Source organism: Xanthomonas sp. CFBP 7698 (genome assembly GCF_003600855.1).
Classification (GTDB): Bacteria; Pseudomonadota; Gammaproteobacteria; order Xanthomonadales; family Xanthomonadaceae; genus Xanthomonas; species Xanthomonas cannabis.
In genome coordinates this window covers 57,251-285,807 of the sequence record NZ_PRDN01000003.1, presented here as the reverse complement: position 1 = coordinate 285,807, position 228,557 = coordinate 57,251, and the positions used below count along the sequence as shown (strand labels likewise).

The following is a 228,557-nucleotide window of genomic DNA, read 5'->3' as shown; positions in this document are numbered from 1 at the left end:
CTGCACGGCACGCTGTTCAAGCAGTTCCTGCACTCGGATGCCTACACCGCGCGCTTCGACAAGCCACCGGTCATCTGCATCAGCGTCTCCAGCAGCAGGACCTACCACCGCACCGGAAACCAGCACCCCATCCTGGGCATCGAATACAGCCAGGACGAGGGTTCATTGACGGACCGGTATTTCGCGAAGATGGGTCTGAAGGTGCGCTATTTCATGCCGCCCGGCAGCGTCGCGCCCTTGGCGTTCTACTTTGTCGGCGACCTGCTGAGCGACTACGGCAACCTGGAGCTGATCGGCACCATCAGCACCATGGAAACCTTTCAGAAGATCTACCGCCCGGAAATCTACAACGCCAATTCCGCAGCGGGGGCGATCTATCAGCCCAGCCTGAAACACCAGGATTATTCGTCCACCCAGATCGTCTACGACCGCGAAGAACGCAGCCGCCTCGCTGTCACGCAGGGCAGGTTCACCCAGGAGCACTTCATCCGGCCCTACGGCAACCTGCTCGCGCAATGGGCCTCCCGCCACGCCTCCTGATCACCACGCCTACAAGACACCAACATCATGACGAAGCTGCTCCCCACCTCAACCGCCGGTAGCCTGCCCAAGCCGTCCTGGCTTGCACAGCCGGAAACACTCTGGTCGCCCTGGAAGCTGCAGGACGACGCACTGATCGAAGGCAAGCAGGACGCCTTGCGCCTGTCGCTGCAGGAACAGCAACACGCCGGCATCGACATCGTGAGCGACGGCGAACAGACCCGTCAGCATTTCGTCACCACCTTCATCGAACACCTCAGCGGTGTCGATTTCCAGAAGCGCGAAACGGTCAGGATTCGCGACCGCTACGACGCGAGCGTGCCGACCGTGGTTGGCGCGGTGAGCCGGCCCAAATCCGTATTCGTGGACGATGCCAGATTCCTGCGCCAGCAAACCCGCCAGCCCATCAAGTGGGCGCTGCCGGGCCCCATGACCATGATCGACACGCTCTTTGACGCACACTACAAGAGCCGCGAAAAGCTCGCCTGGGAATTTGCCAAGATCCTTAATCAGGAGGCCAGGGAACTGGAAGCGGCCGGCGTGGACATCATCCAGTTCGACGAGCCGGCCTTCAACGTGTTCTTCGACGAGGTCAACGACTGGGGCGTCGCCACCCTGGAGCGTGCGGTGGAAGGGCTCACCTGCGAGACTGCCGTGCACATCTGTTACGGCTACGGCATCAAGGCCAATACCGACTGGAAGCAGACCCTGGGCTCGGAGTGGCGCCAGTACGAAGAGTCCTTCCCCAAGCTGCAGACATCCTCGCTCGACATCATTTCGCTGGAGTGCCACAACTCGCACGTGCCGATCGATCTGATCGAACTGGTGCGCGGCAAGAAGGTGATGGTGGGCGCCATCGACGTTGCGAGCACCACGATCGAGACGCCGCAGGAAGTGGCCGAGACCTTGCGCAAGGCGCTGCGGTTCGTCGATGCCGACAAGCTCTACCCGTCCACTAACTGCGGCATGGCGCCGCTCGCCCGGCATGTCGCACGCGGCAAACTCAGTGCGCTTAGCGCAGGCGCGCAGATCGTGCGCGGAGAGTTGTCGGCATAGGGACCAGCGGCACAAAAAAGCCCCCGCAAGCGGGGGCTTTTTCGTTTTCCATCGCGTTGCAGGGATCAGTAATTGACCTGCAACTGCAGCCGCAGCAGATCGCCTTCCACCACCGGGTACGGCGCGGTGGTGACGTCGGTGCGCTTCATCTTCGAATAGGCGAACACCAGCTCCAGCGCGTCCATCGGCTGCCACTCGATACCGGCTTCCACTTCGTCCAGGCGCATGCGCGGGGCGTTGGTATCGAACTTGGAGCCGCCACGGTAGGTTTGCCATTTCAGGTAGGGCAGCAGGGTGCCGTAGTTGCCATCGTGCTTGTACATCGCCTGCACGTAGCCGCCGCTCAGCGAGCGGGTGCGGATGCGGCGCTGTTCCACATCCAGTTCCGGGCCGCGTCCCACCGTCCACTCGGCCTGCAGGCCGAACGGCTGTGGGTAGTAGATGATGTGCGCGGCCACGCGCTGGTCGGTGTAGCCGTTCGGGTCGGTGATGGCCGGGGTAAAGCTGCGGCCACCGATGTTGACCGCCGCCGCGGTCGGCACGAAGCGGCCGCTGTAGGCGTCGGCACCCACTTCCAGGTACTGGCCGTTGGCGAACTTGAACGGGTAGGTGGCGTGCACCACCGCATGCATGCTGTCGTTGCGCTCGGCGCGGTTGGCGCCCTGGCCGTTGTATACGCCCGCACCCAGCACGCCATAGTCGCCCGAGCCCTTCAAACCGGATTTGACCAGGTCCTGGAAGCGGCCCTTGGCCACGGTGGGGCTGTAATAGAACACCGCACCGATATCGCGTTCGTCGCGCAGGCCGGAGTTGAGCGCATCGGCGCGGTCCAGGGTGAGGCGGTTCTGGCTGGACTGCAGGTTTTCCCAGCCGTACGGCATCTTCGACTGGCCCACCCGCACGCGGTACTCGCGCTTCTTGTCGAAGAAGATGTCGGCGTAGGCATCGCGCAGCTGCGCGAAGTTGGTGGTGTTGGTGCCGGCCGGCGTGCTGGCAAAGTCCGGCTGGAAATACAGCGACACATGCTCGTTGAGATCGCCGCTCAACACCAGGCGCGCGCGCCGGATGCCCAGGCTCTGGTCGTTGCCGATGAAGCGGTCGCCCGGCGCGCGCAGGTCCTGCGCATCGCCGCCAATGCCCTGGTTGTAGCGGATCTGGGTGTAGCCGCGCAGGCTGAGTTTGTCGTACCACTTCTTGCCGGCATCGCTGGCCTTGGCCGGTGCAGGTGCCGGGACCGGGGCGGGGGCAGCCTGGGCAACGGCGGTATCGGCCGGCGTGGTGACGCCCGGCGCAGGCGGCAGCGGCTGTACGGGGGCGGCGGGCATCGCCGAGGCCGGCAGCTTGCCGTTCTCGTCCACCTGCACGAACTTGCCCAGCTTGTCGCGGCCCGGCGCCGGCTCGGCGAAGATCTGCTTGGTCTTGCGGTCCACGTACAGCTCCAGCTCGGCGGCCAGCGTGCTGCCGCTGGCGGTGGCGCTGAGCGCGCACAGGACGGTGGCGAGATTGCGTTTTTTCATTGGTCCGGCTCGTGCAAGGGGAAACGGGTCGGCGGCTGCGTCGCGCCGGCGCTGCCCGAAAGGCGCTGCGCGGCATGGAAGCGCCTGCCAGGGCGCCGGTCGTCCTGACGTAGCGGCAAGGGCAGCAGTTATATTTAGATTTGATGTCAGTTTGGTGACACCGACAGGCCGGCCCATCGCGGCCCTTGTGTCACCGTCGTGTCGGAGCGATGGCAGTTATGCGACCGGCGTGAGACGAGCCCAGCTGCGCGCGGGTTGCCGGGGCCGGGCCGGGCGGTGCACGCGAGCCCGCCGGAACGGCATGAGCGCGAGCGCGCATGGCCAGACGATGTCGTAGGCATGGCTACGCGGTGCCGCGTGCAGAACGCGCCGGGGCAGCTGGTGGGACGAGGGAGGGCGCCTGCGCCGTCATCGCGCAGCGGAGAGCAGGGCCAGCAGAGAAGCGCGACATCGGTACGGTGCTGCCGCCCTGCGCAACGCCACAATTGCAGCACGCCTGTTTTCCGGGCTGTGCATTCGCCCGCAACCTTCAGATGACCAGTGCCGCTTCGGCACGATCACAGCAAGATGTCGCCGGACAAGACGCGCACGGGCGTGCACTGGATGCCCGACGACCAGGGCAAGCCGGCTGCAGGTAGTGAAGATCACGCAGCTCGCCGTGATCGCGAACGATCACGGCGAATGCCATCGGAACAGAGCAAGCCACTGCGTGTCGAGACCGTCGGCAATGCAGTGGCCGCCAACGCGGCTCAGCGTGCGGCCAGCGCCGCCGCCACTGCGTCGCGCAGCGGGGTGGTGGGGCGGCCGATCAGCCCGCTCAGGGTGTGGCTGTCATCGAACAGGCTGCCACCGCGCGAGGACGCAGAGCACTGCGCCAGCACCTTGGCGAAGCCGGCCGGCAGGCCGATCTGCACCAGCGCCGCCGCGTAATCGGCTTCCGGCAGGTCGTGGTAGGCCACCGGCTTGCCCGACTGCTGCGCCACTTCGGCGGCGTACTCGGCCATGCTGAAGGCGGTATCGCCGGCCAGTTCGTACACCTGCCCGGCCTGCGGCGCCTCCGAGGCCAGCACCGCTGCCGCTGCCGCTGCATAGTCGGCACGCGTGGCGGCGCTGATCCTGCCCTCGCCGGAGCTGCCGATCACCGCGCCGTGCTCCACTTCAGCCGCGATCGAGCCGGTGTAGTTCTCGGTGTACCAGCCGTTGCGCAGCAGCACATGCGGCACGCCGCTCTCGCGCAGCAGGGCTTCGGTGGCCACGTGCTCGTCGGCCAGCGACAGCGTGCTGGTCTCGGCATGCAACACGCTGGTGTAGGCGAGCAGGTCCACCCCGGCGCGCTTGGCCGCGTCGATCACGTTGCGATGCTGCGGCACGCGCGCGCCCACCGCGTTGGACGACACCAGCAACACCCGGCCAACGCCGGCAAAGGCCGCATCCAGGCTCTGCGGGTCTGCATAGTCGGCCCGACGCACCGCGATGTCGCGTTTTGCGAACTCGGCAAGTGACGCGGTATCGCGGGCCGTTGCTACGATGCGGCTGGCGGGCACGCGTTCAAGCAGCGCTTCGACAACCAGCGCACCCAGCTGCCCGCTGGCGCCGGTGACAAGAATCAGGGGGGATGCAGATGCCATGGTGTGCTCCGATAGGGTTGTATAAGAGATTTGGTCTACTATTTAGACCGTGTTGTCCGCCAGCATAGTGTCAGCGCCGCCCGGGCCTCCGCAAGGAGGCAGTTTTCCTCCTCCTGGTTACTGAGAGATACCCCCGTGAATGCGATTGCCTTGTTCCCGCCGCCGCCTTCTCTTGAAGGTCCCTTCGACGCTACCAAGTGCCCCGTGCGCGATGTGCTCGACCAGATCGGTGACAAGTGGACCTTGCTGATCCTGTTGACGCTGATCCCCGGGCCGTCGCGTTTCAGCGCCATCCAGCGCGCCGTGCCGGACATCTCCAAGCGCATGCTGACCCAGACCCTGCGCAACCTCGAGCGCAACGGCATGATCACCCGCAAGGTCTACGCCACCAAACCGCCCAGCGTGGAATATGCGTTGTCCAAGCTGGGCATCGCGCTGCTCGGCCCGGTCTCGCAATTGCTCAACTGGGCCGGCGAACACCACGCCAGCATCCGCGCCGCCCGCGAGCGCTTCGACCGCGCGCAACAACCGGTGACCGCGCTGGATGCCGAAGACGCCATGGCCTGACGGTTAGCCTGGCCGTTGCGCGGTGCGCTGCGGCCAAGGCACCACGCGTTACCGCCGGGCATGGTCAGGCGCCTGCCTGGTTCACACACCGCGTCCATCGAGCCGGACCCCTGTGAGGTTCCACCATGTTGCCGCGCTCCGCGGAGCCGATTTCACCATGCCGGTCCATGCCGAACATGCGGCAGACAATCGTCGCCTTGCCATCAAAGCGAACGGTGCGTGTGTTTGTAAAACGCTGCATAGGTGCCGCCAAGCGCGCAGCAGATAATGTGCCTCGGCCAGGATCTGGAAGCGTGTGACGTAAGACACGCACCGCCGTCGAAGTGGGCAACGTATTCACCGCCACATACCAGATACCCAAGCAAACGTTACACAGGCTCGGCAACGTATCGCAGCAGCGTGGAACCGGCGAAGTAATTCCCGTAGTACTCGTTCTGCCGCAACCCCGGGTTCGCCTCAAAGTCGATGTAAGGCTCGGAACAATGCGGGCAGCGAAACGGATTGAGGTAGGCGTAGCGGGACCCGTCCGGCGCCAAGGGCAGTGCCTGTTCCAGCGCAGCAAGCGCCTGTGCATCGGGCTCGGACAACGCTGTGGGGCTGCCGGGCAACTGGCTGTCGACGGTGATGGTGTAGCTGCCGGACCCGGAATAGAAGTAACCCGCCTCGCTGAAGCCGGCATGGTAGGAGCGGATCAGGAACGAGCGCTTGCAGTGCTCGCACTCGCAGGAAAGCAGCACGTTGCTGTTGGTGACAAGCCCGCTGAAATGCAGTCCCCTCGCAAACAGCCCCTTGCCTGCAAGGGCAGCGTTGGAAATGGCCGCACCCGGCAGGAAGAACGGCTGAAACCGGATCCCCGCTGCCTTGCCCGTGGCAAACGCATCGGGGTCGAGCTGCTCGGTCTGGGAAATGACGCAGTCCGCCTGGCAACCCAGGTTGGCATGCACCCGAATGGAAAAGTGGAACCACCCAGATGCGGCACCGAGTTCATGTCGGTGCACGTCTCCGGTCGAATCGACAAACTCCAGGATGCTATCGGCCTCCAACCACACACACGGTTTGATCTCGCACGGAAGATCGCTTTGACTGATCCGACACAGCTCGCGTCCATTGGCTTGAACACTCAATAATGCAGCGGCTTTCTTCTTGAAGATGGAGAACATGCTGTCCTTGGCGATATGGCGTGAGGGAAAGAGTGGTGGGCAATATCCGGACAAACTGAGATGTCAGTGCGGCCCCGGTCGAATGACCATTCAACGCTGCCGCCGCAGCCGGAATGTGCTTGGTTACACCACGCACCGTGGATGCTATCGATTTCTCAGTGCGTAGCGGCGAGTGTGCATGATGCGGGGACATGCGCGACATGTGCGACAAACGCAACATCCTCGATGTGCTCAATGTGACGCTGTATGTCTGCGTTACGTGCACGGCACGCCTGGTTAATCCGTAGGTACCACACTGACCACCAGCTCGCCGTTGCGCAGGCGGATCTGCACCTTGCTGCCGATGGCAAAGCCCAGTTGTTCCAGCCAACGTCCGCGCAAGCGCAGGGTGGGGATGCGGTGGTTGCTGGCCGGGTAGTAGCCGTAGCCGATGGTGCAGTGGTGCGGGGCGCGTGGATGCCCTGGCCGCGGCGTGCGTGGCTCGCCGCGTGGCTCGGGGATTGGCGTGCGCTCGGCGTACACCCGTGGCGGGATCGAAGGATCGAGCGTGCGCCAGCCGATCTCGGTAGGCGGTGGCACCGTGGCGCGCTTGCGCGCCGATGTAGGACGGAGTGGGGACGGGGATCGACGCATGGCAAAGCCCTCCTTGACCAACAGGCCCCGCCGCCGGGTGGCGACGGGATGTCGGGAGGTTAGAAACCGCGAACAGTCGGCGGGCGTATTTCCCCGAGGGGTCTTGTATTAGCCGCCCTCCCGACGCAGAACATCGCGTAGGCTGCGCCCGCAAGAATCTGCAGGCACAAAAAACCCACCGGTTTGACGGAGGTGGGTACCGCTGTTCGAGGAGTTTCTACGCTCCTTGAGGTAGAGATTGCTGCGAGTTTGTTGGGATGTCAACTGCTTCGAGCAGCAAGGCGTCGATCAGCATCCAACAAAGCCGTTGGCCATACTGATGAGGCATCTGGAAAATGAGTCTGACCCTTTATTTTCGGGGCCGCGAAGCGGTCTCGGCTTGAACGAATTGTTAGGCCAGTGCTTATATTAGTTCGACCAGCCAGAAATGCTCATTCTGCAAGAAAATTTCTGCGGCAATAACTTTTGATTTCGCAAACGATCTACCGCGTAGGTCCGATACTTTTCATTAACCAGTGGCTCGCCATTCAATCGAACTTCCGACAGATCAACTTCAATATCGGTGACGGCTCCCGATCGCTGAACCACATATGAAATCTTGTATTTGCCTACGTAGAGTCCTTCAGTCGCCTCCGGAAGCGCGAGCGGTGGCCGAGAGAAGGCCTGTTCGTTTGTCTCGTCCGGACACTTTGATTCAGGCATTTCTGCTTGTTGAGTGCAGCCAGACAAAAGAAAGAGAGTTGTGAGAAACAGGCGAGGATGCATGGTCACTGGCCTAACGCTTGAATTAAGCCGAGTTGCGAAGCAACTTCGGCTTGAATGAGTTGTTAGGCAGTGAGCGGCCGCAGAAGTTGGATGTTGCAACTTTGCTTCCCAGCACTGCCGCCTGGCCCGAGTGTGCCACAGGTTGTGGGATGGAGCATGCCCAGCGATGCCCGGCGCGTGATGCCACCGAAGCTAATTGCAACGAGCGCAGCATGGCAACAATGTTTGGCGACGAAGCACAGAACGTACCGCAATCAGCAGCGGTGGTGACTGCTGTCCGGATCCGACGGCATGCACTCAAGCAAACTTACTGAAGCGGCAACCACCAACGCATTTTCTCCACCACGGCCTAACGCATAAATTAAGCCGGCCCGCGAAGCAGGTTCGGCTTGTATGAATTGCTAGGGGCTGACCGGCTCATGCCGCGCCTGCCAGAACGAAATCTGGTAGTCCATGATCTCACCGCCATCATCCGGCTCATAGAACTCAACAATGCAAGGCGCGTGCGGAAATTGGCGAGCAAGCTTAGCTTGGTAGATATCCTTTAGAGCGCGCCCAAGAACAATGACCTTATCTTGGGTGAGTGCATCGCCGTCTCCGCAGTGGATATCAGCGATGTGGAGATGGTTCATGACCCATTCCACGGATTTTCGGGTGGCGCCTTCTCCGGTCTCAAAGCCGCGGAGTGACTGCTCAGAAAAGCCCTCTCGAAGAATGTAGCCATCGTGCTCGGTGAACTCCGGCCAGAACACTGTCAAATAGCCGACCGCGAGACCGTAGTTGCCCATGCAGCTCGTCCAAGCCTCTAAGTCAATACCCGCGCAATTGTTCCAGCGGCCCAGTTCTTGCTTCATGCTTTCGGGAATGTCCATGGCAGCGCCTAACACCTGAGTTAAGCCGACCCGCGAAGCGGGTTCGGCTTGAATGAATTGTTAGGCCCCGGAAGACAGCTCATCGAGGGCCCGGATATTGTGATGCCGGATTATCTTGCCAGACGAGTGATCAACTACGAGATAGAACGGCAAATAGTCCTGGAAATGATTGGAGTACACGACTCTCCCAGCAGCATTCTCTGAGTCTCGAGAGAACTCCAACCCCATGATCTGCTCCGCTTGAGTGACGGTCATGCCGGGCAAGACTCGATCCCAGAGATGCTTCAGTTTGCGGTGCTTGAAGTAGCGCTTGAGGTTGAGCACGGGGCCTAACGCTTGAATTAAGCCGAGTTGCGAAGCAACTTCGGCTTGAATGAATTGTTAGGCAGCGAATGGCCGCAGAGGTTGGATGTTGCAACTTTGCTCCCCAGCACTGCCGCCTGGACCGAGTGTGCCACAGCTCGCGGGGGTGGAGCTTGCCCAGCGGTGCCGCGGCGCGTGATGCCACCGAAGCCCAATGCAACGAGCGCAGCCTGGCAACGACGTGCCAAGGCGAAGCACTGAACTTGCCGCAACCAGCAACGATGATGACGACTGCCCGGAGCCGACCGCATGCACACTAGCGAACTTACTGAAGCGGCAACCACCAACGCATTTGCTTCACCACGCCCTAACGCCTGAGTTAAGCCGCGCCGCGAAGCGGCGTCGGCTTGGACGAATTGTTAGGACGCTACTCGACGTAGTGCCCCAGAGCGGACGTACGAACACGGACCGCGATGGCTGAGCCTACGCCGAGTGGATATCTAGTACAAAGACTCACGAAGCCAGCGGTTTCCGTCTTGACTTTCAGGTTGGTGCAGCGTCTTGACGGCCACGATGAGATGACTCGGCCGACCTGAAGAGTTGTGTTGCCTACCGCCATGGTGAAGAAGATGCCGAAAACGAAACACGAAAGGAAGAAAACTGCTGCCGACATGATTGTGGCCTGCACGACTACATTGGAAGCGTTGATCTTGGCGGCGCGCGTTACCCTCGGACGTACGCTCCAATGGCCGACTAGGTACCGGTGAAAAGGAAGCCAGACGGCGAGCGACGCGCACAGGGAGAGCAGTAGATAGAGCTTGTTTGGAGAGAATCGGAAGCCGAGCGGAATAACGAAAGCGCAGACCGCGATAGTGAGGAAAATTACGAATGTGCGCATAGGTTCAGTGCCGCCTAACACCTTGAATTAAGCCGACCCGCGAAGCGGGTTCGGCTTGAATGAATTGTTAGGCCGCATCCTCTTGATACGTCCCGTCAGAGTGCTTTTGCCAGCCGGATATGTAGCTGCCGGTGGCAAGGTCAAAGACGCTCTCAAATTCCTGAATCCAGTCTCCAGATTCGTCGAACAAGTAGCCACGAACTCGCTCCAAGCGCAAGTCTTGAACGCCAGTGCCGAAATCCTAGATATGCTCCCCATCCCGGTAGTAACTAAGCGGCATTTGAGTCGAATAGACACATTGCCCTTCGGGGCTGTATCCGATCAGAATGGCACAGTCTTTAAGTAATCGATGATGCATAGTACGGCCTAACGCCTAAGTTAAGCCGAGACGCGTAGTGGAGCAAAGCACATGGCAAGCTCTTCCTGCCATGTGCTTTGCGTAACGAAGCGGCTCTGGCTTGAATGCATTGTTAGGGGCCACTGCGCTCATGCGTGGGCAGGGACGTGAGTGGGCAGGGACGTGATTAGTGTGTAGCTGATTCCTCGCTCCTGGAATGAGATTTGCATCCAGTGGGTAAGCTTCAACACGAGCACGACAAGAATGATTAGGAACTTCTTGCCGTTATCACAGTCTGGCCAAGCGTAGTTCATCTCATGTCGTACGCCGTTCTGGTCAAGGCCCGAACTTTGGATCTCGAAAGTGGTGCAGCTAACCATCTTTAGATTTGGAACAGCAGAGTCCACTACGCCGGCAAGCGAACTGACAAGTTGACCATCCGCCTGGTACTTCCTGCGGTGTGAGTACTTATTCCGGATGTCGTTGTACTTGTCCAGCGCCTTGTACAGATCGTTCGCGAGCCCCAAGTTACGGGCGATACTCAGCTTTGTCTTGAAGCTCACGAATCCACCGGCGAACAAGTCTTCAGTGCCAGTGAGCTTAGACGACCAGATATTGAGGAACTCCTCAAGGATCAGGTGAGCTTTGAGCACTACAGCTGCCTCATCTCGAGAATTCAGCATGGCCAGGTAGTCTTCGCCGTCCAAGACGTTGGCGAAGTCTCCACCTACTGCCAAGGTTCCGTGTCCAGGTGAGTCTGTCATGGGCCCTAACGCCTGAGTTGAGCCGCGCCGCGAAGCGGCGTCAGCTTGGACGAATTGTTAGGCCGCGACATACGCGCTGAGCCCGCGACCGATTTGCCAGGGCTCCCAGCGACCATTCGGATCTAGTTCGCCGTACAGTCCAGCGCTTGGATCGTAGGCCAAGCAGTAGCCCGCGAGGTCATCACCAAGGACGAGCAAGCCAGCTGGCCCAACGGCTGCGCCAAAAATGTCCGCGGGCTCCAGCGGCCCATTGTAGAGCACCTTGCCATTCGCGGTATCGCCCCAGCCATGAGTGGCCAGATACGAGATGTAGTCGCTGGGGAGCTGCGGGTAACGCGAGGCGAGCAGCGAGGCCTCGTACTGCGAGAGCTTTGTTGCTGCCATAGCGGCCTAACACCAGAATTAAGCCGACCCGCGAAGCGGGTTCGGCTTGAATGAACTGTTAGGTGTGACGACCGCGATGCTAGCGGCGGCCGTCACGGCGGTAGTTGGGGTCGTAATCACCATCATTGGGACGAAGCTTGAACGCATACGGGTCATCCTTGTAGATGGCAGTCGCGGCGCCAGCTAGATTTGCCATGCAAAAGATCGCACAAAAGACGCGTACAAACTTACCGTTTGTGCGATATGCAGCAATGGCTAGCCCGATTGCAAAGACTATAAAAACAATGGCCACCGCCTATTCTCCAAGGTACACCTAACAACCATTGGACCGCCGAAATGCGGTGTTGCACGGAGTATCTTCGATCGCTGGCGCTTTGTGAACGGGGGAAATCCTAGCCGGGGTCACGGATAGCACGATAGCAAGCGGCCGCGACCATGCGGATGCTTTCAGTGTTATCCAGCAAGGACGCAGGCGTATGAGATACACCCCTAACAACAATGGCGTAACAGCATCTCCACCGCTTCGGGTACTCGATCAGGTGCGTGACCGCCTGCGGGTTCGGCACTACAGCCTACGCACCGAGCAGGCGTATATCAGTTGGATACGGCGCTTCATCCTGGCCAACGGCAAGCGCCATCCGGCGCAGATGGGCAGGCGGAAGTCGAGGCGTTCCTGACGCGGCTGGCCACTGACGGCCGGGTGTCTGCGGGCACCCAGAACCAGGCGTTGGCGGCGCTGTTGTTTCTTTACCGCGAAGTGCTGCGCATCGAGCTGCCGTGGATGGAAAACCTGGTGCGCGCCAAGCGGCCCAGGCGGATTCCGTTAGTGCTTTCGCGCCAGGAGGTGGCACGTCTGCTGGCGGTGCTGGAGGGGCCGTGCTGGCTGATGGCCAGCCTGCTGTACGGCAGCGGGATGCGGTTGATGGAATGCCTGCGCCTGCGCATCAAGGACGTGGATGTCGCGCGTGGCGAGATCGTGGTGCGCAATGGCAAGGACCGCCGGGTGCCGTTGCCGCACAGCCTGCGGGAGGCGCTACAGTGGCAACGCGAACGCGCACTGTTGGTGCATGCGGCGGAGCTGGCGGCCGGCGCCGGTCGGGTCTTCTTGCCGCACGCGTTGGCGCGCAAGTATCCCAATGCCGACATTGAGCCGGGGTGGCAATATCTGTTCCCGTCTGTGCGCCGGTCGCAGGATCCGCGCAGCGGCCGGCCTGGCCGGCACCATGTCTCTGAAGAAATTCTGCAGCGTGCGGTGCAGTCGGCACGGCAGCAGGCTGGCATCGTCAAGCCGGCGACCTGCCACACATTGCGGCATTCGTTCGCCACCCATCTGCTGGAGGCCGGCCACGATATCCGCACCGTACAGGAACTGCTGGGGCACAAGGACGTGACCACCACGCAGATCTACACGCATGTGCTGGGACGCGGTGCGTCGGCGGTTCGCAGCCCGTTGGATGGGCTGGGCCGTGTTGGTGGCGGAGTGTGAGCTGCCGTGCGACTGATGCAGCGGATGGCCGCCTGCTGCCAAGCAAGCCGCCATGATTGCGCCTGAGACACGCTTTTCAGACTCGATTGTGCGCGATGACGGCAGCCAGTTGCTGCACTGGCCGAGCGCGACACACCCCACGTTGCGCGCATTCGCAGATGGGCGCGAATGCATCCGTGAGGCACGACGTACCACTCCTGCACAACTGCACTCTGCGGCCATCTGACGCCTGTTCGATCTATCGTAGCGGCCAGCCTCAACCGTCCAACAACACCTTATCCCGCACCGCGCCCTTATCCGCACTCGTCGCTAACAACGCATACGCTTTCAACGCTGTGGTGACCTTGCGCGGGCGCACCTCCACCGGCTTCCAGCCCTTGGCATCTTGTTCCGCGCGACGCAGCGCAAGTTCCTCGTCGGACACCAGCAAATTGATCGAGCGGTTGGGAATGTCGATCAGGATCTTGTCGCCGTCGCGTACCAGGCCGATTGCCCCACCTGCGGCGGCTTCCGGTGAGGCGTGGCCGATCGACAGGCCTGAGGTGCCGCCGGAGAAGCGGCCGTCGGTGAGCAGGGCGCATTGCTTGCCCAGCCCCTTGGATTTGAGATAGCTGGTGGGGTAGAGCATTTCCTGCATGCCGGGGCCGCCCTTGGGGCCTTCGTAGCGGATCACCACGATGTCGCCGGCTTTCACTTCGTCGGCAAGGATGGCCTTGACCGCCGAATCCTGGCTCTCGAACACGCGGGCGTTGCCTTCGAACACGTGGATGGATTCATCCACGCCTGCGGTCTTCACCACGCAGCCGTCGCGGGCGATGTTGCCGTACAGCACGGCCAGGCCGCCTTCCTGCGAGAACGCATGCGCGACATCGCGAATACAGCCGTCGCTGCGATCGGTGTCCAGCGTGTCCCAGCGTGTGGCCTGGCTGAAGGCAATCTGCGTGGGAATACCGGCCGGGCCGGCCTTGTAGAACGTGTGCACCTTTTCATCGTCGGTCTGGGTGACGTCCCATTGCGCGATGGCGTCGGCCAGCGTGCGTGCGTGCACGGTGGCTGCGTTGGTATGCAGCAGCCCGCCACGCGCCAGCTCGCCGAGGATGGCCATGATGCCGCCGGCGCGATGCACGTCTTCGATGTGGTACTTGGGCGTATTCGGGGCGACCTTGCACAGCTGCGGTACGCGCTTGGACAGGCGGTCGATATCGCGCATGCCGAATGCCACCTCGCCTTCCTGCGCGGCGGCGAGCAGATGCAGGATGGTGTTGGTCGAGCCGCCCATGGCGATATCCAGCGTCATCGCATTTTCGAAGGCCTCGAACGTGGCGATGCCGCGTGGCAGGGCAGTGGCATCTTCGCCGCCGTACCAGCGGTGACACAGCTCCACCGCCACGCGCCCGGCGCGCAGGAACAATTGTTCGCGGTCCGCGTGCGTGGCGACAACCGTGCCGTTGCCCGGCAGCGACAGGCCCAGCGCTTCGGTCAGGCAGTTCATCGAGTTGGCGGTGAACATGCCCGAGCACGAGCCGCAGGTGGGGCAAGCGCTGCGTTCGAACTCGGCCACCTTTTCATCGGAGGCGCTGTCGTCGGCGGCGATCACCATCGCGTCGATCAAATCGAGCTTGTGCTCGGCCAGCTTGGTCTTGCCGGCTTCCATCGGGCCGCCGGAGACGAACACGGTGGGGATATTGAGCCGCAGCGCGGCCATCAACATGCCGGGGGTGATCTTGTCGCAGTTGGAAATGCACACCAGCGCGTCGGCGCAATGCGCGTTGACCATGTATTCCACCGAGTCGGCAATGATCTCGCGGCTGGGCAGCGAATACAGCATGCCGTCGTGGCCCATGGCGATGCCGTCGTCCACGGCGATGGTGTCGAACTCCTTGGCCACGCCGCCGACACGTTCGATCTCGCGCGCGACCAACTGCCCGAGATCCTTCAGGTGCACATGCCCCGGCACGAACTGGGTGAACGAGTTGGCGATGGCGATGATGGGCTTGTGGAAGTCGCCGTCCTTCATGCCGGTGGCGCGCCACAGCGCGCGCGCGCCGGCCATGTTGCGGCCGTGGGTGGAGGTCTTGGAGCGGTACTCGGGCATGGCGAATTCGACGGCTAGTCAGCGAGCGATGGCTGGCAATTAGACCGCACGGCGACTGTTGCTGCTGCAACCGTCACCGCCAAGCGGGGGCGCAACAGGTCCAGGCGCAAGGCATTGCAGGCGCGTGGTTGCGTGCGCGAGCGGCGCTCGCATGCACGGCACCGTTGGCGGGCGGTCGTTGTGTCTGCCTGCCTCCGCCTGCAACGCGGGCACGGCGGGTGCGTAGCTGTCATGTAATGCGATGTAAACGTATGCGCCGTTTCATGCAGTGACAGCCTGCGAACCGGGTCGCAGACGCGACCGCGCCGTGTCCGCACCATGGCGCCAGGCCGGTGCGCACAGGGGGAGCAGCACCGCCATGGATCCCACCACGGCACCGCAGGAGGCGCCCATGTCCGACCATCCACATCCCCGCCGTCGCTCCAGCACGGCGTGCTCGCATCCTCCCCACCAGACGCTGGCAGCAGCCGGTGGCATCACTCGGCGTCGTGTTCTGCAAGGCGTCACCGGCGCCGCAGTGCTGGCATCGGTGGGGTGGGGCGGCAGCGCCGCTGCGCAGAGCGCCACCTTGCCCTTCGCCGGCCTGAACCTGTCCGGCCTGGCGTCCAACAGCTATGTGGACAATGCCGAGATCGGCACCCACTACCGCGCCATCACCGCACAGCACGTGGCCGCGGCCGGGGCCTGCCCGTTGTTCCGGTTGCCGACCACGGCGGCACGCTTCACGCGCGGGCAGGGCCTGTCGTTGAACGAAACCTACTGCGCGCAGGTGCAGGCGGCGCTCGACAACATCGCCGCGCGCGGCAAACGCGCGATTGTGGAGCTGCACGACTACATGCGCTTGCCGCAGCGGGTGGCGGCCAAGTCGGGCTACCGGCGCGATGCTGGCGGCGCCATCGTCGATGCGCGCGGCAACCGCATCGACAATCTGGTCGACCCCGCGCTCTGGGCCGACACCTATCCGCTGCGCAGCTTCGGCTACCAGGGCTACTTCGATCGCCGCGACGGGCTGCTCAAGCTCTACGAGTACCGGGTGATCGGCACGCCGGGCTGCACGCTCTACAACGAGGCCGGCCTGCCCGACCTGTGGGCACGCATCGTCAATCGGTTCCGGCAGCATCCGGCCGTGTTCGGCTGGGGCGTGATGAACGAGCCTTACCAGGGCAAGGAACTCAATGCCGATGGCAGTGTGTTGTCGATGGCGGCGCACTGGCAGAAGAGCGCCACTGCGTGCTGCAAGACCATCGTCGATCGCGACCGCGAGCACTTCGTGTTCGTGTGCGGCAATGGCTATGCCAGCGCGCGGCGCTGGCAGCAGGATTCGATGGGCCTGTTCGACATCCCCGACCCCTACGCGCGCATCGTCTACGAAGCGCACAACTACCTGGACAGCAACGGGGCGGGCGGCGGCAACTGGATCGGGCCTGGCGGGCGCGACGAGGTGATCCGGCCGGACACCGGCATCGAGATGGTGACGCCCTTCATCGACGCGTTGCGGCATGCCGGCAAGCGCGGCTACCTCGGCGAGCACGGCTACCCGGCCGGCAACCGCAGCGCGGAGGTCGCCACCACGCGCATGCTGGCCCACCTGCAGGCGAACAATATCCCCAGCACGCAATGGTGCTTCGGCCCCGGCTGGCCGGATGACGACGTGCTCGGCATGAGCCGCGACGTGGGCGCGGACATCCAGGCCAAGGGCAACCTGGCCGCGGTGCAGGCGTTCTTTGGCGTGCGCGTGTCCAGCTATGTCCCGCCACGCTAGCCGCCGACGATGACCGGCCGCCGCCGGACCATGGGCGGCGGTTTACACTGCACCAATGCCCATGGACATCCCGTGCCGCGCCGGCTGCGCGGCGTGCTGTATTGCGCCGTCGATCAGTTCGGCGATCCCCGGCATGCCGCATGGCAAGCCGGCCGGCGTGCCGTGCGTGCAGCTGGACGGGCAGGGCCGATGCCGGCTGTTCGGGTTGCCGACGCGGCCGTTGGTGTGTGGCAACCTGCGTCCTTCCGCGGAGATGTGTGGGAGCTCGCGCGCCCAGGCATTGGCCACCCTCACCGCGCTGGAGCACGCCACGCGGCCCTGAGCCGCGTTCTGCAGGCACAGGTGCGTGAAGCATGCGCACAGCGCCGCCGCGCATGCGGCCCAGGCTTCGACCGGCAGCAGGCATCCTTCGCCAGCGCGGCCTCTTGGTCTACGCGCATGTGGGCCATCGTGCCGTGCGCGGATGCGATGCATGCGCTCGGAAGCCCGGGCATCGGCCGGACGCTCGATTCACCCGCTCGCCTTGCGCGTGGGTAACTGCTGCGGCAACGCTCGGGCGCTCACGCGTTCGTTGCCATCACCACGCGTGCGATGACGCCTGGTGCGGCGTGCTCACTAGGCGGCGAGCGTGCCCAGATACTGATCCTTGAGCCGCACATAATGCTGGGCGGAGTAATGCAGGCTTTCGATCTCCTTGTCGCTGAGCGTGCGTGCCGGACGCGCAGGATTGCCCAGCCACAATTCGGCTTCGCCGACGACTTTGCCCGGGCCGACGACCGCACCGGCACCGACAAAGCCATAGCGCTTGACGGTGGCGCCATCGAGCACGCACGCGCCCATGCCGATCAGGCACAGGTCTTCGATGGTGCAGGCATGCAGGATGGTGCCGTGGCCCACGGTGACGTCTTCGCCGATCACGGTCGGGTAGCCGGCCTTGTTGAAGGGGCTGTGGTGGCTGACGTGGATGATGGTGCCGTCCTGCACGTTGGTGCGCGCGCCGATCTGCACATGATTGACGTCGCCGCGGATCACCGTGCCCGGCCACACCGACACGTCATCGCCCAGGCTCACCTTGCCGATGATGGTGCAGGCCGGGTCGATGTAGACGCGCGCGCCCAGCTGAGGGGTGTGGTCCAGAAATGGGCGAATCGGGGTCACGGCACTCTCCGGCAGGTCAGCGTGCCACCGACTGCAGCACCGCAGCATGATACCTGCGCGGCGCTGCTGGCTGCCGCAGGCATGACCCGCGCGACAGCGGGCATGGGTGGATGAGCAGCCTGTTGCGATGTGCAGGCAAACGCGGCCTGCGACCGTGAGGGTAAGCGCCTACGGATGTTGGATGTCGCTCGCATTGACCGGCGGCGCTGGGTGCGCGGTTGACCGACCGGCCCGGCGGCCTTGGTCATCGCACCACGACATCGAACCTGCGCGGTGACGTTGCCCGTACTGCGATGAGTCGCACGACGCGTGTGCCGTTGCACGTCACCAGGTGACTGGTGGCCAAGACTGCCTGCAGCAGCCATCCCGGGGCATGCGCCTGCGCATCGCACGACGGCGCGCATGAATCTCCGCGCCTTTGCCGCCGGCATCGACGCACCACGCGACCAGCCAGGGCGTTGCGGCCACGGGCATCGATGTCGGCATGCAAGGTGCGGCATGCGTGCGCATGCCGTTGGCGCACCCGGCTCACCGACCGAACGTGTGGCTGGGCAAGCGAAGCGGCGGCCCGCCGCGTCCGATTAGCGCACAGCCGTGCGCTGGCCCGGCTTGAACAGTGCGTGCGATGGGCCTAGCGTGCGTGCAGTCATCGCACTGCCGTGTTCGCCAGGCATTGCCTCGCCCGCGCGCACGGCAGTGTGCCCGTCCACGGCGATGCCATGCCGCGGCCGTGCACACGTGATCGGTACCGGCCCTTCCATGCACAGGACATGCCCATGCTCCAACGCACCCCAGACGCTGTGCCCTTCGTGCTGGAGCGCATGACGCCCTTCCAGTGGCGGGCGGTGGCGGTGTGCGTGTTGTTGACCATGCTCGATGGCTTCGACGTGATGGCCATGGCCTTCACCGCGCCGCATGTCTCGGCCGACTGGCAGTTGTCGGGCAAGCTGCTGGGGGCGTTGTTCAGTGCCGGGCTGGTCGGCATGGCGGTGGGCTCGCTGCTGCTGGCGCCGCTGGCAGACCGCATCGGGCGCCGTGCGCTCACCCTGATCTGCCTGGCCATTCTCACGGTGGGCATGGGCGCGTCCGCCCTGGCCGGCAATGCCTGGCAACTGGGCGCATTGCGGGCGTTCACCGGGTTGGGCATTGGCGGCATGCTGGCCTGCGTGGCGGTGACCGCGGCCGAATACTCCACTGCACGCTGGCGCAGCACCGCCACCGTGCTGCAGGCGACCGGCTACCCGGTGGGCGCGACGCTGGGTGGGGCGATTGCGGCGCTGTTGCTGCAGCAGTGGTCGTGGCCGGCGGTGTTCTGGCTGGGCGCGCTCGGGTCGCTGCTGTGCGTGCCGCTGGTGCTGCTGTGTTTGCCGGAGTCGCTGGAATTTCTGATCGCCCGTCGCCCGTCCGGGGCGCTTGCGCGCTTCAACGCCGTGCTGGCGCGCATGGCAATGCCGCCGCATGCGCAGTTGCCGGCGCTGCCGGTGCAGACCGATGCGCAGACGCATGGCTATGCGGCGTTGTTTGTCGGGGCGCTACGGTGGCAATCACTGCTGATCGCACTGGCTTTTTTCCTGCTGATGTTCTCGTTCTACTTCGTGCTCAGCTGGACTCCCAAGCTGTTGGTGAATGCCGGGCTGTCGGCCGCGCAGGGTGTCACCGGCGGGGTGTTGTTGAACCTGGGCGGCATTGTCGGCGGCAGCCTGTTCGGTTGGCTGGCCCTGCGCGCGCGGCTGTCGTGGCTGACGGCCGGTGCCCTGCTGCTGGTGGCGGCGGCCATGGTCGCGTTCGGGCTGAGCAGCACGGTGCTGCGCTGGGCCTTTGCCACCGCGTTGCTGACCGGCGCCGCCATGACCGCGGCGATGGGCGGGCTGTATGCGGTAACGCCGGTGGTCTTCCCGGCGGCGGTGCGCTCCACCGGCATGGGCTGGGCGATCGGCGTGGGGCGCGTCGGCGCGATCCTGTCGCCGCTCTGCGCGGGCGTGTTGCTGGACGCCGGGTGGTCGCCGGTGCGGTTGTACCTGGCCTGCGCGGTGCCGCTGCTGTTTGCCGCGGCCGCGGTGCTGGCAATGCGCCTGCCGCATCGCTGAATCGCTCAGCCGAGCGCGGCTGGCCGCTGCCTCGCACGTGGTGGCCGGTGGTCAAAGAAATCGAGCCGGTTGCCGATAACCACGAAGACCGCCAAGCCCGCGGCGGCCTCTTCCGTGACCCTCGTGCAGACCAGCGCCGGCATGCTCAGAACCATCGACTCCGACCAACTCCGTCCCGGCATGTATGTGTGCAAGCTGCTGGGCGCATGGGTGCATCATCCGTTCTGGAAGACGTCGTTCCTGGTCGATTCGCAGGACGTGGACAAGATCCATGGCAGCCGGATCGAGCAGTTGGTGATCGACACCGCGCGCGGGCTCGACGTGGACACCGGCGCATCCACGCCCGCACCCGGGGCGACTGACACGCCATCGCCGCCGCCCGTGCCGGAGCCACCGGAGCCGGCGTCCAGCACGCGCGGTGTGCGTACCAACAGCGTCACCGCGCAGGTCGGCATCGAGGCCGAAGTGGTGCGCGCACGCAAGATCTTCGAAGACGGCCGCGACACGGTGGAGGCGATGTTCCGCGACGTGCGGCTGGGGCGCACCGTCGACACCGAGGCGGCGATGCCGCTGGTGGAGGCCATCAACGATTCGGTGCTGCGTCATCCGCAGGCCCTGATCAGCGTGGCGCGGCTCAAGACCGCCGACGATTACACCTACCTGCACTCGATGGCGGTGGCCGGCCTGATGAGCGGGCTGGCGCGTCAGCTCGGTTTGCCCGAGCCGCAGGTCGTGGAAGCGGCGATGGGCGGCCTGCTGCATGACATGGGCAAGGCGGTGACGCCGCTGGACATTCTCAACAAGCCCGGCCGGCTCACCAACGACGAAATGGACATCATGCGCCAGCATCCGCTGGACGGGCATCGGTTGCTGGTGGCCGGTGGCGTGCAGAACGCGGTAGTGCTGGAAATTGCGCTGCACCATCACGAAAAGATGGATGGCAGCGGCTACCCGAACCGTCTGGCCGGCGAAGAGATCTCGCTGATGTCGCGGATGGGCGCGGTGTGCGATGTCTACGATGCCATCAGCTCCGACCGCCCGTACAAGCGCGGCTGGGATCCGGCCGAATCGCTCAAGCAGATGGCGTCATGGAAAGGCCACTTCGACCCGGTGATCTTCCAGGCCTTCGTGCGCCGGCTGGGGATCTATCCGGTCGGTTCGCTGGTGCGTCTGGAATCGCAGAAGCTGGCCGTGGTGATCGAACAGACGCCCGACGCGCTGCTCAAGCCCAAGGTGCGTGTGTTCTATTCGGCCAGGCTGCGCAGCCATGTGCTGGTGCAGGACATCGACCTGTCGCGCCCCGACTGCCAGGACCGCATCGCGCAGATGGAAAGCCCGGGCGACTGGGGCTTCCGCGAGCTGGAAAAACTCTGGCTGCCGTAAGCGGGCGGCGTCATCTGGCCGTGCAACGCCTGCGGCTTGCGGCGTGTATGTGCGCCGCAAGTCTGCACCGGCCGCCTGCGTGGAGCGTTAGAGGCAGCAGCGTGTCGCACTGCCGCGCGCACCGGCTGGCCTTCATCCAGTCCGCGATTTAGCGGACGCGACCATGCTGCGGTGCAGCTTGGCAATGTAGTTATGATCCATAACTATTCCGGAACGCAATCACATGCCGACCGGATCTCATGTCCACTCCGTGCCTGGATCACCGCCGTCCCCCGCGCGCCGCAGCACCGCTGCCGCGCAGCCGGGCACGCGCGTGGAAGGCGGCAGCGGCCGTTGCGCAGGCAGACACCTGCACAGCGCAAGCGAGGGCGGGCGGCACGTCCACATCGGTACGGCCGGCCGCGTCTACAATGCGGTGCACGCCGGGGATCGGCGTTGCGGACCGGGCGCCTGGGGCGTCCCGTGCCGCCCGCTGCCTTTGTCGCGAGAACCGTCATGTCCGCTACCGCCGCCGTTGCACCGTTGCCCGATGCCGTCACCACGGTGGACCAGGCGCGCCTGTTGCGGCTGCTGGGCTACCGCATCACCCGCACCGAGCTGCTGGTCCGGCGGATGTTTCAGGACTGCGTGGCGGCCTTCGATCTGAAGCCGGTCGACTTTTCGCTGCTGATGCTGGTGGACGGCAACCCGGGCATCAACCAGCGCCAGATCGGCGATGTGCTGCATGTGTCGCCGCCCAACCTGGCCATCGTGGTGGCGCGCCTGGTCAAGCGCCGCCTGTTGCGGCAGGTGCGCGGGCGCCAGGACCGGCGCATGCAGCATCTGTCGCTGACGCCGGCCGGCGTCACCCTGCTGACCGATGCCGAAGCCGAGGTGCTGCGCATGGAGCGGCAGCTCAGTGCCGTGCTCGGCACCAGCGAGGCGCCGTTGCTGCGCGCGCTCGATCGCCTGGACCGGCTCGACTCGCCGTAAGCCGCGCGCTGCAGGCCAGCGCCTGGCAGCGTCCTCCTTCGCACAACCTGTTTGCACGTGCTGTCTACAGCGCGGCGATGCCGCCTGCCTGACGCGTGCCGTCTGGCACGTCCTGTTGTTTCCTCCCAACGCTGGAGATGTCCGCAGTGATTCGAACAACGGTGGTGCGTGGCGCAGGTCGACGGGTGTCCTGGACGCTTTGCGCCGCACTTGGCGCGGTGGGGGTGTGTACCGGCGGTGCGGCGCTGGCGCAGGGCGTTCCGCAAAGCGCGGCGCTGACCAACGGCCTCAATACCGGCGGCACCAGCTTCCTGGACGGTTTCACCCGCACCACGCCCGGCTGGGCGGTGGTCACCTATCTGCGCCAGACCTCGCTGGATGCAGTCAAGGACGCGCAGGGCGACGATGTGCCGGTGTTCGCCAATCCGCGCATCGACTCGACCCTGCTGCTGACCCAGATCGCCTATGTCACGCCGTATAAGCTCTTTGGTGGCGCGCTCGGCATCAACACGCTGATACCGCTGATCAACCTGGACGCCTCGTTCGGCCGCAACAGCATCGCCACCCTGCGCGACAACGGCGCCGGCGTGGGCGATCTGACCTTCGGGCCGTACCTGCAGATGCTGCCGGTGATGCGCGACGGGCGGCCGGTGTTTTCGCAGCGTTTCGAAATCGATGCGGTGGCACCGGTTGGCAAGTTCGACCGCGACCGCGATCTGAATCAGGGTGCCGGGTATTGGTCGCTGGTGCCGAACTACGCCTTCACCGTGCTGCCCACGCCCAACTGGGAAATCAGCGCGCGCCTCAACTACGTCTACAACTTCCGCAGCGAGCGCCGGCCCAATCTGCCCGACGGATTCGACTTCCGTAACGGGCAGGCCGGCGATGCGGGCTGGATCAACTTCGCCACGTCCTGGGAAGTGGCGCCGGATGTGCGGCTGGGCGTCAACGCCTATTACCTGACCCAGTTCCGCGACAACCGCACCAATGGCCAGCGCGTGCCCGACAGCCGGCAACGCATCTTCTATGCCGGCCCGGGCGGCGCGTGGCGGCTGGATGCCAGCAACATGCTGTTTGCCAATCTTTACCTGCCGGTGGAGGTCAGGAACGCGGCCTCCGGCAACAACCTCAACCTGCAGTACGTCCATGTGTTCTAGCGCCGGCACGGCTGGCTCCTACGGAGGGTGGCAATGAATTTGCAGAACAAGACGATCGTGGTGACCGGTGTGGCCTCGGGCATCGGCGCAGAGGTCGCACGCCTGGCACGGTTTCATGGCGCCACGGTGATCGGTGTCGATCGCACGCCGGTGCAGATGACGCTGCACGGCTTTCATCAGGCCGACCTGGGCGACCCGGCGTCGATCGATGCGCTGGTGCGCGCACTGCCCGAGCGCATCGATGCGCTGGCCAATGTGGCCGGTGTGCCGGGCACCGCGCCGCTGGATGCGGTGGCGCGCGTCAACTACCTGGGCCTGCGTCATCTGAGCCATGCGCTGTTGCCGCGCATCGTGTCCGGCGGCGCCATCATCAACGTCGCCTCGATCCTGGGCGCAGACTGGCCGCAGCGGCTGGACCTGCACAAGCAGCTGGCCGCCACCGACAGTTTCGAGGCTGGCAGCGCCTGGCTGGCTGCGCACCCGGTGGCGCACGACACCTGCTATCAATACTTCAAGGAAGCCCTGATCGTGTGGACTTTGCTGCAATCGCGGCCGTGGTTCGCCGAGCGTGGCATTCGCGTCAACAACGTCTCGCCGGGGCCGGTATTCACGCCGATCCTGGGCGATTTCGCTGCGATGCTGGGCGAGGAGCGCGTCAAGGAAGATGCCAAGCGCATGACGCGCCCGGCGTATGCCGACGAAGTGGCCGACGCCATCGTGTTCCTTGCATCCGATGCCGCGCGCTGGATCAACGGCATCACCCTGCCGGTCGATGGCGGCCTGGCATCCACCACCCTGTAAATCACCCCCACTGTTTTCAGCAGGAGGCTAGACCATGAATGCTCTTCCCAGCGCAGCGGTCGCTGCAAACGACACCCCCGCGTGGCACGGCTGCATCTTCAACGGCGAGTGGGTGCCCGGCAACGGCGGCGCCCTGCCGATCTATGAGCCGGCCACCGGCGGCCTGCTGCACGAGGTGAGCAAGGCCGACCTGGCCGACGTCGAGGCCGCCGTGGCGCAGGCCAAGCAGGCGCAGCGCGCATGGGCGGCGACCTCGCCGCGCGAGCGCGCGGCGATCTTCCATCGCGCCGCCCAGGTGATGCAGGCGCGCAGCGCGGAAGCGGCGCTGCTGATCGCACGGGAAACCGGCGGCATCCTGCCCAAGGCGCAGCGCGAGGTGGATGAGGCGGTGGTGTTCTACCAACAGGCGGCCGGCCTGCCGTTGCAGGCGGTGGGGCAGGTGCTGCCCACCGCCGCCGGCCAGCTCAGTCTTGCGCGCCATCTGCCGCTGGGCGTGATCGCGGTGATCTCGCCGTTCAACTTCCCGCTGATCCTGTCGCTGCGTTCGGTGGCGCCGGCACTGGCGATGGGCAATGCGGTCATCCTCAAGCCCGATCCGCGCACGCCGTACACCGGCGGGGTGATCATCGCGCAGGTGCTCGAAGAAGCCGGCCTGCCCAAGGGGCTGCTGCACGTGCTGCATGGCGATGCGCAGATCGGCCAGGCGCTGGTGGAATCGCCGGAAATTCCGATGATTGCCTTCACCGGCTCCACCGCCGCCGGTCGCCGCATCGGCGAACTCGCCGGACGGCATCTGAAAAAGGTCGCACTGGAGCTGGGCGGCAACAATGCGGTGATCGTGCTGGACGATGCGGACCTGGACAGGGCCGCCTCGGCCATCGCGTTCGGTTCCTACCTGCACCAAGGCCAGATCTGCATGGCCACCGGCCGGGTGCTGGTGCAGCGCAGCGTGGCGCAGGCGCTGACCCAGCGGCTGGCGGAAAAGGCGCGGCACCTGCCGGTGGGCGACCCGGTCAGCGGCACGGTGGCGCTCGGGCCCATCATCGACCAGCGCCAGTTGCAGCGGGTGATCGACATCGTCACCGACAGTGTCTCTGCCGGCGCCGTAGTGGAAGCCGGCGCCACCAACGAAGGGCTGTTTTACGCGGCTACCGTGCTGTCCAACGTGCGCCCCGGCATGCGTGTGTTCGACGAAGAAGTGTTCGGGCCGGTGATCAATATCGCGGTGTTCGATACCGATGAAGAAGCTGCCGAGATGGCCAACCACGGCGAGTACGGGTTGGCGGCCGGCATCATGTCGGCCTCGGTGTCGCGTGCGATGGCCCTGGGCGAGCGCCTGCATCCGGGCCTGCTGCATATCAACGACCAGACCGTGGTGGATGAGGTGATCAACCCGTTTGGCGGTACCGGCGCTTCCGGCAATGGCACCAGCGTTGGTGGCCCTGCCGATTGGGAGCAGTACACCCATTGGCAGTGGCTGACGATCAAGAACGAGGTGCCGCAGTACCCGTTTTGATCGCCTGCGCCGGCATCGGCGTGCCCGGTGTCGGTGCAAGCCGGGGTGCGACATGGCCGCTTGCTGTTGCCGTGGCGGCCAACGCGGCCAACGCGGCCAATGCGGCTGCGGCTCACCTGCGCGTGTGGCGTGGCTGCGCGCTTACGCGCTCGCGCGAAATTGCGTGGGCGAGCATCCCGCGTGCCGTGCGAAATAGCGGCTGAAGTAGGCAGCGTCGAAAAATCCAAGCGCTGCGGCGATCTGCTGCACGCTCAGGCTGGTGTAACGCAGGCTGCGGCGCGCTTCCAGCATGACCCTGCGCTGCAGCAGCTCCAGCGCCGAGGCATTGGCCAACCGGCGGCACAAGGCCGTGAGATGCCCCGGCGTCAGTCCCAGCTGACCGGCGTAGCGGGAGATCGGCCAATGTGCGCGGTAATGCTGGTCGATCAAGGCCTGGTAGGCGCGCAGATGGCGCAAGCCGGGGTCGCCCTGCGCTGCATTTTCCGCCGCGTGCAGGCCCTGCAGCGCGGCACGTGCGGTCCAGATCACCAGGTGGGTAGCCGCCGCCTGTAGCGCCGCTTCGTGCCCCGGGCGCTGATGCGCGTGGTCGTCGGCGATGCTGGCGAACAAGGCATCGAGCAGGCGCCGCGCCTGGGCTGCCTGCAGTACGGCCGGTGCCGCCAGGCCCGGTTGCAGCAGCGGTGCTGCGCCCAGTGCGCTGCGCACCAGTGGCATGCACAGGGTGATGATGTGACCACGCACGCGCGGGTCGAACGCAAACCCGTGGACGCAGAGCGGCGGCAGCCACACCACGCTGGCGCCACGCAGGCGCTGGGTTCGTCCATCCAGCTGCAACGTGGCGGGCCCGCGTTGCACGTAGAGCAACTGCGCCAGGTCCTGGTGCCGGTGCGGGGTGATATGCCAGTCATGCAGCCGGCTGCGTGCGGCGATCGATTCCCAATGCAGCAGTTCCGGCGCGTGCGCGTGCCGTTCGCCATACAGGCCGAACGCGGGCACAGCAGTAGATGCATCGGTCTGGCGCGCGCGTGTGGGCATCGTCGAAAAGTCCAAGCACTGCGGGTAATCATCCCTTCAATGCCCGCGTTTGGCTACCGACACTGCCGGCCTGGTCATTGAGAACAGGAGCGCCCCATGCGGACGCAGGTTGCGATTATCGGTGCCGGCCCGTCCGGCCTGTTGCTGGGCCAGCTGCTGCTGCGCGCCGGTATCGATACGCTCATCGTCGAACGGCAGGCGCCCGACCACGTGCTGGGGCGTATCCGTGCCGGCGTGCTGGAGCAGGGCAGCGTGGACCTGCTGCAATACGCTGGCGTGGGCCAGCGCGTGCAACGCGAAGGTTTGCCGCATCATGGCTTCGAGCTGTCGCTGGACGGCCGGCGCGAACGCATCGATCTGCTGCACAGCTGTGGTCGCGCGGTCACCGTGTATGGCCAGACCGAGGTCACCGCCGATCTGATGCAGGCACGTCAGCGCAGCGGTGCGCCCACCTACTACAACGCAGACCAGGTCAGCCTGCACGCGCTGGACAGCCCTGCGCCGCGCGTGGAATTCATGCATCACGGTACCCGCCTGCAGGTGGACTGCGACTACATCGTCGGCTGCGATGGATTTCATGGCGTCAGTCGCGCCAGCATTCCCGCCGAGCGCCAGCGCGTGTTCGAGCGCGTGTATCCCTTCGGCTGGCTGGGCGTGCTGGCCGACACGCCGCCGGTGCACGATGAGCTGATCTATGCGCGGCACCGGCTGGGGTTTGCCTTGTGTTCAATGCGCTCGCCCACGCGCAGCCGCTACTACGTGCAGGTGCCGGCCGACGCGCGCGTGGACGCCTGGAGCGACCAGGCATTCTGGGATGCATTGCGCGCACGTCTGCCGGACGCGTTGGCCACGCGCCTGGTCACCGGTCCGTCGATCGAGAAGAGCATTGCGCCGCTGCGCAGTTTCGTGGCCGAACCGATGCAATACGGCCGCCTGTTCCTGGCCGGCGATGCGGCGCATATCGTGCCGCCGACCGGCGCCAAGGGACTGAATCTGGCATTGGCCGATGTCGGCCTGCTTGCGCAGCTGTTCGCGCGCTGGAAGGCATCCGGCGATGCCGGTGTGTTGCAGCAGTATTCGGCGCTGGCATTGCGGCGGGTGTGGAAGGCCGAGCGCTTTTCCTGGTGGATGACCACGCTGCTGCATACCTTCGACGATGAAGACGCCTTCACCGCACGCATCCGAACCGCCGAGCTGGACTATCTGCTCGGCAGCGCGGCAGGGCGCACGACCATTGCAGAAAACTACGCAGGGCTGCCACTGGTCGATCCGGTCAGCGCCTGACACCGCAACCCTGAAGGTAATTCTTTGATTACCAGCAATTGCAGAAGTGTCCTGGTGCACTTTCGGGTGGCTAGCGCGGTAACGGACCTGCTCGGTAGGGTGGCCTGGACGCGTGGCGGTCGCTGTCCGAGCACGCACACGTCAAATCCAATCGTGCGCCGTATGCCGAGTCCCCCGCACGCGCAAGGCCCCTTCCACCCGAGGAGATCCCCATGAAAAAGACCCTGTTTTCTCGCGCTTTGTTACTGATCATGCTGGTTGCGCCGATGGCGGCGTTCGCGCAGACCGCGGTGACCGAAAACACCAACCACCAGAAGATGCTGATCGGCTCCAACTGGCTGGAAACTGCCAACAAGCGCCTGGTCTACGATTTCTGGCGCATCGTGTTCGAAGCCGGCCAGGTGGATTACGCCCCGTTTTACATGGACAAGAACTACATCCAGCACAACCCGAATGTGGCCAACGGGCGCGATGCGTTCATCAGGTTCCTGACCGCGTTCGTTCCCAAGAGCCCGGTACAGGAGCGGGTGCAGTTGCCGCTGGTGGCCATCACTGCCGATGGTGATCTGGTGACGCTGGTGTCGGTGCGCACGCTGCCGGATCCGCGTGATCCGAGCAAGACCTATACCACCACCTGGTTCGACATGTTCCGGATCGAGAAGGGCCTGATCAAGGAACATTGGGATCCGGATACCATCGCCGGCCGCGCCAATACCGGCGGCCAGTAAGAGCAGCTAGCAAAACCACTGCGCGGCCGCCAGGCGGGCGCGGTCGGTGCTCGGAATCCTCATGTACCACTCGTACACTGCGGTTCCTCCGCGCCGTCCGTACCCACCTGACGACCGCTCGCTACGTGTTGTTAGCAGCTCTAAGTCGGTGCCTGATCGCCGGCCTGCAGGCTGCAGGCCGGCGATCTGCGTTTCAGGGATGCATGACCCGCGCGTCGGGTAAACGCAGGCAGCGTCTGCGCAGGTGAATCACTCAGCCGATGCGGAAACCCATCGTCGCTTCCACTGCCTGCTGCCAGCCGGCATACAACTGTTCGCGCTTGTCCTCGGCCATCGCCGGCTCGAAGCGACGATCCACCGCCCACTGCTTGGCGATCTCTTCGCGGCTGCTCCAGAACCCGGTCGCAAGCCCCGCCAGATACGCCGCACCCAGTGCCGTGGTTTCGGCCACTTCCGGCCGCAGCACCGGCACGTTGAGGATGTCGCTCTGGAACTGCGCCATGAAGTCGTTGGCGATGGCGCCACCGTCGGCGCGCAGCTCCTTCAGTTCGATGCCTGAGTCACTCTGCATCGCGGTGAGCACGTCGCGGGTCTGGTAGGCCATGGATTCGACCGCCGCACGCACGAAGTGTTCCTTGCTGGTGCCACGGGTCAGGCCGAACACCGCACCGCGAATGTCGCTGCGCCAGTACGGCGCGCCCAGGCCCACGAATGCCGGCACGATGTAGACGCCATCGTTGTCGCCGGCGCGTTCGGCATAGGCCTGCGAGTCGCTGGCCTTGCCCAGCATGCGCAGGCCGTCGCGCAACCACTGCACCACCGAGCCGGCGACGAAGATGGCCCCTTCCAATGCGTATTCGACCTTGCCGTCGACGCCCCAGGCGATGGTGGTCAACAGGCCGGCCTTGGACGCCACCGCCTTGTCGCCGGTGTTCATCAGCATGAAACAGCCGGTGCCATAGGTGTTCTTCGCCATGCCCGGCTCGAAACACGCCTGGCCGAACAACGCGGCCTGCTGGTCGCCGGCAATGCCGGCGATGGGCACCTGTTCGCCGTAGAAATACTGGGTCTGGGTCATGCCGTAGACTTCGCTGGACGAGCGCACCTCCGGCAGCATTTCCTTCGGCACGTCGAGCATCGCCAGCAGCTCGGCGTCCCATTCCAGCGTGTGGATGTTGAACATCATGGTGCGCGAGGCGTTGGTGTAATCGGTGACGTGTACCTTACCGCCGGTGAGGTTCCAGATCAGCCAGCTGTCGATGGTGCCGAAGGCCAGCTCGCCGTTGCGCGCGCGCTCGCGCGCACCTTCGACATGGTCGAGGATCCACTTGACCTTGGTGCCGGAAAAATACGCATCGATCAGCAGGCCGGTCTTGTCGCGCACCATCTGCTCATGCCCGGCCTCCTTGAGCTGGGTGCAGATGTCCTTGGTCTGCCGCGACTGCCACACGATGGCGTTGTAGATCGGCTGGCCGGTGGCCTTGTCCCACACCACCGCGGTTTCGCGCTGATTGGTGATGCCAATCCCGGCAATCGAGCGCGCGTCGATCTGCGCGTTGTTGAGCAGCTCGGTGATGGTGGTGTAGACGCTGGTCATGATCTCGCGCGGGTTGTGTTCCACCCAGCCCGGCTGCGGGAAGATCTGGCCGAACTCGCGCTGCGCCACGCCGGCCACCTTGCCCTGGCGATCGAACAACATCGCGCGCGAGCTGGTGGTGCCTTGATCGATCGCAAGGACGTACTGCTTTTCCATCAGGGTTTCCTCTACGGTGCCGGCGGTTGCGCACGGCGAGAGTGGTTGGTGCGGCCCGGCGAGCTGCGCAGCCGCGCGTCGATCCGCCGCTGCACGCAGGTCGTTGGGGCCGCAGGGCCGGCGTGCCGTGATCAGCGCGGGTCGTGCGGGGCTGGCTCGCCCTGCAGATGGCGCACGCGCGCCGGCAGGAAGGGCAGGATCAGCCACTGATACGCCAGTGCGCCGATCGGCCCGCCGATGAGCGGCCCCACGATGGGGATCCACCAGTAATTGTCCTTGGCCGGCAACGCCGCCTCGCCCCATCCGGCGAAATACGCGAACAGGCGTGGGCCGAAATCGCGCGCCGGGTTCATCGCCCACGCTTCCAGATAGCCCATCGATGCGCCCAGCGTTGCCACCAGCAGGCCGATCATCAACGCTCCGGAATTGGCGCCCGGCGCGGCTTCGTTGAAGCGCTCGGTAATGGCGAAGATGCCGAAGATCAGGAACGCGGTGATGATGATCTGGTCGACCAGCGCATGCATCGGCGTGACCGCCAGACCGGGTGCGGTGAAGAACACCCCGGCGGCACCGCCGGCTTCGCGGGTGAGTTGCTGAACCTGGTTGTAATGGTCGATCACCGGCCCGTACAACTGGTAGACGATGGCCGCACCCAGGAACGCACCGATGACCTGGGCGATCCAGTACGGCACGACCTTCTTCCAGGAGAAATCGCGGAACAACGCCAGCGCCAGCGTCACCGCCGGGTTGGCGTGGGTGCCGGACACCGAACCGGTGACATAGATGGCCAGCGTGACCGCCAAACCCCAGGCGATGCATACGCCCCAATAGGCGTTCTGATACGGGCTGGGGTCGTAGAGCACATACATCGCCGCGACCGAATCGCCCAGCGCGATGATGATGAACATCGCCACCGCTTCGGAGATCAACTCACCCACGAGCTGACGGTTCATGCGGGCAGTCCCGGATGCTGGTCACGGCTGCGGGCAGGGTGCTGCGACGCGCGCGCTGGCGCGCCGGGGAATCGGGTGGTGCTCATCAGGGGTGCCCTCCACGTGGCTCGGGGTGATGCCGGCAATGCGCCAGGATACGTTGCCGGACGACCCGTCCTCGCCGGCAACGCGTGTGTTCAGACGGTTGCGACGTCGCGTTGCTGCAGTGCGTGCGTCTGCAGATAGTCTTCCAGCCGCTGGCGGCCGGCCGCATCGATGCGCAGGCCGAGTTTGCTGCGCCGCCACAGGATATCGTCGGCGGTCAGTGCCCATTCGTGCTGCTGCAGGTAATCCACCTCGGCCTGGTACAGGTCCGCGCCGAAGTGCGTGCCCAGACCGGCCAGGTCCTGCGCATCGCCCAACAGCTGGTCTGCACAGGTGCCGTAGTTGCGCACCAGCCGCTGCGCGGTGGCCGCCGGCAACCAGGGCCGCGCGTTGCGCATGCGCTCCAGCAGGCTGGCGATGTCGCGCTGCTCACCGCCGGGCAAGGCTTCGCCGCGTGCAGTCCATGCCGGCTTGCGCGCGCCCAGCGCATGGGTGAGCCGGTCGACCGCTTCTTCGGCGAGCTTGCGGTAGGTGGTGAGCTTGCCGCCGAACACGTTGAGCAACGGTGCACCGTCGTTGACCACTTCGAGTTGATAGTCGCGGGTCACTTCGGCGGCGTTGTCTTCGGCGTCGTCCAGCAGCGGGCGCACGCCGCTGTAGTTCCACACCACATCCGCGGGGCTGATCTGCTGCTGGAAGTACAGGTTCACCGCATCGCACAGATACTGCACTTCGGCCGCATCGATCTTCGGCGCGGCCGGATCTGCCTCGTAATCGACATCGGTGGTGCCGATCAGGGTGAAGTCGTGTTCGTACGGAATGGCGAACACGATGCGCCGGTCCGGTTGCTGGAAGATGTACGCGTGGTCGTGATCGAACAACTTGGGCACCACGATGTGGCTGCCCTTGACCAGACGCAGCGCGTGCTGGTGCGGCACCGCGGCCACCTTGTCCAGGAACGACACCGCCCACGGGCCGGCGGCATTGGCCAGCGCGCGCGCCTGCACGGTGCGGCGGCGGCCCTGGCGGTCTTCGAGTTCGGCGTACCAGAACCCGGCATCGCGCCAGGCACCGACACAGCGGGTGCGGGTATGGATCCTGGCACCGCGCCTGGCGGCATCCATCGCGTTGAGCACCACCAGTCGTGCGTCCTGCACCCAGGCATCGGAATACACGAAGCCGGTGCGCAAGGATTCCTGCAGCGGCGCGCCAACCGGATGCGTGCGCAAAGAGAGCCGGCGCGAGCGCGGCAGGCTGCGCTTGCTGCCGCCCAGGTGGTCGTACAGGAACAGGCCGGCACGGATCATCCAGGCCGGGCGCAGATGCGGTTGGTGCGGCAACAGGAAGCGCAGCGGCCAGATGATGTGCGGGGCCAGCCGCAGCAGCACCTCGCGCTCGGCCAGCGCCTTGCCGACCAGCGCGAACTCGTACTGTTCCAGATAGCGCAGGCCGCCGTGGATGAGCTTGGTGCTGGCGCTGCTGGTGTGCGCGGCCAGATCGTCCTGCTCGCACAGGCACACCGACAGGCCGCGGCCGGCCGCATCACGGGCAATGCCGACCCCATTGATGCCACCGCCTACCACCAGAAGATCGTACGTCTCGCCCATCGGTGCCTCCGTCCGGATTCGCCACTGAGCGAACCCAAGTTGTCATGTTCGAACATATTCGAACATCGCACCTTGCGGGAGTGTGAAGAGCCGAAAGGCCGCAGGTGATGGGTAACTGCGCTAATAAACTATCGAAAGCCATGTTTGCGATTACTCGCGGCTATCGCCAGCGACCTACACCCAGGTCGGAAGTTCAAGAATGTACACAAACGAACATCCGGCTCAGCCGGACTCTGGCGCGTCCGCCAGATGCACGCGGGTGCCGGCCTCGGCCAGCACTGCAGCCAGCTCCTGCGGCGGCGGTCGGTCGGTGAACCAGTCGTGCACCTGGGCGATCGCGCCCAGCCGCACCATCGCATTGCGGCCGAACTTGCTGTGGTCGGCCGCCAGCAATACCTGCCGCGAGTGCTCGATGATGGCCTGGGCCACGCGCACTTCCTGGTAATCGAAATCCAGCAGGGTGCCGTCCAGGTCGATACCGGAAATGCCGATCACCCCGAAATCCACCTTGAACTGGCGGATCAGCTCCACCGTGGCCTCGCCGGTCACGCCCTGGTCGCGTCCGCGCACCACGCCGCCGGCCACGATCACCTCGAAGCTGGGATTGGCGCTGAGCATCACCGCCACGTTGAGGTTGTTGGTGATCACGCGCAGGCCGCGATGCTGCAGCAACGCGCGCGCCACTTCCTCGTTGGTGGTGCCGAGGTTGATGAACAGCGAGGCATCGTCGGGAATGAAGCGCGCCACCTGCGCGGCGATGTGCTGCTTTTCGCGCGCCTGCAGCGCCTTGCGCGCGGTGTAGGCCAGGTTCTCCACGCTCGAAGGCATGCTGACGCCACCGTGATACCGGCGCAGCACGCCGGCATCGCACAGCAAGGTCAGATCGCGGCGGATGGTCTGCGGCGTGACTTCAAAGCGCGTTGCCAGCCCCTCGACGTCGGCAAAGCCCTGCTGCCGTACCAATGCCACTAATTGCTCCTGGCGCGGGTTCAAGGCCGGCGCCGGGACAGTCCTGTAGTGAGTCGACTCCATGCGCAGATGATCGCGCATGCGCGTGAGGATGCAAGCACGACGGCTGCGCGGCGGTGCGCAGCGCGGCGCGGACAGTCATGCAGCCGTGCGGGCCTGTCTGGTCCCGCACGGACGCGCGCATGCCACCGCCACACCGCGCCCGCATGCCAGCCGGCGCGGTGCACGCTGACAGGCGTGCTCAGCCCAGCTCGCCGCGGTAGCCGGTATCGATGCTGATGCTGCCGCCCACCGCGCGCGACACGCAGGCGCAGAGCTTGCGGTTTTCGCGGCGTTGTTCGTCGCTGAAGAACACGTCGCGGTGGTCGATGTCGGCCGCGCTGTCGAGCACGTCCACCGCACACAGGCCGCATTCGCCGCGGCGGCATTCGGCAATGAGCTCCACGCCGGCATCCGCCAGGGCATCGAGCATGGATTCGTTTTCGGCCACCGGCACTTCCAGTCCCAGCCCGGGCAGCTTGACCACGAACGCCTGTGCCGGCACCCGGCCGCTGTTGCCGAAGGTCTCGAAGTGCAGCCGCGCGCGTGGCCGGCCGGCGGCGTGCCAGTGCTGGCGTACCGCCTCCAGCATGCCCAGCGGCCCGCACACATAGACCTCGGCATTGGGCGACAGCCGCGCCAGCTCGGCGGCAAGATCGGGCGGACCGGCGCTGTCGTCGCAGTGCAGCTGCAGGCGCTGACCAAGCTGTGTTTCCAGCTCGTCCACATATGCCATGGCGCGGCGCGAGCGGCCGACGTAAAGCAGGCGGAACGCCTGGTGCCGCTGCGCCAGCCGCTGCGCCATGCCCAGGATGGGCGTGATGCCGATCCCGCCGGCGATCAACAGGATTTCCTCGCCCAATTCGTCCAGCGCGAAGTTGTTGCTGGGGGGCGACATCTCCACCACATCGCCGGGCTGCAGCGTCCACATGTGGCGCGAGCCGCCGCGGCTGTCAGGCATCTGCCGCACCGCGATGCGGTAGTACCCATCCTTGCGCGGCTCGCCCACCAGCGAATACGAGCGCACATCGCTGCGCCCCTGCAGATGCACGCGGAAATCCACATGACTGCCCACCTCGAAGCTGCGCGCGGCCGGGCCTGGGTCGAGCACGATTTCGCGCACGCCCTCGCAGGCATCGGCAATGCTGACGACGTGGGCGCGGTGCCACTGGGTGTCTTTACGCATGGGGTACTCCGGGCAGAAGGCCAGGCCGGCCGGTGCCGGCGTTGGAGGCATGGGCACGGCCGATCAGGGCGCTACCGCGCACCTGGCTGACCGCGGCAGGGGTTTGCAGGATGTGGCGCAGATTGCGGTGCGCCAGGCGTGCGTGCTCGCGCATCAGCGCCTCGGCGCGGCCGCCCTGGCGGTGCTCGATGGCGGCAATCACTTCGCGATGCTGGTCCTGCGCCAGGGTGAGGATGAGGCGTGCATCGGCATCGCTGGTCTGCGCCATGACCAGCCCGTTGGGCGAGGCGAACGGCAGCTGCACCACGCGGGTCAGGGCGCGTTCGAGCACGTCGCTGCCGGCCATGGCGATCAACAGCGCGTGGAACTGCGCATTGGCCTCCACATACGCGCTGAAGTCGACGGTCTCCAGCGGCGCGCCGATGATGGCGTCGATCTGCGTCAGCAGGGTGCGCGCCTGGGCCAGTTGCGTCGCGGGCACGCCGCGCTCGGCGGCGATCCGCGCGGCCAGGCCTTCGAGCGTGCCGCGCAGTTCGATGGCGTCGTGCACGTCGCGCTCGCTGAAGGCCTGTACCGCATAGCCGCCGCCCGGCAGGGCGTTGGCCAGGCCTTCTTCGCACAGGCGCTGCAAGGCCGCGCGCACCGGAGTACGCGACATGCCCAGCCGTTGCACCACGGCCAGCTCGGACAGCCGCGTCCCCGCCGGCAGGGTACCGTCGAGTATCAGTTCGCGCAGCGACAGCAGCGCGCGCGTGGTCTGCGCGGCACTGCTATGGAAGGGCGTGGTCGGTGGCATGGTGGTCTCCTGCGCAATGCGCTCAGCCCACCATGCGCAGCGACAAATCCTGCGCGCGCTGCTCCTGTGCGATCAGGCGGTCGATCACCCGCCGCGCCCACATGCCGCCGGCATCCACGTTGAGGTTGTAGAAGGTGTGATCCGGGTGCGCGTCGATCGCGCGTTGCTGCGCTTCCAGCACCGCCTCGTCTTCGCCGAACACACCGGTGACACCGGCGCGGGTCAGCGTGGTCAACGACTGATCGTGCAGCGCGTAGTTGCGCATGAACGCCCAGAAGTAGTGGCAGGTGGTGTCGGTCTCGGGGGTGATGGTGTTGAGCACGTAGCCGTTGACGCCCTGACTGCGGTCGCCTTCCGGTGCGCCGGTGCCGGCGATGGCCACGCCGACATCGATGGCGATGGTGCCGGGTGCTTCGAAACGGATGATCTGCCAGCGATCGACCTTGCCGTGGTAATCCAGGTGACGGGCGATCTGGCTGGCCCAGAACGGTGGCGGGTCGATGTTGTGCATCCAGCGCGACACCACCACCGAGCGGTCGCCGTGCACCACATCGAACGGCGCTTCAGCGATTTCGTCCTGGCCGATGCTGGAGCCATGCACGAAGGTCTCGTGGGTCAGGTCCATCAGGTTGTCCAGCACCAGCCGGTAATCGCACTTGGCGTAGATGGTGCGGCCATCGCCGGCCCAGGCCGGGTCATGCGCCCAGTGCAGGTCGGGAATCAACGCGGTGTCGGCCTTGGCCGGGTCGCCCGGCCAGATCCACACGTAGCGGTGCTTCTCGGCCACCGGAAAACTGCGGACGCAGGCCGACGGGTTGATGGTTTCCTGCGACGGCATGTGCACGCAGCGGCCCTGGGTGTTGTAGACCAGGCCGTGATACCCGCACACCACGTCATCGCCGCGCAGCTTGCCCATTGACAGCGGCACCAGGCGATGCCAGCACGCATCTTCGAGCGCGATCACCGCCCCGGCGGTGCTGCGATAGAGCACCACCTCCAGGTTGCAGACCTTGCGCGGGCTCAGGGCGTGCTTGATTTCGTGGTCCCAGGCGACGGCGTACCACGCGTTGAGGGGAAACAGCGGCTTGGACTGGGACATGACCGTGACTCCTGGGGTTTGTATACAACCTGGGATGCGAATCGGCGCCGACGCGCCGGCCGGCAACCAGTGGACGCCCATTGCGACGCTGGCGTCCGCTTGCGAGCGAAGTTATGTATACACCGGAGACAATGTGGGCGCGTTACAGGCCCATCGAAAACGTGCGATTATCGAATCAATCCGTCGATAATCGCATTGACCCCGCCCGCTGGCCGGCTCTACCGTGGCAGCACCTTCGCAGCCCCGGGGTCGTGCCATGGTCGAAATCGTTTCGCTGAACCATGCGGTGTCGCAGCTGATCGCCGATGGCGACTGCGTGGCGATGGAAGGCTTCACCCACCTGATCCCGCACGCGGCCGGGCACGAGGTGATCCGCCAGCGCAAGCGCGACCTGCGTTTGGTGCGTATGACGCCGGACCTGATCTACGACCAGCTGATCGGCGCAGGCTGCGCATCGGCGTTGCGGTTTTCCTGGGGTGGCAATCCAGGCGTGGGCTCGCTGCACCGGCTGCGCGATGCGGTGGAGCATGCCTGGCCGCAGCCGTTGCACCTGCGCGAGCACAGCCACGCCGACATGGCCAACGCGTACGTTGCCGGCGCCTCGGGGCTGCCGTTTGCGGTGCTGCGCGGGTACGTGGGCTCGGACCTGCCGCGCGTCAACGACAGCATCAAATTCCTGCAATGCCCGTATACGGGCGAAACGCTGGCCGCGACGCCGGCAGTGAACCCGGATGTCACCGTGATCCATGCCCAGCAGGCCGACCGCCGCGGCAACGTGCTGCTGTGGGGCATCCTGGGCGTGCAGAAGGAAGCCGCGCTGGCCGCGCGCAAGGTGATCGTGACGGTGGAAGAGATCGTCGACACCCTGGAGGCGCCGCCCAATGCCTGCATCCTGCCGCGCTGGGTGGTGGACGCGGTCTGCCACGTGCCCGGCGGCGCGGCGCCGTCCTACGCGCACGGCTATTACGCGCGCGACAACCGGTTCTATCTGGGCTGGGACGCGATCGCACGCGACCGTGCCCGCTTCCAGGCCTGGATCCAGACCCACATTCTCGATACCGAGGACTTCACCGCCTTCCAGCGTGTGTATGCGCACGCGCAGCAACAGGTGGCCGCATGAGCGACTACAGCACCAACGAGATGATGACCGTGGCGGCTGCGCGCCGCCTGCCGGATGGGGCGGTGTGTTTCGTCGGCATCGGCCTGCCGTCCACCGCGGCCAATCTGGCCCGGCTCACGCATGCGCCGGATGTCACCCTGATCTACGAATCCGGCCCCATCGGCGCCCGCCCGGATGTGCTGCCGCTGTCGATCGGCGACGGCGAGCTGGCCGAGACCGCCGACACCGTGGTGTCCACGCCGGAGATCTTTCGCTACTGGTTGCAGGGCGGCCGCGTGGACGTGGGCTTTCTGGGCGCGGCGCAGATCGACCGCCACGCCAACCTCAACACCACGGTGATCGGCGATTACGCCGCCCCCAGGACGCGCCTGCCTGGCGCCGGCGGTGCGCCGGAGATCGCGGCCAGTGCCAGGCAGGTGTTCATCATCATGCGGCAATCCAGGCGCAGCTTCGTGGCGGCGCTGGATTTCATCACCACGGTCGGGCATCTGGACGGTGGCGATGCACGCGCCCGTGCCGGCCTGCCCGGCGCAGGCCCCACCGTGGTCGTCACCGACCTGTGCGTGATGGAGCCCGATCCGGTGACCCGCGAGCTCACCGTCACCTCGTTGCACCCTGGCATCGCGCCCGAGCAGGTCAGCGCCGCCACCGGCTGGCCGATCCGCTTTGCCGCCGATCTGGTGCAGACCAGCCTGCCCAGCGCAGACGAACTGCAGGCATTGCGCGCGCTGCAGGCACGCACTGACGCCGCGCATGGCACCCAATCGGCTGGAGCCGACGCATGAGCGAGGTCTATCTGATCGATGGCATCCGCACGCCGATCGGCCGCTACGGCGGCGCGCTGTCCAGCGTGCGTGCCGACGACCTGGGCGCGGTGCCGATCGCCGCGTTGCTGGCGCGCCAGCCGCAGCTGGACCCGGCCGCCATCGACGATGTCTACCTGGGCTGCGCCAACCAGGCCGGCGAAGACAACCGCAACGTCGCGCGCATGAGCCTGTTGCTGGCGGGGCTGCCGAGTTCGGTGCCGGGCTGCACCCTCAATCGGCTGTGCGGCTCGGGGCTGGAGGCGGTCGGCACCGCGGCACGCGGCATCCGCGCGCAGGAGCTGGGGCTGGCCATTGCCGGCGGGGTCGAATCGATGTCGCGTGCGCCCTGGGTCATGGGCAAGGCCGAAAGCGCGTTTGCGCGCACCCAGCAACTGGAAGACACCACCATGGGCTGGCGCTTCATCAACCCGCGCCTGCAGGCGGCCTACGGCACCGAGCTGATGGGCGAAACCGCCGAAAACGTGGCGCAGCGATATGCCATCGCACGCGCGGACCAGGACGCCTTCGCCCTGCGCAGCCAGCAACGCGCGGCGGCGGCGCAGGCGGCCGGGTTCTTCGATGGCGAGATCACCTCGGTGCCGGTGGCTGCGCGCAAGGGCGGCGAGGCCAGCACCGTCGAATACGACGAAGCGCCGCGGCCGAACACCACCGCCGAGATGCTGGCCAAGCTCAAGCCGGTGTTCCGCCAGCCCGGCAGCGTGACTGCCGGCAATGCCTCGGGCATCAACGATGGTGCGGCGGCCTTGCTGCTGGCCTCCGCACAGGCCGTGCAGACCCATCGGCTGACGCCGCGCGCCCGCGTGCTGGGCTTTGCGTCGGCAGGCGTGGAGCCGGCGTACATGGGCATCGGCCCGGTGCCGGCCACCCAACGCCTGCTCGCCCGCCTGAACCTGCAGATCGACCACTTCGATGCGATCGAGTTCAACGAAGCCTTCGCTGCGCAGGCACTGGCCTGCACGCGGGCATTCGGGCTGGACGACGATGCGGCCCGGGTCAACGCCAATGGCGGCGCCATCGCCCTGGGCCATCCGCTCGGCATGAGCGGTGCGCGGCTGGCGCTTACCCTGCTGCGGCAGCTGGAGGCCAGCAACGGGCGGCTCGGCCTGGCCAGCATGTGCATCGGGGTGGGGCAGGGTGTTGCCCTGGCCATCGAGCGTCTCTAGGCCATCGATGGCAACCGACCGCGCCACCACCGCACACCCACACCGCTTGAACGCGCCGCACCGCGGCCGACGGAGATCTCACGATGCGCGATGCCACCCTTGAGACGCCACCCGCCGATCCGCTGCTCGGCTACCGCCGCACCCGTCCGGGCACCCAGCCGGCCTACCTGCATCCGGCCTATGCCTCCACGGCCCTGCGTGGACCGCTGCAGGCACCGATCGAGATTCCGGCCACGCTGTCCGAAGTCACCGGCCCGCGCATGGACCGCCTCACCCTGGGAGAGCATGCCGCCGATCTCACCGCAGGATTCGATGGCCAGCCGCTGGGCGAGCGCATCATCGTGTCCGGCCGCGTCCTGGACGAAAACGGCAAGCCGGTGCGCAACAGCGTGGTGGAAGTCTGGCAATGCAATGCCGCCGGCCGCTACCAGCACGAAGGCGATCGCCACGACGCGCCGCTGGACTCCAACTTCCGCGGCACCGGCCAGGTGCTGACCGACGATCACGGCCGCTATGCGTTCAAGACCATCAAGCCGGGCGCGTATCCGTGGCGCAACCACTACAACGCCTGGCGGCCGGCGCACATCCATTTTTCGTTGCATGGCGACGGCATCGGGCAGCGCCTGATCACCCAGATGTATTTTCCCGGCGACCCGCTGCTGGCGCACGACCCCATCTACAACTGCGTCGACGATGCGCAGGCACGCGAGCGCATGGTGTCCCGTTTCGACTGGGAAAACGCCATCAGCGAATACGCGCTGGCCTACCGTTTCGACATCGTGTTGCGCGGTCGCAAACAAACGGTCTGGGAGTAAGCCGATGAGCCTGCACGCCACCCCGTCGCAAACCGTGGGCCCGTACTACCGGCTCGGGCTGGAGCCGCTGTATCGCGACCAGCTCGCACCCGGGCACGTCGCCGGCACGCCCGTGCAGATCAGCGGTAGCGTCTTCGATGGCGCCGGCGTTCCAGTCGCCGACGCGGTGCTGGAGCTGTGGCAAGCCGATGCCGCCGGCATCTACGCGCATGCCGCCGATGCCCGTCATGCGGCGCACGCCCCCGGCTTCGACGGCTGGGGCCGCGTGCCCACCGATGCGCAGGGGCGTTTTGCATTCACCACCATCAAGCCGGGCGCCGTGGCCGGGCCGGATGGCCGCCAGCAGGCCGCGCACCTGACTGTACTGGTGTTCATGCGCGGCTTGCTGCGTGGCGCCTCGACACGGTTGTACTTCGCCGACGACCCGCAGCTGGGCACTGATCCCATCCTGGCCCTGGTGCCGGCGCAACGGCGTGCCAGCCTGCTGGCCCAGCCGCGCGGCGGCGGTGCCTACGCCTGGGACATCCACATGCAGGGCGATGCGGAAACCGTGTTCTTCCATTACTGACGCGCCCGCTGCCTGCGCGATGTCGTCGGTGCGATGGCGGGATGCCGGCGGTTCGCCGGGTGGTGCTTGCCCAGCACGGTGCCTGCGTGAACGGCATGTACGTCGTCACTTGCGTGCACCGCCTTCGCCAGCACGCGCAGAAGCGCCCGGCGGCGCGCGCATCAACACAGCGGCGCGCTGCATCACCGGTGTCGCTACCGGCTGCGGCGCGGCTCGCATTGCCCTAACGTCTAGTTGGCACCCCCCTGCTTCGGTGCCATGCTGCCGTCACGCCAAGAGAGGCAATGCATGAGCGCGACGTCGTTGCTGTTGGGATCCTTGTTTGGCGAGCCGGCGTGCGATGCCTTGTTCAATGATGCGGCGCGCGTGCAGGCCATGCTCCACTTCGAGTCCGCGCTTGCGCGCGCGCAGGCGCAGTGCGGTGTGATTCCTGCCGACGCTGCCGCGTCCATCGCAGCCGCCTGCGATGTGCAGCACTACGACATCGCCACCCTGGCGCAGGCCACCGCGCTGGCGGGCAACCCCGCCATTCCATTGGTCAAGGCGTTGACCGCGCGCGTCGCCACGCAGGATGCCGCCGCCGCGCGCTGGGTGCACTGGGGCGCCACCAGCCAGGACGTCATCGATACCGGCATGGTGTTGCAACTGCGCGCCGCGCTCGATCTGCTGCTGCCGCGCCTGCACGGCCTGTGTGGCGACCTGGCTGCACTGGCTGCCCGTGAGCGCGACACCGGCCTGCCCGGGCGCACCTTGTTGCAGCAGGCGGTGCCGGTGACCTTCGGGCTCAAGGTGGCCGGCTGGCTGGATGCGCTGCAGCGCGCGCAGCAACGCCTGCAGGCATTGCAGGACGATGCGCTGGTGCTGCAGTTCGGCGGCGCCGCCGGCACCCTGGCCTCGCTGCAGCAGCGCGGGCTGGACGTGGCGCAGGCGCTGGCCGCCACGCTGGCGCTGCCGCTGCCGGCCTTGCCATGGCACACCGCGCGCGACCGCATCGTCGAGGTCGGCTGCGCGTTCGCCCTGCTGGCCGGCACGCTGGGCAAGATCGGTGGCGATGTGGTGCTGCTGATGCAGTCGGAAGTCGGCGAAGCCTTCGAGCCGTCTGCTGCCGGCAAGGGGGGCTCGTCGGCGATGCCGCACAAGCGCAACCCGGTCTCCAGCGTGGCAGCGGTGGCCGCCGCCACGCGCGTGCCTGGGCTGGTGGCCACCTTGTTCAGCGCGATGGCGCAGCCGCACGAGCGCGCGGCCGGGCAATGGCATGCCGAATGGGACACCGTGCCGCAGATCGTCTGCCTCACCGCCGGCAGCCTGGCGCAGATGCAGGCCTGCCTGCGCGACCTGGAGCTGGACCGCGTGCGCATGCGGGCGCATCTGGACAGCCATGGCGGCGTGCTCTACGCCGAGGCGGCGGTGTTCGCGCTGGCCCCGCAGCTGGGCAAGCCGCAGGCCCACGCGCTGGTCGAACAGGCGGTGGCGCGCGCGCAGGCGCAGCAGCGGCATCTGCGCGAGGTGCTGGGCGAGGACGCACAGGTGAGCGCGGTGCTCACGCACGCGCAACTGCAGGCGGTGTTCGATACCGACAGCTGGCGCGGCATGTCCTCGGTCTGGATCGATCGCGTGCTGGCCGGTTCTTCTTCCCGCTGACGGTGCTCCGATGGCTTATCTCCAGTTGCCCACCCATCGCCTGCACTACCGCCTGGACGGTACCGAAGGACGCCCCTGGCTCACCTTCTGCAATTCGCTCGGCACCGACCTGCACATGTGGGACGTGCAGATCGACGCCTTCGCCCCGCACTACCGCATCCTGCGCTACGACCGCCGCGGCCACGGGTATTCGGACACGCCCGCCGGCCCGTACAGCGTGGCCGACCTGGGCCAGGACGTGCTGGCGCTGTGGGACGCGCTGGGGATAGAGCGCAGCGACTTCTGCGGCCTGTCCATCGGTGGCCTCACAGGGCAGTGGCTGGGCCTGCACGCGGCGCAGCGGCTGCGGCGGCTGGTGCTCTGCGCCACCGCGCAGAAGATCGGCAGTACCGCCACCTGGGAAACCCGCATCGAGCAGGTGCGCAGCGAGGGCCTGCCGATGCTGATCGATGCCACCTTGCAGCGCTGGTTCACGCCGGCCTTCGCCCTCAGCCATGCGCAGCGTTTGGACATGATCGCGGCCGCGTTCGTGTCCACCTCGCCGGCGGGCTACATCGCCTGTTGCCAGGCGGTGGCCGAGGCGGATTTTCGCGGCGCGCTGGACGGGCTCACCCTGCCGCTGCTGGCCCTGGCCGGCGACGACGACCCGGTTTGCCCGCCGCCGAATCTGCGCGAGATCGCCTACGCCGCGCCCGATGGTCATTACGCCCAGGTGCCCGGGCGACACATCTGCAACCTGGAATCGCCGGCTGCGTTCAATGACGCGGTGCTGGGCTTTCTCCAGGCCGATTGATCCTTCCCCCAACGAGGTCCCTCATGCACGAAGACGAGCGTTACCAGGCCGGCTTGCGCGAACGCCGACGCGTCCTGGGCGATGCCCATGTCGACCGCTCGCTGGCCGCACGCACCGAGCTGACCAGCGAATTCCAGGACCTGATCACCCGCTACGCCTGGGGCACCATCTGGACCCGCGACGGCCTGCCTGCGCATACCCGCTCGCTGATCACCCTGTCGATGATGGTCGCACTGGGCCACGACGAAGAATTCAAGCTGCACGTGCGCGCGGCGCGCAACAATGGCGTCACGCCCGAGCAGATCAAGGAAGTGCTGCTGCAGGCGGCCATCTACTGCGGCGTGCCGGCGGCCAACCACGCCTTTGCGCTGGCAACGCCGATCCTGCAGGAACAGGCTGCCGAGCGCTGAGGTGCGGCATCGCCTTGTACACACCCCGCGCTGCCTGCCGATGTCAGTGCGCCCATCACGAGACATAGCATGACGTTCCGACCCGCCTGCCTGTTCCTGCTCCTGCTGGTCTCGCTGGCCGCGCCTGCCCAACCGCAGCCCGGACCGGGTACCCGGCTGACCCAGGTGCGCGCCGACGATGGACAGTCACTGGCCGTGTGGTCGCGCGTGCCCGCGCAGCCGCGTGGCACGGTGCTGCTGGTGCATGGCCGCACCTGGAGTGCGCTGCCCAATTTCGACCTGCAGGTGCCGGGCGAAGCGCCCGATGCGCGCTCGGTGCTTGCCGCGCTGGCGCAGGCGGGGTTCGCGGCCTATGCGGTGGATCTGCGTGGCTATGGCGGCAGTGCGCGCGACCGCAGCGGCTGGAACACGCCCACGCGCGCGGTGGACGACGTGCAGCAGATCCTGGCCTGGATCGCCCGGCAGCATCCGGGGCTGCCGCCGCCGGCGCTGATCGGGTATTCCAACGGCGCGCGGGTGGCGCTGCTGCTTGGCCAGCAGCAACCGCAGGCGGTGTCGGCGCTGGTGCTGTATGGCTTCCCGGACGATGTCGATGCGCCAGCGGCCGCCACGCCGTCGCCGGCCCGGCCGCTGCGGGAACCCACCACCGCTGCCGCAGCCGGCGAAGATTTCATTACCGCCGGCGCCGCGCCGGCCCGCGTGCGGGACGCCTACGTTGCGCAAGCGCTGGCCGCCGACCCGGTCCGTACCGATTGGCGGGCGATGGAGCAGTTTGCGTTCCGGCCCGAGCAGGTGAGCAGCTTGCCGGTGTTGTTGCTGCGTGGCGTCGACGACCCCATCGCCACGCAGGCCGACAATGCCCATGTCTACGCGCGCCTGCGCAGCGCAGATCGCAGCTGGGTCACCTTGCCGCATGCCGATCATGTGGCGCATGTCGAAGACAGCCACGCGGCCTGGGTGGATGCGGTGGTGGGCTTCCTGCGCAGGCCGCGGTGAGCCTGCGTGGCGTGCGTGCGGGGCAGCGGTCCTGCGTGCGCACCGGCCATGCGCAACGTCACCGGCTTGCAGCGCCTGCGCCGGCACACCACCGGCTGTCTTCAGCTCAGCAACGCACCCAACCGCTGCGCGGCCTGTTTCAGAGGGTCCAGCCATTGCGTCTGCATGGTCTGCAGGCTGACGCGCCCGGCCTGGGCGCCGATGTTGAGCGCGGCGATCACCTCGCCGCGCAGATTGCGCACCGGCACCGCGATCGAGCGCAGCCCGATCTCCAGCTCCTGGTCGGTCAGGCACATGCCTTCGCGGCGCGCGCGCGCCAGCACCTCGAGCAGGGCCGAGGCCTGGGTCACCGTGCGATCGGTGCGCGGGCGCAGCGTGGTGCGTTCCAGGTAGGCCTGCATGGTGTCGCCGGGCAGGGCCGCCAGCAGCACCCGCCCCATCGAGGTGCAATACGCCGGCAACCGGGTGCCCGGGCGCAGCCCGATCGACATGATGCGCACCGTTTCCGCGCGTGCTACGTACAGCAGATCGTCGCCATCCAGCACGCCCAGCGAGCAGGATTCGTGCAACTGATCGCGCAGCGCGTCCAGCACCGGCTGCGCTGCGGCGGTCATCGACGACGACGCGGCATACGCACCGCCGATTCCCAGCACGCGCGGCAACAGGACGTAGCCACGGCCCTGCTCGCCGACATAGCCCAGCCTGGCCAGCGTGTGCAGCACACGCCGCACCGCCGCGCGCGAGATGCCGGTCTCCAGGCTGATCTGCGACATGGTCACTTCGCGCGCGTGCTGGGCGAACACGCTCAGCACCACCAGCCCGCGCCCCAGCGAGGTCATGAAGTCCGGGTCGCCCTGGGCAGCGGCGATCTGCTGCATCAACTCGTGCGGCAGACCGCGCTCGCTACCGGCCGCGGCCACGGCGGCGGGGCGTTTGCGGCGGCTGGTGGCAGGCTCGGGCATTGGGTCGCGTACGTGACAGGTCTTGTGCATGGTAAGCGCTTGCGCCAATGCATGCCCTCGGTCGCAGTGTGCGCTCCGGCATGTAAGCGCTTCACCCTGCTTGCCGCATAATCGGTGCTGACTTGTTTCGGATCGGTCCCCTTCGTCCATGAAAACCCCCACGGGCCTGCAGCCGCTGATCGACGACGGTGTCATCGACGAAGTGTTGCGGCCACTGAAGAGCGGCAAGGAAGCATCCGTCTACGTGGTCAGCGCCGGCGACGACATCCTGTGCGCCAAGGTCTACAAGGACATGGCCCAGCGCAGCTTCCAGGCGCGCGTGCAATACCAGGAGGGCCGCAAGGTGCGCGGCAGCCGTCAGGCACGCGCGATGGGCAAGGCCACCAAGTTCGGCCGCAAGGAAGCCGAGACGGCCTGGAAGAACACCGAAGCCGATGCGCTCTACCAGCTGGTGGATGCCGGCGTGCACGTGCCCAAGCCGCGCGGTTACTTCCACGGCGTGCTGCTGATGGACCTGGTCACCGACGCCGCCGGCCACAGCGCACCACGCCTGGGCGAAGTGGAGCTGGAGCCGGAACAGGCACGCGCCTTCCATGCCAGCCTGATCGGCGATGTGGTCAAGATGCTGTCGCTGGGCCTGGTGCATGGCGATCTGTCCGAATACAACGTGCTGGTCTCGCCCGATGGCCCGGTGGTGATCGATTTCCCGCAGGTGGTCAGTGCCGCGGGCAACAACGCCGCGCGCGACATGCTGCTGCGCGACGTGCACAACCTGCGCGATTGCCTGGGCCGCTTTGCGCCGGAGTTGCTGGACACCCACTACGGCGAAGAGATGTGGGCGCTGTTCGAGAAGGGCGAGTTGCGCCCGGACAGCGTGCTCACCGGCCGCTTCAAGTTCGACACCAAGCGCGCCGACGTGCGCGCCATCCGCGCCTCGATCGAAGACGCACGCCAGGAAAACCTGATCCGCCAGCAAGGCCGCGAAGCCGCTGCCGAAGACGACTGAGCACACTGCTCAGGCGTCTGAGCATCCTGCATCTTGGGCAGTAGGCGGCTTGCCGGATCGGGCAAGGGTGGTGCCCAACTGCAGCTGTCTCTGTATGTACGCGTCGCACCCGCACCGCGGCGTGCTGGGCCACTCCGGTGGATCTGCAGGTACCGCCGAAGCGGGCGTTTGGCGCATCATTGCAGACCTCACCCGCAGCGCACCGTTGCCGTCACTGCCGCTGTAGCAGTGACGGCCACGCATCGGTGTTGGGCGCATGGCCGCCATGCCGAACAGATGCTGTCCGGCCGCGGATTCGCAGACGTCGCGTGCATCGCGCAGGGGCGCGATGCGATGCAGCAAACACCGTCATGCGACTGGCCAGGCCGCGGTGAGAGCCCTCGTAAACAGTGGCGTTGGCGGGTGCCTGGACTGTTTCGCATGCTTGGTTATGCAAATGAATGGTGATGGCTCATAACAATCTGGCAAGCTCTGCACATCGCCCGCGCGTAATGGAGTCGCCATGTCCTTCGATCCAGATGTCGTCCGCCTGTTTGCACAGTTGCAGCAGAGCGGCGCGCCGCCGATGGAGGCGCTGCCGTTGCCGGAGGCGCGCGCAATGATGCGTGGCATGAGCGCGCAGCTCGGCTTTCCGGTGCTGCCGATGCAGGTACGCGACCTGCGCGCCGCCACTGCCGCCGGCGACGTGCCGCTGCGCCTGTACCGGCCGCCCGGCCTGAGCGACGATCCGGCGCCGACCTGTCTGTTCGTGCACGGTGGTGCCGGGGTGGTGGGCGATCTGGAGTCGCACGACGATGTGTGCCGGCAGTTGGCGGCGCGTGCCGGTTGCCAGGTGCTGGCAGTGGATTACCGCCTCGCCCCGGAACACCCGGCTCCGGCGGGCGTGGAAGATGTCATCGCCACCTTGCACTGGTTGGCGGCGCATCCGCAGCAGGTGGGTGCGGATCTGCGGCGGCTGGCGGTGGCCGGCGACAGCATGGGCGGCGCCATGGCCGCCGTCGTGGCACTGGTCGCACGCGATGCCGGCATTGCCCTGCGCTGCCAGTTGCTGCTTTACCCGCTGACCGATGCGCGCGAAGGCAGCGCAGAACATGCCTCACGCTCGACCAATGCCGACATTCCGCCATTGACTCGCGAGGCGGTGCGATTCTTCAACCAGCACCTCTTCAAGGATCCGGCAGTCATGCACGACTGGCGGATTTCGCCATTGCTGGCACCTGAGGTGGCAGGCGTTGCACCGGCGCTGATTGTGCTGGCCGAGCTGGACATCCTGCATGACGAGGGCGCGCGCTATGCCGACCGCCTGCGTGCGGCCGGCGTGGAGGTTACGGTGCATCGCTTCCCCGGCATGATCCACGGCTTCATCACCATGGGTGGCGTCATCCAGGCGGCCGAGACCACCGTGGAGCTCTGTGCCCAGACGCTGCGCAGACAGCTGTTGCCGGAGTAAGCGCGGCTGATGAAACACCTGCGCTTGCCGGCATGCGCAGCGCGCGCGTCGCGGCGCGCTGCTGCATCGTCCACGATGCGTCAGAAGTTGAAACGGAAGGTCGTCATCAGCACGTGGTTCTCGCGGTCCACCGCCGATGTGTTGACGAACTGGTTCAGATAGCCCACGTCCACGTTGGCGATGGCGTTGAATTTCCAGTTGATGCCAACGAATACACGGTTCTGGTCGATGCCGCGCCGTGCACCCCATTGCGTCTGATCGAGGTTGACGAACAACTCGTTGAACAGCACCCAGGACAGCTGCGGACTGAAACCGCTCGGGCGCGTGGCGCGGATCATCTGCCGCACGCGGTAGCCCTCATCGCTGAAGTCTTCGCGATGGCGCTGTTCCAGACGGGTGCGGCTGGTAATGGTGATGTCGGCAATCGGGTCGAACTGGTATTGAAATTGCCCCCACCAACGATTTTCGCGATTGGACGGCTGGCCTGCCGGGTGGCTGATGATGGTGTCGTACCCCATCCAGACGCTGGCCTTGGGATTGAGCCGATAAAACACGGCCGGGCGCAGGATCAACTGGTCGAACTGCTCGCCTTCCTCGCGCCAGCGCGGATGGACATCCATGCTCCAGTACAGGTTTTCAACCGGTAACTTGCCCTGCGCGTAGATACTCAGCCAATACCGGCCGTCTTCTTCCGTATTGGCGTGGGCCGAACTTACCGTGGCCAGCATCACCAGTAGCACAGGGCAGGCGATGCGAAACGTCGCGGTGATTAACGTGCTAAATGCGTTCATTTAGTTAAAATGTGTCGTCGTTGGCAAATCATAGCAATATCTTTTCTGTTCCCATGGACCATCTGGTCGGCAGATACCCCCGTTTTTCGCCTGCTTCTTCGTTATTCGGGATAGTTCATCGCATTGCCAGATATGACACCGGTATGCCGGTCTGTGGGCTGCCGTCGGCGCGCGGAGACAAGGGTCGTTTCATTCCTCGATCCGTGTTCGATACTGCATGACGGCCGCCAATCCGTAGATGACGGCGGTCGTGCAACACATTGCAGTAGATAAACCAATCGCGTTGCGAGGTGACGCGTCAGGCGTCCCACCAACGTCCCCGCGACGACCGCACGCTGATGCGGAAGCCCGTTGCTCAGGCATGCCGAGGCGTGGGTGATTGCTGCGCGGATGGCTGCCGCGGACTGGGTGATGCGCATGCGCGCGGGTGCGACACCCGGCAGCCGGCTCCACACCCATCAGGTGCGGAAGAAGCACGGCAGACGCAGCATTTGCTCGCCTGCCGCACAGGTTACGCAGGGGGGCGGCCCACCATCCGTCCGCCAGGCATCACGCCCTCCGCTCGTGGGCGGATCTTCACTGCCGCTCAGCGCCCCGCACGTTTGCCTGGGAAGTCCAGCAATCGCTGCCACCATCACCGCGGTCGCCCGGGCCGATCACGCCACCTGGCTGCGCCGCGCACGCTCCAGATGCACCAGCAGCAGCGAGATGGCCGCCGGCGTCATGCCCGGGATGCGCTGCGCCTGGCCAATGTGTTGCGGGCGCACGCGCTCGAGTTTCTGCTGCACTTCGATCGACAGCCCGCGTACGCCGGCATAGTCGAAACCTTCCGGAATGGGCGTGTTCTCCTGGCGTTGCTGGCGCGCGATGTCGTCGCGCTGGCGGTCCAGGTAGCCGGCGTACTTGACGCTGATTTCCACCTGTTCGGCGACCTGCGCATCGTTCACGCCCGGCCCCAGTGCAGGCACGCGCATCAGACTGGCGTAGTTGAGTTCCGGGCGCTTGATCAGATCCAGCACATTGGTTTCGCGGCTCAGCGACACACCCAGCGTCTGCGTCACCTCGCGCCCCAGGGCATTGCCCGGGGTGGCCCACAGCGCGGACAGCCGCGCGCTCTCGCGCTGCACGGCATCCTGCTTGGCCGAAAAGCGCGCCCAGCGCGCGTCATCGACCAGGCCCATGCTGCGGCCAACGCCGGTCAGGCGCGCATCGGCATTGTCTTCGCGCAGCTGCAACCGGTATTCGGCGCGGCTGGTGAACATGCGATACGGCTCGGTGGTGCCGTGGGTGATCAGATCGTCCACCAGCACACCCAGGTAAGCCTCGTCGCGGCGCGGCGACCACGCCGGCAGGCCATGCACGTGGCGTGCGGCATTGAGCCCAGCCAGCAGGCCTTGCGCGGCCGCCTCTTCGTAGCCGGTGGTGCCGTTGATCTGCCCGGCGAAGAACAGCCCGCCCACCGCCTTGGTTTCCAGCGAGGCCTTGAGCCCGCGCGGGTCGAAGAAGTCGTACTCGATGGCGTAGCCGGGGCGGGTGATGTGCGCGTTCGCAAAACCGTGGATCGAGCGCACCAGCGCCAGCTGCACATCGAATGGCAGCGAGGTGGAAATACCGTTGGGATAGATCTCGGTCACCTCCAGGCCTTCGGGCTCGACGAAGATCTGGTGGCTGGTCTTCTCGGCGAAGCGCACCACCTTGTCTTCGATCGACGGGCAGTAGCGCGGGCCGATGCCTTCGATCTGGCCCGAGTACAGCGGCGAGCGATGCAGTGCGCTGCGGATGATGTCGTGGGTCTGCTCGGTGGTCTGGGTGATCCAGCAGCTGACCTGACGCGGATGGTCGCTGCGCTGGCCCATGAACGACATCACCGGTAGCGGGTCGTCGCCGGGTTGTTCGGTCATCACACCGTAGTCGAGCGTGCGCCCATCGATGCGTGGCGGGGTCCCGGTCTTGAGGCGGTCGATCGCGAACGGGCGCTCGCGCAGCCGTGCGGCCAGCGTGGTGGCCGGCGGGTCGCCCATGCGCCCCGCCGCGTATTGGGTTTCGCCGACATGGATCTTGCCGGCCAAGAACGTGCCGGCGGTCAGCACCACCGACGGCGCCTCGAAGCGCAGTCCGGTCTGGGTGATGACCCCGCGCACGCTGTCGGCTTCGGTCGCGCCGTTGTGGATGATCAGATCATCTACCGCCGCCTGGAACACGGTCAGGTTGGACTGCGCTTCGACCATGCGGCGGATCGCGTTGCGATACAGGTTGCGGTCGGCCTGGCAGCGGGTGGCGCGCACCGCCGGCCCCTTGGAGGCATTGAGCGTGCGCCACTGGATGCCGGCCAGATCGGCCGCGTGCGCCATGGCCCCGCCCAGTGCATCGATCTCCTTGACCAGATGGCCCTTGCCGATCCCGCCGATGGCCGGGTTGCAGCTCATCGCGCCCACGGTTTCGATGTTGTGGGTCAGCAGCAAGGTGCGCGCACCGGTACGCGCGGAGGCCAGCGCGGCCTCGGTGCCGGCATGGCCGCCGCCGATCACGATGACGTCGTAGCGATAGAAAGAGTCGGACATGGGCGTGGGAACCAGGAGCAGAAGGAAGTTGGCGGCCGCGAAAGTATCGGCTGAAGGGCGAGCGAGGTCACTCGACGGGTAAAAGTGTGACGTAAGCCACATTTTAAAATACTGACCCTCAAGTTGGCATGTTTCGTGCGGATATCCCTACTGCACCCGTCGCGGCATTGCGACATGGGCGCAAAGGCTGGAATTGGAACAGGGGCCAGCCGCGCGTGCGACGGGGTAGCGTAAGGGTCGGTAGTCGGGGGACTGCCGACCCTTATTTTTTCTGCGTCGGTGGGTGCTGACAGAGGATCCAGGCATGCAGCGTCATCTCGAGCCGCCAAGCCAATGCCAAAAACATAAAGCCCCGGCATGCCGGGGCTTTATGCATTGGAGGCGCCGATATCCGACAGGGCCGGAACAGGGGGGATCCAGATTTCCCTGTCGGACATCGACATAAGTCGGTCAGTGGGCCGGGCCGGGTCAGAAGATGACGTGGCGGGTCACACAGAGCACCTAGCTTGCGACCAAGTGCCGGCTGAACGCAAGCCCCCAATATTGCCATTTGTGGGGCCTGTCGCAGTCAGCTTGTCACGGAATCTGCTCGCGCGTGTTGCGTGGCGCGGTTTGCCGCTGGATTTCGCGGATCACGCGCGGCGGTGCGCCAATGCGGGCCGGGGGCCGTGACGACGGGGCGCCGGTTGCCGGCGGGCGATTGGGTTGCTGCGGGCGCGGCCCGTTCGGACGGGGACCGTTGTTGAACGAGCCATTGGGACGCGGCGGACGGTACTGCGGGCGACGATCATTGGGGCGGTAGTAATACCCGCCGCTACGATAGACCGGGTAGACCGGGTAGTCGTACAGCCCGATACCGCCCGCGCCATACGGCACGCCGTATGGGCCGCCATAAGGACCGCCGTAGTAGGGCGAGTATCCCGGCGGATAGCGATACTGCACGGCGGGCGCGCCACGGTAGTAGCCGCCTGACCCGCCTCCGGTGTAGTCGTAGGTCGCACAGCCGCCCAGGGCTAGGAGCCCGGCGGCGAAGATCAGACGGAATTTCATGGATGGTGCCCTCCTGCAACCATGATGGCACTTTCGAGCCGATGCATTGAATCGGTCCTTAACTGTGCCGCAATGTGGCGCTTTGTCATCGATCCAGCATGCGCGGGCGGTGTGCGTGCGAGCCGTGAAGAGCAGGGCGATACGTTAATCTTGCAGGCATGATCGACACGGTTCCTCTCGTCCATTCCGATGTCCTGCAGGCCGCCGCGCGCATTGCCCCGCACTGCGCGCCGACACCGTTGCTGACCTCGCACAGCCTGGATGCGCTCTGTGGCGCGCAGCTGTTCTTCAAGGCCGAGCATCTGCAGCGTGGCGGCGCCTTCAAGTTTCGTGGGGCCTGCAACGCGGTGTGGTCGCTGCCGGACGCGCTGGCCCCGCGTGGCGTGGTGACCCATTCGTCCGGCAACCACGGCGCGGCGCTGGCCCTGGCGGCGCGTACCCGCGGCATCGGCTGCCATGTGGTGGTGCCCGAGGGCGCGGTGGCCGCCAAATTGGCCAATATTTCCCGGCACGGCGCCACGCTGTGGCGCTGTGCGCCGACCATCGCCGCGCGCGAGCAGCTGTGTGCCCAGGTGCAGGCCAGTGTCGGGGCGACCCTCGTGCATCCGTACACCGATCCGGCGGTGATCGCCGGGCAGGGCACGGCCACGCTGGAGTTGCTGCACCAGAGCGGTGGGCTGGACGTGATGCTGGCGCCGGTCGGTGGTGGCGGGCTGGCTGCCGGGGCAGCCCTGGCGCTGCAGGCCGCCCCCGGATGCGCGCTGGTGCTGGCCGAGCCCAGCGGGGCGGCCGACACCGCACGCTCGCTGGCGGCCGGGCAGCGCCTGGTCGACTTCATCCCCGACACCGTCTGCGATGGTCTGCGCGGCACCCTGGGCACGCCGAATTTCGCGCTGCTGCAGGCCGCTGGCGCGCAGGTGATCACCGTGGACGATGCCGCCGTGGTGCAGGCGATGCGGCTGATCTGGCAGGTGCTCAAGCAGGTAGTGGAGCCGTCGTCGGCGATCACGCTGGCGGCGCTGCTGGCCGACCCGGCGCGGTTTGCCGGCAAGCGGGTGGGGGTGATCCTGTCCGGCGGCAACGTCGACCTGGACGCAGTGCCCTGGGCCGCCGCGTGAGCAGGCGTCGGCGCGGGCTCGGCCTGTGGGGCTGGGGCTGGCGGTTATGCATGCTGGCGGTGATCTGGCTGGTGGCGGTGGCCGGGTGGATCGTGTGGGTGGGCGACCGCGACCAGGCCGCACCGGCCGATGTGATCATCGTGCTGGGTGCAGCCGCCTACGACGCACGTCCCTCACCGGTGTTCGAAGAACGCATCCGGCATGCGCTGGACCTGTACGCCCAAGGGTATGCACCGCGCCTGTTGTTTACCGGCGGCTTCGGCAACGGCGCGCGCTTTGCCGAGTCGCAGGTGGCACGCCGTTACGCGCTGCGTCACGGCGTGCCGCCGGACGCGATCGTGATCGAGACGGTCTCGCGCACCACCCGGCAGAACCTGGAACAGGCCCGCGTGCTGATGGCCCGCCATGGCATGCACCGGGCGATCATCGTCAGCGACCCGCTGCACATGGCACGCGCGCTGCGGCTCAGTCAGGAACTGGGCGTGGACGCGCTGGCCTCGTCCACGCCCAGCACACGCTTTCGCAGCTTCCACACCAGCTGGCGATTTTTGCTGCAGGAGGTCTATTACTTCCACCGCGACCTGGTGGTGCAAGGTCCGTGACCGCGGGCCTATGATGCGGCTTTCCCAGCGGCAGGTTCGAGCATGAGCGAGAGCAATCGACAACGCGCCACCGGCCTGGTCCAGGCCTATTACGAAGCATTCAACCGTGGCGATTGGGACGGCATGTTGGCGTTTTTGGCCGACGATGTTGCGCATGACCTCAACCAGGGGCCACGCGAGATCGGACGTGCGGACTTTGCCGCCTTCCTGCAGCGCATGAACGACAGTTACCGCGAGCAGTTGCGCGATGTCGTGATCACCGCCAGCGACGACGGCACGCGCGTGGGGGCCGAATACGTGGTGCACGGGGTCTACCACACCACCGACGAAGGCCTGCCGGAAGCCAACGGGCAGACCTACGTACTGCCGGGCGGGGCCTTTTTCGAGGTGCGCGAGGGCAAGATCACCCGCGTCACCAACTACTACAACCTGCAGGAGTGGATCGCGCAGGTGTCGCGCTGAATGCCGACTAGCGCTGCGTAGGAGCGCGCTTGCGCGCGATGCGGCATTCCCGGTAACGCCTCATCGCGCGCAAGCGCGCTCCTACGCGGTTGGTCCGGTATTACAGCAACACGATCCCGACCACCACCAGGATGAAGATGCTCCACTTGAGCACCTGGTAAAGAGGGTTGTTGCGTTCCTTGAGCGCCTTGGCCTTCAGCCGCGCGGCGTAGAAATACCGGAACACGCGGTTGATGCCGCCGGTCTTGTCGCCTTCCTGATTGGGTGAGGCACCGGCCGAGAGCAGGCTGCGGCCGACGAAGCGGTTCACTGCCGCCGCCCAGCGCCAGCGCATCGGGCGCTCGATGTCGCAGAACAGGATGATGCGGTCCTGGTCTGTGTCGTTGCGCGCGTAGTGGATATAGGTCTCGTCGAACATGGTCCACTCGCCATCGCGCCAGCTGTGGCGCTGGCCGTCGACGTCGATGAAGCAGCGGTCGTCGTTGGGCGTGGCCAGGCCAAGGTGCAACCGCATGGAACCGGCGAACGGGTCGCGGTGCGGGCGCAGTTCGCTGCCCGGCGGCAGCTCGGCGAACATCGCCGCCTTGACCGTGGGGATGGATTTGAGCAACGCGGTGGTCTGCGGGCACAGCTCGGCTGCCGACGGGTGCGCAGTGCCATACCACTTCAGATAGAAGCGCTTCCAGCCGCGGCGGAAAAACGAATTGAAGCCGATGTCGGTATAGCCGTCGGCGGCGCGGATCTTCTGCATCTGCTGCAGCGCCACCGCTTCGTCGCGGATCACCGGCCAGTGGGCGCGCAGCGGCGCCAGCTCGGGAAACTCCTTGCCCGGGTCGATGAACGGCGTGGTCGGCACGCGCGAACACAGATACATCAGCGTGTTGATCGGCGCCATGAAGGTGGAATGGTCCAGCAGCTGCCGGCTGAGCCGGTGCCGCACGCGACCGCGGTAATGGATGTACAGCGCCGATGCGATGAACAGCGCGATGAGGAGCCACTTCAACATGGGGAACGCCAATGGGGGCGGGGGGCCGCAACAGAGGGGAAGGCCGCCGGCGGGCAACGCCGGGCAGGGGAAGCCTTTAGCGGATGAATTCTACCGGGTGTGGCGGCTGCGCCCGGCCACTGCACAGCGGCGTCGGCGCAATACTGTGTGTCACCGGAACCGGCGCACGGGCGCGGCCACTGTGCACTGCCTCAATCGCGGCGGCGGCGGATCGGAATCGAGGCCAGCGGCACGCTGGCGACGTCATGCCCCTGTTCGCGGATGGGCGCGCCCGGCGCCGGAGCCCAGGCGTGTGCATAGATCACTTCCCAGGAGCTGGGCAGGGTGCCGTCGGGCCGGCGCAGCGGTTCGTAGGCGGCACTGGCGGCGGCAAAGCGGCCGCGTCCGGTCAGCGTGGCGCGGCGATTGCTGAGCGCGTTGGTGGCACCCATCGCCCGCAGCTCGCGCATCAGGGCGGGCAGGTCGTTGTAGGTGAGCGTGAACAGGTCGCGGTCCAGCACCGGGTCGCGGAAGCCGGACATCAGCAGGGCATCGCCGAACTGCGCGATCGGCGGGAAGCGGCTGACGTGCGGGGCGGGGTCGGCCTGGGCGAAGGCATCGCGCAGCTCGATCAGGGTCTCCGGGCCGAAGGTCGAGCACAGCAGCAGGCCGCCCGGCCGCAGGGCGCGGCGGAAGCCGGCGAACACCGCCGGCAGGTCTTCCACCCATTGCAGGCACAGATTGCTGAAGATTACATCCACGCTGCCATCGGCGACGGGGAGTGCGCGCGCATCGGCGCAGACCTGCGCAAACGGCTTCCACCACCCGGCTGCCTTGCGCGCCTGGCGCAGCATCGGCATGGCCTGGTCGAGCGCGATCACCTGCGCCTTGGGCCAGCGTTTCTTGATCGCAGCGCTGGCATGGCCGGGGCCGGCGCCGACATCCAGCACCACCTTGGGTACCTGTTCGCCCAGGTAATCGAGCGATTCGAGCAGGCGCGTTTCCACTTCGCGTTGCAGCGCGGCGGCGGCGGCATAACTGCTGGCGGCACGCGCAAACGCGCGCCGGACGTGGCGGGGGTCGAAAGTGCTGTTCATGCGGCGCTATTGTCGCCTCTGGGCGAGGCGGAGGGAATCGCTGGATGGGGCTGGGCGCGGCGCTAGAACGTGCCCGGATAACTGCCGCCATCGATGAGCAGGTTCTGCCCGGTGATGTAGCCGGCCTGCGCGGCGCACAGGAATGCGCAGACCGCGCCAAATTCGTCCGGCTCGCCAAAACGCGCCGCCGGGATACCCGCACGCTTGCGCTCGGCGACTTCTTCGAGCGTGCTGCCCTGCTGCTGCGCGATAGTGGCGAAGTTGCCCCGCAGGCGGTCGGTGGCGAACTGGCCGGGCAGCAGGTTGTTGATGGTGACGTTGTCGGCCACGGTGCTGCGCGCCAGCCCGGCAACGAAGCCGGTGAGGCCGGCACGTGCGCCGTTGGACAGGCCCAGGATGTCGATCGGCGCCTTCACCGCACTGGAGGTGATGTTGACGATGCGGCCGAAGCGGCGCGCACGCATGCCATCGACAGTGGCGCGGATCAGTTCGATCGGGGCGAGCATGTTGGCGTCCAGCGCGCGTAGCCAATCTTCGCGTTCCCAGTGGCGGAAATCGCCCGGCGGCGGGCCGCCGGCGTTGTTGATCAGGATGTCCACCTGCGGGCAGGCGGCGAGCGCGGCGCTGCGTCCCTGCGGCGTTGCGATATCGGCGACCACGCTGCGCACCTCGCCAGCGCCAGGAACTGCGCGCACTGCCTCGGCCGCATGCTCCAGCGCGTCGCGGCCGCGCGCGACGATGACCACGTTGACGCCTTCGCCGGCCAGGGCGCGTGCACAACCCAGCCCCAGTCCCTTGCTGGCGGCGCAGACCAGGGCCCAGCGGCCGGCGATTCCAAGATCCATGCGGTATGTCCTTGATCAGCGATGTTGCATGATCGGCGATCCGCTCACGGCACGGACGCAACGAAGCGTTGCAGTGCCTCGCTCACTTGATCGGCGTGACCGAGAAAGGGGGCGTGGCCACCGCCGGCAATGGTGAGCGCCTGCGCATGCGGGGTGAGCGCAGCGGCGGCATGCATGCCGGCGGCAGGCACCAGGCGATCGCGCTGGCCGGCAATCCACAGGCTGGGACGTGCAAGCTGCGGCAAGGCGCGGCGCAGGTCGGTGCGTTCGAGCAGGGTGAGCCCCTGCTGCAAGGCCTCGGGCGCCGGTTCGCCGCGTGCGGTGAGCGTGTCGCGCAGGCTGCGCAGTTCGCTGCGTGCATGCGCCGAGCCGAGCGTGTCCAGCGCCAGAAACCGCTCCAATGTGCCGCGGTAATCGCGCGTCAACTCTTTGCCGAATTGCACGAACACGTCGCGCTCGACTGCGTCCGGCCAGTCGCTGCCCCGCACGAAACGCGGCGTGGCCGCGATCATCGCCAGCCCGCGCACCTGCGGTTGGGTGGCGGCGGCATGCAGCGCAAACAGCCCGCCCAGCGACCAGCCCAGCCACACCGCAGGCGGGGTGGCGGCGGCAATGGCCGCGACCACATACGGCAAGGCCAGTGGCGTGCTGTCGTCGCGACTGAATCCGTGCCCGGGCAGGTCGACCAGATGCAGTTGATAGTGCGGTGACAGGCGCTCGACCAGCGGCGCGAACACCCCGCCGTGCAGTGCCCAACCGTGCAGGAGAACCAGCGCAGGCCCATGGCCGATGACATCGATATGCATGGGCGCATTGTCGCCGATTGTTGCGTGCCGATACGCGTTGATCGCGGCGGGTTGGTGCTGCGACAGGGCTCAGAAATACTGGATGGTGGTGGTCTTGTCGCCGATTGCAGTGTGCCGATCGGCGCTTGGGTATTCAGGGGCGGCGCTGCTGCTGCGCGTCGGCGTCAGTGCGAGACGGCTGCACGCAGCGCGCCGATCTTCGGGGCCAGCAACGCCCACTGCGTGCGCGCGTAGCCGCGCCAGCGCCAACGCGCCGGCCAGCGCCAGCGCCGTACACGCCGCGCCTGGATCGCCGCGGCCAACCACTCGGGATCGAATCCGTCCCACACGCCGGCCACGCTGCGCAGATTGCCGATCAGCACCGGGTGCACCTCGTGCAACAACATCGTGCGCAACTGCATCAGGGTGAACGGCGAGGCGGCCAGCACGTACGCGATGCCATCGTCGTCGCGACTGTCGGTATCCAGATACAGCAGCGACAAGGCTTCCCATACGCGGCGCTGCGCCGCCGAGGCTGTGTGTGGTGTCGCCGGCGGCATGTCAGTGAAAAGAGGCCATCGATGGCGAACACGCAAACGCTGCATCACCGGTGCGATGCATGCTGGGCCGGTTGCAACGGAGAATCGGCGCGCGCTTGCCGCCCGCCGCGCGCGCCTGGTGCAGGCGATGCATTGGTCGGGTAACCGCTGCTGCTTCCAGCGCAGGCCATGCAGGAACTGCGGCTCGCCTCAGGCAGAGGCACGCAGCGGTTGCCGGCTGACCACGTCGCGCGCCTGCACGATCGCCTCGATCAGCGCCTGCACCTGCTGCGGGGTATGCAGGGCCGACAGGGTCACCCGCAGGCGTGCCTTGCCCTCGGGCACCGTGGGTGGGCGGATTGCGCCGACCATGAACCCCGCCTGCTCAAGGGCGGCCGACATCGCCATCACCGTGGCTTCTTCGCCGCACAGCAGTGGCTGGATCGGGGTATCGGAGGCCATCAGTTCGAACCCATGCCGGCGCGCGCCATCGCGGAAGCTGCCGATCAGTTCGACCAGGCGCGCACGCCGCCAGTCGTCGCGACGCGCCAGGCGCACTGCGGCCAGGGTTGCGGCGACCTGCGCCGGCGGCAGGGCCGTGGTGTAGATGTAGGGGCGCGCGGTTTCGGCCAGGTGACGGATGAGTGCCTCATCGCCGACCACCACCGCGCCATAGCCGCCCAGCGCCTTGCCCAGCGTCACCAGCTGCAGCGGCACTTCGGCCACGCCCAGCCCGGCATCGGCCACGCAGCCGCGCCCCTGCGGGCCCAGCACGCCAACTCCGTGCGCATCGTCGACGTAGAACACGGCCTCCTGCATGCGTGCCACCAGGCTCAACGCGCGCAGCGGCGCCACATCGCCATCCATGCTGAAGACGCCGTCGCTGGCCAGCATCGCCGCGCCCTCGGGGGCACCCTTGAGCTGGCGCATCGCGCCTTCCACATCCAGATGCGGATAGCGCCGCAGCCGGCAGCCGGCCAGGCGCGTGGCATCGAGCAGGCTGGCGTGATTGAGCCGGTCCTGCACGCAGACATCGTCTTCTTCGCTGAGCAAGGCCTGCTGCACGGCCAGGTTGGCGATGAAGCCGCTGCCGAACAGCAGCGCTGACGGATACCCCAGCCACTGCGCGATTTCGCGCTCCAGCGTCTCGTGTGCGGTGTGGTGGCCGCAGATCAGATGCGAGGCGGTGGCGCCGGCACCATCGCGCGCGGCCGCGTCCTGCAAGGCGGCCACCACTTCGAACTGCTGCGCCAGGCCCAGATAGTCGTTGGAGCAGAACCCGGTCAGCCAGCGACCATCGATCTCCAGGCGCACGCCATCGCGGCGACCGACCTGGCGGCGTACCCGTACCCGTTCCTGGGCGAGGCGTAACTTGCGCAGCGACGAAATCCGTTCGTGCAGATCGGGGCGAGCCATGGGGAGTCGACATCGAAAAAGGTCCGCTAGCGTAGCGTGCCGCGGTCACCTCGCCCAGCCGACACCGACAGCCGGTGCAGTGTGATGGCCCGTGGCGTCGGGGTGCTGGAAAGCGCGTGCAAGCCCGGCGGCGGTTGCCGGAGGCCTCGCGCATCAAGGCGGTCTGTGACCGCTCAAGGTCCACGACAGCGGCAACGGCGAACCGGCGGGGCGCAGTGCGATGGGGTGATCGATTGCGTCGCGCTGTCCGCGGCGCGCTTTTGCCACGGTGCGGATGATCGGGTGATGGTGCTTGTACCCGGCTCCACGCATCCGCTGGTTTGAGGGCCGGTCCTGCGTCCGGCGTCAGTGCGGGATGGCGATGGGCCGATCAGGCGCTGCCGCAGGATCGGCTGCAGGTAGGCGCTGTCTCCAACGCAACGCCTGCCGCAGGCCCCGCCGATCGCCGCAGGACGGCTCAGGCGCGGTGCGGGCTTATCCCACGATGCGGCGCTGCGCGGTCATGCCGCGCGTTCGCAGGCCTGGCCGCAGGTGATGTCCGCATGCACGGTGCCGGGGTGGTCGTGGTCGGCGGCATCGACAGTGATCTGCATCGGGCGCAGGCCCAGGCGCTGGAACAGGGCCTGGTCACGTTCGGTGTCCGGGTTGCCGGTGGTGAGCAGTTTTTCGCCGTAGAAGATCGAGTTGGCGCCGGCCAGGAAACACAGCGCCTGCAGCTCGTCGCTCATCGCTTCGCGGCCGGCGGACAGGCGCACCATCGATTTGGGCATGGTGATGCGGGCCACGGCGATCATCCGCACGAACTCGAACGGATCCAGTTGCTGGGTGCCATGCAGCGGCGTGCCGGCGACCTGCACCAGCTGGTTGATCGGCACCGAATCCGGGTGCGCCGGCAGCGTGGCCAGTGCCAGCAGCAGGCCGATGCGCTGGTCGCGGGTTTCGCCCATGCCGACGATGCCGCCGCAGCAGGTCTTCAGGCCCACGTCGCGCACATGCTCCAGGGTGTTGAGCCGGTCCTGGTATTGGCGGGTGTGGATGATCGAGTCGTAGTAATCCGGCGCGGTGTCCAGATTGTGGTTGTAGTAGTCCAGCCCGGCGTCTTTCAGCGCGCGCGCCTGGCCGGCGTCGAGCATGCCCAGCGTGGCGCAGGTCTCCAGGCCCATGGCCTTGACCTCGCGGATCATCGCGGCCACCTTGGGGATGTCGCGCTCCTTGGGCGAGCGCCAGGCAGCGCCCATGCAGAAGCGCGAGGCGCCGGCCGCCTTGGCCTGGCGCGCCTTGGCCACGACCTCTTCGGTCTCCATTAGCTTCTGCGCGGTCACGCCGGTGTCGTAGCGCTGCGCCTGCGGGCAGTACGCGCAATCTTCCGGGCAGCCGCCGGTCTTGACCGACAACAGCGTGGAGACCTGCACCTGCGCCGGATCGAAATGCGCGCGGTGGACGCTGGCTGCGTGATGCAGCAACTCGGGGAACGGCAGATCGAACAGCGCCTGCAGCTCTTTGCGATCCCAGTCATGGCGGACGACAACAGACATCGGAGTTTCCTGACAGTCAGCGGCTTGGAAGCCAGGCAGTCTGGTGAGCATGGAAGAGGCTGTCAACTTCAATGGGGTGGGATCGGTTTACAGGTGGCCGCAGCGGGTATTGCGGTTTCTGCTGCCAAGCCTGTGCCTGGTCTGTGCCGAGGCGGGCGTGGCCGACTGCGATCTATGCCCGTCTTGCCGCGCCGCGCTGCCGGAGCACGGCCACGCCTGCCTGTGCTGCGCCAGCCCGCTGTTCGCGTCCGATGGTGTGGCCTTGTGCGGGCAGTGCCTGCAGCAACCCCCGCCGCTGCAGCGCGTGCATGCCTGCTTTACCTACCGCTGGCCGGTGGATGGCCTGCTGCGGCGCTTCAAGTTTCACCAGGACCTGGCGGCGGGGCGTCTGCTCAGTGAGCTGATGGCCAGGCGCTGCGCCGGCCTGCCGCGGCCGCAGGCGTTGGTGCCGGTGAGCCTGCACCGCCAGCGCTTGCGTCAACGCGGTTACGACCAGGCGCTTGAGTTGGCCAGGCCGCTGGGCCGCGCGCTGCGCCTGCCGTGTCTGCCGTTGCTGCGGCGGGTGCGTGCAACTGCGCCGCAATCCGAGCTGGACGCAATCGAGCGGCAGCGCAATGTGCGCGACGCATTCGTGGCGCGTGGCGCGTTACCGGCGCATGTGGCGCTGGTGGACGACGTGATGACCACCGGCGCCACGCTGCATGCGGCGGCCAGGGCCTTGCGGCGCGCGGGCGTGCAGCGGGTGGATGCATGGGTGTGCGCGCGGGTGCCGTGATCGGTGTGGAGGCGGTTTCCGTTTGACGTGGCTTTGGAAGGCGCAAAGACACGTCAGTGGGGTGCTGCAGGCGTTGCGTGGTCCCGTACCCTCACCCCAACCCCTCTCCCGCAGGAGGGGGGCTTGCTACCTGCGGCGTGGTGCTCTGCGGCGCAGGCTTCACGTTGGATCGGCCAACGCTTGTCTTGAGCGAAGCACGTCATTCAACGGGCCCTTGTCTGTCGAACGCTGCCGCCTGCCAATTCCAGATTCCAGATTCCAGATTCCAGATCCACGGACCCCAATTCCCGATTCCCGATTCCCGCTGCTAACGTGCTGCCACCGCGATCGCGATTCCGAGGAAGATCGCCAGGCCCACCCAGTTGTTGTGCAGGAAGGCGCGGAAGCACGGGCCGCGTTCGCGGTGGCGGGCAATGCGGAATTCGTAGATCACCAGCAGCGCCGCCACGCCCAGGCCGGCCCAGAAGGCAACGCCGAGCGCGGCACGCAGGCCAACCGCCGCCAGGGTGGCGAACATCAGCGCATACAGCACGCCTTGCGCCAGCAGATCGTATTTGCCGAACAGGATGGCGGTGGACTTGCTGCCCATGCGGATGTCGTCGTCGCGGTCGACCATGGCGTACCACGTGTCGTAGGCGGTGGCCCACAGGATATTGGCCGCATAGAGCAGCCAGCCCAGCAACGGCACGCTGCCCTGGACGGCCGCAAAGCCCATCGGAATGCCCCAGCCGAACGCCATGCCCAGGTAGACCTGCGGCAGGTGGGTATGGCGTTTGAGATAGGGATAGCTCGCAGCCAGAAACACGCCCGGCACGCTCAGCGCCACGGTCAGCCAGTTGAGGCTGAGCACCAGTGCGAACGCCACCAGCATCAGCGCCACGAACACCCACAACGCCTCACGTCCGGACACCGCACCGGTGGCCAGTGGGCGGGTCTTGGTGCGCTCGACATGCGGGTCCAGCCAACGGTCGGCGTAGTCGTTGATGACGCAGCCGGCCGAGCGGGTCAGCCAGACCCCGGCGGTGAACACGAACAACGTCCACAACGGCGGCAGGCCGTCCGCGGCCAGCCAGAGTGCCCACCAGGTGGGCCACAGCAGCAGCAGGCTGCCGATCGGGCGGTCGCCACGCACCAGCTTCCAGTACTGCCCCAACCGTTCGGACCACGTCAGCGCGGGCGCTGCCGCTGCCTGTTCAAACCCATGCTCGCTCATGTCGCAAAGGGTAGCAGCGCGCCCCGGCCCCGGCCATGCGGAGATTGGCGCGCCGCGCATTGCGCATGGCAGCGGGCATCAGGGGGGCAGGTGCGTAGGGGGACAGGGGAAATTGGGGAACAGCAGGAGCAGCAGGAGCAGCAGGAGCAGCAGGAGCAGGGAAACAGGAGGAGCAGGGAACCGGACGGGCTTGGGTTGGGTGTGCATGACCTCGGACAAGCACGACAAATGGCAGTGGGGCATGCGGGCGCCCAGCGCTGGCGGGTGGAGGCCATCGCGTGGCTGGCCTGGAGCGAGCTGCTTCTGCTTCCGCTGCCGAGGCCGGTTCACGCGGCCGCCGGCGGCAGGTCACCCAAGCGCCTTGCCGGGAACTGCGGACATCGCGCGGCTGGCGCCGGTCTGGCATAATGCCGGGCCAGGCGCTCGTAGCTCAGCCGGATAGAGTAGTGGCTTCCGAAGCCATTGGTCGGGGGTTCGAATCCCTCCGGGCGCACCAGATGAACCCTCCGGGGACATCCCAGAAAGTCCAAAACCCCTGAGAAATCGGGGGTTTTTGTTTCCTGCACGTCCACCGGGCCCACCCGGCCACCCTGATCGCTGACCTCCAGCCTATCGGGCACGGAGGAGCGTCGGCCCTGCTGCGTAAAGATGCCGTGCGGTCCGGGCCTGCCTAGCGGTGCGGGCGGGCGCTTGCGTTGGCGTGGCGTCGTCGCCCTGATCGGGGTCTGATGCGGTCAGAGTAGGCCGGCCCTTGAGCCGCCGCGTCAGATCCGTCGATGCTCAAGCGAACCGCGCGTTCATGGTTGCTGCGGATGAACGGCATGGCTGCGCCGCTTCGCGAGATTTCCTTGGCATCGAAGTCGCGCGTGTACCCGGAGGCGAAAAGGAACATCGCGCTTCCATCGCGCTCGTTGCTATCGAGCCTTCATGACGAGGCGTGCCGCGCCCATGTCAGCGAGTGGATCTCGGCTCCTTGGCAGATTCGTGGTGTCAACAGCCCTCCATATCCCCTGCTGTTGTCTACCGGCCTAGCCTCGACGGCCTGGCGAGCTCTCGCGCGCCACAGATGCCGCGTAACGTGGCCAACGGATCTGACTTCCTGTGGGATTAGCTTGCGAGCAAGCATGCCGCCAATGTTCCGGTTCCAGTGATTCCGGTCTCATCGTGATGTCTTCGCCTGAGCTGGGCGTGTTGATCAGCGTGCAATCCGATGGAGAGAACATGCACCAGCAACTACCTTGATTCGCTGATCTGGCCAGACCAGTCTGTCGTGCTCAACGCGTCAGTACAGCAGCGGCGCGACGCACAGCAGCTGCACATTGGCGAGCACGCGTCAGCACGATGTCTTTATCGGGTCTGATCAAGAAGGTGTCGACCCGGCCGGATCAATCAGCTTGAACTGGCCGCGAACTGCTCACGCTATTGCACAGCCACGTGGGACATGTCCTTCGCTTGTTATCCAGGCACGCTGACGCATGACAGAGCGACTGAGCCTGAAACGATCAATTGGCACATGAGTAACGATTGTCTGGCGTCGCCACGCGTTCACATCTTCACGCTGCGCCTGCGGAGCGCGCTGCCGTCGCAATAGGTGTTATCTCTCGGTTCGATTGATGGGAGCACCACCAGACACGGCCCGCACGTCTGCCCGCGAATTGCTTGAGCATCGAATACTGAATCGGTTTCGGGTCGCCGCAGCGGAGCTATGCCTTTTTACCAGGCAAGGTATTCAGCCGCTCAATAGCGAGTCGATATAGACGGAGCACAGGCATTGCACACGCGGTGCATGCCTGCCTCTTTCCATATTTCTGGTCGAACCTACTGATGAACACGTTCTTGCAGCGCTACAACGTTGGCCGCCGACTGGGGATGGCCTTCGGTATTCTCATTCTGTTGTCGGGTTTGCTGGTGGCCACGGGCCTGAGCACCATGGCCAGCGCCCGTACCGAGATGGACACCATCGTCAAGGTCAACGTCGCCAAGATGCAGCTCAGCAACGCCATGCGCGATGCCAACTCCAATATCTTCATTGCGCTTGGAACGCTGGCGATGGTGACGTCTGACGAGTTGAATGAGCAGGCTGCTCAAACCGTCAAGGAACAACGTCAGCGCTACGCAGACGAGCGAAAGGCGTTGGAGACATATCCTGCGACCGATGCCGGCCTCAAGCTCCGCGCCGAAATCGATGCCGCTCGCGAGGTTTCGCGTGTTTTGAATGATCAGGTCATCGTGCTCGCGTCGGCGAACAAGAACGATGAGGCGCAGCTGTTTCTGAGCGAGAAGGCGCGCCCGGCGATGCTCGTCTGGCAGGCCAAGATCGCCGAGAACGTCAAGCTGCAGGAAAAGCAGACTGCGCAATCCTACGACGATGCGGTTGCCGCGATGAACCGGGGCAAGACCCTGCTGATCATCGGTGGCGTGGCCGTGGTGCTCATCAGCAGCCTGCTCGCCTTCACCATCACCCGCAGCTTGACGCTGCCCCTGGGCCGGGCCACGCGTGCCGCCGAGGCAATTGCAGGCGGCAATCTGGATAACGATGTGGACACGCAGGCCAGGGATGAAAGCGGGCGCCTGCTCAACGCGATGAGCAAGATGCAACTGCAGCTGCAGAACCTGCTCGCTGCGCAGGCCGACATGGCAAAACGTCACGACGACGGGCAGACCAGTTTCCGCATCGATGCATCGGCGTTTCCGGGCAATTACGGGCGTATGGCGCACGACACCAATGACCTGGTGGCCTCGCACATTGCGGTCACGGCGAAGCTTGCGCAGATCATGGGGCGCTATGCGATCGGCGACCTCAGCCAGGACATGGACAAGCTGCCCGGCGAGAAGGCCGTGCTCACCGATACCATGGTGCAGGTCAAGCAGAACCTTGGCGCGATGAATACCGAGATCAAGCATCTCGCGCTGGCCGCTGCCGATGGAGATTTCACTGCCCGCGGCGATGCGGACCGTTTTCAATATGACTTCCGCGTCATGGTGGAGAGCCTCAACACCTTGATGTCCACCGCCGACGGCAACCTGCAGTCGCTGTCCGGTCTGTTGCAGTCCATTGCCGCAGGCGACCTCACCGCGCGCATGAGGGGCGAGTTCCGTGGCGTCTTCGCACAGATGCGCGACGATGCCAACGCCACTGCCACGCAGCTTGCCGAGATTGTCACCGGCATCAAGACCTCTGCCATTTCGATCAAGGGCGCGGCCAGCGAGATCGCTGCGGGCAACCAGGATCTGTCGCAGCGCACCGAGCAGCAGGCGGCCAATTTGGAAGAAACCGCCGCCTCGATGGAAGAGCTCACCTCGACGGTCAGGCAGAATGCCGAGGGCGCGCGTCAGGCCAATCAGCTCGCCATCGGCGCGGCCAGCGTTGCCGCACAGGGTGGGCAGGTGGTGAGCAAGGTGGTCGAGACCATGGCAGGAATCGAGGCTTCGTCCAAGAAGATCGCCGACATCATTTCCGTCATCGATGGCATCGCGTTCCAGACCAATATCCTGGCCTTGAACGCGGCAGTGGAAGCCGCACGTGCAGGCGACCAGGGGCGCGGTTTTGCGGTGGTGGCAAGCGAGGTGCGCACGCTCGCGCAGCGCTCCTCCGGCGCTGCCAAGGAAATCAAGAGTTTGATCGATGACTCGGTGCAGCGTGTCGCCGAGGGTTCGGCGCTGGTGCATAGCGCCGGCACGACGATGACCGAAGTGGTTGCCAGCGTGCAGCGCGTCACCGACATCATGGGCGAGATCTCCGCTGCGTCGCAGGAACAGTCGGCAGGGATCGAGCAGGTCAATCAGACGGTCACCCAGATGGACGAGACCACGCAGCAGAACGCCGCGTTGGTGGAGGAGGCAACGGCAGCGGCGCGCTCGCTGGAAGAGCAGGCCGTCCATCTCACCGACGCTGTCGCGGTATTCAAGACCGATGCCGCCGGTGGTGCGGCCGTCACCGCGCTGCTGTCCAGCCTTTCGGTTGCAAAGACGGCAAAGCCGAAGCCAGCCGTCGTTGGCCGTAGTACCCCTGCGACGCCGCGGCCGGCACTGGCTGCGGTCAGCAACGAGACCAGTTGGCAGGAGTTCTGAGACTCGCCCGCCCGCGTGGCGCCCACCCGGCGCCGTGGCGCAATGCGCGTGGTTGACCGGGCGCATATCGCCATGCGCAGTCGTCGCCGACTGTCGCACCGTGCGTCGTCGGGATGCGTGGGTGCGTCATCACTGCGCGCCCACCATCGCAACCAGGCAGGTTTGCAAACGTTATGGCCATGCCGGCCGGCGCCCACGCAGCGATCGCCATCTTCAACCATGGCCTCTGCCATTCCACGCGCTGCCGGTGCCCGGAGATCCATCTCTTCAAAAGAACGTGCCAGATAGCTGAAGCACCACCTGTGACCGCGCTGTCACGGGTTATGCGCCGCAGGCAGTCCACACTGCACCGCGTCCGCGGCGCATCACCGCGCGACGCCGCTCGGTCATCGCTCGGCACACGTCGCGACGTTGTGGCTTGAGCCTTGTCGACCCGCAAGAACCCGCGTCGGGCCGCTGACATCCGGGATGCAGTTGCGCAGACCCGCGCGGTGCACCTTGCGAACTCATCTGCACGGCGCGTGGACGAGCGCCTCGTCACCATGGAGTTCTTGTGACCGAGGTGGTGCATGGCAAAGCCGACGCTGTTTTTTCTGCACGCCCTCGGCGGCAGCCGCCAGGAATGGAATGCTGTCATCCAGCAGCTGGGGGAGCGTTTCGAGTGCGTGGCATTGGACATCCCCGGCTTCGGCGATGCGGAGCCGCTGGACGATGCAGGTGTGGGCGCACAGGTGGCCTGGTTCGTCGACCAGGTCGTCGAGCGCCAGCCCACGCGCTGGTGTGTCATCGGGCACAGCATGGGCGGGAAGATCGCCACGCTGGCCGCGGCGCAGGCGCGCGACGGCGTTGCCGGTCTTGCCGGACTCGCCGGTGTCGTGCTCGTCGCCGCATCGCCTCCCGCGCCGGAGCCGATGGATGAAGTGCGGCGACAGACCATGCTTGGCTGGTTCGAGAACGGGCTCCCTACGCAGGCCGAGGCGGAGCAGTTCGTCGATGACAACTGCGCGCTGCCGCTTCCGCCAGCACTCAGACAATGCGCGGTCGACGACGTGCTGCGAACCAGCGCCAAGGCCTGGTTGGCCTGGCTGACCCATGGCAGCCGGGAAGACTGCCGTGAGCCGGCCGGTTGCATCGACGTTCCGGCGTTGATCGTGGCCGGTGGTGAAGACGGCGATCTCGGCGAACCCGCGCAAAGACGGCTGAACCTGCCGCACTACGCGCATGCCCGTTGTGTGGTTGTCGACGGCGCAGCCCATCAGATCCCGTATGAGCGTCCGCAGGAGCTGGCGCAGCACATCGCTGCCCATGTGGAGCACTGCGTGCAGCAGTGCCTGCCTGAAGAGTTTGTGGCCTTGCTCAATGCCAGCCGGGTGGCGCCGCGGATGCGCAAGGTGCTGCTCGCGCGCCATGCGGGCCCGCCGGCGGCGGCCACAGGCGTCCTGCGCCCGCATCAGCTGGAGATCCTGACCGCGGTGGTCGCGCGCGTGCTGGATGGCGCGCGCGACGCACCGCAGATCGCACGGCGCATCGATGTGCAGCTTGCCCAGGGCGCAGGCGACGGGTGGCGGCACGCCGACCTGCCGGCCGATGCCGCGGCGCTGCCACTGGGTCTGGAGACGCTCGATGCCCTGGCGCACGGCTTTGTCGCGTTGGCCGCCGAGGACCAGGACCGCTGGCTGCACAGCATTGCCGCTTGCGCAGCGGGCGACACGTCGGCCTATGGCCTGGATGCCACCCAGCTCGCCCACTGGTTCGAGGACGTGCGTGCCGAGGCGATCCGCACCTGGACCAGCCTCCCCGCCACGCTGGCGCTGCTGGGCTACGATGGATTTGCCGTGGGTGGTGCGGGCCTGGACAGCCCGGGCTATGAACTCACCACCGCCAACCGGCACGAGCAGTGGCAGCTTTGCGCACCGGGTGCCCGGTGAGGCCCGAGTGCAGCACCGACATCGTCGATGCGGTGGTGATCGGCAGCGGTGCCGGTGGCGGCCCGGTGGCGGCAAGGCTGGCGCAGGCCGGGGTTTCGGTGGTGGTGCTGGAGGCGGGCGCCGCGTTCACCCCTGACGCGCATCTTCCCGACGAGCTCACCACCGGCATCTACTGGATGGACGAGCGGTTGAGCGGCGGGCAGACCCCCACCGCGTTCGGGCCGAACAACTCCGGGTCCGGCCTGGGCGGCTCGACGCTGCACTGGGGCGCGTTCTGTCCGCGGCCGGACGCACGCGATCTCGCGCTGCGCACGCAGACCGGTGAGGGCGCCGATTGGCCGATCGCGTCTCCGGAGCTGCTGTCGTATGTCCGCCGGGTCGAGGAGTTCATCGGCGTTTCCGGGCCCGCGCATTATCCGTGGGACCCGGACCGGAGCTATCGCTATCAGCCGGCACAACGCAATGCGTCGGCCGAGGCGATGGAGCGCGGCTGCCGCGCGCTGGGTGTGACGGCGACCGATGCGCCTGCGGCGTTGGTGACCACGCCACATCATCAGCCGCACTGGGGCCGGCGAGCGGCCTGCAACAACTGCGGCGCGTGTCACCAGGGGTGCAGCAACGGCGCCAAGGTGAGCGTCGATACCACCTGGCTCCCGTTGGCCGCAGCCCATGGCGCCCAGCTGCGTGCCGACAGTCGGGTGATCGACATCGAGCGCGATGCGCGTGGAACGATCAGTGGGGTGGTCTATCAGCAACATGGGCGGAGCCTGCGCCAACGCTGCCGTGCCGTGTTCCTGTGCGCCGGCGGCGTGGAGACGCCCCGCCTGCTGCTGAATCTGGAGCTGGCCAACTCCAGCGGGCAGGTCGGGCGCAATTTCATGGCGCACGTGGCCACGCAGGTGTGGGGGGAGTTCGATGCGCAGATGCGCATGAACCGCGGCTACCCGTCGTCGCTGATCACCGAAGACATGCTGCGTCCGCCCGGTGCCGATTTCATCGGCGGCTACCTGGTGCAGAGCCTGGGCGTCCAGCCGGTGACGCTGGCCAACACGCTGGCGCGCGGCGCAGGAATGTGGGGCAACACCTTGATGACCACCCTGCAGCGCTACAACCACCTTGCCGGCATCGGCATCAACGGCGAGTGCCTGCCGTACGACCGCAACCGGCTGACCTTGTCCGACGAGCGCGATGCTTTCGGCCATCGCAAGGCGCGGATCGACTTCAGCTATGGCCCCAACGAGCAGGCACTGGATGCGCATGCGCGGCGCTTCCTGCAGGCGGTGTGGGAGGCTGTAGGAGCCCGCAGCATCTTCGCCGCTGCCCGCTCCGCGCACACCCTGGGCACCTGCAGGATGGGCCGTGACCCGCAAACGGCCGTGGTCGACCCGGACGGCCGCTCGTTCGACATCCCCAATCTCTACCTCTGTGACAACTCGGTGTTTCCCAGCGCCTTGGCGGCCAACCCGGCCCTGACCCAGATGGCACTGGGCCTGCGCACGGCCGAACGGTTTCTTGCGCGCTAGTGACGCGTACACCACACCCTCTTTCAACTACCAGGAGCTCACCATGGATCTCGGAATAGACGGTCGCGTCGCCCTCGTCAGTGGCGGCGATTCGGGAATGGGCAAGGAGACTGCACGCCAGCTCCTTGCCGCCGGCGCACGCGTGGCCATCACCGATCTCCCGGGCGGCACGCTGGCGCAGGCGAAGGCGGAGCTGTCGGACCTGGGGCAGATCATCGCCATCGAGGGAGACGTCACCCGCGAGCACGACGTCACCGCGCTCTGGGCACAGGTGCGGGAACAACTGGGCGACCCGGACATCTACGTCAACGCGGCCGGTGTCACCGGTGCAACCGGCGACTTCCTGGAGGTCGACGATGCGGGCTGGATCGAGACGCTGGACATCAACCTGATGGGCGCGGTGCGCATGTGTCGCCAGGCCATCCCCGCCATGCGGCGCAAGCAGTGGGGCCGGATCGTGTTGTTCGCATCCGAGGACGCCGTGCAGCCCTATGTGGACGAGCTGCCGTACTGCGCCTCGAAGGCGGCCATTCTCAGCCTGTCCAAGGGGCTGTCCAAGGCCTATGGCGGCGACAATGTGCTGGTCAATACGGTGTCGCCGGCCTTCATCGCAACGCCGATGACCGACAAGATGATGGAAAAACGCGCGCGCGAGAACGGCACCACGTTCGAGCAGGCGGTTGCATCGTTCCTGGACGAAGAGCGGCCCGGAATGGTGCTCAAGCGCCGCGGCCGCCCCGAAGAAGTGGCATCGGTGGTTGCGTTCCTGTGTTCGGAGCGCGCCAGTTTCATCAACGGCGCCGGCGTACGCGTGGATTCGGGTTCGGTCTTCACGATTGCCGGGTGAGGTGACCGGCAGCGCGGTGGTGCGTGCAGTTGGGTGGACGTGGGGCATCACGCACTGCCTGCGTGATCGCAACGGACGGATGTCTCACCAATGCATGCCTGCGTCACGTTGCGGTGCATGTGGATCGATCCGATAGCCGGCGCTGGAAGCAGACCAATGTGCATGCAGGCTCACACACGGTTGACTGATGAGCTTCTAGATTCGGCCGATGCTTCCTTCAGTCACCGCGCTTGATCACGCACGTCATGAGAGCCGAAGGCAGCACCGCGGCAGTCTTTCGTCGCGTGTGCTGGACCATGTGCGCGCGGTTCCCGATCTGCCCTGGCCGGGCGCTGGGCAGACCCGTGCGCGCTGGCGCGCATTGAGCGCACTGGGAGCCGAGAGCCTGCCATTGGCAAAAGTGCTGGAAGCGCATTACGACGCGCTTGCCATCCTGTCCGAGGCGGGCGAGCCGGCGCCACCGGCCGGCACCCTTTGGGCGGTGTGGGCAGCGGGCGGCCCGGACGATACCGTGACCTACGACCACCGTTTGGGTGCGTTGTCCGGCACCAAGCCGTGGTGCAGTGCGGACGATGTGGTGACTCACGCCCTGGTGACCGTCACGGATGGCGATAAGCGCCCCCTTGCCGCCGTGGATTTGGGTGCGGGCAGTTTCGAGCTGGATGCCGGCCAGTGGCACGGCCCGGGCATGGTGGGTATTCCTACCGGGATCGGCCATTTCGCCAGTGCGCCTGCCCGCCTGGTGGCCGATGCCGACTTCTATCTGCAGCGGCCCGGGTTCTGGCACGGCGGTGCCGGCATCGCGGCTTGCTGGTATGGCGCGGCGACGGCCATCGCCGAGCAGGTGCGGCGTTCTTCCCGGATCGTGGGCAATCCGTTTGCTGCAGTGCATGTGGCGGTCATCGATGAGCAGCTCCATGTCGCCAGGCTTGCGCTGTGCGAGCTGGCCGCGCAGATCGACGATGCGCCGGGCACCGACCATCGTTACGCGGTGACGCGCCTGCGCTGCCTGATGGACCGCGTGTGCCGCGATGTGCTGGAACGCGCGGCCCTGGCGCTTGGCCCGGTGTCGCTGTGCTGCGACGCCGAGCATGCACAACGCTGCGCAGACCTGGCCGCGTTTATCCGCCAGTGTCACGCAGAGAAGGACGAGCAATGGCTGGGAGAACAGCTGCATGCCTGCGAGCACACCCCATGGGCTCTCTGAGGGGCGGGCACATTGAAGGGCAGGGCATCAGCGAAGCACGCTGGCTTGCCTCGCGCACACTGGCGACATTGCCGCGCATCCGTCTGGACCAACTCATTGGCAGCGCTGCAAGGCTGGTCGTGGTTTCCCCGCATCCTGATGACGAGGTGCTGGGATGCGGCGGGCTGCTGGCCATGGCCGCAGCCGACGGGATGGACATCGTGATCGTTTCGGTGACCGACGGGGAGGCGGCCTATCCTGGCGAGGCGGCGTGGCCGCCGCCACGGCTCGCAGCGGCACGGCGCGAGGAGCTGCATGAGGCGCTGGCCTGTCTCGGCATCGATCCGGCAAACGTGGTGCGCATCGAGGTTGGTGATGGACAGGTGTGGGCGCATGGCGACGTGCTGGCTGCCCGACTCGCTGCGTTGATCCGGCCAACGGATGCGGTCTTTGTGACCTATGCAGGCGATGGGCATCCGGATCATGAAGCCTGCGCCGACGCGGCGATCAGCGTGGCAGCCGCGTGTGGCGCACGGCTCGTTCAATACCCGGTGTGGGCATGGCACTGGGACGACCCGGAGAACAGCACCATGCTGGCATCGGCCGCGCGCCTTGCACTGACCGATACCGTGCGTGCAGCCAAGGCACGGGCGCTTGCCGCGTTCAAGACACAGACCGGCGAGGTCGTTCCCCGGTTAGCCGATCCCATCCTCCCGGAGTGGGCGTTGGCCCGCTTCCGGCGAGATTTCGAGGTCTATATCGCATGAACGCCCAGACCAACGCGGATTACTTCGACCGCATCTACCAACGCCCGGACCCATTCGGCTACGGCACGCGCTGGTACGAATCGCGAAAGCGCGACATCCTGCTGTCCACCCTGCCAAGGGCGCAGTTCGCACGCGGCTGGGAGCTGGGCTGCTCCAATGGCGAGGCCACGCGCGGGCTTGCGGCGCGCTGCGACAGCCTGCTGGCAACGGACATGTCTGCGGGCGCGGTGGCGCAAGCCAGGCAGCGCGTGGGCGAACGCAGCAACGTGGAGATCCTGCAGGCATGCCACCCGCAGCAGTGGCCTGTGGGCAGTTTCGATCTGATCGTGCTGAGCGAAATCGGCTACTACCTGGAGCCACAGGAACTCGATGACCTGATCACACGGGCCCAACGCTCGCTGACTGCGGAAGGGCTGTTCGTTGCCTGCCACTGGAAGCATCCATTCGATCAGGCCCGCCAGGATGGTGTGTCGGTGCATGCCTGCATCGCACGTCTGCTCACGCTCCCGCTGGCCTACCGCTACGAGGACAGCGACTTCCTGCTCGAAGCCTGGACGGTGCAGCCGGTATCGGTTGCCCAGCAGGAAGGCCTGCGATGATCGCCGTGCTCATTCCCGCCCATAACGAGGCCGACGATATCGTTGGATGCCTGACCGCGGTCTTTGTCGCCGCTTCGCATCCGGATCTGCGCGAACCTGTGGATGTCATCGTGGCGGTGGACCGATGCACCGATGCGACCGCGAAGATCGCATCGCTGATGGGCGCCAGGGTGGTCGATGTGGGCAGCCCGTGGGGCGTGGGCGTGGCGCGCGCCGCGGCCGCTGCTGCGGCGATCGACCTTGGTGCCGATTGGCTCGCCATGACCGATGCCGACTCGCGCGTTCCCGCTGACTGGCTGATCGAACAGCGACGTATAGGTGCCGGGGTCTTCTGCGGGATCGTGGAAGTGGCGGACTGGTCGGGCTATGCGGACGAGGTCCGCAGCGCCTTCGAACAGACCCAGCCCAGGGGCGAAGGCCACGGACGGATCCATGGCGCCAATCTGGGCGTCAGCGCCGAGCTGTATCGACGCTGTGGTGGCTTCCCCTCGCTGGCCTGCAGTGAGGACGTGGCACTGGTGCGCGCGCTGCAGCGCATCGGTGCCCCAATCCGCTGGTCCCCGCGTGCTGCGGTCATCACCAGCGCGCGTCGGCAGGCGCGTGCGACCGGTGGGTTTTCGGACTTCCTGAAACAGCTGGAGGCGTGCCCGCCAGTGGAAGCGCACGCGGTGGCCGTCCCTACGGTGTGACCAGGTTTGCGTCTCGTCCACTCGCAAGCGCATCGATAGCAGGATTCCTGACGCAGGTAGCGGCGTTGTGCGAGCGACTAGCGTCCACCCTGAAATCGAAAGCTGAAGCGGGCCGTCGATGCAGACTCTCCAACGATGGGCGCAGGCGTGGCATTCACCAGGGTCAGCATGCCATCGGCCACGGGGACCGGGATGCCCAGTGTGAGATCAAGCTGCTTCGACCAGCCGCCGCCCATCACCGTAGCCCTGACGATCAGCCGCCCGGCATGAATGCACTGAACATCGGCCGGGCAGCGGCTGTCTTCGATCACCCGGTCGGGACGTACCTTGGGTCCATCGACCGCCGCAATGTCGCCCAGACGCACGGGGCCTTCGATCGGCGCATCGGCGGGGGCGCCCGTCGCTGCACACCCGGCAAGCGAGACGGCCCAGAGCATGACGGGTACCAGAGCGCGCAGGAGCGGGCCAGTTGTGTGGCGTTGACGCATGATCATCCGGTTCCAGATTCGATCCTGCCGGGCACCGGCCACATTGCCCGGCTGGTGCGACGGCATCGGTTTCGGAGCGGGCCACGTGGCTTCCGGGCGTGCGTTGCGCATTGCTTGGCATCACAACGCAGCTGCGGGCCACGAGCCGCTAGGGGTTGCTTGCTCAATTCAGATGCGCGACGCCAGTACAGTGCTCCAGCTGCTACAGCGGGCTGTTGCCGAAAAGCGCTCTTGCCGGCTCGACATTGCGACGACGACCAGACGCAGCCACTTCATGTAATCGACGTGCGTGGGCACTCCTACCGAGTGGCTCACGCATTCCGAGTTGCTCATGCATTCGTGAAGCGCCCCGACGCCATGCATTCAACGTAGGCGCCGGGGCGGCCAGGCCATGACCAAGGCGGTGCGCGGTGGAAGCGCCCGCCGTTACAGCGACTTAGAGTGGCTAACAAAACGTAGCGAGCGGTCGTCAGGTGGACGTGGACGGCGCACAGAAACCGGAGTGTACGAGGGGTACATGAGGATTCCGAGCACCGGCCGCGCCCGCCTGGCGGCTGCGCAGTAGTTTTGTTAGCCGCTCTTAGAGGCTATCCGGCGCCGGTGCGGTGGCCTTGGCGTGCTGCTTGCCGCGTGCATGCTCGATCGCCGTGCGCAGCTTGCGGGCAGCGCCGGTCACGGCCGAAGCCGTGGTCTCGGCGCTGTTGGTGGCCGCAATCGGCGGCAGGCCGGCGACGTGGGCTTCGATACTGCAGGTTCGATCCGCTGCGCCGCCGCGCTGGCCGTTTTCGTCGCGCAAATGCACGTCGACGCGGGTGATGTCGTTGGCAAAATGCGCCAGCTGGGCGGTGCAGGTCTTCTCGACATGCTGCACGACAGAGGGGTCATGCGGCACGTGCTTGTCGGTCTGGATCTGAATCTGCATAGATGTCTCCTTCGCGGTCATCCGCTGCGTCTGCCGTAGCGGTAGCTTGATTCTGCGGCAGCGCGGTGTTGCCGCAAGGTGACAAACCGCCGCATGTTCATGCACGGGTTGGCTCTGGCTTGCGGCTGAGGCCGGCTGGTGCAGCGCATGAGATTCGGAGGGATGGCCTGGTGCACGCGCACGACCCGCTGGCAGGTGAGCCACTGTTGCGAAGCAGCAAGCAGCCCTGTGTTGAAGCACTCGCGTCTGGGTCGTTATGTAGTCGGCAGCCGGGCGGTGCGTTGCATGAATCGTCCCCGCGGTGACGCTCGGCGCCACCGGGGTGGTGGCTTAAGATGCCCGCACCGCGCGGTGCTGCGCCTGTCCGATACCTGCCTGTGTCCGAGCTTCGATCCGCCCTGAGTGCCCGTTCGCGCGTGTTGCGGCATGTGTTGGTGTGCTGTGTGATGTGGCTGTTCTGCGCCGGCGCGGTGCTCGCGCAGGACGAAGACGCCCTGCTGGAGACGGCACAGAAACAGTTGGACGGCACGCAGAAGGTGCTGGATCAAGCGGATGTCGGATTGGAAAAGGCAGACGACGAACAGCTGCGCACGCTGATCGACCAGGTGACGGCGGCGCAACGGCAGGTACAGGATCTGGCACGTCAGCTGGATCCGCCGCTCAAACAGGTGAGCTCTCAGCTTGCGGGGCTGGGTGAGGCGCAGAACGGCGAGGCAACCGATCTCACGAAACAGCGCGCATCATTGAAGAAACAACAGAGCGCGCTGGATGCGGAATTCAAGCGGGCCAATCTGCTGGAGTCCAAAGCCCGCGACCTCGCTGATCGCCTCGAGCAGAAGCGCGCTCAACTGTTCAGCGTGCAGATGACGACCCGCGTTGCCTCGCCCTTGTCGCCGGCGCTCTGGAACGACATTGCGCAACACTGGCCGGACGACCGCACACGCCTGCAGCGCCTCTACGACGAGGCCGCCCAGCTGCTGCGTACCGGGATCGCCGCCAACGGCGTCGGCGGCCTGGTGACCGGTGGACTGATTGCACTGCTGCTGGCGTTTCCGCTGCGGATGTTTCTGCGACACCTGGGGCGGCGCTATGCAGCCTCGCGCGCGCCCGGCGGTCGCTTGCGGCGCTCCGGGCTGGCGTTGTGGTTTCTGTTGGTCGGCATTCTGAGCCTGGGCACGGCGGCATGGGTGCTGGCCGAAACCGTGCGTGCGATGGCCCAGGTGCCGGCCGACCTGGACGAGCTGCTCGGTGCATTCGTCATCATCAGCTTCGTTGCGGCCTTCGTGGGTTCGCTCAGCGCCAGCTTGTTGATGAAACATCAGCCGACCTGGCGGCTGTTCCCGCTGGATGACGCCACCGTCGATCGCCTGCGCGTGCATTGCCTGGCCACCGCTGCGGTGATCTGGTTCAGCGGCATGGCGATCAAGCTCAACGAGGTGGTGCAAACCAGCAGCGCGGCCACCACCGCCACCGACGCGGTGGCGGCATTGGTGTACGCCGGGCTGATCCTGTCTGCGCTGGCCGGGCTGAGCCTGTCGCTGCGCGCGCGTGCGGCCAGCGCCGGGGCGGCCAGTGCCGACAGCACCGAGCCACCACCGGTGGTCTCGCGGGGGGGCGGGGTCATCGTGCTGATCCGTCTCCTCGGGCATGTGGCGGTCATCGTGGCCCTGCTGTCAGCGCTGTTCGGCTATCTCAACCTCGGCTTGTTCATCGCGCGACAGATCATCTGGATCACCTTGATCTGCAGCTTGCTGGGGTTGCTGGTGGTCTTTGCCGACGACCTGTTGAGCTGGGTCTTCAAGCCGGACGGGCGCTTCAATCGTGCGCTGTCGCATGCCTCCGGCGTCGGCAGCGGGCGGCTGGTGCAACTGGGCCTGCTGCTGTCGGCCCTGGTGCGCGTAGTGCTGATCCTGCTGGGCATCGCCGCACTGGTGACGCCGTACGGTGCCAATCTCTCTGCCGTGACCGGCTGGGCCGAGAACGTGTCGCATGGTATCCAGATCGGCAAGGAACTCACCATCACGCCGGCGGCAGTGGTGCGCGCGCTGCTGGTGTTCGTGCTGGGGCTGGGCGTGGTGCATGTGGTGCAACAGTGGTTGCTCAACACCTACCTGCCCAAGACCGAACTGGATGCCGGTGCACGCAATTCGATCAGCACCGTGGCGCGCTATCTGGGTTGGCTGGTGGTCGTGGTGTGGGGCCTGACCGCGTTGGGCCTGGATCTGAAGCGGCTGGCGCTGGTGTTGAGCGCGTTGTCGGTGGGTATCGGTTTCGGTCTGCAGGCGATCACGCAGAACTTCGTGTCGGGCCTGATCCTGCTCGCCGAGCGGCCGGTCAAGATCGGCGACTGGGTGCGCATCGGCGATCAGGAAGGCGACGTGCGACGGATCAGCGTGCGTGCGACCGAGATCCAGGTGGGCGACCGCTCCACGTTGATCGTGCCCAACTCGGAGCTGATCACCAAGAGTGTGCGCAACATGACGTTGTCCAACCCGATGGGACGGGTGCAGCTGCAGTTCTCGGTGCCGTTGGAAACCGACGTGGCGAAGGTGCGCGACATGTTGCTGGCGCTGTTCGGCGAGCATGCCAAGGTGCTGGCCGAGCCGGCGCCATCGGTGTTCATCGATTCGCTGGCGGGCGGTCACGTCAACTTCAATTCGTTCGCCTACGTCAGTAGTCCGCGCGACTCGTATGGGGTGCGCAGCGAGTTGTTCTTCGCCCTGTTGCAGCGGATGGAGGCGGTGGGTATCGCACTGCAGTCGCCGCAGGAAATCCGCTTCAGTCGCGCAGGTGCAGCGGCGGCGCGTGATGCAGGGGATGGCACGCCTGTCTCGGAAGACTGAGCCGTGCGCCCCGCGTGGCCACGTTGCAGTCACTCGTTGCTGCAACGCTGTGCCGAGGCGGCCATACCTGGCCTTCGCCGCTGCTGAATCCACGCTCAAGTCGAAGACGTGCGGCGGCTCGCCTCAGGAGCGGTCCGCCACCGGGCTGTCCTTGACCAAGGCCAGATCGTCCACGCTGACGTCTTCGGTGTAGTCCAGCCAGGCGCGAATTTCCAGGTCTTCCACCGCATGTTCCAGACCGACCGGCATGCGGATGCGCCCGGCGGCGTCGGGTACCACCCACTGCTGGGCCAGCACCACCTTGCGTTCGGACGACACCGCTTCGACCCAGAACGCGCGGGTAGGGCGACGCTTGGCATAGAGCTCCAGCATGTAGCTGCCGGCATCGGTCTTGCGTGCGGCCTGGGTGAGCATGATGGGCTGACGCACACGGGGGCGCGGGCCTTGCTGCGTTGCCTCCAGCGGCGCATCGACGGCAATGCCGCGGGTCAGGTCAGGGTCGCGGTACAACTTCATGTTCTGCTGGCGATCGACCACCAGCGCGCACCAGTCGCCGTCGGCCGAGCCGTCTTCGAACGCAGTGCAGCGGTCCACGTAGGCCAGCGTGCCATCGGAGTGGCTGCGGTCGAACTGGCGCGAGGTATTTTCCAGATACACCGTTTTCAGCTCGGTGTCCTGGTCGTATTCCAGCAGCACCGGCGGGCGCACCTGCTGCACGCCCACCACCACATCGCCATTGCCGTTGACGCGCAGCATGCGCGTGCTGCGCCCCGTCCAGAGCGTGCGGGCGTAGGCAAGATAACGGGGATACTCCTTGCCGCTGTCGCGACTGGCGGCCACGCTGGCGCTGGGCGGCGCATCGCTGGCGAGCAGCGAGCGGCCGAACCCCAGCGTGCGCATGCCCGGTTCCAGCAACTGCAGCAGCGTGGCACCCGAATCAAGCGTGCTGCCCGCACGCGTGACCACCTGCTGCGGCGCGATGCCCTTGCCGAGGAACAACAGCAGGTTCTCGCGCTTCTGGTGTGCAAGTACGTCGCTGAGATCGTTCGGCATGGCCAGGTGATCGGAGGCGATCACGATGATGGTGTTGTTGGCATAGCGGCTGTTACGGATGCGCGCGACCAGCTCGCCGATCAGGCGGTCGCTGCATTTGATGGCGTGCAGCAGGCCGATGTCGCCCAGCGCGCTGTCGTAGTGCTGGCCCTTGCAGGCCAGCGGCAGGTGGCCGGCCGGGTGATGGGTGTCCATGGTCAGGGTGGTCAGCATGAATGGCTGGCCTGCGCGCGACAGGGTCTGAAAGCTTTCCCAGGCATCGTCCAGCAGCACGTCGTCGTGCACGCCCCAGGCCGAAAAGTGCTGGGGCGCCACGCCCTTGTCGCGGAAATGGTGAACGTCGTGCACTACATCGAAGCCATGGCTGGACAGAAAACTGCCCTTGCCGGCGAAGCTGGCATCGGCACCGCCCACGTAATGGTTGCGGTAGCCCTGGTCCTTGAGATAGTCGCCCAGGCAGCGTGCTTCGGGCAGGAACAGGCCCATGCGGTCCATGCTGTTTTCATCGCCGGGCGCGGTGGTGAGTGGCACCCCGCACATCGAGGCCACCATGCCGGCGATGGTCCAGCCGCTGCCTTCGGTGGAGGTGAGGTTGCGCACATCCACCGCCTCGCTGGCGAGCGCGCGCAGGTTGGGCGTCAGGCCCGGAAACACCGATTCGTCGAAGTAGGTGCGCTCCAGACTTTCGCCATAGATCCAGACGATGTTCTTGCGCTTTTGCAGCGGTTGCTGCGGGACCTGGTATTCCGGCACCACGGTGGCGTAATCGACCGGACGCCACTTGTAGTACAGGCGCTTGCCGTCGCGATACAACGGGCTGACCGCGATGCTGACCAGCAGCATCGCCACGAATCCGCCGAATACCGCCGCGCCACCGCGGGGGCGCCGGAAGCGGCGCACCCTGACCAGCAGCAGTGGGCTGAGCGAGAGCAGCAGCATGCCGACGAAGACGGCGATATAGCCGGAAAAATCGCTGACGCCGGCGCCGTCCATGTCTGCACGCAAGTGATAGAGCGTTGCGGCGTTGATGCCGTCGCCGCTGAGCCGGTCGATCAGTCCCCAGGCGCTGAGCAGCAGCAGAAACAGCGATAGCAGGCCAGCCTTGAGCCACGCCAGGCGCGGCGAGGCGACCAACAACCACAGCAACAGCAACAACGAGAACAACAACATCCAGTGCATGCGCAGCGTCCGTGGGGGAATGATGCGAGCGCGTACCGGACGCCTTGCTCGCCATGTCCGGTGTCATCTGCAATGTGACACCTGGATGACGGACTATGCCGCGCTGAAGCTGACTGAAATGTTTGCTGGAGCCAAGCGTCTGCCGCAACGCGGCACAGCGCGCGCGCCGACGATCCCGTGGTCGGCGTCGCGCTCGCTGGTAGGTGGCAGTCTCTGTATTCCGCACCCGGCGTGCTTCCCGCGCCTAAGCGACATATGCATGCCGCCACATCGCCCGGCCCACGTTACGCGGCGGTCTTGGCAGGCGAAGCGGGGTGAAACCCTGTCGCCCCCAGGTGCGCTCCTACGCGGGGGTGTAGTTTGCGTGTGGCGCTAGCGGTGCCCGCGCTCTTCGCGTGCACGCACGCGGCGGTCGAACAGCAGTGCACTGAGCACGATGCCAAGGCCCAGCACCACGCCGAGCAGGAACAGCACCATCGCAATGGCCGGATAGCCCCACAGCTTGAAGCCGGTCTCGATGCGCATCATCTGGGCCGAGGCCATGATCAGCGCGGCGGTGACGATGCCGGCCGCCACGCGGTTGGCGATCTTCTGCAGGCTTTCCATCAGATGCGATTCTTCCAGCCCGGTCACGCGCATCTGCAGCCGATTCTCCGCGGCCAGCGACAGGATCTCGGACATGCGGCGCGGCCCTTCGCGCACCAGATGCTGCAATTCCATTGCCTCGCTGGCCAGGTTGGCCGCCGACAAGGATTTCTTCAGGCGCGCGCGCATCACGTGCTGCAGGTGGCGCTCGACGATGCGGCGGGTGTCCAGCGTGGGCGACAGCGCGCGGCACACGCCTTCCAGGTTCAACAAGGTCTTGCCGAGCAGGCTCAGCTCCGGCGGCGTACGCAGGCCGGTGGAGGTGGCGATCCGCACCAGATCCAGCACCACGCGGCCCTCGGAGGTGGTGTCGTGCGCAGCGTAGCGCGCGATCATCTGCCCGGTTTCGCGCTGGTAACGGTCTTCGTCGTAGTCCTCCAGGCGCGTGCTCAGCGCAATGGTCTCTTCGGCGACTTCTTCGCCCCGCCCGTCGACGGCGGCAAACAACAGCTTGAGCAGGCGCTCGCGCAGGCGTGGCGGCACGTGCGCCACCATGCCCAGGTCGAAGATGGCCAGGCGCCCGTCCTGCAGCACGCGCAGGTTGCCCGGGTGCGGGTCGGCATGGATTTCGCCATGCACGAACATCTGGTCCAGATATCCCTTCACCAGCTCGGCGGCCAGGTTGTCCATCGGCTGCTCGGTGCGGCGCAGGCCGGAGATCTTGTCCACGCGCACGCCTTCGGCCAGCTGCATGGTCAGCACCTTGCGGCTGCTCAGGTCCCAGATCGGCCGCGGCACCCACAACAACGGGAACGGCTCCAGGTGCTTGCCAAAGCGCACCAGGGTCTCGGCTTCGTCCTCGTAATTGAGCTCGGCGCGCAGGGTCTTGCCGAATTCGCCCAGCCAGTCGGCAAAGCGCACGCGCCGGCCGATGCCGGTCAGGCGGTCGGCGGCGGTGGCAAAGCTCTTGAGCACGTCCAGGTCCGAGCGCACCTGCGCGGCCACTTCAGGCTTCTGCACCTTGACCGCCACCGGCGTGCCGTCGCGCAACGCGGCGCGGTGCACCTGTGCCAGCGACGCGCAGCCCAGCGGCACCGGGTCGAAGTGCGAGAAGGCCTTGTTGACCGACACGCCGAGTTCTTCCTCGATGATCTGGCGGATGCGCTCCACCGGCACCGAGCTGGTGTTCTCCTGCATGCGTTCCAGCGCGGTGGCGAACTCCGGTGGCACGATGTCCGGGCGCGTGGACAGCATCTGGCCCAGTTTGACGAAGGTGGGGCCGAGCGATTCCAGGTCCGAGACGAACTGGTCCGGGGTGCCTTCGGCAGGCACTTCGTACTCGTTGATGGCACCCGGGTCCAGGTTCATGCCGGCAAACACACCCGACCCGCGATAGCGCAGCAACAGACGCAGGATCTGCGTGCGCCGGCTCATGCCGCCCACCACGGCGTGTTCGGCCGGGGTCGCGGCAGAGGCCGGTGTGCGGTGCGGGTCGTTGGGACTCAAGGCCATCTCCGGTGCGTCATGCAAGCGGCGAGTGTGGCCAGCGCCGGGTCGTCAGGTGGTGAATCCGGGCCCGCCCGCAGCCGTGGTGCGAGCGCTGCCGGCGGCAGCCGCAGGATGCGCCTGCGATGCAGACCGATGCCGGCATCGGCCGCGCAACGGCGCGCAACGATCGCGCAATGGTCTGCCATCACCCCACGCGCGGGCGGGATCGGCGAGAATTCACGCCCACCCACGCACGACCACCCCCAAGGACCTCCGCATGGCCGGTGCCAGCCTGTTCACCCTGCTCGACGACATCGCCACGTTGCTGGACGACGTTTCCATCCTGACCAAGGTCGCGGCCAAGAAGACCGCCGGCGTGCTGGGCGACGATCTGGCGCTCAACGCGCAGCAGGTGACCGGAGTCACCGCCGACCGCGAGCTGCCGGTGGTGTGGGCGGTGGCCAAGGGCTCGCTGGTCAACAAGGTGATCCTGGTGCCGGCGGCGCTGGCGATCAGCGCGCTGGAGGCCTGGCTGCGCGGGCGCGGCTACAACATTCCGCTGGTGATGCCGCTGATGATGATCGGCGGTGCCTATCTGTGCTTCGAAGGCGTGGAGAAGCTGGCGCACAAGTTCCTGCATGACGAAGAGGAAGAAGCGCAGCGGCATGCCGAGCGCACCCGCGCCCTGGCCGATGAGCAGGTCGATGTGGTGGCGCTGGAAAAGGACAAGGTCAAGGGCGCGATCCGCACCGACTTCATCCTGTCGGCCGAGATCATCGTGCTGTCGCTGGGGGTGGTGGCGGGCGTGTCGTTCGGGCAGCAGGTAGCGGTGCTGGTGGCGATCGCGCTGGCGATGACCATCGGTGTGTACGGCCTGGTGGCGGCGATCGTGAAGCTGGACGACCTCGGCCTGTACCTGACCGGCAAGGGCGCCGCACTGGCGGCGTTCGGTCGCGGCATCCTGGTGGCCGCACCGTGGCTGATGAAGTTCCTGTCGGTGGCCGGCACGCTGGCGATGTTCCTGGTCGGCGGCGGCATCCTGGTGCACAACATCCCGGTGCTGCATCACCTGGTCGTGGACCTGGCCACGTCGGCCGGTGGCCTGGGCTGGCTGGTCGAAGCGCTGGGCAACATGCTGGTCGGCGTGGTCGCCGGCGCGGTGGTGCTGGCGGCGGTCACCGGGTTCCAGAAGCTGCGCGGGACCAAGGCGGCCCATTGATGCCTGGCGCCGGCGTCGGTCGGGCGCCGCAGCGGCGTCCTGACCAATGCCGTATTGCCCGGGCCGGCCTGGTCACCGCGCCGGGGATTCGCACTTGAACGCGCCCGGCCTGCCTCGCTAGCGATGCACACGCCGGGCGCTGAGCATCAGTCGGCGCTGATCACCCGGTTCTTGCCCGCGGCCTTGGCGTCGTACATGGCGCGGTCGGCGCGGCGGACCAGGTCGTCCTGGGTTTCGTCGGTGTGCCGCAGCGCCACGCCGGCGCTGAAGCTGACAAAGATCCGCACGTCCTCGTGCAGCAGCGAGCGTTGGGCCAGGGCGCGCTGCAGGCGGATGACCGCCGCGCTGGCTTCGAAGATGGTGGAGTCCGGTAACAGCAGCACAAATTCCTCGCCCCCGAACCGGGCGATGGCGTCGGTCGTGCGCAGCACCGCCTTGGCCACGTCCACGGTGTGGCGTAGCGCGGCATCGCCGCCGGCGTGGCCGTGGGCCTCGTTGAGCCGGCGGAAGTCGTCCAGGTCCAGCAGCGCAACGCACAGCGGCTGCCCGCCACGTTGGGTGCGGGCGGCCTCGCGCTGGAACAGTTCTTCGAAACCGCGCCGGTTGAGCGCCCCGGTGAGTTGGTCCTCGCGCACCAGCCCGGCGACGGCATTGAGCTCCTGTTCGAGCGAGGCGATGCGTTGTTCGGCGTCTTCCACCTGGCGGCGTGCCGACAGCAGTTCGTCGCGTGCGGCCAGCGCCTGCGCCTGGACGCCGGCGGTGTCCTGCAGCACGTCCTGCAACAGGCGATTGAGGTCCGGAATGCTGCGAGCGTCGCCGATCGCCTGCGAATAGCCGGCAACGCGGTCGTGATATTCGCCGGTGCTGGTGGCCATGCCGTCGAGCCGGTCGACGAAGGACACCATCATCTCGCGCATGGCGGTCTTGGAATCGGCTATGCCCTGCTTGAGCAGGCCCTGCTTGTAGATCACCTCGCGCAGGGTGCCGCGCGCCTGCTCGATCGACTCCCCGTCCAGCGGGCCGGCCAGCAGCTGCCGTACCACCGAGATCTGGTCCTGCAACCAGCTGCGATCGTCCAGGAGTTCGCCGACGTTCTCCAGCAAGAGGTCGAATAACCCGAGCAACAGGTTCTGTTGTTCGCTGGCATCCTCGGCGCGCAGGCCGATCTGGTGGCTGAGCTCGCGCAGGCGCTGCTCCAGCGTGATCAGCTCGTGTCCGGGGCGCCAATGGCGTAGCGCCGAGGCCAGCGTCTGCGCTTCCTCGGCCAGCTCCGGGCTGCGTTGCAGCAGGGTGGCCAGGGCATTGCCCAATGCGTGCCGGAGCAGGTCGCGCAGCTGTTCGGCTTCGGTGCGGCCTTCGGCCAGCGAATCGCCGATGTCGATGGTACGGATGTACTTGTCGATCAACTGCCGCAGCGTGCGGCCGTAGCCCAGCCAGTCGCCGGCCGCATAGGCCGCACTCAGGCGCACGCCCATGTCGCCGAGCTCGCCGTGCAGGCTGGCAATGCCTTCGGCAAACGCCAGCAGCAGGGCCTCGGGATGCGCGGCATGTGAGAACAGCCGGATCAGCATGGCGGTGGCGGCCGCCGGGTCGGGCGAGCCCGACTTGGCCTTGGCCGGCACCAACTGATGGGCTGCCAGCCCATGCCCGCCATGCGTGCTGCCGCGCACGCTGGGAAGCGCGGCGGCCGCGCGCGCGCTGTCCGTGCCGCCCCACGGCAACAGACGGCGCAGCCCGCCACGCGGGCGGCTTGGAAGTTCAGGCTGGTCAGCCATGCCAGGTCTCGAAGGTCGACGTGCTATGGCGGGTTATCGGCCCGCGCGCGGGTCGCTTGAGCGGGCTCAGGCCCCGTCGCGGCTCGATTGATCACCCGTTCGGTCAGGAATCGCGAGCGCATCACGGCTTTGGCTGCGCATGGGTTGGCGCGCATGAACCGGTTACGCGGATGACGGCGAACGCGGCCATGCGCTCCCGCATTCGGTGCGTTGCAGTGCAGATGCACCGATGCGGGGATGTCATCGCCCTGCAATGCATCGCTTATGCCGGCAGACATGCGCAACCGTGCGTAACGGAATGTGGGCTGTCGCAGAAAAGTCAGCACATGTTCACGCATATTTTATTTGGACGGGGTGTAGATTCGTCAGCAAGGACGACGTGGAGTACGCGCGTCGGCCCCGCTCCTCATTCGCAGCAGGTCGTCTGGCCGGATCGGCAGACGATGGTTTTCGCTTCGCCGTTTTCCGTCTCCACCCACTTTACGACGGACGTTTAGATGGTTGCCATGATGCCGCTTCACGCCACTACTGCACGCTTGGATCGCAGCACGTTGCTCCCCACGCTGAAGAAGAGCGGGCGGCCGCGTGATGCGCGCGGGCGTTTCATCCGTCATCACGAGCGTCTGCCGGTGTCCCTGGCCGATACCCGTGGTGCGCTGTTCGTGGTGTCGGAGATGGCGGACTTCATCAAGGCCGGTGGCTTGGGCGACGTGGCGGCCGCGCTGCCGCGCGCGCTGCGTCACCGCTACGACGTGCGCGTGCTGATCCCCGGTTACCGCGCGGTGCTCGAGCGCGCCGGCAAGGTCGAGATCGTCGGCCGCGTGCTGGCGCATGCCGCGCTGCCGGCCTGCGACATCGGCCGCATCGTGCAGTCCGACGGGCTGCCCATCTACATCCTGCTGTCCAAGGAACTGTTCGAACGCGATGGCTCGCCGTATGTGAGCACCAGCGGCTCGGAGTTCGAAGACAACGCCATCCGCTTCGCCACCCTGTCGCATGCCGCCGCGCAGATCGCTGCCGGCCATGCCGGCCTGGGCTGGAAGCCGCGCCTGCTGCATCTGAACGACTGGCCGTGTGCGCTGGCGGCCGGTTATGTGCGCTGGTCCGGCGGCACCACGCCCTGCCTGCTGACCATCCATAACCTGGCCTACCAGGGGCTGGTGCCGTATTCGATGGCTGCCGCGCTGGGCATCCCGGCCGAGCGTGTGGCTGAGCTGGAGTTCTATGGGCAGATGTCGTTCCTGCGCGGGGGCATCGTCAATGCCGACCACGTCAATACGGTCAGCGTCAGCTACGCCAAGCAGATCACCGGCCCGGCCCAGGGCTGCGGGCTGGACCGGCTGCTGGCCGGCCGCGCTGCCAAGGGCGCACTGACCGGCATCGTCAACGGCATCGACGCCAGCTGGGACCCGCGGACCGACGCTCACCTGGATTCGCATTTCAGCGTGAACCAGTGGCAGGGCCGCCAGGCCAATGCGGCCCAGGTGCGCAAGGCGTTTGGCCTGCGCGAGAGCACCGGCCCGCTGTTTGCGGTGGTCTCGCGGCTGGTGCACCAGAAGGGCCTGGACCTGATCTGCGAGGTGGCCCCGCAGATCGTGGCGGCCGGCGGCCAGATCGCGGTGATCGGTGGTGGCGAGCCGGAGATCGAACACCAGGTGGCCGAGCTGACCCGCCGGTATCCCGGCCAGGTCGGTGCCTTCATCGGTTTTGAAGAAGGCTTGGCGCGGCGCATGTTTGCCGGTGCCGACTTCCTGCTGATGCCGTCGCGCTTCGAGCCGTGCGGCCTGAGCCAGATGTACGCGCAGCGCTTCGGCTGCCTGCCGATCGCCCATGCCACCGGCGGGCTGATCGACACCGTGGACGATGGCGTGACCGGCTTCCTGTTCCAGCACGCCAGCGTGGAGGCCCTGCGCCGCTGCCTGGAGCGCGCGTTCCGCACCTTCCGCCTGCCCAGCCTGCTGTCGGCGATGCGCCGCGCGGCGATGCTGCGGCCCAGCGGCTGGGATGTGGCCGGCAAGAAATATCTCTCCCTCTACGAACACACCGCTGCAACCGCGCCTGCGCTTGCGACGGTGTCATGAGCGAACGGCAGGGCGTGCAGGGGCAACAGACGGAAGACGGTGTGACCACGGAAGGGATGTCTGACGTCATGCACGCCTTGCAGGCCCTGGCCGACGGCGCGCCGGCCGATGCGTTTGCCGTGCTGGGCCCGCACGTGCAGGCCGATGGCCGCCGCCGGGTCCGTGTGCTGGCACCGGGCGCCGAGGCGATGGGCCTGATCGATCCGCGTGGCAAATTGCTCGCACGCATGCAGCCGGGCGCGTTCGACGGCGTGTTCGAAGGCGAGCTGGCAGTCGAGGGGCCGTACCGGCTGCGCATCGTCTGGCCGGAGGCGGTGCAGGAGATCGAAGACCCGTACGCGTTTGGCCCGACCCTGGACGAATCGATGCTGCTGCAGATCGCCGCCGGCGACGGGCAGGCGCTGCGCGGCGCATTGGGCGCCCGGCACCTGCAGTGCGGCGATGTGCCCGGAGTGCGCTTTGCGGTATGGGCGCCGCATGCACAGCGCGTGGCCGTGGTGGGCGACTTCAACGGCTGGGACGCGCGGCGGCATCCCATGCGGCAGCGGATCGGCGGCTTCTGGGAAGTGTTCCTGCCGCGCGTGGAAGCCGGTGCCCGCTACAAATACGCGATTACCGCTGCCGATGGCCGTGTCCTGCTCAAGGCCGATCCGGTCGCGCGCCAGAGCGAGCTGCCGCCGGCCACCGCCTCGGTGGTGCCGGGTACCGCCGCGTTTGCGTGGACCGATGCCGACTGGATGGGCAAGCGCCATGCGCAGGCGCTGCCGGCGCCGCTGTCCATCTACGAGGTGCACGCTGCGTCGTGGCGCCGCGATGGGCACAACCAGCCGCTGGACTGGCCCACCCTGGCCTCGCAGCTTATCCCGTACGTGCAGGAGCTGGGCTTCACCCATATCGAGCTGCTGCCGATCACCGAACACCCGTTCGGGGGCTCCTGGGGCTATCAGCCGCTGGGGCTGTATGCACCCACTGCGCGTCACGGCAGCCCGGACGGCTTTGCGCAGTTCGTCGATGCCTGCCACCGCGCCGGCATCGGCGTGATCCTGGACTGGGTCAGCGCGCACTTTCCCGATGACGCCCACGGCCTGGTGCAGTTCGATGGCGCCGCGCTGTACGAGCATGCCGACCCGCGCGAAGGCGTGCACCGCGACTGGAACACGCTGATCTACAACTACGGCCGGCCCGAAGTGACCGCCTATTTGCTGGGCAGCGCGCTGGAGTGGGTCGACCACTACCATCTGGACGGCCTGCGCGTGGATGCGGTGGCCTCGATGCTGTATCGCGACTACGGCCGTGCCGAAGGCGAATGGGTGCCCAACGCCCATGGCGGCCGCGAGAACCTGGAGGCGGTGACGTTCCTGCGCCAGCTCAACCGCGAGATCGCCGCGCGCCATCCCGGCGTGCTGACCATCGCCGAAGAATCCACCGCCTGGCCCGGTGTGACCGCGCCGACCAGCGACGGCGGGCTGGGGTTCACCCACAAGTGGAACATGGGCTGGATGCACGACACGCTGAGCTACATGCAGCGCGATCCGGCCGACCGTGCGCAGCACCACAGCCAGCTCACCTTCGGCCTGGTGTACGCCTTCGACGAACGCTTCGTCCTGCCGTTGTCGCACGACGAAGTGGTGCATGGCAGCGGCGGCCTGCTCGGGCAGATGCCCGGCGACGACTGGCGCCGCTTCGCCAACCTGCGCGCCTACCTGGCGCTGATGTGGGCGCACCCCGGCGACAAACTGGTGTTCATGGGCGCCGAATTCGGCCAGTGGGCGGACTGGAACCACGATCAGTCGCTGGACTGGCATCTGCTCGACGGTGCGCCACATCGCGGCGTGCAGCGACTGGTGGGCGACCTCAACGCCACCTTGCGCCGGGTGCCTGCGCTGTACCGCGGCACCCACCGCACCGACGGCTTCGACTGGAGCGTGGCCGATGACGCACGCAACAGCGTGCTCGCCTTCATCCGTCACGACCCCGACGGCGGTGCGCCGCCCCTGCTGGCAGTGAGCAACCTCACCCCGCAGCCGCTTCACGACTATCGCGTGGGGGTGCCGCGTGCCGGCCTCTGGCGCGAGATCCTCAACACCGACAGTGCCCATTACGGCGGCAGCAACCTCGGCAACAGCGGTCGTCTGGCGACCGAGCCGATGGGCATGCATGGGCATGCGCAATCCCTGCGCCTGACCCTGCCGCCGCTGGCCACGCTCTATCTGCAAGCGGAGAAATAACGATGAACCAGCGCAACGACACCACCCCGGCCTGGGGCGCATGGCCAGCGGGTGAGGGACAGGTGCGCTTCGCGCTCTGGGCACCGGACGCCACGCGCGTGGAGGTGGTCTTCGACGATGGCACCCGCCACGCGCTGCAGGCCGGAGCGGACGGCTTTTTTACCGCCACGTTCGCCTGCGCGGCGGATGCGCGGTATCGCTACAGCGTGGACGGCGGCGAGCCGGTGCCGGACCCGGCCTCGCGCTGGCAGCCCGAAGGCGTGCACGGCCCCAGCGCGGTCCAGCCCACCGACGGCTACGCCTGGCAGAACACCCAGTGGCAGGGACGGCCATGGGACGAGGCAGTGATCTACGAACTGCACGTGGGTACCTGCGGTGGTTATGCCGGAGTGCAGGCGCAGTTGCCGCAACTTGCGGCGATGGGCATCACCGCCATCGAGCTGATGCCATTGAGCGCGTTTCCAGGTGCGCATAACTGGGGCTACGACGGCGTGCTGCCGTATGCGCCGGCCGACGCCTACGGCACCCCGGACGCGCTCAAGGCGCTGATCGATGCCGCGCACGGACACGGCCTGATGGTGTTGCTGGATGTGGTCTACAACCACTTTGGCCCGGATGGCAATTACCTGCACAGTTATGCCGGCCCGTTCTTCAACGAAGACAAGCCCACCCCGTGGGGCGCCGCGATCGACTTCCGCAAGCCGCCGGTGCAGCGCTACTTCCTCGACAACGCACTGATGTGGCTGCACGAATACCGCTTCGACGGGCTACGCCTGGATGCGGTGCATGCGATCACCCCGAATGCGTTCCTGGACACCTTGCGCGAGACCGTGGAGACCAGCCTGCCGGCCGGGCGTCACGTGCACCTGGTGCTGGAAAACGAGGCCAACCAGGCCTCGCAGCTGCAACGCGGCTACACCGCGCAGTGGGACGACGACTTCCACAACGCCCTGCATGTGCTGCTGACCGACGAAGAGGAAGGCTATTACGCCGCATTCGCCGACAAGCCGACCGAGCATCTGGCGCGTGTGCTGGGCGAAGGCTTTGCCTACCAGGGCGAGCCCGACCCGCGTGGGCATGTGCGCGGCGAGCCCAGCGGTGCGCTGCCGCCGCATAAATTTGTGGTGTTTGCGCAGAACCACGACCAGATCGGCAACCGTGCCCGCGGCGAACGGCTGAGCGTGCTGGTGGCGCCCAAACGCTTGCGTGCCGCATTGGCGCTGACCGCGTTGACGCCGATGATTCCGCTGTTCTTCATGGGCGAGCCGTGGGGCGCTACGCAGCCGTTCCTGTTCTTCACCGACTTCGGCCCGCCGCTGGACGATGCGGTGCGCGAAGGCCGCCGCAAGGAGTTTGCGCACTTTGCCGCGTTTGCCGACGAGGCGCAGCGCGCCACCATTCCCGACCCCAACAGCCATGCCACCTTCGAAGCGTCGCGATCGCCGATCGCAGATGCCGCGCACGGCGATGGCGCGCGCTGGACGGCGTGGTTCACCGCGTTGCTGGGCGTGCGGCGTCAGTGGCTGGTACCGGGACTGGCCGAAGCGCGCGCGCTGCGCGCCAGCGTGCTGGCCGAGGGCGCGCTGACCGCGACCTGGGAGTTGCCGGATGGGCTGTGGCATATCGCCTTCAACGTCGGTGCCGCCGCAGTGCCGTTGCCGCCACTGCGCGGGCGCGTGGCGTATGCCGAGAATGTCGATGCCGATGCGCAGCAGTTGCCGGTCGACGGCTTCATCGCCTGGCACGAGGACCGCACATGAGCACGAACCCCTTGCACACCCTGGCCGCCGCGGCCGGAGTGATGGTGGATTGGGTGGATGCCAGCGACCAGCCGCGGCAGGTGTCCGAGGCATCGGTACAGGCGGTGCTCACCGCGCTGGACCTGCCTGCCGCCACCGCCAGTCAGCGCGAAGACAGCCTGCGCCGCTGCAAGGCGCAGGCCGACGAAGTGGTGCCGCTGATCACCGTGCAGATGGGCGAACCGCTGGGGTTGCGGGTGCCCGCCAACGCCAGCGGCCGCTGGACCGATGAGGCGGGTGCCAGCGAAGACGCGCGTGCCGACGCACAAGGGCAGCTGCGCGCACCGCAGCGCTTCGGTTACTGGACGCTGCAGATCGGCGGGTTGACCCAGCAGGTGGCCGTCGCCCCGCAACGCTGCTTCAGCGTGGCCGATGCCTGCGGCCAGCCCGCGCCGCGTGCCTGGGGCATGGCGTTGCAGGTCTACTCGGCCTGCAGTCTCGATGACGGCGGGATCGGCGATGCTGCCGGCACCGTGGAATGGTTGCGGCATGCCGCACTGGCTGGCGCCGATGCGCTGGCGCTGAGTCCGGTGCATGCCTCGCGCCCGGTCACCGGCGGCTACAGCCCGTATTCGCCCAGCGACCGGCGCTTTTTCGACCCGCTGCATGCCGCGCCGGTACGCGTGCTAGGCGAACTGGCGCTGCAGGCGATCGACGAGGTCGACGGCTTGCGCCAGCGTTTCGATACGCTGCACGCCAATGGCTTGATCGACTGGCCGGCCTCGGCCCAGGCCAAGTGGGAACTGCTGCGCCACCTGCATACGCGGGTGGCGCCGGACCACCCCGATCTGCTCGCGTTCCGCAACGCGGGCGGGCAGGCACTGGAGGGCTTCGCACGCTTCGCCGCGCAGGACTTTGGCGACAACGACCCGCAGCTGCATGTGTTCACCCAGTGGCTGGCCGCGCGCAGTTGGTCCGATGCGCAACGCGAAGCGCACGAGCGCGGCATGAAGATCGGCCTGATCGCCGATCTGGCCGTGGGCTTCGACCCCAACGGCGCCGAAGCCGCGGCCGCTGCAGACACCGTGTTGCGTGGCCTGGTGCTGGGCGCGCCGCCGGATGCCTTCAATGCCGATGGCCAGCATTGGGGCATCGGTGCGTATTCGCCCACCGCACTGCGGCGCAGCGGCTTTGCGCCCTACATCGCACTGTTGCGTGCGGTGCTGCGCGACCGCGGCGGGATCCGCATCGATCATATTCTTGGCCTGATGCGGCTGTGGGTGGTGCCCGATGGCGCCGGCTCCAACGAAGGTGCGTATCTGGCCTACCCGCTGCACGATCTGCTCAATCTGCTCGCGCTGGAATCGTGGCGGCATCGCGCGATTGTCATCGGCGAAGACCTGGGCGTGGTGCCGCCGGGCATCCGCGAGGAACTCTCGCGCCGCGGCGTCATGGGTATCGATGTATTGATGTTCACCCGCGACGAAGACGGCGCGTTTGTCGCGCCGGCGTTGTGGCGGCCCGATGCCATCGCCACCACCACTACGCACGATCTGCCCACGCTCACCGGCTGGCGTGCGGGCCGCGACATCGCGTGGCGGCGCAAGCTGGAGTTGATCGCGCCTGCGCAGACAGATGGCGACACCAAAGACCGCAGCAAGGATGTTGCGCGGCTGGATGCGGCGGTCGAACACGCCGGCTTGGCCGCTGCGGGCGACCCGCTGCTGGGCGCGCTCCGCTTCACCGCCACCAGTGTGTCGCCCCTGGCCTTGCTGCCGGTGGAAGACGCGCTGGAGCTGGAAGAACAACCCAATCTGCCGGGCACTGTCGAGGTCCATCCCAACTGGCGTCGACGCCTGCCCGATCCTCTGCCGCATGCGCGCCTGAGCACGGCGCTGCAGGGCTTTGCCGAGGCGCGTCGCGTCGCGGCCGTTACGGAACCGCACCCATGATCGACCTTCGCGCCACCGCCCGCCTGCAGCTGCATGCCGGTTTCACTTTGCACGACGCGCTCGCGCAGGTGCCGTACTACGCCGGCCTTGGCATCAGCCATCTGTATCTGTCGCCGATCGGCACCGCGGTGCCGGGCTCCACGCATGGCTACGACAACATCGACCCGACCGTGGTCAACCCCGAGCTCGGCGGCGAAGCGGCACTGGTCGCCCTGTCGCAGGCCGCGCGCGACCACGGTATGGGCCTGATCGCCGACATCGTGCCCAACCACATGGCCACCCACGCGCAAAACGCCTGGTGGTGGGATGTGTTGCGCAACGGCCGCAGCGCCAAGCATGCCGACTGGTTCGACATCGACTGGCGCGCTCCGGGCCGTGACGGCAAGTTGTGGCTGGCGGTGCTGGACCGCCCGTATGCCACCGCGCTGGCCGAAGGTCTGATCACCCTGGTGATCGAAGACGATGGCAGCCCCGCGCTGGCGCATTACGACCAGCGCTATCCGATCCGGGCGCAGACGCTGGAGGTGCCGGACAAAGCGGCACGCGCGCAGTGGCTGCGCGACTACAACGATGGCGCCAAGCGCGGCGATGGCCGCCTGCACAAGTTGATCGAACGCCAACCGTATCGCCTGAACTGGTGGCGCGTGGGCAACGACATGCTCAACTACCGCCGCTTCTTCGACATCACCTCGCTGGTGGCGTTGCGGGTGGAATTGCCGGCCGTGTTCGACGCAGTGCATGCGTTGCCGCTGCGGCTGGTGGCCGAAGGCCATCTGGATGGTCTGCGCATCGATCACGTGGACGGGCTCACCGATCCCACCGGGTATGTGCGCAAGCTGCGCAGCCGGCTGGATGCGGCCGGGCGTACGCGCGGGCTCAAGCCCGGCACGCTGGGGCTGTATCTGGAAAAGATCCTCGCCCCTGGCGAGCACCTACCGACCGACTGGCCCTGCGATGGCACCACCGGCTACGACTTCATGGACCAGGTCGGCGGCGTGCTGCACGACGCAGCCGGCTTCAAGCCGCTGGCGCGTGCCTGGCAGCGGGTGAGCGGACGCAGCGGCGATTTTGCGCAGGAAGAGCGCGCTGCACGCGACGAGATGCTGCGCGGCCCGCTGCAGACAGAATTCAATCGCGCGGTCGGTGCGCTGTCGGCCCTGGCGCGGCTGGACCCGCCCACGCGCGAGTTCAGCCCGCAGATGCTGGCGCGCGGTTTATGCGTGCTGCTGCGCTGGTTCCCGGTGTACCGCACCTACGCCGGTGCCAAGGGCATCGTCGGCAGCGAGGCAGAGCGGCTGCACGCCACCGCTGCGCAGGCGCGCGAGGGCATGCCCGAATCGATCGTGGCGGCCGTGGATGCGATCGAGCGCTGGCTGCTCGACGATAGCGGTGCCGACCGTGCGCAGATCGCGCTGCGACGCATCCTGCGCCGGCGCGTGGAGCAGCTGTCTGCGCCGCTCAATGCCAAGGCGGTGGAAGACACCGCGTTCTACCGGCATGGCGTGCTGCTCTCGCGTAACGAGGTGGGCAGCCATCCGACCCATTTCGCCAACGACGCCGCCGAGTTCCACGCGCAGAATGCCGAGCGTGCCAAGCATTACCCGCGCGCGCTGTTGGCCACCGCCACGCACGATCACAAGCGCGGCGAAGACCTGCGCATGCGGCTGGCGGTGCTGTCCGAACAGCCGCGGTGGTGGGTCGAGCAGAGCGCCCAGTTCGATGCCCTGGCCGAAGCGCTGGAATCGCCCGCGCTGGCCGGCGGCGACCAGCAGATGCTGTGGCAGACCCTGGTGGCCGCATGGCCGATCGGGTTGGGCGCCGACCAGGCCGAGCCGCTGGCCGAGTATGCCGAGCGCGTGGCGCAGTGGCTGCTCAAGGCGGTGCGCGAAGCCAAGCTGCATACCAGCTGGACCGACGGTTCGGCCGCCTACGAACAGGCCGTGCAGGCCACCGTGGAGCAGGTGCTGACCAGCCGCGCCGGGTTGCCGCTGCGCCGCGCCTTGTTGCGCGCCAGCAACCACATCGCCGCGGCCGGCGCGCGCAATGCGCTGGTGCAAACCACGCTGCGTCTGACCGTGCCTGGCGTGCCCGATCTGTACCAGGGCACCGAAGGCTGGGATCTGTCGCTGGTGGACCCGGACAACCGCCGCCCGGTCGATTACTCCCAGCGCCAGCAGTGGCTGGAGCAGGCGCGCGACTTCAACAGCCTGCTGCGCGGCTGGCGCGATGGCGCGGTCAAGGCGCGGCTCACCGCGCTGCTGTTGCAGCTGCGTGGCGAACATCCGGCGCTGTTTGCGAAGGGCGACTATCAGCCGTTGAACGTGGCGGTCAGTGGCGATGCGCAGGTGCTGGCATTCCGTCGTCAGTACCGTGGGCAGGCGCTGGTGGTCGCGGTGACCCGGTTGGGCGCCGGTGATCAACACGAGGGCGATCTGCCGTTGCTGGTGCCGCCGGCTACCTGGGGTCAGGCGTCGTTGGCATTGGCCGAGGGCACATACCGTAATGTGCTCGATGGCAGCACGCTGCAGCCGCAACGCGGCCGCGTGGCACTGTCCACGCTGTTTGCACGCTCGCCAGTGGCAGTGTTGTTGACCCCCAGTAATCGACATCGAGAGAAACGTACGCAATGAACGACATGGAACGGCAGGCGCGGCTTCGCCAGTTGGCACAGGAGATCTGGGAGGCCGAAGGCCGTCCCGATGGGCATGCGGACCGCCACTGGGCCATGGCCGAGCGGCTGGTGGATGCCGAAGAACGCGCCGCCGAGCAGGCCGCCGAGTCTGCGGCCACGCCCATCGCTGCACGCCAGTAACGTGGTCCCGGGCACCTTGCACGGGCGCCGTATGGCGCGCCGTGCGGGTGGACCCGCCAGTACCCGCAATCGCACACCGTCTTGAGTTCACCGTTCTAAGGAGTCACCGATGGCCACTCGCAAGTTCACCCAGCGCTCGCGCATCCGCGAAGGCCGTCCCAACCCGCTCGGCGCCACCTGGGATGGCCTGGGTGTCAATTTCGCGCTGTATTCGCGCAATGCCACCCGCGTGGAGCTGTGCCTGTTCGACGAGCGTGGCCGCGAGCAGGAGCGCATCGCACTGCCCGAATACACCGACGAGGTCTGGCACGGCTACCTGCCCGACGCCCGCCCCGGGCAGTTGTATGGCTACCGTGTGCACGGCCCTTATGCCCCCGACGCGGGGCATCGCTTCAACCACAACAAATTGCTGCTGGACCCCTACGCCAAGCAGATTGTCGGCGAACTCAAATGGGCGCCGCATCTGTTCGGTTACACCATCGGCCACCGCGACAAGGACCTGAGCTTCGATCGCCGTGACAGCGCGGCATTCATGCCCAAATCCGCGGTGATCGACCCGGCGTTCACCTGGGGCCAGGACCGCCCGCCGCAGACGCCCTGGAACCGCACGGTAATCTATGAAGCGCACGTGCGCGGCCTGAGCATGCTGCATCCCGCGGTGCCGCTGGACGAACGCGGTACCTTTTCGGCCTTGAAGACCGACGAGCTCATCGACCACATCAGCTCACTCGGTGTGACCGCGGTGGAACTGCTGCCGGTGCACGCCTTCGTCGACGATCAATACCTGCTGGAAAAAGGCCTGCGCAACTACTGGGGCTACAACACGCTGGGCTTCTTCGCGCCGCAGGCGCGTTACATGTCCACGCGCACCGTGGCCGAGTTCAAGCAGATGGTGGCACGCCTGCATCACGCCGGACTGGAGGTGCTGCTGGACGTGGTCTACAACCACACCGCCGAGGGCAACGAGCTCGGGCCCACGCTCTCGTTCAAGGGCATCGACAACGCCAGCTATTACCGCCTGGCCGACGATCGCCGCTTCTACATCAACGACACTGGCACCGGTAACACCTTCGACCTGACCAATGTCGGCGCGCTGCGCATGGTGATGGATTCGCTGCGGTACTGGGTGCAGGAAATGCACGTGGACGGCTTCCGCTTCGACCTGGCCAGCATCCTCGGCCGCGAACGCTATGGCTTTGATCCTTCGGGCAGCTTCCTGGACGCGGTGCGCCAGGACCCGGTGCTGAGCCAGACCAAGTTGATCGCCGAGCCGTGGGATATCGGCCCGGGCGGGTATCAGGTTGGCAATTTTCCGCCCGGCTGGGTGGAATGGAACGACAAATTCCGCGACAACGTGCGTGCGTTCTGGCGCGGCGACGGCGGCCAGCTGGCCGAGCTGGCCACGCGCCTCACCGGCTCTGCAGACCTGTTCAACCACAGCGGCCGCCGCCCGACCGCCTCGGTCAACTTCGTCACCGCGCACGACGGCTTCACCCTGCGGGATCTGGTGAGCTACGAAGGCAAGCACAACATGGCCAACGGCGAGGACGGCCGTGACGGCAGCGACCACAACATCTCCGCCAACTACGGCGTGGAAGGCGACACCAACGACCCGGCGATCAAGCAGCTGCGCCGGCAGCAGATGCGCAACCTGCTGGCCACCTTGCTGCTGTCGCAAGGCACGCCGATGCTGCTGGCCGGCGATGAGTTCGGGCACAGCCAGAACGGCAACAACAATGCGTATTGCCAGGACAACGAGTTGACCTGGATCGACTGGACCGCCGCCACCAAGGCCGCAGCGGCCGATCAGGCCGCCTTCGTGCGCCGCCTGATCCGCATCCGTCAGCGTTACCCGCTGCTGCATCGCGCACGCTTTTTCGACGGCAAATTCGACGAAGCGCTGGGTCTGAAGGATCTCACCTGGCTGGCGCCCAACGGTACCGAGATGGACGAAGCCGCCTGGCACGATCCCGAGGCACGCGCCCTGATGCTGCGCCTGGACGGCCGCTCGCCGACCACCGGCCTGCGCGAGATCGCCGCCAACGTCACCTTGCTGATGCTGATCAATGCCGCCTCCACCAGCGTGTCGTTCACCCTGCCGGCCATGCACGACGAACACTGGCGCGTGCTGGTCGACACCGCGCGTCACGGCGGCCGCGTGGTCGCGGGTGGCAGCGAATGGAAGGCGCCCGCCCATTCGCTCACCCTGCTGGCGGTGGAGCGCGATCGCGTGGTCAGCAGTGCACGCATCGTTTCCGAGGGTGCACGCTGATGGATGTGTTATTGGCGGGGGCAACCGGCCTGGTCGGCAAGCAGGTCCTGCAGCAATTGCTCGCCGATACGCGCTGCACTGGCGTGGTGGCGCTGACGCGGCGGCCGCTGACGCAGATCCATCCCAAGCTGCGCAACCAGGTGATCGACTTCGAACGCCTGGAGCACTGGACCGCCCCGCGCATGGAAGCGGCGATCTGCGCGCTGGGCAGCACCATGAAACAGGCCGGCTCGCGCGAGGCGTTCTACCGCATCGATCACGATTACCCGATGGCGCTGGCACGCGCGGCGTGCGCGCAGGGCACCTCGGTGTTCGTGCTGAATTCGGCGGCCGGTGCGGATGCGCACTCGCGCATCTTCTACAACCGCGTCAAGGGCGAACTGGAACGCGATCTGCGGACGATTGGCTTCCCGTCGCTGACCTTCGTCCGCCCGGGACTGATCGGCGGCGAGCGCGAAGAACGCCGCACCGGCGAACACCTTGGCGGCCTCGTGCTGGGTGCACTCGGCCCGCTCCTGCCACGCCGCTTCCGCATCAACCCGGCCGAGCGGATTGCTGCCGCGATGGTAGCTGCCGCGTTATCGCCAGCACGCGGCGAGCATCGTGTTGAGGCGGCGGAGTTGGTGTAGCAGCTGCGTTGATTGCCTGACTTGTGCAGGAGCGCGCTTGCGCGCGATGGGGCGTCATCGGGAACGCTTCATCGCGCGCAAGCGCGCTCCTACAGACCTATCGCGCTACCCGCTCACACCCCCAACGACTGCCCGCCATCCACTGCCAGCACTTGGCCGGTGATCCAGCGCGCCTGCGGCGAGGCAAGGAACAGTGCGGCGTCGGCAATGTGCTGTACCTGCCCGAATCCACCGAACGGGATGCTGTCGCGGATGCGCGCATAGAGCTCCGGTTCCTCGCGACTGCGCTTGTCCCATAGGCCATCCGGAAATTCGATCGAGCCCGGTGCGATGGCGTTGACGCGGATGCGCTCGCGCGCCAGCTCTGCGGCCAGCGTGGTGGTGTAGTAATTGAGCGCGGCCTTGGCGGTGGAATAGGCGATGGCACGTGGGGTAGGGCGTTGTGCGTTGATCGAGCTGATGTTGAGGATCACTGCTGCATCGCTGCTGCGCAAATACGGCAACGCGGCGCGATTGCAGCGCACCGCGGCCATCAGGTCGACATCCAGTCCGGCCTGCCAACTCGCATCGTCGTTGCCATGCCCGTAGCCGGAGGCGTTGTTGATCACCACGTCCAGGCCGCCCAGCGCCTGCGCGGCGGCATGCACATAGGCATCGATCTGGGTGGCGTCGGCCAGGTCGCAGGGCAGTGTGTGCACCGGCGCGCCATGCGCCGCCAGTGCGCTCGCAGCCTGTGCAAGGCCGGCGGCATTGCGTGCGCAGATCGAGACCTGCGCGCCGTGACGCACGAACGCCTCGGCGATCGCCAGGCCGATGCCACGGCTGCCGCCAGCGATCAGCACACGTTGCGGGCGAACAGCGGGAGTGGACATGACGAGCGCTCGGATCGGAAAGCTGCATTATCAGACAGCCGGGCGACACGGTCGCCTCATGCACGGTCAGCCAGCCACGCCCAACGACGCCCATCCGTCCTTGAACTGCACCAGCAAGTTCGCTACGACAGACGCGGCTGCCGTTGCGCAGCGCCGCAGCAAACAGCCGCATGCAGCCGCTGCCGACACCACCGCGTGCAGTGGCGGCCGCTGTCATATCGCTGCCATGTGCGATAGCCGTTGCCTGCACCACAAGCCTCATCACCGCTGGCGATGTGCTCATGCCGTTTCGGCCGCCCGCCGCTAACCAAACGTTTACACACTGGCGCCGCGCTGCGGGCACAACGTGCGGGTCATTCAGTGGGAGTTGCACATGGAAACCCATATCACCGTCATCGGGGCCGGCTTCTGCGGCACCGCGCTGGTCCGTGCACTGGCGCAGACGGCCGATGCGCAGGTACGCATCACCCTGGTGGGCGTGGCCGAGACCTTCGGCAGCGGCATTGCCTATGGCGCGGCGCGGCCGGAGCACCTGCTCAACGTGCGCGCCAAGGATCTGGGCATCGATGCACAGGCGCCCGGCGCCTTTGCCGACACCTTGCATCTGGGCGAGAGCGGGCGGCTGGAGTTCCTGCCGCGTCTTGCCTACGGCGACTACCTGCGCAGCGAGCTGGATGCGGCGGTGAGCGGCGCGCAGGCCTCGGTCATGCGGCTGTCGCAGGAGGCGGTGGCGGTGGAGCGCGTGCGCAAGGGCTTTCGCGTCTTCCTTGCCAATGGCGATGCGTTCCAGAGCGACCGCGTGGTGCTGGCGGTGGGCGCGTTGCAGCCGCAGGCGCTGGCGGGCATCGGCCCGCGCCTGAGCGTGCACCCGCGCTACATCGGCTGGCCGTGGCAGGGCGATGCGTTGTCGCGGCTGGCGCCCGACGACGACGTGCTGATCGTGGGTACCGGGCTGACCATGGTGGATGTGGCCCTGACCCTGCATACGCGCGGACACCGCGGGCGCATGCTGGCGATTTCGCGGCGTGGGCTGGCACCGCAGGCGCATCTGCGCCAGCCCGGCGCAGCGCTGGAGTTGCCGCCGCATCTGCAACGTGCGCTCAAGGATGCCGACCTGCGTGGCCTGCTGCGCGGGGTGCGCCAGCTGAGTGCGGTGGTCGACGACTGGCGTCGCGTGGTGGATGCCTTGCGCCCGCATCTGCAACCGCTGTGGCAGCGGCTGGACCTTGCCCAGCGTGCGCGCTTTCTGCGGCATCTGCGCCCGTATTGGGAAGTGGCGCGGCATCGGGTGGCACCGGGTGCGGCCGAACAGTTGGCGCAGCTGCAGGCATCCGGACAGCTGCAGGTAGTGGCAGCGCGGCTGCTGCGCGCACGTTGGGTGCCGGACGGGGTGGAAGCGGTGATCCGCCCGCGCGGCGCTGCCGATGCACAGACGGGCCATTACGACGCGGTGATTCGCGCCACGGGTCTGGATACCGATATCGACCGCACCAGCGACCCGTTGATCGCCGGCATGCGCGAAGCCGGTCTGTTACGTGCCGATCCGTTGGGTCTTGGGGTGGACACCGATGCGCAGCTGCGCGCGCGCGATGGCGCCGGGCAGATCGTGCCGGGGCTGTATTGCGTGGGTCCGCTGCTGCGTGGGCGTTACTGGGAAATCACCGCCGTCCCCGAATTGCGTGTGGCCACGCGCGCGCTCGCCGAGCGCTTGTTGCTGGGGGCAACACCGGCGTTACAGCCGGAACCGGAACAGGTGCCGCGCGAGGTCAATGCGCGGTTGTAGGGGCGTGCCGGGCCTTCTTTCCTTGGCTCAGCAGCCATGACAGACCATGGCGAGTGCTGGCCGGGTGGTGCGGACGGCGCGCCGACGCCCGGCAGCGCTGCGCCTGGCAGCAGCGCTCCCGCAAGTCTTGCGTGGGCTGTGTCCGCGGCCCGTGTCGATCCGGGGATGCAGCGGTGATCACCCGCTTGCCCGGCCTGTTCTTGCCGATCCGCCGGGGCACAACGCCGTCAGTGACGCCGCGCCGCGGCATGCTCGCGTGGGGAGAAGTCAGAACAGCCTCTGCGCAGGAAGGCATAACCAAACTGTGCGCCGTGCCCGCGCGTTGTCGCGCAGCGCAAACATGCCGCGCAATGCGTAGCGCGGCGGGCGGCGGCGGGCGCGCCTGGCGCATGGTGTCCGCCCTGGGCTGACCAACGTTCAGGGCGCTTGATTCCCTCCTCTGCCTGGAGTTCGCCATGTCCCGCCTTATCCCCGCTGTGGTTGCCGCTGTACTGTGCGCCAGTGCATTGCCTGCATTGGCCAGCGAATCGTTGAAGACGCGAGCCGACGTCATTGCCGCATTGGAATCCGGTTACGACGTCAGCCTGACCACCGATCTCGGTCGCTGCACACCCGAGCAAGGCACGCCGATCAGCAAGACCCGCGGTGGCCGCCATATCGATGCCTATCGCATCACCGACGATGGCACCGCGGCATTTTCGGGGTCGCATTTCACCGTGGCCAACGATGGCAAGCCGATCCAGCAGTTCATGCGTTACCAGCTGCGCCCGGATGGCAGCGTGCGTTTCACCACCTACATGTACGACCTGCCGGCATTGCAGCAGCGCGGGCCGATGCTGGCGTATCAATGCGCAATCAATGAGGGCATTCGGTTTCATGCCGATTGATTGCGGTCAACGCGTAACGCGCTACGTGCGTTGGACGCTCGGAGTTGTGCATCGCAGTTGCGCGCTTCGATGTTGTACGTTCGGATTTGCGATGGTTTAGCGAGACGTGGCATGGCGACGTCTCGTGGGGTAATGAAAAGGTGCGCAAGCAATCCAGGCTTCGCACGTACCCTCATCCGCCCCTGCGGGGCGCCTTCTCCTCCATGAAGGAGGACAATGTCCCGGCGGGAGAATGGATGTCTTTTCACTGTGCGGCGCAGTGCGCGCGGCCGTAGCCCCTCTCCTGCGGGAGAGGGGTTGTGGTGAGGGTACGGGGCGAAGCCACACGCGCTCTGCCGCTATTGCTCCTGCCGCTGCACCGCAACCGCCTCATTGCCTCCGGTCTGCCAGCCACCACCCAATGCCCTGAACGTCGCCACCGCACTGCGCGCAGCTTCGGTGCGTGCCTGCACCTGCGCATCGGACGCGCGCAGCAGGCTGTCGTCGGCGTTGAGCACTTCGATCAGGCTGACGGTGCCTTTTTCGTAGGCCAGCGCCGAGGCGCCACGCGCCTTGCCCAACGCCTCCACGCCCTGCGTCAGCACGTTGGCCTGCTGCTCGCGTTTGACCAGCGCGGTGAAGGCGTTTTCCACATCTTCGGTGGCGCGCAGGACAGCCAGGCGGTACGCAGCCAGTTGCTCGGCTTCCTGGCCCTTGGCCTGCGCGATCTGCGCGTTGATGCGGCCGAAATCGAACAGCCGCCAACGCAGCCCCAGCACGCCGGACGACTGCGCGGCATCGCCGGTGAACAGATTGCCGCCGGAGATGGCGGTGGCGCTGCCGAGCAGGCCGCTCAGCGAGAACTTGGGGTAGTACTCGGCCATCGCCACGCCGATGCGCGCATTGGCCGCGGCCAGCCGGCGCTCGGCCACGATCAGGTCGGGACGGCGGCGCAGCAGATCGGCCGGCGTGCCGCTGTCGGCGATCTGCGGCGCAGCCGGGATGGGCTTGCTGGCCGCCAGCTCCGCGCGGTGGGTGCCGGGCGCCACGCCCAGCATCACATCCAGCGCGTTCATGGCCGCCACCAGCCCGGCCTCCAGCCCGGGCACCGTGGCCTGGGCCTGGGCCAGTGCACCCTGGGCCTGCTGCAGTTGCAGTTCGGCCGCCAGGCCCTTGCCGTGCAGCAGTGTCACCATCGACACCAGGCCCTGCTGGGTGGCGACCTGGCGTTGGGCCACGTCCAGCCGCGCCTGCAGGCCGCGGATGCTGATGTAGATGTCGGCGGTCTGCGCGGCGACCGCCAGGCGCGTGGCTGCCGCGCCGGCGTCGGTGGCCTGGTAGTCGGCCAGCGCGGCCTGGCGCCCGCGGCGCAGGCCGCCGAACAGATCCAGCTCCCAGCTGGCGCCCAGATTGGCCTCGTAGATACTCGCGTAGCGATCGAAGTTGGGAAGGCTGTTCAGCACCTGGCCCTGCGGCGTCTCCAGCGACTGGTAGGCGCGCGTCGCGCTGCCGTTGATGTTGCCGGAAGGCAGCAGCGCCGCGGTGGCGGCGGTCAGCCCGGCACGGGCCTGGGTCACCCGCGCGGTGGCCTGCGCCAGGTCCAGGTTCTGCGCCAGTGCGGCGGTGACGTAGCGGCTCAGGTCCGGGTCGTTGAAGCCGACCCACCAGCTGTCCAGATCGGCCTGTGCGCTGGCCTGGCGTTCAGCCACGGCGGCCTGACCGAGATAGTGCTCGGGCAGGGGAGCATCCGGACGAGCGTAGTTGGGGCCCACCGCACAGCCTGCGGCGAGGCTGGCGGCGATAAGCGCTGCAAGGGTGCGGAGTGACGGCATGACGGGACCAGAGTGACGGGACGGTGAGTGACTGTAATACGAAATGGTCACTTTTGTAAGTCGGGGGCGACAGCGCTAAGCTGTCGAAATGAACAAAGCATCCAGTTACCCAGTTTCCGGCCGTGGCCCGGTCGATCACGACGTGCGCGACCAGATCGTCGTCGCCGCCACCGACCATTTCAGCCGCTATGGCTATGAAAAGACCTCTGTCTCGGACCTGGCCAAGGCGATCGGGTTCTCCAAGGCCTACATCTACAAGTTCTTCGAGTCCAAGCAGGCCATCGGCGAGTCGATCTGCTCCAATTGTCTGCGTGAGATCGAGTCTGAAGTCTGCGCAGCGATACACGATACCGAACAGCCAGCCGAACAAATTCGTCGTCTTTTCAAGGTAATTACCGCAGCGAGTCTTAGGCTATGCAGCGATGACCGTAAGCTCTATGAAATTGCTGCATCGGCGGCAACCGAGCGCTGGAAATCGGTGATTGCTTACGAAGTTCGTATACAAAATTTGGTACGTGAAGTCTTGGAGCGGGGCCGGCAAAGCGGCGATTTTGAGAGGAAGACTCCTTTGGACGAAGCTACCCGAGCCATTTACGCGGTGCTGCGCCCTTACATGAACCCTGCTCTCCTGCAATACAGGATGGGAGAGGTCGAAGAGATGCCGATGCTGCTGTCGGGTCTGGTGCTGCGCAGCCTGTCGCCATAAATTGCGCTGTGACTATTGACTGATTTGGTCACAAGTCCCAGGATGCGAGCCTTCATCAGATCGCTTCGGGATTCCCATGCTTCGGCGCCGCCTCGTTACCTCCACCGTCCTGTGTGTCCTGCCGCTGGCACTGAGTGCCTGCGGCGGAAAGGCACAGCCTGATCCACGTACTGCCACGCCGCTGGTCCGGGTGGCCACGGTGGGCGACGCCAGCAGTGCGGCGCGCAGCTTTTCCGGCACCGTCGCGGCGCGGGTCCAGAGCGACCTGGGCTTCCGGGTAGCGGGCAAGGTGTCCGAACGGCTGGTCGATGCCGGCCAGAGCGTCAAGCGCGGGCAGCCGTTGATGCGCATCGACCCGGTGGATCTGCAGCTGGCTGCCCGTGCGCAGCAGGACGCGGTCGCCGCCGCGCGTGCCCGCGCCCAGCAGGCCATCGACGACGAGGCCCGCTACCGCGACCTGCGCGGCACCGGTGCCATCTCGGCCTCGGCCTACGACCAGATCAAGGCCGCTGCCGATGCGGCCAAGGCGCAGCTGAGCGCCGCCCAGGCCCAGGCCGACGTGGCGCGCAACGCCAACCGTTACTCCGACCTGCTTGCCGATGCCGATGGCGTGGTGATGGAGACCCTGGTCGAGCCGGGCCAGGTGGTCGCGGCCGGGCAGCCGGTGGTGCGACTGGCGCATGCCGGCCCGCGCGAGGCGGTGATCCAGCTGCCGGAAACCCTGCGCCCGCAGGTCGGCTCGGTGGCCCAGGCCACGCTGTTCGGCAATGCCGCCGTCAGTGTGCCGGCCACCTTGCGCCAGCTGTCCGAGAGTGCCGACCGGCTCACGCGCACCTTCGAGGCACGCTACGTGCTCGACGGCGCGCTGGCGCAGGCGCCGCTTGGCACCACGGTCAGCGTGCGCGTTCCCGGCACCACCACGGCCGGCACCCAGTCTGGCCTGCAGGTGCCGCTGGCCGCGCTGTTCGATGCCGGCAAGGGGCCGGGCGTGTGGGTGATTGCCGGCAACCCGACCAAGGTGAGCTGGCGGCCGGTGACGGTGCTGGGGCTGGACGATGACCATGCCAATGTCGCCGGCACGCTGGCGCGCGGCGAGCGCATCGTGGCGTTGGGTGCACACCTGCTGCGCGACGGTGCGCAGGTACGCATCGCCGGTGCCAGCGCTGCCGGCAGCACTGCCGCCACCGCTGGCAACACCGCCAAGGCGGCAGGAGCACAGCCGTGAGCGAGGGCCGGTTCAATCTCTCGGCGCTCGCCGTGCGCGAGCGCTCCATCACGCTGTTTCTGATCTTCCTGATTTCGCTGGCCGGTTTGGTGGCGTTTCTCAAGCTCGGGCGCGCCGAAGACCCGGCATTCACCATCAAGGTGATGACGATCGTGACCGCCTGGCCGGGCGCCACGCCGCAGGAAATGCAGGACCAGGTGGCCGAAAAACTCGAAAAGCGCATGCAGGAATTGCGCTGGTACGACCGTACCGAAACCTACACGCGCCCCGGTCTTGCGTTCACGACGCTGACCTTGATGGACAGCACCCCGCCCGGTGAGGTGCAGGAGCAGTTCTACCAGGCGCGCAAGAAAGCCGGCGATGAAGTGGCCAACCTGCCGGCCGGGGTGATCGGGCCGCTGATCAACGACGAATATGCCGACGTCACCTTTGCGCTGTTCGCGCTCAAGGCCAAGGGTGAGCCGCAGCGGTTGCTGGCACGCGATGCCGAGACCCTGCGCCAGCGCATCCTGCACGTGCCGGGCGTCAAGAAGGTCAACATCATCGGCGAGCAGCCCGAGCGCATTTTTGTCGAGTTCTCGCATGAGCGCCTGGCCACGCTGGGCGTCAGTCCGCAGGACGTATTTGCCGCACTCAACGCACAGAACGCCTTGAATGCCGCCGGGTCGGTGGAAACGCGCGGGCCGCAGGTGTTCATTCGCCTGGATGGCGCGCTCGACAGCCTGCAGAAGATCCGCGACACCCCGTTGGTGGTGCAGGGCCGCACGCTGAAACTGTCCGATATCGCCACCGTCAAACGCGGCTACGAAGATCCGTCGACCTTCATGATCCGCAGTGGCGGCGAACCGGCGTTGCTGCTGGGCATCATCATGCGCGATGGCTGGAACGGCCTGGATCTGGGCAAATCGCTGGACAGCGAAGTCAGCGCAATCAATGCCGAGCTGCCGCTGGGCATGAGTCTGAGCAAGGTCACCGACCAGGCGGTCAACATCGACGCGTCGGTCGGCGAGTTCATGACCAAGTTCTTCGTCGCGCTGCTGGTGGTGATGCTGGTGTGCTTCGTCAGCATGGGCTGGCGCGTGGGCATCGTGGTGGCGGCAGCCGTGCCGCTGACGCTGGCAGCGGTGTTCGTGGTGATGCTGGCCACCGGCAAGAATTTCGACCGCATCACGCTGGGCTCGCTGATCCTGGCGCTGGGCTTGCTGGTGGACGACGCCATCATCGCGATCGAGATGATGGTGGTGAAGATGGAAGAAGGCTATGGCCGCGTCGCCGCATCGGCGTACGCGTGGAGCCACACCGCTGCGCCGATGTTGTCCGGCACCCTGGTCACGGCAGTCGGCTTCATGCCGAACGGGTTTGCTGCCTCCACGGCCGGCGAATACACCAGCAACATGTTCTGGATCGTGGGTATCGCGTTGATCGTGTCGTGGGTGGTGGCGGTGGTGTTCACGCCCTATCTGGGGGTGAAGATGCTGCCCGACCTGAAAAAGGTCGAAGGCGGCCACGCGGCGATGTACGACACGCCGCGCTACAACCGCTTTCGCGATGCGCTGGGCCGCGTGATTGCGCGCAAGTGGCTGGTGGCCGGTTCAGTGGTGGGACTGTTCGTGCTGGCGATCGTCGGCATGGGCATCGTCAAGAAGCAGTTCTTCCCGATCTCCGACCGCCCCGAAGTGCTGGTGGAAGTGCAGCTGCCGTACGGCACCTCGATCACCCAGACCAGTGCGGCGGCCGCCAAGGTGGAAGCCTGGCTGTCCAGGCAGAAGGAAGCGAAGATCGTGACCGCGTACATCGGTCAGGGTGCGCCGCGCTTCTTCCTGGCGATGGGCCCGGAACTGCCGGACCCCTCGTTCGCCAAGATCGTGGTGCGTACCGACGACCAGCACGAGCGCGATGCGCTGAAGCTGCGCTTGCGTGAGGCGATCGCGCAAGGCCTGGCACCGGAAGCGCGCGTGCGCGTGACGCAACTGACCTTCGGCCCGTACTCGCAGTTTCCGGTGGCCTACCGGGTGAGCGGTCCCGACCCGCAGGTGCTGCGTGGCATCGCTGCACAGGTCAAGCAGGTCATGCAGGACAGCCCAATGCTGCGCACCGTCAATACCGACTGGGGCGTGCGCACACCGACGCTGCATTTCAGCCTGGACCAGGACCGCCTGCAGGCAGTGGGCTTGACCTCGACCGCGGTTGCCCAGCAGTTGCAGTTCCTGCTGACCGGCGTGCCGATCACGCTGGTGCGCGAGGATATCCGCAGCGTGCAGGTGGTGGCGCGTTCGGCCGGCGACACGCGCTTCGATCCGGCCCGCATCGCCGACTTCACCCTGGCCGGTGGCAATGGCCAACGCGTGCCGCTGTCGCAGGTGGGCAAGGTGGATGTGCGCATGGAAGAGCCGGTCATGCGTCGCCGTGATCGGGTGCCAACGATCACCGTGGGTGGCGATGTCGACGACCAGTTGCAGCCGCCGGATGTCTCGGCAGCGATCACCAAGCAGCTGCAGCCGATCATCGACAAGCTACCCGGTGGATATCAGATCAAGGAGGCTGGCTCCATCGAGGAATCCGGCAAGGCAACCACCGCCATGCTGCCGTTGTTCCCGATCATGCTGGCGGCCACCTTGCTCATCATCATCCTGCAGGTGCGCTCGATCTCGGCGATGGTGATGGTGTTCCTGACCAGCCCGCTCGGCCTGATCGGCGTGGTGCCGACCTTGATCCTGTTCCAGCAGCCGTTCGGCATCAACGCACTGGTCGGGTTGATTGCGCTGTCGGGCATCCTGATGCGCAACACGCTGATCCTGATCGGGCAGATCCATCACAACGAAGCCGAAGGACTGGACCCGTTCCATGCCTTGGTGGAAGCCACCGTGCAGCGTGCGCGGCCGGTGATCCTGACCGCGCTGGCCGCGATCCTGGCGTTCATCCCGCTCACCCATTCGGTGTTCTGGGGCACGTTGGCGTACACGCTGATCGGCGGCACCCTGGCCGGCACCATCCTGACCCTGGTGTTCCTGCCGGCGATGTATTCGATCTGGTTCAAGATCCGGCCCGACACCACCGGGAGTAAGCCTGCGGTGGCACAGCACGCGTAAGGCGCCGGGCGGCGGCAGCGGTGCTGCCGTCGCCCAGGTGTGTGGTCCTTGCATCTCTTTCGAACCGCGGCGCCCGCGTCGGCCTTGCTGCGTAAGCGCACGCTGCTCTCCTTTTCATTCGAGGAACCTGCAATGCAACAACAGACTGTGGTGCTGATCACCGGCGTCTCGTCCGGGATCGGGCGCGTGGCCGCCGCGCGTTTCGCCGCGCGTAGCTGCATCGTCTACGGCACGGTGCGCAATCGCGCTGGCGCAACACCGCTGCCGAACGTGGAGCTGGTCGAGATGGATATCCGCGATGCAGCGTCCATCAAACGGGTCGTCGATGGCATCGTCGGGCACAGCGGCCGCATCGATGTGCTGGTCAACAATGCCGGCGCCAACCTGGTCGGCGCGGTGGAGGAAACCAGTGTCGAAGAGGCCGCCGCACTGCTGGACACCAATGTGCTGGGCATCTTGCGCACCCTCCAGGCGGTGCTGCCGCACATGCGTGCACAACGCGCGGGACGCATCGTCAATGTCAGCTCGGTACTGGGGTTTCTGCCGGCGCCGTACATGGGCGTGTACGCCGCCTCCAAGCACGCGGTGGAAGGGCTGTCCGAATCGCTGGACCATGAGCTGCGCCAGTTCGGTATCCGGGTGACATTGGTGGAGCCGGCGTATACCAAGACGAGCCTGGGCAGCAATTCGCCAGTGGCGCAGACCCCGATTGCCGAGTACGACCGCGAACGTGGCGTGGTCAGCCGTGCGGTCACCGGCCATATCGACAACGCACCGGAACCGCAGGACGTGGCCAGCACCGTGGTGGACGCCGCGCTGGGTGCATGGCGCATGCGTCGCACGCCCCCCGGGCAGGCATCGCTGCTGCGCAAGCTGCGCCGCTTCATGCCCGCCGGTGCGGTGGATGGCAGCCTGCGCAAGCAGCTGGGTCTGCGCTGACGCGTGGCGGCCGCGTTGTGCCAGCCACTGCATGCATCGTGACGCCCGCCGAGTGCAGCGCCGGCGCGGAGGCGGTCTACAACCAACCGCTGGATCTGGCCGCGGCACGCCGCTACTGGCGCACGCTGTCCGAGGCGCTGCGGCGCCAGTCGCGTGCGCCGGACGAGGTGACCGTATTCTCCTCCGTGGTCACCTCGCTGGCGTCCAGCGAGCGTGAGGCGCTCGACCGTCGCGCTGCACTGGACGCGTTGGGCAACCCGCAGGCACGCCTGCGCCAGCTCGCGGCGATGCTCGGGGTGGAGGCCGGGCAGCTCGACCCCGACCGGCCGATCCCCGTGCAGAGGCTGCCGCAGCCGGTTCCCGCCAGCGCCGATCCGCGTGCGCAACGCGCCTACGCGCTGGCCCTGCAGGGGTGGTCGCTGCACGACATCCTTGCGCATGGCGTACTCGGCCATCACCCCGTCGCCATCGGCACGCCCGAGCAGGTTGCCGACTTCCTGGAAGCCTGGTTTCGCGCCGACATCGGCGGCGGGTTCACCATTCTCCCGGACGCGGGCCTGGGTGCCCTGACCGATTTCGTGGAGCAGGTAGTGCCGATCCTGCAGGCGCGTGGCCTGTTTCGTCAGCGCTATACCGGGCAGACCTTGCGTGACCATCTCGGCCTGCCGTACCGCAATGGTCCGGTGCCGGGCTGAGCCCCATCTATCGGCGATCGCAGGGTGCCGGCCAGGTTGGCGGTGGTGAGGGCGCGCCGGCACCGCCGCGCCCCGATTCACCCAGACCGGCCACGTGGCCTCACAATAGGCGGCCAGTTCCCAACCGATGTCGCCATGCGCAAGACCTACCAGCTCAACCTTGAAGGCAAGAACCGCGATCGTCTGCTGGAGTCCAGCAAGCACGATATCCGCAAGTACATCCGTCGCGAGCGCCGCAAGGAGTTGCCGGAAGGTGCGGACTACTGGGACTTCGACATGCGCTTTGGCGTGGACGAAGCCAGTGCGCAGCCGCTGCCGCCGGCAGAGCTGATCCGCGCGATCAACACGCTCACCAGCGAAGGTGGCGACCAGTTCTTCGTGGAAATCCTGCGCAAGCCCGCCAAGCGCACCCCGCGCACCGACGGCGATGCGCTGGCCGGCGGCGAGCTGGATTTCGAGCAGGACTGAGCGCCGCTCATGACGACTGCGCCGCCGCCATGACGGCGCGGCCGGTGCACTGGACCGGCATCCAGCACGCGTGCACCGCAGTGCCCTTGCACCGTCCACACCTACGCTGTCGGCTGCTGTCAGGCGCTTGAAGCGCGGCTTTCATCGCGGTTGCGCAGCGGCCGGGCAGGCGATGCTGCAGGCCGGGAAACGGCTGCACTCTGCAGGCGCTGAGGTTGCGCTGCGGCGTCCGTAGCAGACGGATGCGGCTCGCCAGGTTGTACGCCAGCTGCGTCGCGCTCCGCACAAGGCGGCATTTGTCGCCATGGGGTTAGCGGCGAACCGGACCTGCGCGGCTGTACTGCGACAACGGGGTCTTGCTACCGCGCGTCGCCCGCGGACCGAAGCGCCTGCGCAACGCGATGTACCGGGCTGCTGGCGCGTCAGTCCGGTTTGCTCGCAGCCTGCGCAGCCGCGCGCAGCTTGTCCTTCTTGCTGGGCCGCTTGCCCTTGATGCCGCCGTTGTCGTCGGCTGCGCGGATGGGCGAGCCCGCAGCGGGCGCGTCGCCGGGCGTCGGTTCGAAGCCGGGGACGATCTCGGGGGCGACACGCAGCGCCTGGCGTTTTTCGATCAGCCGCCATTGCTGGGCGTTGTCGGCGGTGACGAAGCTGATTGCCACGCCGCTGGCGCCGGCGCGTGCGGTGCGCCCGATGCGGTGGGTGTAGTCGACGGTGGAGCGGGGCAGGTCGTAATTGAGCACCGCCGGCAGCGCGTCGATGTCGATGCCGCGCCCGGCCAGATCGGTGGCCACCAGCACTTGCACCTCGTGCTGCTTGAACGCGCGCAGCGTGCGCTCGCGGCGGCCCTGGCTCAGGTCGCCATGCAGCGGCTGGGCCGTGATGCCGGCCTTGCCCAGTTTTTCGGCAACCTTCTCGGCGGTGTGGCGGCTGGCGACGAACACCAGCAGCTGCGGCCAGCCCGCGTCGAGCAGCAGTTGCCGTAGCAGCTGCGTGCGTTGGCCGGCATCCACCGCGATCGCGCGCTGTGCGATTGCCGGTGCCTGCTCCGGCGTGGCCTCGATGGTGATGCGCAGCGGGTCGCGCAGGCGGCGTTTTGCCAGCGCGGCGATGGCCGGCGGATAGGTGGCCGAAAACAGCACGCTCTGCCGCTGCGCCGGCAGCAACGCCAGGATGCGATCGAGCTCGGCGCCGAAGCCCAGCTCCAGCAGGCGGTCGGCTTCGTCCAGCACCAGCGTGGCCACCTCGCTCAGGTGCAGCGCGTTGTGATCGACCAGATCCAGCAGCCGGCCGGGCGTGGCCACCACGATGTCGGCGCCACCGCGCAACGCCAGCAACTGCGGATTGATCGAACTGCCGCCGGTGGCGAGCACCGTCTTCAGGCGCCGCGGCAGATGCGCAGCCAGCTGGCGCAGCGTGTCGTCCACCTGCGCGGCGAGCTCGCGGGTGGGCACCAGCACCAGCGCGCCGAGCACGCGTGGCGCGGTCTCCGGTGCCAGCACGCGTTGCTGCAGCAGCGGCAACGCATAGGCCAGGGTCTTGCCCGAACCGGTCTGCGCCATCGCAATCAGATCGCGTCCGGCCAGCATCGGTCCGATGGCCTGTTGCTGGATCGGTGTGGGTGTGCGCACGCCGGCCTTGGCCAGCGCGGTATCGAAGAACGGCTGCAGCTGCGGCGACAGCGAGAGATTGGAAAATGACATGCGCCGATTATCCAGGCATTGCACTGCAATCGCTCGGTCGCACCTCAATCGGGGTTTCCGGCGACACTGCGTCGGTCGGCAGCGGCCTTGCCGCCAGGCCGCAGATCAGCGGCTCCACAACCCTGCCGCGCGACAATCCAGGCGCGCAACCGCCGAAGCGTTGGCGTGCGGAGGGCAGCCGCCAGGCCGGCCGCGCCCATCCAGCGATGGGCGAGGCCAGTTGCCCGCTGCGCCTCAGCTGGCCAGCGCCAGATCGTCCAGCATCGCCCGCAGGAAGCGCGCCGCTTCGCCGCCGGTGGCGGCGCGGTGATCGAAGGTCAGTGACAGCGGCATGACCTTGTGGGTTTCCACCCCGCCCATGACCGGGGTGAGCTGATAGCGCGCACGGCCGGCAGCCACGATCGCCACGCACGGCGGCACCACCACCGGTGTGGCGTAGCGGCCGGCGAACATGCCGAAGTTGGACAGCGAGATGGTGTAACCGCTCAGTTCGGAGGCAGAGATGCTGCGGCTTTCCACCTGCTGGCGCAGGCGGTTGACGCCCTCGCGGATGCCGTGCGCATCCAGCATGTCGGCGTTGCGCAGCGCGGGCACGAACAGGCCTTCCTCGGTGTCCACCGCGATGCCGACATCGACCTGATGGTGCAGGGTGCGGCTGAGTGCATCGCCATCGAACCAGGCGTTGAGCGCGGGCACTGCCTGGCACGCGCGCACGATGGCGCGCACCAGGCGCACGGTGACGTCGTTACCGGGCTGCCAGGCATGCAGGTCGGCGTCGTCGTTGAGCGTGGTCGGCACCACCTTGCTGTGCGCATCGGCCATCACGCGTGCCATGTTGCGGCGCACGCCCTTGAGCTGTTCGGGCTGGCCCTTGGCGCTGATGCCGGGTGATTGGGTGCGCATCGGCTTGCCGCTGGCTGAGAGCGGCGAGCGGGTAGAGCTGCCCTCATCCGCCCTGCGGGCACCTTCTCCCGCAGGCGGGAGAAGGGTCGCCGTTCTGCTGTCGGCAGCGATCGCAGCGGCTCTCCCACCGTCACCCATCGAACCGCCTCTGCCACCGTCACCGATCGGACCATCTCTCTCGTCGTCACCGATCGAACCATATCTCCCAACGCCACCGATCGGACCACCCCTCCCACCGTCACCGATTGCACCACCTCTCCCGCTTGCGGGAGAGGTCGGCGCGCCATGCGCGCCGGGTGAGGGCTGCGCGGCGCCGGCGGCGGCTGCCTGCTTCACATCTGCCAGCGTGACCGTGCCGTCCGGTCCGGTGGCGCGCACCTGCGCCAGATCCACGCGCAGCTTGCGCGCCAGCGCCCGCACCACCGGCATCGCGCGCACGCCGCCGACGGCGATGGCCTGCTCGCTCTGCACGGTGTCGGAGCTTTGCATCGCGCCCACCACGGTACCGGCGTCGTCGCGCTGCCCGGTGCCGGCATCGGCATCGGCAATTTCGCCGCCGTCATCGGAGGCCACCACGCGCTCGGTGGAGCCGGCCGCGCTCTGGCCGGTGCTCGGTGTCGTGGCCTGGGCGGCGGCGTGACCATGCCCGTGGCCGGTGTCCTGGCCATCGGCACGCTGCGGCTGCGAGGCATCCAGCGCAAACTGCGCCAGCATGGAACCGGTCACGATCACATCGCCGGCCGCGCCGGCCAGCTTGACCACGGTGCCGGAGAACGGCGAGGGCACGTCGACCACCGCCTTGGCGGTTTCCATCGACACCAGTGGATCGTCCAGGCGCACGCTGTCGCCCTCCTTGACGAACCACTCGACGATGGTGGCATCCGGCAGGCCTTCGCCCAGGTCCGGCAGATGAAACGTCTTGCTTTCGCTCATGGCAGATTCTCTTGCGCCGCAGGCACGTGCGGCGTGGTGTCGTCGAGGAGTTCCAGGTCGGCCGCCGGCAGCCAGCCCTGCGCGCCATCGGCACGCTCGGACCACCACCAGCCACCATGTTCGTGGTGCAGCAACACGTCCTCGCCGGTGTCGGCAATGAGTTCGCGTGCGTCGTAATCGCGCAGCGCTTCGGCCATGCCGTCGCCCAACGGGCGCAGCCAGGCCAGCGGCGCCCAGCCGGCACGGCCGTCGCCGGTGGTGACCCAGGCGAACGCCGGCCATTCTTCATCGCGTACACCCACGCTGACCCGCTGGCCGGCCTGGAAGCGGACCGGGTTGGCGTAGGCGGCGCGGTGCGTGCAGAGCAGACGGGCGCGCATGTCAGCCGGCAGCCACGGCGCGCCGTGCGGCAGTGACGATGCGCTCCACGCTGGGCAGGTACTTCATTTCCAGCCGGAACAGCGGGATATGCGTGTCGTAGCCGGTGACGCGTTCGACCGGCGCGCGCAGGTCGTACATGGATTTTTCCGCCAGCTGCGCGGCGATTTCCGCACCGAAGCCGGCGGTGCGCGGAGCTTCCTGCACGATCACGCAGCGGCCGGTCTTTGCCACCGATTCGGCGATGGTGTCGAAGTCCAGCGGGCGCAGCGTGGCCACGTCGATCACTTCGGCACTGATGCCTTCGCCGGCGAGTGCGTCGGCCGCTTCCAGCGCTTCCTTGACCTGCGCGCCCCAGGTGACCAGGGTGACATCGGTGCCGTCGCGCAGCACGAAGCACACATCCAGCGGCAACGCCTCGCCGTCGTTGGCCACCACTTCCTTGTACTGGCGGTAGATGCGCTTGGGCTCCATGTAGATCACCGGGTCCGGGTCATGGATGGCGGCCAGCAACAGGCCGTAGGCACGCTGCGGCGAGGATGGCAACACCACGCGCAAACCGGGCACGTTGGTGAAGATGGCCTCGTTGGCTTCGCTGTGGTGCTCCGGTGCGCGGATGCCGCCGCCCCACGGCACGCGCAACACCATCGGGCAATGCAGACGGCCACGGGTGCGGTTGCGCAGGCGCGCGGCGTGGCAGATCAGGTGATCGACCATGGGATACACGAAGCCATCGAACTGCGCTTCCGCCACCGGCTTCATGCCCTGCGCGGCCAGGCCCACGCTCAGGCCGGCGATGGTGGTTTCGTCCAGCGGCGTGTCCAGCACGCGTTCGCTGCCGAAGCGCTGCTGCAGGCCGGCAGTGGCGCGGAACACGCCGCCGTTGACGCCGACATCCTCGCCCAGCACCAGCACCGCGGGGTCGTGTTCCAGCTCCCAGGCCAGCGCCTGGGTGATGGCTTCGATCAGGGTGATGGGCGAACTCATGGCAATCTCTCCGCGCGTTGCAGCGGCGTTGTAAGGGGCACTGGCGTGCTGCGACGTGTCGGCGGGCACATGCTTGAGCTCATCCATGACGCGTCTCCAGGGCCATCACCTCGGCGCGCTGTGCCAGCAACGCGGCCGGCGGGTCGCCATAGAGGTAATCGAACATCGCCTCCACCGGTTGCACCGGCGTGTTGAGGTACGCATTGACCTCTTCGTCAATGCGCGCGCCGCATTCGGCTTTCCACGCGTCTTCCTGCGCCTGGTCCCACAGGCCCTGCGCGGTGAGATAGCGGCGCAGGCGCAGCAGCGGCTCGCGGGTCCAGGCCTGTTTGACTTCGTCTTCGCCACGATAGCGGCGCGCGTCGTCGGCCGTGGTGTGATCGGTGAGGCGGTAGGTCATGAACTCGATCACCGTGCCGCCGTCGCCGGCCAGCGCACGCACGCGCGCCTGGCGCATGGCTTCGAGCACCGCAATCAGGTCGTTGCCGTCCACCTGCAGGCAATGCAGGCCGCCAGCCAGGCCTTTCTGCGCCAGGGTCTGCGCGCCGGTCTGCGCCGAACGCGGCACCGAGATCGCCCAGCCGTTGTTGATCACGCACAGGATCAGCGGCAGCTTGTAGGCACCGGCCGAATTCAGTGCGGCATAGAAGTCGGTCTTGGAGCTGCCGCCGTCGCCGCAGCAAGCGACCGCCACCTGCGGCTTGTTCTGCAGCTTGAACGACAGCGCCGAGCCGGCTGCATGCAGGCACTGGGTGGAGATGGGCACGCAGATCGGGAAGTCGATGGCCGCATCGGCGTCGCGCGCATAGTCGCTGCCGCGCTCGTCGCCACCCCAGTACAGCAGCACGTCGCGCGGGCGCACACCGCGCTCGAACATGGTGCCGTACTCGCGATAGCTGGGCGCGAACACATCGCCGCTGCGCATCGATGCACCGATGCCCACGTGGGTGGCTTCGTGGCCAAGGCTGGCAGCGTAGGTGCCGAGCTTGCCGGTGCGCTGCAGGGCCACCGACTTGGTGTCGAAGGTGCGCACGAACAGCATGCGCTTGAACAGGGCGAGCAGGGTCTGCGGATTGGCGGCGTCGGCCGGCAGGTCGTCGCGGACGAGGTTGCCGTCCGCATCCATGTATTGCAGATAGTCGATCTGGAACTGCGCGGCTACGCTCATTGCGGCGACACCTTCATCAAGAAGTTTCAAATGATATGAGTTGCCATGTTAAGGACGGCGGAGCAAAACGCTGTCCTGCACCGCAGCACACAATGATGCTGGGATGCACAAAAAAAAGGGCGCGGACCAGGCCGCGCCCTTTGTCGCAGTAACGCACTGCGACGTGTTGCAGTGCGATCAGCGGCGGCTGTTGCCCCCGCCGATCGGGGTGACGATCAGCGCCGTGTTGTCGGCCGGATTGGCATCGGGCGAGCTGGAGCTGGCCGTGGCCTGCACCCGCACCGCGCCTTCGGCCGGGAGTGGCTTGGTTGCCACGGTCAGCTGGAAGGCGGCCTGCGCGCCGGGCAATACCACCGCCGCAGTGCTGCAGACGAAGCGGGCGCTGCGCAGCGATTGCACCTGCTTGTCGCAGCGCCAGCCCTGCGGCGGCAGCAGCTGCGACAACGCCGACACCGTGTTGCCTTCGATCACCAGGCTGGGGCGTTGCGCCGGTGCGGCGCCGATGTTGCTCAACAGCACGCGGTAGCTGGCATTGAAGGCGGTGGTCGGCAGACTGGTGGGGCCGTCGAAACGCACTGCCAGGTCGCTGCGGGGTTGCGGCCGTGCCTGCACCGAGACCGTCGCGGTGTCGGTGTTGTTGTCCGGCTGCGGGTCGGGAGACTGCGAGGCGACCGACCCGGCCAGCATCACGGTGCGGCCTGCCAGTTCCGAGCCAGTATCGAGTTGCACCGCAAAGCTCTGCATGGCGCCGGGGTTCAACGCGGGCAGATTGCAGGTGAACGTGGTCTGCGTGGCATTGGTCTGGTTCTGGCAGATCCAACCCGTCGGAGCCGTGATACGTGCCCGCACCGGCAGGTCGAACACCAGCGCCAGTGCTGTGAACGGTGCCCGATCCGGCCCACGGTTTTCCACATCTACCGTGTAGTCGATGCGCTCGCCTTCGGTGACCTGCGCACGTGCGGCCGTGACTGCCACGCCCAGGTCCGCATTGACCTGCTTGGTCATCCGCAACAGCACCACGGTGGGATCGTGATCGGACAGGCGCGTTGGCGTATTGGCATCGTTGCGCGCAGTGCCGGGGAAGTCGGCATTGATGCGGGCGTGGCCGACCGAGAGCGAGGCGATCTGCGGCGTGCGCATCAGTGCGTCGTTGGCCAGGATGTGATCCAGCGACTGCACGTTGCCGTCGAAGGCGTACGAGTAGCTCTGGTCGGGCGTGTTGAACCAGGTCAGGTCGGTGTAATCCGGGTTGACCAGATCGGCGCCATCGCCGCCCACCACCGTCTGCGCATCCGGCGCCGGTTTACCGGTGACCGTGCCCATCGCATCCACATAGCCGTCGTTGAATTCGAAGGCGTTGAAGTCGCCCATCACCAGCACTTTCTCGTCAGGGTTCAGTTGCTGACGCGTCTGCAGCAGGCGCGCCAGATACTCGGCCTGGGCCTGGCGTTTGGCGCGGATGCGGGTGCCGGCCGCGTCGTCGGTGTCGGCGCCGTTGAGCGAGCGCTGATGCACCACGATGGCGGTCAGCGGCAGCGTGCGGCCATCGGCCTGATGCACGTTGGCGCTGAGCACCAGCGGCGGGCGGTCGTTGAGCAGGCTCACGCCGCCGGCCGGTTCGGTCCAGGTGGCGGTCTTGCCTTCCTGCGCGATGGAGAGCACTTCCACCCGCGGCACGCCGCCGGCGACCCAGGCGGTCTTGACCAGGAAGCCGACGTCGATGCCGCCGACGTCGTTACCTTCCTGCAGGTAGGCCACGTATTGCGGATTGGACTGCCCGCCGGCCACTGCGTCGGCATTGATGCGCGCCGCCAACGCCTGCAATACGCTCAGGCTTTCCACCTCTACCGTGCCCAGGATATCGGGCAGATGCAGATAACGGCGGATCGCCAGCGAGGCCTTGTTGAGGCGGGCCTGGAACGCGACCGGCGTGAGTACCGGTTCGCCGATCGCCGGGTCGTTCTGGTCGTCGAAGAAGCGTTCCATGTTGTAGGTCGCCACGGCCACATCGTCGGCCTGCGGCAGCGGTGCCGGACGCGGTTTATCCGCATCGTTGCAGACCACCTGCGGGGTACGTTCCGGGTATAGCGTGTAGCGGCGGAAGCTGTAATCCAGCGGGCCGACCACATTGAACACCATGCAGCCGGAGGCCAGATCCAGCCGCTCGCCACCCACGCCGGCACTTCCGACCGCGATCACTTCCGGATTGGTATTCCAGCGCGGCACCCCGGCTGGCGAACCGGCCGGCAGCGGGTCGGGCAACTGCACGCCCGGCTCGCGGAAGGCGCGCGGCACGCCGGTGACCACCGCATGGAACACGCCATTGCTGGTGGCCGTGGCATTGGTCTCGTTGACGCTGCCGCCGGTGGGCGCATTGACGGTGAGGCTGGCGGCGGCCACGCGCATGCCTTCCAGCGCTTCGAGCTGGTCATAGGCGCCGTTGGGGTTGGGGAAGTCGGGGCGCAGGATTATCGGCGACGGCAACGGGTTGCCGGTGGAATCGGCCAGCACGGTGACGCTGCCGCCGATTTCGGTCAGCGGTGGCTGGGTGGGGTCGGCGGTGGGCACGTATTCGATCACCGTGCCCTGCACGCGCACGCGGTTGCCGATGGCGGCCGCTTCCGGCGGTGCGCTGCCGGTGTAGACGTACACGCCTTCGGAGGTGGCCGGGTCGCCATCGGCTTCGGTATCCGGCGCCTGCAGGAAGAACCCGGCGCTGCGGCGTGCGGTGACGATGCCCGAGGTGGCGACGACCTGGCCGTCCAGCGGCGAGCGGGCGCCCTTGCCCTGGATGGCGTGGATCGGCAGCAGGCTGAAGTCGTCGTTGAGGATGGTGCCGGTGGCACTGAGCGTGGCCGGCAGCGCGCCGGTAACCCCGCTGATCTGCAGGCGGAAGCTTTCATCAGGCTCGGCGATGGTGTCGCCTACCACGTCCACCGCAATGCTGGCAGTGCGTTCGCCAGCGGCGATGCGCAGGGCAGTGGCGGGCAGGGCGACGTAATCGCTGCCGGCGGTGGCGGTGCCATCGACGGTGGCAGCGGTGAAGCTCACCCCGCCCGCGCCGGCTGGCTGGCTCAGGCTCAGCGTGAACACGACGCTGCGGGTGCCGGTATTGCCCTCGGCCTGGCTGACATCGGCCAGCGTGGCGATCGGCTGGCCGCCGCCGCTGCACAGGCGCGCACCGCTGGCGCTATTGCGCGGTGCCGGCGCGCCGGTGGCGAAATCGGCTGCGTTGTTGTCGGTGTCGGTGCAGCCTTCATTGCCGCGCAGCACCGCCAGCGTATTGCTGGGCGCTGCCGTGGGTGCGTTGCCTTCGGCGCAGCTGGCATTGCTGCCGTAGCCGACCAGATCGGCGTAACCGGTGGGGCAGGTGCCGCTCAGCGCCGCCGTCGCATTGCTCAGCGCCACCTTGCCGGCGGTGCCGCTCATGGCCAGCGTGCCGGTGGCATCGGGCGTGGGCAGCGCCACGCTGCCGCCGCTGCCATCGGCCTGCTTGACCAGGTAATAGCCGCCGGCCGGCACGCTGCCTGCCAACGGGGTGACCTGCCAGCTGCTGCCGGCGGCCGAGGCGTACTGCACCGACCAGCCGTCCAGGCTGACCGTGCTGCTGCCGATGTTGTGCAGCTCGATGAAATCGCTGCGGAGGGTGGCGCCGCTATTGCCGCCACCGCCGTAAACCTGGCTGATGACGACCTGGGCATTGGCATGGCCGGCTAGCGCCAGCCCACACAAAAGTAAGGCTGCACGACACTGCAACACTGGCATGAGATGAGAGTCCCCTGGATCCTTGAGACGTGAAACGCTCCCCTGGTCCGGCCACGTCCCTGGCCGGCAGCGCCGTTCGATTCTGCATGAATTTGCAGACCTAGGTTGACGATAGGGTGACAGCGGCGCAGTGGCTGCGACTGCGCCGGACCCGTGCTGAGTGGTTCAGAGGTGAAAGAAGCGGGCTCGACGCTGAGGGCCTGGGCGTACGAATCGTGCGTATGGGCTTTCTGCGAGGAACCTGCGCTGGCCCCGACTCCCTCGGGGAATCCCGCCGGGGCTGCAAGCAGCCAGCCAAGGCCGGCATGGCCGTGGCCGAATACTTCTCGCCATCCGCCATTCCCGATTCCCGATTCCCGATTCCCCGCCGCTGCTGCGCTACCCTGCGTGGCCCGATCTTCAGCGCTGCGCCATGCCCGTCGACAAGAACCTGCGTGACCTGGAACCCGGCATCCACACCGATCTGGAGGGGCGGCTGACCTATGGCGGCTATCTGCGGCTGGACCAGCTGTTGTCCGCGCAGCAGCCGCTGTCCGAGCCGGCGCATCACGACGAAATGCTGTTCATCATCCAGCACCAGACCTCCGAGCTGTGGCTGAAGCTGCTGGCGCACGAACTGCGCGCGGCCATCGTGCACTTGCAGCGCGATGAGGTCTGGCAATGCCGCAAGGTGCTGGCGCGCAGCAAGCAGGTGCTGCGCCAGCTCACCGAACAGTGGTCGGTGCTGGAGACGCTTACGCCCAGCGAGTACATGGGCTTTCGCGATGTGCTCGGCCCCTCATCTGGCTTCCAATCGCTGCAATACCGCTACATCGAGTTCCTGCTCGGCAACAAGAACCCGCAGATGCTGCAGGTGTTCGCCTACGACCCGCAGGGCCAGACGCGGCTGCGCGAAGTGCTGGAAGCGCCGAGTCTGTACGAGGAATTCCTGCGCTATCTGGCGCGCTTCGGGCATGCGATTCCGCCGCAGTATCAAGCGCGCGACTGGACCGCCGCGCACGTGGCCGACGACAGCCTGCGCCCGGTGTTCGAGCGCATCTACGAAAACACCGACCGCTACTGGCGCGAGTATTCGCTGTGCGAAGACCTGGTGGATGTGGAGACGCAATTCCAGCTATGGCGCTTCCGCCACATGCGCACGGTGATGCGGGTGATCGGCTTCAAGCGCGGCACCGGCGGTTCCAGCGGCGTGGGATTTTTGCAGCAGGCGCTGGCACTGACATTTTTCCCGGAACTGTTCGACGTGCGCACGTCGGTGGGCGTGGACAGCCGCCCACCGCAGGGCAGTGCGGTACGTTAGAGCGCGCGGAAGCCCCTCTCCCGGCGGGAGAAGGGTTGGGGTGAGGGTACGGGCTTCACCCCTATGGATCAGCCAGAGCCAAGGCGAGTCCCGCAATCGGCACCATCCAGCGGCACCGCACCCTCATCCGCCCTACGGGCACCTTCTCCCGGCGGGAGAAGGGAATGCGGGCATGGCCGCCATGTTTGAAGCCCCTCTCCCGGCAGGCGATAAGGCATTGCTTGCGCGCACGGGCGCGCTTGCCTTGGAGCGCCCGCGCCGCGAGCGCGGGCCGGGGCGCGGAGCGGGGGTTGGGGTGAGGGTACGGGCTTCATCCCTATGGATCAGCCAGAGCCGAGGCGAGGCCCGCGACCGGCAGCATCCAGCGGCGCCGCACCCTCATCCGCCCTACGGGCACCTTCTCCCAATGGGTGAAGGGACGGCGTGGCGACGGTAGGGGATAAGGGGGGTACTGCCGACGCAGACGCCTCGGCACCTGCCCGGGCCCAGGCATGGTCTCGCACACGCAGGTGGGATACCCATCACACCTGCCAAATCGCACCCAATCCAACCACTGTCATCAAGCCGCCGACTCCGGCGAATTTGACGCGTACATGACGTCTAAGTGATCCTCGCGCGTCGCCCAGGGTTCGGCCCTGGTGCACCCAGCCATTACTGAATACGCAAGGGACTCCACATGAGCGTTGACGCAACTGCGCCGACATCCGCTTCCACTCCGCCGCAGCCGCCGGCGCCTCCCGAGTTCCCCACGTTGCTCGGCCACCCCCGGCCGCTGTGGATGCTGTTCATGACCGAATTCTGGGAACGCTTTGCGTTCTACGGCATTCGCTGGGCGCTGGTGCTGTACATCGTGGCGCAGTTCTTCGGCGGCGATGCCACCGGCCAGGCGCCCGCAGGGCGCACCTACGGCGCGTATCTGGCGCTGGTGTATGCGGCGGCGATCTTCGGCGGCTACGTGGCCGACCGCGTGCTCGGCTACCAACGCTCGATCCTGGTGGGCGCGGCGGTGATGGCCACCGGCCTGTTCCTGATCGCCATTCCCGACCACACCATGTTCGAGATCGGCCTGGCCACCGTGGTGGTGGGCAACGGCCTGTTCAAGCCGAACATCTCCACCATGGTCGGCAAGCTGTATTCGGTGGCCGATCCGCGCCGCGACAGCGGCTTCACCATCTTCTACATGGGGATCAACCTGGGCGCGATGATCTCGCCGGTGCTGACCCAGCTGCTGGCCGAAAAGGTCTTCGGCACCGAGGCGATGCCGGCGTACAAGATGGTGTTCATGGCCTCCGGCGTGGGCATGCTGGTGAGCCTGGTGTGGTTCTGGATCGGCCGCGCCCAGCTCAAGGGCATCGGCGCGCCGGCACCGCACGCGCAGGGCCTCGGCCGCGTGCTGATGGTGCTGGTGGGCTGCCTGCTGGCAATCCCGGGTGTGTACTTCCTGCTCGCCGTGGGTGCGGACGTATTGCAGATCGTGCTGACGGCGCTGTTCATCGGGCTGTCGGTGATGCTGCTGGTGGAAGGCATTCGCGAGGGCAAGGTGCAGCGCGACAAGGTGATCGCGATGCTGATCATCTTCGCCTTCAACGTGCTGTTCTGGATGTTCTTCGAGCAGGCCGGCAGCTCGTTCACCTTCCTGGCAGACAACATCGTCAACCGCAACTTCGGCAGCTGGACCTTCCCGACCGCGTGGTTCCAGTCGGTCAACTCCATCGCCATCATCGCGCTGGCACCAGTCATTGCCTGGATCTGGGTCAAGTCCGGCCGCTTCAATCCGTCGATTCCGCGCAAGTTCGGCCTGGGTCTGATCTTCAACGGCCTGGCCTTCCTGCTGCTGATGTTCGCGCTGTCCAGCCTGGTGAGCGATGCCGGCAAGATCCCGTTCTGGACCTTGTTCATGGTGTACGTCATCCAGTCGGTGGGCGAGCTGTGCCTGTCGCCGATCGGCCTGTCGATGGTGACCAAGCTGGCGCCGGTGCGGCTGGTCGGTTTCGGCATGGGTGGCTGGTTTTTGTCCACCGGCATCGGCAACAACCTGTCGGGTATCTTTGCCGGGCATGTCAGTGGAAGCGAAGGCATGAGCGTGGCGTCGGCGCTGGGCGGATATACCTTCGGGTTCTGGGCGCTGGTGGGCGCCGGCGCGCTGCTGTTCCTGATCGCGCCGCTGATCAACAAACTGATGCATGGTGTGAAGTGAGGAGAAAAGCGATGCCGATCAAACCCCTGGTCTGTGGCCTGCTGCTGACGGGCCTGTTGAGCGCCTGCGGGCAGCCCACCGAGCAACAGGAGGCGCCACGGCCGCTGGATACGTCGATGCAGAAACCCCCCAGCGCCGACCCCAGCCAGCCGGTGTCCTCGGGCAACACGCCGACCGCGGCCGATATCGCCGCGGCGGCCGCACTCAACGCGCAGTACGACCCCTCGCGCGATCCGGCGGCGGATCTGGAAACCGCCAAGGTCGAGGCCAAGCGCGGCGGCAAGCGCATCGTGCTCAATGTCGGCAACGCCGCCTGCGAGCCGTGCAAGGCATTGGACGAGCTGATGGGCGGCGACGCCGAGCTGCGCAGCTTCCGCGATGCGCACTTCGTGGTGGTCAAGGTCAATCGCGATGCGGCCAATGAAAACGCCGCGTTCCTGTCGCAGTTCGCCCAGCTCAACGACTACCCGTCGCTGCTGGTGCTGGACAACGACGGCAAGCTGCTGACCACCCAGGCCGGCCCGGAGCTGCGCAAGGGCGAGGGTTTCGATCGCAAGAAGTTGTTCGATTTCCTCAAGCAGTGGGCACCGCCGGAAGCCTGAGCGCGCTTCACGGTGCGGCCTGCGTGCGTGTAAGTGTGCAGCCGGCCAGTGTCTGCGAGGATTCGCCGAGGAGCGGCCCTCATCCGGCGCGTTGCGCCACCTTCTCCCGCAAGCGGGAGAAGGGAGTGCGGTTGGTTACGCGGTGGCCGGAGCGCCACCTTCTCCTGCGAGCGGGAGAAGGAAGTTTGGTCAGTTGTGCGTTGGCCGGAGCGCCACCGTCTCCCGCGAGCTGGGGAAGAGAGTGTCGTTGGACGCGCATTGGCCGGAGCGCTTCCTTCTCCCGCTTGCGGGGGAAGGTGCCCGCAGGGCGGATGGGGGGCGAGCGAAGCGCGTGCCGTCAGTCCTTGCCTGCCATGGGTGGCAGCCGGTCCCTGGTCAGCCGAACAATCAGGTGCTTCAGCAACGGCTGCCCCCGTCGGTGCTGAAGATCGACATCAGCCACTGGTCCATCTCGCTGACCAACGCAGCGACGGTCTCGTAAACCTGGCGCCGTCTCCCGCGCGCGGGAAAAGGGAGTGTGGTTGGTTGCGCGTTGGCCGGAGCGCACCTTCTCCCGCAAGCGGGAAAAAGGAGCGTGGCTGGATGCGCATTGGTCGGAGCGCTTCCTTCTCCCGCTTGCGGGGGAAGGTGCCCGCAGGGCGGATGGGGGGCGAGCGAAGCGCGTGCCGTCAGTCTTGCCGGCCATGCGTGGCAGCCGGTCCCTGGTCAGCCGAACAATCAGGAGCGCTTCCTTCTCCCGCTTGCGGGGGAAGGTGCCCGCAGGGCGGATGGGGCGAGCGAAGCCTGCCGTCAGTCCTTGCCGGCCATGCGTGGCAGCCCGTCCTTGGCCAGCCGGTCGATCAGCCGTTCCAGCAGCTGCTGTTCCTCGTCGCTGAACACCGACATCAGCCGTTGTTCCATCTCGTTGACCAGTGGCGCGACGGTCTCATAGACCTGGCGCCCGGCCGGCGACAGTGCCAGCATCGAACGGCGGCGGTCGTCGCCATGGGTTTCGCGGCGGATGAAGCCGCGCTCCAGCAGCCGGGCCACTGCGCGGCTCACTGCCACCTTGTCCATCGCCGTGCGGTCGGAGACCTCGCTGGCCGAAGAGCCCGGATACAGCGCCAGGATGGTGATCACCCGCCACTCCGGAATGGCCATTCCGTAACGATCGCCGTATACCTTGGCGATATTGCTGCTGATGCGGTTGGACAGCACGCTCAGCCGATACGGCAGGAACTGCTCCAGGTTGAGCAGCACGGGGTGTTGCGGCGGATGGGGGGCGTCGTGATCGCTCATGTTGCACTGTGTCTTGATTTTGGTTTCATTTGCAACTACAAACGGAGGGTGGCCTGCGCATTCTCGCGGGTCTTCTGCTAGTCCGCATAGCCCTGCGACGCCCCAGCGTGGAGAAACGACGATGAGCGCACAACCGAACACCACTGTAGCCCGCCCGGATCCGGGGATGCAGGTCACCACTTTCGACAATCCGATGGGCATCGACGGGTTCGAATTCGTCGAGTTCGCCGCACCGGCCGGCCAGGCGGCGCAGCTGCACGACTATTTCCGCGCGATGGGCTTCAGCGCCGTGCTGCGTCACCGCAGCCGCCCCATTACCGTCTATCGCCAGGGCGGGGTCAACTTCCTGCTCAACGAAGACCCCGATTCGTTCGCGGCCGATTTCGCCGCCGCGCACGGCCCCTGCGCCTGCGGCTTTGCCATCCGCTTCCGCACGCCGGCCGACACGGTGCTGCAGACGGTGCTGGGCAACGGCGGCGAAGCGGTGCAGAACAAGCCCGACACCCGCGCGGTGCCGGCACCGGTGGTCAAGGGCATCGGCGACTGCATGCTGTACCTGGTGGACCGCTACGGCGATGCGGGCAGCATCTACGATGCCGACTTCGAACCGATCGAAGGCGCCGACCAGCACCCGGCTGGCTTCGGGCTGACCTTCATCGACCACCTCACCCACAACCTGTATTTCGGCAACATGCAGCGCTGGTCGGATTACTACGAGCGCTTGTTCAACTTCCGCGAGATCCGCTACTTCGACATCAAGGGCGCCAAGACCGGCCTGGTGTCCAAGGCGATGACCGCCCCGGACGGCATCGTGCGCATCCCGCTCAATGAATCGTCCGACCCCAAGAGCCAGATCAACGAGTATCTGGACGCCTATCAGGGCGAAGGTATCCAGCACATCGCCTGCTTCACCGACGACATCTACACCAGCGTGGAGAAGATGCGCGCGGCCGGCGTGAGCTTCCTGGATACGCCGGACACCTATTTCGACGTGGTGGACCTGCGCATTCCCGAACACGGCGAAGATGTCGAACGCCTGCGCCGCAACAAGATCCTGATCGACGCCGACCCGGATACCAAGCAGCGCAAGCTGCTGCAGATCTTCACCACCAACTGCATCGGCCCGATCTTCTTCGAGATCATCCAGCGCAAGGGCAATGAAGGCTTCGGCGAAGGCAATTTTCAGGCGTTGTTCGAAAGCATCGAGCGCGACCAGATCAAGCGTGGGGTGCTTTGAGGGCTGGGATTCGGGAGTGGTGATTCGGGATTCGGGTCAGCTGCACATTGGCACGTAGTGGAGCCCCCGCACTCCGTAACGCGGTTGCCTGACAACATAGGCCAATGAAACCGCACGTGCTTAAAGCCCCTCTCCCCACGGGAGAGGGGTTGGGGTGAGGGTACGGTGGAGCGATGCGAATCAAACCGCCATTACCCACCGTTGGACTCACCAATGCGCGCGCGTTACGAACAGCAATGACCGACGCAGAACGCGCGCTCTGGCGCTGTCTGCGTGCAAATCAGCTCCGAGGCTTCAAGTTCCGACGGCAGCATCCGATTCCGCCGTACATCGCAGATTTCTGTTGTGTCGACGCAATGTTGATTGTTGAGTTGGACGGATCGCAACATCAGGAAGTCAGTGATCAAGCAAGAACGCAATGGCTGCAATCGAGGGGTTGGACAGTGCTGCGCTTTTGGAACAACGATGTACTGCTTTCGCTGGACGCGGTGGTTGAAGCGATCTTCAAAACAGTCGCTATACCGTACCCTCACCCCCACCCCTCTCCCGACGGGAGAGGGGCTTGATCCACCCCAAGCCCAGCCTTCTGCGGTGGTTGAGGCGATCTTCATAATAGTCGCTACCCCGTACCCTCACCCCAACCCCTCTCCCGGTGGGAGAGGGGCTTAAATCCCAGCCTCCTTGGGGGCTCATTCGGACGCATGCCATGCACAACCCACAGCGCTACATGACCGGCTTCGGCAACGAGTTCGCCACCGAAGCCGTTGCCGGTGCTCTACCGGTTGGGCAGAACTCGCCGCAGCGCGTGGCGCATGGGCTGTATGCCGAGCAGTTGTCCGGCACCGCGTTCACCGCGCCGCGCGGCGAGAACCGGCGCAGCTGGCTGTATCGCATTCGTCCGGCCGCCGTGCATGGCAGTTTTTCGTTGATCGAGCAGTCGCACGTGCACAACGCCTTCGGCAGCGGCCCGGTGCCGCCGGATCAGCTGCGCTGGAACCCGTTGCCGCTGCCATCCGTACCCACCGATTTTGTCGATGGCCTGTACACCATGGCAGGCAATGGCGGCCCCGAAGCGATGACGGGCGTGGCCGTGCATCTGTATGCCGCCAATGCCTCCATGCACGAGCGCTTCTTCTATAACGCCGATGGCGAGTTGTTGCTGGTGCCGCAGCTGGGCCGGCTGCGCGTGTGCACCGAGCTGGGTGTGCTCGAACTGGAGCCGCAGCAGATCGGCGTAATTCCACGCGGCGTGCGGTTTCGCGTTGAATTGCTGGATGGCACCGCACGCGGCTACGTGTGCGAAAACTTCGGCGGACTGCTGCGCTTGCCCGACCTGGGGCCGATCGGCTCCAACGGGCTGGCCAACCCGCGCGATTTCGAAACCCCGCATGCGGCCTTCGAACAACGCGAAGGCGCGTTCGAACTGGTCGCCAAATTCCAGGGTCATCTGTGGCGTGCCGCCATTGGCCACTCGCCGCTGGATGTGGTTGCCTGGCACGGCAATTACGCGCCGTATCGCTACGACCTGCGCCGCTTCAACACCATCGGTTCGATCAGTTTCGATCACCCCGATCCCAGCATCTTTACTGTACTGACCTCGCCCAGCGACACGCACGGCACCGCAAACATGGACTTTGCGATCTTCCCGCCGCGCTGGCTGGTGGCGCAGCACACCTTCCGCCCGCCATGGTTCCACCGCAATGTGGCCAGCGAATTCATGGGCCTGGTGCAGGGCGTCTACGACGCCAAGGCCGAGGGGTTCGCACCCGGCGGTGCATCGCTGCACAACTGCATGAGCGGGCACGGCCCGGATGCGGCCACGTTCGAAAAGGCTTCGCAGGCGGACCTGACGCGTCCGGACGTCATTGCCGACACCATGGCTTTCATGTTCGAAACCCGTGCGGTGCTGCGCCCAACTCAACAGGCGCTGCAGGCCAGTCATCGGCAGGGCGACTATCAGCAGTGCTGGTCCGGCCTGCGTGCTGCATTCACCAATCCGTCCACGGACTGAGCAGCGCCGCAGGGAATGCGGGTCGCGCCAACTGGCACAGAGGGTCACAGGCGATCAAGCACGTGATCGCCTGTGACCCTGTCCTTGCGTCAACCGCCACGCATCGACAAGCGGGCTGCAATCAGGCGGCCTGCAATGCCTCTGGAAGCAGTTCGCCGATACGCGCCCGCACGCGTTCGGCGTACGAGGCAGAGGTGAACTGCGGCAGCTCCTGCAATGCCACGCCGATGGCGATGCCGATCGCGTCGTCCGCACGCGCCGCCTGCAGCTGGCGATGCAGCACTGCGGCGGCCGGGTTGCGTTGCAATTGCAGGATGTCCAGCAGATACAGCCGGGCGTTGGTGGCCGCGCGCCGGCGCTGGCGGTGCAGGTCGTCGGCGGTGGGCAGCGCTTGCAGGGTCTGGGCCACCGTGGGCGCCGTTGCAATCGTGGAGCCTGCGGTACGTGCAGCGGTCTCGGGCACGGCGGCCTCCGCGCTGCCGTCGGCAGGCGTCAGATAGCCCATTGCACACAGCGTCTGCACCAGCGCGGTGCCGTTGTCGCCGAGCAACTTCGCAAGTGCGGTCAAGTCACGTTGGCCATCGGCCAGGATCAACGCACGGCGCTGCAGCAGGGTCAGCGGGCTGCGATGCGACTGCAGCGCAGTCAGGGCGAGTGCGGTCTTGCGTGGGGTCATGGCGGCGGTCCTGCGAAGCCGGCAGGGTGAGCGTTGCCAATGAAACGCCGATGACATTGGCGCGACACCTTGCACCGTACGTGCCAGTGCCAGCATCGGTGGCAATGACCTCACCTCCACACCGCCACCCTGCGCGCTGTGTACGCTTGGCCAACGCACAGGAGCATATCGATGACATCCAGATTGTCTGGCTTGCTGGGAATGGTGCTGGTCGTTGCCGGCTGTCATCGCGCGGACGACACGCCGGCTGCAGCAGCGCCGGCCGAGACGGCCCACACGCCGGTGGCGTCCGCCAACGACCAGCCTGCGGACGCGGTACCGCCGGCCACGGCGCCGGTAGGCACGTTTCCACCGCAGGTGCGGCCGCAGCCCACCACGCTTGCGCGGATGGATGGCTACGGCGACCTGCGCCTGGGCATGGATGCCACGCAGGCGCGTACGGCGTGGGGTGGCGAGCTGCGCGGCAGCGCAGCCAGCGATGGCGGCTGCTACCTGCTGCGTCCGCAATGGGCCCAGGATGCGCGGGAATTCGGTTTCATGTTCGAAGGCGATCACCTGGTCCGTTACCAGACCACTGAGCCCAAGGAAGTTGCGCCAGGGGGCGGCAAGGTCGGCATGACGCTGGCGCAGCTGCGCGCGTTGTATCCGCAGGGGCTTGACGCGCAGCCGCACAAATACCTGCCGGGCGCGCAGACGCTGCGGCATGCCGATGCCGCCACCTCGTCGGCGCTGGTATTCGAGACCGATGCCGAGGGCAGGGTGAGCAGCTGGCGAGTCGGGCAGCCGCCCCAGGTGGACTACGTCGAGGGCTGTGGTTAGCCGCCTGCGTGCAAGCAGGGTGCGACGCCATCGGTCAGACGCGTGGCACGCGACCTGCCGGGCGTTGCCTCGATCACAACAACGCGTGCCAGACACGCAACGTGGCGGCGACGGGCCTCCAACGATGCGGGTGCGGGTGCGATCCGACTCAGTCGCAGTGCGCGCTCCGGCATGCCACGCGCAGCAAGAACACTGCGCCCTAGCCCTAGCCAGCGCTGCCGCAGCTGCAGCTGCAGCCGCACGCTTAGCGCGGCTCGGACGACGGCCGCTCGTGCTGCCTGGCGGTTTCTTCGTTCTCGCCGATATCGCCGTCGCTGGCCGGCGTGGGCAGGCCTTCGTTTTCCATTTCGCCGTGATTGGGCACTTCCGGGCGATCTTCCATCATCAGCGACAGCGCGGCCTTGGCCATCATGTGGGCGCTGATCGGTGCGGTGATGAACAGGAAGACGGTGATCAGCAACTCGCGCGGCTGCGGGTCCACGCCCAGGAACAGGTGATAGCCCACCGAACCCAGCAGCACGCAGCCCACGCCCAGGGTGCTGGCCTTGGTCGGCGCATGCAGGCGCTTGAAAAAGTCCGACAGCTTCACCAACCCGAAGGCGCCGATCAGGATGAAGAAGGTGCCGACCAGCAGCAGCGCGCTCAGCAGATATTCGGTGAGCGCGATCATTCGACGATGTCCCGGCGCAGCACGTACTTGCTCAACACCACGGTGCTGCCGAAGCCCAGCATCGCAATCACCAGCGCGGCCTCGAAGTAGATCGGCGAATCCAGGTACATGCCCAGCAGCATCAACTCGGCGATGGCGGTAATGGACAGTGTGTCCAGCGCCAGGATGCGGTCGGGTACCGTCGGCCCGCGCAGCAGTCGCCACAGTGCCATGAGGATGGCCAGGCCCACCGCATGCATGCAGATGACGATGGTCGATTCGATGAACATGTGACCGGTCATGGAAAGATCTCCATCAGGGGCTTTTCGTAGCGGGCCTTGATCTCGGCGATCAATGCGTCCGGATCGTCCAGATGCAGCACATGCACCAGCAGGTACTTGCGGTCGTCCGACAGCGCAGCCGACACCGTGCCGGGCGTGAGCGTGATCATGCTGGTCAGTGCGGCAATACCATGGATGTTGGCGATATCCAGCGGCACCCAGATGAAACCGGGATGGATACGCGACTCCGGCCCGAGCACCTGCACCGCGACCTTGATATTGGAGCGCACGATGTCGCCTGCGGCCACCAGCAGCATGCGCGGCACCGAGCGCAGCGAGCCGATGCGGGCGAATTCGCGGTCCAGCCGTGCGGCGAAGATCGGTACCACCACGCCTAGCAGCGCGCCCAGCACCCACTGCTGCGGGCCGAAGCTGTCGCTGAGCAGCAGCCAGAACACGAAGACCATCACGCTCAACGGCGCGGATGGAAAAAGCCGTCGCCGCCACGGCACGCGTGCGCTCATGGCTGCCTCCGTTGCGGGGTGGTCGCGCGTACCTGTTCCACATAGCGGCCGGGGTCGCGCAGCTGTGCTGCGGCATCGTCGGTGTAGCGCATCAGCGGCCCGGCGCAGACCGTCATTGCCACCAGCCCGCTCAGCAGCAGCAGCGTGGCGGCCGTTTCCACCGGGCGCATGCGGCCACGGCGCTGCGGTTGCAGCTCGGGCGTGTCTTCCACCGCCGCCGGCACGCGCCAGAACAGGCGCACGCCGGCGCGGGTCAGGCCGATCACCACCAGCAGGCTGCTGCCAAGGATCGCGCCCCAGACCGGCGCCACCAGGCCTGCGGGCACGTGCTGCAGCAGCGCGGCCTTGGCCAGGAAGCCGGACAACGGCGGCAGCCCGGCGACCGCCACGGCAGCGATCATGAACATGGTGCCCGGAATGGCACGGCCCGGTAGCGGTGCCACCACTTCCTTGCGGTCGCCGGCGCTGCCACGCCGCCGCCGGATCAGGTCCGAGACCATGAACAGCGCCGCGGCCACGAAGCTGCTGTGCGGCAGGTAATACAGGCCCGCGCCGAGCGCGCCTGCGTCGTCGAGCGAGAAGGCGATGAACAGGGTCGCCGCGGAAAACACCACCAGATACGACACCATCACCCGCAGCCGCGAGGCGGCCATCACCCCGAATGCGGCCATCAGCAGCGTGCCGATGCCCAGCCACAGCAACGCGTGCCGGCCGAAGCCGTGCAAGGCCCCGGCACCGGCGCCAAACCACAGGCTCGACACGCGCAAGACCGCGTACAGGCCTACCTTGGTCATGATCGCAAACAGCGCCGCCACCGCCGCCGGTGCACGCGAGTAGGTCTCCGGCAGCCACAGGTACAGCGGCAACAAGGCGGCCTTGCTGCAGAACACCAGCAGCAACAGTCCGAGCGTGGCTTTGGCCATCGGCACATCCTGCGCCGGCAGCTCGGCGATGCGCTGCGACAGCTCGGCCATGTTGAGCGTGCCGAACACGCCGAATAGCAGCCCCAGCCCGATCAGGAACAAGGTCGAGGCGCACACATTGAACACCACGTAATGCAGGCCCACACGCATCTGCAGGCCACGTCCGCCGCTGAGCAACAGCCCATAGGAGGCGATCAGCATCACTTCGAAGAACACGAACAGATTGAAGATATCGCCGGTCAGGAACGCACCGTTCAAGCCCATCAGCTGGAACTGGAACAGCGCATGGAAATGCGGCGCGCGGCGGTCCCAGCCGGCGCAGGCATGCAGCAGGCAGGCCGCGCCCAGGACCAGTGTGGTCAACAGCATCCACGCAGACAGCCGGTCGCCCATCAGCACGATGCCGAACCGCGCCGGCCAATCGCCCAGCAGGTACACCAGCACGTTGCCCTCGGCAGCGCGGGCAAACAGCGCCAGCACCGCGGCGGCCAGCAAGGCCATGCTCACCCAGGCCACGCTGCGCTGCACGCGCGGCCCGTAGCGGCGGTGCTCGACGAACAGCGACGCCGACGCCCCCAGCATCGGGATCAGGATCGGCAGGATCAGCAGATGGTTCATCGCCGCGCCTGCCGCGTATCGACACCGGTGGCGGCATCTTCATGCGCATCCACGTGGTCGCTGCCATTGTCGCTGCGGCTGCGGATCGCCAGCACCAGGCTCACCGCGGTCATCGCAAAGGCGATCACGATCGCGGTCAGCACCAGCGCCTGCGGCAGCGGGTCGGTGTAGTGCTCCAGATCCACCGGCACGCCATCGCGCAAGACCGGCGGCTGACCGGCGCGCAGCCGTCCGCCGGCGAAGATCAGCAGGTTGGTCGCGTACGACAGGAAGGTCATCCCCAGGATCACATCGAAGCTGCGCGCACGCAGCAGCAGATAGATCGCCAGGGCGGTGAGGACACCGATCGCGCTTGCCAATGCCAATTCCATCAATGCTGCTCCGCGGTGCGTGTCGAACGTTGGGTGGGATCGATTTCGCCGCGTTGCGAACTACGCGTGCGCGACGGTTTGATCGTGCCCATCATCGACAGCATCAGCATCGCCGCACCGAACACCACCAGGTACACCCCCACGTCGAAGCCCAATGCGCTGGCCAGCTCCAGCTCGCCCAGCAGCGGCAGCGGCAGATCGACATGGCCGCTGCTCAGGAACGGCAGCCCGAACAGCAGCGAACCGGCACCGCTCAGCAATGCGCACAACAGGCCAATACCGATCAAGCGGATGTAGTCGAAGCCGAAACGCGACTCCACCGACGCGGTGCCCTGGATCACGTACTGCATCAACAACGGCACCGCCAGCACCAGGCCGGCAATGAAGCCACCGCCAGGCGCGTTGTGGCCGCGCAAGAACAGGAACAGCGACACGGTGAGCGTCAGCGGGAACATGATCTGCGCCAGATCCGCCGGTACTGGCAGCCGTATCGCCGGCCCCGGCATGGTGCGCTCCGGTGCCATCCGCGAGCGTCGCAGCAGCGCATGCACCACCAGCCCGGCAATCGCGAACACGGTGATCTCGCCGAAGGTATCGAAGCCGCGGAAATCCACCAGGATCACGTTGACCACGTTGCGCCCATACGCCTCAGGCAACGCGCGTTGCAGCAACTCGCCGGCCACGGTGTGGGTGGGTTGCGTCATCAGGGTATACGCCAGCGCGGCCAGGCCGGTGCCGCCAATGATTGCGATGGCGACATCGCGACACTTGCGCAGCCGCGCGCGCTCCGGCAACGAGCGCTCCGGCAGGTAGTTCATCGCCAGCAGCATCAGCACCAGCGTGACCATCTCCACCAGCAGCTGGGTCAATGCAAGATCCGGTGCGGACAGGAACACGAAGGTCAGACTGACTGCCAGGCCGGTGCCACCAAGCACCAGCACCGCCAGCAGGCGCTGCTTGTACAGGAACAGGCTGCCCAACGCGCACGCGATCAACAGCAGCCATACCGTCCAGCCCAGCAGCGGCATGGGCGTGGGCGCGGGCCACTCCGGCAGCGCGCCCCCTTGCAGGAACGGCACCAGTGCCACCACCACCGCGCTCAGTACCAGCAGCATCAGCATGCGCTGCAGGTTGCCGTTGGTCACCGCATCGGTCATGCGGGCGGTGGCGCTGAACAAGGTGCGCAGGTTCCAGTGGAACAGGGCCTTGCCGGGCGAGCGGTTCTGCACCGCGTACAGATCCAGCATGCGACGGATCGCAACGTACAGCAGCGCCCCGCCGATCATGCCGGCGATGCTCATCGCCAGCGGCCAGTTGACGCCATGCCACAGCGCCAGGCTGTACTCGGGCAGTGCATCGCCGAGAATGGCACTGGCACCGGCGCGCAGCACCGGCGCCACGGTCCAGGCCGGCACGATGCCTACCGCCAGGCAGATCAGCACCAGCACATCCACCGGGATGCGCATCCAGCGCGGCGGCTCGTGCGGCGTGGTGTCCAGATCGAGCGGGCCATCGCCAAAGAACGTGTCGTGCACGAAGCGCAGGCTGTAGGCCACGCCAAGCACGCCGGCCAGCAAGGCGGCGATGCTTGCCAGGATGCGCATCAGCTGCGGCGCTTCGGTTTCCAGCGCCACCGCGAAGAACATTTCCTTCGACAAGAATCCGTTGAGCAAGGGAATGCCGGCCATGGCCAGCGATGCGATGATCGCCAGCGCACTGGTAACGGGCATCAATCGGCGCAGATTGCCCAGCTTGCGCATGTCGCGCGTGCCGGTTTCGTGGTCGATGATGCCCGCAGCCATGAACAACGAGGCCTTGAACACCGCGTGGTTGAGGATGTGGAACACGCCAGCCACCACCGCCATCGGCGTGGACAGGCCGAACAACATCGTGATCAGGCCAAGGTGTGAAATGGTCGAGTACGCCAGCACGCCCTTGAGATCGTGCTGGAAGATCGCGTACCACGCTCCCAGCAACAACGTGATCGCTCCGATGCTGGTGACCGTATAGAAAAACAGGTCGCTACCGGCCAGCGCAGGGTGCAGCCGCGCCAGCAAAAACACACCGGCCTTGACCATCGTGGCCGAGTGCAGATACGCCGACACCGGCGTGGGCGCGGCCATCGCATGCGGTAACCAGAAATGGAACGGAAACTGCGCGCTCTTGGTAAAAATGCCCAGCAGCACCAAGCCCAACGCGTATGGATACAGCGGGCTGGCGCGGATCACATCGCCGGCGGCCAGCACCGCGTCCAGCTGAAAACTGCCGACGATACGGCCGATCATCAAGACCCCGCCCAGCAGGGCAAGCCCGCCACCGGCGGTCAACACGAACGCCATGCGTGCGCCTTCGCGCGCATCCTTGCGATGCGACCAGAACCCGATCAGCAGGAAGGAGCTGATGCTGGTGAGTTCCCAGAACACCATCAACAGCAGCAGATTGCCCGACAGCACCATGCCGAGCATCGCGCCCATGAACAGCAGCAGATACGCAAAAAAGCGCGATGCGCTGTCGCGTGCACTCAGGTAGTAATGCGCATACAGCACCACCAGGGCGCCGATGCCGAGCACCAGCAACGCAAACATCCAGGCCAGGCCATCCAGCCGCAGCGAAAACAGCAAGCCGATCTGCGGCAACCATGCATGCTCGCTGGCAATCACCTCACCGCGCAGCACTGCCGGCGTGAGTGTGGCAAGCACCAGCAACCCCGCCAACGGCGCGGCCGCAGCCAACCACGCGGTGATCGAACGGGGCGCGCGCCGGAACAGCGCAGCGGCGGCCGCCATCAGGAATGGCAGCGCAAGCAGAATTTCCAACGAAAAAGGCATGCAGGGAACACAAGATTCGCGAGCAGGCCAGAGAGCTTAACAAACCGTTGACTGACGTCCGTGTCAACGCCGGTGCTGCATCACGCGCGGATGGGCCGCCAAATGGCTACGCAACTGCGCGGTGTACTGGGTATGCTGCCGTCATTCCCGCCTGCGCCGTTGCCCCGTGACCGCTACCCATCCCGCTCCGACCACTGCCGTTTCTGCGCCGCGCGCCCTGGTGTTCGGCGGCAGCGGGCAGATTGGCGAGCGCCTGCTGACCCGTCTGCTGAGTCGCGGCTGGCAGGTCACCGCCTGGTCGCGTCAGCCGCGCGCCGCGCGCGCTGGATTGATCTGGAGACAAGGGGATCTGGCGATGCCGGCCGCCGCGGGCGAGGCGTTCGAGGTGATCTTCAGCTGCGGGCCGTTGGACCATTTCGCCCGCTGGTATGCAGAAAACCCCGTGGTTGCACCGCGCATCGTGGCGTTTGGCTCCACCAGTGTGGAGGTCAAGGAACATTCCATCGATGCCGCCGAGCGCGACGTGGCGCAGCGACTGGCCCATGCCGAACAGGCGCTGTTCTCCGCAGCGCAGGCGCGCGGCGCCACCGCCACCGTGCTGCGTCCGACCCTGGTGTACGGTGCCGGACGCGACAAGACGCTGACGCAGATCGCCGGGCTGGCGCAGCGCACCGGTGCGTTCGTCCTGCCCGCCAACGCCACCGGCCTGCGCCAACCGGTGCACGTGGATGACCTGGCCAGCGCCGCGCTGGCGGTGATTGGCCAACCCGGCACCCAGCAACGCAGCTATGCCGTGGGCGGCGGTGAAGTGCTGGCCTACACGCAGATGGTGGAGCGCGTGCTGGCGGCATTGCCGCGACCGGCGCGGCTGTATCAGGTGCCACCGGGCCTGTTCGGGTTCGCGCTGACCACGGCGCAACGCCTGGGGCGGCTGCGTGGCATGAATGCGGCCGCGTTGCAGCGCATGCGCGACGATCTGGTGTTCGACCTGGAGCCGGCACGTCGCGATTTCGGTTATGCGCCGCGCGCGTTCCGGCCATTGCCGGAAGAGCTCGGCATCGGCGAATGACGCGCAGACCTGGCCGGCAATGCCCGGATCAGATGCGCCTGCAGGCCTTGAAGCGCCAGTCGCCGCGTGGCGTGCTGCGCAACGAGGCGATGACCCGCAGGCAACGCCGCGCATGACGCCGGCCGACAGCGGGCGAGCCCCGCGCCACCGCCCGTCTCAGTAACGCCACCCCAGCTGCCGGTACACCTTGGCCAACACCCAGATCGGCCCGATCAGCAGATAGGTCAGGTCGGTCAGAAAGCTCGGCTTGCGGCCTTCGATCTTGTGCCCCACGAACTGGGCGATCCACGCCAGCACGAAGACCGACAACGCGCTGGTGAACACGCCGCCCAGACCGACCCGGCCTTCGATAAGCCGGCACAGGCAGCCGAAGAAAAAGAAGATCCCCAGCATGCCCAGCCCGAGCGGGCGCGACAGCCGGTTGTAGTACGACCACGCCGCAAACATCGCCAGCGCCGCCCAGACCCCGCTACTGAACCAGGTGCCGCCCACCGGGATGCACCACAGCAGCCCCACCAACGACCACAGGATGGCCGGCACCGCCACCACGTGGATCAGTTGATTGGTGTCGTTGCGGTGGTCGTCGGAATAGCTGGCGAAATAGCGGTCGATCGGTCGCGCGGTCGTGGTGCGTTCGGTCATGTTCCCTCCCAGGAATGACCCAAGCATACGCGTGCGAACGGCCGTGGTGGCACTACGCGAAGGACCGGTCCCTGCCACGCCGCAATCGCATGGCAGGGACCGGTGCAGGTCAGTTGACCGACACCGCACTCCAGGCGGCAGCCACTGCCCGGTACTGGGTGGACGTGCCGCCATACAGATCGGTGGCCGCGCTCAGGGTGGCCCGACGCGCGGCTGCGTAGTTGGTGGAGGAGGTCATGTAGACGGTGAGCGCGCGGTACCAGATGCGGCTGGCAGCGGCGCGGCCGATGGCCGTCAGCGCGGTATTGCCGTTGCAGACCAGCCCGGCCGGGGTCAGGTTGTAACTGGTGCCCGCGCCGAAACCGCTCGGCACCACCGCCCCTTCGGCCAGCAGATAGTAGAAATGATTCGCCACGCCGGAGCTGTAGTGCACATCGATGGAGCCCAGATTGCTGCGATAGCAATCGGGCGAATCGCCGTCCAGGCTTGGCTTGAACATGTAGCGCAAGGCCAGCGTGCCGCTGCTGTTGCCGGCGATGAGTTTCTCGCCGATCAGATAATTGCCCGGCTGCGCGCTGTTGTTGGCGGAGAATTCCACCATCGCGCCCATGATGTCGGAGGTGGCCTCGTTCAGGCCGCCGGACTCACCCGAGTACACCAACCGTGCCGAGCGACTGGTCACCCCGTGCGTCATCTCGTGCCCGGCTACGTCCACCGACACCAGCGGTGTAAACGTGCTGCCGTCGCCATCGCCGAAGGTCATGCAGAAACAGCTGTCCGACCAGAAGGCATTGTTGTAGCGGCTGCCGTAATGCACGCGGCTGCGTGCGCCCTTGCCATCGTTGGCGATGCCGCTGCGCGCGTGGGTGGTCTTGAAGTAATCCCAGGTCAGCGACACCCCGTAGTGCGCATCCACCGCCACCGTGGTGGTGTCGCTGTTGGCGCCGCTGCCCCAGGCATTATCGGCATCGGTCAGCAGCGTGCCGTTGCCCGAGGTGCTGTTGCGCATGTTGTAGGTGGCGCCGCCACCGCGGCCCAGATCGGTCATCTCGAAGCCGCTGCTGCATCGCGTGGTCGCCAGGCCCACGCTGCCCGCGTACAACGAACGCCCGGTGCCGGCGGCACTGGTGCCACCCGCGCAGGCGGTATGTACCGTGTCCCAGGAGTCGAGGATGCGTTGATCCACCGCATCGACGATGTAATGCATTTCGGTCGGCGTCTGATCCGGCTTGATGCCGCTGTAGATCACCTCGTACGCCAGCCGTGGTGCCCCCTGGCGCGCGTACAGTGCCAGGCTTGCACGTGGCGCGGCATCCTGCGGCACATCGAACTGCGCTCCGGCCACACGCAGCGCGGTGGTGGCGTCGATGCCGGGCGCAAGGTCCGGACGCACCGGCGTGTCCAGGGTCTGACTCAATTGGCGCATCACCCCACGGCGTGAATGCACCACCACGTCGCCGCCGATCACCGGCAGCCCCCGGTAGGTGCGATCGAAGCGCACATGCTCGCTGCCATCGGCATCGACGATGCTGTCACGCGCGATAAAGACATCGGCCGGCGCACGATTGGCCATGGCCGACGCGGTATTCCCCAGTAGTGTCTGCGCACGCGTTACCGCCGCATTTGCAGAAAGATCGGCCGCACCAGCGGCAGCAGAAAACGATAGCGCGCAGCAGATGGCTGCGCCCAGTACATGGAATTGCATGACGACTCTCTCCCAGAACGTGCAATGCAAAAACCGGCGAGATGACGCACGGCCGGTCGCGATCGGCAGCAGGTGCCGGCAGACAACTTTGCACAGTCCCGGACATTGCAATAGTAAAAATTACCGGCGTAGTGCGTTCTGTGCGTCGGGCCACATCGCGTTGGGCAACGTATCGCACTGCGATGGATGACCGGTCGCCGTACCGATCTGTCCTGCTTGAACGTGGCTTGGCAACTGCATGTGCGCTACGACCGATGAATGGGAATGCGTCGGGCGTTGCAGATCGCTCACCGCTTACAGTCCATGCGGCGCGCCATGGTCGCGGTGATCACAACGCGCACCGTGTCGGCCGCTGCCAGGCAGGATGCAATCGCGCCGACGCGTGCAGCGGGGCATGAAAAAGCCGGCCATCCACTGGCCGGCTTTTTGGTTGCACCCGTCACACCTCAGCGCGCACCCATTGCCACCTTCTGCTGCTCCTCGCGGACCTGGTGCTGCTGCGCCTGGCCGGCCAGCAGCTGCGCGCTGGTCTGCTCCAGCGGCGGCGCAGGCTGGTTCAGATCCACCGCCGCACGGAAACCCGGCGTGGTGCCCATGACGAACGCCTTGCCATCTTGCACCGTCACGCTCTGCAGCTTGTCTGCGCTGTCGATGCCGTTCTGCTTGGCCTGCAGCGTGACGTGGGCGGCCGCATCGTTGGAGATCATGCTCGGCAGCCTGCTGCGGATTGCGTTGTGCAATGCATGGTCCGGATGCGACGCATCGGTGAGCGAGGGCCCGGTCGGCGCTGCAACCGGGGCCTCGCGTGTAGGCGCCTGCGTGTGTGCCGGCACAGCCGACAACGCCGCCTGCGTGTTGCGGCCAACGATCCCGTCCTGCTGCAGCCCATGCTGCTTCTGGAACGCCATCACCGCCTCGCGCGTGTTGTCGCCAAAGCGCCCATCCTCGGCAAGCCGATTGCCCTGCGCATCGCGCACGCCAAGGCGGTTGAGGTCCTGCTGCAGCTTGCCGACCTCGCTGCCTTGCTCGCCATGACGCAGCGTGCCGCTGCCGGCCGCTGTCGCCGGCTGGGCGTGGCGTGCACCCGACTCCTGCTGGTGGCCCTGATTCCAGAACGTCTCCGGACTGGTCAACTTGCCGTTGGCATCGCGCAACTGGTAATGCACATGCTGTGCGTACTGGCTGTTACCGTTCGGCCCGCGCCCACCCATCGTGCCGATCGCATCGCCCGCCGCCAGCGTCTGGCCTTCCTTCACCTTGAGTCCATCCAGGTGCAGGATTTCGTGCGAGTTACCCTGTGCATCGCGAATCTTGACGGTCCCGTAATTGCCACCCGCGAACGTGACCGTGCCTGCCACGGGCGAATGCACTGTCGGATGCTGCAGATTACGGCCGGTCTGGCCGCCTTGGTAATTGAAGTCGGTTCCGCCATGATCGCGTGCGCTACGGTGCTCGCCGTAGTGACCGGTGATATGCGGCGCAACGCCGTTCTGCGGAGGCAGCATGCGCTCCATGGTGGTCTGGAACGATCCCGACCCTGCCGCTTGCACCGGTGCATGCGCCGCATGCTGCGCGGGCTCCACCGTTTGGCCGAGCTGGCCGTGTTCGAGCTTGCCCATCAGCTCCGGCGTGATGTCGCGCTGCCAGCGCGCAAAGCGGTTTTCGCGATCGGCCAGCCCGTTCGGCGGGTCGCCGCCATTGATCGCCACTCCGGCGGCATGTGCGTCCTGCCTGGCGGCCTGGGGAACGTTGTTCTGCCAGTACCAGGTAGCGATTCGCGAGGCATTTTCTGGCTGCGCGGCCAGTTCGGGATGTGCCACCAGATCCAGATCCAGGGCTTCGCCTGCGGCGCGATACTGGTCCTTGCCGGTGAGCTGGATGTAGCCCCGGCCACGGTAGAGGTAACCATCGCCGGGTTCGGTATTGCCCATGCGTCCGCCGTACATCAGTTCGGCCAGTTTTTCCGGCTGGCCACGCAGCGCTTCCAGACGTGCTTCTTCCAACGCCTCCGGCCCTTCGCGCAGTGCTGACCGCACTTTCGAGCTGACTTGCGACGGCCCGCGCGTATAGCGGAACCCTTCTTCAAGCCGGTTGAGGCCCATCGATTCATGGCCGACCTGGGCCATGAAGTTCGCCAGCTCTTTGGGCTGGGTAATGCCTGCTGCATAGGCCGACTGCAGCAGCCCTGTTTCGCGATCGGTTGCCATGGTGTAACTCCTCATTTCTCAGCAACATGAAATAACGGACTCCTTCCTTGTCCGCGCCAACCATTACGTCCCTTTAATTCGTTTTCTCGCCCGCGGCCTCGTCCAGGGCCGCTGCCTTCTTCAGCGTGGCGGGATCAAACTCCTGGAACGCCACCATGCCGAAATCGTTCGTGGTGAGTTCCAGCGTGTTGTGTTGTTCGGTCTCGGTATCGGACAGATCACGTACCACCTTGTCCAGCAACCAGGTGCGCTTGTCTGCCGAATACTTGAACGTGAAGTCATCGGCCCAGCGCTCGCGCGAACCGCCGGAGATGGAGATGGTGAATTGACCGGGTTGAATGCGTGAAAACGCATACGGATCGCCGGCCAGGCCGCCGCAACGGGCACATGGCACGATCTTGCTGTTTTCAGCCGCTTTCTGGAACGCGCCATCGGCTTGTTGGGTCAGCAATATCACCGTGCGCGGCGTTCCCTCCCCGAGTTTCTCGGTACCGGTGGATGGCGGTGACACCACCAGCAACGCATCGGAGCGTCCCGCGCCGGTCAGATCGCCGCGGATGGTTTCCAGAGCCTTCGATCCAGCAGGAACGAAGGAATCGATCGTGCCCATGGGTACAGTCCCTTGTGTCGATGTGGCGGAAGGTGGTGAAGCGGGGGGGGACGGCTGCGACGTCGCAGCGGCTGCAGTGGCCGCCGGCGTCTCCGGCGCACCTGCCGCAGCCTGCGGACCGTTGCAGGCGGCCAGCGCAATGGCCAGCGCAGTGGCCAGCACCGGGCAAGTCAGTCGAAATGGATGCAAGGTGGTCTCCTGAAACGTAGGTGGTTGCGGTGGCGGCAAGCGCGCCGGTTACAGGGCCTGATCGTCCACCTTGACCAATGTCCAGCAGGGGCGCTGGGCGAAGTGGTAGACCTGCTGGTCGCCGGTGTCGGGGGTGCGGATCAACACCTGCTGACCGTCGCCTTGCTGGGAGACGACCACTTCGCGCCCGCTGCTGCGCACCGCTGCCAGGTCAGGAATGACGGGCCATTTGACTTGCGCCAATGGCACCTCGCGCGTCACGGGTGCCGGCTCGGGCTGCGCCTCGGGGTCGATCTGGATCATGGTCAACGGGTCGGCCGTCGCCTTTTCCTGGACTGCGATCTCTGCGCTGAAGCGCTTCAGGAAGGCAGGGAAGTCGGCATCGGGACAGCTGGCTGAGGTTGCGGGCGCTGGGGCCGTACTTGCGGCTGCGGCAGGTGCCGTCGCCGAGGCAGTGGCCGGCGATTCCGGGGCGGTGGAGGCTGCCGGCGGCGCCTGTGCAGAGCAGGCTGCAAGCGCAAGGCTCAATGCCAGAGCGGGCAGGGACGTACGGAAACTAGCCAATGGATCCTCCTGATCGTATCGGGGCGGCATGTGCGCGGGCGAAAGTCTATCGGCGGCCCGGTTGCGTCGTGTGAATGCACAGGCCTCCACCGCCGGCCCGCATTGAGGAAGAGCTAGCGACCCCGCAGGCCATGGGCTTCCCGATCAGGTGCGGGTGGGGCGGTCACGCCGTGCGGATGTTCATCGGTCCAACGGTGGGCTTGCAGGCATCGGGTGGATCGCGCATCGCTTCGCCATGCAAGGCAGGACGGCATCGTCCGACCTGCCCATCGCACTCACATGCCGTTTGAAAAGACGTCCAGCGCCTGTGCATCGATCCATCCCTGTGCGCAGTCGCCAACGTGCCGGCCCTGGGCAGCGGCACGACACAGCGTGCCATCAGCCGGCTTCAGACGCCTGATCGCCCTGTCGCCATATGTTTCACAAAGTGCACTGTCTTTGCATGCCGCAACACGGCTGGCCGGAATGGTGACCACGTAGTAATAGCGCGGGTTCTGCCCGCCACGGGCGATGGCCTGGATGCAGACGAGTTGCCCCTGCGCCAGGTGGGCAGTGGCGGTTGCAGCGCTGCCGGTGGCCGGCACCGCATCGAGTGCCTCGGCTCCGGATGCGCGCGAGACGCCTGCGAAGAATCCATCGTCACCGCACTCGGGCAACACGTCCACATCGTAGAAATCGCCTGCATCGAGGTTACCCGCCGTGCAGCCGGTGGCGGATGTCGCATCGGCACATGTCACGCCACTTGCCCTGATCACCGCGGCAAACCGGTGACTGCCTGCAGCGGGGGGCGGTGCAACGGCGCTTGGCAGCGGGCGGGATGCGGACCGCGCAGCCACGGCCGCGGCCGGCTCCCCGGCAGTGCATGCCGCGGCTGTGAACAGCAACGCAGCAATCGAGGCACGCTGCAGCAGTGCACGAGCGCTGGATAAAGGAAACGACATTGTCCAACTCCACCTGCAGTGTGTGGTCCGGTTGCGGCGGCCAGTCGGTGGGCGATGAAGAAGCTCGCGCCGCATCCGATGGCACGGCATTGCCGTGTGATCGGTTACGCGTCCACTGTCGTTCGCTGCGCTCGGATGTGCCAGTGCACATCCGCCCCCTGCGACCGCCCGACCAAAGCCCCGTCCCCGGGGCTTACAGCATCAATCGACCGAAATCCCCGCCAGCCGCTGCAGTGCTTCGGCATATTTCGAACGGGTACGATCGATCACGTCAGCCGGCAGGCTGGGGCCGGGTGCGGTCTTGCCCCAGTCCAGGGTTTCCAGATAGTCGCGCACGAACTGCTTGTCGTAGCTCGGCGGGCTGGTGCCCACTTCGTACTGGTCGGCCGGCCAGTAGCGCGACGAGTCCGGGGTCAGCATCTCGTCCATGATGTACAGGCGGCCATCGGCATCGGTGCCGAACTCGAACTTGGTGTCGGCCAGCAGGATGCCGCGTTCGGCGGCAAAATCGGCCGCAAAACGGTAGATGCGCAAGGTGGCATCGCGTACGCGTTCGGCCAGTTCGGCGCCCACCGTCTTGACCATCGCATCGAAGTCGATGTTCTCGTCATGGTCGCCGACCGCTGCCTTGGTCGATGGGGTGAAGATCGGTTCGGGCAGTTTTTCGGCCTGGCGCAGGCCGTCGGGCAATTCGATGCCGCTGATCTTGCCGGTGCGCTGGTAGTCCTTCCAGCCGCTGCCGATCAGATAGCCGCGCGCGATCGCTTCCACCGGCACCGGCTTGAGCTTGCGCGTCACCACGGCACGCTTGGCGTACAGGGCCGGGTCCACACCGTCGGGCAGCACCTGCTCCACGCGGATGTCGACCAGGTGGTTGGGCATCAGGTGGTCGGTCTTGTGGAACCAGAAGTTGGACACCTGGCACAGCATCTCGCCCTTGCCCGGAATCGGATCCGGCAGCACCACATCGAAGGCGGACAGGCGGTCGGTGGCCACCATCAACAGGTAGTCGCCCGGGGGGGCGTCGGCGGGCAGGCGGTCGCGCGGAATATCGAAGACATCGCGGACCTTGCCACGGTGACGCAACGGCAGGCCGGGCAGATCGGATTGCAACAGCGTGGTCGACACAGGCACTCCTAAGGACGTCGCTATGACGCTGTCCCCGGGACCCGGCGGGCCCGCGGGTGGGCAGCGGGCCGCGTAGTGTACGGCGCTTCGTGGCGCCCTGCTGGGATTTGTCGGACGGCTCTGCCTACCGGCTGTAGAGGGCCCGTCAGCCAGGCCGGACGGGCGTTCGGGTAAGATCGCCAACCCGCCTTCCCCACGCCCGATCGCCCATGTCCTGGTACGGAAAACTGCTCGGCGGACTGGCCGGCGCCTTGCTGTTCCGCGGCGCGCCGTTCGTGGGGCTGATGATCGGCCTGGCCATCGGCCACGCGGTGGATGCCGGCTGGTTCAAGCGGCGTGCGGAAAACCCGTATGAGGCCCTCGGGCTGGAGCCGGACGCGACCACGGCGGAGATCGACCTGGCCTATCGGCGGCTGATGTCGCGCTATCACCCGGACAAGGTGGCCAACGCCGAGCCGGAAGCGCGCCGCCAGGCGGAGAAAAAGGCCAGCCAGATCAATGCCGCCTACGATCGTATCCAGCGGATGCGCAAGCGCTGATCGCATGGCGCGTGGTTGTGTGTGGGTACCGCCAAAACGGTGTGCGGCGTGAGTGGGGGCGTCGAGTCGCCAATGGGTGGGGGCCGTACTCTCAACCCCAGTTGCGCTCCAAGGCACACGCGCCAGTGGCGCGTGTGCCTGCTCACCCCCGGCGGAACGGGGCCTGGCGTGACATGCAGAAGTGATGCGTGAGTCGCAGGTCTGGCCAGGACATCAAGCCGTGTTGCACGGCGCAGCTAACGCTGGCCGGAAAACAGCACTGCGAATCAGCAATCTCAGAACTTGTACGTCGCCGTCAGCCGCACCGCGTTGGTGGAAAAGTCCGTATCGGTGCGACGCAGATCGGTGCCGGCCGGATTGACACGCAGGAACGGGTTGGTCGCCGGCGCGGTGCCCGGCCCGACGCGCACCCGGGTGTCTTCGTCCTGCAGCCGCGTAAACAGGTATTCCACGCCCACCGACACGTTGTCGCTCAAGCGACGCTGCAGGCCAACACCGGCCTGGTAGCCATTGGCGCTGTCGCCGCCGCTGCCGGTGAAGCTGTTGGCGGTGTTGCTGCTGACGAAACTGTGGTCGAACTCGCCGCGGGCCGCGCCGGCGGTGAAATACGCCAGGTAGTCGCCCTGCTCGCCGAACGCATAGCCGATCCGGCCGCGCAGCGCGGCGGTGCGGTTGAGCTGGCGGGTGAAGGTGTACAGCGCAGGCGTCGTGCTGAAGGCGCTGACGCTGTCGCGGATGTCGTTGCGGGTGTACTCGGCCACAACGCCGTAGACCCAGTTGCCGACCTGCCAGTCGTAGCCCAGCCGCGCACCGTACTCGGCACCGCCCTTGTCCTTGCTGCAGCCGCTGGCCGGCGTGCGGCCGGCGGCCGCCCCGCCGCAGAAGCCCGGAGAAAACGCATCGGCACCGGTGGCGGTGCTGACCTGATCGCCGTCACGGCCATCCAGGTTGGTGTCGAAGCCGAAGCGGCCGCCGGAGACGCCGGCCGGATCGGCACCGCCGACATTGGCGCCGATGGAAAAGCCGGACCAGTCGGCCGGGCCGGATTGCGCCCAGGCCGATGGTGTCAGGGCCAGCAGGAAGATGGCAGCGGAGGCGAGCGGGGTGGTTTTCATGAAGTCTCCTCAAGTCGGGCGCGGCGCGCCGGTCAAGGGCATACGCAGCAGAGCCCGCCACGGATGCACGCCTTTCCTCGCCGGGGCCGGGTTGCGACAATGCGGTTTCCGTCTTCCTACGAGCTGCCCATGCAATCGACGGCGATCGCCCCGTCCATCCTGTCCGCTGATTTCGCCCGCCTTGGCGAGGAGGTGAACAACGTCCTGAAGGCCGGCGCCGACTGGGTGCACTTCGATGTGATGGACAACCACTACGTGCCCAATCTCACCATCGGCCCGATGGTCTGCCAGGCGCTGCGCAAGCACGGCATTACCGCCCCGATCGATGTGCACCTGATGGTCGAGCCGGTGGACCGCATCGTGCCGGACTTCGCCGAGGCCGGTGCCGCCACCATCAGCTTCCACCCCGAAGCCAGCCGCCACGTGCACCGCACCATCCAGCTGATCAAGTCGCACGGCTGCCAGGCCGGGCTGGTGCTCAACCCGGCCACGCCGGTGGATATCCTGGACTGGGTGCTGCCGGAGCTGGATCTGGTGCTGGTGATGTCGGTCAACCCGGGCTTCGGCGGGCAGGCCTTCATCCCGTCGGCGCTGGACAAGCTGCGTGCCATCCGGAGCAAGATCGACGCTACCGGCAAGCCGATCCGGCTCGAAATCGACGGCGGGGTCAAGGCCGACAACATCGGCGCGATTGCCGCGGCCGGTGCCGACACCTTCGTGGCCGGCTCGGCGATCTTCAACGCGCCCGACTATGCCCAGGTGATCGCACAGATGCGCGCGGCCGTGGACGCGGCGCGATGAGCCAGCCCGCGCCGCAGATCCGCAGTGCCACGCCCGCGGATGTGCCCCTGTTGCACGAGTTGATCACCGCACTGGCGGTCTACGAACGCGAGCCGGATGCGGTGACGGCCACTCAGGACGATCTGCACGCCAGCCTGTTCAGCGACGGCGCCACCGCGCACGCACTGATCTGCGAGCAGGACGGCCAGGCGCTGGGTTTTGCGGTGTATTTCTTCAATTACTCGACCTGGCTGGGCCGCAACGGTCTGTATCTGGAAGACCTGTTCGTGCGCCCGCAGGCGCGCGGGCGGGGTGCCGGCCTTGCGCTGTTGCGGCATCTGGCGCAACTGGCCGTGCAGCGCGGCTGCGGGCGTTTCGAGTGGTCGGTGCTCGACTGGAACCAGCCGGCCATCGACTTCTACCAGGCGGTCGGCGCCCGCCCGATGGACGGTTGGACCGTCTACCGGCTCGATGGCGAACGCCTGGCCGCGTTTGCCGCCGGCACCTGAGCGGGCGCTGCGCTGCGCCACCGGCGCTGGGCAACCTGCCTGACAAAAGGAAGGCCGCCCCATCGGAGCGGCCTTCAAGAAAATTGGAGGCTGATCCTGCCTCCGCCCGTCGTCCCTGCTATGGACTTCCATCCTCCGGGTCAGCCATGACATGGCAATGACAGCCGGGCGACAGCACGTATTCACGATCCCCCGAGTGGCGCGCTGCTAGCCTGCGCCAATCACCCTTACAGCATCGGCAGCGCGCATGGCCCCGTTCCACTGGCGTCTGATCCTCAACGGCAAGTCCACCGACAATCTGGACCTGCGTGAGGCGGTGGGAACGCTGCGCAAGCGCGGTCTGCAGCTCGAGGTCCGGGTCACCTGGGAAGACGGTGATGCCGAGCGCTACGTCGCCGAGGCGGTGGCCGACGGCGTGCAGACGGTGATCGCCGCCGGTGGCGACGGCACGCTCAGCGAAGTGGCTGCCGCCCTGGCGCATCACGACGCCGACGCGGCCACCCTGCCATCGCTGGGCCTGGTGCCCCTGGGCACCGCCAACGACTTCGCCACGGCGGCCATGATTCCCATCGAACCTTTCGAGGCGCTCAGCCTGATCGCCGAGCGCCCGGCGCAGGCGATCGACCTGCTGCGCCTGGACACCGCGCACGGTCCGCACTGGTGCGCCAACGTCGCCAGCGGCGGCTTCGGCACCCAGGTCACCGTGGAAACCGACGAAGGCCTGAAGAAGATGCTCGGCGGGCTGGCCTATCTGATCACCGGCATGTCGCGACTGGGCCGGATCGACCCGATCAGCGCCCGCTTCAGCGGCCCGGACTTTGAGTGGGACGGCGAATTCATCGCGCTGGGCCTGGGCAACGGGCGCCAGGCCGGCGGCGGCCAGGCGCTGTGCCCGGAGGCCCTGATCGACGACGGCCTGCTGGATGTCACCATCGTCCCAGCCCTCAACGGCGAAGTGGCCGCCACCCTCGGCACCCTGGTCACCGGCGGCAAGCAGGCGGCCCTGGAACGGGTTGCCGTGCGCGCCCGCGTGCCGTGGCTGGAGATCGCGTCCCACCAACCGCTGACCCTGAACCTGGACGGCGAACCGGAAACTTCGCTGCATTTCCGCATCGCCTGCGTCCCGGCGCGGTTGCGGATGCATTTGCCTGCCGACTGTCCGTTGGTCGGGGGTTGAGTCCGGGGAATGGGGAATGGGGAATGGGGAATCGGGAATCGGGAATCGGGAATCGGGAATCGGAAGAGCGTGATCGGCCTGCGCTGATGTGCGGTCGCCCGGTCGATGCATGCGCGCGAACGGGTAGCGCCATGCCATCTCCACGATCAAGGCCAGCTGGCTGCGGGCAGTCGCATTCAAATCAATCAACGCCGGTAGAAGCGAATAGCTGCGTCCCAAGCTGAGCAACGGCGGCGAATGCGAAGTGGCTAGATCACAAGCGCAGCAACGACCAGCACGCGGCCCTAAGCCCCTCTCCCGCCGGGAGAGGGGTTGGGGTGAGGGTCCCTGCGCCGACATTGGCGCCGCCGCCACGACCCACGCTCCAAAGCAAACCGCTCCTACAGCGCACCACACCCACACCCCGACGCACGCTGCCCGCGTCTGACGTCAACCAATGCGCAAGCCCAACCAACCCCGGCCCGCCTTCGCAATTCGCACCGCTTTGGCCCCGCACCTGCTGCCCTGGGCCGACACTTGCGCTACAGTACCCGCGTGTCCCGCCTGACGACCCCACGCTCCTTCTCTTCCGCTCGCCGCTGGTGGCGATGGTGGCCCGTTGCCGTCGTCCGCCCCGCCACAGAGTCCCGGAAGGAAAGTCGTCTTGATCACTGCAGAGCAGTTCCAGCGCCAGGCCGCTGAAGGTCACACCCGTATCCCCGTTGTCCGCGAAGTGCTGTCCGACCTGGACACGCCGCTCTCGGTCTATCTCAAACTCGCCGACGGCGCCTACACCTACCTGTTCGAATCGGTCGAAGGCGGTGAGCGCTTCGGGCGCTACTCCATCATCGGCCTGCCGGCGCGGCGCGTGTACAGCTTCCGCGGCCACACGCTGGAAGTCAGCGAGCACGGCGAAGTCATCGAGACCCGTGAGGTCGCCGACCCGCTGGCCGAAGTCGATGCCTTGCGCGCCGAGCATTCGGTACCGCAACTCGATGGCCTGCCCGGTTTCACCGGCGGGCTGGTGGGCTGGTTCGGCTTCGAGTGCATCCAGTACATCGAGCCGCGCTTGGGCAGCGGCGACAAACCCGACGAACTCGGTACGCCCGACATCCTGCTGATGCTCTCCGAAGAGCTGGCGGTGTTCGACAACCTCAAGGACCGGCTGTACCTGATCGTGCACGCCGACCCGCGCCAGCCGCAGGCCTATGTGCGCGCCAACCGGCGTCTGGACGAACTGGCACATCGCCTGCGTCAGGGCGGCGCCGGCTATCCGCAGGCGCAGATTTCCGATGCCATCGACGAATCGGATTTCCATTCCTCGTTTACCCGCGAGGAGTACCACGCCGTGGTGCGCAAGGCGCAGGAATACGTCCGCGCCGGGGACATCTTCCAGGTGGTGCCGTCGCAGCGGCTGCGCGTACCGTTCCGCGCGCGCCCGGTGGATGTGTATCGCGCGCTGCGTGCGTTGAATCCCTCGCCGTACATGTATTTTCTCGACGTCGGTGGCACCCAGGTGGTCGGCTCCTCGCCGGAAATCCTGGCGCGCCTGCGCGATGGCGTGGTGACCGTGCGTCCGATCGCCGGTACTCGCCCGCGCGGTGCTACGCCGGAGCTGGACAAGGCACTGGAAGCCGAACTGCTGGCCGATCCGAAAGAGCGCGCCGAGCACGTGATGCTGATCGATCTGGGCCGCAACGATGTGGGCCGCGTCGCCGAACCCGGCACAGTGAAGGTCGGCGAGCAGTTCGTGATCGAACGCTATAGCCACGTCATGCATATCGTCAGCGAGGTCACCGGCACGCTCAAGGCCGGCCTGAATTACAGCGACGTGCTGCGCGCCACGTTCCCGGCCGGCACCGTCAGCGGCGCGCCCAAAATTCGCGCGCTGGAAATCATCCGCGAGCTGGAGCCGGTCAAGCGCAACGTGTACTCCGGCGCGGTCGGTTACATCGGCTGGCACGGCGATGCAGACACCGCCATCGCCATCCGCACCGCGGTGATCCAGGACGGCTATCTGTATGTGCAGGCCGGCGGCGGGGTGGTCTACGACTCCGACCCGGACCTGGAATGGCAGGAGACGATGAACAAGGGCCGCGCGCTATTCCGCGCAGTCGCCCAGGCGGCCAAGGGCCTGTGATGGACGGGCAGGGTAGTGGAGCGCGCATCAGTTTTCGCAACGACTACAGCGAAGGTGCGCATCCGCGTCTGCTGCAGGCATTGGCGCAGGCCAGCGCCGAGCAGCACGCCGGTTACGGCACCGATCGGCTGAGCGCACGTGCTGCAGAGTTGATACGCACCGCCGTCGCGCAACCGCAAGCGGATGTGCATCTGCTGGTCGGTGGCACGCAGACCAATCTGATTGCAATCAGCGCGTTCCTGCGCCCGCACCAGGCGGTGATTGCAGTGGAGGCCGGGCACATCGCCACGCATGAAACCGGCGCCATTGAAGCCACCGGCCACAAGGTACTCACCGTGCCTGCGCTGCACGACAAGCTGACGCCTGCATTGATCGCGCCGGTGCTGGAGGTGCACAGCAACGAGCACATGGTGCAGCCGCGCCTGGTCTATATTTCCGACAGCACCGAAAGCGGCACCATCTACACGCATGCCGAACTCGACGCGCTGTCGCGGTTCTGCCGCGCAAACGATCTGCTGCTGTACCTGGACGGCGCGCGCCTGGGTGCCGCGCTGACTGCCGACGGCAACGATCTGGATCTGCCCACCATTGCCGCACTGACCGATGCGTTCTACATCGGCGGCACCAAGAATGGCGCGCTGCTCGGCGAAGCCTTGGTCATCGTCAACTCCACATTGCAGGCCGATCTGCGTTACCTGATCAAACAGCGTGGCGCATTGCTGGCCAAGGGTATGGTGCTCGGTTCGCAATTCGCAGCGTTGTTCGAAGACGGCTTGTTCTTCGAACTGGCCGCGCACGCCAACGCCATGGCGCAACGCCTGCGCGCGGGATTGCTGGCCGCTGGCGCGCAGTTCACCAGCGATTCGCCGACCAACCAGCAGTTCATCGCCGTCAGCGCGCAACACGCTGTGCAGCTGGCACAACGCTACGACTTCGAGCGCTGGGAAGTGCGCGCCGACGGCAGTCATGTGATCCGCTTCGTGACGTCGTGGGCCACCATGCCCGAAGCGGTGGATCGCCTATGTGCGGATGTTGCAGCACTGCATCGCAGCGTGCAATAAGCATGCACGCCATTCACCCAAGGAAAGGACACATGAAGCAACTGACGCGTTGGATGCTTGTGGTGTTATGCGCATTGCCGCTGATCGCTGTGGCGCAGGTCAACAGCCTGCCATCGCAGCCGCATTTGCTGGTGAAGGGGCAGGCGGAAAGAACGGTCATGCCCGACCGCTTTTTCGTAACGATCAACTTTCGCGCAGTGGACATGCAGCCAGAAATTGCACGCAAGCGCATCCAGACGGCTGCCGAACAGATCCTCACCGCCTTGAAGGCGCATCACGCCCTCAAGGGCAGTATCGAAGCTTCGTCGCTGCAGATTGAACCGTTCTATTCCTATCTGCCGGGCGGCACGCAAAAGTTCGAAGGCACTGAAGTCAAGCGAGGAATCGGTGCGGCATTCCAGTCGCTGGAAGATGCACGGCAGTTTCTCGGTGAAATGAAAACGAGTAACGAGATTCAGCTATCGGGCATCAAGACGTCCTACAGCAAGGAGGCTGAGATACGCGCGCAACTCAAGCGCGAAGCCGCTGACCAATCGCGCAAATCGGCCGCTGAACTTGCCAAGGCGTATGACGTCAGGATTCAGGGGCTTTACACGATTTCCGATGTCGCTCCGAACTTCGCCTACGGCATTCAGGCGGGCAGTTGGCCGATACAGGTCGTCCATGTCTCCGGATCGCCGGCGCCGCCAGCGCCTGTTGTTGATCGAGGTGCAGTGGTCGAGTCACTCGAAGCCGGCAGCATCACCCTCACCGAAAACATCTATGCGGTCTTCCTGATCGCGCAATGAGTCCTTTGCCATGCTGCTGATGCTCGATAACTACGACAGCTTCACCTACAACCTCGTGCAGTACCTGCAGGCGCTGGGCGCCGAGGTCACGGTGGTGCGCAACGATGCGATGAGCGTCGACCAGATCGCCGCGCTGAGGCCCGAGCGCATCGTGATCTCGCCCGGTCCGTGCACTCCGAATGAGGCCGGCATTTCGCTGCAGCTAATCGAACAGCTGGGGCAGACCACGCCGATCCTGGGCGTGTGTCTGGGCCACCAGAGCATCGGTCAGGTGTATGGCGGCGATGTGATCCGTGCGGGCAACATCATGCACGGCAAGACATCGCCGATTCGCCACGAAGGCAAGGGCGTGTTCGCCGGCCTGCCGGACAGCTACGAGGCCACGCGCTATCACTCGCTGGTGGTGGACAAGACCACTCTGCCGGACGCGCTGGAAGTCACCGCCTGGACCGAAAATCCGGATGGCTCGGTGGAAGAGATCATGGGCCTGCGCCATCGCCAGTTTCCGGTGGAAGGCGTGCAGTTCCACCCCGAGTCGATCCTGACCCAGCACGGTCATGCGCTGCTGAAAAACTTTCTGCAGCGTTGATCGCGATGGCCCTCGCGCACATGGCCGTCGTTGGCGCAGCTTGCATCGGCATCCACGCACCAGCGGGGAGCGCGGCTGTCTACGAGACGCTACGCCGCCGTTCGCGGACGGCCTCGCCGGCGCATGCAACCAGCGTTTTCCTCACCCAGTAATGCTTGTGCGCGTCGCAGTCACCAGAGATCGCTTCACGATGAACCAGCCCGACGACAACGTCCATTTCTATGAGCCTACCCAGGGCCACGGTCTGCCACACGATCCGTTCAATGCCATCGTCGGCCCGCGCCCGATCGGCTGGATCGGCTCGCGCAGCACCGGGGGCATTGCCAATCTGGCGCCGTACAGTTTTTTCAATGCCTTCAACTACACGCCGCCGATCGTCGGCTTTGCCAGCATCGGTCGCAAGGACAGCCTGCGCAATATCGAGGCCACTGGCGAATTCACCTGGAATCTGGCGACCCGCCCGCTGGCCGAAGCAATGAACGCCAGCGCGGCGATGGTGCCCTCCGATGTCGACGAATTCGACCTTGCCGGACTGCAGATGGCGCCATCACGCCTGATCGCTGCGCCACGGGTTGCCGCCAGCCCGGTGAGCTTCGAATGCCGGCTCAGCCAGCTGCTGCCGCTGCAGACCGCCACCGGCCGCGCCATCGAGACCTGGTTGGTGCTGGGCGAGGTCGTCGGCGTGCATCTGGCTGCGTCGGCACTGCACGAGGGCATCTACGACCCGGCCGCGGTGCAGACGATTCTGCGCGCAGGCGGGCCGGCCGATTACTACGAAGTGCAGCCGCAAGCGCGCTTTCGCATGAAGCGTCCAGGCCAATGATCGCCACAGGTGCAGCTGCTTCGCCCTGGTACATCTGCTAGCTTGCGCGCGTTCCCACACTGATCGAGCGCGGCGCACGTCGCCTGCGTAGCCACCCATCACGTTCTGCCACGGTTGTTCCCATGCCCATCACACCGCAAGAAGCCCTGCAGCGCACCATCGAACACCGCGAAATCTTCCACGACGAAATGGTCGAGCTGATGCGGCAGATCATGCGTGGCGAGGTGTCGGACATGATGGTCGCCGCCATCCTCACCGGGCTGCGGGTCAAGAAGGAAACCATCGGCGAGATCGCCGGCGCCGCTACCGTGATGCGCGAGTTCTCGCGCCGCGTAGAGGTGAGCGATCGCCAGCACATGGTCGATATCGTCGGTACCGGCGGCGATGGCTCGCACACCTTCAATATTTCCACTTGCGCGATGTTCGTGGCTGCGGCCGGTGGCGCGAAGGTCGCCAAGCATGGCAACCGCAGCGTGTCGTCCAAGTCCGGCAGTGCCGATGCGCTGGAAGCGCTGGGCGCGGTGATCGAGCTCCAACCCGAGCAGGTGGCGGCCTCGCTGGCGCACACCGGTATCGGCTTCATGTATGCGCCGGTGCATCACCCGGCCATGAAGGTGGTGGCGCCGGTGCGTCGCGAAATGGGCGTGCGCACCATCTTCAACATCCTCGGCCCGCTGACCAACCCCGCCGGTTCGCCCAACATCCTGATGGGCGTGTTCCACCCGGATCTGGTCGGCATCCAGGCGCGTGTGCTGCAGGAACTGGGCGCCGAGCGCGCACTGGTGGTGTGGGGGCGCGATGGCATGGACGAGCTTTCGCTCGGCGCCGGCACCTTGGTGGGCGAACTGCGCGATGGCCAGGTACGCGAGTACGAAGTGCACCCGGAAGACTTCGGCATCGCCATGTCGGCCAGCCGCAACCTCAAGGTGGCCGATGCCGCGCAATCGCGCACGATGCTGCTGCAGGTGCTGGACAACGTGCCCGGCCCGGCCCTGGACATCGTCGCGCTCAACGCCGGCGCTGCGCTGTACGTGGCCGGCGTGGCCGAGAGCATCGCAGACGGCGTCGTGCGCGCCCGCGCCGTGCTGGCCGATGGCTCGGCACGCGCGCGGCTGGACGGCTATGTCGCCTTCACCCGCCAGATCGCCACATCGGCCTGACCATGCACCTGCCAGCACTGCGCCGGCCATCACACCGCGGCATCCTCACCAGTGCGCTGGCATGCTGCGCAGGTGGGCGCGCAGCGACGGTGCGGTGTCGCCGTCTTGACCGATAATGCCCGCCCGCCAGGACCCGATACGATGAGCGACATCCTCAACACCATCCTTGCCCGCAAGGCCGACGAAGTGGCCGAGCGCAGCGCGCGCGTGCCATTGGCAGAACTGGTCGCGCGCAGCGCGGATCTGCCGTCCACGCGCGGTTTTGCCGCCGCCATGCAGGCCAGCATCGCCGCTGGCGACCCGGCGGTGATCGCCGAGGTGAAAAAGGCCAGCCCGTCCAAGGGCGTGATCCGCCCGGACTTCCACCCGGCCGACATCGCGGTCAGCTACGAATTCGGTGGCGCCAGCTGCCTGTCGGTGCTGACCGACGTGGATTTCTTCCAGGGCGCCGATGCCTACCTGCGCCAGGCGCGCGAGGCCTGCACGCTGCCGGTGTTGCGCAAGGATTTCACCGTCGACCCGTACCAGGTCTACGAGGCGCGCGTGCTGGGGGCCGACTGCATCCTGCTGATCGTCTCGGCACTGGAGGATGCGCAGCTGGCCGACCTGTCCGGTCTGGCCATGCAACTGGGGCTGGACGTGCTGGTGGAAGTGCACGACATCGACGAGCTCGAGCGCGCGGTGCAGGTGCCGGTGCCGCTAATCGGCATCAACAACCGCAACCTGCGCACCTTCGAGGTTTCGCTGCAGACCACCCTGGACATGCGCGCCGCGGTACCACGCGACCGCGTCCTGGTCACCGAGAGCGGCATCGTCACCCATGCCGACGTGCAACTGATGCGCAGCCACGGCGTGAACGCGTTTCTGGTCGGCGAGACCTTCATGCGCGCGCCCGAACCCGGCGAGTCGCTGCGTCAGCTATTCTTCGCGCATGACTGAGTCGTTTCCCGCACCGCGCGACGATGCACCGCTGGTGGTCTTCGACTTCGACCACACGTTGTACGACGGCGATTCCGGCAGCCATCTGTTCGCCTGGCTGATCAAGCGCAACCCGTTGCGCCTGCTGGTGGCGCTGCTGGCATCGCCCATTCTTGGGCCGATGGTGGCGATGTTGCCCACCCGCCGGCGCGGCGTGTCCGGCTATGTCTGGATTGCCACGTTCGGCCTGCACCGCGCGCGCGAGTTCAACCGGTTCATCGACGCCTACGTGCTCAAGCATGAAGCGCAGATCCGGCAGCGCCTGCTGCCCCACGCCTTGAAGGTGTTCACCGACCACCGCGCTGCCGGCGATCGCGTGGTGGTCGCCACGGGTGCCCCGCCCGAGCTTGCGCGCGCCATTCTCGGCTTTGTCGCCCATCAGGATGTACCGGTGATCGGCAGCCTGGTCGGCCCGCGCCTGGGTGCCGTCACCGCGCGGCGGCACTGCCACAACGAAGAGAAGATGCGCATGTTGCGCGAGCGCGGCTACGCCGACATTGCCATCGCCTATTCCGACAGCACCGCAGACCTGCCGCTGTTGAAGGCGGCCCGCGCGCCGGTGGTGGTCAATCCCAAGGCCAATCGCGAAGCGTTGTTCCGCCAGGTGCTGCCTGCAGGCACGCCGATCCTCAACTGGGGTTGCCGCGACCGCGGCGGCAAGGCGCTCTAAGGCCCGCTTGTTTCTATACAGCGGGACGCGATGCACATCCGAGGGCCCGCAAGCCCAAGCCGTGCAGCACGGCGTCAGGCACAGGCGCAAGCACTGAGCAGACGCAAGCAATGAAACCAGCGTGTCGCGGCGGCGACAGTCAGCGCCACCGCTGCGGCTCGCGAAGGCGTAGCCACCAGCACAAGCACACGGCGCTGCACAGACTGCATGGGACCTGCACCACTCACGGCGCGCAACATACGCATTGCGCACCAGCTCGACACGAGCTCCGCGCAGCGGCCTGGAGGGCCGCAAGCATCAGCCCGCTACGGCATGGATTGCATCAGCCCGGCTTGCCTTTCTGGAACAAACGGTCGGTGCGACCTCCGCACCGACCGTGGATCGCTGGCGGTTTCTTAGCGCGTGCCGTACAGCACGACGGTCTTGCCGCGTGCATGCAACAGGCCGTCGGCCTGCAGCTTCTTGAGCACACGGCCGGCCATTTCGCGCGAGCACCCGACCAGGCGTGCCAGCTCCTGCCGCGACACCCGCAGCTGAGTGCCCTGCGGGTGGCTCATTGCCTCGGGCTCCTTGGACAGATCGTGCAGGGTGCGCACGATGCGGTCGGTCACGTCCAGGAAGGCCAGGCGGCTGGCTTTCCTTGTGGTGTCGAGCAGCCGTTTTGAAAGCTGAACACCCAGTGCGTACAGGATGCGCGGTGCATCCGGCGACAGGCTGGTCTGGAACAGCTGCTGCAAGCGCTCGTAGCTGATCTCCGCCAACTCGCACTGGGTGCGGGTACGCAGGATCACTTCGCGGGTATCGGATTCGATGAACAACCCCATCTCGCCGACGAACTCGCCGCTCCCGAAGTAGCCCAGCACCAACTCACGATCGTCATCTTCCTCGGCAATGATGCTCACCGAGCCGCTGATGACGTAGTAGAGGGTGCCGGCCGGGTCCCCTGGCCGGAACACATCGGTCCGGGTCGGATAGCGCCTGCGGTGGCTGTGCGCCAGAAAACGCTCGATGGTGCCCGCGTCCAGCGCCAGGGAAGGGGTAGCGTTACGTACCGTCGTAGTCACAACCGTCGTGTTTCCTGGGCTCATGGTAGTTCCGCGTGTAATTCCCGAAGCTTAACGGCATGAGTCATGCAAGGTAAACCATTCTCAACATCGGCATTTCGTTGCTGGGATCTTTGGCTCATAATTGACTCCTTTCCCGCTTTCCATAAGGACAGACCGACGTGGTCAAGCCGTTGCCTCGCCTGAGGCTACAGGGGTTCAACAACCTCACCAAGGCGCTGAGCTTCAACATCTACGACGTCTGTTATGCGCGTACCGAAGAAGAGCGTCAGCGCTACATCGAGTATATCGATGAGCAGTACGACGCCGATCGCCTGACGCAGATCCTGACCGATGTGGCCGAGATCATCGGTGCCAACATCCTCAATATCGCACGCCAGGACTACGATCCGCAGGGCGCATCGGTGACGATCCTGATCTCCGAAGAGCCGGTGATCGACAAGAAGCAGGCCGGCAAGGAGTTGATCTCCGATGCCGTGGTTGCTCATATGGACAAGAGCCATATCACTGTCCATACATATCCGGAAACGCATCCGCAGGAAGGCATTGCCACCTTCCGCGCCGACATCGACGTCGCCACGTGCGGGGTCATCTCGCCGTTGAAGGCGCTGAACTACCTGATCGAGAGTCTGGAATCGGACATCGTGATCATGGACTACCGCGTCCGCGGCTTCACGCGCGACGTGAAGGGCAAAAAGCACTACATCGATCACAAGATCAACTCGATCCAGCACTTCCTGGCCAAGAACGTGAAGTCGCGTTACGAGATGTTCGACGTGAACGTCTATCAGGAAAACATCTTCCACACCAAGATGCACCTGAAAGACTTCGATCTGGATCAGTACCTGTTCGAAGAGCGTGCCAAGAACCTTTCGTTCAAGGAGCGCATGAAGATCGAAACGCTGCTCAAGCGCGAGATCGAAGAGCTGTTCCACGGGCGTAACCTGAGCGAGTAAGCGCAGCGAACGACCGATGTGCGCCTGTTCGCAGGTGCGCAACCGAATCAAGGCGGGACGGCCCGCCACGCGATGACCTCGCGTTCCACAGCCGACGGCGGCCCAGTGTGCACACACTGGGTCGCTTTTTTTTTGTCCGTTTTTTCTGTGAGGAGTACTGCAATGCCTTGGATCTATCTCGTTCTGGCCGGCGTGTTCGAAATCGGCTTCGCCATGGGGCTCAAGTACAGCGATGGCTTCACCCGACTGTGGCCAACCGTGCTGACCATCGGCCTGGCCGGCATCAGCCTGTGGTTGCTGACCCAGGCCCTGAAGACCATTCCGGTAGGCACCGGCTACGCGATCTGGACCGGCATCGGCGCGCTGGGCGTGACCATCGCCGGCATCGCACTGTTCGGCGACAGCGCTTCATGGTCACGGCTGGCCTGCATCGGGCTGATCGTCGCCGGCGTGATCGGATTGAAGTTGGTCAGTTAGTCAGCCCGCTGCGCGGGCCGGCGCCCCACGTTCGCCAATCCCGAATCCCGAATCCCGAATCCCGGCTAGAGCCGGTAGGCCACCGTCTTCATCAGCTTGGACGCCAGCGCCATGGCGGTGGGGATGGGAGGCGGCAGCAGGCGTGCGCCGGCCTGCTCGGCCTGATCGGCATGGCGGGCTTCGTCGATCTTCATCACGCGCAGGATCGCGCGGCTGCGCTGGTCGGTTGCGGGCAGGGTTTCCAGGTGTTCGTCCAGGTGGGCTTCCACCTGGCGTTCGGTCTCGACCACGAAGCCCAGGCTCCAGTCGTCCCCGCGCAGCCCGGCCAGCGCGCCGAGTGCATAGCTGCCGGCATACCAGAGCGGGTTGAACAGGCTGGGGCGGCTGTCCAGCTCGTGCAGGCGATCGGCACACCAGGACAGGTGGTCGGTTTCTTCCTGCGCGGCTTCCAGCAGATGGTGCTGGGTGTGTGCGTCGCGGGCGACCGCGGCCTGCCCGAAATACAGGCCTTGGGCGCAGACTTCGCCGACGTGGTTGATGCGCATCAGGCCGGCGGCATGGCGGCGCTGGTCGGGTGACAAGGCGGTATCCGGGGTGTCGGCGGCGGGATTGGGGCGCTCGGCAGGCGGGTTGCCGAAGACGGTCTCCAGCGCGCGCTGGGCTTCGACCAGCAGCCGGTCGAGCGGACTTTGCAGTCGGGTAGGGGAGGTCTGGGTCATGCAGGGATTCTGGCCCCCGGCCGACCCGCTGCCAACCGCCCGCCACTCGCGGTGGGGGCGGCTTGCGCCGCGGTGGGCTGGCGCGTACAATCCCGCCTCTTCTGTTTCGCCTTCACAACGCGTGGCAAAGTTCCAGTGGTCTTCGGCCGCTGCAATCCGCCCGACCACTCAAGAGTTTTCTCATGACTACGTTCACCGCCAAGTCCGAGACCGTCCAGCGCGACTGGTATCTCGTTGACGCCGCCGGCAAGACGCTCGGCCGTCTCTCCACCGAACTGGCCCGCCGCCTGCGCGGCAAGCACAAGCCGGTTTATACCCCTCACGTCGATACCGGCGATTACCTCGTGGTGATCAACGCCGAGAAGATCGTCGTCACGGGCAACAAGCTGAAAGACAAGAAGTATCACCGCTTCACCGGCTACATCGGTAACCTGAAGACCGAGAGCCTGGAGCAGGCGCTGCAGCGCCACCCGGAGCGCGTGATCGAAATCGCCGTCAAGGGCATGCTGCCGAAGGGCCCCCTGGGCCGCACCATGTACCGCAAGCTCAAGGTCTATTCGGGTGCCGAGCATCCGCACGCCGCCCAGCAGCCGCAAGTTCTGGATATCTAATCATGGCTATCACGCAAAACTACGGCACTGGCCGCCGCAAGTCCTCCACCGCTCGCGTGTTCCTGCGCAAGGGCACCGGCAAGATCACCGTCAACGACCGTCCGCTGGACGAGTTCTTCGGCCGTGAGACGGCGCGCATGATCGTGCGTCAGCCGCTCGAGCTCACCAAGAACACCGAGAGCTTCGACATCCTGGTCACCGCTTCCGGCGGCGGCACCACCGGCCAGGCCGGTGCGATCCGTCTGGGCATCGCCCGTGCGCTGGTCGAGTACGACGAAACTCTGAAGTCCGAGCTGCGCAAGGCTGGCTTCATGACCCGCGACGCCCGTGAAGTCGAGCGTAAGAAGGTCGGTCTGCACAAGGCACGTCGCGCGACCCAGTTCTCCAAGCGCTGATCCATCGCGTTTGCTGCGCCCCGGTTCGCCGGGGCCGCTGCTTCAAAAGCCCGGCATTGCCGGGCTTTTGTCGTTTTGGGCGATCCCTATGCGCGCGCCCACCTAGGGCAATGGCAAGGCGGGGGTCTGCCCGATCGATTGGCGTGGCACGGCAGTAGTCGCGGCAGGAGGAGGCGAGGCGGCATGGCGGCATGTGTCGGTCGGTGCGGCCGTGCATCCGGAGCGCCAGGCGGCGGCGCGGCGCTGCTTCGTGTGTCAATGCGCCGATGGCGGTTTCGGTTGCCTGACGATCGTCCCGTACGGGCGCGATCAGCTTGAGCGACGTCGCAGTGCCTGTCCCGGTATCGGTTGGGTGGAGGTGGCTACGCTGTTGGCGCGTTACTCTGCGAACGGCCGGCCCGGTCATGGCGGCAACAAAAAAGGCCCGATCTTTCGATCGGACCTTCTGTGTCTGGCTGCCCCGGATGGATTCGAACCACCGAATGCCTGAGTCAGAGTCAGGTGCCTTACCGCTTGGCGACGGGGCAATAAAAACGTGTTGTCCCAGAGTATCGCATGCCTGGGCAGGCCTGGATACCTTGGTGGCTATGGGTGGACTCGAACCACCGACCCCAGCATTATGAGTGCTGTGCTCTAACCGGCTGAGCTACATAGCCTAGGGAGCCGGCAATTCTCACGAAGCATCCGCGTGTTGTCAAGCATTTCGTTTTCAGCTTGTGAGCCGGGCGTCGCCGTGGCAGAGTCGGTGACAGTAGATTTTCAGGAGTCCGCATCGTGATCGATCCGGACGGCTTCCGGCCAAACGTCGGTATTGTGCTGATGCGCAAGGACGGTCAGGTGTTCTGGGCACGACGTGTGCGCAGGGACGGCTGGCAGTTCCCGCAAGGCGGCATGAATACCGACGAGACGCCCGTCGAAGCCATGTACCGCGAGTTGCGCGAAGAAACCGGGTTGTTGCCTGAGCATGTGGAACTGCTCGGCGCCACGCCCGGCTGGCTACGCTATCGCCTGCCGAGCCGGGCGGTGCGCCGCAATGAGCGACAGGTCTGCATCGGGCAGAAGCAGGTGTGGTTCCTGCTGCAGTTCACCGGCGACGAATCCCATCTCAAGCTCGACCATACCGACACGCCGGAGTTCGACCACTGGCGCTGGGTGGATTTCTGGTACCCGGTCGAGCACGTGGTGATGTTCAAGCGCGGGGTCTATGCGCGCGCGCTGCGCCACCTGGCGCCGCTCGCGCAGAATCTGGCGGGGCCGGCTGCGGTCGGGGTCATGCCGGAGCGTGCGCTGGAGGCATGGTTGCCGGGCAGCAGCGCGGCCGGTCACGACAGTCCGCGCAAACGCCCACGCAAGCGGGGCGGGCCTCGCCAAGTGCGGATTAATAATGATTAACGTTTGGAATTGACACCTATTCTCGTTTGCGGTGCAATCGGTGTCGGTCCTCTCCGGATCGCAAGCACCCGACCGATACCGTGTACGTCTGCATCTGTAATGGGGTCACCGACCACCAGATCCGCGAAGCGGCCGACAACGGCTGCGCCAGCCTGGCCGAGCTAACTATGCGAACCGGCTGCGGCTCCAACTGCGGTTCTTGCCTGGACATGGCAGCCGACCTGCTGCACCAGGCGCACGCAACACGTGCGTTGCCGCTACCGCTGGTGGGCCTGGCAAGCGCTGCCTAGGGAGCCTGCTGCGCGGCGGTCGGTCGTGGAGGCGCCTCCTGGCCTGCCGTGGATCGCCCCACTGCATAGCCGCGCTATCGGGTGGCTACGTTCGGACTTCTGGCCAGGCCAGAGACGAGGTCTCTGGGCTCCATCGTTGGTCTGTGTCTCTGACTCCAGTGTGGTGCTGTCGCGCTTATTGCGCTTGCGTTGATCGCGGCTCGCGCATTGGCAGGTGCTTCGCTGCGGTCGTTGCGATGACTGCCGCGGGCAGCCTGCTCGCCCCCCAGAGATGGCCTCGTTGGTCTCGGCGGGCATCACGCAACTGATCACGATTCGCGTTCCTTCATGCCTTGCGCCAACGCGTTAAAGTGCGGCCGGCTCACTGTCTCGGAGACATCGCATGAAGGGCGATACCAAGGTCATCGAGTACCTCAACAAGGTGCTCTACAACGAACTCACTGCGATCAACCAGTACTTTCTGCACGCCAAGATGCTGAAGAACTGGGGCCTGAAGGAACTGGCCGAGCATGAGTACAAGGAATCCATCGATGAAATGAAGCATGCGGACAAGCTGTCCGACCGCATCCTGTTTCTCGAGGGACTGCCGAATTTCCAGGCGTTGGGCAAGCTGCGCATCGGCGAAAACCCGACCGAGATGTTTCGCTGCGACCTGACGCTGGAGCGCGAGGCGGTGGTCGTGCTGCGCGAAGCCGTGGCGTATGCGGAGACCGTCGGTGATTACGTGAGCCGCCAGCTGCTGGTGGATATCCTGGAGTCCGAAGAAGAGCACATCGATTGGCTGGAAACCCAGCTTGATCTGGTGGCGCGCATCGGCGAGCCGAACTACCTGCTGACCAAGCTGGATGACTGAGCGCGCTGAGCGCCCGGTGGGCGCAGGACGCTGAGTTGGTGATGGGCAGTTGGGCCGGGTAAGAGCGGTTGGCTGCTGGTAGTTGTTTCGCTTCGGGCGTCTGGCTTTGCGCCTGAATTGCATGCTTCGCGCGTGGCTCCACCTCATGCATCTTCCGGTGGGAATGGACTTGGTGCACCCCTATCGTGTGGCGCGTTCTTTGTTGTTCGGAGCGTTGTCGCGATGGTTACGCAGGCGGGAATGTGCGTGGGCGACGGAGTGTTTGTCACTTGATGCACTGTTGGCAGTGGTTCGCGTTGCGGGTTGGTGCGGAGCTCGTTGCGTGCATAGCGATGGGTGTTAATTGCGGGTGGCTTTGCCCGTACCCTCACCCCAACCCCTCTCCCGGCGGGAGAGGGGCTTAGTCATGCTGTCAGCGTCTGGCAACATCTGACTGACGTCAGACGTCAGACGTCAGACGTCAGACGTCCCGAATCCTGTAACGATGGCGATCGTCAGCCGGCTGCGCGGGTTGCGGCCTGCAGGCGGGCGACCTGGCCCAGCAGGGCGAGGCGGGCGCGGGCGTATTCGGCGATGACCAGGGCGACCATGACCGAGGGCCGTTCGATGGTGCCGGTACGCGCGGCCAGTTCGATGCGGCGTGCGGCATTGGACACGGTCAGGGCGCCGACGTTGGCGCTGGACGACTTGAGGGTGTGGGCCAGGTCGCGCAGCTGCATGCTGTCGCGGTTGGCGGCCGCGGCTTCCAGCTGTTCGATGATGCCCGGGGCGTCGTCCAGGAACAGCTGCAGGATGGTGATGGTGTCGGCGCCTGCCACTTCGTACAGCTCGTCGATGACGCCGCTGTCCAGGATCGGCAGCGCGCGGGCCTGGGCGCCGGCGCTGGCGCTCTCGGGATCGGCCGGCGCTGCACCGCTGGTGGGGCCCGGGAGCAACGGCTGACGGGGCAGCCAGCGCTGCAGGCAGGCATCGAGCTGTTCGCGGGCGACCGGCTTGGAGAGGTAGTCGTCCATGCCGGCAGCTAGGCAGCGTTCGCGGTCGCCGGCCATGGCGTTGGCGGTCATCGCCACGATCGGGATCGGGCGGCCGCCGCTTTCGGTTTCCATTGCACGCCAGCGGCGGGTGGCGGCATAGCCGTCCAGTACCGGCATCTGGCAGTCCATGAACACCATGTCGTAACGGGTCGATTCCATGCGGCTCAGTGCCGCTTCGCCGTCGGTGGCGGTGTCGGCCTCGAAGCCAAGAACCGCCAGCAGCTTCTGCGCCACCAGCAGGTTCACCGGGTTGTCCTCGACCAGCAGGATGCGCACCTCGCGCGCATTGGCCATGGGCGGCGCCAGCGGCTCGGGAATCATCGCCGACGTCAGTGCCGGTGCGTGCACGGGCTTGGGCTCCGGTGGCAGCACCAGCGTGCGCAGCAGCTCGTCCGGGCTCTGCCGCGGGACCAGGGTGGCGTTGTCCTGCAGTTCGGCGGGCACCGGCTCGTCGCCGTAGAGCCAGATCAGCTGCGAGCCGCTGCTGTCCTCTGCGCGGGCCAGCGCGCGATGCACGGCGCGCGCGCTGTAGCGCAGGGTGTCGTGGTCGGCAATGACGCAGCGGAAGCCTTCGCCGTCGCTGTGGCGGCGCACGCGTTCGAGCGCGTCCTGGGTGGTTTCCATCAGCACATGCGACACGCCCCAGCTGTCGAGCAGGCGCTTGAGCCGCTGCGTCAGGCGCGCATCGGAGCTGATCACCATGACCCGCGCGGCATCGGCGCCGGTGGCCTGCTGCAGGTCGCCGATGACCTTGAGCAAGGGAATCTCGAACCAGAACGTGGCGCCGCGCCCGGGCTCGGATTCCACGCCGATGCGGCCGCCCATCAGGTCGATGATGCGCTTGCAGATGGCCAGCCCCAGCCCGGTGCCGCCGTACAGGCGGGTGGTGGAGGCGTCGGCCTGGGCGAAGGAGCGGAACAGGCGCGCCTGCTGGTCCGGGGCGATGCCGATGCCGGTGTCGCGCACCTGGAAGCGCAACAGATGCTGGGCACGGGTTTCGCCCAGGCGGCGCAGCTGGATATCGATGCTGCCACGCTCGGTGAACTTGATCGCATTGCCGATCAGGTTGCCCAGCACCTGGCGCAGGCGGATCGGGTCGCCGCGTACCAGCAGGCGCACCGATGGCTCGATGTCCAGCCCCAGGCGCAGCTGGCGGCTTTCGGCGGTGCGTTGCAGCAGCTGCACGACGCCGTCGAGCAGCTCGCGCAGGTTGAAGGTGGTGATTTCCAGTTCGAGTTTGTTGGCTTCGAGCTTGGAGTAATCGAGGATGTCGTCGACGATGCGCAGCAGCTGCAGCGAGCTGCCGGTGGCGGTCTGCAGCATGTCGCGCTGGTCCAGGCTGAGCTGGCCGCTGGAGATGAGCTCCAGCATCGGAATGATGCCGTTGAGCGGGGTGCGGATTTCGTGGCTCATGGTGGCCAGGAACTCGCCCTTGGCCAGCGCAGCGGCTTCGGCTGCCTGCTTGGCGCGGAGCAGTTCCTGTTCGAGTTCGCCGTGGCGTTGCAGTTCCTGCTGCAGCCGCTCGCGCGCGAGGTCGGCTTCTTCCAGGCGCTGCGCCAGCAGTTGCTGCAGGCGGACGCTGCGATAGGCCGCCACGGCCGCGCAACCGGCAAACACCACGGCCAGCGCGGCAGCGGCGGCGGTCAGCGCGCGCCACGGGCCCGGGACGGCACTCCATTGCAGGCCTGCGCCCAGTGCTGCGGCGAGTGCGGCGACTGCAACCAGGATGCTCCAGCCGCGAAGGCGTCCTGCCTGTGCCGTCACTCAGAGCACCGCGTTCGTGAAGTCGAAGTCCAGTTCCTTGCCGACGGTCTGCACCAGGTTGCCCTGGATGAAATCCACGCCGCTCATCCACATGGCGGCCGCTGCCTGCGGGTCTTCGATGCGTTGGCCGATGATCAGCAGGCCGCGTTGGTGGGCGATGTCGATGACGCCGCGCAACTGGTCACGCACCGCGGCATTGCCATGCGCATCGGCAAAGCGATTGGCCATGCGCACGAAGCTCAGCGGTAACTGGCTCAGCAGCGCATTGGCTTCGTCGCCGGGCTCGAACTGGCTCAGGCAGAACTGCACGCCGGCCGGCATCAACCTGGCGCAGAACTGCTGCACGGTGACGGCGTGGATCAAGGCATCGTCCAGGCGCAGGTCCACGATCAACGATTGCCCGGCCACGCCACGTTCCACCAGCGCCTTGAGCAACCAGTCTGCAAACGCATCGCGCGCCAGCGTGCGCGGGGATTGCGACACGAACAGGCGCAGCGGCGGGCTGGCGTGCTGGTACAGGTGGAGCAGGCCCAGCGCGTGGTCCATGACCTGCTGGTCAAGATCGGCAATGCGCCCGGCCGCTTCTGCGGCAGGAATGACCTGGCCAGCCGACAGCAGGGTGCCATCGGCTTGGCGCAGCCGCAGCAGCACCTGATACTGCGCGGTGTCGCCGCCGGCCACGGCCACGATCGGCTGATAGGCCAGCTCGAGCTGGCCTTCGACCAGACGCAGTTGCTCCTGCTGTTCGGCCTGGCTGGGGGCCAGATAGGTCTGCACGCCGTCGCTGCGCAGGCGCGCCTGCAGGGCGGTGCGTTCCACTGCTTCCAGCGCGCTGCCGGTATCGTCGAAGCCCAGGCTCAACGCTGCCGCGCCGATGGCGCAGCGCACGTGCACGGATTCTTCTTCGCGCACCGGGAAGGCGTTGGCGGAAAGGCGCTCGCGGATCTCCAGCGCGCGCTGCACCAGGCCGGCTTCGTCCATGTCCACGGCCAGCAACAGGAAGCTGTTGTCGTTCAGACGCGCCAGCGGGTACGGCTGGGCGGCGGTGGCCAGACGATGGCCGGCCTGGGTCATCAGGCGCTCGTAGGCGGCATAGCCATAACGCTCGCGCAGGCCGAGCGCACTGGCGATCTCGATGAAGAACAGCCCGCCGGACTGCTTGCGCTCCAGCGCATCGGCAAGCAACTGCATCACGTGGCCACGCGTGGGCAAACCGGTTTCCGGGTTGCTGCGCACGCTGACCTGTTCGCCGGCCTGCTGCAGCGCCTGTTGGCGTGCGCGACGGATGCGGTTGGACACCGCGGCGATCAGGTGGCGCGGGCGGATCGGCTTGGTCAGGAAGTCGTCGGCACCGCTGTCGAGCACTTCGAACTGACGCTCCGGATCCGGGTCACCGGTGAGAAAGACGATCGGCAGCAGGTGCTGGCCGGGTTGCTGGCGGATCAGGGTGGTCAGGCGGATGCCGTCCAGCTCGGGCATGTGCAGATCCATCAGGATCAGATCCGGGTGATAGTCCTGGATCGCCTGCGGCACGCTGGCAGCGGTCATTTCCACCTGCGCATGCATGCCCGCGCCATGCAGCACGCTCTGCGCGAACAGGGCCTGCGAACGGTCGTCTTCGACGATCAGCACCCGATACGGTGCGTCGGCAGCAATGGTGTCGCCGCCGTCGAGGCTGGCGCCAGCCATCGCCGCGGTGGGGGGCGACGCCGCTGCAATGGGCGAGTGACCGGCCTGGCTCACCGCCCGCGCTGGCGCCGCCACCGGCGTAGGCCCGGGCGCGGCAGCGAGGATGGGTGCGGGAATGATGGCGGCGCTCACCGGCGCGGCAACGTCGGACGCGCCGGCGGCCTCGTCGGCCCAGCGGCGCCAGTAGTCGGCCGGCGGTGTCTCGGCGCGCAGCGGGCGATTACGCGTGGCGGTGTCGTCACGGGTGGTGAAAGGAACCGGATCTCGGGCGGCCATCGATACTCCCTGCAGTCGCGATGATTATGCGATGAACTTCACGATAGCGGGGAGCGGCGTGGAGCCGGCGTGCTGGCAGCGCGCACCGGCGCCACCAGCCGGCGCATGCCACGCCACAACAGCCGCCACACCCACCACACCACCAGCGCGGCTACCACGCTGGAGCCCACCGCAACACTCAGTGCCAGCCACGGGTGCGCCAGGGCCAGCGCCAGGGCGGCGGTGGCGATGGTGTCTTCGGCCAGTGAGGCGACCCAGTTGCTGGCCGGTTCGGGCGAGGTATTGAGCAGGGCGCGGGTGCCGGCCTTGAGCGTGTGGCTGGTCAGCGCCACGCCGGCACCGGCCGCCAGGGCGCCGGCGCCCAGATCGCCGTCCGGCGACAGCGTGGCGGCGGCCAGGAATGCACCGGCCGGCACGCGCGCCAGGGTCTGCAGCAGATCCCAGCCCGAGTCCACGCCCGGGATCTTGTCGGCGAAGAATTCGGCTACCGCCAAGGCGCCGGAGGTGCCCAGTACCCACCACGACTGCGCCGGATGCAGGGCAGGCGGCAACTCGATCCAGCCGAGCAGCCCGGCCAGGCCGACGCCGAACACGGTGAGGTAGACGCGGATGCCGGCCAGCCAGGCCAGCAGGATGCCGATCACGAACAGATGGGCTTCGCTCATGGCGTTGCTTCCTGCGGACAATGCGGAACTATCGGATAACGGCCGTTCCAGCGCCAGAGCGACGGTCGACAAGGCTCTGGCACACTACGCCGCCGACCACAGCGCCGGCCCGTCCGGACCCGATGCCCATGAGACCAGCCGCACGCGTTCAGATCGTCCACCGGGAGTCGGGCGGTGGCCGTGCGACCGGCCGCTGGCTGTGGATCGTGCTGGCTCTGGTCTGGCTGGCGTCGTTGGCTGGGGTGTGGTGGATGGCCACACGCACCGCGGCACCGCGCCTGGTCCAGGCCGAGGCGGCACTGCAGCAGGCCCAGCGCAGCCAGGCCCAGCAGCGGCGCACCATCGAGCAATTGCAGCAGCGCCAGGTCAACCTGGCGATGTCGGACAAGATCAGCCGGGCCGCCAATACCGAGGTGCAGGCCTCGCTGGCCGAGCGCGACGAGCAGATTGCCGCGCTGCGCGCCGATGTGGCGTTCTACGAGCGGCTGGTGGGCTCCACGGCGCAGCGCAAGGGGCTCAACGCGCATTCGGTGCAGTTCACCGCCGAAGCCGGCGGTACCTGGAATTACAGCGTGGTGCTGACCCAGAACCTCAACCGCGGCGCGATCAGCCAGGGCCAGCTGCGCTTTGCGGTGGAAGGCGTGCGCGCCGGCAAGCTGGTGACGGTGAGCTGGAACGAATTGCACCAGACGCCTGATGCCGCCGGCCAGCCTTACTCGTTCCGCTATTTTCAGCAGCTCGATGGCAGCGTCATCCTGCCGAAGGATTTCACCCCGCAACGTGTCAAAATCTCCCTGAGCGGCGATGGGGCGCCGGTCACTCAGACATTCGACTGGAAAGTCGCCGGCAATGGCGCGGGGGAGTAGCTCATGTTCGGAAACAAATCCAACCGTGGTGCGCAGACCGTGGTCGACACCTTGATCGGCCCGCAGGTGGTGATTCGCGGCGATGTGCTGTTCAGCGGTGGCCTGTACGTGGAGGGCCGCATCCTGGGCAAGGTGATCGCCGAGGACGGCGCCAGCGCCACCCTGACGGTGGCCGATCAGGGCAGCATCGAGGGCGAGGTGCGCGCACCGGTGGTGATCATCAACGGCCAGCTGACCGGCGATGTGCATGCGGCCGAGCGGGTCGAACTGGCTGCCAATGCGCGCGTGCAGGGCAATGTGCATTACCAGGTGGTGGAAATGAGCGCCGGTGCGCAGCTCACCGGGCGCCTGATCCATGCGGCCGCCGCCGCGGGCGTGACCGCCGCATTGCCGGCCCCGGACCCGAGCCGCGCCGAGCCGGCCAAGACCTTGCAGGCCGAAACCGCCGAGGCCTGAGCCGGTGGGCGGCTGAAGCGCGGCGCGCTGGCTGTCGGGAGCGGCTTGAAGTAAGGCCGCCCGACCCCCATGCTGGGGCCATGAGTACGCTCGTTTCGCTTCCCACCGCCGCCCCGGCGCCGGACTACCAGTCCATCGACCGGCCGCTGAACTTTTCCGGAGCCGCCGCCGCCAAGGTGCGCGAGCTGATCCAGGAAGAAGGCAATGCCGACCTGGCCTTGCGCGTGTACATCGAAGGCGGCGGATGTTCCGGCTTCCAGTACGGGTTCGAGTTCGACGAGAACCGTGCCGAAGACGATCTGGCCGTGGCCACCGATGGCGTGACGCTGCTGGTCGATCCGCTGAGCCTGCAGTACCTGATGGGCGCCGAGGTCGACTACACCGAAAGCCTGACCGGCGCGCAGTTCGTGATCCGCAACCCGAATGCCAAGACCACCTGCGGGTGCGGTAGCAGCTTCAGCGTCTGACGCCGGCTGGCCGGAAACGTCCGCTGCAAGGACGGTGCACGATACGTCGGGGCACCGTCGTGGACCTGCGGCGCCGGAGTGGCCAGATGCGCCACGCGGGTTCGTCTGTGTCGCTGGCATAAACCATCCGTCGATCTGCCGATGGCTCACGCTTCGGCTGTAGCGCACACGTCAAGGCGATGAGGCCGCGCACCTGCCGCGCGGACCCGCGGCCTGGTTCGGTGGTCACCATCTGAACGCGCGCCGCGAGATGGCCGGCGACCGTGCGCTGCATGGTTGCGGGTGTCGCCGATTATCGGCAGGCTTGCGCCGATGTCAGAGTCCACTTTTCCGTTGTCCGGTTTTGCCTTCAGCCACGCGCCGCTCGACCGCGGCGATGCGCTGCGTGACGATCCTGCCGCACTGGCGCAGCTGTGGCCGCAGGGCCGCGTGCTATTGATCGATGCCAAGGGCACTGCCCTGGCCGATGCACAGGGGCAGCCGCTGGTGCTGCAGGGCGCGGCGCTTGCCGATGGTCCGGAGGCGGCGATCTTCCTGGGCCTGCGCGGGGAGGAGGGCTGGTTCTGCCTGTCGGCCGATCCGCTCGACCTGAAGGCGCCGCAGCGGGTGGATCTGCGCCAGGCGGCGGCCGAGTGGCCGGCGGAGATCGCCACCGCAGTGGCGTATGCGCGGGCGATGCTGCATTGGCAGTCGCGCACGCGTTTTTGCGGTGTGTGCGGCGGGGCGATCGTGTTCCGCCGCGCCGGCTTCATCGCACACTGCACGCAGTGCCAGACCGAGCACTATCCACGCGTGGACCCGGCGATCATCGTGGCGGTCAGCGACGGTGCGCGCCTGCTGCTGGGCCGCCAGGCCAGCTGGGCGCCGCGCCGTTATTCGGTGATCGCCGGCTTCGTCGAGCCGGGCGAATCGCTGGAGCAGACCGTGGCGCGCGAGGTGCATGAAGAAACCCGCGTGCGGATCCGGCACTGCAGTTACCAGGGTGCGCAGCCCTGGCCGTTTCCCGGCGCGCTGATGCTGGGCTTCAGCGCCCATGCCGACGCCAGCGAAGTGCCGCAGGTGACCGGCGAACTGGAAGATGCACGCTGGGTCGGCCATGCCGAGATCGGTGCCGCGCTGGCCGGGCAGGGCGGCGAGGAGGGCATCGGCCTGCCGCCGGCCATCTCGATCGCCCGTGCGCTGATCGAGCACTGGTATCGCACCCATGGCTGAGCGCATCGGCGGCGCGCGCACGCGTCGGGTGGGCAGCGCAGCCCATGGGTGCCTGGCACAAGTGGGCGGTACGTGGCCGCCCTGCCCATTGCGCGGCGGTTGCGCCCGCTCGGCTAGACTCGGCTGAGGAGGGACACCCATGTTCACGACCTTGGTTGCCGTTGTCGTTGCACTCACGCTGGGCCATCTGGTGCCGGCGCAGGTCGCCAGGTTGCGACGGTTCGACTGGTTCGGCCATTGGCTACGCCGGCTGGACAGCCATGCCGCCGGCCGCGGCGCCTGGCAGGGCCGCTATGGCGTGCTGCTGGCGCTGCTGCCTGCGTTGTGTGTGGTCCTGCTGCTGCAATGGCTGCTGGACGATGTATGGCACGGCTTTCTGTCGCTGGTGTTCGGTGTGGCGGTGCTGGCCTGGACGTGGGGTCCGCGCGATCTGGATCGCGATGTGGAAGCGGTGATCGATGCCGACGAGCCCGGCGCGCGACGCGAGGCCATTTCGCACCTGCAGGCGGCCGGTGGCAGCGTGCACGAAGACGCGCCGTCGCTGGTGGAGGCGGTGGTGATCAACGGACTGCGTCGCTGGTTTGCGGTTCTGCTGTGGTTTCTGCTGCTGGGGCCATTCGGCGCGGTGCTGTACCGGCTGACCGCACTGGCGGTGGAAAGCCCGCTGTCGGTGTTGCTGCCGCCACGCAATCTGGCTGGCGCGCGCTGGCTGCTGGCGGCGCTGGAATGGCCGGTGGCGCAGTTGATCACCGTGTCGATGGCATTGGTGGGCAACTTCGACACCGTGTTTCGCGCATGGCGCGAGGCACATGGCAATCGCTGGACGTTGGAGCCGCATTTTCTGGGTGCGGTGGCGCGTGCCAGCGTGAGCGCCGAGCTACGCGAGGAAGCGCACGACTACACCGACTCGGGCCTGGTACCGGTATGGCGCCGCCTGCCGGAAGTGCGCGATGCGATGAGCCTGGTGTGGCGTGTGCTGCTGCTATGGATGGTGGTGCTGGCGTTGCTGGTGATTGCGGGGTGGGTGCGGTAACTCCGTGCCCGACGAGAGGCGGTCAACCAGCTGCGGCAATGGCATTGCCATCGCCATCGACGTCCGCCAAGAGCCGGCTTCCATCGTCGAACCCGATGACGACTTTGCCAGGTGGTGACCTCTGGCAGTCTTCCCGGCTAATCGTTCGATAGCGTGCCTGGATTCTTGCCCCGGGACCGCGGAGCTGATTCTGACGACCTAACCCGGCGCCAGCAGCGTAAACGGGTACCACGGCAGATTTCTTGCGACCCAATAGATCGGCAACGCCCATAACCAGAACTTCGGTTCGGACATCACGGCCACCACCGGGGCGAACCAGCGCGCGCGCCAGCCGGCTTTCCAGGCGATCAGGCCGGGCAGGGTGAACAGGCCGAGCACGGCGGCCGGATTCATTGCGAAGGCGCCGGGGAGATCGAAATGCACCAGCGCATGGAGTGCGCGGGTCATGCCGCAACCGGGGCAGTAGCAGCCGGTGACGGCGCGGAACACGCAGGGCGGGAACGGGCTGTTGCTCGCGTTCGGGTCGAAGCGATACAGCAGCGACACGCCAAAGGCGGCCACGCTGGTGGCCGCCCCCAGTCCAAGCCAATGGCGTGGACGCAGCTGCATTACTGCATGTGCTGCAACTGCTGCATGTAATCCATGTAGCCCTGCATGCCGCCGGTGGCGACCATGCCGATGTTGATCAGCAAGCCGATCGCAGCCAGCACGCTGGTCACGATGCACCAGGTCTTGGCGGTGTTGGAAGCGCGACGCGCGCCGTCGATGTCGCCCTGGTTGAGCAGGCCGTTGACCTTGCTGGAAAACACGATCGCCACGATGCCGGAGATCAGGGCCGGGCAGCACAGGCAGAAGCCGAGCACGGTGGACACGATCGCCCAGATCAGGTGATTGGGCACCGGGCCGGGTGCGGCGCTGGACGAGGGATGGATCGGCGGTGGGATGGCACTCATGGTGAAGCTCCTTGGGTGGTAAACAACAGCGAACTGATGGGTGAGTGGGGTGACTTATCCGGTGACGAGTGCATCGGCATGCCCACCGCCGCCGGCACGACAGCCAGCCGCTGGAATGAGCGACGCCCGCCGATCACGGCAGACGCCTCAGGCGCGATGATGTTGAGCACAACGACTTCCCCCGGTGCGGCCTGTCGCGCTCGCTTGGCGAACGCGGCGGCAAAGCGTGCAGTGGCGCACAGGCTACTCGCGGTGCGCGACGGACGCAAAGCCCGCGCCCGCCGGACTCAGGCGCGGTCCTCACGCAATGCGCGCACCTGCTGTTCGAGCGATGCGGCGCTGGCCTGATCGCCGGCCACGGCGGGGCCGGCCACCACGTCGATCCGGGCGCGCATCCGGCGCGGCACGCGCATGCGGCCCAGGCGGGTGTCGCGGCGGCTCCACATGCTCGACCACATGCCGCGCAGCGCCAGCGCAATCACCGGCACGCTGCGGCGCGCCAGGATTTTTTCGACACCGGATTTGAACGGGGCGATCTCGCCGTCCTTGGTCAAGGCGCCTTCCGGGAAGATGCACACCAGTTCGCCATCGGCCAATGCCGCATCGATGCGGTCGAAGGCCTGCTGCATCAACGCGGGGTCTTCGCGCGCGCCGGCGATCGGGATGGCCTTGGCGGTGCGGAAGATCCAGCGCATCACCGGGATGCGGAAGATCTTGTAGTACATGACAAAGCGCACCGGGCGGGGGATCACCGCCGAGAGGATCAGCGCGTCCATGTAGCTGACGTGGTTGCACACCAGCAACGCGGCGCCGTCGTCGGGAACGTGCGCTTCGATGTCGCGCGCACGCAGGCGGTACAACACGCTCACCAGCACCCAGCTGAGGAAGCGCATCAGGAACTCAGGCACCAGGGTGAAGATCCACAGCGCCACCAGCGTATTGGCGATGGCCAGCGCCAGGAACACCTGCGGAATGCTCAGGCCGGGCAACGGAATACGCACGCCGAACAGCACCACCTGCGGCAGCTGCAATGCGATACCGATGACAGCCGCGGCCACGATGAACAGCGAGTTCTGGATGTTGAGCCCGGCGATCACGCGCGACAGCTCGGCCTTGGGCGTGCGGCTCTGGATCAGCGCAAACAGCGGCACCACGAACAGGCCGGTGAACAGGCCGATGCCGACCAGATCGACGATCAGCCGCACGCTGCCGGGCTGCTGCACGAACTGGCCGATCGACAGCCCGATGACCGGCGCTGCACCGGGACGGGCGAAATACAGATCCAGCAGGAAGGCGCTGATGCCGAACGCGCCCAGCGGCACCAGACCGATCTCCACGGTGCGCCCGGACAGCCGTTCGCACAGCAGCGAACCGACGCCGGTGCCGATCGAAAACAACGCCAGCGCAAACACGTACAGGTCTTGCTGGCCGCCGAGATTGAGCTGCGCGTAGGTGGGCAACTGCGCGGTGAGCACGGTGCCGACGAACCAGAACCACGACACGCCCAGCACCGAGTTGCGCACCGCCGGCGTGCGCCGGGTCAGGCGCATGATGGCGCGCGACTCGGGGATGGGGTTCCAGTTGATGGTCAGCTGGGGCGCGCCGGCATCGACCTTGGGCACCAGCCGAGCCACCAGGTTGCCGGTCACCGCGATTGCGATCACCGCGGTGGCCGCCGCCTCCGGGCCATGGCTGCCGGCAATCTGGAAGATCAGCCCGCCGAAGATCATGCCGCACAGGATCGAGATGGAGGTGCCCATCTCGACCAGGCCATTGCCGCCGGTGAGTTCCTCCGGCTTGAGCACCGAGGGCAGGATCGAATATTTCACCGGCCCGAACAGGGTGGACTGCAGGCCGGTGCAGAACAGCGCAATCAGCAGGATTACCATGTTCTCGGTGATGAAGCCCACCGCGGCCAGCGACATGATGGCGATCTCCATCGTGGTGGTGATCACGATGAGCTTCTGTTTTTCCAGTTTTTCGGCGATCTGGCCGGCCAGCGCGGAGAACAGGAAGTACGGCAGGATGAACAGTGCCGGCGCCAGATTGGTGTAGAGCGTGCGCTGCGCGGCATCGATGCCGAGATAGAACAACAGGCCGATGATGGACTGCCGGTAGACGTTGTCGTTGAACGCGCCCAGCGCCTGGACAGCGAAGAACGGCAAGAAGCGGCGCTGCCTGAGCAGGGCGAACTGACTGTGACCGGACATGCAGTTTCCTTTGCGAACGCGCGCAGCCTAGCAGGCTTCCACGGCGCGCTGGTGGATGCCGCCTCGCTCAGCGCGCTGCACGTGCTGCTGGCGTGCGGGGCGCGCGTTGGGCGCGCAGCAAGGCGACGAAGGCGCGCGCGGCCGGGGTGGGGTCGGGCCGCCACACGGCGTAGGTGAGAAAGCGGAAACGCTCCTTGAGTGCGACCGTGACCACACCGCGCATGGCGCCGGCCATGGTGTGCGGCACGATGCCCACACCCAGGTTGGCGGCGACCAGTTCGCGCACCAGATCGGCATGGGTGACCTCGTACTGCTGGCGCTGGCGCAGGCCGGCCTGCGCGAAGGCGGCATCGATGATGCCGCGCACGCCGGCACCGGGAATCAGCCCGGCCATCGGTTCGTCGTCGAGCTCGGCCAGCGCCACCCGTTTGCGCGCGGCAAAGCGGTGGCCGGGTGCCACGATCAAGGCCAGCGCCTCTTCATGCAGCAGCAGGCGCTGCGCCGGCACCGCGACCTGCGGGCCAACGCCGACCAGGGCCACATCCAGGCGGCCTTCACCCAGATCGAGCAGCAAGGCCTCGCTCATGGCGGTGCGCAGGTGCACGTCCACCCGCGCGTGCGCACTGCGGAACTGATGCAGCAACGCCGGCAGCTGCACGGTGGTGAGCGAGGAAATCTGCCCCAGCGTGAGCCGCCCGCGCACCGTGCCCAGCGCCTGGGCCATTTCCTCGTGCAGGCGCTCGGCCGCGCGCAGGGTTTCGCGGGCGTTGTGCAGAAAGACCTCGCCGGCGGCGGTGGGCCGCACATGGCGGGTGCCGCGTTCGAACAGGCGTGCGCCGAAGGTCTCTTCGATCTTGGCGACCTGGTGGCTGAGCGCCGATTGCACGGTGTTGCAGCGGCGCGCGGCCGCGGTGAAGCCGCCTTCTTCGGCCACGGCCACGGCAAATTCCAGTTGGCGCAAGGTCAGCATGCAATCTCGAAACGCGATGGACACGGTGAAAACAATACATTGGAAAGATGCATCGCCGCTGCCCACACTGCGCCCATCCTTTCGCCAGGCACACGCCATGACCCCCGAGCCGACCTCCCACCCGCCCTTGCCGCGCCGCCTGGTGCTACTGATGGCCGCCGCCACCGGGCTGGCGGTGGCGAGCAACTACTACGCCCAGCCCTTGCTGGAAACACTGGCGCAGGCGTTCGGAATCCAGGTGCGCAGCGCCGGTGCGGTGGTGACCGCCGCGCAGCTGGCCTACGCGGCCGGCTTGCTGTTGCTGGTGCCGCTGGGCGACCGGCTGGAGCGGCGCAGCCTGATCGTGGGCCTGTTCGTATTGAGCGCGCTGGGCCTGCTGGTGAGCGCCAGTTCGCACAGTTTTGCGATGTTGCTGGTGGGCACGATCGTGACCGGCGCCAGCTCGGTGGCGGCGCAGATCCTGGTGCCGTTTGCTGCCACCCTGGCCGCACCGCACGAGCGCGGCCGGGTGATCGGCACGGTGATGAGCGGGCTGCTGCTGGGCATCCTGCTGGCGCGTACCGCGGCCGGCGTGCTGGCCGGTGTGGGCGGCTGGCATACGGTTTACTGGATCGCGTCCGGGTTGCTGCTGGTCACCGCATGGCTGCTGTGGCGTGGGCTGCCGCGGCATCCCGGCAATGCGCAATTGTCCTATCCGCAGCTGGTGGGCTCGGTGCTGACGCTGCTGCGCGACGATGCGGTGCTGCGCTCGCGTTCGGTGCTGGGCGGGTTGATCTTTGCCGGCTTCAGCATGTTCTGGACCACGCTGGCGTTTCTGTTGTCCGGGCCGAGCTATGGCTATGGCACCGCGGTGATCGGGTTGTTCGGCCTGATCGGTGCGGCCGGTGCGCTGGCCGCCAATCGCTCCGGTCATTGGTCCGATCACGGCCATGGCGACCGCGTGAGCTGGGGCGGGCTGGTGATGTTGCTGCTGTCGTGGGGCTTGCTGGTGTTTGCGCCGCAGTCGATCGTGCTGCTCATCGTGGGCGTGCTGCTGCTGGATATCGCGGTGCAGGGCGTGCATATCGCCAACCAGAGCGTGATTTATCAGCGCAACCCCACCGCGCGTAATCGCATCACCTCGGCCTACATCACCTGCTATTTCATCGGCGGTGCGGTGGGCTCGACGTTGGGCACTGCGGCGTATGCGCAGGCCGGCTGGATGGGGGTGGTGATCGGTGGCGCGGTGCTTGCTGCAGCGGCGCTGGGTTGGGTGGGGCTGAGCGTGGCGCGCAGGCAGTGGAAGTAGGCGTGGCTGATGAGGCGACGACGTGGCAATTGCACGAATGTGGCAGTTGCGCGGCATTGCATGGCTCGGTGTCGCCTTGCACAGGGAAGCTGCGTTGGCTGCACGGCCACGCACCTGTGGGCAACACGCCGCTAAGCCTTGTTGATCGCCAGGCGCGCCGTGTTCTCTGCCGGTGCGGTGGTCACCGCCAGCGCCGCAGCGCGCAGTTTGGGCAATAAGCGCAGCGTCAACGCCAGCTGGTCGCGCACCAGGCGCTGTTTGGGTGGCAATTGCACGGCGTGGTGTTCCAATGCGTCGGCGGTGGCGAGTTCTTCGCTTTCGTCGTGTGTCGGCAGCGGATGGCGTTCGCGCAAGGCGGTGGCGATTTCGCCCAACGCGCGCTGCAGATATTCGCCGGCCTGCGCGATGGCAGGATCGTGTTCGCCCTCCAGCGCGGCGCGGTGCGCGCCCAGTGCGGAGAGATACCCGAGCAAGGTGTTGGACAACGCCAGGAAGCGGAAACCCGCGTCCAGATTGCGCCGGTAGCGGCCCGGTTCGCGCAGCATGTTGGACAGCGCGACCGACAACGCGGCATCGGCGTTGTGCATGTCGCGGCGTGCGATGCGGTAGGGCAGATCGTCGCGCATGCCGCTGGCGTATTGCTCCAGCACCTGGGTGAGATAGCGCGCGCAACTGGCCAGCACCGCGGCCATCACCTGGTTGAGGCGGCGGCCCTGCCAGTCCGGCAGGATCAGGAACGAGGCCGCCGCGGCAATCGCGCAGCCGATCAGGGTGTCGATCAGGCGCGGCCAGATCAGCACGAAACCATCGCCGAGCAGGTTGAAGCAGAACAGCGCCATCACCGTGATGCCGGCGGTGGCGAGCATGTAGCGATCGGTGCGGGTGATGAAGAAGATCAGCGCAGCGGCCAGGGCCAGCAGCAACTGCACTTCGGTGCCCGGGAACAGCTGCATCAGCGCCCAGGTGGCGACCAGGCCGATCAGGGTGCCGGCGATGCGTTGCACCAGCCGCAGGCGGGTGGCGCCGTAGTTGGGGCGGCACACGAACGCGGTGGTGAGCAGGATCCAGTAGCCGTTGTCGGCATGGATGGACTGCATCACCGCGTAGCCCACCACCAGCGCGATGGCCATGCGCAGGCCGTGGCGGAACAGCACCGAGCCGGGCGTGAGCTGTTGGCCGAGCCGGGCGGCCATCTCGCGCAGGGTATGCGGCGAGGAATCGCGCAGGCGGGTGTCGAGGTTGTCGCTGGTGGAATCGAATTGCGCCGCTTCGGACAACTTGCGCTCGATGGTCTGCAGATTGGTGACCAGCAGTTCCAGCGCGCCGAGCAGGCGCGCCAGCGCCGGGTCGGCGCGCGCATGCAGGTAATCCAGCGACTGGCGCAGGTCTTCGGTGGCCAGGCGGCTGTTGTCGCCGTAGTCGAACGGTTGGCGCAGCCGGATCGCCTCGCCCAGCGCGGCGCAGGCCTTGCCCTGCAGCGCGAGCAGGCGCTGGCAGCGGTACAGCACATCGCTGTGGAAGAACGCGTCGGTCAGCGCTTCATACGGGTAATGCGAGGAGCTGGCGCGCTCGTGGAATTCCTGCGCCATGTAATACAGCCGGAAATACAGGCCCGATTGCACGCCCGGCCGCCCCGAGCGGCCGAAGCGGCTCATGATCGCGGTCTTGGCGGCGTTGAGTGCGCCCACCACCCTGGCATTCTGTTCGGCCAGCGCCAGCCGGCGCGCGTGCAGGTCGCTCTGGCGCACCGGTTCGAACAGATCGGCCTTGAGCCTGAGGTAGCGGCCCAGTTCGAAGAACAGCCGCGACAGCCGCTCGCGCACCGGGCGATTGGCAAACAGGATGGTCCACAGGATCGACAGCACGCCGTACCAGGTGGCGCCGATCATCAGCAGCGCTGCGCCATGCCAGGCAATACGCGGATCGTGGCTGCCATGCTGGTCCATGCCGATCATGGCGTAGATCGACAAGGCCACCGTGGCCTGCGCGATGGACGCGTAGCGCTCGCCCAGCGCGCCCAGCAGGGTGAGCGAAAAGGTCGCCAGGGCCATGCCGATCACGAACGCCAGCGGATACGGGAACAGCAGCGTCACTGCAGCCGCGGCGGCTGCAAAACACAGCAATGACAGCAGCACCGATTTGATGCGGCCCAGCCAATTGTCGTCGGTCTCGGCGATGGCGCTGGCGATGGCGCCCAGGAACAGCGCCGGCACCGCGGTGAGTTGATGCCAGTGCCAGCACACGCCCATCGCCACCGCCAGCGCGATGAACACGCGCAGGCCGTAGCTGGCCTTTTCATGGGCCCACAGGCGGCTGAGGCGGGTTTCGAAGGTAGTGGCGGCCACGGTCTCGGCAAGGGCAGGCGTGACCGGCATTATTGCCGCACGCGCACGCTGCCGGTGTGGACAGGCGCTAGTCCTTTGTCAGTAGCCGGCATGGGTGCGGACTGGAGCGACATGCGCGATTGCACCGCAGCCCCGCTGCACGACCGCTTACCGCGCTTGGTGTCCTTGTAACCTGTTGAACACTGCCTTCTCGACGACCACAAGCGAGCTGTTGCTCTATTCGGCCGACAACCAGCGGATGTCTGTGCTTGCCCCCATCCGCCCTTCGTGCACCTTCCCCCGCCGGCGTGGGAAGGACGCTGCTCAGCCCTGCGCGTCGCGCTCGCGGGCGATCGCGCGCCAGCCGATGTCGCTACGCTGGAAGGCATTGGGCCAGTGGATCGGCTGCAGGCCGGCGTAGGCGTTGCGCTGCGCTTCCAGCACGCTGTCGCCCAGCGCCGCAACGCACAGCACGCGGCCACCGGCGCTGATCACCTGGCCATTGGCGTTCAACGTGGTGCCGGCATGGAAGACCTTGGCGGTGGCCGGCACCGCGTCCAGACCGGTGATGACGTCGCCGGTGAGCGGGGTTTCGGGGTACGGCCTGGCAGCGATGACCACACCCAGCGACGGGCGCGGGTCCCACTGCGCCTGCGCGCTGTCGAGCGTGCCGTCGATGGCCGCGTCGAGCAGATCGACCAGGTCCGACTGCAGGCGCAGCATCACCGGCTGGGTTTCCGGGTCGCCGAAGCGCACGTTGAACTCGATCACCTTGGGCGCGCCGTGCGCATCGATCATCAGCCCGGCATACAGAAAGCCGGTGAACGGCACGCCGTCGGCAATCATGCCCTGCACGGTCGGCTCGACCACCTCGCGCATGACCCGCGCATGCACCTCGGGTGTGACCACCGGGGCGGGCGAGTAGGCGCCCATGCCACCGGTGTTGGGGCCGGTGTCGCCGTCGCCGACACGCTTGTGGTCCTGGCTGGTGGCCATCGGCAAGGCGTGTGTGCCATCGACCATGGAGATGAAGCTGGCTTCTTCGCCATCGAGAAATTCCTCGATCACCACGCGCGCGCCGGCATCGCCGAACGCATTTCCCGAGAGCATGTCGCGCACCGCGTCTTCGGCTTCGGCCAAGGTCATCGCCACGATCACGCCCTTGCCGGCCGCCAGGCCGTCGGCCTTGACCACGATCGGTGCGCCTTTTTCGCGCACGTAGGCCAGTGCAGCGTCCACGTCGGTGTGCACGGCGTAATACGCGGTGGGAATGCCATGACGCGCAAGAAAATCCTTGGCGAAGGCCTTGCTGCCTTCCAGCTGCGCGGCCTTGGCGGTGGGCCCGAAGATGCGCAACCCGGCGGCGTGGAAGCGGTCCACCACGCCCAGCACCAGCGGCACTTCCGGCCCGACCACCGTGAGCGCGACATCTTCGCGTTGCGCCAAGGCGAGCAAGCCGTCCAGGTCGTCGACCTTGATCGCGACATTGCGGCATTTGGCTTCCGTGGCAGTGCCGGCATTGCCGGGTGCCACCAGCACCTCGCTCACGCGCGCGGACTGCGCGATCTTCCAGGCCAGGGCATGTTCACGGCCGCCGGAGCCGATGACGAGGATTTTCATGGAGGTACCGGGAATGGGGAATGGGGATTAGGGAATGGGAACAGCAAAGTCCCTGGTTCTGCGGGCCGTACGATGTGGAGTGGCATAGGGAACCGCTCTTACGATTCCCGATTCCCTACTCCCCATTCCCGGCACGTCAGTGCCGGAAGTGGCGCACGCCGGTGAACACCATCGCGATGCCGTGTTCGTCGGCGGCGGCGATCACTTCGCCATCGCGCATTGATCCGCCGGGCTGGATCACTGCCTTGATGCCCGCGGCAGCGGCGGCATCGATGCCGTCACGGAATGGGAAGAACGCGTCCGAGGCCATCACCGAGCCGGCCACGGTGAGCTTGGCTTCTTCGGCCTTGAGCGCGGCGATCTTGGCACTGACCACGCGGCTCATCTGCCCGGCGCCGACACCGATGGTGCGGCTGTCCTTGGCATACACGATCGCGTTGGATTTGACGTACTTGGCCACGCGCCAGGCGAACAGCAGATCGCCCAGTTCCGCCTCGCTGGGCGCACGCTGGGTGACCACGCTCAATTCGCCCAGCGACATGCCGCGGTTGTCGGCCGACTGCATCAGCAGGCCCGAGCCGATCCGCTTGGTGTCGTAATTGTTCAAGCCGTTGCCATGCGGAATCTTGAGCACGCGCACATTGGCTTTCTTGGTGGCGTATTCCAGCGCGCCGGCCTCGTAGTCGGGCGCGATCAGCACCTCGACGAACTGGCGATCCAGAATGGCCTTCGCCGTCGCGGCATCCAGGGTCTTGTTGAAGGCCAGGATGCCGCCGAACGCGCTGGTGGGGTCGGTGGCGTAGGCCAGTTCGTAGGCATCGCCGCAGGCCGCGCCCACCGCCACGCCGCAGGGGTTGGCGTGCTTGACGATCACGCAGGCCGGCGCATCGAACTGCCGCACGCATTCCCACGCCGCATCGGCATCGGCCAGGTTGTTGTAGCTGAGCTCCTTGCCCTGCAGCTGCTGGAAAGTGGCCAGCGTGCCCGGCACCGGATACAGGTCGCGGTAGAACGCGCCGGACTGGTGCGGGTTTTCGCCGTAGCGCAGGTCCATCACCTTGACGAAGTTGGAATTGATCTGCGCCGGGAACGGGCTGCGCGTTGGCACGCTCTCTGCGCTGTCGGCCACCGCCGACAGATAGTTGCTGATCGCCGCGTCGTACTGCGCCACGCGGTTGAACGCGGCCACCGACAGCGCGAAGCGCTTGGCCGCCGAGAGCTGGCCATCGTTGGCCTCCAGCTCGGCCAGCAGGTCGGCGTACTGCGCCGGGTCGGTGGCCACCGCCACGCGCGCGAAGTTCTTGGCCGCGCTGCGCAGCATCGCCGGGCCGCCGATGTCGATGTTCTCCACCGCGTCGGCCAGCGTGCAGTCGGCCTTGGCGGTGACCGACTCGAACGGATACAGGTTCAGCACCAGCAGGTCGATCGGCACGATGCCGTGTTCGGCCATCACCGCCTCATCGACGCCGGCGCGCCCGAGCAGGCCGCCGTGCACCAGCGGGTGCAGGGTCTTGACCCGGCCGTCCATCATTTCCGGGAACCCGGTGAGATCGGCCACGTCGGTGACCGGCAGGCCTGCCTCGCGGATCGCCTTGGCGGTGCCGCCGGTGGACAGCAGCGCGACGTTGCGCGCTGCCAGCGCGCGGGCCAGATCGATCAGGCCGGTCTTGTCGGAAACGGAGAGCAGGGCCCGGCGCACGGGCAGCAAATCAGTGGCCATCGGTGGGGGATGTCGTTGCGGAGCAGCCGATATTGTAGGCTGCGCCAGCGCTCGAATGGACTCAACACCCCGTATGGCCTCGATCTATGCTTTGAAAGGACGCTTCCAGGCGTTGCTGCGGCCGATGGTGGGCGCGCTGTACCGCGGCGGGATCACCGCCAACCAGGTGACGCTGGGCGCGGCGGCGGTGTCGTTGCTGGTGGCAGCGGTGGTCTACCGCGCCGGCGCCGGCTGGCCGCTGCTGTATCTGTTGCTGCCGGTGTGGATGCTGCTGCGCATGGGGCTCAACGCCATCGACGGCATGCTGGCGCGCGAGTTCGGCCAGCAGTCGCGCCTGGGTGCCTACCTCAACGAACTGTGCGACGTGGTCGCCGACGCAGCGTTGTACTTGAGCCTGCTTGGCGTGCCCGGGGTGGGTGCGCACTGGCTGTGGATCTTCGCGCTGTTGGCCGCGCTGACCGAATACGCCGGCGTGCTCGGCCTGATGGTCGGTGCCAGCCGCCGCTACGACGGGCCGATGGGCAAGAGCGACCGCGCCTTCGTCATCGGCGTGGTCGGCGTTGGGCTGGCGTGCGGGCTGCTGGGTGGGCGCGGCGTCGGCTGGGTGGCCATCGCGCTGAGTCTGGCCTGCATCGCCACGGTGTGGCGACGGGTGCGCGCCGGGCTGGCGGAGGCGCCGGCCGGCTAAGCGCGCTGCCTGCGCGCGGCAGTGCGCATGCGGTGTCCGCTGCGCTCTTTCACTTTCTTCTTTTCAGGATGATCCGATGCGTGATGTCGTCGAGCGCGAGTTCGCCACTTTCGATGGTGTGCAGTTGTTCTATCGGCACTGGCCGGCCCCGGTGGCAGGTGGCGCGCCCAAGGCGGTGGTGCTGCTGCATCGCGGGCATGAGCACTCCGGCCGTGTGATGCATCTGGCCGAGGAGCTGGACCTGCCCGATGCGCAGTTTTTTGCCTGGGATGCGCGCGGCAATGGCCGCTCGCCCGGCGTGCGTGGCGATGCGCCGGGCTTCGAGGCGCTGGTGCGCGATCTGGACAGCTTCATCGCGCACATTGGCATCACCCACGGCATCGCGGTGCAGGACATTGCGGTGGTGGCCCAAAGCGTGGGCGCGGTGGTGGCCGCCACCTGGGTGCACGACTATGCCCCTCCGCTGCGCGCGCTGGTGCTGGCCTCGCCGGCGTTCAAGGTAAAGTTGTACGTGCCGTTCGCACGCGCCGGGCTGGCGCTGATGTATGCGCTGCGCGGCAACTTCTTCGTCAACAGCTACGTCAAGCCGCAGTGGCTCACCCACGATGCGCAGCGCGTGGAGAGCTATCGCACTGATCCGCTGATCACCCGCCCGATTTCGGTGCGCGTGTTGCTGGGCCTGTATGCGGCGGCCGCGCGCGTGGTGGACGATGCGCAGGCGATCACCGTGCCGACCCAGCTGCTGGTCTCCGGCTCGGATTTCGTGGTGCATCGCGGCCCGCAGGACCGCTTCTACGAAAACCTGCGTTCGCCGATCAAGCAGCGGCATTGGTTGCCGGGCTTCTTCCACGACACCCTGGGCGAGCGCGATCGCGCGCTTGCGCTTGCGCCGATGCGCGCGTTCATCCAGGCGCGTTTCGCAGCGCCGCCGGTGCGCGTGCAGTTGCGCGACGCGCATCGCAGCGGCCCCAGTTTCGAAGAGGCCGAGCGGCTGGCCTGGCCACCGCCGCGCAACAGCCTGCAGGACCTGCGCTGGCGCGGCGTGCGTGCCGGCCTGCGGCTGGGCGGCACGCTCTCCGAGGGCATCGCACTCGGCCTGCAGACCGGTTTCGACTCCGGCAGCACGCTGGACTACATCTACCGCAACCAGGCGCGTGGTCGTGGGCCGCTGGGCCGCATGATCGATCGCAATTATCTCAACGCGATCGGTTGACGCGGCATCCGCATCCGCGGCGCGCATCTGGGTGAATTGCTGCGTGATGCCGCAACACGGTTGCGTGGTGCCGGCATGCCGGTGCGCGTGCTGGACGTTGCCGCAGGGCACGGGCGTTATGTGCTCGACGCCTTGGGCAGCGGCGCGCAGCGTGCCGATGCGATCGTGCTGCGCGATTTCAGCCCGCTCAACGTGACCCAGGGCACCGCGCTGATCCAGGCGCTGGGCGCTGGCGAGATCGCCCGGTTCGAGCAAGGCGATGCCTTCGACCCGGCGGCGTTGGCAACAGTGCAACCGGCGCCGACGTTGGCGGTGGTGTCGGGCCTGTACGAGCTGTTTGCCGACAACGACCAGGTGGCGCGCTCGCTGGAAGGTCTTGCCGCCGCAGTGCAGCCGGGCGGTTACCTGCTCTACACCGGCCAGCCCTGGCATCCGCAGCTGGAATTCATTGCGCGCGCGCTCACCAGCCACCGCGATGGCGTGGCCTGGGTGATGCGTCGGCGTAGCCAGCAGGAAATGGATGGCCTGGTGGAAGCGGCGGGCTTTCGCAAGGTGGCGCAGCGCATCGATGCGTTCGGCATCTTCACCGTGTCGATGGCGCAGCGGATCCAGGCATGACGCACGGCGCGCGCCCCACCGCTCGCGCCGCGCTGTGGCTGGCGTTGCTGGGGCCGTTCTTCTTCCTCAGCTATGGCTTGGCCAACACGCTGGCCGGGCGGGCCACGCAGGTGCCGTCGGTGGTGTTCGGCTGGGAACATGGCATGCCGTTCTGGCCATGGACCATCGTGCCGTATTGGTCGATCGACCTGTTCTACGCGGTGTCGTTCTTTGTCTGCCGCACGCGGCGCGAGCTGGACACGCACGCGTTGCGCCTGCTCAGCGCGCAGCTGCTGTGCGTGGCGTGTTTTTTACTATGGCCGTTGCGCTACAGCTTCGTCCGGCCCGATACCGATGGCGTGTTCGGTTGGTTGTTTGCGGTGCTGCTGGGTTTCGACAAGCCCTTCAATCAAGCGCCATCGCTGCACATCGTGCTGCTGGTGGTGTTGTGGGTGCGCTATGCGCAGCATCTTTCCGGTGTGTGGCGCTGGCTGTTGCATGGCTGGTTTGCGCTGATCGGCGTGTCGGTGCTGACCACCTATCAACATCACTTCCTGGATATCCCCGCCGGCCTTGCGGCGGGTTGGCTGTGCGTGTGGCTGTGGCCGGAGCGTATCGCTGCGCCGTTTGCGCAGGCACGGCTGACAGGCGACGCGCGCCGTTGGCGATTGGCCGCTGCGTATCTGGCCGGCGCGTTGGTCAGTGGCGCGCTTGCGCTGTGGAGCGGTGGCGCCGGGCTGTGGCTGCTGTGGATCACCCTGGCCTTGTCGCTGGTGGCCTTGAATTACGCGCTGCTCGGCCCGCTCGGATTCCAGAAACGCAGCGATGGGCGCTTGTGTCTTGCCGCGCGCTGGTTGTATGCGCCGTATCTGTTGGCGGCATGGTGCAATTCGCGGCTATGGACACGGCGCGATCCAGTGCCGCGCCTGGTGGCCGATGACGTGTGGCTGGGGCGGATTCCGTTGCCCGGGCAACGCGGCAACATTGCCGCAGTCGTGGACGTGTCTGCAGAACTGTCGTTGTACGCCGCATGCGCGCAGGACCAGGTGGTACCGATGCTGGATCTGGTCGCACCGTCGCCAACGCAGTTGCGCGCGGCGGCGCAGGCGATCGAACAGGCGCGTGCGCACGGGCCGGTGCTGGTGTGTTGCGCCCTGGGGTATTCGCGCAGTGCGGCCAGCATCGCAACCTGGCTGATCCACAGTGGGCGGGCTGCCGGCGTGGACGCTGCCATTGCGCAACTTCGGGCGGCGCGGCCGGCGATCGTGCTGCGTGCGCATCACCGTGCGGCCATTGCGGCAGCCTGCGCGGTGGACAGCCGCGATGCAGTCACCGGGCAGGTGCCCGCATGAGCGCGACCATGACCCTTGCCAGCATGCGTGCGGTGTTGCGCCAGGGCGCTGCACTGGACCGGTGTTCGCTGCTGCTGTTGGCCGCCGTGATCGTGCTGCTTGGCATCACCGATGCACCCGCCTCGATCCAGCTGTGCTACGCGCTCAGTGTGGCTGCCGGCTTCTTGCAGCGCGTGTGGGCGTTCCGGGTCGGCCTGGATGCGGACCTGCTGGAGGCCGTGCTGCAGCAAATCGCCATCGACAACAGCGACGAGCATCGCGCCGCGCAACAGCTCGATCAGGCGTTGCAGACGATCGCCCTGCTGCGCACGGTGCCGGTGCCACGCGACTGGCTGGCGCGCTGGGCCGGCATGCGCCGTCTGCTGTTGAGGCAAGTGGGTAGCGTGGTGGTGCAGGGGCTGGCCCTGTGCGCCGCACTGATCGGCAAGGCGCTGCTGTGAGCGGGGCGCACGCGGCACAGGCTCTCACCGCGCCGCTGGCACGTTTGCAACGGTTGCTACCGGCCACCGCTCAAGCCAGCGCATTGCGCGGATGGGGCCATGCCCTGCGCGCAGCGTGGCATGCGCCGGGTGCCTCGGCATCGACGCCGGCGATCTCGCCCGCCGCTGCAGCACCGATCGTGAAGTTAGCGCTGCGCACACCCGTGCGCGCATTGGAGTGGACATGATTGCCCGTTTGATCGCGCGTGGCTGCAGCGGCGCCATTCGTACCCTGACCGGCGCGCGTGCGCTGTGGCGTGGGTGTGCACCCTCCAACGAGCGCCGCGTGTATTACGGCAATCACGCAAGCCACGGCGATTTCGTGCTGATCTGGTCGTCGCTGCCGGCCAGCCTGCGGCATACCGTGCGTCCGGTAGCCGCTGCCGATTACTGGCAGCGCACTGCACTGCGTCGCTACCTGATCCATGCGGTGTTCAACGGTGTGTTGATCGAGCGCGATGCCGCGCAGCGCACCCGCGACCCGATCCAATGCCTGTGCGATGCAGTGGACGCCGGCGATTCGTTGATCCTGTTTCCCGAAGGCACCCGCAACCCGGACGAAGGCGTACTGCCGTTCAAGAGCGGGCTGTATCACCTGGCGCGGCAACGCCCGGAACTGGAGTTCGTGCCGGTGTGGATCGACAACCTCAAGCGCGTGATGCCCAAGGGCAAGTGGCTGCCGTTGCCGCTGTTGTGCACCACCACCTTCGGGGCGCCGTTGCGGTTGGGTGCCGATGAGGACAAGGATGCGTTTCTGGCACGCGCACGCGTGGCGCTGCTGGCGTTGTCGCCGGAGCAACTGGAGGCGCGCGCATGAATCCTTATGTGTTCAGCGGGCAGCTGCAGCAGTCCTCGATGCATCAGCAGACGCTGTGGTTGTTCAGCGGCATTGCGCTGGTACTGGTGATTGCCACGCTGATTTCCGAGACGCTGCGCTGGCGTGCGCGCGAACGCCCGAGTGCGGTGCTGGACAACCTGGTCGCACGCATCCGCGCGTGGTGGGTGATGGCGGCGGTGGTCGGCATTGCGTTCGTGTTCGGCCGCGCCGGCGTCATCGGGCTGTTCGCGCTGGTGTCGTTGTTTGCGCTGCGCGAGTTCATCACCCTGACCCCTACGCGGCGCGGCGATTACTACGCGCTGCTGGCCGCGTTCTACATCGTGCTGCCGTGGCAATACGGGCTGGTGTGGACCGGCTGGTACGGCATGTACACGTTGCTGATCCCGGTGTACGCGTTCCTGGTGCTACCGATCCTGGCCACCATCGGTGGCGATACCACCGGCTATCTGGAACGCACTGCCAAGGTGCAGTGGGGGCTGATGATCTGCGTGTTCTGCATCTCGCACGTGCCGGCGTTGTTGAACCTGGACATTCCCGGGTACGCCGGGCGCAATCTGTTGCTGATCGCGTTCCTGGTCATCGTGGTGCAGTCGTCGGACGTGCTGCAGTACGTCTGGGGCAAGCTGGCCGGCCGCCATCTGATCGCGCCGAAGCTGTCGCCGTCCAAGACGGTGGAAGGCTTCATCGGCGGCGTGCTGTCGGCCAGCCTGCTCGGCATGGCGCTGTGGTGGATCACCCCGTTTGCGCCGTGGCACGCGTTCGGGCTGGCGCTGGTGGCCAACCTGATGGGCTTTTTCGGCGGGCTGGTGATGTCGGCGATCAAGCGCGATCGCGGCATCAAGGACTGGGGCCACATGATCGAAGGCCATGGCGGCGTGCTCGATCGCCTGGACTCGGTGTGCTTCGCCGCGCCGGTGTTCTTCCATCTGATCCGCTACGGGTGGGCGTGAGGCCGCAGCCCACCATCGCGTACGTCGCCCATCAGCGATGCAGCGCCGCGCTTACGATTCCCGATTCCCGATTCCGCAATCCCGATTCGCGGCTTAGGTCAGCCCGTACTCTTTCAGCTTCTTGCGCAACGTGGCCCGGTGAATGCCCAGCATCGCCGCGGCGCGGCTCTGGTTGCCTTCGCAGTGGTTGAGCACTTCGACGAACAACGGGATTTCCATTTCGCGCAGCACGATCTCGTACACATCGTCCGCGTCGCTGCCATCCAGGTCGCGCAGATAACGGCGCACGGACTGCGCCACGTGTTCGCGCAGGGGCGACTTGGGGGCGCCACGACTGGTGTCAGGACGGGAGGAGGCTGCGTTCAAAGGAAGTTCCCAGTGTCACGAAGCCGGGACGCGTGGCCGGCGAGGGGGAGTGAGTCTAGCGCGTGACCTCACCGCTCGCCACGCCCATGTGCGCGGCGAGTGCGGGTCGCGTCCGCTTAGCGGAAGTCGAAACTGAAGGCGGCCGTGCTCGCGGCCGGTTCGCGCACCGCAAACGCCACCTGCACCGCCTGGCCCGGCGCAAGCGTGTCCTGCGCGGCCGGCGCCTTGCCCAGATACTCCTGTGGTGTCAGCACGCGGGTGCCGATCACCCGCCCGTCGGCATCGGACAACGACAGCTGCAGCCACGGCCAGGCCTGTGCCCAGCGTGCATCGTTGCGGAAACTGGCCTGGATCTGCAGCACCCCGGCCGCGCCGGGCAGCGGGCGCACATCGCGGGTGAGCAAGGTCAGCGCGGCCGGCTCGCGCCAGGCCGGCAATGTGCAGCGCGCCAGCGTGCAGGCCGCGCTGACCAGCGGGCGCCAGCGCGCGTTGCCGGCCAGCTGGGCGCGGTCGGCAACGACGATCTGCAGCCCCAGCAGCGCCACCAGGCCGATCAACACCGCCCACTGCCGGCCGCTGGCGCGCAGGCGCGGGCGGGCGAACCCCCGGCGTGCAAACGTGGGAGCCGCGACAGCGGGCAGTGGGTGGAACGGCGATGCAGGGGAGGCCGGATCGCCTGCGTCGCTGGTGGCGATGGCGGCCTGTGCGGTGGGGTCGGCCTCGGCAGCCGGAGCGCGCGGGAGATCGGCATCGGGCGCGCGCGCGTCGGGCCGGTCTGCGGTACTGACCGCGGCATCCGCAGCGCCGTGCATGCCTGGCGTGCCTGCGACATGGTCCGGTTCGGCGTCTGCATGTGCAGGGCTGGGTTCGTGCGGCGCTGCCGGCGCGCGGCTGGGCTGGTTGGCCGGCAGGCCGGTCACCGGCGCAGCCGGTGCGGAGATGACCGGTGCCGGCGGTGGCGGCACCACCGGCTGTGCGGGTGCGGGCGGCAGCGCGGGCGCTGGCACCGGCAACACCTGCTCCGGCGGCTCGGCGGCGGGCACCGTTGGCGTCGGGATCAAGGTCGGCGCGGCGGGCGGGGTTGCCCGCAGGAAGGTGGCCAGCGGGCGGCGCGGTGGCGGGGTCTGGGACATCGGCAGGCGTGCAGCGGGAAGAGCGCTATTCAACCACGCGCGCAGCGGCCGGCGAACCTGGATGCATCAGCCCGGGCAACGCCACGGTGCAGGTGGCGGCGTGCGCAGTCGCTGCTGCAGCGATCCCGGCTACCGCATCCGCTCCCTGGCACAACAAGCAGTGCGACAACCACGCTCCCGCCGACTCCGGACTCCGGACTCCGGACTCCGGACTCCGGACTCCGATTCCCGACTCCCGATTCCCGACTCCCGACTCCCGATTCCCGATTCCCGATTCCCGATTCCCGATTCCCGAAACTCAGCGCCGCCGCCGCGTCTTGCCCTCGGCCAGCAACAGATCCAGCAGCCCGCTGCGCTGGCGCGGTGCCAGGGTGTCGAAGCGGGCCAGCAGCACGCGTTGCTGGTCATCCAGGCGGCGGTACTGGGCAGGTTCTTCGGCGATGGCCGGGACCGGCGGGCCGAACACACGCTCGCCGCGGCCGGTGGCCAGGTATTCGAAGGCCATGCCGCTGCGCCTGGCCAGGCCGATCAGGTTCTCCACCGACGGCGCGGTGCCTTCGGCCATTTCCCACTGGGCCACCGCGCTGCGGGTGACGCCCAGCTCGCCGGCCAGGGCTTCCTGGGTCAGCTTGGTGAAGCTGCGGGCTTCGCGTACTCGTTCGTACAGCTTGCTCACACGGCACCGATGGAAGGCAGACGGGGCCGGGAGATATAGCCCTAGCAGCCCTCAGGGATAGTTCGTATAACTTTCATATAGGCATATGTTTGCGATACTGTCGGTGAGGTGTCGATGAAGAGATCACAGCGAACTCAAGGAGGAAGTTCATGGTCGAGCCTGTCACCCCAAAATCCCGGCCCACCGGCGATCAACGCCCACCTGCCAGCACGCGCTGGCCTGCCGACTCGCCGCTGGATCCGTCGGTCGAACGCTTCCGCGGGGCGGCCGTCTACCAGGTCTGGCGGCGCGGGCAGGACTGGACCGCCGTCGCCGAGGGCGTGCAGTGGTCAGCGGCGCTGGCGCCACGGGGCTGGGCGCTGCGTTACCGGCATTGGCCGTTGCTGACAGGCGGGATGCTGCTGGCCACCATCGCCGTGGGAGTGGCGCTCGCTGGCGCGCCGCCGTGGGTGGCAGGCGGCTGGGCCGCGCTGCTGGTGGCCGAGCTCGCGCTGCGTGTGGTCGCCGGGCTGCAGGCCGGGCGCTGGCGCAATCAGGCATTGCAGCGCAGCGGCTGGCAGGCGGTGAGCCGCCTGCGCGCGATCAGCGTGAACGATGCGCTGACCACCGCGCAGATCCGCGCCGGCCGGGCGCAGCGGTGAACCCGCCCCGCCCGATCAGTGGCGGCGGACGCCGTCGATGCGGATCCAGTCTTCTTCGCGTTCGCAGCGCAACTGCTCGAACCACGGCGCATAGCGCTCCAGCAGTTCGTCTTCCTGCCCCTGCAGGATGCCGGACATCGCAAAGCGTCCACCCGGCGCCACGCGTGCGGCCAGCAGCTCGGCCAGCGCGTCCAGCGACGTCGCCAGGATGTTGGCCACCACCACCGAATAGGTCTGCACCGGCTCATCCTCCGGCATGCAGGCGGTCAGTTGCGCCTGGAGGCCATTGCGCTCGGCATTCTCGGCGGTGGCCAGCAGCGCCTGCGGGTCGTTGTCCACGCCCACCGCGCTGGCCGCGCCCAGCTTGAGCGCGGCCAGCGCCAGGATGCCCGAGCCGCAGCCGAAATCGAGCACGCGCGCACCGTGCAGCACGCCACTGCTGCCCAGGCTGTCGAGCCAGCGCAGACACAGCGCAGTGGTCGGGCTGGCGCCCGAGCCGTAGGCCAGGCCCGGGTCCAGCCGCACCACGGCCGCTTCCGGCGTGCTGGCCGCCTCGGGCAACGCCTGATCCCAGGGCACGATGAAGGTGCGCGTGCCGAACTGCATCGGCTTGAACAGGTCCATCCACGCGCGGATCCAGTCGCTGTCTTCGACCATGCGAAACGACACCTGGCTCCAGTCCAGTTCCGGGTCGAACGCATCCAGCGCGGCCAGGACCTGCAGCGGGTCGCTCTCGCTGTCGAACAGCGCGGTCAACTCCAGCTCCTTCCACAACGGGGTTTCGCCGACGCCCGGTTCCAGGATGGCGTGGCTATTGCTGCCATCGTCGTTGCCGTCGAGCGAGGTCACCGCCAGCGCGCCGACTTCCTCCATGGCGGTCTGGAAACGGGGCTGATCGGCATCGGTGCAGGGCAGGGTCAGTTGAAGAAACGGCATCGTGGCAGTCGGTAACAATGAAGGCGTGCATCGTAGACCATTCGCGCAGGCCGGCTGCCGTGCAGTTGGTCATGCGCCGCCACTGCCAGCGTCGGCCCAGCGCGGCGGTTGCGGCGATCTGGCCGCGTGTACCGCTGCCGTCTGCGTTGCATCTGCCCCCGGCACTGCGTGCCCACTGCATGCGACCCACCCATCTGCGTCTGGCGCTGTTCGTCGCCGCGCGAGCAGCCATGGCAGCGTTCGCCTGGCCGCCATGGCCCGTGCAACCGGGTGCTAGACTCCGCGCCGTCGCTGCGGGCGTCTCCGCCGCTGGTTGCCGCTGTCATGCCGCTTGCTCGTGCCCGCCATCTCTGGCTGTTGCTCGCTCCCGTCGCGCTTGCGGCGGCGGGCTGGTGGCATGTGCGTGCGCATCCGGCCACGCCAGCCACCACGACCACCGCGGCGGCCACTGCCGCCACGCAGCCGGCCGTCGCCACGCGGCCGGGGCATGCGGCCTTCGAACGTGGCACGGCACTGCAGTTGCGTGATCGCGATGCGGTGGATGCACAGCCGGATCTGTATCGCTACGCGCAGCACCTGCAACAACGCGTGCAGGCCGGCGATGCGCAGGCCGGCTGGCGCTTGAGCCGGGTCTACGATTACTGCGCACCGTATGCCGCCAGCCCGGCCGGCTATGCCGCCGACAGCGCGTGGATCGCCGCGCATACCACGCCGGGCGTGGCGGCCATGCATGCCGCGCGCGATCGGGTGGCGCAGCGCTGCGCCGGTTTCGCGCCCAGCGACGGGCTGAGCCCGCGGCTGGTGGCGCAGCAACGCCTGCGCGCGGCGCGCGCCGGCAGCCTCGCCGCCGAGGCCGCCCTGCTCGCGCTGGGCGAACCCCTGCAGGCCACCCCGGCCTACAAGCGCACGCTGGTACGGCGCGTGCTCGCCTCGCGCGACCCGGAGGCCTATCTGGCCCTGGCACCGGCGATGGGCGCGCGCGCCAGCGGCGATGACAGCCTGGACGGTTATGTGGCCGGCGATCAGTTCGCCGAACTGGCCTGGCAGGTGGCGGCGTGTCGGCTGGGCCTGGACTGCAGTGCCGACAGCACGCTGGTCACCAGTTATTGCGCCAACGCGGGCATCTGCTCGCGCGCCGGCGCGCAGGATTTCGTGTCGTTCGTATTCGACGCCGCGGTGCCGCGGCAGGGAGCAGACAGGGTGGATGAGATGGTCGATACATTGGTGTCCGATCCGGGAGCACAGTCATGAATTACCGTCGGTTGGCGCATGGCGCCAAGTTCTGGTTCTGGGTGGCCCTGTTCGTGGCGTATTCGGCCGCGGCGGTGGGCATCGTGATGATCGATACCGCCGATCACCGCTACCAGCCGCTGTCGGTGAAGTCCACCAGCGTCACCGCCGACGAACAGCAGCGACGGCACGGCGCAAGCCAGGTCGCCGCGCTGTACCGCGCCAGCAGCGCCATGCCGTTTTCCACCTTGCCGGCCGGCTCGACCTTTCAGGTGGTCTGGCCGGACGGTTCCACCGAAACCATGACCGTGGTCGACCCGTCGTCGGCCAGCGGCATCGTGCCGGTACCCGGCAGCCAGCAGGCGCCTGCGCCGCGGCGTTGAACGCTGCGTATCCGCGCGGACGCCTGAAGATGCGCAGCGGATCCGTTAGCACCCAGGATCCCGTAGGAGCGCACCGGGGCGCGACGAGGTTCCGCCGATAAAGCGCGGTCGCGCCCGGGTGCGCTCCTACGTACAGGTCGACTGGTGGCATGGTTTGCCGGTGTGGGGTGTCGTCCAGCCGCGTGCATAGCCTGCGTGAGGCACTGCCGGCGCGATGCACCGCAACGCAAAAGCACATCGGATCCGGCAATGGCTTTCGGCCTCCAGGCCTCGCACCCGCGGATTGCGTAGGAGCGCACCCGGGCGCGACCGGATCTGCCGGTAAAGCCTGCTCGCGCCCGGGTGCGCTCCTACGCATGGACCGGCTGGCTTGCAGGGCTGGCGGTGCGAGGCAGTCGCGGCGCGATGCACCAGGGTGCAACGAAAAAGCCCGGCTTCCCGGGCTGTTTCGTTGCCATGGCGCTTGCGATCAGGTCAACGCGATCGACTTGTTCTTGCGCTCGGCCAGGCGCTTTTCCAGGTAGTGGATGTTCTGCCCGCCGGCCTGGAAGCCCTTGTCGCGCATGATGCGCTGCTGCAGCGGGATGTTGGTCTTGATGCCGTCCACCACCATCTCGCTCAGCGCCACGCGCATGCGTGCGATCGCGGTTTCGCGATCGGGGCCATGCACGATCAGCTTGCCGATCATCGAATCGTAGTTCGGCGGCACCTTGTAGCCGGCGTAGATGTGCGTATCCACGCGCACACCCGGGCCACCGGGCGGATGGAAGGCGGTGATCAGGCCCGGGTTGGGCATGAAGGTTTCCGGATCCTCGGCGTTGATGCGGCACTCGATCGCATGCCCGCGCAGCACGATGTCGCTCTGCTTGATGCTGAGCTTGTGGCCGGCGGCGATGCGCAGCTGCTCGCAGACCAGGTCGATACCGGTGATGCGCTCGGTCACCGGGTGCTCCACCTGGATACGGGTGTTCATTTCGATGAAATAGAAGCGCCCGCCTTCGAACAGGAATTCGAAGGTGCCCGCGCCGCGGTAGCCGATGCGGATGCACGCATCCACGCAGACCTTGCCGATCTCGTTGCGCAGTTCTTCGGTGATGCCCGGGGCCGGCGCTTCTTCCACCACTTTCTGGTGGCGGCGCTGCATCGAGCAATCGCGTTCGCCCAGATGGATCGCACCGCCCTGGCCGTCGGCCAGTACCTGGATTTCCACGTGGCGTGGATTTTCCAGGAACTTCTCCATGTAGACCTGATCGTTGCTGAAAGCGGCCTTGGCTTCGGACTTGGTGGTTTCGATCGCGGCCTTGAGCGCCGCCTCCGAATGCACCACGCGCATGCCGCGCCCGCCGCCGCCGCCGGCGGCCTTGATGATCACCGGGTAGCCGATCTCGCGCGCGATCTTGGTATTGGCGACGATGTCATCGCCGAGCGGGCCGCCCGAACCGGGCACGCATGGCACGCCGGCGGCCTTCATCGCGCGGATCGCTTCGACCTTGTCGCCCATCAGGCGGATGGTGTCGGCCTTGGGCCCGATGAAGATGAAGCCGGATTCTTCCACGCGCTCGGCAAAGTCGGCGTTTTCCGACAAAAAGCCGTACCCGGGATGGATGGCCTGCGCATCGGTCACCTCGGCCGCGGCGATCAACGCCGGAATGTTGAGGTAACTGTCGCTGGACGCGGCCGGGCCGATACACACCGACTCATCGGCCATGGCGACGTGCTTGAGGTTGCGGTCGACCGTGGAATGCACCGCGACCGTGCGGATGCCGAGCGTGTGGCACGCGCGCAGGATGCGCAGCGCGATTTCACCTCGGTTGGCAATGACGACTTTATCGAGCATGGGATTCGGGATTCGGGAATGGGGAATGGGTAGGCGCGGGCATCATGGTGCGGCTCCACGTCTGCGTAGGGCATTCATCAATGCGGTGAGCTTGGCGAAGACCTGGTCAACCTGCTGGCTGACGATGTCTTCGTCTTCGGTGTTGCTATAGCCCAGTCGTACGGCGATCTGGACCTGTGTATCCAGTTCGGAGAGCGAGCCGCGCGCAATCGAGAGAAACCGCGCGTAATCGGGAGTTGAGCGCCGCGCCGCACCTTCTGCGATGTTCGACGGGACGCTGACGGCCGCACGGCGCAGTTGCGCCGTCAGGCCGTAGCGTTCCTGCTCAGGAAAGATCTCGGTAAATCGGTAGATCATTTCCACGAGTTCCATGGAATCGCGCCACGCCTCCAGGCGTTCATGGGGCCGCTTTGCCGATTCCCGATTCTCCACTCCCGATTCCCGGCGCTTCAGCCAATCACGAACAACGGCTGATCGAACTCCACCGGCTGGCCGGTTTCGCCGAGGATGGCGACGACGGTGCCGGAGACGTCGGCTTCGATCGGGTTGAACATCTTCATCGCTTCGATGATCGCCAGGGTGTCGCCGGCCTTGACCGCCTGGCCCACGGTGACGAACGCCGGCTTGTCCGGCGAGGGCGAGGTGTAGAACGTGCCGACCATCGGCGCGCGCAGCACGTGGCCCTCGGGCAGCGCGGCCGCCTGCTTGGCGCCGCCGGTGGAGGCCTCGGTGGGCGACTGCATCGGCATGCTGGCCGCCGGCGGTGCGGCGGCCGGGGCGGGTGCGTACTGCTGCACCGGTGCGCTCATCACCTGGGTGCCCTTGGGCACGCGCGCCAGGCGCACGCTTTCTTCGCCTTCCTTGATCTCGATTTCGGCGAGATTGGATTCTTCGAGCAGGTCGATCAGTTTCTTGATTTTGCGGAGATCCATAAGGGCCTCTTGAGGTGAATCGGTGGAGAGTGCCGGCGGATGCCGGCGGAATGGGGTCAGGCTGTCGGCGTGGTCGCCGAGCCCGGGACGGCAAGGGTCATGGCGCGCGCTCCAGCCGCGCGATCACCGCTTCCAGCGCCAGCCGGTAGCTGTCTGCGCCAAAGCCGCAGATGACGCCGTCGGCCTTGTCGCTGAGATAGCTGTGGTGACGGAACGGCTCGCGCGCATGCGGATTGGACAGATGGATTTCCACGAACGGCAGGCCCACGCCCAGCAGCGCGTCGCGCAGCGCCACCGAGGTGTGGGTGAAGGCGGCCGGGTTGATCAGGATGTAGGCGGTGCCGTCCTCGCGCGCGGCGTGGATGTGCTCCACCAGCACGTGCTCGGCGTTGGATTGCAGGCAGGTCAGCGCATGCCCGGCGGCCTGCGCACGGTCCACCAGGGCCGCATCGATCTGCGCCAGCGTGGTGCGCCCATAGACCTCCGGCTCGCGGGTACCGAGCAGGTTGAGGTTGGGGCCGTGCAACAGCAGCAGGTGGGCCATGACATCCAGCGCGGCGGAAAGGCCGGAAGTCTGCGCGATGCTGGCGATGCTGTCCAGATAGCAGAAGTTATAGCTGTTTTAAACGGACGATTGAATTTCTGCGGCGTACGCGTGCCGCGCCAGTGGCGGCGGGCATTGGCGGGTGCCGATGCAGCGGCATGCCGTGGCGTTCCGCAGTGCCGGGTCCGCGCCCCGCCGCTGCCGGGGCGCCTTTTTTTGGATGCGTGCCTCCAGTGCGCAGCGGGCGCCGACATCGGCGGTTTGCGGCGCTAGTCCTGGCGCATCTGCCACTGCCTCCGCGTCGGGATTCTGTGTCCGCGGCAGCAAGTTCGGCCGTCCCGGCCAACGGGCGCAAGGCGCCCTGGGTTAGGCCGCGATTGCCCGGCCGGCCTGCCGCAGGCGGCACCCACGCAGCCCGCTCGTGCCCACCGTGCACGATGGACGCAGATGCCGGCCCGATGGCAGTACGGACGGACCCTAACGGCTTTCGGTTGCCGCGGTGTCGCGCCCGAGGTGCCGCCACAGGAAGGCGTACATCAGCGCAGCACGATGCGCAGCCTGGGCATTGTCGCCAGGGTTGGCGTGGCCGCCCTCCATGCTTTCGTAGAACACCGCGTCCTTGCCCGCATCCAGCATCTTGGCGGCCATCTTGCGTGCGTGCCCGGGGTGAACGCGATCGTCGCGGGTGGAGGTCAGGAAGATCGTGGGCGGATAGGTCTTGTTCGGATCGAACAGGTGATACGGGGAAAAGGTCTGGATGAACGACCAGTCCGCAGTGTCCGGGTTGCCGTACTCGTCCATCCATGACGCGCCGGCCAACAGGTGGTTATAGCGGTGCATGTCCAGCAGCGGGGCTTCGATCACTACCGCCCCGAACAGCTGCGGATACTGGGTCAGCATGTTGCCGGCCATCAATCCGCCGTTGCTGCCGCCGCGCACGGCCAGATGCTTGGCCGAGGTGACCTTGCGTGCGATCAGGTCCTGCGCGATGGCGGCCATGTCCTCGTAGGCCTTGTGCCGGTTCTGCTTGAGTGCAGCTTGGTGCCAGCGCGGGCCATACTCGCCGCCGCCACGCATGTTGGACAGTGCGAAGACCCCACCCTTCTCCAGCCACGCTCGTCCCATGACACCTGAGTAGTACGGCAGCATCGGGATCTCGAAACCGCCGTAGCCATAGAGCTGGGTCGGGGCGCTGCCATCGAATGCCAGCGCCTTCGGGCGGACCAGGAAATACGGGACGCGGGTGCCATCCTTGCTGGTGACGAAGTGTTGCTCGATGAGGAACCGGCTGGCATCGAAGAACGCCGGCAGCGCTTTGAGGCGCTGCGGTTGCTTGCCGATCTGCGCCAGCGACAGCGTGGGCGGAGTGAGGTCGTCCGCGACGGTGAGCCAGACCGCGTCGCTGTCGACGTCGTCCAGCGCCTTTATCTCTGCAGCGCCGAAAGTGGGGGCACCGACAAACGCGCTGCGCTTCCAGCCGTGCACACCGGGGGTCAGCACGCTCAGCCGTGTTTTGACGTCATCCAAGATGTTGAGCACCAGGTGCGAACGGGTCCAGACGGCACTGCTGAGCGAGGCGGTGTCGGTGGGCTGGAAGACCACCTCGAACGCGCGCTTGCCTGCCATGAAATCGTCGAACCGGGTGGCCAGTAGCGTGCCGGCTGCATAGGTCTTGCCACCGACGCTCCACGGCTCGCGCAACTCCAGCGTGAGCCATTGGCGATGCAACTGCTTGGTCGCCGAGTCCGGCACCTCGATCTGGGCCAAACGTCCGTTGCGGTCGCGCAGATACCAGCGCTTGTTTCGGATGCCCAGCTCGCGAATCACGATATCCCGTTCGAAGCCCGGGGTGTCGTCATGGAAGGCCCTCACGCGCATATCCTGCGGGCTGCCCTCGTAGACGGTCGTGGCGGTGTCCAGGGCGGTGCCGCGTTTCCATTGTTTGACCACGCGCGCGTAGCCCGAATCGGTCGTGGTGCCAGCGCCGAAATCGGTACTGACATAGACGGTGTCATGGTCTATCCAGGAGAGCTCACCCTTGGCTTCGGGCCGGACGAAGCCATCCTGCACCCACTGTTTGTCGATCAGATCGAACTCGCGCGTGACATCGGCATCGGCACCGCCGCGCGACAGTGTGATCAGGCAGCGGCGATAGGCCGGACGCAGACAGTTGATGTCCTCGTGCTGCCATGCCCAGTCCTTGCCCTCGCTCTGGTTGAGGGCATCCAGATCCAACACGGTTTCCCACTTCGGTGACGGCTTGCGGTATTCGGCCGGTGTGGTCCGTCGCCAGATGCCGCGCTTGTGTTGTCTGTCCTGCCAGAAGTTGTAATAGCTGTCGCCGATCTTCTGCACGTCGGGAATCTTCGCATCCGAATCCATGACTTCACGGATACGTGTTTCCAGTTGCTGGAATTCGGCAGTGCCGGCCAGCTGCTGCTCGGTGCGTGCATCTTGATGCTTCACCCAGTCGAGCGCCTTTGTGTCGGTGACATCTTCCAGCCAGAGATACGGGTCTGTGTTGGCCGTGCCGGCCGCAGCAATCGCAATGCCGGGCGTCGCAGGTGCTGCATCGGCGCCTGCAATGCCGGCAAGAAGCAATGCTGCGCCGAAAAGGGTGCGGGTGGACGTGGGGGTCATTATGTCGCCATCGCCGATAGGGGGCGACAGCATAAAGTCGAATATCGTGCTGTGACCGCGCGGTGAGAAATGTTGAGAAATGCGCTCTGAGAGCAAGCGCTTCACGCTGCGGTGACCTTCTAAAAAAAGCAATTGCTGGATGCAATCGAGTTAATCGCCTGCGGGCTCGGACGCGACGAAATGATGGTCGTGGGCATGTCCGGCGTCAGGCGGGGCGCCGGCAAGCGGGCAGGCTGCCGGTGACAGCAAGGCGCACACGTTCCTGGGATCGCCTCGAAGGCACAAGGTATGCCGGCGCAGCCCCCCTCCAGACGCATTGGGGCGTCGAAGCCGCTGCCTCAGCGCGCTGCGCGCAGCAACGCGTCCTCGGTGATCGCGCCGGTCAACACCGTGGGCAGGATCGCCGGTGGGGCACCGGGGCCGTACACCACGTAAAGCGGCACGCCCACGGCCTGGTGCTGGTCCAGGAAGGTGCTGATGGCCGGGTCGACGTTGGTCCAGTCGCCTTTCATGTAGACCGCATCGACGCGGCGCAGGGCATCGCGGAATTCGGCACTGCTCAGCACGTTCTTTTCGTTGGCCTTGCAGGTCACGCACCAGTCGGCGGTCATGTTGACGAACACCACGCGGTTGTCGGCGCGCAGGCGGTCCAGCAATTGCGGCGAGAACGCCACTGCGCCTTCGCTGGCGGCGGTGGCCGCCGGTAGCCGTAGGCGGGTGACGCCGACCACCGGTACGATGGCCAGCACCAGCATCACCGTCGCCAGGCGCATGCCGGTGCGATGGCTGTTCCAGCGGCTGCGCTCGAAGCACCACAGGCCCAGCGCCAGCAGGGTGGCACCGACCAGCATCAACGCCAGCGCATCCACGCCGCGCTGCTTGCCCAGCACCCACAGCAGCCAGATCGCGGTGAGATACATCGGGAACGCCAGCACCTGCTTGAGCGTCTCCATCCATGCGCCGGGCGTGGGCAGGCGCCGCGCCAGCGAGGGGACGAAGCCGATCAGCAGGAACGGCAGCGCCAGGCCCAGGCCCAGTGCCAGGAATACCAGCATCGCCAGCAGCGCCGGCGCGGTGAACGCATAGGCCAGCGCGGTGCCCATGAATGGAGCGATGCAGGGGCTGGCGACCACGCAGGCCAGCACGCCGGTGAAGAAGTCGCCCAGCGGCCCGTTGCGCGCGGCCAGCGACTGGCCGATGCCACCCAGGTTGCTGCCCAGCGTGAACACCCCCGACAGGCTCAGGCCCACCGCGAACATCAGATACGCCAGCGCCGCCACGAACCACGGCTGCTGCAGCTGGAAGCCCCAGCCGGCCGCCTGGCCGGCCGCGCGCAGGCCGATCACCAGCCCGCCGATGGCGGCGAACGACACCAGCACGCCCAGCGAATACCAGATGGCATGGCTGCGCGCATGGCTGCGGCTCTCGCCGCTATGCGCCAGCCCCAGCACCTTCAGCGACAGGATCGGCAGCACGCAGGGCATGAGGTTCAGCACCAGCCCGCCGAGCAGGGCCAGCGCCAGCATCGCCAGCAGGCCCTTGTCGGTATGCGGCGGCTGGGTGCGCTGCGGATTGTCGGCCGCGGCACTGGCAGCCGGCGGCGCCGCGGAGGCGCTGGCTTGGGCGGGCGCGGGGTCGGCAGGTGCCTGCCCGGCGGCCAGCGGCGAAATCATCAGCGGCGCGGCCTGCGCCTGGTTTTGCGGCGAGACCGTGCCGGCAGGCAGGTCGAGCGCCACGCGGCGGGTCATCGGCGGGTAGCAGATGCCGTCGGTCTGGCAGCCCTGGAAGGTGGCCACCAGGGTCACGTGCGCCGGCTCGGCGCGCTCGCGCAGCAGCGGCAGGGTGACTTCGGCCTGGTCGAAATACACCACCACGTCGCCGAAATGTTCGTCGCGGTGGGTCTTGCCCTGCGGCCAGCGCGGCAGCCCCGTGTGCACGCCGGTGCTGCCTTCCACGGCCAGCGAGGTGCGGTCGCGGTAGAGGTAATAGCCCGGTGCCGGGGTAAAGCGCAGCAGCAGGCTGTTGCCGTCGCCGACGATGGCCTCGAAGGTGAAGGCTTGCTCGGCCGGCAGCGGCAGCGCGTCCACACCGGCGGCCTGGCCGGTGGCGCCGAACAGGCGCGGACTCGACGCGTCGCGCGGCACCAGTGCGCCCAGGTTTTCGCGTTGCGGTGCGGCGGTGGGCGCGCCGGCGGCCGCTGCCTCGGGCAGCGCGACGCGGATCTCGCGCCGCTGCGGCGGGTAGCACACCCCGGCATCGGCGCAGCCCTGGTATTGCACCTGCAGGACCGCCGTTTTCAGGGCCGGCTCGGCCCTGCCGGCCAGGGTGGCCTGCAACTGCTTGCGGTAGGTCTGTACCTGGCCAAAGAACTCGTCGTGCTTGCTCTCGCCCTCCGGCAGCGCCAGTTCGCCAACGGAAAAGCCCTGCCCGGATTTGACGCTGATGCGATGGCGATACAGGTAGTAGCCCGGCGCGATCTTCCAGTTCAGACCGATGCTGTCGCGGCTGTCGGCCTGGGCGGTCAGCGCGAAGGCCTGGTCCACCGGCAGCAGGTCGGCCTCGCTGACCGCCTGCGCGGGTGGCGCCACCAGCGCCAGCGGCGCGGCGAACAAGGGCGCGGCCAGCAGCGCGCAGCGGGCGATCCAGCGGGACAGAGACTTCATGGACGTCAGGATTCCTTGCGGGTGTCGGCCCGGACCCAATCGAGGTAGGCCGGCAGCCCGGCGCTGGCTTGGACAGCAACCGCCTCCGGCAGTTCATACGGATGCAGCGCCTGCAGCCGCGCGATGGCGTCGGGCAGGCGGTCTTCCCAGGTCTTGATCAGCAACTGAACTTCCGTGCTGCGCTCGATGGCGCCGTTCCAGCGGTACAGCGATTGCGCGCCGGGCAACTGGGTGACGCAGGCGGCCAGGCGCTCGTCCAGCAAGGCGTGCGCGATGCGGTCGGCGCTGTCGGCATCCGGGCAGGTGCTGAACAACAGATGGAGGGAAGAGGCGCTCATTGCAGCTGCGCAGTGTAATGCCCCGCCTGCGGGGGATCGACCGCCGATTCCGGAACAGGGCGTCAACTTCGCTGCCTTCGCAATGCCGGTAGGCAGGGTGCCCATGCCTCGGTGCAGCTGCGCAGGGAGGTCGGTAGAGCACCTGCCACACTGCGCCGACCTTGCCGTGGCGCGGAGCGCGGCGCCGGATGCCAAGACCGGCCGACAACGGTTGGGAGATGCATTGCGCCGGTGACCCGGCGGTCACTTCGCCCAGCGCGAGGAGGCCGGGATCCTTGGCAAGGCGATCTTGGAAGCCTGCATGTCGGTGCGGAGGCGACGCATTGCCACGCCCGCGGTATTCAGCAGCGGCGTCGGATCCGATCGAGGGCGTTTCGCCTGCTGCGACCCACGCCGTCGGCACTGGCGCCTGGCCGCCATCAGGTGCCGTACGTTTTTCCGCGTGACCCCACCCCACCGGCCCGACGCATCACGCGTCGGGCCGGTGCAGCTCAGTTGGCCAGCTGGCAGCTGGCCGGCTTGGCCGAAGTGAACAGGCCGGCAGTGGCCCATTCGGGATGATCCACGAACGGGTTGCGGTTGCCCTGGAAGCTGAAGATCACCTGGTTGCGGGCACGTTCGGCATCGTCCGGCGGGTCGGCCTGGTGCCAGGCCAGCAGCGTGGACAGCAGGCCCATATACGCGGGCGAAGACGAGGTCTGCACGATCCGGCTGCGGTCGTCGGTGAGCTCCAGGTCCGGCTCGGACTGCCCGGTGGCTGTATCGGTGCCGCCTTCGTAGCGAATGGCCATGTACATCACCGCACGCGCCATGTCGCCCTTGCGCCGGCCCCACACTTCGAAGGTGCCGCCGTTGCCGTCGGGCGTGCGCACCCAGTTGGAATTGCCCGGGTAACGCCCGCTGCCGCCGCCGCTGCCGTCGTTGACCTCGGTCACCCGCTCGCCGCAGCTGCTGGTGCAGGTGGCATAGGGCTTGTTGCCGCGGTCGGCGTTGAAGGTGGTGTCGGTCAGGTACAGCATGTGGGTGTCGGTGTAGGGCGCGTACGGCAGGCCGCGGTCGCCGGTGGCGCTGCCGAAGCCCAGCGAGTTGGGCCAGGTGTGCTCGCGGTTGTAGGTCAGCCCGCTGCCGGTCCCGGCCCGGTCGCTAACCTTGGCGTAGCTGCGGTTGCGGTAGGCGTCCAGGATGCGGCCGCTGTTGTTGGGGTCTTCGTCGGCCATCTCCAGGATGGTCCAGGTATTGGTGCCGGTGCCGCTGTACGGGTAGACCGTGTGGCCGCGGATGGTGGCGTTGAGCGAGCAGCGCAGCTGGCTGGGGCTGGTGGTGTTCACCCGCGAGTAGTAGCCGGTGGCGCCGCCGCTGGCGGTGGCCACGGTGAAGGCGATGGACTGGTTGGCCGCCGGGCTCAGGCCGCTGGCATCGCGGATGGCGCTGGCGGTGATGGCCAGCGTGCAGCGCTCGCCGCCGACCAGGGCGGTGTTGGTGGACAGGGTGAAACGGGTGCCCGTCGTTGCGTAGCTCAGTGCCACGTTGCCGGAACTGGCGCAGCTCAGCGCGAACGCGCCGCCGCTCAACGTCACCGCCTCGCTGAAGCCCACCGCCAGGTCGCCGGCCGCCGGGAAGCCGGTGGCGCCCTGGCTCGGCGTGGTGCTGGTGATCGTCGGCGCACCGGTGGTGCCGCCGCCGCCGCTGCCGTTGAAGGTCTGGCTGCGGTTGCAGCCGCCGAAGGTCTGCGCCGCCGAGCCGGCCCAGGTGAAGTTGGCCGCCGCGCTGCCGGTGCCGGTGAGTTGCAGCGAGCTGCCGACCGCGCTGCTGTTGCTCTCGCTGACCGGCAGGTTCTGGCTGGTGACCCCCGCCGCCGGGCCGCCGCTGCCGGTGATGGCGCCTTCGTAGCTGAGGAACTGCACCAGTTGCCCGTTGGGGTCGACCAGCGCCACGCCGTCGTTGGGCCCGTTCTGCACGCCGTTGCTGGCGTAGCTCACGGTGGCCAGGCGGACCTGGCTGCCGCAGCTGACCAGGCTGCCGGCCGGCACCGCGGTGTTGGCGTAGACCGTCGCCGCGCTCGGGACACTGCCGTTGTACAGATAGATGCGGTAGCCGCTCAGCGATTCGCCGGCGGTGGCCACCACTTCCACGCCTTCGCCGCTGTCGCCGGAGGCGCCTGCGTCGTCGTAGTGCAGTTCGTTGATGAAGACCGCCGCATTGGCGGCGGTGGCGCTCAGCGCGAACGCGCAGGCCAGGGGCAGGGTGCAACGCAGGGACACAACACGGGACGGCAACCTCATCGACAGCTCCTTGTGATCGGGGAATGCGATCCCGACTGTAGAGCGTGCGCATGACAAACGGTGGAACCTGGTTCCATTTCTAGAGTGTGGCTGGATGCGCGCCTGGTAATGAGCGGCATGAGGTGGTTGCGGGGAATCAGCGGCGCTGCTGCTCGCGCGGCGCGCCTGGGCACGGGCCGCCGGCATTGTTGGCCCTGTAGCCGCTGCCAACGCGCACTGCCCGGATGCCGCGCAGGCCGTGCGCCGCAGTCGTCCTGGCCCCTGGATGAGACCGCGCGGCCGAAAAATTTTTTACCCCCAGCCCTTGAAAGCTGCCCGCGCAGCACAATCTCTGGCCCGCACCCGCTCTGTCGGGTTTTTTCCGCGCGCTGTGCTGGCAGTCGTCATGTGCGAGTGCTAACATCGCCGATAATTTCCAGACCAATCAATCACTTAAGAGGGTCTTTCTCTATGAGCATCAAGCCGCTTCACGACCGCGTTGTAGTCAAGCCGATCGAAGCCGACGAAGTTTCCGCCGGCGGCATCGTGATCCCGGACTCCGCCAAGGAAAAGTCCACCAAGGGTGAAGTCGTCGCCATCGGCGCCGGCAAGCCCCTGGACAACGGCAGCCTGCGCGCGCCGGTGGTCAAAGTTGGCGACAAGGTCATCTACGGCCAGTACGCCGGCAGCAGCTACAAGTCCGAAGGCGTCGAGTACAAGGTGCTGCGCGAAGACGACATTCTGGCCGTCATCGGCTGATCAGGCGCTATGCGCCGGGAATCGGGAGTAGGTAATCGGGAATCGGTAGAGCGGCCAACGCCGTCGCCATCCCGCCCAGCCCCGATATCCGCCCTTGATTGACCGATTCCCCATTTCCCATTCCCAATTTCGGAGTTTCAGACAATGGCTGCTAAAGACATTCGTTTCGGTGAAGACGCACGTACCCGCATGGTCCGTGGCGTCAACGTGCTTGCCAATGCCGTGAAGGCAACCCTCGGCCCGAAGGGCCGCAACGTCGTGCTCGAGAAGAGCTTCGGCGCGCCGACCATCACCAAGGACGGCGTCTCCGTCGCCAAGGAAATCGAACTGGCTGACAAGTTCGAGAACATGGGCGCGCAGATGGTCAAGGAAGTCGCTTCCAAGACCAACGACAACGCCGGCGACGGCACCACCACCGCCACCGTGCTGGCCCAGGCCCTGATCCGCGAAGGCGCCAAGGCCGTGGCCGCCGGCATGAACCCGATGGACCTCAAGCGCGGTATCGACCAGGCCGTCAAGGCCGCCGTCGCCGAGCTGAAGAACATCTCCAAGCCCACCACCGACGACAAGGCGATCGCCCAGGTCGGCACCATCTCGGCCAACTCGGACGAGTCGATCGGCAACATCATTGCCGAAGCGATGCAGAAGGTCGGCAAGGAAGGCGTGATCACCGTTGAAGAAGGCTCGGGCCTGGAAAACGAGCTGGACGTGGTCGAGGGCATGCAGTTCGATCGCGGCTACCTCTCCCCGTACTTCATCAACAACCAGCAGAGCCAGTCGGCCGATCTGGACGACCCGTTCATCCTGCTGCACGACAAGAAGATCTCCAACGTGCGTGACCTGCTGCCCGTGCTGGAAGGCGTGGCCAAGGCCGGCAAGCCGCTGCTGATCGTGGCTGAAGAAGTCGAAGGCGAAGCGCTGGCGACCCTGGTGGTCAACACCATCCGCGGCATCGTCAAGGTCGTGGCCGTCAAGGCACCGGGCTTCGGCGACCGTCGCAAGGCGATGCTGGAAGACATGGCCGTGCTGACCGGCGGCACCGTGATCTCCGAGGAAGTGGGCCTGGCGCTGGAGAAGGCGACCATCAAGGATCTGGGCCGCGCCAAGAAGGTGCAGGTCTCCAAGGAAAACACCACGATCATCGATGGCGCCGGCGATTCGGCCGCGATCGAGTCGCGCGTCGGCCAGATCAAGACCCAGATCGAAGACACCTCGTCCGATTACGACCGTGAGAAGCTGCAGGAGCGCGTGGCCAAGCTGGCCGGTGGCGTTGCAGTGATCAAGGTCGGCGCGTCGACCGAAATCGAAATGAAGGAAAAGAAGGCCCGCGTCGAAGACGCCCTGCACGCCACCCGTGCAGCCGTCGAAGAAGGCGTGGTCCCGGGCGGCGGTGTGGCCCTGGTGCGTGCGCTGGTGGCCGTCGGCAACCTGACCGGTGCCAACGAAGACCAGACCCACGGCATCCAGATCGCCCTGCGCGCCATGGAAGCCCCGCTGCGCGAAATCGTGGCCAATGCCGGCGAAGAGCCGTCCGTGATCCTGAACAAGGTCAAGGAAGGCACCGGTAACTACGGCTACAACGCCGCCAACGGCGAGTTCGGCGACATGGTGCAGTTCGGCATCCTGGACCCGACCAAGGTCACCCGTTCGGCGCTGCAGAACGCAGCCTCGATCGCCGGCCTGATGATCACCACCGAAGCCATGGTGGCCGATGCACCGAAAAAGGACGAGCCGGCGATGCCGGCCGGCGGTGGCATGGGCGGCATGGGCGGCATGGATTTCTGATCCACGCCACTTCGGCTGTTGCAGTACAAAAGGACCCCGCCGCAAGGCGGGGTTTTTTGTGTCCGACGAGCTGGATGGCAGCACGCGGTCGCTGGGATGATCGGCCCGAAGCAGGTGGCCGACGCACGCATTCCACTGGTCATGCAAACCGCATGCCCGGTAGGAGCGCACCTGGGCGCGAACGGCTTCACCGATAACGCCCCAGTCGCGCCCTGGTGCGCTCCTACGCAAGGTCGATGCGGCCGCGCAGCCAGCTCGCGGCCCCAACCGTGTTCACCATCGCAAAACCCCGCAGATGGCGACACCCATCACACTTGCATGACAATCTGTTGACACCGATGTCATCGCAGTTCTAGCGTCGTTCGCGCAGGCGTTTGCGCCGAGCGGTCGGGGGGCCATCGGACAAGGGGCAGCGGTGCATGCATCGCTGGCGGACGTCGTTGCAGTGCACTGCCACGCCGGCCACGTCCGGCTTCTCCCGGGGATCTTATGAACTGCCGCAGTCATCGTCTTGCCTTGTCGATTTCCGTGTCCTTAGCGCTGACGGCTGCCGTCGCGCCACCGCTCATGGCCCAGCAAACCGAGCCGGATACACCGCGCGCCACTTCCACCCTGGATGCGGTCAGCGTCACCGGTTCGCGCATCAAGCGCGCGCAGGTCGAGGGCGCCCAACCGGTGGTCACCATCTCGGCGCAGCAGATCCAGCAGGAAGGGTTTGCCACCGTCTACGACGTGCTCAACAGCATGAATCAGCAAGGCTCGGTGGAAGCCGATACGCAGTGGGGCTCGCACACGCCCAACGCCTCGCCGATCAATCTGCGCGACCTCGGCCCGGGCCGCACCCTGCTGCTGGTCAATGGCCACCGCGTGGCCGATTACCCGCTGCCGTACGGCGGCGAAAGCAACTTCTCCAACTACAGCAATATTCCCTCTGCAGCGGTGGAGCGCATCGATATCCTCACCGGTGGCGCATCGGCCATTTACGGCTCCGACGCGGTGGCCGGCGTGATCAACGTGATCCTCAAGCGCGACTACCAGGGTGACCAGGTGCGCCTGCGCGGCGGCACCGCCACCGAAGGGGGGCGCGACAGTTTCGACGTCTCCTGGGCAGGCGGGCGCACCGGCGAGAACTGGAGCCTGACCTACGCGCTGCAGGCCACCAGGCGCGACCCGTTGAGCGGGCGCGATCGCCCGAAGATGGACGATTCGGACGACATGTCCTATTCCAACTGGACCGGCCAGAATCGCCTGTACGGCTTCAACCCGTTCACCGGCCTGAGCCTGGTCGATGCCAACACCAACGAGCGCCTGGCACCACCTGCGGGCACCTGCGCGCGCTTCGGCGGCGAGTTCATCGACGCGCAGCGGCTGAGCTACAACCAGAACACCGGCGCGCTCACCAATGCCGGCGATTATTGCGGCGTGGCGCGCGACTACGGCGACTGGGGCCTGGTGACCGGCAGCGAGGATTATTCGGCCTATCTCTACGGCACCTGGAAATTCGGCGAGGCCACCGAAGCCTGGGCCACGCTCTCGGCCAACCGCAGCATCGGCCGTTGGACCTACGACCCGCCGTATGCCTATCTGGGCCCGTTCCAGGATGCGGCCACTGGTCGCTCATTGAACCTGATCCGTCAGCTCACCCGGCGCGAAGCCGGCGGCTGGGACCGGCTGGCCAACTACAACAAGGAGCAGTCCTGGGATCTGAGCGCCGGTTTGCGCGGCGTGTGGGCCGACCGCTTCGATTGGGAGCTGAGCGTGGGCCGCTCGCGCTACACGGTGGACGAATACGTACGCACCGTGGATACCGCACGTGCCACTGACTATTTCCTCGGCAGCCCCGTCGGCACGGCCGCCGATGGCGCGCCGATCTATGCGATCAACGAAGCGCGGCTGTACTCGCCGCTGTCGTCGAACCAGTACGACGACCTGGTGGCCAAGTCGCACAACTCGGCGTATTCGTGGGTCAATCAAGCCAGTTTCAGCTTGAGCGGCGATGTGGTGCAGGGCTGGGCCGGGCCGATCCGCTTTGCCACCGTGGCCGAAGTCGCCAAGCAGGGTTATCAACTCTCGCCGGACCCATGCGCCAACGAATGCTACCCGGTGGATGTGGTGGACAGCGGCGGCGGTGAACGCATGCGCAGTTCGGCCGGGCTGGAATTCCAGATTCCGTTGCTCTCCACATTGAGCGCGAATGTGGCCGGCCGTTACGACCGCTACGGCAACTACCGCTCGTCTGCCGCGATTCCGACCGATGTCGGCACGCAAAGCGACACCACCTGGAGCGCGGGCCTGGAATGGCGGCCGGTGGAAAGCCTGCTGGTGCGCAGTACCGTGGCCACCAGCTTCCGCGCACCGGACATGCACTACGTGCTCGGCGAACCCAGTTCCACCAACCAAACCGTGATTGACCAGTACCGCTGCATTTCCTCCGGCGCCTACCTCACCGGCGGCTGCAACGACGAGAACAACAACATCTTCTACACCGTGGATGTGAACCGTCGCGGCACGCCGGATCTGCGCTCGGAAACCGGCCGCTCGTTCACCGGTGGCGTGGTGTGGGACATCGCACAAGGGCTGTCGTTGAGCGTGGATTACTACCGCATCCAGCTGGAGGAAATGATCAAGGACCTGGACCGCGACGAGATCCTGTCGGCCGAAGCCGGCTGCCGCACCGGCACCACCATCAGTGGTGGCGCCTGGAATAATCCGGGCGGCGCGGGCTATTGCGACACCATCACCTCGCGGGTGACGCGCAATGCCGACGGCACCCTGGCCAGCATCGAGCGCGGCCCGATCAACCTGGCGCAGATGGAAACCTCCGGCATCGATGCCGCGCTGAAATACCGCCTGGCCACTGCAGGCTGGGGCAACTTCCAGCTGTCGCTGGACTACAACAACCTGATTGCCTACCGCGAGCAGATCTACCGCACCGACAGCGACGAAAACCGCCGCGACGAACGCGTGCGCAGCCGTGTGCGCGGCAGCGTGCATTGGGACAACGGCGGCGCCTGGGACTGGACGGTGTACTTCCGCCGGCTTGGCTCGATGCGCGCCGTCAACTGGGGCACCTGCGCCCGCTTCGACGACGGCTATCAACCCAGCGCCTCCGACGAGTGCCTGGTGACCGATACCGCCAACGTGCATCTGGGCGAAACCAGCAAACGTTACTTCGGCCGCGTGGGCCCGGCGATCTACTGGAACCTGAGCACCGGCTACAAGATCACCGACCATGCCAAGGTCAATTTCTACGTCAACAATGTGTTCAACGAAGTGGGCTACGAAAACAAGGAGCGCTTCTACGGCTACGGCTTCTACAACACCACCTTGTTCAACCCCATCGGCCGTGAAGTGGCGGCGGAGTACGTGTTTACGTTTTGAGTAAGGTTTGCCGCGTGGCACGCCACGGCCTCGTTGCCGTGGCGTGCAGCGGCGCGTTGCTGCGGCACGCTTGGCGCAAACGCATCATCAGGCAAGACGCGCCGCGGTGCGGCGCAGGCTCGCCAACGCGCGCGCGGCGATGTTATGCATCTGATCGCTCAAGGCGTCGTCGTCGATGCAGCGCTGCCAGAACTGTTCGGCCATCTCTGCGGCGCGCCGCCACTGCGCAAACTGCCCGACCGTGGGCGCCGGAATCTCGATGTCCCTGGGCACGATTTCGCCACTGGATGCCGGCCGCAGCGCCATCGGCAACATGTCGTACACCGGTGCAAGCCGCAACGGCAGCGTGTCGGCAAGGATCAGCGCTGCGTTGCCCAGATGCATGTCGGTGTTGCCGATGAGCGCGCCGAACCAGCTGATCACCTCCAGGTGCTCGGCATCTTCCGACCTCAGCCAACCGTCGCGCTTGAGCAGGGGCGCAAGCGCACGCCAGGTGCCCAGCTCCGACTGCCCATAGAACGCGGCGTAGATCGCCATCAACGAAACAAAACCGCGTCGGCCCAACGTCGGTGTGCGATCGAAGCGTGTGGATTCGAGAAAGACGCGCTCGCCTGCCTGCAGCCGCTGCGTCGTTGCCGCAGCAATGCCACCGGCAAGCAACACTTGGCTGGCCAGGTGCTCCATCTGCAGCAGGTCCGCCCAGCGGCGCCCGGCAGGGTGATCGATGCGGTCGGAAAACTTCACGATGACCGGGCGGTACACGCCATTTTCGCGCAGCACCGCGGTGAACTTCGGCTGCTCGCCTGCAGCGGACGAGCCGACGTCTTCACCGCGCAGTGCGGCATCGGCCTGCGCGAGATAGGCCTGCGGGCGCGCGTTGATGTCGATGTCATCAGGCTGGTCGATCGACGACAGCGCGCGCGCCAGCGCCTGCTCGCCCACGAGCAGGTCGCCGAGCTGGTCGTGACCATCGGACAGCAGTGCGATGAGCGCGTCACTGGGCGACCACAGCGTGAGATTTTCGGGCAGCCGCAACGGCCCGGAGATGCGATGTGCCAGGTTGCGCCCGAGAAATCCCTGCGGGCGTTGGTCATCCAGAAACCAGGGCAGCGACGCGAACTCGCCCAGATGCAGCGGCGGATGCAGGAGCACGGGGTTGTCCTGCAGCAGCTCCACGAAGAAGTGGTCGCGATGGAGCGCATGCAGCTGGCCCAGCGCCACGACGCGGGCATGGCTGTCGATGCGGTAGAGCGGCCAGGCGCGCTCACCGCGCACCGCGCCCGTGGCGATGTAACTGGTGGCGCGTGCGCTGCCGTAGCGCCGCACCGCCGTTCCTGCAGCGGCAACCAGACGCGAAAGGGTTGCCTTGCTCACCCCCAACCGCGCCGCGAGTTCGGCGCCGCGCAGCGGGCCGTCGATGCGCAACGTGGTGACCAGGCGTTCTATGGCATCGGGCTGCGGCATGCGGATCAGCGATGAAACGATTGCTGAAACGATACATTAGGACGGATGGCGCTGCAAATAACTGACTTATATCGATAATTTGAAATTTAGGGGAAGATGGTGCATAAAAAATGAAACGATACGTTCGGTGCTCCTGAGCTGGCCTCGGGGCTAAGCCGCAACGCCTGCACGGCGCTGGACAGCGCCAGAAACGCCAGGCGAGCCACTCGCATGCAGCGATGGAAGCTGCGAGATCGGTGTGCGTCTCCGCTTGCCGCAGGGAGCTGATCTGGAACGTCGCGGGGTCTGCCGTGCGTTGGCGCAGCCTGCCCTCATCGCGTCCGGTTTCAGAGCAGGTGGACCTCCATGCCGCGCAACGATCGCATTGCGCCGGGCACGCGGCACAACAGCGCATGACACGGCTGCTCTGCGGAAGGCACGACCGCCGCACCCTCGATCGGTTTGTACCACGCGGCCCTGACCAGTACGTTAGCGCCATGCGTCCGCCGCTCTGCTGCGCCAGCTGTCGATTGCGTCGGCGCGCCCGTCCGTTGCCGATGAAACAGTGGCAACGCGCAAAAGTGCGTGGTATCAATGCACCCCATGAACGCACCCCGCAGCCAGTTTTATTTTTGGTACTACGGTTTTCCGATGCCGCTGGCGGAGGAAGGAGTGCGCTCACCCTGAAGGACACTTCAGCAGCATTCCCGAAAAGCCGCCAGCGCACACTGGCGGCTTTTTTGTTGCCGCAACGCCTGGCTCCCTGATGCAACACCGCCCAACGAGACACTGTTATGCCGCCTGTGACCGATGACCTGCGTATCCGCAAGATCGAAGCCCTTGCACCGCCTTCGCAGCTGCTGTCGCTGCTGCCATGCGATGAGCGCGCCTCCGACACCGTGACCAACTCGCGTGCCGCGCTGCACGAGATCCTGCACGGGCGCGACGACCGCCTGGCGGTGGTGATCGGGCCATGCTCGATCCACGACCCGGTGGCGGCCATGGAGTACGCGCAACGCCTGCGCCCGTTACGCGACCAGTTCGGCGATGCGCTGGAGATCGTGATGCGGGTGTATTTCGAGAAGCCACGTACCACCATCGGCTGGAAAGGGCTGATCAACGACCCGGAGATGGACGGCAGCTTCCAGATCAACAAGGGGCTACGGGTGGCGCGCGGATTGCTGCGCGATATCAACAACCTCGGCCTGCCGGCGGGTGTGGAATTTCTGGACATCATTTCGCCGCAATACATCGCCGACCTGGTGGCCTGGGGCGCGATCGGCGCACGCACCACCGAGAGCCAGGTGCATCGCGAAATGGCCTCCGGGCTCTCGTGCCCGGTGGGCTTCAAGAACGGCACCGGCGGCGACGTCAAGATTGCGGTGGACGCCGTGGGCGCGGCCTCGCATCCGCATCATTTCCTGGCCGTGACCAAGGACGGCCACACCGCGGTGGCGGCAACGGCCGGTAATCCGGACTGCCATGTGATCCTGCGTGGCGGCAAGGTGCCCAACTTCGATGCGGCAAGCGTGGATGCGGCCAGCCAGGTGCTCAACAAGTCGGGCCTGCCGGCGCGGCTGATGATCGATGCCAGCCACGCCAACAGCGGCAAGAATCCGGACAACCAACCCAAGGTGGTCGACGACATCGCGCTGCAGCTGGAAGGTGGCGAGACGCGCATCGTCGGGGTGATGGTGGAGAGCCACCTGGTTGGCGGCCGCCAGGAACTGGTCCCCGGCTGCGCACTGACCTACGGCCAGAGCATCACCGACGGCTGCCTGGGCTGGGACGCATCGGTGCAGGTGCTCGAACGCCTGGCAACGGCAGTGCGCGCACGCCGCGCAAGGCGGATTGCCGAGGCTGCGTGAGCCGGGTGCCGGCGAACGGGCCGATGCTGAGGGAATGCGCTGCCGCCGAACGACGTGGCGGGGTCACCCATCCAATCCCGTGCGACCAGACCAGACAAAAAAAACGCCGGGCCGGCGCAGGGAGCCGGCCCGGCGTGGTGAACAACACCACCCACTGGTGACCCGTCGCTGCGGCAGCCAGGAGCCAGAGCACCGTTCTGCACCGCCAGCGAGCGGGTGCAGCCGTTATCGCCCACGCGCGTGGCCTGCGAATGTCGCTGCGTAGCGCAGGCAGACATGAAGTGTCGAAAGCGCTGACCGACCGCAACGACACCGCCGCAGGCAATGGCGCCCAGCAAGGCGTTAGACCGCCGCCCGCATTCGCCGCGCGGGCCGCGGCCGTGGCGCTTTTCGCTGCCAGATCAACGACTGCAGCGCACGTCGAGTCGGCCGCATCGATCTCCGTGGCGAACAGGCTCTAGCCCCACGGCACTGCGCGTTACCTCGTCTATCGACGTGCAACCTCTCAGCCCAGCATGTCGCCGCTGTCCAGCCAGCGCTGGTGCCACGCCAATGCCTCGGGCAACAGGTGCGGGGTGTGCTTGCCGTAGCTGTCGCGGTTGGCGCGTGCCACATAGTCTTCCAATGCATCGCGATAGCGCGGGTGCACGCAGTGATCGAGCAGCTGGCGCGCGCGTTGCTTGGGGGTCAGGCCGCGCAGATCGGCCAGGCCCTGCTCGGTGACGATCACCGAGACATCGTGCTCGGTGTGATCGACATGGCTGACCATCGGCACGATCGATGAAATGCTGCCGGCCTTGGCGATGCTGGGGCTCAGGAAGATCGACAGAAATCCATTGCGCGCAAAATCGCCAGAACCGCCAATGCCGTTCATGATGCGGCTGCCCATCACGTGGGTGGAATTGACGTTGCCGTACAGGTCGGCCTCGATCATGCCGTTCATGCCGATGCAGCCGAGCCGGCGCACCAGCTCCGGGTGGTTGGAAATCTCCTGCGTGCGCATGACGATGCGCTGCCGGTAGAACGCGATATTGCGCTTGAACTCTTCGTTGCCTTCCGGGCTGAGCGCAAAGCCGGTGCAGGAGGCATACCGCAGCACGCCATCGCGCAGCAGCGCGAGCATGCCGTCCTGGATCACCTCGGTGAACGCTTCCAGATCGCGGAAGCCGCTGCGTGCAAGCCCCGCCAGCACCGCGTTGGGGATATTGCCCACGCCCGACTGCAGCGGCAGCAGGTTGGCCGGCAGCCGGCCCTTGCGCACTTCATGGCGCAGAAACTCGATCAGGTGCTCGGCAATGCGTTCGCTATTGTCGTCGGCAGCAGCAAACGGGCTGTTACGGTCAGGCCCATGCGTGCGCACCACCGCCACGATCTTGGCCGGGTCGCAGCGCAGGCTCGGCTCGCCGATGCGGTCGTCGCCATGCAGCAGCGGGATCGGTTTGCGCTGCGGCGGCAGGGCGGTGCCGTAGTAGATGTCGTGCATGCCGTCCAGGCCGGCCGGCTGCCAATCGTTGACCTCGACGATGACCTTGCTGGCCAGGTCCAGCCAGGTCTTGTTGTTGCCGATCGAGGTGGACGGCACCAGGCTGCCATCGGCGCGGATGCCCGACACTTCCACCACCGCGGTGTCGATCTGTCCGTAAAAACCGAACCACACGTGCTGGGCCACGTGGCTGAGATGGATGTCGATGTAATCCAGCGTGCCGGCGTTGATGCGCTGGCGGGCGTCCGGGTCGGACTGGAACGGCATGCGCATGGCGATGCCGTCGGCCTTGGCCAACGCACCGTCGAGCTCGGGCGCGGTGGAGGCGCCGGTCATCAACTTGATCTGGAACGGTTGGCCCTGCAGGTGCGCCGCCTCGATGCGCTGCGCCAGCGCCATCGGCACGGCCTTGGGATAGCCGGAGCCGGTGAAACCGCTCATGGCCACGGTTTCGCCAGGCTGGATCAGCGCGGCGGCCGCGTCGGCAGACACCAGTCGGTCGCGCAGCGGCGCGTACAGGATGCGTTCGTCGGACATAGGGCAGGCACGGCGGCAACAGGGGGAGCGCGATTATCGCCGCTGCAGGCAGCGGCCGGGGTGCGACCTTGGTGCAATGGCCAAGCGCACGGCGCAGTCCTCGCGATCGCTTCCGGAGGGGAAGTGCCGGCGAGCGCGACCGCTGCCCGCGCTTTGCACCGCTCGCTGTGGAGCATCTACCCGCTGCACCACTGACCTGCCGGCACGCGTCGCGTCCAGTGTTCACGCGTCGCCGCCGGCCCAACCGCGATAGTGGTGACAGATTCCTGCCTGCCTGCGCCCATGCCCTCTGTTCGCGATCGCTTCCAGCGCTGGCCCCGGCCGTGGCGTGTTGCAGTGTGCGTGTTGCTGGTGCTTTATGCGCTGTATCTGCTTGCCGGTAACGTGTTTCTCAACACGCCGTTGTTCGATGCCACCACCAACCGGCAGCCGCACAAGTTCACCATGCAGACCGGCCCGGCGCTGACGCTGTTTCCGGGCCAGGTGATGGCCTGGAACGTGCGCATGCGCGGGCAGGCCAATCGCACCGTGTACGTCTTCCATGCCGACCGCGCACATGCGCGGGTGGCGCTGCTGCCGCTGTTCCGGCGCGAGGTGCGTCTGCCGTGGCTGCACGCCACCGGCCTGAGCGCCGAGGTGGAGACCGCCGACACGCCCATCCCGCCGCCGCCGCGCGGCGATACCGGCTGGACGCTGCGCTTCGATGCGATCACCAGCAACAGCATCCGCAGTGCGCGACTGGGCAAGCTACTGATCGCCGGCAATGGCCACGGCACGGTCGGCTTCCTGAAGCAACTCAAGGGCGGGCCGTCGGAGCTGTTTCCGTCCGAAGCGGGCTTCAGCGACGCGGTGGTCAGCTACGACGGTGTGCAGGTGTTCAACGGTGCCGAGGTGGACGCGCAGTTCCAGTTTCCGCGCCACTACCGCGACCAGGCGCCGGGCCTGCGCAAGCTCGGGATCACCCACGCGCGCCTGCAGTTGAAGGCCGCGACGGTGGCGCTGAAGATCGATACCGGTGCGCCGCACGTGGATATCCGCAGCGGGCCGTCTGCTGCGCGCGTGGAGGCCGACATCACCCTGGACCGCGGTGCCCTGCAGCCGGGCAGCCACGCGGTGTGGCGGCTGCCGTTGCTGGCCGGCGTCGGTGCCACCGACCGCGGCATGCTGGCATTGCAGCTGGATGTGGCGCGCGACATCCGCGTGCAGGCACGCCTGCCGCGCGACGACACGACCGGTAGCGAACTGCAGGCCGATCTACGGATCGCCGGGCGCAGCATTCCGTTCGAGCAACCGGCGCAGGTGTTGCCGCGTCTGTCGGGTCAGGTGCGCGGGCGCTGGAAGTTCGAATCCTTGAACTGGATCGCCGAGCTGTTCGTGCGCAAGCCGTGGTTTCAGCTGGAAGGCGGCGGTCTGGTCGAAGCGGATCTGCGTCTTGCGCAGGGGAGGCTGACCAGTGGCAGCACCCTGGATATCCCGCGTGTCGAGGCCGTGGCGCAGGTATTCGACACGCGCCTGGCAGGCATCGCCAAGGCGCACGGGCGCATCGATGATGCCGCCACGCCGCAGGCGCATCTGGACGTCAGCATTCCCACGTTCAAGGCGGCGCCGCGCGACGCGCCGAAACAGATCTTGCTGGATGGCCGCGATCTGCAGCTGGCGATGCATGGCGATGCCGAACTGGCCCGCTTGAGTGAGACGCTCAAGGCGCAGCTGCGTTTCAGCGATGCGCGTGTGCCCGACCTGACCGTCTACAACCGCTACCTGCCCGGCAACAACGTGCGCCTGCTCGGTGGCAGCGGCAGCCTGACCGGCGATGTGGCGCTCAATGCATCTGGCGACGTTGGCAACGGGCATGCGAATCTGCGGGGGCAGGGCGCGCATCTGGCAGTGGCTGGCGTGCAGATGCGTGGCGATGCGCAGTTGCAGGCCAGGCTGCAACGCGCCGATTTCAAGAACAAGTTCTTCGACCTCAGCGGTACGCGGGTACGCCTGCGCAATATGCGCGTGGGCGACGATGGTAGCGATGCCAACTGGTGGGGCGAACTGCAGGTCGGCGCCGGTACCATCCAGGCCGACGCACCGTTCCAGGTGGATGCCGATGCGGCCATTCGCATGCGCGATATCGCGCCGTTGCTCTCGGTGTTCGCGCAGCGCGCAGACTACCCGCGCTGGGTGCTGGGCTTGCTGGATTCCGGCGAACTGGATGCCACCGGGCGCGTGCGCTGGCGCAAGCAGCAACTGACGGTGGACGACCTTCATGCGGAAAACGCGCGTCTGTCCTTGCGGGCACGGCTGGCGCTGGACGATGACCAGCGCCGCGGCGATCTGTATCTGCGCTGGGGCGTGCTGGGTGCCGGTATCGAGCTCGATGGCAAGCAGCGGCAATGGCATCTAGCCGGCGCACGCGAGTGGTACGACAAACAGCCGGGCTTGTTGCCACCGGTGTCCAAGAGCACGTCGAGCACGCGCTGACAAGCGCGGTGAGCGCCGTCGGGTAAGCACGCTGCAGCGATGCAGCAGGGTGCGCGGAGATGTGGTGCTGGATCGGGGGAGGGTGCCCGGCACGCTGCGGGCGCTGGTTGGCCGACGATCGATCCGGACGTTCTGCGCGCCGCTGCAAGGCGTACTCGCTGACAGTCGTACTGCTGGTACATCCAGCGCATGGAGTACAGAGTACCGAGCACACCGAACATCGAGCACACCCAGCACATCACGCGCATCACGCGCATCACGCGCATGAGGCGCACCACGCGCATAAGGCGCATAAGGCACATGGGGCGGTTGCGCGCCGTGCTCACGGCCGGCTTGGCACACTGCGCGGCGCCGCGTGCGCGGTCTTCAGGAGCCTGCCGTCATGACGATGCCCGTCCGCGCCCGTTGGCGCGCAGCGCCCGCCGCACTGCGTTGGCCGATCCTGGTGGCCATCGCGTTGTATGCCAGCTACCTGGTGCTCGGCAATCTGCTGCTCAACACGCCGCTCGGCCCGGCAGCGCTCAATCGCACGCCGGACAAGTTCGCGATGCAGTGGGGGCCCGCAGTCACCTGGTGGCCGGGGCGGCTCGTGCTCTGGGACGTGACGCTGCACGGCCAGTCCACGCGCAACCGCTGGGATGTCAGCGCCCGACGCATGAGTGGGCAGGTCCGTCTGCTGCCGTTGCTGAGACGGCAATTGCTGGTGCCACACCTGCAGGTGCAAGGTGTGCGGGCCGGCCTGGAGGCGGCAACGGGCGTTCCGGATGCAGCCAGTGCCACGCGGCCGGCCGCGCCGTCGCGGGCGCAGCGGGCAGGCAGGATGCCAGACCCCACATCGGGCCCGGCCGTGGCGGGCACCGCTGACCCTGGCGCCCTGGCCGCAACCGCAACAACCACTTCGTCGCACGCGATTGCGAGCCCGCCGCACGCTGCAGCGCCATCAGCAAGCGCGACGCCGGTCGCGACATCGGCATCGGCCAAGGCGCCAGCAGCAACTGCATCAGCCACTGCAACACCCACCACCTCAGCCAGCAGTTCGCCAGCCGTCACCCAAGGCGCCAGGCCTGCCTGGACCCTGCAATTCGACCGCATCGAGGCGCAGCAGGTGCACGCGCTGTCGCTGCGGCAATTGCAGATCGAGGGCGATGGCCAGTTGCAGCTTGGCCTGTTCAAGCAATTGCGCGGCGGGCCGCTGGAAGTGTTTCCGTCGCGCGCTGCGTTCGACAAGGCGCGGGTGCGCTGGGCCGAGACCGAAGTGCTGCGCAATGGTCAGCTGCGGCTCGAAGCCAGCGTTGCGCGGCATGCGGCCGATCAGGCGCGCGGGCTTGCGCTGTTGCAACTGACAGACGCATTGGTGGCCGTGCATGGCGACACTGCGGCGCTGGATGTCACGCGCACGGCACAGGGCCGCCACACGGTTGCCACGCGCCCCGGCAAGGGACGTGCCGATGGCGAACTGCGCTGGACACGCGGCGCATTGCAGCCGGGTAGCCAGCTGCATTGGCGGGCGCCATTGCACGACAGCACGCGCACTCCGGCAGCAGTGCTGGGCGAGCTGGCTGCGCAGCTGCAGGTGGACGACAACATGCGTCTGAGCATCCGGATGCCGGAAGCGGCCGATGCCGGGCTCACGCTGGATGCGGACCTGCGCGTGCAGGGCCGCCAATTGCCCTTGCAATCCATGCGTAGCCTGCTGCCGCGCACCTCCGGGCATGCGCGGCTGCATTGGCAGCTGGCCTCGCTCAGCTGGATCCCCGCGCTGTTTCCCGATGTGGACTGGCTCACGCTGGAAGGCGATGGTCTGGTGGATGCGGATTTGCGCATCGCGCGTGGCCAGCTTGGTGCCGGCAGCCGCCTGCAGGTGCCGCATGTGCGCGCGCATGTCGGGGTGATGGGGCATGCGATCGACGGGCAAGCCAGTGCCGATCTGCGCGTGGACGCCGATGCAGACGGTCAACTGCTGCCTGCACTCGCGTTGCAGATGCAGCAGTTTTCAATCGCTCATGGCGAGTCACCAGCGCGCCCGTTCGTGCAAGGCCGCGATCTGCGCCTGGACCTGCAGACGCGCGCCGACGCCCGCAACCTGACCACCCTGCGCGATGCCACGCGTGCGCACCTGACCTTTGCCAATGCACGCGTGCCGGACCTGCGTGCCTACAACCGCTATCTGCCGCAGCAGCAATTGCGTTTCGACGGTGGCAACGGCGTGCTCAGCGGCGATCTGCAGATCGAGCCGGGCGGCCGCATCGGCAAGGGCGGCCTGCGCATCGGCGCGCGTGCGGCGCGCCTGCAGTTTGCCGGGCTGGCGTTGCGCGGGGATGTGGATGCCGATCTGCGCCTGCAACGCGGCGATCTGCGTGCGGAGCAATTCAGTCTCGATGCCAGCACCATCCAGTTGCGCAATGTCGGATTCACCGGGCCCGATGGACAACGGCGCGATGGCTGGTGGGCGCGCATCGCGCTGGAGAACACGCGCATGCAATGGCGGCAGCCGATCGGGGTGGATGGACGCGTGCGCATCCAGGTGCGCGATCTGGCGTTTTTGATGGCGCTGTACGCACGCGATCGCTCGATCCCGAACTGGATGTTGCGCCTGGTGGATGCAGGGCAGGCACAAGTGACTGCCCGTGCGCAGTGGCAAGGCGAGACCGTGGTGATCGATCGCTTGCAGGCACGCAACGATCGCTTCCAGGTGGATGCGCGTTTGCGCCTGCAGGGCAGCCAGCGCAGCGGCAGCCTGCTCGCGCGCTGGGGTGTGTTGAGTGCGGCAGTGGGGCTGCGCAACGACACGCCGGAATGGCATCTGCTGCACGCCCCGCAGTGGTATCAGGCTCAGCCCGATCTGCTGCGGTGACCGCCGCAGCGCCATCACCGCGTGAAGAAACTCCGGCCAGTTCTGTACTGTCTGGTGTTGTTTTGCAGTGCAGCGTGCAAGTCGGATTCGGGGCGCGCACTATGATCCTGCATCCCGACGTGGGGGAGGGAGCAAAGCCCGCTGGCAGTTCGCTGCAAGCGGGCTTTTTTATTGCCTGAACGTTGCCGGGTCAAGCGCTGACCCGCGGGTAGCC

186 protein-coding genes, 3 tRNA genes, 2 other RNA genes and 4 pseudogenes (1 of these 195 cut by a window edge) are annotated in these 228,557 nt (G+C 66.7%); 105 read left to right on the top strand and 90 right to left on the bottom strand.

Annotation, left to right across the window (positions count from 1 at the left end; translation table 11 throughout):
* Both XnspCFBP7698_RS15045 and XnspCFBP7698_RS15040 read left to right on the top strand, forming a co-directional pair.
* Positions 1-540, top strand: partial view of a DUF1852 domain-containing protein gene (locus tag XnspCFBP7698_RS15045; RefSeq protein WP_047694527.1) — the 3' portion only. Its footprint begins 444 nt before the window's first position; the window shows 540 of its 984 coding nt (coding positions 445-984); its start codon lies beyond the left edge, outside the window; its stop codon occupies positions 538-540.
* A gap of 27 nt (positions 541-567) precedes the next feature.
* Entirely contained in the window at positions 568-1,596 is a 1,029-nt protein-coding gene (locus XnspCFBP7698_RS15040) for a methionine synthase (RefSeq protein WP_039565694.1), read from the top strand.
* A gap of 65 nt (positions 1,597-1,661) precedes the next feature.
* Here the strand turns inward: XnspCFBP7698_RS15040 and XnspCFBP7698_RS15035 are convergent, their stop codons facing one another.
* Positions 1,662-3,113: an OprO/OprP family phosphate-selective porin gene (locus XnspCFBP7698_RS15035; protein ID WP_104579381.1), complete on the bottom strand. Its 1,452-nt coding sequence runs from the start codon at positions 3,111-3,113 to the stop codon at positions 1,662-1,664.
* 749 nt (positions 3,114-3,862) lie between these two features.
* On the bottom strand, positions 3,863-4,741 hold the full coding sequence (locus XnspCFBP7698_RS15030) for an SDR family oxidoreductase (protein WP_104579380.1): 879 nt from the start codon (positions 4,739-4,741) through the stop codon (positions 3,863-3,865).
* A gap of 135 nt (positions 4,742-4,876) precedes the next feature.
* Between XnspCFBP7698_RS15030 and XnspCFBP7698_RS15025 the strand changes: the two genes are divergently transcribed.
* Positions 4,877-5,308 carry a helix-turn-helix domain-containing protein gene (locus XnspCFBP7698_RS15025; protein WP_047695528.1) on the top strand — a complete coding sequence of 144 codons (432 nt, stop codon included), beginning with the start codon at positions 4,877-4,879 and terminating at the stop codon, positions 5,306-5,308.
* Between the two features lie 368 nt (positions 5,309-5,676).
* Here XnspCFBP7698_RS15025 and XnspCFBP7698_RS15020 read toward each other — a convergent pair whose 3' ends face one another.
* The 7 genes from XnspCFBP7698_RS15020 to XnspCFBP7698_RS14975 all read right to left on the bottom strand — a co-directional run bounded on the left by XnspCFBP7698_RS15020 (position 5,677) and on the right by XnspCFBP7698_RS14975 (position 11,424).
* On the bottom strand, positions 5,677-6,468 hold the full coding sequence (locus tag XnspCFBP7698_RS15020; RefSeq protein WP_104579379.1) for a hypothetical protein: 792 nt from the start codon (positions 6,466-6,468) through the stop codon (positions 5,677-5,679).
* A 276-nt stretch (positions 6,469-6,744) separates the two neighbouring features.
* Positions 6,745-7,101 (bottom strand): SymE family type I addiction module toxin, encoded by a 357-nt coding sequence (locus XnspCFBP7698_RS15015; protein WP_104579438.1) that lies wholly within the window; start codon positions 7,099-7,101, stop codon positions 6,745-6,747.
* Between the two features lie 408 nt (positions 7,102-7,509).
* Positions 7,510-7,866: a hypothetical protein gene (locus tag XnspCFBP7698_RS21375; protein WP_146093144.1), complete on the bottom strand. Its 357-nt coding sequence runs from the start codon at positions 7,864-7,866 to the stop codon at positions 7,510-7,512.
* Positions 7,867-8,267: 401 nt separating this feature from the next.
* Positions 8,268-8,738, bottom strand: a complete 471-nt coding sequence (locus XnspCFBP7698_RS15000) for a hypothetical protein (RefSeq protein ID WP_104579378.1) — start codon at positions 8,736-8,738, stop codon at positions 8,268-8,270.
* 60 nt (positions 8,739-8,798) lie between these two features.
* Positions 8,799-9,062, bottom strand: coding sequence for a hypothetical protein (locus XnspCFBP7698_RS21570; RefSeq protein WP_104579377.1), 264 nt, complete (start codon positions 9,060-9,062; stop codon positions 8,799-8,801).
* A gap of 1,363 nt (positions 9,063-10,425) precedes the next feature.
* Positions 10,426-11,040 (bottom strand): hypothetical protein, encoded by a 615-nt coding sequence (locus XnspCFBP7698_RS14980; RefSeq protein WP_104579375.1) that lies wholly within the window; start codon positions 11,038-11,040, stop codon positions 10,426-10,428.
* Positions 11,041-11,097: 57 nt separating this feature from the next.
* A complete protein-coding gene (locus XnspCFBP7698_RS14975; protein WP_104579374.1) occupies positions 11,098-11,424 on the bottom strand; it encodes a hypothetical protein in 327 nt (108 codons plus the stop codon).
* Between the two features lie 476 nt (positions 11,425-11,900).
* Here XnspCFBP7698_RS14975 and XnspCFBP7698_RS14965 point away from each other — a divergent pair.
* Positions 11,901-12,910 (top strand): annotated as a pseudogene (locus XnspCFBP7698_RS14965) (integron integrase).
* A gap of 256 nt (positions 12,911-13,166) precedes the next feature.
* On the opposite strand, the gene ilvD reads toward XnspCFBP7698_RS14965, so the two are convergent.
* Positions 13,167-15,005 (bottom strand): dihydroxy-acid dehydratase, encoded by a 1,839-nt coding sequence (ilvD, locus tag XnspCFBP7698_RS14960; protein WP_104579371.1) that lies wholly within the window; start codon positions 15,003-15,005, stop codon positions 13,167-13,169.
* A gap of 391 nt (positions 15,006-15,396) precedes the next feature.
* On the opposite strand from ilvD, the gene XnspCFBP7698_RS14955 reads away from it, so the two are divergent.
* Positions 15,397-16,767 carry a cellulase family glycosylhydrolase gene (locus tag XnspCFBP7698_RS14955; RefSeq protein ID WP_123137575.1) on the top strand — a complete coding sequence of 457 codons (1,371 nt, stop codon included), beginning with the start codon at positions 15,397-15,399 and terminating at the stop codon, positions 16,765-16,767.
* Between the two features lie 55 nt (positions 16,768-16,822).
* On the top strand, positions 16,823-17,089 hold the full coding sequence (locus XnspCFBP7698_RS14950) for a YkgJ family cysteine cluster protein (protein ID WP_123137556.1): 267 nt from the start codon (positions 16,823-16,825) through the stop codon (positions 17,087-17,089).
* A gap of 293 nt (positions 17,090-17,382) precedes the next feature.
* On the opposite strand, the gene XnspCFBP7698_RS14945 is transcribed toward XnspCFBP7698_RS14950, so the two are convergent.
* Complete coding sequence (locus XnspCFBP7698_RS14945; RefSeq protein ID WP_199680182.1) at positions 17,383-17,925, bottom strand: gamma carbonic anhydrase family protein; 543 nt, start codon at positions 17,923-17,925, stop codon at positions 17,383-17,385.
* A gap of 776 nt (positions 17,926-18,701) precedes the next feature.
* Between XnspCFBP7698_RS14945 and XnspCFBP7698_RS14935 the strand changes: the two genes are divergently transcribed.
* The 6 genes from XnspCFBP7698_RS14935 (at position 18,702) to XnspCFBP7698_RS14910 (ending at position 25,841) form a co-directional block, all read left to right on the top strand.
* On the top strand, positions 18,702-20,012 hold the full coding sequence (locus tag XnspCFBP7698_RS14935; RefSeq protein ID WP_123137555.1) for an MFS transporter: 1,311 nt from the start codon (positions 18,702-18,704) through the stop codon (positions 20,010-20,012).
* Positions 20,013-20,153: 141 nt separating this feature from the next.
* A complete protein-coding gene (locus tag XnspCFBP7698_RS14930; protein ID WP_123137573.1) occupies positions 20,154-21,395 on the top strand; it encodes an HD-GYP domain-containing protein in 1,242 nt (413 codons plus the stop codon).
* Positions 21,396-21,890: 495 nt separating this feature from the next.
* Positions 21,891-22,367, top strand: a complete 477-nt coding sequence (locus XnspCFBP7698_RS14925; protein WP_039408776.1) for a MarR family transcriptional regulator — start codon at positions 21,891-21,893, stop codon at positions 22,365-22,367.
* A 137-nt stretch (positions 22,368-22,504) separates the two neighbouring features.
* Complete coding sequence (locus XnspCFBP7698_RS14920; RefSeq protein WP_123137554.1) at positions 22,505-23,524, top strand: transporter; 1,020 nt, start codon at positions 22,505-22,507, stop codon at positions 23,522-23,524.
* Positions 23,525-23,557: 33 nt separating this feature from the next.
* Positions 23,558-24,325 (top strand): coniferyl-alcohol dehydrogenase, encoded by a 768-nt coding sequence (locus XnspCFBP7698_RS14915; RefSeq protein ID WP_123137553.1) that lies wholly within the window; start codon positions 23,558-23,560, stop codon positions 24,323-24,325.
* A gap of 34 nt (positions 24,326-24,359) precedes the next feature.
* The gene (locus XnspCFBP7698_RS14910; RefSeq protein ID WP_123137552.1) at positions 24,360-25,841 is read left to right on the top strand and encodes a benzaldehyde dehydrogenase; all 1,482 of its coding nucleotides are present in this window, start codon (positions 24,360-24,362) and stop codon (positions 25,839-25,841) included.
* A 141-nt stretch (positions 25,842-25,982) separates the two neighbouring features.
* Here XnspCFBP7698_RS14910 and XnspCFBP7698_RS14905 read toward each other — a convergent pair whose 3' ends face one another.
* On the bottom strand, positions 25,983-26,876 hold the full coding sequence (locus XnspCFBP7698_RS14905; protein ID WP_123137551.1) for a helix-turn-helix domain-containing protein: 894 nt from the start codon (positions 26,874-26,876) through the stop codon (positions 25,983-25,985).
* A gap of 96 nt (positions 26,877-26,972) precedes the next feature.
* Here XnspCFBP7698_RS14905 and pobA point away from each other — a divergent pair, with 96 nt between their 5' ends.
* The 3 genes from pobA to XnspCFBP7698_RS14890 all read left to right on the top strand — a co-directional run bounded on the left by pobA (position 26,973) and on the right by XnspCFBP7698_RS14890 (position 29,025).
* Positions 26,973-28,160: a 4-hydroxybenzoate 3-monooxygenase gene (pobA, locus tag XnspCFBP7698_RS14900; RefSeq protein WP_123137550.1), complete on the top strand. Its 1,188-nt coding sequence runs from the start codon at positions 26,973-26,975 to the stop codon at positions 28,158-28,160.
* Between the two features lie 212 nt (positions 28,161-28,372).
* On the top strand, positions 28,373-28,888 hold the full coding sequence (locus tag XnspCFBP7698_RS14895) for a nuclear transport factor 2 family protein (RefSeq protein ID WP_039408763.1): 516 nt from the start codon (positions 28,373-28,375) through the stop codon (positions 28,886-28,888).
* A 61-nt stretch (positions 28,889-28,949) separates the two neighbouring features.
* A non-coding RNA gene (locus XnspCFBP7698_RS14890) (sX9 sRNA) lies at positions 28,950-29,025 on the top strand.
* Between the two features lie 116 nt (positions 29,026-29,141).
* Here the strand turns inward: XnspCFBP7698_RS14890 and glpK are convergent.
* The 7 genes from glpK to XnspCFBP7698_RS14855 form a co-directional block, all read right to left on the bottom strand.
* Entirely contained in the window at positions 29,142-30,641 is a 1,500-nt protein-coding gene (glpK, locus tag XnspCFBP7698_RS14885) for a glycerol kinase GlpK (protein ID WP_039408760.1), read from the bottom strand.
* A gap of 131 nt (positions 30,642-30,772) precedes the next feature.
* Positions 30,773-31,594 (bottom strand): MIP/aquaporin family protein, encoded by an 822-nt coding sequence (locus XnspCFBP7698_RS14880; RefSeq protein ID WP_123137549.1) that lies wholly within the window; start codon positions 31,592-31,594, stop codon positions 30,773-30,775.
* A gap of 176 nt (positions 31,595-31,770) precedes the next feature.
* Positions 31,771-33,285 (bottom strand): glycerol-3-phosphate dehydrogenase, encoded by a 1,515-nt coding sequence (gene glpD / locus XnspCFBP7698_RS14875; RefSeq protein ID WP_047695514.1) that lies wholly within the window; start codon positions 33,283-33,285, stop codon positions 31,771-31,773.
* 222 nt (positions 33,286-33,507) lie between these two features.
* Positions 33,508-34,335: a DeoR family transcriptional regulator gene (locus XnspCFBP7698_RS14870; protein ID WP_123137548.1), complete on the bottom strand. Its 828-nt coding sequence runs from the start codon at positions 34,333-34,335 to the stop codon at positions 33,508-33,510.
* Positions 34,336-34,495: 160 nt separating this feature from the next.
* Entirely contained in the window at positions 34,496-35,479 is a 984-nt protein-coding gene (locus tag XnspCFBP7698_RS14865; RefSeq protein WP_123137547.1) for a PDR/VanB family oxidoreductase, read from the bottom strand.
* The gene (locus tag XnspCFBP7698_RS14860; RefSeq protein ID WP_123137546.1) at positions 35,472-36,275 is read right to left on the bottom strand and encodes a GntR family transcriptional regulator; all 804 of its coding nucleotides are present in this window, start codon (positions 36,273-36,275) and stop codon (positions 35,472-35,474) included. Before XnspCFBP7698_RS14860 ends, XnspCFBP7698_RS14865 begins: the two co-directional genes overlap by 8 nt.
* Positions 36,276-36,297: 22 nt before the next feature.
* Positions 36,298-37,374, bottom strand: coding sequence for an aromatic ring-hydroxylating dioxygenase subunit alpha (locus XnspCFBP7698_RS14855; protein ID WP_039408740.1), 1,077 nt, complete (start codon positions 37,372-37,374; stop codon positions 36,298-36,300).
* A gap of 256 nt (positions 37,375-37,630) precedes the next feature.
* On the opposite strand from XnspCFBP7698_RS14855, the gene XnspCFBP7698_RS14850 reads away from it, so the two are divergent.
* The 9 genes from XnspCFBP7698_RS14850 to XnspCFBP7698_RS14810 all read left to right on the top strand — a co-directional run bounded on the left by XnspCFBP7698_RS14850 (position 37,631) and on the right by XnspCFBP7698_RS14810 (position 45,707).
* The gene (locus tag XnspCFBP7698_RS14850) at positions 37,631-38,494 is read left to right on the top strand and encodes a CoA-transferase (RefSeq protein ID WP_104579359.1); all 864 of its coding nucleotides are present in this window, start codon (positions 37,631-37,633) and stop codon (positions 38,492-38,494) included.
* Positions 38,491-39,279, top strand: coding sequence for a CoA-transferase subunit beta (locus XnspCFBP7698_RS14845; protein ID WP_123137545.1), 789 nt, complete (start codon positions 38,491-38,493; stop codon positions 39,277-39,279). Before XnspCFBP7698_RS14850 ends, XnspCFBP7698_RS14845 begins: the two co-directional genes overlap by 4 nt.
* Positions 39,276-40,484, top strand: coding sequence for a 3-oxoadipyl-CoA thiolase (pcaF, locus tag XnspCFBP7698_RS14840; protein WP_104579357.1), 1,209 nt, complete (start codon positions 39,276-39,278; stop codon positions 40,482-40,484). Before XnspCFBP7698_RS14845 ends, pcaF begins: the two co-directional genes overlap by 4 nt.
* Positions 40,485-40,567: 83 nt before the next feature.
* Complete coding sequence (gene pcaH / locus XnspCFBP7698_RS14835) at positions 40,568-41,299, top strand: protocatechuate 3,4-dioxygenase subunit beta (protein WP_123137544.1); 732 nt, start codon at positions 40,568-40,570, stop codon at positions 41,297-41,299.
* Between the two features lie 4 nt (positions 41,300-41,303).
* Positions 41,304-41,867: a protocatechuate 3,4-dioxygenase subunit alpha gene (gene pcaG / locus XnspCFBP7698_RS14830; RefSeq protein ID WP_123137543.1), complete on the top strand. Its 564-nt coding sequence runs from the start codon at positions 41,304-41,306 to the stop codon at positions 41,865-41,867.
* A gap of 288 nt (positions 41,868-42,155) precedes the next feature.
* Positions 42,156-43,508, top strand: a complete 1,353-nt coding sequence (locus tag XnspCFBP7698_RS14825; RefSeq protein WP_123137542.1) for a 3-carboxy-cis,cis-muconate cycloisomerase — start codon at positions 42,156-42,158, stop codon at positions 43,506-43,508.
* Between the two features lie 10 nt (positions 43,509-43,518).
* Positions 43,519-44,301: a 3-oxoadipate enol-lactonase gene (gene pcaD, locus XnspCFBP7698_RS14820; protein ID WP_047695504.1), complete on the top strand. Its 783-nt coding sequence runs from the start codon at positions 43,519-43,521 to the stop codon at positions 44,299-44,301.
* Between the two features lie 23 nt (positions 44,302-44,324).
* Positions 44,325-44,711: a 4-carboxymuconolactone decarboxylase gene (pcaC, locus tag XnspCFBP7698_RS14815; RefSeq protein ID WP_039408723.1), complete on the top strand. Its 387-nt coding sequence runs from the start codon at positions 44,325-44,327 to the stop codon at positions 44,709-44,711.
* 69 nt (positions 44,712-44,780) lie between these two features.
* Positions 44,781-45,707, top strand: coding sequence for an alpha/beta fold hydrolase (locus tag XnspCFBP7698_RS14810; RefSeq protein ID WP_147423598.1), 927 nt, complete (start codon positions 44,781-44,783; stop codon positions 45,705-45,707).
* 101 nt (positions 45,708-45,808) lie between these two features.
* Here the strand turns inward: XnspCFBP7698_RS14810 and XnspCFBP7698_RS14805 are convergent, their stop codons facing one another.
* A complete protein-coding gene (locus XnspCFBP7698_RS14805) occupies positions 45,809-46,669 on the bottom strand; it encodes an IclR family transcriptional regulator C-terminal domain-containing protein (protein ID WP_123137541.1) in 861 nt (286 codons plus the stop codon).
* 148 nt (positions 46,670-46,817) lie between these two features.
* Between XnspCFBP7698_RS14805 and XnspCFBP7698_RS14800 the strand changes: the two genes are divergently transcribed.
* Complete coding sequence (locus tag XnspCFBP7698_RS14800; RefSeq protein ID WP_123137540.1) at positions 46,818-47,675, top strand: PA4780 family RIO1-like protein kinase; 858 nt, start codon at positions 46,818-46,820, stop codon at positions 47,673-47,675.
* A gap of 502 nt (positions 47,676-48,177) precedes the next feature.
* On the top strand, positions 48,178-49,125 hold the full coding sequence (locus XnspCFBP7698_RS14795) for an alpha/beta hydrolase (protein WP_047695499.1): 948 nt from the start codon (positions 48,178-48,180) through the stop codon (positions 49,123-49,125).
* 80 nt (positions 49,126-49,205) lie between these two features.
* On the opposite strand, the gene XnspCFBP7698_RS14790 is transcribed toward XnspCFBP7698_RS14795, so the two are convergent.
* From XnspCFBP7698_RS14790 to XnspCFBP7698_RS14780, 3 genes are all read right to left on the bottom strand, one after another.
* Positions 49,206-49,916, bottom strand: coding sequence for a DUF2490 domain-containing protein (locus tag XnspCFBP7698_RS14790; RefSeq protein ID WP_104579353.1), 711 nt, complete (start codon positions 49,914-49,916; stop codon positions 49,206-49,208).
* Between the two features lie 656 nt (positions 49,917-50,572).
* Complete coding sequence (mnmG, locus tag XnspCFBP7698_RS14785; RefSeq protein ID WP_123137539.1) at positions 50,573-52,477, bottom strand: tRNA uridine-5-carboxymethylaminomethyl(34) synthesis enzyme MnmG; 1,905 nt, start codon at positions 52,475-52,477, stop codon at positions 50,573-50,575.
* 576 nt (positions 52,478-53,053) lie between these two features.
* Positions 53,054-53,527: a hypothetical protein gene (locus XnspCFBP7698_RS14780; protein ID WP_123137538.1), complete on the bottom strand. Its 474-nt coding sequence runs from the start codon at positions 53,525-53,527 to the stop codon at positions 53,054-53,056.
* A gap of 158 nt (positions 53,528-53,685) precedes the next feature.
* Here XnspCFBP7698_RS14780 and XnspCFBP7698_RS14775 point away from each other — a divergent pair, with 158 nt between their 5' ends.
* Genes XnspCFBP7698_RS14775 through XnspCFBP7698_RS14765 form a run of 3 tightly spaced genes read left to right on the top strand, consistent with a single transcriptional unit; the run spans position 53,686 to position 55,709 of the window.
* Complete coding sequence (locus XnspCFBP7698_RS14775) at positions 53,686-54,645, top strand: pyridoxal-phosphate dependent enzyme (RefSeq protein ID WP_123137537.1); 960 nt, start codon at positions 53,686-53,688, stop codon at positions 54,643-54,645.
* Positions 54,630-55,247, top strand: a complete 618-nt coding sequence (locus XnspCFBP7698_RS14770) for a YdcF family protein (RefSeq protein WP_123137571.1) — start codon at positions 54,630-54,632, stop codon at positions 55,245-55,247. Before XnspCFBP7698_RS14775 ends, XnspCFBP7698_RS14770 begins: the two co-directional genes overlap by 16 nt.
* 42 nt (positions 55,248-55,289) lie before the next feature.
* Complete coding sequence (locus tag XnspCFBP7698_RS14765; protein ID WP_039415229.1) at positions 55,290-55,709, top strand: nuclear transport factor 2 family protein; 420 nt, start codon at positions 55,290-55,292, stop codon at positions 55,707-55,709.
* A gap of 100 nt (positions 55,710-55,809) precedes the next feature.
* Here the strand turns inward: XnspCFBP7698_RS14765 and lpxO are convergent, their stop codons facing one another.
* The 7 genes from lpxO to bioB all read right to left on the bottom strand — a co-directional run bounded on the left by lpxO (position 55,810) and on the right by bioB (position 62,911).
* The gene (gene lpxO / locus XnspCFBP7698_RS14760) at positions 55,810-56,715 is read right to left on the bottom strand and encodes a lipid A hydroxylase LpxO (RefSeq protein ID WP_039415240.1); all 906 of its coding nucleotides are present in this window, start codon (positions 56,713-56,715) and stop codon (positions 55,810-55,812) included.
* A gap of 191 nt (positions 56,716-56,906) precedes the next feature.
* A complete protein-coding gene (gene bioC / locus XnspCFBP7698_RS14755; RefSeq protein WP_123137536.1) occupies positions 56,907-57,791 on the bottom strand; it encodes a malonyl-ACP O-methyltransferase BioC in 885 nt (294 codons plus the stop codon).
* Between the two features lie 62 nt (positions 57,792-57,853).
* Positions 57,854-58,636 (bottom strand): SDR family oxidoreductase, encoded by a 783-nt coding sequence (locus tag XnspCFBP7698_RS14750; protein WP_123137535.1) that lies wholly within the window; start codon positions 58,634-58,636, stop codon positions 57,854-57,856.
* A gap of 44 nt (positions 58,637-58,680) precedes the next feature.
* Positions 58,681-59,442, bottom strand: a complete 762-nt coding sequence (gene bioH / locus XnspCFBP7698_RS14745; protein ID WP_123137534.1) for a pimeloyl-ACP methyl ester esterase BioH — start codon at positions 59,440-59,442, stop codon at positions 58,681-58,683.
* 164 nt (positions 59,443-59,606) lie between these two features.
* Entirely contained in the window at positions 59,607-59,981 is a 375-nt protein-coding gene (locus XnspCFBP7698_RS14740; protein WP_047695492.1) for a hypothetical protein, read from the bottom strand.
* A 189-nt stretch (positions 59,982-60,170) separates the two neighbouring features.
* Positions 60,171-61,376: an 8-amino-7-oxononanoate synthase gene (bioF, locus tag XnspCFBP7698_RS14735; protein WP_123137533.1), complete on the bottom strand. Its 1,206-nt coding sequence runs from the start codon at positions 61,374-61,376 to the stop codon at positions 60,171-60,173.
* A gap of 500 nt (positions 61,377-61,876) precedes the next feature.
* Positions 61,877-62,911, bottom strand: coding sequence for a biotin synthase BioB (gene bioB, locus XnspCFBP7698_RS14730; protein ID WP_104579345.1), 1,035 nt, complete (start codon positions 62,909-62,911; stop codon positions 61,877-61,879).
* Between the two features lie 49 nt (positions 62,912-62,960).
* Between bioB and XnspCFBP7698_RS14725 the strand changes: the two genes are divergently transcribed.
* The gene (locus XnspCFBP7698_RS14725) at positions 62,961-63,686 is read left to right on the top strand and encodes a ComF family protein (RefSeq protein ID WP_199680181.1); all 726 of its coding nucleotides are present in this window, start codon (positions 62,961-62,963) and stop codon (positions 63,684-63,686) included.
* Positions 63,687-63,993: 307 nt separating this feature from the next.
* On the opposite strand, the gene ubiA is transcribed toward XnspCFBP7698_RS14725, so the two are convergent.
* Positions 63,994-64,899, bottom strand: coding sequence for a 4-hydroxybenzoate octaprenyltransferase (gene ubiA, locus XnspCFBP7698_RS14715; RefSeq protein ID WP_104579343.1), 906 nt, complete (start codon positions 64,897-64,899; stop codon positions 63,994-63,996).
* 419 nt (positions 64,900-65,318) lie between these two features.
* Between ubiA and XnspCFBP7698_RS14710 the strand changes: the two genes are divergently transcribed.
* From XnspCFBP7698_RS14710 to XnspCFBP7698_RS14670, 9 genes are all read left to right on the top strand, one after another.
* Positions 65,319-65,395 (top strand) — tRNA-Arg (locus XnspCFBP7698_RS14710).
* Between the two features lie 1,328 nt (positions 65,396-66,723).
* On the top strand, positions 66,724-68,970 hold the full coding sequence (locus XnspCFBP7698_RS14705) for a methyl-accepting chemotaxis protein (RefSeq protein WP_104579342.1): 2,247 nt from the start codon (positions 66,724-66,726) through the stop codon (positions 68,968-68,970).
* 569 nt (positions 68,971-69,539) lie between these two features.
* A complete protein-coding gene (locus XnspCFBP7698_RS14700; RefSeq protein WP_104579341.1) occupies positions 69,540-70,898 on the top strand; it encodes an alpha/beta fold hydrolase in 1,359 nt (452 codons plus the stop codon).
* Positions 70,899-70,936: 38 nt separating this feature from the next.
* On the top strand, positions 70,937-72,421 hold the full coding sequence (locus XnspCFBP7698_RS14695; RefSeq protein WP_233548997.1) for a GMC family oxidoreductase: 1,485 nt from the start codon (positions 70,937-70,939) through the stop codon (positions 72,419-72,421).
* A 43-nt stretch (positions 72,422-72,464) separates the two neighbouring features.
* A complete protein-coding gene (locus XnspCFBP7698_RS14690) occupies positions 72,465-73,268 on the top strand; it encodes an SDR family oxidoreductase (protein ID WP_104579339.1) in 804 nt (267 codons plus the stop codon).
* 688 nt (positions 73,269-73,956) lie between these two features.
* Positions 73,957-74,475: a dehydrogenase gene (locus XnspCFBP7698_RS14685; RefSeq protein ID WP_104579433.1), complete on the top strand. Its 519-nt coding sequence runs from the start codon at positions 73,957-73,959 to the stop codon at positions 74,473-74,475.
* Positions 74,463-75,221: a PIG-L family deacetylase gene (locus tag XnspCFBP7698_RS14680; RefSeq protein ID WP_104579338.1), complete on the top strand. Its 759-nt coding sequence runs from the start codon at positions 74,463-74,465 to the stop codon at positions 75,219-75,221. The genes XnspCFBP7698_RS14685 and XnspCFBP7698_RS14680 overlap by 13 nt, the downstream gene beginning before the upstream one ends.
* Positions 75,218-75,820 (top strand): class I SAM-dependent methyltransferase, encoded by a 603-nt coding sequence (locus XnspCFBP7698_RS14675; protein ID WP_104579337.1) that lies wholly within the window; start codon positions 75,218-75,220, stop codon positions 75,818-75,820. The genes XnspCFBP7698_RS14680 and XnspCFBP7698_RS14675 overlap by 4 nt, the downstream gene beginning before the upstream one ends.
* Positions 75,817-76,509 (top strand): glycosyltransferase, encoded by a 693-nt coding sequence (locus tag XnspCFBP7698_RS14670; RefSeq protein ID WP_104579336.1) that lies wholly within the window; start codon positions 75,817-75,819, stop codon positions 76,507-76,509. Before XnspCFBP7698_RS14675 ends, XnspCFBP7698_RS14670 begins: the two co-directional genes overlap by 4 nt.
* 77 nt (positions 76,510-76,586) lie before the next feature.
* On the opposite strand, the gene XnspCFBP7698_RS14665 is transcribed toward XnspCFBP7698_RS14670, so the two are convergent.
* From XnspCFBP7698_RS14665 to XnspCFBP7698_RS14655, 3 genes are all read right to left on the bottom strand, one after another.
* A complete protein-coding gene (locus tag XnspCFBP7698_RS14665) occupies positions 76,587-76,997 on the bottom strand; it encodes a hypothetical protein (protein WP_104579432.1) in 411 nt (136 codons plus the stop codon).
* A 443-nt stretch (positions 76,998-77,440) separates the two neighbouring features.
* Positions 77,441-77,516, bottom strand: a non-coding RNA gene (locus tag XnspCFBP7698_RS14660) — sX9 sRNA.
* Positions 77,517-77,577: 61 nt separating this feature from the next.
* Entirely contained in the window at positions 77,578-77,919 is a 342-nt protein-coding gene (locus tag XnspCFBP7698_RS14655) for an HPF/RaiA family ribosome-associated protein (RefSeq protein ID WP_039406034.1), read from the bottom strand.
* A gap of 335 nt (positions 77,920-78,254) precedes the next feature.
* Here XnspCFBP7698_RS14655 and XnspCFBP7698_RS14650 point away from each other — a divergent pair, with 335 nt between their 5' ends.
* Entirely contained in the window at positions 78,255-80,762 is a 2,508-nt protein-coding gene (locus tag XnspCFBP7698_RS14650; RefSeq protein WP_104579335.1) for a DUF3772 domain-containing protein, read from the top strand.
* Positions 80,763-80,885: 123 nt separating this feature from the next.
* On the opposite strand, the gene XnspCFBP7698_RS14645 is transcribed toward XnspCFBP7698_RS14650, so the two are convergent.
* The gene (locus tag XnspCFBP7698_RS14645; RefSeq protein WP_104579334.1) at positions 80,886-82,994 is read right to left on the bottom strand and encodes a phosphoglycerol transferase I; all 2,109 of its coding nucleotides are present in this window, start codon (positions 82,992-82,994) and stop codon (positions 80,886-80,888) included.
* Positions 82,995-83,366: 372 nt separating this feature from the next.
* Positions 83,367-85,091: an AarF/UbiB family protein gene (locus tag XnspCFBP7698_RS14640; protein ID WP_039406028.1), complete on the bottom strand. Its 1,725-nt coding sequence runs from the start codon at positions 85,089-85,091 to the stop codon at positions 83,367-83,369.
* Between the two features lie 253 nt (positions 85,092-85,344).
* Between XnspCFBP7698_RS14640 and XnspCFBP7698_RS14635 the strand changes: the two genes are divergently transcribed.
* Positions 85,345-86,286: a DUF808 domain-containing protein gene (locus XnspCFBP7698_RS14635; protein ID WP_104579333.1), complete on the top strand. Its 942-nt coding sequence runs from the start codon at positions 85,345-85,347 to the stop codon at positions 86,284-86,286.
* A 146-nt stretch (positions 86,287-86,432) separates the two neighbouring features.
* Here the strand turns inward: XnspCFBP7698_RS14635 and XnspCFBP7698_RS14630 are convergent, their stop codons facing one another.
* Positions 86,433-88,061: a GGDEF domain-containing protein gene (locus tag XnspCFBP7698_RS14630; RefSeq protein WP_104579332.1), complete on the bottom strand. Its 1,629-nt coding sequence runs from the start codon at positions 88,059-88,061 to the stop codon at positions 86,433-86,435.
* Between the two features lie 497 nt (positions 88,062-88,558).
* Here XnspCFBP7698_RS14630 and glgA point away from each other — a divergent pair, with 497 nt between their 5' ends.
* The 8 genes from glgA (at position 88,559) to XnspCFBP7698_RS14590 (ending at position 101,774) form a co-directional block, all read left to right on the top strand.
* Positions 88,559-90,142 (top strand): glycogen synthase GlgA, encoded by a 1,584-nt coding sequence (gene glgA / locus XnspCFBP7698_RS14625; RefSeq protein WP_047695476.1) that lies wholly within the window; start codon positions 88,559-88,561, stop codon positions 90,140-90,142.
* A complete protein-coding gene (locus XnspCFBP7698_RS14620; protein WP_104579331.1) occupies positions 90,139-92,370 on the top strand; it encodes a 1,4-alpha-glucan branching enzyme in 2,232 nt (743 codons plus the stop codon). The genes glgA and XnspCFBP7698_RS14620 overlap by 4 nt, the downstream gene beginning before the upstream one ends.
* Positions 92,371-92,372: 2 nt before the next feature.
* Positions 92,373-94,130 (top strand): malto-oligosyltrehalose trehalohydrolase, encoded by a 1,758-nt coding sequence (treZ, locus tag XnspCFBP7698_RS14615; RefSeq protein WP_104579330.1) that lies wholly within the window; start codon positions 92,373-92,375, stop codon positions 94,128-94,130.
* A complete protein-coding gene (locus XnspCFBP7698_RS14610; protein ID WP_123137532.1) occupies positions 94,127-96,061 on the top strand; it encodes a 4-alpha-glucanotransferase in 1,935 nt (644 codons plus the stop codon). The genes treZ and XnspCFBP7698_RS14610 overlap by 4 nt, the downstream gene beginning before the upstream one ends.
* Positions 96,058-98,691: a malto-oligosyltrehalose synthase gene (gene treY, locus XnspCFBP7698_RS14605; protein WP_123137531.1), complete on the top strand. Its 2,634-nt coding sequence runs from the start codon at positions 96,058-96,060 to the stop codon at positions 98,689-98,691. The genes XnspCFBP7698_RS14610 and treY overlap by 4 nt, the downstream gene beginning before the upstream one ends.
* Positions 98,688-98,873, top strand: a complete 186-nt coding sequence (locus XnspCFBP7698_RS14600; protein WP_047695471.1) for a DUF2934 domain-containing protein — start codon at positions 98,688-98,690, stop codon at positions 98,871-98,873. The genes treY and XnspCFBP7698_RS14600 overlap by 4 nt, the downstream gene beginning before the upstream one ends.
* Positions 98,874-98,982: 109 nt before the next feature.
* The gene (glgX, locus tag XnspCFBP7698_RS14595; protein WP_104579327.1) at positions 98,983-101,145 is read left to right on the top strand and encodes a glycogen debranching protein GlgX; all 2,163 of its coding nucleotides are present in this window, start codon (positions 98,983-98,985) and stop codon (positions 101,143-101,145) included.
* On the top strand, positions 101,145-101,774 hold the full coding sequence (locus XnspCFBP7698_RS14590) for an NAD(P)H-binding protein (protein WP_123137530.1): 630 nt from the start codon (positions 101,145-101,147) through the stop codon (positions 101,772-101,774). The genes glgX and XnspCFBP7698_RS14590 overlap by 1 nt, the downstream gene beginning before the upstream one ends.
* A 113-nt stretch (positions 101,775-101,887) precedes the next feature.
* Here XnspCFBP7698_RS14590 and XnspCFBP7698_RS14585 read toward each other — a convergent pair whose 3' ends face one another.
* Positions 101,888-102,646 (bottom strand): SDR family NAD(P)-dependent oxidoreductase, encoded by a 759-nt coding sequence (locus XnspCFBP7698_RS14585; protein WP_123137529.1) that lies wholly within the window; start codon positions 102,644-102,646, stop codon positions 101,888-101,890.
* 373 nt (positions 102,647-103,019) lie between these two features.
* Here XnspCFBP7698_RS14585 and XnspCFBP7698_RS14580 point away from each other — a divergent pair, with 373 nt between their 5' ends.
* Positions 103,020-104,429 (top strand): FAD/NAD(P)-binding protein, encoded by a 1,410-nt coding sequence (locus XnspCFBP7698_RS14580; protein WP_147423597.1) that lies wholly within the window; start codon positions 103,020-103,022, stop codon positions 104,427-104,429.
* Positions 104,430-104,884: 455 nt separating this feature from the next.
* Entirely contained in the window at positions 104,885-105,316 is a 432-nt protein-coding gene (locus XnspCFBP7698_RS14575) for a VirK family protein (RefSeq protein ID WP_123137527.1), read from the top strand.
* Between the two features lie 338 nt (positions 105,317-105,654).
* On the opposite strand, the gene XnspCFBP7698_RS14565 is transcribed toward XnspCFBP7698_RS14575, so the two are convergent.
* A complete protein-coding gene (locus XnspCFBP7698_RS14565) occupies positions 105,655-107,127 on the bottom strand; it encodes an efflux transporter outer membrane subunit (RefSeq protein WP_123137526.1) in 1,473 nt (490 codons plus the stop codon).
* Between the two features lie 88 nt (positions 107,128-107,215).
* Here XnspCFBP7698_RS14565 and XnspCFBP7698_RS14560 point away from each other — a divergent pair, with 88 nt between their 5' ends.
* The 6 genes from XnspCFBP7698_RS14560 to XnspCFBP7698_RS14535 all read left to right on the top strand — a co-directional run bounded on the left by XnspCFBP7698_RS14560 (position 107,216) and on the right by XnspCFBP7698_RS14535 (position 114,249).
* Positions 107,216-107,833 (top strand): TetR/AcrR family transcriptional regulator, encoded by a 618-nt coding sequence (locus tag XnspCFBP7698_RS14560; RefSeq protein ID WP_123137525.1) that lies wholly within the window; start codon positions 107,216-107,218, stop codon positions 107,831-107,833.
* Positions 107,834-107,909: 76 nt separating this feature from the next.
* Positions 107,910-109,058, top strand: coding sequence for an efflux RND transporter periplasmic adaptor subunit (locus XnspCFBP7698_RS14555; RefSeq protein WP_123137524.1), 1,149 nt, complete (start codon positions 107,910-107,912; stop codon positions 109,056-109,058).
* The gene (locus tag XnspCFBP7698_RS14550; RefSeq protein ID WP_123137523.1) at positions 109,055-112,147 is read left to right on the top strand and encodes an efflux RND transporter permease subunit; all 3,093 of its coding nucleotides are present in this window, start codon (positions 109,055-109,057) and stop codon (positions 112,145-112,147) included. Before XnspCFBP7698_RS14555 ends, XnspCFBP7698_RS14550 begins: the two co-directional genes overlap by 4 nt.
* A 132-nt stretch (positions 112,148-112,279) precedes the next feature.
* Entirely contained in the window at positions 112,280-113,086 is an 807-nt protein-coding gene (locus XnspCFBP7698_RS14545; protein WP_123137522.1) for an oxidoreductase, read from the top strand.
* A 38-nt stretch (positions 113,087-113,124) separates the two neighbouring features.
* A complete protein-coding gene (locus XnspCFBP7698_RS21855; protein ID WP_123137521.1) occupies positions 113,125-113,781 on the top strand; it encodes an LLM class flavin-dependent oxidoreductase in 657 nt (218 codons plus the stop codon).
* Positions 113,782-113,916: 135 nt separating this feature from the next.
* Positions 113,917-114,249 (top strand): DUF6172 family protein, encoded by a 333-nt coding sequence (locus XnspCFBP7698_RS14535; protein WP_039407940.1) that lies wholly within the window; start codon positions 113,917-113,919, stop codon positions 114,247-114,249.
* Between the two features lie 422 nt (positions 114,250-114,671).
* On the opposite strand, the gene XnspCFBP7698_RS14530 is transcribed toward XnspCFBP7698_RS14535, so the two are convergent.
* From XnspCFBP7698_RS14530 to XnspCFBP7698_RS14505, 6 genes are all read right to left on the bottom strand, one after another.
* Positions 114,672-115,949: a DEAD/DEAH box helicase gene (locus XnspCFBP7698_RS14530; protein WP_123137520.1), complete on the bottom strand. Its 1,278-nt coding sequence runs from the start codon at positions 115,947-115,949 to the stop codon at positions 114,672-114,674.
* A 234-nt stretch (positions 115,950-116,183) separates the two neighbouring features.
* Complete coding sequence (locus XnspCFBP7698_RS14525; protein ID WP_123137519.1) at positions 116,184-117,785, bottom strand: dihydrolipoamide acetyltransferase family protein; 1,602 nt, start codon at positions 117,783-117,785, stop codon at positions 116,184-116,186.
* A complete protein-coding gene (locus tag XnspCFBP7698_RS14520) occupies positions 117,782-118,165 on the bottom strand; it encodes an SH3 domain-containing protein (RefSeq protein ID WP_047693941.1) in 384 nt (127 codons plus the stop codon). Before XnspCFBP7698_RS14520 ends, XnspCFBP7698_RS14525 begins: the two co-directional genes overlap by 4 nt.
* A gap of 1 nt (position 118,166) precedes the next feature.
* Entirely contained in the window at positions 118,167-119,237 is a 1,071-nt protein-coding gene (locus tag XnspCFBP7698_RS14515) for an alpha-ketoacid dehydrogenase subunit beta (protein ID WP_199680180.1), read from the bottom strand.
* Positions 119,230-120,318 carry a pyruvate dehydrogenase (acetyl-transferring) E1 component subunit alpha gene (gene pdhA, locus XnspCFBP7698_RS14510; protein ID WP_104579315.1) on the bottom strand — a complete coding sequence of 363 codons (1,089 nt, stop codon included), beginning with the start codon at positions 120,316-120,318 and terminating at the stop codon, positions 119,230-119,232. Before pdhA ends, XnspCFBP7698_RS14515 begins: the two co-directional genes overlap by 8 nt.
* Positions 120,319-120,495: 177 nt before the next feature.
* A complete protein-coding gene (locus XnspCFBP7698_RS14505; RefSeq protein WP_104579314.1) occupies positions 120,496-124,083 on the bottom strand; it encodes a lamin tail domain-containing protein in 3,588 nt (1,195 codons plus the stop codon).
* A 412-nt stretch (positions 124,084-124,495) separates the two neighbouring features.
* Between XnspCFBP7698_RS14505 and XnspCFBP7698_RS14500 the strand changes: the two genes are divergently transcribed.
* The 3 genes from XnspCFBP7698_RS14500 to XnspCFBP7698_RS14490 all read left to right on the top strand — a co-directional run bounded on the left by XnspCFBP7698_RS14500 (position 124,496) and on the right by XnspCFBP7698_RS14490 (position 128,182).
* On the top strand, positions 124,496-125,383 hold the full coding sequence (locus XnspCFBP7698_RS14500; RefSeq protein WP_104579313.1) for a tryptophan 2,3-dioxygenase family protein: 888 nt from the start codon (positions 124,496-124,498) through the stop codon (positions 125,381-125,383).
* Positions 125,384-126,059: 676 nt separating this feature from the next.
* On the top strand, positions 126,060-127,580 hold the full coding sequence (locus tag XnspCFBP7698_RS14495; protein ID WP_039412692.1) for an oligopeptide:H+ symporter: 1,521 nt from the start codon (positions 126,060-126,062) through the stop codon (positions 127,578-127,580).
* A gap of 11 nt (positions 127,581-127,591) precedes the next feature.
* The gene (locus XnspCFBP7698_RS14490) at positions 127,592-128,182 is read left to right on the top strand and encodes a thioredoxin family protein (RefSeq protein ID WP_039412695.1); all 591 of its coding nucleotides are present in this window, start codon (positions 127,592-127,594) and stop codon (positions 128,180-128,182) included.
* A gap of 337 nt (positions 128,183-128,519) precedes the next feature.
* On the opposite strand, the pseudogene XnspCFBP7698_RS21785 reads toward XnspCFBP7698_RS14490, so the two are convergent.
* Together XnspCFBP7698_RS21785 and XnspCFBP7698_RS14480 are read right to left on the bottom strand one after the other, a co-directional pair.
* Positions 128,520-128,671: pseudogene (locus XnspCFBP7698_RS21785) on the bottom strand (MarR family transcriptional regulator); the annotation flags it as partial.
* Between the two features lie 300 nt (positions 128,672-128,971).
* Complete coding sequence (locus XnspCFBP7698_RS14480) at positions 128,972-129,460, bottom strand: MarR family winged helix-turn-helix transcriptional regulator (protein ID WP_039412698.1); 489 nt, start codon at positions 129,458-129,460, stop codon at positions 128,972-128,974.
* 121 nt (positions 129,461-129,581) lie between these two features.
* Between XnspCFBP7698_RS14480 and hppD the strand changes: the two genes are divergently transcribed.
* The 3 genes from hppD to hmgA all read left to right on the top strand — a co-directional run bounded on the left by hppD (position 129,582) and on the right by hmgA (position 132,708).
* A complete protein-coding gene (gene hppD, locus XnspCFBP7698_RS14475; RefSeq protein ID WP_047693950.1) occupies positions 129,582-130,697 on the top strand; it encodes a 4-hydroxyphenylpyruvate dioxygenase in 1,116 nt (371 codons plus the stop codon).
* A 173-nt stretch (positions 130,698-130,870) separates the two neighbouring features.
* On the top strand, positions 130,871-131,263 hold the full coding sequence (locus XnspCFBP7698_RS14470) for an endonuclease domain-containing protein (protein ID WP_081422355.1): 393 nt from the start codon (positions 130,871-130,873) through the stop codon (positions 131,261-131,263).
* A 140-nt stretch (positions 131,264-131,403) separates the two neighbouring features.
* The gene (gene hmgA / locus XnspCFBP7698_RS14460; protein ID WP_104579311.1) at positions 131,404-132,708 is read left to right on the top strand and encodes a homogentisate 1,2-dioxygenase; all 1,305 of its coding nucleotides are present in this window, start codon (positions 131,404-131,406) and stop codon (positions 132,706-132,708) included.
* A gap of 121 nt (positions 132,709-132,829) precedes the next feature.
* Here the strand turns inward: hmgA and XnspCFBP7698_RS14455 are convergent, their stop codons facing one another.
* Entirely contained in the window at positions 132,830-133,384 is a 555-nt protein-coding gene (locus XnspCFBP7698_RS14455; RefSeq protein ID WP_104579310.1) for a hypothetical protein, read from the bottom strand.
* Positions 133,385-133,579: 195 nt separating this feature from the next.
* On the opposite strand from XnspCFBP7698_RS14455, the gene XnspCFBP7698_RS14450 reads away from it, so the two are divergent.
* Positions 133,580-134,203, top strand: coding sequence for a lectin (locus tag XnspCFBP7698_RS14450; protein WP_104579430.1), 624 nt, complete (start codon positions 133,580-133,582; stop codon positions 134,201-134,203).
* 244 nt (positions 134,204-134,447) lie between these two features.
* Here the strand turns inward: XnspCFBP7698_RS14450 and XnspCFBP7698_RS14445 are convergent, their stop codons facing one another.
* Genes XnspCFBP7698_RS14445 through XnspCFBP7698_RS14420 form a run of 6 tightly spaced genes read right to left on the bottom strand, consistent with a single transcriptional unit; the run spans position 134,448 to position 140,397 of the window.
* A complete protein-coding gene (locus tag XnspCFBP7698_RS14445) occupies positions 134,448-134,873 on the bottom strand; it encodes a Na+/H+ antiporter subunit G (protein WP_104579309.1) in 426 nt (141 codons plus the stop codon).
* Positions 134,870-135,154: a K+/H+ antiporter subunit F gene (locus XnspCFBP7698_RS14440; protein WP_039412714.1), complete on the bottom strand. Its 285-nt coding sequence runs from the start codon at positions 135,152-135,154 to the stop codon at positions 134,870-134,872. Before XnspCFBP7698_RS14440 ends, XnspCFBP7698_RS14445 begins: the two co-directional genes overlap by 4 nt.
* On the bottom strand, positions 135,151-135,657 hold the full coding sequence (locus XnspCFBP7698_RS14435) for a Na+/H+ antiporter subunit E (RefSeq protein ID WP_104579308.1): 507 nt from the start codon (positions 135,655-135,657) through the stop codon (positions 135,151-135,153). The genes XnspCFBP7698_RS14440 and XnspCFBP7698_RS14435 overlap by 4 nt, the downstream gene beginning before the upstream one ends.
* Positions 135,654-137,198: a monovalent cation/H+ antiporter subunit D gene (locus XnspCFBP7698_RS14430; RefSeq protein ID WP_104579307.1), complete on the bottom strand. Its 1,545-nt coding sequence runs from the start codon at positions 137,196-137,198 to the stop codon at positions 135,654-135,656. Before XnspCFBP7698_RS14430 ends, XnspCFBP7698_RS14435 begins: the two co-directional genes overlap by 4 nt.
* Positions 137,195-137,569, bottom strand: a complete 375-nt coding sequence (locus XnspCFBP7698_RS14425; protein WP_039412723.1) for a Na+/H+ antiporter subunit C — start codon at positions 137,567-137,569, stop codon at positions 137,195-137,197. The genes XnspCFBP7698_RS14430 and XnspCFBP7698_RS14425 overlap by 4 nt, the downstream gene beginning before the upstream one ends.
* A complete protein-coding gene (locus XnspCFBP7698_RS14420) occupies positions 137,569-140,397 on the bottom strand; it encodes a monovalent cation/H+ antiporter subunit A (protein ID WP_104579306.1) in 2,829 nt (942 codons plus the stop codon). The genes XnspCFBP7698_RS14425 and XnspCFBP7698_RS14420 overlap by 1 nt, the downstream gene beginning before the upstream one ends.
* Before the next feature lie 166 nt (positions 140,398-140,563).
* Here XnspCFBP7698_RS14420 and XnspCFBP7698_RS14415 point away from each other — a divergent pair, with 166 nt between their 5' ends.
* The gene (locus tag XnspCFBP7698_RS14415) at positions 140,564-141,466 is read left to right on the top strand and encodes an NAD-dependent epimerase/dehydratase family protein (RefSeq protein ID WP_104579305.1); all 903 of its coding nucleotides are present in this window, start codon (positions 140,564-140,566) and stop codon (positions 141,464-141,466) included.
* A 156-nt stretch (positions 141,467-141,622) separates the two neighbouring features.
* Here XnspCFBP7698_RS14415 and XnspCFBP7698_RS14410 read toward each other — a convergent pair whose 3' ends face one another.
* From XnspCFBP7698_RS14410 to XnspCFBP7698_RS14380, 7 genes are all read right to left on the bottom strand, one after another.
* The gene (locus tag XnspCFBP7698_RS14410; RefSeq protein WP_104579304.1) at positions 141,623-142,108 is read right to left on the bottom strand and encodes an Mpo1-like protein; all 486 of its coding nucleotides are present in this window, start codon (positions 142,106-142,108) and stop codon (positions 141,623-141,625) included.
* A gap of 109 nt (positions 142,109-142,217) precedes the next feature.
* The gene (locus XnspCFBP7698_RS14405; protein WP_047693968.1) at positions 142,218-143,813 is read right to left on the bottom strand and encodes a M4 family metallopeptidase; all 1,596 of its coding nucleotides are present in this window, start codon (positions 143,811-143,813) and stop codon (positions 142,218-142,220) included.
* A gap of 446 nt (positions 143,814-144,259) precedes the next feature.
* Complete coding sequence (locus XnspCFBP7698_RS14400; protein ID WP_104579303.1) at positions 144,260-146,020, bottom strand: peptidoglycan-binding protein; 1,761 nt, start codon at positions 146,018-146,020, stop codon at positions 144,260-144,262.
* A gap of 73 nt (positions 146,021-146,093) precedes the next feature.
* Entirely contained in the window at positions 146,094-146,630 is a 537-nt protein-coding gene (locus XnspCFBP7698_RS14395; protein ID WP_104579302.1) for a hypothetical protein, read from the bottom strand.
* 237 nt (positions 146,631-146,867) lie between these two features.
* Complete coding sequence (locus XnspCFBP7698_RS21890; RefSeq protein ID WP_047693992.1) at positions 146,868-147,122, bottom strand: hypothetical protein; 255 nt, start codon at positions 147,120-147,122, stop codon at positions 146,868-146,870.
* A gap of 536 nt (positions 147,123-147,658) precedes the next feature.
* Positions 147,659-148,138 carry a hypothetical protein gene (locus XnspCFBP7698_RS14385; RefSeq protein WP_343125094.1) on the bottom strand — a complete coding sequence of 160 codons (480 nt, stop codon included), beginning with the start codon at positions 148,136-148,138 and terminating at the stop codon, positions 147,659-147,661.
* Positions 148,139-148,525: 387 nt separating this feature from the next.
* Entirely contained in the window at positions 148,526-149,452 is a 927-nt protein-coding gene (locus XnspCFBP7698_RS14380) for a phosphoribosylaminoimidazolesuccinocarboxamide synthase (RefSeq protein WP_047693974.1), read from the bottom strand.
* Between the two features lie 209 nt (positions 149,453-149,661).
* Between XnspCFBP7698_RS14380 and XnspCFBP7698_RS14375 the strand changes: the two genes are divergently transcribed.
* Positions 149,662-149,991: a J domain-containing protein gene (locus tag XnspCFBP7698_RS14375; RefSeq protein ID WP_104579299.1), complete on the top strand. Its 330-nt coding sequence runs from the start codon at positions 149,662-149,664 to the stop codon at positions 149,989-149,991.
* A gap of 275 nt (positions 149,992-150,266) precedes the next feature.
* Here the strand turns inward: XnspCFBP7698_RS14375 and XnspCFBP7698_RS14370 are convergent, their stop codons facing one another.
* Complete coding sequence (locus XnspCFBP7698_RS14370; RefSeq protein WP_104579298.1) at positions 150,267-151,106, bottom strand: outer membrane beta-barrel protein; 840 nt, start codon at positions 151,104-151,106, stop codon at positions 150,267-150,269.
* Positions 151,107-151,235: 129 nt separating this feature from the next.
* Here XnspCFBP7698_RS14370 and rpe point away from each other — a divergent pair, with 129 nt between their 5' ends.
* From rpe to XnspCFBP7698_RS14315, 11 genes are all read left to right on the top strand, one after another.
* Positions 151,236-151,907: a ribulose-phosphate 3-epimerase gene (rpe, locus tag XnspCFBP7698_RS14365; protein ID WP_123137569.1), complete on the top strand. Its 672-nt coding sequence runs from the start codon at positions 151,236-151,238 to the stop codon at positions 151,905-151,907.
* Positions 151,904-152,395: a GNAT family N-acetyltransferase gene (locus XnspCFBP7698_RS14360; RefSeq protein ID WP_047693980.1), complete on the top strand. Its 492-nt coding sequence runs from the start codon at positions 151,904-151,906 to the stop codon at positions 152,393-152,395. Before rpe ends, XnspCFBP7698_RS14360 begins: the two co-directional genes overlap by 4 nt.
* Before the next feature lie 247 nt (positions 152,396-152,642).
* Positions 152,643-153,572 carry a lipid kinase YegS gene (gene yegS, locus XnspCFBP7698_RS14355; protein ID WP_104579297.1) on the top strand — a complete coding sequence of 310 codons (930 nt, stop codon included), beginning with the start codon at positions 152,643-152,645 and terminating at the stop codon, positions 153,570-153,572.
* Between the two features lie 643 nt (positions 153,573-154,215).
* Complete coding sequence (trpE, locus tag XnspCFBP7698_RS14350; RefSeq protein WP_104579296.1) at positions 154,216-155,691, top strand: anthranilate synthase component I; 1,476 nt, start codon at positions 154,216-154,218, stop codon at positions 155,689-155,691.
* Positions 155,691-156,752: a beta-eliminating lyase-related protein gene (locus XnspCFBP7698_RS14345; protein WP_123137518.1), complete on the top strand. Its 1,062-nt coding sequence runs from the start codon at positions 155,691-155,693 to the stop codon at positions 156,750-156,752. Before trpE ends, XnspCFBP7698_RS14345 begins: the two co-directional genes overlap by 1 nt.
* Before the next feature lie 32 nt (positions 156,753-156,784).
* Positions 156,785-157,540, top strand: a complete 756-nt coding sequence (locus XnspCFBP7698_RS14340) for an SIMPL domain-containing protein (RefSeq protein WP_123137517.1) — start codon at positions 156,785-156,787, stop codon at positions 157,538-157,540.
* A 10-nt stretch (positions 157,541-157,550) separates the two neighbouring features.
* On the top strand, positions 157,551-158,129 hold the full coding sequence (locus tag XnspCFBP7698_RS14335; RefSeq protein ID WP_039413282.1) for an aminodeoxychorismate/anthranilate synthase component II: 579 nt from the start codon (positions 157,551-157,553) through the stop codon (positions 158,127-158,129).
* A gap of 190 nt (positions 158,130-158,319) precedes the next feature.
* A complete protein-coding gene (locus XnspCFBP7698_RS14330; RefSeq protein WP_123137516.1) occupies positions 158,320-158,952 on the top strand; it encodes a flavin reductase family protein in 633 nt (210 codons plus the stop codon).
* Between the two features lie 122 nt (positions 158,953-159,074).
* The gene (trpD, locus tag XnspCFBP7698_RS14325) at positions 159,075-160,112 is read left to right on the top strand and encodes an anthranilate phosphoribosyltransferase (RefSeq protein ID WP_123137515.1); all 1,038 of its coding nucleotides are present in this window, start codon (positions 159,075-159,077) and stop codon (positions 160,110-160,112) included.
* Between the two features lie 141 nt (positions 160,113-160,253).
* Complete coding sequence (trpC, locus tag XnspCFBP7698_RS14320; RefSeq protein ID WP_047693413.1) at positions 160,254-161,051, top strand: indole-3-glycerol phosphate synthase TrpC; 798 nt, start codon at positions 160,254-160,256, stop codon at positions 161,049-161,051.
* A complete protein-coding gene (locus tag XnspCFBP7698_RS14315; protein ID WP_047693412.1) occupies positions 161,044-161,760 on the top strand; it encodes a haloacid dehalogenase-like hydrolase in 717 nt (238 codons plus the stop codon). Before trpC ends, XnspCFBP7698_RS14315 begins: the two co-directional genes overlap by 8 nt.
* A gap of 395 nt (positions 161,761-162,155) precedes the next feature.
* Here the strand turns inward: XnspCFBP7698_RS14315 and crp are convergent, their stop codons facing one another.
* Positions 162,156-162,848, bottom strand: a complete 693-nt coding sequence (gene crp, locus XnspCFBP7698_RS14310; RefSeq protein ID WP_029218612.1) for a cAMP-activated global transcriptional regulator CRP — start codon at positions 162,846-162,848, stop codon at positions 162,156-162,158.
* A 137-nt stretch (positions 162,849-162,985) separates the two neighbouring features.
* Between crp and speD the strand changes: the two genes are divergently transcribed.
* Both speD and XnspCFBP7698_RS14300 read left to right on the top strand, forming a co-directional pair.
* On the top strand, positions 162,986-163,780 hold the full coding sequence (speD, locus tag XnspCFBP7698_RS14305; protein WP_005990692.1) for an adenosylmethionine decarboxylase: 795 nt from the start codon (positions 162,986-162,988) through the stop codon (positions 163,778-163,780).
* 162 nt (positions 163,781-163,942) lie between these two features.
* Positions 163,943-164,257, top strand: a complete 315-nt coding sequence (locus XnspCFBP7698_RS14300) for a multidrug efflux SMR transporter (protein WP_039413262.1) — start codon at positions 163,943-163,945, stop codon at positions 164,255-164,257.
* A 65-nt stretch (positions 164,258-164,322) separates the two neighbouring features.
* Here XnspCFBP7698_RS14300 and coq7 read toward each other — a convergent pair whose 3' ends face one another.
* Positions 164,323-164,976, bottom strand: coding sequence for a 2-polyprenyl-3-methyl-6-methoxy-1,4-benzoquinone monooxygenase (gene coq7, locus XnspCFBP7698_RS14295; protein WP_047693411.1), 654 nt, complete (start codon positions 164,974-164,976; stop codon positions 164,323-164,325).
* Between the two features lie 182 nt (positions 164,977-165,158).
* Here coq7 and rplM point away from each other — a divergent pair, with 182 nt between their 5' ends.
* The gene (gene rplM, locus XnspCFBP7698_RS14290) at positions 165,159-165,587 is read left to right on the top strand and encodes a 50S ribosomal protein L13 (protein WP_003483082.1); all 429 of its coding nucleotides are present in this window, start codon (positions 165,159-165,161) and stop codon (positions 165,585-165,587) included.
* Between the two features lie 2 nt (positions 165,588-165,589).
* The gene (gene rpsI, locus XnspCFBP7698_RS14285) at positions 165,590-165,982 is read left to right on the top strand and encodes a 30S ribosomal protein S9 (protein ID WP_005990700.1); all 393 of its coding nucleotides are present in this window, start codon (positions 165,590-165,592) and stop codon (positions 165,980-165,982) included.
* 452 nt (positions 165,983-166,434) lie between these two features.
* On the opposite strand, the gene XnspCFBP7698_RS14280 is transcribed toward rpsI, so the two are convergent.
* Together XnspCFBP7698_RS14280 and XnspCFBP7698_RS14275 are read right to left on the bottom strand one after the other, a co-directional pair.
* Positions 166,435-166,509: transfer RNA gene (locus XnspCFBP7698_RS14280), tRNA-Gln, on the bottom strand.
* Positions 166,510-166,561: 52 nt separating this feature from the next.
* A tRNA-Met gene (locus tag XnspCFBP7698_RS14275) sits at positions 166,562-166,638 on the bottom strand.
* Positions 166,639-166,756: 118 nt separating this feature from the next.
* On the opposite strand from XnspCFBP7698_RS14275, the gene XnspCFBP7698_RS14270 reads away from it, so the two are divergent.
* From XnspCFBP7698_RS14270 to bfr, 3 genes are all read left to right on the top strand, one after another.
* Positions 166,757-167,374 (top strand): RNA pyrophosphohydrolase, encoded by a 618-nt coding sequence (locus tag XnspCFBP7698_RS14270; protein ID WP_047693410.1) that lies wholly within the window; start codon positions 166,757-166,759, stop codon positions 167,372-167,374.
* 80 nt (positions 167,375-167,454) lie between these two features.
* Positions 167,455-167,664, top strand: coding sequence for a (2Fe-2S)-binding protein (locus tag XnspCFBP7698_RS14265; RefSeq protein ID WP_039408037.1), 210 nt, complete (start codon positions 167,455-167,457; stop codon positions 167,662-167,664).
* A gap of 382 nt (positions 167,665-168,046) precedes the next feature.
* Positions 168,047-168,517 (top strand): bacterioferritin, encoded by a 471-nt coding sequence (gene bfr, locus XnspCFBP7698_RS14260; protein ID WP_039408039.1) that lies wholly within the window; start codon positions 168,047-168,049, stop codon positions 168,515-168,517.
* Between the two features lie 494 nt (positions 168,518-169,011).
* On the opposite strand, the gene XnspCFBP7698_RS14255 is transcribed toward bfr, so the two are convergent.
* The 3 genes from XnspCFBP7698_RS14255 to XnspCFBP7698_RS14245 are packed head-to-tail and all read right to left on the bottom strand — an operon-like array spanning position 169,012 to position 173,945.
* On the bottom strand, positions 169,012-171,276 hold the full coding sequence (locus XnspCFBP7698_RS14255) for an ATP-binding protein (RefSeq protein WP_146093149.1): 2,265 nt from the start codon (positions 171,274-171,276) through the stop codon (positions 169,012-169,014).
* Positions 171,277-171,315: 39 nt separating this feature from the next.
* Positions 171,316-173,280 carry an EAL domain-containing response regulator gene (locus tag XnspCFBP7698_RS14250; RefSeq protein ID WP_104579284.1) on the bottom strand — a complete coding sequence of 655 codons (1,965 nt, stop codon included), beginning with the start codon at positions 173,278-173,280 and terminating at the stop codon, positions 171,316-171,318.
* Positions 173,281-173,318: 38 nt separating this feature from the next.
* Entirely contained in the window at positions 173,319-173,945 is a 627-nt protein-coding gene (locus tag XnspCFBP7698_RS14245; protein ID WP_104579283.1) for a DUF4126 domain-containing protein, read from the bottom strand.
* Positions 173,946-174,073: 128 nt separating this feature from the next.
* On the opposite strand from XnspCFBP7698_RS14245, the gene XnspCFBP7698_RS14240 reads away from it, so the two are divergent.
* The 5 genes from XnspCFBP7698_RS14240 (at position 174,074) to ampE (ending at position 177,979) form a co-directional block, all read left to right on the top strand.
* Positions 174,074-174,811 (top strand): DUF6776 family protein, encoded by a 738-nt coding sequence (locus tag XnspCFBP7698_RS14240; protein ID WP_047693404.1) that lies wholly within the window; start codon positions 174,074-174,076, stop codon positions 174,809-174,811.
* 3 nt (positions 174,812-174,814) lie between these two features.
* Positions 174,815-175,267: a polymer-forming cytoskeletal protein gene (locus tag XnspCFBP7698_RS14235; RefSeq protein WP_104579282.1), complete on the top strand. Its 453-nt coding sequence runs from the start codon at positions 174,815-174,817 to the stop codon at positions 175,265-175,267.
* Positions 175,268-175,347: 80 nt separating this feature from the next.
* A complete protein-coding gene (erpA, locus tag XnspCFBP7698_RS14230; RefSeq protein WP_039408059.1) occupies positions 175,348-175,734 on the top strand; it encodes an iron-sulfur cluster insertion protein ErpA in 387 nt (128 codons plus the stop codon).
* Between the two features lie 312 nt (positions 175,735-176,046).
* Positions 176,047-176,946, top strand: coding sequence for an NAD(+) diphosphatase (gene nudC, locus XnspCFBP7698_RS14225; protein ID WP_047693400.1), 900 nt, complete (start codon positions 176,047-176,049; stop codon positions 176,944-176,946).
* 139 nt (positions 176,947-177,085) lie between these two features.
* On the top strand, positions 177,086-177,979 hold the full coding sequence (gene ampE, locus XnspCFBP7698_RS14220; RefSeq protein ID WP_039408063.1) for a regulatory signaling modulator protein AmpE: 894 nt from the start codon (positions 177,086-177,088) through the stop codon (positions 177,977-177,979).
* Between the two features lie 198 nt (positions 177,980-178,177).
* Here the strand turns inward: ampE and XnspCFBP7698_RS14215 are convergent, their stop codons facing one another.
* The 4 genes from XnspCFBP7698_RS14215 to XnspCFBP7698_RS14200 form a co-directional block, all read right to left on the bottom strand.
* Positions 178,178-178,588, bottom strand: coding sequence for a DUF2752 domain-containing protein (locus XnspCFBP7698_RS14215; protein ID WP_104579281.1), 411 nt, complete (start codon positions 178,586-178,588; stop codon positions 178,178-178,180).
* On the bottom strand, positions 178,588-178,932 hold the full coding sequence (locus XnspCFBP7698_RS14210; RefSeq protein WP_039408067.1) for a CD225/dispanin family protein: 345 nt from the start codon (positions 178,930-178,932) through the stop codon (positions 178,588-178,590). The genes XnspCFBP7698_RS14215 and XnspCFBP7698_RS14210 overlap by 1 nt, the downstream gene beginning before the upstream one ends.
* A 287-nt stretch (positions 178,933-179,219) precedes the next feature.
* Positions 179,220-181,142 carry an MFS transporter gene (locus tag XnspCFBP7698_RS14205; RefSeq protein WP_104579279.1) on the bottom strand — a complete coding sequence of 641 codons (1,923 nt, stop codon included), beginning with the start codon at positions 181,140-181,142 and terminating at the stop codon, positions 179,220-179,222.
* A 67-nt stretch (positions 181,143-181,209) separates the two neighbouring features.
* The gene (locus XnspCFBP7698_RS14200; protein ID WP_104579278.1) at positions 181,210-182,112 is read right to left on the bottom strand and encodes a LysR family transcriptional regulator; all 903 of its coding nucleotides are present in this window, start codon (positions 182,110-182,112) and stop codon (positions 181,210-181,212) included.
* A gap of 97 nt (positions 182,113-182,209) precedes the next feature.
* Here XnspCFBP7698_RS14200 and XnspCFBP7698_RS14195 point away from each other — a divergent pair, with 97 nt between their 5' ends.
* Positions 182,210-183,400 (top strand): MFS transporter, encoded by a 1,191-nt coding sequence (locus XnspCFBP7698_RS14195; protein ID WP_104579277.1) that lies wholly within the window; start codon positions 182,210-182,212, stop codon positions 183,398-183,400.
* A gap of 131 nt (positions 183,401-183,531) precedes the next feature.
* Here the strand turns inward: XnspCFBP7698_RS14195 and yccS are convergent, their stop codons facing one another.
* The 3 genes from yccS to purH form a co-directional block, all read right to left on the bottom strand.
* A complete protein-coding gene (yccS, locus tag XnspCFBP7698_RS14190; protein WP_199680200.1) occupies positions 183,532-185,745 on the bottom strand; it encodes a YccS family putative transporter in 2,214 nt (737 codons plus the stop codon).
* Positions 185,746-186,048: 303 nt separating this feature from the next.
* Positions 186,049-187,344, bottom strand: coding sequence for a phosphoribosylamine--glycine ligase (purD, locus tag XnspCFBP7698_RS14185; RefSeq protein ID WP_104579275.1), 1,296 nt, complete (start codon positions 187,342-187,344; stop codon positions 186,049-186,051).
* Between the two features lie 136 nt (positions 187,345-187,480).
* The gene (purH, locus tag XnspCFBP7698_RS14180) at positions 187,481-189,064 is read right to left on the bottom strand and encodes a bifunctional phosphoribosylaminoimidazolecarboxamide formyltransferase/IMP cyclohydrolase (RefSeq protein WP_047693390.1); all 1,584 of its coding nucleotides are present in this window, start codon (positions 189,062-189,064) and stop codon (positions 187,481-187,483) included.
* 73 nt (positions 189,065-189,137) lie between these two features.
* Here purH and XnspCFBP7698_RS14175 point away from each other — a divergent pair, with 73 nt between their 5' ends.
* The 6 genes and pseudogenes from XnspCFBP7698_RS14175 to XnspCFBP7698_RS14150 all read left to right on the top strand — a co-directional run bounded on the left by XnspCFBP7698_RS14175 (position 189,138) and on the right by XnspCFBP7698_RS14150 (position 195,181).
* A complete protein-coding gene (locus XnspCFBP7698_RS14175; RefSeq protein ID WP_047693389.1) occupies positions 189,138-189,752 on the top strand; it encodes a CDP-alcohol phosphatidyltransferase family protein in 615 nt (204 codons plus the stop codon).
* A 76-nt stretch (positions 189,753-189,828) separates the two neighbouring features.
* Positions 189,829-191,583: pseudogene (locus XnspCFBP7698_RS14170) on the top strand (bifunctional alpha/beta hydrolase/class I SAM-dependent methyltransferase).
* Positions 191,580-192,914, top strand: coding sequence for a phosphatase PAP2/dual specificity phosphatase family protein (locus tag XnspCFBP7698_RS14165; protein WP_123137514.1), 1,335 nt, complete (start codon positions 191,580-191,582; stop codon positions 192,912-192,914). The pseudogene XnspCFBP7698_RS14170 and the gene XnspCFBP7698_RS14165 overlap by 4 nt, the downstream one beginning before the upstream one ends.
* The gene (locus tag XnspCFBP7698_RS14160) at positions 192,911-193,354 is read left to right on the top strand and encodes a hypothetical protein (RefSeq protein WP_123137513.1); all 444 of its coding nucleotides are present in this window, start codon (positions 192,911-192,913) and stop codon (positions 193,352-193,354) included. The genes XnspCFBP7698_RS14165 and XnspCFBP7698_RS14160 overlap by 4 nt, the downstream gene beginning before the upstream one ends.
* Before the next feature lie 223 nt (positions 193,355-193,577).
* Complete coding sequence (locus XnspCFBP7698_RS14155; RefSeq protein ID WP_104579268.1) at positions 193,578-194,210, top strand: lysophospholipid acyltransferase family protein; 633 nt, start codon at positions 193,578-193,580, stop codon at positions 194,208-194,210.
* On the top strand, positions 194,207-195,181 hold the full coding sequence (locus tag XnspCFBP7698_RS14150) for a phosphatidate cytidylyltransferase (RefSeq protein WP_047693384.1): 975 nt from the start codon (positions 194,207-194,209) through the stop codon (positions 195,179-195,181). Before XnspCFBP7698_RS14155 ends, XnspCFBP7698_RS14150 begins: the two co-directional genes overlap by 4 nt.
* Before the next feature lie 93 nt (positions 195,182-195,274).
* On the opposite strand, the gene fis is transcribed toward XnspCFBP7698_RS14150, so the two are convergent.
* The 3 genes from fis to XnspCFBP7698_RS14135 form a co-directional block, all read right to left on the bottom strand.
* Positions 195,275-195,547 (bottom strand): DNA-binding transcriptional regulator Fis, encoded by a 273-nt coding sequence (fis, locus tag XnspCFBP7698_RS14145; protein ID WP_047693382.1) that lies wholly within the window; start codon positions 195,545-195,547, stop codon positions 195,275-195,277.
* 116 nt (positions 195,548-195,663) lie between these two features.
* Positions 195,664-196,680, bottom strand: coding sequence for a DUF3426 domain-containing protein (locus tag XnspCFBP7698_RS14140; RefSeq protein ID WP_123137512.1), 1,017 nt, complete (start codon positions 196,678-196,680; stop codon positions 195,664-195,666).
* Between the two features lie 298 nt (positions 196,681-196,978).
* Complete coding sequence (locus tag XnspCFBP7698_RS14135; protein WP_039564907.1) at positions 196,979-197,356, bottom strand: helix-turn-helix domain-containing protein; 378 nt, start codon at positions 197,354-197,356, stop codon at positions 196,979-196,981.
* 149 nt (positions 197,357-197,505) lie between these two features.
* Here XnspCFBP7698_RS14135 and XnspCFBP7698_RS14130 point away from each other — a divergent pair, with 149 nt between their 5' ends.
* The gene (locus XnspCFBP7698_RS14130; RefSeq protein WP_104579265.1) at positions 197,506-197,997 is read left to right on the top strand and encodes a hypothetical protein; all 492 of its coding nucleotides are present in this window, start codon (positions 197,506-197,508) and stop codon (positions 197,995-197,997) included.
* Between the two features lie 15 nt (positions 197,998-198,012).
* Here XnspCFBP7698_RS14130 and prmA read toward each other — a convergent pair whose 3' ends face one another.
* Complete coding sequence (gene prmA / locus XnspCFBP7698_RS14125) at positions 198,013-198,933, bottom strand: 50S ribosomal protein L11 methyltransferase (RefSeq protein ID WP_104579264.1); 921 nt, start codon at positions 198,931-198,933, stop codon at positions 198,013-198,015.
* A 324-nt stretch (positions 198,934-199,257) separates the two neighbouring features.
* On the opposite strand from prmA, the gene XnspCFBP7698_RS14120 reads away from it, so the two are divergent.
* Together XnspCFBP7698_RS14120 and XnspCFBP7698_RS14115 are read left to right on the top strand one after the other, a co-directional pair.
* Positions 199,258-200,184, top strand: a complete 927-nt coding sequence (locus tag XnspCFBP7698_RS14120) for a hypothetical protein (RefSeq protein ID WP_123137511.1) — start codon at positions 199,258-199,260, stop codon at positions 200,182-200,184.
* Entirely contained in the window at positions 200,181-200,546 is a 366-nt protein-coding gene (locus XnspCFBP7698_RS14115) for a hypothetical protein (RefSeq protein WP_039405049.1), read from the top strand. The genes XnspCFBP7698_RS14120 and XnspCFBP7698_RS14115 overlap by 4 nt, the downstream gene beginning before the upstream one ends.
* A gap of 469 nt (positions 200,547-201,015) precedes the next feature.
* Here the strand turns inward: XnspCFBP7698_RS14115 and accC are convergent, their stop codons facing one another.
* The 8 genes and pseudogenes from accC to XnspCFBP7698_RS14075 form a co-directional block, all read right to left on the bottom strand.
* Complete coding sequence (gene accC / locus XnspCFBP7698_RS14110; protein ID WP_039405052.1) at positions 201,016-202,383, bottom strand: acetyl-CoA carboxylase biotin carboxylase subunit; 1,368 nt, start codon at positions 202,381-202,383, stop codon at positions 201,016-201,018.
* Between the two features lie 42 nt (positions 202,384-202,425).
* A complete protein-coding gene (locus XnspCFBP7698_RS14105; protein WP_208413055.1) occupies positions 202,426-202,755 on the bottom strand; it encodes a four helix bundle protein in 330 nt (109 codons plus the stop codon).
* A gap of 77 nt (positions 202,756-202,832) precedes the next feature.
* Positions 202,833-203,315, bottom strand: a complete 483-nt coding sequence (gene accB / locus XnspCFBP7698_RS14100; protein ID WP_047693373.1) for an acetyl-CoA carboxylase biotin carboxyl carrier protein — start codon at positions 203,313-203,315, stop codon at positions 202,833-202,835.
* Between the two features lie 97 nt (positions 203,316-203,412).
* A complete protein-coding gene (aroQ, locus tag XnspCFBP7698_RS14095; protein ID WP_123137510.1) occupies positions 203,413-203,859 on the bottom strand; it encodes a type II 3-dehydroquinate dehydratase in 447 nt (148 codons plus the stop codon).
* Between the two features lie 477 nt (positions 203,860-204,336).
* A pseudogene (locus XnspCFBP7698_RS14090) lies at positions 204,337-206,382 on the bottom strand (prolyl oligopeptidase family serine peptidase); the annotation flags it as partial.
* 455 nt (positions 206,383-206,837) lie between these two features.
* Positions 206,838-209,162 carry a protein-disulfide reductase DsbD gene (locus XnspCFBP7698_RS14085; RefSeq protein ID WP_123137509.1) on the bottom strand — a complete coding sequence of 775 codons (2,325 nt, stop codon included), beginning with the start codon at positions 209,160-209,162 and terminating at the stop codon, positions 206,838-206,840.
* A 5-nt stretch (positions 209,163-209,167) separates the two neighbouring features.
* Positions 209,168-209,500, bottom strand: a complete 333-nt coding sequence (gene cutA / locus XnspCFBP7698_RS14080) for a divalent-cation tolerance protein CutA (RefSeq protein ID WP_039405072.1) — start codon at positions 209,498-209,500, stop codon at positions 209,168-209,170.
* 491 nt (positions 209,501-209,991) lie between these two features.
* A complete protein-coding gene (locus tag XnspCFBP7698_RS14075) occupies positions 209,992-211,782 on the bottom strand; it encodes an endonuclease (protein ID WP_104579258.1) in 1,791 nt (596 codons plus the stop codon).
* Between the two features lie 450 nt (positions 211,783-212,232).
* Between XnspCFBP7698_RS14075 and XnspCFBP7698_RS14070 the strand changes: the two genes are divergently transcribed.
* From XnspCFBP7698_RS14070 to XnspCFBP7698_RS14055, 3 genes are all read left to right on the top strand, one after another.
* Positions 212,233-212,520 (top strand): co-chaperone GroES, encoded by a 288-nt coding sequence (locus tag XnspCFBP7698_RS14070; protein ID WP_003483210.1) that lies wholly within the window; start codon positions 212,233-212,235, stop codon positions 212,518-212,520.
* 144 nt (positions 212,521-212,664) lie between these two features.
* Positions 212,665-214,305 (top strand): chaperonin GroEL, encoded by a 1,641-nt coding sequence (groL, locus tag XnspCFBP7698_RS14065; protein WP_039405128.1) that lies wholly within the window; start codon positions 212,665-212,667, stop codon positions 214,303-214,305.
* 567 nt (positions 214,306-214,872) lie between these two features.
* On the top strand, positions 214,873-217,686 hold the full coding sequence (locus tag XnspCFBP7698_RS14055; RefSeq protein WP_199680179.1) for a TonB-dependent receptor: 2,814 nt from the start codon (positions 214,873-214,875) through the stop codon (positions 217,684-217,686).
* 87 nt (positions 217,687-217,773) lie between these two features.
* Here XnspCFBP7698_RS14055 and yjjJ read toward each other — a convergent pair whose 3' ends face one another.
* Positions 217,774-219,159, bottom strand: a complete 1,386-nt coding sequence (gene yjjJ, locus XnspCFBP7698_RS14050; RefSeq protein WP_199680199.1) for a type II toxin-antitoxin system HipA family toxin YjjJ — start codon at positions 219,157-219,159, stop codon at positions 217,774-217,776.
* Between the two features lie 764 nt (positions 219,160-219,923).
* Between yjjJ and XnspCFBP7698_RS14045 the strand changes: the two genes are divergently transcribed.
* On the top strand, positions 219,924-220,997 hold the full coding sequence (locus XnspCFBP7698_RS14045) for a 3-deoxy-7-phosphoheptulonate synthase (protein ID WP_039405138.1): 1,074 nt from the start codon (positions 219,924-219,926) through the stop codon (positions 220,995-220,997).
* Between the two features lie 505 nt (positions 220,998-221,502).
* Here the strand turns inward: XnspCFBP7698_RS14045 and XnspCFBP7698_RS14040 are convergent.
* A complete protein-coding gene (locus XnspCFBP7698_RS14040) occupies positions 221,503-223,017 on the bottom strand; it encodes an acetyl-CoA hydrolase/transferase family protein (RefSeq protein WP_104579254.1) in 1,515 nt (504 codons plus the stop codon).
* Positions 223,018-223,299: 282 nt separating this feature from the next.
* Here XnspCFBP7698_RS14040 and XnspCFBP7698_RS14035 point away from each other — a divergent pair, with 282 nt between their 5' ends.
* Together XnspCFBP7698_RS14035 and XnspCFBP7698_RS14030 are read left to right on the top strand one after the other, a co-directional pair.
* A complete protein-coding gene (locus XnspCFBP7698_RS14035; protein ID WP_104579253.1) occupies positions 223,300-225,489 on the top strand; it encodes a hypothetical protein in 2,190 nt (729 codons plus the stop codon).
* A 382-nt stretch (positions 225,490-225,871) separates the two neighbouring features.
* Positions 225,872-228,343 (top strand): hypothetical protein, encoded by a 2,472-nt coding sequence (locus XnspCFBP7698_RS14030; protein ID WP_104579252.1) that lies wholly within the window; start codon positions 225,872-225,874, stop codon positions 228,341-228,343.
* Positions 228,344-228,557 lie beyond the last annotated feature (214 nt).

Excerpts from the sequence above, each read along its gene's own strand:
- XnspCFBP7698_RS15040 (WP_039565694.1), top strand. The coding sequence starts at position 568 with ATGACGAAGCTGCTCCCCACCTCAACCGCCGGTAGCCTGCCCAAGCCG.
- XnspCFBP7698_RS15035 (WP_104579381.1), bottom strand. The coding sequence starts at position 3,113 with ATGAAAAAACGCAATCTCGCCACCGTCCTGTGCGCGCTCAGCGCCACC.
- XnspCFBP7698_RS15030 (WP_104579380.1), bottom strand. The coding sequence starts at position 4,741 with ATGGCATCTGCATCCCCCCTGATTCTTGTCACCGGCGCCAGCGGGCAG.
- XnspCFBP7698_RS15020 (WP_104579379.1), bottom strand. The coding sequence starts at position 6,468 with ATGTTCTCCATCTTCAAGAAGAAAGCCGCTGCATTATTGAGTGTTCAA.
- XnspCFBP7698_RS15015 (WP_104579438.1), bottom strand. The coding sequence starts at position 7,101 with ATGCGTCGATCCCCGTCCCCACTCCGTCCTACATCGGCGCGCAAGCGC.
- XnspCFBP7698_RS21375 (WP_146093144.1), bottom strand. The coding sequence starts at position 7,866 with ATGCATCCTCGCCTGTTTCTCACAACTCTCTTTCTTTTGTCTGGCTGC.
- XnspCFBP7698_RS15000 (WP_104579378.1), bottom strand. The coding sequence starts at position 8,738 with ATGGACATTCCCGAAAGCATGAAGCAAGAACTGGGCCGCTGGAACAAT.
- XnspCFBP7698_RS14980 (WP_104579375.1), bottom strand. The coding sequence starts at position 11,040 with ATGACAGACTCACCTGGACACGGAACCTTGGCAGTAGGTGGAGACTTC.
- XnspCFBP7698_RS14975 (WP_104579374.1), bottom strand. The coding sequence starts at position 11,424 with ATGGCAGCAACAAAGCTCTCGCAGTACGAGGCCTCGCTGCTCGCCTCG.
- ilvD (WP_104579371.1), bottom strand. The coding sequence starts at position 15,005 with ATGCCCGAGTACCGCTCCAAGACCTCCACCCACGGCCGCAACATGGCC.
- XnspCFBP7698_RS14955 (WP_123137575.1), top strand. The coding sequence starts at position 15,397 with ATGTCCGACCATCCACATCCCCGCCGTCGCTCCAGCACGGCGTGCTCG.
- XnspCFBP7698_RS14950 (WP_123137556.1), top strand. The coding sequence starts at position 16,823 with ATGCCCATGGACATCCCGTGCCGCGCCGGCTGCGCGGCGTGCTGTATT.
- XnspCFBP7698_RS14935 (WP_123137555.1), top strand. The coding sequence starts at position 18,702 with ATGCTCCAACGCACCCCAGACGCTGTGCCCTTCGTGCTGGAGCGCATG.
- XnspCFBP7698_RS14930 (WP_123137573.1), top strand. The coding sequence starts at position 20,154 with ATGCTCAGAACCATCGACTCCGACCAACTCCGTCCCGGCATGTATGTG.
- XnspCFBP7698_RS14925 (WP_039408776.1), top strand. The coding sequence starts at position 21,891 with ATGTCCGCTACCGCCGCCGTTGCACCGTTGCCCGATGCCGTCACCACG.
- XnspCFBP7698_RS14920 (WP_123137554.1), top strand. The coding sequence starts at position 22,505 with ATGTCCGCAGTGATTCGAACAACGGTGGTGCGTGGCGCAGGTCGACGG.
- XnspCFBP7698_RS14915 (WP_123137553.1), top strand. The coding sequence starts at position 23,558 with ATGAATTTGCAGAACAAGACGATCGTGGTGACCGGTGTGGCCTCGGGC.
- XnspCFBP7698_RS14910 (WP_123137552.1), top strand. The coding sequence starts at position 24,360 with ATGAATGCTCTTCCCAGCGCAGCGGTCGCTGCAAACGACACCCCCGCG.
- XnspCFBP7698_RS14905 (WP_123137551.1), bottom strand. The coding sequence starts at position 26,876 with ATGCCCACACGCGCGCGCCAGACCGATGCATCTACTGCTGTGCCCGCG.
- pobA (WP_123137550.1), top strand. The coding sequence starts at position 26,973 with ATGCGGACGCAGGTTGCGATTATCGGTGCCGGCCCGTCCGGCCTGTTG.
- XnspCFBP7698_RS14895 (WP_039408763.1), top strand. The coding sequence starts at position 28,373 with ATGAAAAAGACCCTGTTTTCTCGCGCTTTGTTACTGATCATGCTGGTT.
- glpK (WP_039408760.1), bottom strand. The coding sequence starts at position 30,641 with ATGGAAAAGCAGTACGTCCTTGCGATCGATCAAGGCACCACCAGCTCG.
- XnspCFBP7698_RS14880 (WP_123137549.1), bottom strand. The coding sequence starts at position 31,594 with ATGAACCGTCAGCTCGTGGGTGAGTTGATCTCCGAAGCGGTGGCGATG.
- glpD (WP_047695514.1), bottom strand. The coding sequence starts at position 33,285 with ATGGGCGAGACGTACGATCTTCTGGTGGTAGGCGGTGGCATCAATGGG.
- XnspCFBP7698_RS14870 (WP_123137548.1), bottom strand. The coding sequence starts at position 34,335 with ATGCGCGATCATCTGCGCATGGAGTCGACTCACTACAGGACTGTCCCG.
- XnspCFBP7698_RS14865 (WP_123137547.1), bottom strand. The coding sequence starts at position 35,479 with ATGCGTAAAGACACCCAGTGGCACCGCGCCCACGTCGTCAGCATTGCC.
- XnspCFBP7698_RS14860 (WP_123137546.1), bottom strand. The coding sequence starts at position 36,275 with ATGCCACCGACCACGCCCTTCCATAGCAGTGCCGCGCAGACCACGCGC.
- XnspCFBP7698_RS14855 (WP_039408740.1), bottom strand. The coding sequence starts at position 37,374 with ATGTCCCAGTCCAAGCCGCTGTTTCCCCTCAACGCGTGGTACGCCGTC.
- XnspCFBP7698_RS14850 (WP_104579359.1), top strand. The coding sequence starts at position 37,631 with ATGGTCGAAATCGTTTCGCTGAACCATGCGGTGTCGCAGCTGATCGCC.
- XnspCFBP7698_RS14845 (WP_123137545.1), top strand. The coding sequence starts at position 38,491 with ATGAGCGACTACAGCACCAACGAGATGATGACCGTGGCGGCTGCGCGC.
- pcaF (WP_104579357.1), top strand. The coding sequence starts at position 39,276 with ATGAGCGAGGTCTATCTGATCGATGGCATCCGCACGCCGATCGGCCGC.
- pcaH (WP_123137544.1), top strand. The coding sequence starts at position 40,568 with ATGCGCGATGCCACCCTTGAGACGCCACCCGCCGATCCGCTGCTCGGC.
- pcaG (WP_123137543.1), top strand. The coding sequence starts at position 41,304 with ATGAGCCTGCACGCCACCCCGTCGCAAACCGTGGGCCCGTACTACCGG.
- XnspCFBP7698_RS14825 (WP_123137542.1), top strand. The coding sequence starts at position 42,156 with ATGAGCGCGACGTCGTTGCTGTTGGGATCCTTGTTTGGCGAGCCGGCG.
- pcaD (WP_047695504.1), top strand. The coding sequence starts at position 43,519 with ATGGCTTATCTCCAGTTGCCCACCCATCGCCTGCACTACCGCCTGGAC.
- pcaC (WP_039408723.1), top strand. The coding sequence starts at position 44,325 with ATGCACGAAGACGAGCGTTACCAGGCCGGCTTGCGCGAACGCCGACGC.
- XnspCFBP7698_RS14810 (WP_147423598.1), top strand. The coding sequence starts at position 44,781 with ATGACGTTCCGACCCGCCTGCCTGTTCCTGCTCCTGCTGGTCTCGCTG.
- XnspCFBP7698_RS14805 (WP_123137541.1), bottom strand. The coding sequence starts at position 46,669 with ATGCCCGAGCCTGCCACCAGCCGCCGCAAACGCCCCGCCGCCGTGGCC.
- XnspCFBP7698_RS14800 (WP_123137540.1), top strand. The coding sequence starts at position 46,818 with ATGAAAACCCCCACGGGCCTGCAGCCGCTGATCGACGACGGTGTCATC.
- XnspCFBP7698_RS14795 (WP_047695499.1), top strand. The coding sequence starts at position 48,178 with ATGTCCTTCGATCCAGATGTCGTCCGCCTGTTTGCACAGTTGCAGCAG.
- XnspCFBP7698_RS14790 (WP_104579353.1), bottom strand. The coding sequence starts at position 49,916 with ATGAACGCATTTAGCACGTTAATCACCGCGACGTTTCGCATCGCCTGC.
- mnmG (WP_123137539.1), bottom strand. The coding sequence starts at position 52,477 with ATGTCCGACTCTTTCTATCGCTACGACGTCATCGTGATCGGCGGCGGC.
- XnspCFBP7698_RS14780 (WP_123137538.1), bottom strand. The coding sequence starts at position 53,527 with ATGAAATTCCGTCTGATCTTCGCCGCCGGGCTCCTAGCCCTGGGCGGC.
- XnspCFBP7698_RS14775 (WP_123137537.1), top strand. The coding sequence starts at position 53,686 with ATGATCGACACGGTTCCTCTCGTCCATTCCGATGTCCTGCAGGCCGCC.
- XnspCFBP7698_RS14765 (WP_039415229.1), top strand. The coding sequence starts at position 55,290 with ATGAGCGAGAGCAATCGACAACGCGCCACCGGCCTGGTCCAGGCCTAT.
- lpxO (WP_039415240.1), bottom strand. The coding sequence starts at position 56,715 with ATGTTGAAGTGGCTCCTCATCGCGCTGTTCATCGCATCGGCGCTGTAC.
- bioC (WP_123137536.1), bottom strand. The coding sequence starts at position 57,791 with ATGAACAGCACTTTCGACCCCCGCCACGTCCGGCGCGCGTTTGCGCGT.
- XnspCFBP7698_RS14750 (WP_123137535.1), bottom strand. The coding sequence starts at position 58,636 with ATGGATCTTGGAATCGCCGGCCGCTGGGCCCTGGTCTGCGCCGCCAGC.
- bioH (WP_123137534.1), bottom strand. The coding sequence starts at position 59,442 with ATGCATATCGATGTCATCGGCCATGGGCCTGCGCTGGTTCTCCTGCAC.
- XnspCFBP7698_RS14740 (WP_047695492.1), bottom strand. The coding sequence starts at position 59,981 with ATGCCGCCGGCGACACCACACACAGCCTCGGCGGCGCAGCGCCGCGTA.
- bioF (WP_123137533.1), bottom strand. The coding sequence starts at position 61,376 with ATGGCTCGCCCCGATCTGCACGAACGGATTTCGTCGCTGCGCAAGTTA.
- bioB (WP_104579345.1), bottom strand. The coding sequence starts at position 62,911 with ATGTCTGTTGTCGTCCGCCATGACTGGGATCGCAAAGAGCTGCAGGCG.
- XnspCFBP7698_RS14725 (WP_199680181.1), top strand. The coding sequence starts at position 62,961 with ATGGAAGAGGCTGTCAACTTCAATGGGGTGGGATCGGTTTACAGGTGG.
- ubiA (WP_104579343.1), bottom strand. The coding sequence starts at position 64,899 with ATGAGCGAGCATGGGTTTGAACAGGCAGCGGCAGCGCCCGCGCTGACG.
- XnspCFBP7698_RS14705 (WP_104579342.1), top strand. The coding sequence starts at position 66,724 with ATGAACACGTTCTTGCAGCGCTACAACGTTGGCCGCCGACTGGGGATG.
- XnspCFBP7698_RS14700 (WP_104579341.1), top strand. The coding sequence starts at position 69,540 with ATGGCAAAGCCGACGCTGTTTTTTCTGCACGCCCTCGGCGGCAGCCGC.
- XnspCFBP7698_RS14690 (WP_104579339.1), top strand. The coding sequence starts at position 72,465 with ATGGATCTCGGAATAGACGGTCGCGTCGCCCTCGTCAGTGGCGGCGAT.
- XnspCFBP7698_RS14685 (WP_104579433.1), top strand. The coding sequence starts at position 73,957 with ATGGTGGGTATTCCTACCGGGATCGGCCATTTCGCCAGTGCGCCTGCC.
- XnspCFBP7698_RS14680 (WP_104579338.1), top strand. The coding sequence starts at position 74,463 with ATGGGCTCTCTGAGGGGCGGGCACATTGAAGGGCAGGGCATCAGCGAA.
- XnspCFBP7698_RS14675 (WP_104579337.1), top strand. The coding sequence starts at position 75,218 with ATGAACGCCCAGACCAACGCGGATTACTTCGACCGCATCTACCAACGC.
- XnspCFBP7698_RS14670 (WP_104579336.1), top strand. The coding sequence starts at position 75,817 with ATGATCGCCGTGCTCATTCCCGCCCATAACGAGGCCGACGATATCGTT.
- XnspCFBP7698_RS14665 (WP_104579432.1), bottom strand. The coding sequence starts at position 76,997 with ATGCGTCAACGCCACACAACTGGCCCGCTCCTGCGCGCTCTGGTACCC.
- XnspCFBP7698_RS14655 (WP_039406034.1), bottom strand. The coding sequence starts at position 77,919 with ATGCAGATTCAGATCCAGACCGACAAGCACGTGCCGCATGACCCCTCT.
- XnspCFBP7698_RS14650 (WP_104579335.1), top strand. The coding sequence starts at position 78,255 with ATGCCCGCACCGCGCGGTGCTGCGCCTGTCCGATACCTGCCTGTGTCC.
- XnspCFBP7698_RS14645 (WP_104579334.1), bottom strand. The coding sequence starts at position 82,994 with ATGCACTGGATGTTGTTGTTCTCGTTGTTGCTGTTGCTGTGGTTGTTG.
- XnspCFBP7698_RS14640 (WP_039406028.1), bottom strand. The coding sequence starts at position 85,091 with ATGGCCTTGAGTCCCAACGACCCGCACCGCACACCGGCCTCTGCCGCG.
- XnspCFBP7698_RS14635 (WP_104579333.1), top strand. The coding sequence starts at position 85,345 with ATGGCCGGTGCCAGCCTGTTCACCCTGCTCGACGACATCGCCACGTTG.
- XnspCFBP7698_RS14630 (WP_104579332.1), bottom strand. The coding sequence starts at position 88,061 with ATGGCTGACCAGCCTGAACTTCCAAGCCGCCCGCGTGGCGGGCTGCGC.
- glgA (WP_047695476.1), top strand. The coding sequence starts at position 88,559 with ATGGTTGCCATGATGCCGCTTCACGCCACTACTGCACGCTTGGATCGC.
- XnspCFBP7698_RS14620 (WP_104579331.1), top strand. The coding sequence starts at position 90,139 with ATGAGCGAACGGCAGGGCGTGCAGGGGCAACAGACGGAAGACGGTGTG.
- treZ (WP_104579330.1), top strand. The coding sequence starts at position 92,373 with ATGAACCAGCGCAACGACACCACCCCGGCCTGGGGCGCATGGCCAGCG.
- XnspCFBP7698_RS14610 (WP_123137532.1), top strand. The coding sequence starts at position 94,127 with ATGAGCACGAACCCCTTGCACACCCTGGCCGCCGCGGCCGGAGTGATG.
- treY (WP_123137531.1), top strand. The coding sequence starts at position 96,058 with ATGATCGACCTTCGCGCCACCGCCCGCCTGCAGCTGCATGCCGGTTTC.
- XnspCFBP7698_RS14600 (WP_047695471.1), top strand. The coding sequence starts at position 98,688 with ATGAACGACATGGAACGGCAGGCGCGGCTTCGCCAGTTGGCACAGGAG.
- glgX (WP_104579327.1), top strand. The coding sequence starts at position 98,983 with ATGGCCACTCGCAAGTTCACCCAGCGCTCGCGCATCCGCGAAGGCCGT.
- XnspCFBP7698_RS14590 (WP_123137530.1), top strand. The coding sequence starts at position 101,145 with ATGGATGTGTTATTGGCGGGGGCAACCGGCCTGGTCGGCAAGCAGGTC.
- XnspCFBP7698_RS14585 (WP_123137529.1), bottom strand. The coding sequence starts at position 102,646 with ATGTCCACTCCCGCTGTTCGCCCGCAACGTGTGCTGATCGCTGGCGGC.
- XnspCFBP7698_RS14580 (WP_147423597.1), top strand. The coding sequence starts at position 103,020 with ATGGAAACCCATATCACCGTCATCGGGGCCGGCTTCTGCGGCACCGCG.
- XnspCFBP7698_RS14575 (WP_123137527.1), top strand. The coding sequence starts at position 104,885 with ATGTCCCGCCTTATCCCCGCTGTGGTTGCCGCTGTACTGTGCGCCAGT.
- XnspCFBP7698_RS14565 (WP_123137526.1), bottom strand. The coding sequence starts at position 107,127 with ATGCCGTCACTCCGCACCCTTGCAGCGCTTATCGCCGCCAGCCTCGCC.
- XnspCFBP7698_RS14560 (WP_123137525.1), top strand. The coding sequence starts at position 107,216 with ATGAACAAAGCATCCAGTTACCCAGTTTCCGGCCGTGGCCCGGTCGAT.
- XnspCFBP7698_RS14555 (WP_123137524.1), top strand. The coding sequence starts at position 107,910 with ATGCTTCGGCGCCGCCTCGTTACCTCCACCGTCCTGTGTGTCCTGCCG.
- XnspCFBP7698_RS14545 (WP_123137522.1), top strand. The coding sequence starts at position 112,280 with ATGCAACAACAGACTGTGGTGCTGATCACCGGCGTCTCGTCCGGGATC.
- XnspCFBP7698_RS14535 (WP_039407940.1), top strand. The coding sequence starts at position 113,917 with ATGCGCAAGACCTACCAGCTCAACCTTGAAGGCAAGAACCGCGATCGT.
- XnspCFBP7698_RS14530 (WP_123137520.1), bottom strand. The coding sequence starts at position 115,949 with ATGTCATTTTCCAATCTCTCGCTGTCGCCGCAGCTGCAGCCGTTCTTC.
- XnspCFBP7698_RS14525 (WP_123137519.1), bottom strand. The coding sequence starts at position 117,785 with ATGAGCGAAAGCAAGACGTTTCATCTGCCGGACCTGGGCGAAGGCCTG.
- XnspCFBP7698_RS14520 (WP_047693941.1), bottom strand. The coding sequence starts at position 118,165 with ATGCGCGCCCGTCTGCTCTGCACGCACCGCGCCGCCTACGCCAACCCG.
- XnspCFBP7698_RS14515 (WP_199680180.1), bottom strand. The coding sequence starts at position 119,237 with ATGGATGAGCTCAAGCATGTGCCCGCCGACACGTCGCAGCACGCCAGT.
- pdhA (WP_104579315.1), bottom strand. The coding sequence starts at position 120,318 with ATGAGCGTAGCCGCGCAGTTCCAGATCGACTATCTGCAATACATGGAT.
- XnspCFBP7698_RS14505 (WP_104579314.1), bottom strand. The coding sequence starts at position 124,083 with ATGCCAGTGTTGCAGTGTCGTGCAGCCTTACTTTTGTGTGGGCTGGCG.
- XnspCFBP7698_RS14500 (WP_104579313.1), top strand. The coding sequence starts at position 124,496 with ATGCCCGTCGACAAGAACCTGCGTGACCTGGAACCCGGCATCCACACC.
- XnspCFBP7698_RS14495 (WP_039412692.1), top strand. The coding sequence starts at position 126,060 with ATGAGCGTTGACGCAACTGCGCCGACATCCGCTTCCACTCCGCCGCAG.
- XnspCFBP7698_RS14490 (WP_039412695.1), top strand. The coding sequence starts at position 127,592 with ATGCCGATCAAACCCCTGGTCTGTGGCCTGCTGCTGACGGGCCTGTTG.
- XnspCFBP7698_RS14480 (WP_039412698.1), bottom strand. The coding sequence starts at position 129,460 with ATGAGCGATCACGACGCCCCCCATCCGCCGCAACACCCCGTGCTGCTC.
- hppD (WP_047693950.1), top strand. The coding sequence starts at position 129,582 with ATGAGCGCACAACCGAACACCACTGTAGCCCGCCCGGATCCGGGGATG.
- XnspCFBP7698_RS14470 (WP_081422355.1), top strand. The coding sequence starts at position 130,871 with ATGCGAATCAAACCGCCATTACCCACCGTTGGACTCACCAATGCGCGC.
- hmgA (WP_104579311.1), top strand. The coding sequence starts at position 131,404 with ATGCACAACCCACAGCGCTACATGACCGGCTTCGGCAACGAGTTCGCC.
- XnspCFBP7698_RS14455 (WP_104579310.1), bottom strand. The coding sequence starts at position 133,384 with ATGACCCCACGCAAGACCGCACTCGCCCTGACTGCGCTGCAGTCGCAT.
- XnspCFBP7698_RS14445 (WP_104579309.1), bottom strand. The coding sequence starts at position 134,873 with ATGATCGCGCTCACCGAATATCTGCTGAGCGCGCTGCTGCTGGTCGGC.
- XnspCFBP7698_RS14440 (WP_039412714.1), bottom strand. The coding sequence starts at position 135,154 with ATGACCGGTCACATGTTCATCGAATCGACCATCGTCATCTGCATGCAT.
- XnspCFBP7698_RS14435 (WP_104579308.1), bottom strand. The coding sequence starts at position 135,657 with ATGAGCGCACGCGTGCCGTGGCGGCGACGGCTTTTTCCATCCGCGCCG.
- XnspCFBP7698_RS14430 (WP_104579307.1), bottom strand. The coding sequence starts at position 137,198 with ATGAACCATCTGCTGATCCTGCCGATCCTGATCCCGATGCTGGGGGCG.
- XnspCFBP7698_RS14425 (WP_039412723.1), bottom strand. The coding sequence starts at position 137,569 with ATGGAATTGGCATTGGCAAGCGCGATCGGTGTCCTCACCGCCCTGGCG.
- XnspCFBP7698_RS14420 (WP_104579306.1), bottom strand. The coding sequence starts at position 140,397 with ATGCCTTTTTCGTTGGAAATTCTGCTTGCGCTGCCATTCCTGATGGCG.
- XnspCFBP7698_RS14410 (WP_104579304.1), bottom strand. The coding sequence starts at position 142,108 with ATGACCGAACGCACCACGACCGCGCGACCGATCGACCGCTATTTCGCC.
- XnspCFBP7698_RS14405 (WP_047693968.1), bottom strand. The coding sequence starts at position 143,813 with ATGCAATTCCATGTACTGGGCGCAGCCATCTGCTGCGCGCTATCGTTT.
- XnspCFBP7698_RS14400 (WP_104579303.1), bottom strand. The coding sequence starts at position 146,020 with ATGGCAACCGATCGCGAAACAGGGCTGCTGCAGTCGGCCTATGCAGCA.
- XnspCFBP7698_RS14395 (WP_104579302.1), bottom strand. The coding sequence starts at position 146,630 with ATGGGCACGATCGATTCCTTCGTTCCTGCTGGATCGAAGGCTCTGGAA.
- XnspCFBP7698_RS21890 (WP_047693992.1), bottom strand. The coding sequence starts at position 147,122 with ATGATCCAGATCGACCCCGAGGCGCAGCCCGAGCCGGCACCCGTGACG.
- XnspCFBP7698_RS14375 (WP_104579299.1), top strand. The coding sequence starts at position 149,662 with ATGTCCTGGTACGGAAAACTGCTCGGCGGACTGGCCGGCGCCTTGCTG.
- XnspCFBP7698_RS14370 (WP_104579298.1), bottom strand. The coding sequence starts at position 151,106 with ATGAAAACCACCCCGCTCGCCTCCGCTGCCATCTTCCTGCTGGCCCTG.
- rpe (WP_123137569.1), top strand. The coding sequence starts at position 151,236 with ATGCAATCGACGGCGATCGCCCCGTCCATCCTGTCCGCTGATTTCGCC.
- XnspCFBP7698_RS14360 (WP_047693980.1), top strand. The coding sequence starts at position 151,904 with ATGAGCCAGCCCGCGCCGCAGATCCGCAGTGCCACGCCCGCGGATGTG.
- yegS (WP_104579297.1), top strand. The coding sequence starts at position 152,643 with ATGGCCCCGTTCCACTGGCGTCTGATCCTCAACGGCAAGTCCACCGAC.
- XnspCFBP7698_RS14345 (WP_123137518.1), top strand. The coding sequence starts at position 155,691 with ATGGACGGGCAGGGTAGTGGAGCGCGCATCAGTTTTCGCAACGACTAC.
- XnspCFBP7698_RS14340 (WP_123137517.1), top strand. The coding sequence starts at position 156,785 with ATGAAGCAACTGACGCGTTGGATGCTTGTGGTGTTATGCGCATTGCCG.
- XnspCFBP7698_RS14335 (WP_039413282.1), top strand. The coding sequence starts at position 157,551 with ATGCTGCTGATGCTCGATAACTACGACAGCTTCACCTACAACCTCGTG.
- XnspCFBP7698_RS14330 (WP_123137516.1), top strand. The coding sequence starts at position 158,320 with ATGAACCAGCCCGACGACAACGTCCATTTCTATGAGCCTACCCAGGGC.
- trpD (WP_123137515.1), top strand. The coding sequence starts at position 159,075 with ATGCCCATCACACCGCAAGAAGCCCTGCAGCGCACCATCGAACACCGC.
- trpC (WP_047693413.1), top strand. The coding sequence starts at position 160,254 with ATGAGCGACATCCTCAACACCATCCTTGCCCGCAAGGCCGACGAAGTG.
- XnspCFBP7698_RS14315 (WP_047693412.1), top strand. The coding sequence starts at position 161,044 with ATGACTGAGTCGTTTCCCGCACCGCGCGACGATGCACCGCTGGTGGTC.
- crp (WP_029218612.1), bottom strand. The coding sequence starts at position 162,848 with ATGAGCCCAGGAAACACGACGGTTGTGACTACGACGGTACGTAACGCT.
- XnspCFBP7698_RS14300 (WP_039413262.1), top strand. The coding sequence starts at position 163,943 with ATGCCTTGGATCTATCTCGTTCTGGCCGGCGTGTTCGAAATCGGCTTC.
- coq7 (WP_047693411.1), bottom strand. The coding sequence starts at position 164,976 with ATGACCCAGACCTCCCCTACCCGACTGCAAAGTCCGCTCGACCGGCTG.
- rplM (WP_003483082.1), top strand. The coding sequence starts at position 165,159 with ATGACTACGTTCACCGCCAAGTCCGAGACCGTCCAGCGCGACTGGTAT.
- rpsI (WP_005990700.1), top strand. The coding sequence starts at position 165,590 with ATGGCTATCACGCAAAACTACGGCACTGGCCGCCGCAAGTCCTCCACC.
- bfr (WP_039408039.1), top strand. The coding sequence starts at position 168,047 with ATGAAGGGCGATACCAAGGTCATCGAGTACCTCAACAAGGTGCTCTAC.
- XnspCFBP7698_RS14250 (WP_104579284.1), bottom strand. The coding sequence starts at position 173,280 with ATGGCCGCCCGAGATCCGGTTCCTTTCACCACCCGTGACGACACCGCC.
- XnspCFBP7698_RS14245 (WP_104579283.1), bottom strand. The coding sequence starts at position 173,945 with ATGAGCGAAGCCCATCTGTTCGTGATCGGCATCCTGCTGGCCTGGCTG.
- XnspCFBP7698_RS14240 (WP_047693404.1), top strand. The coding sequence starts at position 174,074 with ATGAGACCAGCCGCACGCGTTCAGATCGTCCACCGGGAGTCGGGCGGT.
- XnspCFBP7698_RS14235 (WP_104579282.1), top strand. The coding sequence starts at position 174,815 with ATGTTCGGAAACAAATCCAACCGTGGTGCGCAGACCGTGGTCGACACC.
- erpA (WP_039408059.1), top strand. The coding sequence starts at position 175,348 with ATGAGTACGCTCGTTTCGCTTCCCACCGCCGCCCCGGCGCCGGACTAC.
- nudC (WP_047693400.1), top strand. The coding sequence starts at position 176,047 with ATGTCAGAGTCCACTTTTCCGTTGTCCGGTTTTGCCTTCAGCCACGCG.
- ampE (WP_039408063.1), top strand. The coding sequence starts at position 177,086 with ATGTTCACGACCTTGGTTGCCGTTGTCGTTGCACTCACGCTGGGCCAT.
- XnspCFBP7698_RS14215 (WP_104579281.1), bottom strand. The coding sequence starts at position 178,588 with ATGCAGCTGCGTCCACGCCATTGGCTTGGACTGGGGGCGGCCACCAGC.
- XnspCFBP7698_RS14210 (WP_039408067.1), bottom strand. The coding sequence starts at position 178,932 with ATGAGTGCCATCCCACCGCCGATCCATCCCTCGTCCAGCGCCGCACCC.
- XnspCFBP7698_RS14205 (WP_104579279.1), bottom strand. The coding sequence starts at position 181,142 with ATGTCCGGTCACAGTCAGTTCGCCCTGCTCAGGCAGCGCCGCTTCTTG.
- XnspCFBP7698_RS14200 (WP_104579278.1), bottom strand. The coding sequence starts at position 182,112 with ATGCTGACCTTGCGCCAACTGGAATTTGCCGTGGCCGTGGCCGAAGAA.
- XnspCFBP7698_RS14195 (WP_104579277.1), top strand. The coding sequence starts at position 182,210 with ATGACCCCCGAGCCGACCTCCCACCCGCCCTTGCCGCGCCGCCTGGTG.
- purD (WP_104579275.1), bottom strand. The coding sequence starts at position 187,344 with ATGAAAATCCTCGTCATCGGCTCCGGCGGCCGTGAACATGCCCTGGCC.
- purH (WP_047693390.1), bottom strand. The coding sequence starts at position 189,064 with ATGGCCACTGATTTGCTGCCCGTGCGCCGGGCCCTGCTCTCCGTTTCC.
- XnspCFBP7698_RS14175 (WP_047693389.1), top strand. The coding sequence starts at position 189,138 with ATGGCCTCGATCTATGCTTTGAAAGGACGCTTCCAGGCGTTGCTGCGG.
- XnspCFBP7698_RS14165 (WP_123137514.1), top strand. The coding sequence starts at position 191,580 with ATGACGCACGGCGCGCGCCCCACCGCTCGCGCCGCGCTGTGGCTGGCG.
- XnspCFBP7698_RS14160 (WP_123137513.1), top strand. The coding sequence starts at position 192,911 with ATGAGCGCGACCATGACCCTTGCCAGCATGCGTGCGGTGTTGCGCCAG.
- XnspCFBP7698_RS14155 (WP_104579268.1), top strand. The coding sequence starts at position 193,578 with ATGATTGCCCGTTTGATCGCGCGTGGCTGCAGCGGCGCCATTCGTACC.
- XnspCFBP7698_RS14150 (WP_047693384.1), top strand. The coding sequence starts at position 194,207 with ATGAATCCTTATGTGTTCAGCGGGCAGCTGCAGCAGTCCTCGATGCAT.
- XnspCFBP7698_RS14140 (WP_123137512.1), bottom strand. The coding sequence starts at position 196,680 with ATGTCCCAGACCCCGCCACCGCGCCGCCCGCTGGCCACCTTCCTGCGG.
- XnspCFBP7698_RS14130 (WP_104579265.1), top strand. The coding sequence starts at position 197,506 with ATGGTCGAGCCTGTCACCCCAAAATCCCGGCCCACCGGCGATCAACGC.
- prmA (WP_104579264.1), bottom strand. The coding sequence starts at position 198,933 with ATGCCGTTTCTTCAACTGACCCTGCCCTGCACCGATGCCGATCAGCCC.
- XnspCFBP7698_RS14120 (WP_123137511.1), top strand. The coding sequence starts at position 199,258 with ATGCCGCTTGCTCGTGCCCGCCATCTCTGGCTGTTGCTCGCTCCCGTC.
- XnspCFBP7698_RS14115 (WP_039405049.1), top strand. The coding sequence starts at position 200,181 with ATGAATTACCGTCGGTTGGCGCATGGCGCCAAGTTCTGGTTCTGGGTG.
- accC (WP_039405052.1), bottom strand. The coding sequence starts at position 202,383 with ATGCTCGATAAAGTCGTCATTGCCAACCGAGGTGAAATCGCGCTGCGC.
- XnspCFBP7698_RS14105 (WP_208413055.1), bottom strand. The coding sequence starts at position 202,755 with ATGGAACTCGTGGAAATGATCTACCGATTTACCGAGATCTTTCCTGAG.
- accB (WP_047693373.1), bottom strand. The coding sequence starts at position 203,315 with ATGGATCTCCGCAAAATCAAGAAACTGATCGACCTGCTCGAAGAATCC.
- aroQ (WP_123137510.1), bottom strand. The coding sequence starts at position 203,859 with ATGGCCCACCTGCTGCTGTTGCACGGCCCCAACCTCAACCTGCTCGGT.
- XnspCFBP7698_RS14085 (WP_123137509.1), bottom strand. The coding sequence starts at position 209,162 with ATGAAGTCTCTGTCCCGCTGGATCGCCCGCTGCGCGCTGCTGGCCGCG.
- cutA (WP_039405072.1), bottom strand. The coding sequence starts at position 209,500 with ATGAGCGCCTCTTCCCTCCATCTGTTGTTCAGCACCTGCCCGGATGCC.
- XnspCFBP7698_RS14075 (WP_104579258.1), bottom strand. The coding sequence starts at position 211,782 with ATGAGGTTGCCGTCCCGTGTTGTGTCCCTGCGTTGCACCCTGCCCCTG.
- XnspCFBP7698_RS14070 (WP_003483210.1), top strand. The coding sequence starts at position 212,233 with ATGAGCATCAAGCCGCTTCACGACCGCGTTGTAGTCAAGCCGATCGAA.
- groL (WP_039405128.1), top strand. The coding sequence starts at position 212,665 with ATGGCTGCTAAAGACATTCGTTTCGGTGAAGACGCACGTACCCGCATG.
- XnspCFBP7698_RS14055 (WP_199680179.1), top strand. The coding sequence starts at position 214,873 with ATGGCCCAGCAAACCGAGCCGGATACACCGCGCGCCACTTCCACCCTG.
- XnspCFBP7698_RS14045 (WP_039405138.1), top strand. The coding sequence starts at position 219,924 with ATGCCGCCTGTGACCGATGACCTGCGTATCCGCAAGATCGAAGCCCTT.
- XnspCFBP7698_RS14040 (WP_104579254.1), bottom strand. The coding sequence starts at position 223,017 with ATGTCCGACGAACGCATCCTGTACGCGCCGCTGCGCGACCGACTGGTG.
- XnspCFBP7698_RS14035 (WP_104579253.1), top strand. The coding sequence starts at position 223,300 with ATGCCCTCTGTTCGCGATCGCTTCCAGCGCTGGCCCCGGCCGTGGCGT.
- XnspCFBP7698_RS14030 (WP_104579252.1), top strand. The coding sequence starts at position 225,872 with ATGACGATGCCCGTCCGCGCCCGTTGGCGCGCAGCGCCCGCCGCACTG.